This is a genomic window from Dyella tabacisoli (genome assembly GCF_003350925.1).
Lineage (GTDB): Bacteria > Pseudomonadota > Gammaproteobacteria > Xanthomonadales > Rhodanobacteraceae > Dyella_C > Dyella_C tabacisoli.
In genome coordinates this window covers 103,352-291,832 of sequence record NZ_KZ857178.1, presented here as the reverse complement: position 1 = coordinate 291,832, position 188,481 = coordinate 103,352, and the positions used below count along the sequence as shown (strand labels likewise).

Below are 188,481 nucleotides of genomic sequence, written 5' to 3'. Positions count from 1 at the left end.
CCATTCTACATCGCTTTCCAAGTCCGTCAACACCTGCGTGAAACTTTTTTTCTGCAGTTGTTGCCGGTGCGAAGCGCTGCAGCGGCGGGGAGGCGAATACTAAGGACGGCCTGCTTTTTTGGCAAGCAATTTCTCGAAAAATTTTCACATTTTCTTCTAAGCGATTGTTCTCAATCGCAGTATGCGAAATGCCGACGATGCCATAGCGGCAATCGTCGGCCTCGCATGGCTCACTGACCGGTCAGCAGCACACGCGCAAAGTTGCGCTTGCCTACCTGCAGCACCGCTTCGAAGCCCGGCACGAAGATGCGTTGCGCGTCCTCGATCACTTCTGCATCTATACGTACGGCACGCTCTTTAAGCTTGCGACTCGCTTCGGAGTTGCTCGCCGTCAGCCCCGCCGCCGTAAGCAGTGCCGGCAGACGCAGACCCTCAGCCGGTACGGCGATCTCAGTCAACGGCAACAGACTGGTATCCCCCTCTCCACGTACTACAGCGTGCCAGCCGGCGATGGCCAGCTCCGCGGCAGCTACGTTATGGAAGCGCGTGGCCAATTCGCGCGCCAGGCGCAGCTTGGCATCGCGTGGATTGAGTACGCCGCTTTCTATATCGCGCTTCATCTGTGCCAGCTCGTCCAACGAGACCTCGAAGCTGAGCAATTCGAACCAGCGCCACATCAACTCGTCGCCGATCTTCATCGTCTTAGTAACGATGTCGATCGCGGGCTCATTGATGCCTATGTAGTTACCAAGGGACTTGGACATCTTGTTGACGCCATCCAGGCCCTCCAGCAACGGCATGGTCAAGACGATTTGCGGCGGCTGGCCGTGGTGCTCTTGTAAGGCCCGGCCCATCAACAAATTGAATTTCTGATCGGTGCCGCCGAGCTCGACGTCGCATTTGAGCGCGACGGAGTCATAGCCCTGCACCAGCGGATAGAGAAATTCATGGATCGCGATCGGCTGCTGCGCGGCATAGCGCTTGGCGAAATCGTCGCGCTCAAGCATGCGCGCCACGGTGTGCTGAGCGGCAAGCTTGATCATATCGGCTGCGGTCATCTGACCGAACCATTCGGAATTGAACCGCAGCTCGGTGCGTTCCTTGTCCAGCACTTTATAGACCTGTTCGGCATAGGTCTCGGCGTTCGCCAGCACATCCTCGCGGGTCAGCGGCTTGCGCGTGATGTTCTTGCCAGTGGGATCGCCGATCATGCCGGTGAAGTCGCCAATCAAGAAGATCACCTGGTGCCCCAGATCCTGGAACTGGCGCATCTTGTTGAGCAATACGGTATGGCCCAGGTGCAGGTCCGGCGCTGTTGGGTCGAACCCGGCCTTGATGCGCAATGGGCGCCCTTGCTTCAAGCGCTCGACCAACTCCTCATGCTTGATGATTTCGTCAGCACCGCGCGCGATGGTTGCCAGTGCTTGCTCAAGCTCATTCATGCAATTCTCTCAAAAATATATGTCTAGACAGGCATCGAAAGGATAACCGCCGCCCGCTGAAGTTAATTGTGCGTTAACCACAAACCTCACGCAAACCCTTGATGCGAAAGGCATTGACGCCGTTTACATAGGGCCGCTATGGTACGCGGCATTATAAGAATTGTATTGCGGGGCACGCTGGGCATGGGTGAGAAATATCGGATTGCGCGCGAAGCGCGTAAACAGGCTATTCGTCGCAAGGCGCAGCGCCGACACTCTCACTTCTATGAACGTTGCTCGCATTGGTCATTCGGCGGCCACGGCGAAGCCGGGCCGATTCATTGGCATCGCGAGCGCTGGGTGCTGGCCGGTACGGCCCTGCTCATCACGGCACTTTCCGGCTTCATTATTCCGGCCTGGGCCAGTGCGATGCGGCCGAACCCGACACCCGCCGCACATGCGATGTTGCCGCTGGCCCTGCCCAAGGCCACCACCGAGGCATTGCAAACACCGACCGCCGAAGACTGGCACATCGTGCAGGTGCGACCGGGCCAATCGCTGTCGGATATTTTCCAGAGCCAGGGACTAAGCCTGGCCGACTTGCAGCGTGTGATGGACGAATCGGGCAGCACGAAGGCACTGCATAGCATTCGGCCTGGGCAAGAGTTCGATTTTCTATTGGGTACGGACGGCAGCCTTAAGGGCATCCGTTTCGACAAAGACGAGTCCAGCCGCGCCATCGTGCGCTTCGACAGCGACAAACCCAGCGTGTCCGAACAGTCGCGCGAGGTCGAGCGCCGCGAACACATCGCGCATGGCGTCATCAATAGCTCGCTGTTCGCCGCAGGCTCCAAAGCCGGCATGAGCAGCGCAATGGTGCTGAAGCTGGCCGAGTTGTTCAAATACGACATCGACTTTGTGCAAGATCTACGCGAAGGCGACAGCTTCACCGTGGTTTATGACGATGTGTATCGCGACGGCGCTTATCTGCGCGAAGGCGAAATCGTCGCGGCCGAATTCGTGAACCAGGGCACGCGCTACACCGCTTATCGCTTCAAGAAAGACGACGGCCAGTACGGCTGGTTCAGCGAGGACGGCCGCTCGATCCAGAAATCGTTCCTGCGTATTCCGGTCGATTTCACGCGCATTTCCTCGACCTTCAGCGCGGCGCGCATGCATCCGGTACTCGGCCGCATGCGTGCGCATAAAGGCGTGGACTACGCCGCACCCACCGGCACGCCGATTCATGCCGCCGGCGACGGCGTGGTGAAGTTTCGCGGCTGGATGAACGGCTACGGCAACTTCGTCATCGTGCAGCACAACTCGACCATCAGCACCGCCTACGGCCACATGTCGAAGTTCGCCAACCTCAAGGTCGGCCAGCATGTGAGCCAGGGCTCGGTGATTGGCTTTGTCGGCATGACCGGCCTCGCCACCGGCCCGCATCTGCATTATGAGTTCCGCGTCAATAACCTGCAGCGCGACCCGCAGACGGTGACCTTGCCCAAGCCCGAACCGCTGCCCGCCGCACAACTGGCCAAATTCAAGGCACAGGTGGTGCAACCGCAATTGGCTCGCCTGAAAGCCTTGGATGCCAATGTGAAACTGGCACGCGTCGGCAACACCACGCGCAGCGACGACTGATTGCCCGAAGTGACCAAACAAGCTGTAGGCGGGCAACGCATGGACGACGCTTCGGCGCTTTATATCGGACTGATCTCCGGCACCAGCGCCGACGGCATCGATGCCGCCCTGGTGCGCTTTAACGACAATCAGCCGCAGCTACTGGCGGCCCTCACTCATCCGTGGCCCAGCGCGCTGCGCGAACGCATTCTCGCGGTGGCGCAGGATGAAGTACGGCTGGATCTCGATACCTATGGCCGATTGGACGTGGCGATTGGGCAAAGCTTTGCCGAAGCCGCGCAGAACCTGCTCGCACAAAGCCATACGCCGGTATCTGCCATCCGGGCAATTGGATCGCATGGTCAGACCCTGCGCCATCGGCCCACCGGCGAACACCCTTTTACCTTGCAAGTGGGCGACCCCACGGTGATTGCCGAGCGCTGCGGCGCGGATGTCATCGCGGATTTCCGTCGCGCCGACGTCGCCGCAGGTGGCCAGGGCGCTCCGTTGCTGCCTACGGTACACGCCATGCTGCTGGCGCAGCCGCACCGATGCCGAGTGGTCCTGAATCTTGGTGGCATCGCCAATATCACCGTCCTCGGCGCCCATGGCAGCGTGCTGGGCTTCGATACCGGACCGGCCAACGGCCTGCTCGATGCCTGGTGTCTACGCCATCGTGGCGAGCCGTTCGACCGGGACGGAAGGTTCGCGGCGAGCGGCCGGGTCGACGACACTCTGCTGAACAGCCTGCTGGCCGATCCTTACTTCATGCTGCCGCCGCCGAAAAGCACCGGGCGCGAACACTTCCATCTGGCCTGGCTAACCGCACATCCGCAAGTAGACACGCTGGCGGCGGCCGACGTGCAGGCTACGTTATTGGAACTATCCGCACGCAGCGTGGCTGAAGCGATCGCCCACCACGCACCCGATGCCATCGACGTACTGGCCTGCGGTGGTGGCGTACATAACGGTCCACTGATGCGCCGGCTCGCCGAACTACTCGCACCGCGCGCGGTGCTGAGTACGGCGGCACATGGTATCGATCCTGATTATCTGGAGGCCGTTGCGTTTGCCTGGCTTGCACGCCAGCGCCTGCTCGGCCTGCCAGGCAATTTACCTGCCGTCACCGGCGCACGCGGCTTACGGGTGCTTGGGGCGATTTACCCCGCTCCCACCGTGTGACCTTATTTACGCGGTGCCAGCGGATCGGGTGGCGCCACTGACAAAGCCTGGATAGCCTCCTGAAAGGCGGCCTTTTCCTCTGCGTCCCACTGCCCGCTCAAGATGGTGAGGTCACCGGAATCGCGCAGCGTCTCAGCGAAGATATTGCCTGCCGCCATGCCGAGCCCATGGCGCAGTGCATAAAGCACGACGTCATTGATCGACCACTGCCGTTCTTTAGCCAGCGCCTTGATGCGCTCGGCCATCAGATTGTCGATATGGCGTATGACGAGAACCGGCACCGTCATCACTCCGCGTTACGTAGGCCCCCCTGCGCGCGCATGGTGGCACAGAACGCTATGCGCGCAAGTTAACCAAGGCCGATTCGTGGCCTGGGTCTCAGAGCCTGAACGCCTGCTTGGTCAAGCAGCCGGCTTGGACAAGCTACCCCTCATCATGACCGGCAGCGCGCAAACGTTCGGCTTCGCGAAAACGCGGCCATAAATATAGAAACAACGCTGCCGCGGGCAGCACCGCCAGCGCCGTAATGACGAAATAGGTGCTGTAAGTGGTCGCTGCGACGATACCCCCGGCAAAGAAGCCAAGCACCTTGCCGGGCAGGTTAACCAACGAACTCAATAAGGCGTACTGCGTTGCCGTGTGCTGGCGATTGACCAGCGAGGACAAGAACGCCACGGTCGGCGGCCCAAGTATGCCCAGCGTAAGGTTCTCGCCGGAGATCACCAAGGTCAGCACGACGAGGTTGCCTGGGTGAGCAGCCACGAACAGATACAGCAGGTTGGTGCACCCACACAACACAATAGATGCGCATAGTGGGCGCCATGCGCCCCATCGCGCGACCGCCGCACCGCCGATAAAGACGCCGACAATACCGATCCAGACGCCGTAGATCTTGGTAATGGCGCCGATCTGGGTTTTCTCAAAACCCATATCGCGATAGAACGGGCTCATGATCCCGCCAATCGTCGCCTGCTCGGGAATCTTGAACAGCAGGATAAACAGCAAGGTCACGCCGGCGAGGTGCCAGCCATAGCGACGAAAGAAATCGGCAAATGGATCGATAACACCTTCGCGCATGGCATCGCGCCAGCGATCGGGCAGCACCCGGCGAACTTCGGGCTCGCGCGCCATCAAGGTTGCCGCGATGGGCAGGCCCATCAAAATGGCCATCAACACATAAACCCAGCTCCACGCTATGTGGTCGGCAAGAATCAATGCCAGGGCGCCGGCCATGATAAGACCGATGCGATAGCCCAACGAGTAGGTCGCAACCAAGGCGCCCTGCACCTCCACGGGGGCAATCTCAATCCGATATGCGTCGACCGCGATGTCCTGAGTCGCACCGAAAAACGCAACGATCAGCGTCGCCACGACGAATGGCGTCAACTGAGCCGGCGTCAGCGCCGCCATCGCGAGCAGGCCGACCACCACGCCAATCTGCGCAAACAGCAGCCAGCCGCGGCGCTGGCCGAACCGCACGAAACCAGGAATCCGCCAATGGTCGAGCAAAGGCGCCCACAGAAACTTGAAGGCATATGTCATGCCGGCGCTGGCGATCATCGTGATGTCTTTCAACACGATGCCTTTCTCTTTGAGCCAGTAGGCCAAGGTGCCGGCTACCAGCAGGAACGGCAGCCCCGACGAAAACCCGAACAAAAACATCGTCCACGCAGCGGGCTGCGCAAATGATTTCCAGACTGACGGCCTGGGCGGCTTTGCCGCCGCCGCAGACGCGGATGAAGTCATCGCCGTCGGATCAGTCGGCATAATCGACGATGTACGGCGCATGATCGGAGAAGCGCTGGTCGCGATAGACCGAGCACAACTTCAGGCGATCGCGTAGAGACGGCGTGACCACCTGGTAGTCGATACGCCAACCCACGTTGTTCGCCCGCGCCTGGCCCCGGTTCGACCACCAGGTGTATTCCACCGCGTCGGGCTTGATCGCGCGGAAGCTGTCGACCCAGCCATGCTGCTGGAACAGCAAATCCAGCCAGGCGCGTTCTTCGGGCAGGCAGCCGGAGTTTTTCTGGTTGGAGCTCCAGTTCTTGATGTCGTTCTTGGTGTGCACGATGTTCCAGTCACCGCAGATCACGTAGTCGCGACCGCTCTTGAGCCACGCCTCGAAGATCGGGGTGATCCATTCCATCACTTTGAACTTGTACTGCTGCCGCTCGTCGCCGGACGAGCCGGAAGGCAGATACAGCGACACCACGCTCAAATTGCCGAAACGCGCCTCGATATAGCGGCCCTCGTTGTCGAACGCATCCCAGCCCAGCTCGGTCAACACCTCATCGGGCTCGCGCTTGGCATAGATCGCCACGCCGCTGTAGCCCTTTTTGCTGCTGGCGTCGCGATAGAAGCAGTGATGGCCGTCGGGGCGAAACATCGGATCGCTGAGCTGGTCTTCCTGAGCCTTGGTTTCTTGTACACAGACCACGTCGGCGTTCTGCGTACGCAGCCATTCGAATACACCTTTGGTCGCGGCCGAACGGATGCCGTTGGCGTTAAGGCTGATGATGCGCATGCGGACTCCAGCAATCTAAGGGGTTGCGGCGGGTGGTGCATGATAACAACCATGCGTGAACTCCCAGCCATTGTTGTTGCTCCGGTCGATGCCTCACTGCGCGAGGCGGTCATGCGACTGCGCGTGCACCCGGCCCAGCAGGATTTCGTCGGCATCATCAGCAACCTGCTGGCGGAAGCGGATAACAGCCGCAGCAGTGAGCCGATGGCGGTACTGCATGGCGCAACGCCGATCGGCTTTTACTGCATCGAGACCCGTTCACGCAGCATCGTCGGCCGTGATTTCGGACCGACCGCGCTCGGCCTTCGCGCATTCTTTATCGATGCCGACTGGCAAGGCCGGGGATGGGGCGCACAAGCCATGACCGCCATCCTCGCCGATCTCGCTACACGCCATCCGGCTGCGCGCCGATTGGTACTTACGGTGAACTGCAGTAACCACGCCGCGTTGACGTTGTACCGGCGCTGCGGTTTCGAGGACAGCGGCGAGTTGTACCATGGCGGCCGAGCCGGGCCGCAACATTTGCTGCTGCGCGCCCTGCCCGGCTGACAACATCACTACTTAACCTTGCGAGACGATCCGTGCACGACTATCAGCGCGACTTCATTGAACTCACTCTCAAACGCGAAGTACTGCGTTTTGGCGAGTTCACCCTGAAATCCGGGCGGCAGAGCCCGTACTTTTTCAATATGGGGCGCATCGACTCCGGCGCCGCACTGGCGCAGCTAGGTCGCTCGTATGCCGCAGCCGCAGTGAATTCGGGGCTGGCTTTCGACATGTTGTTCGGCCCCGCCTACAAGGGCATCGCACTGGCAGCCGCGACGGCGATCGCGCTGGCCGATCATCACGACCGTGACCTGCCCTGGGCCTATAACCGCAAAGAGGCCAAGGATCACGGCGAAGGCGGCGTGCTGGTCGGCGCACCATTGAAAGGACGTGTATTGATTGTCGATGACGTGATGACAGCCGGCACCGCGGTGCGTGAGTCGCTCGCCTTGATCCGCGCCAACGGCGCAACCCCCGCCGGCGTGCTGATCGCACTGGATCGCCAGGAGCGCGGCCAAGGCGCACTATCGGCAGCGCAGGAAGTCACGGCCGAATTCGGTATTCCGGTGATCGCCATTACCGGCCTTGGCGACGTATTGGCCTATGCCGGCGAACGGTCGGAGCTGGCCGCCGAACATGCTCGCCTGATGGCCTATCGCGAGCGCTACGGCGTCGGTTCTTGAGGCTTTCCTGATCTATCGAGGCGATCGCCGTCACAAGGATGGCAAATGCGCGGATGTACGCCTCTAGGCAACATCCGTGCGCTGGCTATACTGCCGGCCATCAGGGGGATGTTTCATGCGAAAAATCATTTTTGTCGTCGCGGCCACCGCGCTGACAGTCAGCTTATCGGTCGATGCGCTGCAAGCTCAAAGCCAGGGCAACGGTGTTCGCTACCGCTGGCGCGATGGCAGCGGTCTGCCGCACTACAGCGACAGCCTCACCTCCGATGCCATGAAATATGGCTATGAGGTCGTCAACGACCGGGGCCTGGTGATCCGGCATGTGGAGCGGCAGCTCAACCCTCAAGAGCGCGCCGCCGCGCAAAAGCTTGCCGACGAACAGGCGGCGCAAAAGCTTGCCGCGCAAGAACAAGCCCGCAGTGAAATGCAGATGCTGACTGCCTATCCGGACGAGGATTCGTACAAGTCATCGCTCAAGCTGGAAATGAACAACATCGACCAGCAGATCAGCACCACCCGGATCAACCTGCACAGCCAGGAAAAAGCACTGGCCGACTTGCTCGCCCGCGCAGCGGACGCCGAACGAGCAAAACAAACGGTGCCGAAATTTCTCAGCGACAGCATCACCAAGCAGCGCAATGTCGTGGCGGGCCAGCGCAATACACTTGAACACCAACTCTCCATACATGACGCCGCCGATCAAAAGGCGAAGCAGCAATTGCAGCGGTATCGGGAGCTGAAGGCAGCGCAGGCGCAAGGCCAGACTCAGTCGTAATAACTGCCTACCCCTCGCCCCCAAAGGGACGAGGGGTATTGCCTCAGAACGGCAACTTCAAGGTGGCATCCACCGCCAGCAACTGCTCACGGTAGACCCGCTGGATGCGCTTGAGCGCTTCCTCGTTATCCGCATCGAAGCGCAGCACCAGAATCGGCGTGGTGTTGGATGCGCGCACCAAGCCCCAGCCGTCGGGCCAATCCGCGCGCACGCCGTCGATGGTCGTCAGGTTGGCGTCACCGAAGGTGGCCGTCTTACGAAATGCTTCGATGAAACGGTAATGCTCGCCTTCGGCCATTTCGACCTTCAGCTCGGGCGTGGAGACACCCTTCGGACAGGTAGCGAAGATCTCTTCCGGGGTACGGCCCTGCGGATCGCCCGCCAGAATCTCAAGCAAGCGCGCGCCGGCGTAGATGCCATCATCGAAACCGTACCAGCGCTCTTTGAAGAAGAAGTGCCCGCTCATTTCGCCGGCCAGTTCGGCACCGGTCTCGCGCATCTTGCTCTTAATCAACGAGTGACCCGTACGCCACATCAGCGGATGGCCGCCGGCTTCCAGTACCTGACCTTTCAGATGTCCGGTGCATTTCACGTCATAAATGATCGTTGCGCCCGGCTGGCGCGATAGGACGTCGCGCGCAAACAGCATCAGCGTTCGGTCGGGGAAGATGATCTCGCCTTCCTTTGTGACCACGCCCAGACGATCGCCGTCGCCGTCGAAGGCCACACCGAGGTCGGCGCCTGTCGTTTTCACGGCGAGGATCAAATCTTCCAGGTTATGCGGGTCCGACGGATCGGGATGATGATTGGGGAACGTGCCGTCCACCTCGCAATACAGCGGAATCACATCGCAACCGATGCCCTCGAGTACCTGCGGCGCCACCGCGCCCGGAATGCCGTTACCGCAGTCGACCACGATTTTCAGGCGGCGCTCGGTCTGCACATCCGAAGTGATGCGATCGATGTAATCGGGCGTCACATCGACGTGGCGCAGGCTGCCCTGGCCCCCGCTTTCCAGCGCCTTGTCGACAATACGCTGGTACAAATCCTTGATCGCGCCTTCGGATAAGGTCTCACCGCCCACCACGATCTTGAAACCGTTGTAATCCGGCGGATTGTGGCTACCGGTAACGGCCACGCAACTGCCGGTATTAAAGCGGTAAGCCGCGTAATAAATCACCGGGGTCGGCGCCGCGCCGATGTCGATGACGTCGATACCGGCAGCGCGCAGACCGTCGGCCAGCGCGCCGGCCAGCTCGGGGCCGGATAGGCGGCCATCGCGGCCGACGACGATTTCGCGCAGACCTTTCTCACGCATCACCGTGCCGATCGACTGGCCCAGCAAATGAGCGAAATCCCTGGTCAAGGATTTACCAACCACGCCACGCACGTCATAGGCCCGGAAGATGCTCGGATCCACCTGGACCGGCATCGGCGGCGGCACCGGCTTGGCCACGGCGGCAGCGGCCGGCTTGACGGGCTCGGCCTGGTTTTCAATCACATCGGACAAAGTCGGTTCCTCAGATTCATAAACAAATTCACCGCGCGGATGAACGCGCAACCACCACAAGTAAGCACTGCCACCCAAGCCCAGCAAAGCCAGCAAGGCGGCCAACAACACCGACCGCGGCAATACGATGTAGGCCGCGGGCAAGGCGGCCAGCACATTCAGCGCACTTCCCGCGACCGGCTTACCCGTAAGCTCTCGCTCAGCCGCCGCCGGGCCGTTCGCCAACAGGCGCATATCGTCATGATCGCCGCCCTGGCGAAGCTCTAGTCTGCCGTCGGCTGGCGGAATGGACATGAAACGCTGCTCGATCGGGCTAAACGGCAACTCGACCCAGGCCCAGGCCAATGGCCGGGATGACGAGCCTACCGGTAGCACCAGACTAAGCCGGCGCTCACCGGCACCCGAGGATACGGTCTGCATCAAAGTGCCGTCGTCCGCACTCTGCGCGGTCATCAACTGCGCGGCTTTGGCGTAACCGAAGTCGTGATAGTTGGCATGCAATACCTCGTCGAGGTTGCCGCTGAACAATTCCAGCCGCTGTATTTGCGGCAACTGCTGGCGCAGACTCGCCACCAGTAGATCGCGATCACCCCCAAGACTGGCCGGATCGACTGTAGCCAGAACCTGATCGATCTTGCCGCGCTGTCCGGCGACTTCGGTCGTTAACGCCTGTACGGCCTGATCCTGTGCGGCATGCACCCGCACGATGGCGCTGCCTTCGTCGGCGATCAACCAAGCCTGCCACAGACAAAACAGGCCCAACAGCAATAACAGCGTGCCGCCTGCCAGTGGCAATAGGCGCTGCCATTCGATCCGCTCGGTGGACAAACGTCTACCCGCGATAGTGATCGCCATACCCCCGCCCCTTACGGTTATCGGATCATTGACCTGCGCAGCGCGCGGACGGTCTGACCCCCTTCTGTTTGTATTGCTTCGGCCTGTACTGAATTGACCTGTACTAATTGACGCCCGTTGAACCGAAACCGCCTACGCCCCGCTGCGACGGCGTAAATTCCGGCACTACCTTCAATTGCGCCTGCGCTACCGGCACCAACAGCATCTGCGCGATGCGATCGCCTACGGCGATGGTGTACGGCTGCGTGCCACGGTTCCAGCAGGAAATCATCAAAGGCCCCTGGTAATCCGCGTCGATCACACCGACCAGGTTACCCATGACCAGCCCATGCTTATGCCCGAGTCCCGAGCGTGGCACGATCAACGCGCACCAGCCCGGATCCGCAATGTGAATCGCGATACCACTAGGCACTAGCGCGCTTTCGCCCGGTGCCAGGGTGAGCGGCACATCCAACGCGGCACGTAAATCCATGCCGGCGCTGCCCGTGGTTGCGGCTTGCGGTAGCGGGATGGCGTTGCCCAGGCGCGGGTCGAGAATCTTCAGCTCGACCTCGATCATGGGCGCGCCGCCCGATAGCGTTCGGCCACGTGGGCGATTAACTGCCGTGCCAACTCTGATTTGCCTGCACGCGGCAGCTCGATCGAGCCGCCCGGCCAATACAGGCTCAATGCGTTGTCGGCAGCCTCGAAACCAAGGCCGCCACCGACCAAGTTGGCGGCAATCATGTCCAATCCTTTGCGTTGCAATTTATCTTGTGCGTAAGCCGCTACATCATGCGTCTCGGCGGCGAAACCAACCAGGAAAGGCCGCACGGTTTGCGCAGACAGATCGACCAGAATGTCAGGATTCTGGGTCAACTTGAGTGTCAGGCCGTCACCGTCCTGCTTTTTCAGCTTTTGCTCGGCGACACTGGCCGGACGGTAATCGCCGACAGCGGCCGCACCGATATAAATCTGCGCCTGGCCCACGGCCTCAAGCACTGCCGCCTGCATTTGCGCGGCGCTGCGCACATCGACGCGATGCGCCACCCCGGCTGGCGTGGGCAGGCTCACCGGCCCGGCGATCAGGCTCACCTCGGCACCCGCTTGTGCGGCCGCTTCGGCGACGGCAAAACCCATCCGGCCGGAGCTGCGGTTGCCGATGAAACGCACCGGATCAATGTCTTCATAAGTCGGCCCGGCACTGACCACTACTTTCAGCCCACGCAGCACCTGCCTGGCGAACGAGGCAAGCAGCGCCTCGCGCAACTCCAGCGGTTCCAGCATCCGGCCCGAACCAATGTCTCCGCAGGCCTGATCGCCCGATGCCGGACCGAGCAGATGCACGCCGCGTTGGCGCAGCGTGGCGACATTCGCCTGCACCGCTGCATGCGCCCACATCTGCTGATTCATCGCCGGGGCCACATACAGCGGAGCGGCGCTGGCCAGACATAGGGTGGTCAGCAGATCATCGGCCAAGCCGTGCGCAAGGCGCGCAATGATGTCCGCACTGGCCGGAGCAATCAGAATTCGCTCGGCCCAGCGCGCCAGCTCGATGTGGCCCATCGCCGCTTCGGCCTGTTCGTCCCACAGGCTGACCCGCACAGCTTGGCCGGACAGCGCCTGAAACGTGGTGGCACTGACAAAATGGGTCGCCCTTTCCGTCATGACCACGCGCACTTCGGCGCCGAGGTCACGCAGACGACGAACTAATTCACACGACTTGTAGGCGGCAATGCCGCCGGACACACCGAGCAGAATGCGGCGCTGGGCAAGACCAGCAAGATCAGCTTGAGCAAGACTCATGTAAGACAGGCCTGACAAACGGGCAAGCGCTTAGCTTACCGGATTCGCCTCCAACCACCGCTGCCCAGAGGACGCACATACCAGCATGCTTTGACCCATGAGCATCCGTGAATGGCCCGAACAAGAACGCCCGCGCGAAAAGTTGTTAAGTCGCGGTACCGAGGCATTGTCTGATGCCGAGTTGATCGCTGTGCTGCTTGGCAGTGGCACGCGCGGTAAAGACGCAATCACGCTGGGCCGCGAATGGCTGGCTGCGGCCGGCAGTCTGCGCACCCTGCTCAGCGACCCGCAGCAAATGCAGCAGCTTCCCGGCATCGGCCCGACCAAGCGTGCCCGGCTGATCGCTGCACTTGAACTGGCTCGGCGTGCACTGGGCGAGCAACTGTCCGCCCGTCCTGGCCTGAATAACCCCCGCGACAGCGGCGACTATTTACGCGCCCGACTGCAGCACCTGCCATACGAAGTGTTCGCCTGCCTGTTTCTGGACAACCGCCATCGCGTACTGGCGTTCGAAGAACTTTTCCGCGGTACCGTGGATGGCGCCAACGTGCATCCACGCGAGGTAGTCCGCGCCTGCCTGCGGCATAACGCATGCGCGGTCATCCTGGCGCACAACCATCCCTCAGGCGTCGCCGAGCCAAGCGCGGCAGATCGCACCATCACACGCGAGCTAAGCGACGCCCTGCAATTGGTCGGCGTGCGTGTCCTCGATCACCTCATCATCGGTGCCGACGAGCCGGTCTCGATGGCCGCGCGCGGCCTGCTTTGAGGCTTCGCATCTCCCGCACGCCCTACGCACAAAAAAACGGCGCGGGGGAGCCGCGCCGTTTGGGCCGTTTTCTGGGGAGGTGAGAGGTACGGCATCTCAGCACTCCTGCCAGCGGGGAGGGTGCTGGGGAGTACGCAGCGCAGTGTCGCAGCGCGGCATGACAGAAGCGTGACGTCAACATAGTGCGGCCAACGCCAGCCTGCCCCCAAAACTTATGCACAAATCGGTCAGCGCGGCCCTTGCCGGCCCGATCTTGTTCATCGCCTCACAATGGTCTTATAACTATTTATTTTTAAACAATTATTTTTATGGCAAAGGCATTTCTAACCGACGACAGCGATTGTGAAAGACCCGCGCCACGAGGTTCCTCACAGACTTATCCACAGCCTTTCCCACCGCATCGCAGCACGTTAAGGATGCCCTGATCTATTCAACGCAGGCGTTCACCGTAGTTGTTTGCTCGCAGATCACAGGGGTGATGGGGAAGGCAGCCTGGCTGGCTGTCGAGCCAGCGCACCGAAGAGATGCGGGCAGACCAGCTACGGCCCCAGATAAACACCCGCCATAAGCCTGGACAACGGCGACGTACGTCGGTCTGCTAGCATTACCGGTTCCATTGCCGCTTGACCCTATCCGTGAAAGAACAGCTGCGCGAACTGCTGCTGCAGGCCATTCGCACCCTGCAAAACGACAACACCCTGCCCGCCGAACTCGAAGTGCCGAACTTCGTGATCGAACGCGCGCGTAGCCGCGAGCATGGTGATTTCGCCAGCAATGCAGCGATGCTGCTGGCCAAGCCCGCACGCGCCAAACCACGCGAGCTGGCGGAAAAGCTGGTCGCCGCCATACCCGCCAATACGCTGGTGGCCAAGGTAGAGATCGCCGGGCCGGGTTTCATCAACTTCTTTCTGGCAGCCGGCGCGTATCACGCCGAACTGCAGCGCATCATCGCCGAAGCAGATGCCTACGGCCGCAGCCGCACCGGTAACGGTAAAACAGCAGGTGTGGAGTTCGTTTCGGCGAACCCGACCGGTCCGCTGCATGTCGGCCATGGCCGCGCGGCGGCCATCGGCGACTGCCTGAGCCGCTTGCTGGATGCGACCGGCTGGAACGTAAAGCGCGAGTTCTACTACAACGATGCCGGCGTGCAGATCCAGAATCTGGCGATTTCGGTGCAGGCACGCGCCAAGGGACATAACCCAGGCGATGCCGGCTGGCCGGAAGACGGTTACCGCGGCGACTACATCGCCGATGTCGCCAAGGCCTATCTGGCGGGCGAATCAGTGGTGGCCGACGGTCACACCGTTACCGGCGCGAAAGACATCGACAACCTCGATGCGATCCGTCAGTTCGCCGTGGCGAGCCTGCGCCGCGAACAGGACCTTGATCTGCAGGCGTTCGGCGTCGGTTTTGACACCTATTTCCTGGAGTCATCGCTGTACAGCGACGGCAAAGTGGAAGAGACCGTGCGCGAATTGATCGCTCACGGCCATACCTACGAGGAAGGCGGCGCACTGTGGTTGCGCAGTACCGATTTCGGTGACGACAAAGACCGCGTCATGCGCAAGTCCGACGGCACCTATACCTACTTTTTGCCGGACGTGGCCTATCACCTGAGCAAGTGGCAGCGCGGCTACGAGCGCGCGATCACCGAGCTTGGCTCGGACCACCATGGCAGCCTGGCCCGCGTGAAAGCCGGCCTGCAGGCGCTCGATTGCGGCATCCCCAAGGGCTGGCCGGAGTACGTGCTGCACCAGATGGTGACCGTGTTGCGTGGCGGCGAAGAGGTGAAGATCTCCAAGCGTGCCGGCTCCTACCTCACCCTGCGCGATCTGATCGACGAGGTCGGCCGCGATGCCACGCGTTACTTCCTGATTGCCCGCAAAGCCGATTCCCAACTGGTCTTCGATATCGACCTGGCCCGCTCGCAGAGCCGGGACAATCCCGTCTACTACGTGCAATATGCGCATGCACGCATCTGCCGGGTATTCCGTCAGTTGGGGGAGAAAGGCTGGAGTTTCCGCATCGAAGACGGCCTGCGGCAACTGGCCCTGCTCGGCAATGAGGATGAGCAGGCGCTACTGACCGAGCTGTCGCGTTACCCGGAAATGGTCGAAATCGCGGCCGCCAGCCTGGAGCCGCACCTGATTGCGAACTGGCTGCGCGAACTGGCCAACGCATTGCACACCTTCTACGACAAACACAAAGTACTGATCGACGAGACCGAACTTCGCGATGCCCGCCTCGCCCTGCTGACGGCGACCCGGCAAGTGTTGAAGAATGGCCTCGGTTTGCTGGGCCTCGACGCCCCGGAGAGCATGTAATGGCAGCACGCAAGAGCAAGGGCCGCCAGGCCGTACGCAATAACAGCGGCGGTTTTCCGGCATGGGGCTGGGCCATCATCGGCGTGCTGATTGGCGCCGTGCTGATGTTCGTATGGCGCGGCCAGCTTCCGATGGGCGGCAAATCCGGCGACGCCCCCCAGCCGAACTCCCAAGCCACGGCGCAACGCGGTAGTGAACCAGGCGCTGTCGAGCAGCCGGCCGCCAGCGAGAGCACCACCGCACCGAAGAAACCGCAGTTCGATTTCTATTCGGTGCTCTCTGAGAAAGAAGTACGCATTCCTGATGCGGAGATCAGCGCGCAAGCCCGCGCCGAGGCACAGCAGAAACAGGTCGCCGCGCAGCAACAGGCCGCGCAGGCGCAACAACAGGCTGCCGCGCAGAAACCCGCGGTCACCAATACGCCCCCTGCGGTCACCGAAAACATCACCGCCGCACCGGCCGCCCCCGTGGCCGCCGCACCGGCTGGCGGCAGTGGCTACCTGCTGCAGGTGGGTGCCTTCCCCAGCGCAGCCGATGCCGAAAGTCTGAAGGCCAAGCTCGCCCTGCAAGGTTTTGTCGCCAACGTAGCCAGCGTCAACGTCAATGGACAGAGCTACAACCGCGTCCGCCTCGGCCCCTTCCGTTCGGCGACCGAGCTGGAAGCCACCAAGCAACGCTTGTCCTCAGCCGGAATCAGTGCGATCGCGCTGAAAGAAGGCAAATAAATAAGCACCACGGCATCAAGCGATGTCTGTAACGAAACAAGGGCGCCGATGGCGCCCTTGTTTGTTTCAATCAGCCGCCCTTGCCGAGCTTCGACTTGATCGGGCCGATGATGATTATGAGAATCGCGCCACCGCCGCCGGCTGCCGCGCCCGCACCTCCGCCAAGGACGGCCGACAGAATCTGTCCGCACTCCGTCGTGTACGGACATACACTCTTTCGCTCTTCCTTGTCCTGCGCGTAAACCGCTCCCGGCGGGGGCCACCGGGAGACTTTGAGCAGGCTCTTACATCAGCCGTGCCGCTTGAGCCGAATCAGCGCGGAGATATCGTCATCGCCATAGCCCTGGCTCATCAACTCGGCGTAGTCGGCCAGCGAGCGCTCGATCACGTTGCGGCCGGTTCCGGCCTGCTCGGCAATGCCCCGGACAATAGCGAGATCCTTGTGCAACAAGGCGAGTTTGAAACCAACGGAAAACTCGTTGCGCAACATGGTCGCGCCGCGCTTTTCCAAGAACCAGCTACCGGCGGCGCCCGCACCCAGCGTGGGCAGCAGATGCTCGGGTGCAAGCCCCAGTGCCTCGCCCAGAGCCAGCCCTTCGCATACGGCTTGTGCGATGCCGGCGACCAACACTTGATTGACCGCCTTGGTGGCCTGCCCGGCGCCGACACCACCCATATGCGTAACCCGCAAGGCATAGGCTTCCAACACCGGCCGCGCACGCTCCAGCACCTGCGCCTCGCCACCGACCATCACCGATAGCTTGCCGTTCTTCGCGCCCTCAACACCACCGGAAACCGGCGCATCGAGGAAATGCGCACCGACCGCATTGAGGCGGCTCGCCGCCTGTTTGGCGGTATCCGGCGCCACGGTGGAATGATCGATGACGATGGCGCCAGGCTTGAGGTGCGCCGCCAACGCATCCACCGTAGCGAGTACATCCGCGTCGGCGGTAACGCATAGAGCGATCACATCGCACGATGCAGCCAGCTCGGCCAGGGTGGCCGGCGCGATAACGCCGAGTTCATGCGCCAGTGCCTGCGCCTTGGCGTGCGTGCGATTGGCCACGGCATGCAGCAGCCCCTTCGATTGCAGATGTCCTGCCATGGGTGTGCCCATGGCGCCGAGGCCGATAAAAGCCGCTTTAAGGGTCATGCCAGAAGTCCTTGGGAGGGATTAATCATGTCGATGCACGTCATGCGTGACAAAGGGGTGTTCCGGGCTGGGCGCGTTGAGCCACTGCGGATGTGTCAGCGTGTGCTGCATGTCAGCCAGGCCGCTGCGCCAATGTTCGCGCATGCTATTGGCACTGAATTCGTAGTCTTTGTAATGCCCTTCGTAGGGCTTGTTGCGATAAATCAGATGCACCAGATTGGTCAGCGCACCGGAGGCGCGCGCCTCGGCGCGGCGATAGGCCAGTTCGCCATGGCGTTCGGCCGGCACCAGCGCCATCAAATCGTGCATCAGGCGCTGATTTTCCTGATTGAGGCGCATGTACTCAGTGACCATGCGGGTACGGCTGGAGAACTGAATATCTTTAGTACGCGCGGCGACCTCGGTCAGGTCGCGCGGCAGCTCGCCTACGGCGCTCCAAAGATCGACCTGGAAAATCAGTGCGTCATGGCAGGGACGCTCGGCCAATACTTTGTACAGCGGCGTATTCGAAACCATGCCGCCATCCCAGTAAAATTCGCCATCGATTTCCACCGCCGGAAAACCCGGCGGCAGTGCGCCGGAGGCCATGAAATGCTCGGCGCGCAACGGCCCCTGGGTGTTATCGAAATAGGCGAAGTTACCCGTGCGCACGTTCACCGCACCCACCGACACTCGCATGGCGCGCGCATCATTGATGCGATCGAAATCGACCAACCGCTCCAACGTGCTGCGCAGTGGTGCCGTGTCGTAGAAGCTCGCGTTGGCAGGGCCCGCCTTCATCTGGAAAAACGGCGGTGGAATACGGGGATAAAAAAAGCCCGCCTGGCCCTCGGTCATCGCCCGCCATGCGGCCAGGCCGCTAAACCCATTCTGTAGCTGCATAGGCCAGCTCAGATTGTCGAACATCGGCGAGGCAAACGGCGCGGGGAAAAACGGCGGCTGGCAGATCGTGTCCCAGAACTCGTGCAGTCGCTCGACCCGGTGCTGCGGCGCATTGCCGGCAATGATCGCGGCGTTCAATGCGCCAATCGAGATACCGGCGATCCAGTCCGGCTGTAACCCGGCCTCGTCCAGCGCCTGATACACGCCGGCCTGATAGGCGCCCAAGGCGCCGCCGCCCTGTAGCACCAGCGCGGTCAACTGATACTTATCGCGCACGGCTTGCAATGGATGTTGCTCGGCCGGCTTATGCGATTTGCTCTTGGGGATATCCATCAGTCATTGGCCAGGTAGTCATGCACGACAGTGCCCAGATCGAGGGTGAGATCGGTGATGAAATGCAAGGCCGATTCCACTTTGAGTACCGGTAGATCCGCCACCGGCGCCAGCGCATGCGGATGCAGCTCCAACGACGCCGGACCATTCCACGCACCTTTCAAGGTGACATTGGTGGTGTAGTAGCGGACCAGTTCGCAGATCCGCGGCGTGCCGTCCACATGCGGAATGATCTTCAGCAGAAAATTCGGCGCGGCCAGTGCCGCCAGCACGGCCGCCTGATCGGCCTGGCGATGCTTGAAACCCATGGTGGCCTTGGCCACCCGCACCTTGCCGTAGTCCAGAGTACCGACCAAGGTATCGATCTCGGTTTCCAGCAGCGGACTGGCCAGCTTCTTGGGGAAGCCCCACAGCTCGCGACCGCCGGCGATGGGGGGGTGATCGTTCAAGTACATCGAATGCACATAGCCGCCGTGCTGACCACGAAAGCTGACCGGAATCACCTGACCCGATTCGGTGTAGTCGCCGAAGCCGGTGGAATCAGGCATGCGGATGAATTCGTATTTGACCAACGGCTCGGTCACTTCCAGCGGCTCGGGTACCACCGCGCGCAACGCATCGAGATCGGTGCGATACGTGATAATCAGAAACTCGCGGTTAACGAATCGATACGGTCCGGGGGGGAAGGCCGGACTGGTCAACGGCATGGCAAATGCGTTCGCTTTGACATCGGCGATCTTCATACATACTCCTGGCGACTGGACCACTGGACCCGCAACTATCGATGCGGGCCTGATACCTTCCGAAAGGACACGCTCAGCCTCGCCCGGCCATACCGGGCGAGGCAACGCACGCGCTTACTGCATGTACCAGCCGTGGCTGACCACGAACGATTGACCCGTCAATGCAGCCGACGGGAAAGCGGCCAGAAACAACGCGGTTTCGGCGATGTCTTCCACCGTGGTGAATACGCCATCGACGGTGTCTTTAAGCATGACGGTCTTGATTACATCAGCCTCGCTGATGCCCAGCTCTTTGGCCTGCTCGGGAATCTGCTTCTCCACCAGTGGGGTTCGCACAAAACCTGGACAGATCACATGCGAACGCACGTTATGCGCAGCGCCTTCTTTAGCCAGCGTGCGGGCCAGGCCCAACAAGCCGTGCTTGGCCGTGACATAGGCTGATTTCAGCTTAGAGGCTTCGTGCGAATGCACCGAACCCATATAGATCACGACGCCGCCGTGATTGTCCTTGTACATGTACTTGAGCGCGGCCTTGGTGGTGAGGAAGCCGCCATCCAGATGGATCGCCAGCATCTTCTTCCAGTCGGCGAACGCAAACTGATCGATCGGGTTGATGATCTGCACGCCGGCATTGGAGATCAAAATATCCAACTGACCGAAGGTCGCCACCACTTTATCGGTGCCTGCGTTTACCGCCGCCTCGTCGGTGACATCCATCGCGATACCGATCGCCTTGCCCCCGGCCGCATTGATTTCCGCCGCCGCCGCATCGGCCGCCTGCTGGTTGATGTCGGCAATCGCCACCATGGCGCCGTTTTTCGCATACAACTCGGCAATCGCCTTGCCGATACCGCTGGCTGCACCGGTAATCAACGCTACTTTGCCTTGCAGATTTGCCATAACTATTCCTTCAGTGGGGGGAACGGTTGTTCTAGCTCACTTGGTGAGCTTCTACATCACTTAGCTGACGCCTTCAGACAGGTAGGTGTAGCCGGTCAATCCTGCATTCAATGTGACAAATAGCTGCTCGGCCGCTTCGCCTTGCATCCCGGCGGCGGCAATGCGCTCGCGATAACTAGCGCGCAATGCCTCCAGGTCGTAGCCCACATAGTCGAGCATCAGGTCGGTGGTATCGCCGCTACGCTTGTGCGCAAAAACATACGAGTCACCGTCCACGCGCACATTCACCGCATCGGTATCGCCGAACAGGTTATGGATATCGCCCAAGGTCTCCTGATAGGCGCCGACCATGAAAATGCCGAGCCGGTAGCTTTCGCCCTCTTTGAGCGGATGCAGCGGCAGGCTCACGTCGACGCCCTCGGCATCGACGTAATGATCGATACGGCCATCCGAATCGCAGGTGAGATCGACAATCACGCCACGGCGGGTCGGCTCTTCGTCCAGCCGCGCGATCGGCGCGATCGGAAAAATCTGCTCGATGGCCCAGATATCCGGCACCGACTCGAACACCGAGAAATTGGCGAAATATTTGTCCACCAACTTCTCGTCCAACTCGTCCAAGGCCTGTCGGTGCGCACGTTCGGCCGGCAACAGACGTTTGCGGACCGCATTGGCGATGGCGTAATACATGTCGTCGAGACGGGCGCGATCGGCGAGTGCCAACTGGCCCAGCGCATACAGCGTCTGGCCCTCGACCAGATGATGCTGCGCCTCGTGGAACAGCTCCAGCGCGGGGCGGCTGTCCAGTTCGGCATAGGTCTCGCGCAAATGACGCAGCACGGCTGGCTCGTCTTCGCGGGGCACGGGGATCGCACCGGCCGGCACTTCTTCCACCTCGGTCACATTGACCACCATGACCGCGTGATGCGCGGTCATGGCGCGACCGGCTTCGGTAACGATATGTGGCGCGGCCAATCCGTTCTCGGCCACCGCCTCGGCCAGCGATTGCACGATGGTCGCGGCATATTGTTCGATCGAATAATTGATCGAATTGTGGCTGCGCGAACGCGAGCCTTCGTAGTCCACACCCAGGCCACCGCCGACGTCGACGATCTCCAGCGGCACGCCCATGTGGCGCAGCTCGACAAAATAACGGGTCGCCTCGCGCATGCCGGCGGCGATGTCGCGCACATTGGAGATCTGCGAGCCCATGTGGAAATGCTGCAATTTCAGCGTGTGCTTGAGACCGGCCTCGTCCAGCCGACGGATCAAGCTCAGTACCTGGCTGGGCGACAGGCCGAACTTGCCCTTGTCGCCGCCGGTGTTCTGCCATTTGCCGGCACCGATCGAGGCCAGCCGCACGCGCACGCCAAGCAAAGGCTCGACACCTAGTGCCTTCGCCTCGGCCAACACGTGATCCAGCTCGGAGAGCTTCTCGATCACGATATAGACGCGCAGGCCGAGCTTGCGGCCGATCAGCGCCAGCCGAATGTATTCGCGGTCTTTATAGCCGTTGCAGATCACCATGCTGCCGGGGCGGGCCATCGCCAGCACCGCCATCAACTCAGGCTTGGAGCCCGCCTCCAGGCCAAAGCCCTCGACGCCGGCGGCGACCAGCTCGCCGGCCACGCCGCGTTGCTGGTTGACCTTGATCGGATAAACAGCCGTATAGCCACCCGCATAGCTCGACTCATCGATCGCCTTGGCGAAGGCGCGCTGCAATCGCGCCAGGCGGTCAGCCAGAATGTCGGGAAAACGCACCAGCAAGGGCAAGCGCAGGCCTTCGGCGCGTGCGCGCTCGACAATAGCCGGCAGCGACAACGCCGGGCCATGGGCGCCACGCGGACGCATCACGATATGGCCGGCGGTATCCACATCGACGTAGCCATCGCCCCAGTGCGGGATGGCATAGGTGTGACGGGATGCGGCAATGTTCCAGGGGGTAGTCATGAGAGGGGTCGCCATGAGACTGCAATCTCCTTAGAGCCTGTTCCATGTTTCCGAATGACCGGAAGACATACCAGACTCACACTAACGGATGATGTCGTCGCAGCGGCGCGCCTAGACGTACGAAGTCAGCCGGCCGGAAGCCTCGCACGCCGCGGGGCCGGACAGACTTGTCGGCCTTCGCTGCGGAGTCGCTGCGCCAGGCCAGACCGGCATTGTAATGGGCGCCTGTGACAATGTGCCGATCTGCCCGGATTGCCGTTAGCGCCCGTTAGCCGCCGTTGCAGCTACAATCCCCGCTCTTTGAACCCTACCCGCACGTCAGGATCGCCCTCCATGTCGCAGCAGCTCAGCTGGTTTACCGAAGCACACCAGGCTTCCGGCTCCTCCATCGGTTTTCGCGTGGAGAAACTGCTTCATGCAGAAAAAACCCCTTTCCAGACCATCGAGATCTACCAGACCACCGACTGGGGCAATCTGATGGTGATCGACGGCTGCGTGATGCTGACCAGCCGCGACAACTTCCTCTACCACGAGATGATGACCCACCCGGCGCTGTTCACTCATGCGCGCGCCAAGCGTGTGGTGGTTATCGGCGGCGGCGATTGCGGCACGCTGCGTGAAGTGCTCAAGCACGAGGAGGTCGAATCGGCCGTGCAGGTGGAAATCGACGAGCGCGTCACCCGCCTCGCCGAGCAGTACTTCCCCGAGCTGTGCGAGTCCAACCACGATCCGCGCGCCGAGTTGCTGTTCATCGACGGCATCAAGTACATGGCCGAAGCCGAGCCTGAGTCGCTGGACCTGGTCATCGTCGATTCGACCGACCCGGTCGGCCCGGCCGAAGGCTTGTTCAATGCCGCGTTCTATTCCAGTTGCCACAAGGCATTGCGCCATGGCGGCATCCTGGTGCAGCAAAGCGAATCGCCGCTGGCCCATTTGGAACTCATCAAGTCGATGCGCTCAGCCATGCGCACCGCCGGCTTCACCGCAGTAAAAACCCTGCCCTTTCCGCAGCCGTGCTACCCCACCGGCTGGTGGAGCTGCACCATGGCCCGCAAGGGTGGCGATCTGGCTGGCTTCCGCGAGCGCGGCGCCATCAGCAAAAACTTCCCCACCCGTTACTACAACGCCGACATTCACCGCGGCGCGCTGGCCCAGCCGGAATTTTTGCGCGAAGCGTTCGGCGAATAACCCAACCGCCCAAATCCGTGAAGTAGACCGTGGGAGCGCCAAGCGCTCCTACGGCTAAAACATGGTGGAGCGCGGCTTAGGCAGCAGTACCAACAGCAAGGTGGCGAACGGGCCAATCACCAGCGACAGCAGAAACCACAGCAGGCCGCTGCGGTTCTTGCCCTGCGCCAGCCCGGCATTGATAAGCGCCAGCGTGCCCCAGCCGACAAACCAAGGTGCTCGCCCTTCGGCGAACATAGATAACTCATTCATAACGGGTCTTCCGTTGTTTATGACGCAGGCTACCATCCTGCGAACAGACCGCGCCCGGAAACACGCAACCTGCCTTCATCCTCGCTTCATTGGACGGGTGTTCGTACTGCGCAGCGGAAATCGCGAATCAGGCGCGCTTAATACTCGGCCAGTATGCTGGCGGCTTTGTTTTCCATGGAGAACGTGATGCGTGGACTGCGCTTTCTGGCCTTGACCCTGGCCTGTGTGTTGCCGGTGACGCCCGCCTTGGCGGGCTCGGCTACGGCCAAGAAGCCTGATGTGGCGCGCAATCAAGCGTTGATCGCCTTTCAGCGCGACCTGATCAGCGTGTTGGCGCCGCGGGCCGATGCCTTGCCCTTGCTTGGCGCGGCCTTGCTTGCCCGGCCATTGCCGAATCAGCCCAAGTACAACGACTTTCACACCTTGATCGAACGTGCCTCCCAGGCCGATGACACCGGCCCGGAGGTTAGCTGGGTCAGGTTGAGCGACTGCGATGCCCAGGCCGATACCTGCCCCAGTGAAGCTGCGCAGGCCAAGCTGGTCGAGCAGGCGCCCGACAATGCCGCCGTATGGCTGCTCAAGCTCGGCCAGGACGTGCGTAACGAAAAGAAAAAGGACGCTCGCGAAGATCTTGCTAAAGCCGCCTCCGCCAAGCTTTATGACGACTACACCGGCGCCAGCCTGAAGGCTTTGGCCAACGCGGTGGTTGCGCTGCCGCCGCCCGCCGACATCGTCGACCCCGCCTCAAGCGCCGGCGCCAGTGGCGTACAGGCGCTAATCGTCTACAGCGTGGCCGGCACCCTGCCGCAAGCAGGCTTGCAGGCCACGGCCAAGCTGTGCGAAAGCGATAGCGACGACCCCACCCTGAAAGACGACTGCCTCAAACTCGGCAAAACCCTGGAATGGGGGGCGAGCCCACTGGCGCGTTCGCTTGGCCTGCATCTGCGCGAAGTCTTGTCCAGTGACGCCGAACAGCAAGAAGATGCCAAGCGCGCCCGCCGCAGCCTGATTTGGCAGGTGCAGAACTTCGCCCAACTGTCAGGCCGCGCATCCTCGGATAAAGCCATCGCCCAGCATCTGCTGGCACTGGCCCGCAGCGGCGGCACCGAGATGAGCATGCTGCTGGCTGCCCTGCGCGATTACAGCATTTCAGTGGATCCGCCGACGGATTGGCAGCCGCAGGGGAAATAAGGGGAACGGGGAACGGGGAACGGGGAACGGGGAACGGCAAGAGCGTCGCATCCCTGCCTACCCCGTCAATCGCCTTCTACGCCGACGGTTCTAGCCTCGTGTTTTCCGTTCTCCGCCCCCTGTTCCCCATTCCCCGCTCCACATGTACGCTTGCCCGCAACCTGTCCAGATGTGGAGCGGCGCATGCTTACGGTGCTGGTTGCGAGCAGTAAGGGTGGTTGCGGCAAGAGCACGCTGGTCACCCAGCTAGCTTCGCAGTGGGCCCAGGAGGGCAAGCACACCGCTATCGTCGATGCGGATCGCCAGGGTTCCAGTTATCGCTGGGCGGCGCAGCGCCCGGACAATGTCCCTGGCGTGCTGGCGCTGGAAGGCGGCCGTAAATCGCTGGAAAAACTGCCCTCCGACACCCAGCGTGTGCTGATCGATACCCCCGCCGGCTCGCACGAGCGCGAGCTGGAGCCGTATCTGGAGCAAGCCCAGGTACTGCTGGTGCCGGTGCTGCCCTCACCATTCGATCTAGACGCCACGCTCAACTTTCTCGCCCACCTTAAAGAGATTGCCCGGATCAAGCGCGGCAAATTGCCGGTAGCGCTGGTCGCTAATCGTCTGAAGCCGTGGACTCGCGCCAGCCAAGACGCCGTCGAACAAGTCCGTGAACATTCCCCTTTTCCGCTGGTCGCACAATTGCGCGACAGCCAGGCCTACGTACTGCTGAGCGCGCTGGGCAAAGGTATCTTCGACTACAGTTCCGAACACGTCCGTGGTCACCAAGAAGACTGGAAGCCCTTACTACGCTGGATCAAACGCCAACATTGACTCACCACCGCCGCGGGACGCGCGCGGCACCGCCTCAGCCAGGAGTACCCCATGCACGAATTGATCTTGTTGCGTCACGCCGAAGCCCAGCCGGCCAAGGCCGGGGGTGGCGATCTGGAGCGGCACCTGAGTGAGCATGGCGAGCAGGAGGCCCGTGCTGCCGGCGTCTGGTTAGCCAAGCACGGCAAACGGCCCGATCGTGTGTTGTGCTCGCACGCCGAACGCACCAAGACCACCGCGACGCTGGCACTGGCTGCGCTAAGCCAGTCCCCCGAGCCGCTGCTGGCCCAGGAAATCTATGACGCCACTCCAGGCGAACTGCTCGCGCTGCTGGACCAGCACAACGATGCCGACACGGTATTGCTGGTTGGGCACAACCCCGGCTTTGAACGGCTGGTTGCTCTCCTGGTCGAAGGCCGCTCCGACGAATTTCGCGGTATGCCACCGGGCGGATTGGCCGTACTGCACCTGGACCAAGGGCCGCTGGAGCCGGGCAAAGCCCGACTGGACGCCTTCTGGTCGCCGTAAGACGATGTCGCACGGCATGGCTGTGCTTACTGCCGGCCTTGCTGTTGCATCCCGCAAGGGCACATGCCATCGATTACCGCATCGCCACTGAGCGATCACATGCCGAGTTCGGTATCAGGCTGCTTTGGCTGCGCAAAATCACCGGTCGCTTCGAGCAGATCGACGGCGACATCACGCTAAGCCCCCACCATGACACCGCCACCGTCGATGCGCGTATCGAGGTGAACAGCATACGTATGGACTCGGAGCGCTTTCGTCGTTGGGTCCTGGCGCCGGAATTTTTCGACGCCGAGCAATACACAACCATCCATTTCATTTCCGCGCCGGTACCGATCGCCGCCTTGGAGCAAGGCGGCGCATTGGACGGCTGGCTGACGCTACGTGGCGTAACCCGCCCCACCCGTTTCGAGCTGCTGCCTGCACACTGCTCGTCCAGTAGCCCGCAAAACTGCCTGATTGAACTGCACGGCAGCATTCAACGCGGCGATTTTGGTATGACCGGCTATCGCACGGCGTTGTCCGACCGCGTGGAACTGGGCTTGGTGATTGCACTCGATGAGGCCCGCTAGCTTTGCCACCAACGCCCCGCCCATCATTCGCGCAACTGCATAGCGCAGCACCTATCATTCCACCCATGTGCTTGCACCGAATCACCTTACTCCTCCTGCTCACCTCCCTTTCTTTGCTAGCAGGCTGCAGCCTGTCGCAAAACCAGATCCGCTGGGCCGACACGGTGGTCACCGCCAGCGTGGACCATACCCTCACCTGCGAGCATGACGACCATTGCGCCGTGCCATCGCCCTTGCTCGACGCGGCGACCCAGGCGCTGGCCGAATCTACCGACACGCAGCCGGTCAACGTCGTCACCCTGCTCAGCGACAGCGAGAATGCATTGGTGGCCCGGCTTAACCTGATTCGCAGCGCGCGGCGGTCCATTGATGTGCAGACCTATATCTGGGATCAGGACGATGCCGGCCAGTTGATCCTCGACGAGCTGGTGCAGGCATCGCGCCGCGGCGTACAGGTACGCATCCTCGCCGATCAGCTATTCTCCTTCGGCGATGTGAACCTGCTCAATCGCCTCGCCCGCGTGCATAGCCAGTTCGAAGTGCGGCTGTACAACCCGACCTTCCACAAGGCGCAAACGCCGCCGCTGGAGTTCGCCGCCGGCATCGTCTGCTGCTTCATGAAGTTCAACCAGCGCATGCATAACAAATTGCTGCTGGTCGACGACAGCATCGGCATCACCGGCGGACGCAATTACCAGGACCGCTATTTCGACTGGGACGACGAATTCGACTACGTCGATCGCGACGTGATGGTCGGCGGCGCGGCGGCCAAAGCCATGGCGCATAGCTTTGAGCTGTTCTGGACACACAAACGCTCTACTCCATTGACTCATTTGCGCGACGTCAATCGAAGCCTCGTCAACGATGCTGCACCGCGAACATCGCCCGAGATGATCTGGCCAGCGCCGCACTACGCACACCCAGCCCGAGTCGCACGCGTGCAAGACGAAGCCGGCGATGCCGATTGGCTGGCCGACAACCTGCTCCCCGACAGCCTGCGCACCACCAGCCTGGTCGAGTATTTCAGCGACTTGCCGGCCAAGACGCAGCAACCGCAGAAACGCAACGCGCGCGAGTTCACTGCGAGAGTGATGCGCCTGGTCGGCGAGGCGCAAAACGAAGTGCTCCTGCAAACGCCTTATCTGGTGATGAGCCGTCGCGCGCAAACCATCTTCAAGCGCTTGCACAAGCGTGAAACACCGCCGCGGATCATCGTCTCGACCAATTCGCTGGCTTCCACCGACGCCTTCGCGGTGTATGCGTTGTCGTACAAACATCGCAAACGCTATCTCAAAAACTATGGTTTTGAGATCTACGAACTCAAACCGCATGCACCCGGTCCGGCAGAGGACAACGCTTACGCCAGTGAAGATGGAGGGCCCGGCCTGAACACGCTGCCCAAGCCAGCCAATCACCGCAAACCCATCGCCAACAGCGAAACCCGCAGCCTGTTCGGCAGTCGGCGCGGTCGCGGTAGCCGTCCAGCACCGCTGATAAGCGCAGGCCGGCGTTTCGGGCTGCACGCCAAATCGATCGTGGTCGACGACAACTTCGCCATGGTCGGCTCGCACAACTTCGATCCACGTTCGGACCACTACAACACCGAGGCCGGGGTTATCGTCTACGACCGCGATTTCGCCGCGCAACTACGCGAAGACATCCTGCGCGATACCCAAGCCGAAAACGCCTGGGTGATTGCGCCGCGCCAGCCATCGATACCGCTGCTCAGCGGCATCAGCGAAGTGATCGGCGACATCTCCGAGAGCCTGCCGGTGTTCGACTTATGGCCTTATCGCTACGCCACCAGCTATGACTTCAAAGCCGGTTGCACACCCATGCGCCCTAACGACCCCGCCTTCTTCAGTTGCTATACCCCGGTCGGCGATTTCCCCGACGTCGCGCTATCGCCAAAATTGATCTATACGCGGCTGATTACCGCCTTTGGAGCCGGGGTTAAGGGAATTCTTTAAAGCGACGAACGCGCGACCGCTTCATCCGCATCGAAGCGCATCGACAACTCGCCGCTGAGGCCATTGGGATGATCGGCGGGAACCGCGAAGCGCCAGCCGCGCACTGTGCTTAACCCATGCGCGTCCAGCACGGCATCGCCGCTGGATTCGCTGATCGCCGCCGTCGTGACCTGGCCTTGGCCGTTGATGGTCAGGTGCAACAACACCCGGCCATTGAGATGGCCGCGCAGTTCGGCGTAGGACGAGGCAGCGGCCGGCATGGCAATCGGTACGAGTGCGGGCGCCTCCTCGGCATGTGCATCGCGCGTGACCGTGGCCCGAGATCTTGCGACGGCGCTGCTCGACGGTCGCGGCGCCATATGCGGCGCGGGCCTGCTATGCGCACGCGCTTGTGTTACTGGCCTCGTCGACACCGGCTTGAGCGACTTTGCCGGCCCTGCCCAGCCCGCCGTTTGTCCGCTAAGCCAATCGGTGCCGGCAACGCCAATAAACAGCGCAAGCAGACTCAACCTGGCGGTGATGCGTAGACGAGGCACAGGTAAGGCCCGCCAGACCCTAAGGCCTTTCAAGAATCGCGGTAACGCCCATACCGCCGGCGGTGCAGATCGAGATCAAGCCACGGCCGGAGCCTTTCTGTTCAAGCATCCTGGCCAGCGTGGCGACAATGCGTGCGCCGGTAGCGGCGAACGGATGGCCTGCGGCAAGGCTGGAACCGTTGACGTTGAGCTTGGCCGGATCGATCGAGCCAAATGGCGCATCGAGGCCGAGCCGGTTTTTACAGTAGTCGGCCGACTCCCATGCCCGCAGCGTACACAGCACCTGCGCCGCGAAAGCCTCGTGGATTTCGTAGTAGTCGAAATCCTGCAAAGTGAGTCCGTGACGGGCAAGCATGCGCGGTACCGCAACGGTCGGCGCCATCAGCAAACCCTCGCCGTGTACGAAGTCCACGGCGGCAACTTCGGCATCGCGCAGATAGGCTTGAATCGTCAGGCCGCGCTTGGCGGCCCAATCTTCGCTGGCGAGCAATACCGCCGCCGCGCCATCGGACAAGCCGGTGGAATTACCCGCCGTCAGCGTGCCGCGGCCCGAGGTCTTGTCGAATGCGGGCTTCAGCGCGGACAGTTTTTCCAGCGTGGAATCGGGGCGTAGAAAACCATCGCGCTTCAAGCCACGAAACGGAATGACCAGATCGTTGAAGAAACCGGCCTCGTAGGCGGCGGCGAGTTTATGGTGGCTATCGAGCGCAAGCTGATCCTGCGCCTCGCGGCGAATCTGCCACTCTTTGGCCATCTGCTCGCAGTGGTCGCCCATCGATTTGCCGGTGCGCGGCTCGGCCACGCCGGGAAACGCCGGCTTGAGTTCTTTGAATGAGAAACCCTGGGTGGCGGCGCGCAGCTTGTCTTGCCAGCTCTTGCCGCGATTGATCGCCAGCAACCGCTTGCGCAGGCGCTCGCTCAGCACGATCGGCACGTCGCTGGTGGTGTCCGAACCGCCCGCGATGCCGGCCTCGATCTGCCCGGCGGCGATCTTGTTGGCAATGATGATGGCGTTATCCAGCGAGGTGCCGCAGGCACGCGCCGTGGTAATGCCCGGCGTGGTCGGTGCCAGGCCGGAGGACAACAGCGCTTCGCGCGCCAGATTCCAGTCCGAGGCGTGCTTGATGACCGCGCCCATGGCCACTTCGCCAAGCTCAACACCGTGCAAGCCATACCGTTCGACCAGTGCGCCCAGCACTTTCACCGACATGCCGAAATTGCCGACATCCGCATATGCCGTGTTGTTACGGCAAAACGGAATACGTACACCGCCGATCACACCGACGCGCTTTTGCGTGTTTTCCATGCCCTTGGCAATCCGACCGAACCTGAGCGGCAAGGCTAACCCGCTATGCCGCGCGGCGAAAGCCCATTAGCCCCTATTTGTGATCCCAGAACGGCTCGCGCAGATCTAAAAATAGGCACTTGGACGCGAATGTTAGAATCGCCGCTCTTTAATGCTCTGGATTTAACCCACTTGGAAGCGCAATCGCTGCTCGCCCTGCCCGCCGTACTGGCACTGGAAGTGTCGCCCGGCGAAACGCCGCCGCGACTTAGCCTGAGCCGCGACGAGGCCGCCGAGCTGGCCGGCTTGATCGCCATCGACCTGCATGCGCTGTTGCCGCAAGTGAATCAGGCACGCCTGGCGCTCGTGGGTGCCTTGTTCGATACGGTGGAGCTGCTGCGCCCCGGATTTCCGGTGTGGGCCACCCTGGACGAGCTGGCACGCCGCGTGCCGCGCGGCCATCTGGATAACGTAGTCGCCTTTGGCAGCCATGAAGGCCATATGCCGGCCCAGCCGCTGGAGCCCGACCCCACCTATGCCGACGGCCCGATGCGGCTACTCCCGCTGAGCCTGTTGGCACCGGCCGACCTGGCCGAAGCCCTGGGCGAGCGGCTGGAAGTGGAACTGGTCGGCCGCGGCGAAGCTGGCGCCCGTACTGCCGACTGGTTGATGCGCACGCTCGGTGTGAAGCTTGAACACGTGCGCTATCTGAGCCGCAACGACCTGCTCGCGCTGACCTGCGTGCAATACGAGCACGTCAATTTGGCCCCGTTGTGGAGCCTGCTTGAAGCCGCCTTGCTGACGCCTTACCGCGAAGAGATCACCCTGAGTTCACGTGGCTTTGAGCTGCGCTACGCCGAAGGCAAGGTATTCATACCCTCGCCCGCGCAATGGCTGCAGGATCAAACCGGCGACCCGGCCCAGCGTTCGCATGCGTTCGCCGGCATCGTGTTTGAACTGCGCCAGTACGCCGCTCTCCTCGAAGCCCATGGCCTGCCCCTGCGCCTGCAGGCGCCCGCCAGCGTGGAAACCTCACCCGGTGGCCTGCTGGAAATCCTGGCAGCGGTCGACCCCGGCTTCGATCCGCCCACCTTATTCGCGCATGAGGCCCCCGGACTTGGCGTGGTCGCCATCACCGTCGCCCAACGCGGCCATGGCGGCCAGCCCCGTGCACTGGCCCACGGCTATCCATTGCAACCACAGGCGCTGGGCTCGCTGGTGGCGACACTGGCCGATCATTTCGGCATCCCGCCCGATCTGCATGCGCTCGGCCGCATCATGCTGGATGAGCAAGGCCGTCTCAGTGCGCCGGTAACGGCGCTGCATTGACCCTCGCATCGGACGATCGCCGCGCCTATAGCGGCGAAGCCTCGTACATCAAGTAATGACACCGCTCCATGCCAAGCCCGGTATAGGTCGCCTGCGCTCGTTGATTTTCGGTCTCCACATACAAGCGCAGACCGACCGCACCGGCGGCGCGGGCTCGCTCGGCAACATCGGCGTATAGCGCACGAAACACCCCACGGCGGCGCGCTTCAGGCGCGATGTAGACACTCTGGATCCACCAAAAGTCGCCGCAACGCCAATCGCTCCATTCGTAAGTCACCAGCAAGCTGCCCACGGCAAGACCATCGCATTCGGCGACCAGATAGAAGCCACGCCGCGGCTCGTCGAGCACCGCGGCAACGCCCCGCTCAAGCACGGCAGGATCGAGCCGTTTGGCCTCCGTCTCCCACGCCATCGCGGTGTTCCAGGCAACGAGATGGGCGATATCGGCAGGCGTGGCGGAACGGATCTTGGGTGTGGTCATCAGTTATCGCCTGAGTTGTGGCCTGTCTATTTATGCACCGCTCGGCTTGCGCGTCCGCGAGGCGCCGAGTTTGCGGGTAAGCGTGTTGCGGCCAACGCCAAGCGCAGCGGCCGCATGTTGGCGATGGCCTTGATGCGCGGCCAGGGCGGCTTCGAGCAGGGTACGATCAAGCGCTTCGCGCGCACGGCCGTGAATATCTTCCTCGCCGGCGGCCAGCGCCTGCTCGGCCCAGTCACGCAGGGCATCGGCCCAATCATGCCCGGTATGGGCAGCCGATCCATCGGCAAGGTCGGCCGGCAGAATCTCCACGCCGGGCGCGATCACGGTCAGTCTTCGACACAGGTTTTCCAGCTCACGCACATTGCCTGGGTAATCGCGTTGTTCGATCAATTTCAGTGCCGCGCGTGAAAAGCGCTTGGCCGGCAGATTCAGCTCGCGCGCCGCCGAGGCCATGAAATGCTGCGCCAGCAAGGGGATATCACTGCGCCGCGTGCGCAACGCCGGCAAAGCGATGCGCACCACATCGAGCCGGTGCTTCAGATCGGCGCGAAACTGTCCGGCGGCAACGCGCTGATCCAGATCTTGATGGGTCGCGGCGACGATACGCACATTGCCACGGATCAACTCGCGCCCGCCGACCCGATAAAACTCGCCGCCGGCCAGCACGCGTAGCAAGCGCGTCTGCAAGGCCAAGGGCATATCGCCGATTTCATCGAGAAACAGGGTGCCGCCCTCGGCTTGCTCAAAACGGCCGGGATGACGACGCGTGGCTCCGGTGAACGCACCCGCCTCGTGGCCAAACAGCTCGCTCTCCAGCAACTCACTGGGAATCGCCGCCGTATTGAGCGCGACAAAGGGGCGGCTACGGCGTGCGCTTTCCTCATGCAGCGCACGCGCCACCAGCTCTTTGCCGGTGCCGGTCTCGCCGGTAATCAACACATTGAGATCGCTGGCAGCGACGCGGCCGATCAAACGGAACACCTCGCGCATCGCCGCGCTCTCACCCAAAAGCGCATGCGCCGGCGCGGCCGGCGCCAATACGACGCTAACCGCAGGCTCATCGATCAATGCGCGCTCCACCGCAGCCACCGCCTGATCGAGATCGAACGGCTTGGCCAGATAGTCCACCGCCCCGGCACGATAGGCCGCCGCTGTAGTGGCGACGTCGGTATACGCGCTCATCACGATCACCGGACCCACACCTTGTTCCTTCAAAGCGAGCAGCAAGGACAAGCCGTCCTCGCCCGGCATGCGCACATCGGTCAGCAGCAATGCCGGCCGCATCGTTTGCAGCGCCTCGCGCACGGCATCGGCATCGCCGAATTCACGTACCGCATGGCCGGCATCGCGCAGCGCTTCAGCCAATACAAAGCGCACGCCGCGGTCATCGTCGGCGATCCAGATCTCGGCGCGCTGTTTAGTCATGGCTCGGGCCTATCGGCAGATACAAGGAAAACACCGTCTCGCCCGATCGGCTGGCGTAACGCAGTTCGCCGCCATGTTCGCGGGCAATCTCACGCGCCAGCGCCAGACCGAGCCCCGTGCCATCGGCACGCCCGGAGACCAGCGGTTCAAACAAGGTGTCACGCATGGATGCCGGCACGCCGGGGCCATCGTCGATCACGTCCACACGCAGCGCCGTGCGCGCGATCCGCTCACTCAGCCGCACGCCATGCTCGATACGCGTGCGAAAGGTGAGCGTTCGCGCACCGGCCTCTACCGCGTTGCGCGCCAGATTCAGCAGCAATTGCTGCAAACGGTCGGCATCGCCCCATACATCCGGCAGGCTGGGGTCGTAGTCATGACGCAACTGCACAGGCGTCGGCTCGGCCAACAGCAAATCGCTCAGGCGTTCCAGCCGTTCGTGAATATTCACCGACGCCAACCGTGGCGCGCCATCGTGATGCAGCAGCCGGTTCGCCAAGCTAGCCAAGCGGTCAGCTTCGGCAATCACCAACCCGGCCAGCGATTTCAGATCCTCGTCGCCCACCCGGCGCTGCAGCAGTTGCGCCGCGCCGCGCAAGCCGGCCAGTGGATTCTTCACCTCATGGGCAAAGCCACGCAACGTGGCCGACAACGGCGATGCCGCCGGCACAGGCGCCGCCAGCGGGTGTACCTCAAGCAGCAGGCTGGGGCCGTCCAGCGGCTGCAGACTGATGTCCACCATGGTTTCGCCACCGCGCGCGGAAACCAGGTTGATCCCACGCAACTGCAAGGCACGCTGTTCGGCCAGCACCCGTTCGGCCTGCGCCAGCCAAGCCGGCTCATGCAGAAGCAAACCCAACGGCTGTCCCACGGCACTTCGCGGCCCGATTTCCAGCAGCTCGGCCAGCGCGGGATTGATCCACTGCACGCGCAAATCGGCATCGACCAAGACCAGCCCGGTCGTCAACTGCTCCGCCCATACCCGCCATGCCAATGCGTTCATTGCACCATCATGGACAATGCGCTCGTTTGGTGCAATGACGGCAGGCCATTATGTCGTCGCGAATGATTTGTCGACGATCCCTAACCTTGCCGCAGTTTGCTTATCTCCGGCGCGAATACCTAACCCTGTCGCTAGCCGACAACTTCGGTACTCGACGGCTCATTGAGCTCACGCAGAAATCCATTCGCTGAAACCCTTTCATCGGCATTCGCGGTGCGCACCCATCTCGATCAGATGATGTTTCACACCCGATGGCGCTAAACGCACTCTCAGTAACATTCGTTTTGCACGATAACATCGTGACCGTTGTCGTGAAGATCGATGGTTAGGGCTAGGAGGGCGTCGAGGTATCGATGGCCCGGTCGTCAGTAGTTGGGGTGGCTGCAAAGGGCCTATGGGGTCGGAGTGTGGGGCCAGCGAAGGCTAGACTGAAACCTCGTGGCGCCCATCGCTTCTGGCTCCATAGTCGTTCAGGGTGTTGGCCTGTAACGCCTGACGCGGAAATGAAGTCGGGCAATGTCAAAAGACAAACGGAGTGTTCATTGAAATCCTTGAGCTGGGTGTTCTTTTTTTCTGTCGTATCAGTGTTTGCATGCACCCGCGCGCATGCGATTGAGTCAGGCGACCTGTCGCTGAAGCCGGCCAAGCAGTGCAAACCCTCACCCAAAGCGCCGCCTTACAAACAGATGCATCAGGAGTATCGAGCCGCTAATACGCCGTCCAATAGTCCATTCACACAGGCCATAGACATCAATGGTGACGGCTGGTGTGACTGGATAAGCACAGCGGCCATGCCTCCCCATCGCGGAGACGTGGATGAGCCGAACATGCAGGGATTCATTTTTCTCGGGACGGAGTCCGGGTGGCGAAAATTTGGGACATACAGAAATTCAAGTCGAACCCGAGCGCTCTGTCGTTTTCTCGACCACTACTCATCAGTACAGACAGCGCCGCATCTTTCATCGCACCCCTTGCGGTGTATTCAAAGAAAAGCCCCTCGCCGTACATCGCGAGCATCTTCTTGAACGAGGATGTACTGGATCCGTATCTGGACAGCGTGTCCGTCTATCAATGGGATGATGGTTTCGACTCGCTGCGACGGGTTAGCGAGGAAGATCGATCGACGGTTATCGCATTTCTTCAAGAAGCCATGTGCAAGCCAGGCAAGGACTATGGTCATGCCGTGTCGGTTGCCGGAGCGGTCTGCGGCAAACAGCCAGAATTCGTCAAGTAAGGCTAGAGTTAAGCGGCGACGTAGGCGTTTACCTTGAACGAGTTATTAGCAGCTCTCTGCAGCACAGCAAAACTGACCTGATGCTTCAAGGGCCGACGCTACATCCGCAACAACTTGGTCATTGTTGTATGTGGGAATGATAAAAAGGCCACCCCAGTCATTGAACAATTCGAAGGTACCACCGGCATAGACGCACTCCCAGAGAAAATCATCCGGTGCCGGCCAGCTTCCAGTACATGAGAACTCAGCTAGCTGACCTTCCAGTAGCTTGAGAACAGACGGGAAGCCTCCAGCTCTGTGGTCGCCACGGAACTCGATAAGCTTGAGATGCGAGGCTCCATAGCCAGGACGTATTCGGAATTCTTCCATGGACAACCCAACGTTGGAGTTAAGTGGCGGCGTAGCCGTTCGTCTTGAACGAGTTGTTAGGCGCTGCCCGAACCGCTCTGGGAGTGAGGCCCATCTGCTTCAAGCTTACTATCGCAGTGTAGGAACATCAGAGGTAGGGACGCTCAGGCCATAGGCCCTACACCTACAGCAACCGCGGCTCGCAAAAAAGCCGGATTCCACTCGGAATCCGGCTTCGATACACGATCAATAGATTAACTGAACGCCTAGCCCCAAAGGCGGGCGTTCGAAATCGATGGCCGGAATAGTCCCTTACTTTTTCGGCGCGCTGATGGACTTCCTTCCCAGGCTGACAATGGCCTTCAGAAAGAACCAAACGATAGTAACCGCAAGCACCGAATTAAGTAGAAGAATCAAGAATGACCCGCTAGATATTCTTGCGTCATCCCGCTCCCAAATCCATGAGACAAGGTTTATCGGAAAACTTAGGACTGTTGCGCTAACCCGCGTGGCAGTAGACACACAGTTAGTGCGTGTATCACAAGAGATATAGGCACCGAAGACTGTGGCGACAAGCATCACATGCACTATTGTCCCAAGGACAATAAATGGAATGGCTTTGATCTTATTCATCGCGATGATGAGTCTCCTGCGGTTGGATACTTGTAATTTTCTACATCGAATGGTGGGCCGTAGTTATTGTCCGCATCATGTCGCTGTTATTATTCCAATCGGTAGTCATTTTGTTCGGATAGGTAGGCGTTAGAAAACCACCTTGGACATGCATTCCCCCCGACCTAAGAACTCATTTGGCGTAGTCGCCGCAATTATTCGTTAAAAGATCATAGCGGTCATGTAGATGACCACTCGCATACGAATTCATCGCTGCGTCTTGTGCAGGCGTGGTCCTAAAGCAAGTTTGATCCAGATCCGTGCTGAATCATCTTTGGCCAGACCATGAGCGCGAGCCCGACCGCAATCAATGCGTACGCGGCTCTCAATACGTACAAACGGAATGCTGATACCTCGGACATTTCGCACCTCAACATCGATGTGATGGAGTGATGTCAACTCAGTAGAGGCACCCTTGCCCCCTATGGCAACACGCCTGGAGGGTCACTCAAGATATCAATGATGCCGCGGCGAGCCGCGATGACAACGGCTTGTGTGCGATCGCGTGCACCCAACTTGGAAAGAATGTTACTTACATGCGACTTCGCGGTCTCTTCACTGATATGTATGCTATGGGCGATCTCTTTGTTCGAGAGACCCTGCGCCACAAGTCTCAGCACTTCGATCTCTCTACACGTCAGTGCGTCATCCATCATGTGTGCGGCGATGATTCCGGCGACCTCGCTGGGGAAGTAACGCTTTCCCTGGTGCAGTTGGCGGATGGTGTTCAGCAGATCGGTCCGCAGCATGTTCTTTAGCAGGTACGCGGACGCCCCCCATTTCATCGCCCTGATGACTTGCGCATCGCCGCTGTAGTTCGTCAGAACAATGATGCGGGCCTGGGGAAACTCGCTCGCGATGGTGCGTATAGCCTCCTCGCCACTTGTTCCTGGCATCTGCAGATCCATTAGCGTGATGTCGGGGCGATACTCGCGAAACTTTTCAATCGCCTCGGACCCGCTTGAGGCCTCTGCCACAACGGACATATCGTCCTGGGCAGCGATGACCGCCGCGACGCCTTCGCGCAGCAAAGGATGATCGTCGACAATCAGTATGCGCATATTCGTCATCCCCTTGCCCACTGCAGCATGCGCTCCAGCATCCGTTGATAGGCGCTGACCTGGGTTAGATAGGCCGTGCTTGCCGGTACCAGGACCTCTATCTCGCACCCCTCGCCTTCCCGCGACCAGATGCGGAACTTCGCGGAGATTTTGTCGGCCCGCTCCCGCATGCCACCGATACCCCAATGATTGGGACGACCTTGCCGAAGCACATCTTCCGAGATGCCCACGCCATTGTCGCGCAACCGAACCCGCAGCACCCTGCTCAAATAGGCGATCTCTATCTCCAGAAGCGTTCCGTTCGAATGCTGGAAGGCATTGAACATCGCTTCCTTGGCGATCGACAGCACCTCCCAGTAGACCTTAGTGGTCAGCTCGCGGGGTCGGCCTTCAATCAGCGCCTTGAAGTGCATGGCTTGACCGGCCGTCAGCTCCGCGCCGGTCTTTTCCAGCACTTCGTGAAGATCTCCACCCGTCTTGGTTCGCAGATCAAGAACACGCCCTCGCGCTTCGCCAACGACCTTGTCCGCACGACCAAGCGCACCCTCCAGGGCCATACGTGTCTGCGGGTCGTCATGGATTCGATCGGCCACGGATTGAAAATGCATGACCAGTCCTTGCACGCTTTGCAGAAGCGTGTCGTGCAGGTCGCGTGCGATTCGATCGCGCTCTTCATCGCGCGCATTGATGCTCATCCGAATCCGCGCACGCTCCTGCCGCAGACGGTACCTATCGATAGCTACCAACAATGCCGCCATGGACAAAATACAAAGCACTTTGAAGATGATTGTTTGATACCAGGCGGCGCGAATGGCGAACGCGAAAGTGCTGTCCCCGCTGCTGGAGACTCCGTCCTCGTTAATCGCCTGAACATGAAATCGGTAGCTGCCAGGACCGAGATTCGTATATCGGGCACTGCGAAGCCCACCTGCGTCCTGCCATTCGTTATCGACACCATCGAGTCGATAGCGGAAATGAACTCGCTTCGGGTTGGCTAACGATGCCGCCGTGTACTCGATATTCACTCTCCGAGTGAGCGGTCTCAGCCGGATATCGCCAGATGCCGGGTAACGTGTTTCGCCATCCGAAATCCCTTCAATGACGACAGTCGGCGCGATCGTGTTCCGAATAATCTTTTGGGGATATATCCACGAAACAGAGGTTGACGTGCTGAACCAAAGGCGACCGTCATCACTCTTCGCAAGGGTCGGCAGCGGCCGTACACGGTCGGCCATGCCGATGCGGCCATCGTCCGGGCCAAAAAAACGAAAAGATACTTCGTAGGATGGGTCGCTCTGCGCGCGAACAAGTTCCGCAGCTTCAATGCGGTAAGCGCCATCCAGCCCATTCAGCCAAAGGTCGCCGTTGTCCATTTCGACCACGCCGCTTATCACTCGGAAGATATCGCCGCCCCTCCCTTTTACCTGGACAAATCGATCCCCACGGAGAAGAAATAGACCGCGCTCGCCTCCCACCCATACATGCGATCGGGTGACTTCAATCGCCAATAAGCTGCCCGTCGCAAGACCTTCTTTGAGACCGTAATTCGTTGTCTTTCCTTGAGCCATGACGGCCAACGTCTCGTTGGGATAGGCCAGCCAAAGGCGGCCGACATCATCGCTGACCAAACGCGTGGGGCCGCCGAGCCCATATTCGGCGGTGTCGATCTTGGTCCAGGAGCCGTCCTTGAATTGATACAGCCCGTTCAGCGCCACACTGATCCAAAGCACACCACGATCGTCCATAGCGATGGCCTGGCTTAGTGCGCCCGCGCTCTTCAATGCCGGCGGCCATGCGATCTTGCTTAACGTACCGCTGTCGTATTTGAAGATTCCATATAAGCCGGCCATCCAAACCGCGCCCTGCTTATCGCGTACGGCAGCACTGATAGCGTTGGGTATCTGTGGATACAGTTTGGCGGAGAGCCCGGTCACCAAGAACGGTGACTGCCAGACACTGGGAATCCAAATCTGCTTGCTCGTCTCAGGCACGACGAAAGGGATTTGTACATTCCCTGGCAACGACAAGGGTCTTAGATTCGTAGCGCGAAACTGATCTAGCCCTTGCCTGGTCAGAACCCAGATATTCCCTTCACGATCCTCGAAGATGTCCTCAACGCCATTGCTTGATAACCCTTCGGCGTTGGAGAAAGTCTCTACGACGCGCTGCGGATGGCCATCGTCATCCACTATCCAACGATCCCGCTCGATCCCTTTGGGCTGTCCGATCCAAAGTGCGCCTGACGAATCGACTAGCGCGGGGCCATCCTGCTCCTGGTTGTAGAGTCTTGCGGGCGTTCCCGTTCTACGCCACTGCGCATCGATGTGCTTGTCCCCGTCCGTAACGCCAAATTTCGCCGCACCAGGTTCGAGATACCAGGCGTTCGCATCGTCCACGATCCACAGAACCCCATCGATCATCTGCATCGAATGAGGGCGACCGCCATCGTAGCCGAGGTCTGCACCGACCTTTACCCATCGGTTATCGAGTAGACGCACGACTCCTTTCGTACTGGCTGCCCATAGAAGACCATCCGGCCCTCGAAGGACGGTGAACAATGTCCCCTGCGGCACCTCCACCCCGCCCCGATAGTTGACGATGTCGTTGCCGCGAATCCGGCTGAGCCCGCCGCCGAAGTATCCAACCCAGACATCGTCGTTATGGTCGACGTAGATCGAGTTGATGCTCAATTTAGGCAGGCGATTGGCGTATGCATCGTCGAAACGGACGCCATCGAAACGCAGCAAGCCTATCGAACTCCCCAGCCACAGAAAGCCATCGGAAGACTGCGCGATGGCGGTTATGCCGCCATGGGTGGCGTCACTGCCGGTGACATTGATATGACGTAACTCGGTCAGCGGACGATCCAGGGCGCTATCCGCGCTTCGCGGCATACGGTCGATCTGTTGTGCGCGTAGTCCGAAAGCGCACAAAAATACCGCGATCACGCCTGCAAACCGCATCAAAACAGCCGGTACTGAAGCCCCTCTTGGATGCGCCATTGAGCCCGCCCCCTGCGGTTTGAAGAGATACGCCTAATCAACCATCTCATGGTTGCCCGCATATCCCCCAACCGGGGGATTTGAAGTTCCCGCGATTGCGGATCGCGCTAGTGGCCGCGTCGTCCATAGCATGACGATATGCAACGTCTCTACTCCATGTTTCCCCAGGGCCTTCCGGGTTTTGGTCTGGTGCTATTGCGCATGGCAATTATCCTTCAACTGCTGATGGATATTGGCCCCCAGCCGTCCGTAGGGTTGGTGGTGATGACCGCGACGCTCACCTTGGCCATGACCTTGGGGGCTCTTACTTCGGCGGCGAGCCTGTTGCTGCTTTGCAACCTGGCGCTTATGGCGATCGATCGCGGTTCGCTTTCAATCGCCACCGTGTGCGAGGGACTTCATGCCATCGCCTTGATCTTTCTGGGGCCGGGCGCGTACTCGCTGGATGCCCGTCTATTTGGTCGTCGCACTATCGAACTTCCCCGGCCATAACGCGAATGGCGCAGTGAGTACGGCAATAGCTCCCGGCGACGTCATGGCGATGCCCGAGAAACCTGTAGAGCCGTAGATGTTCCTCAAGGAATACCAGGGCACCTCTCATGGGCCATGTGTGGATAGCGCAACAGCGCCGTTGTTCACGCATTCATTGTCGCGCTGCAGGAGCTTCCTTTATGAACCTCAGTAAATACATCGCGGCTGTCATCGTTGGTGGCGCCTTACTAACGAATGTCGGGTCGGCTTACGCTGCCGACGCCAAGCCATCGGTCGTGCTGGTCCACGGCGGTTTTGTCGACGGCTCGGGTTGGGAGGGGGTGTACGGCATCCTGAAACACGACGGCTATGACGTGACGATCGTCCAGAATCCGACGTCCTCACTCTCTGATGATGTCGCCTTCACGAAGCGCGTGCTTGAGAAACAGAGCGGCCCAGTCGTTCTTGTCGGCCATTCGTATGGCGGCGCGGTCATTACAGAGTCCGGCAACGCGCCGAACGTGAAGGCGCTGGTCTACATCACAGCCTTTGCACCAGACGCCGGCGAATCGGTCAAGACGCTGACCAGCAACCCGGTGCCGGGTGCGCCGGTGCCGCCGATCCTTCCACCTCAGGATGGTTATCTGATGCTGGATACGGCCAAGTTCCCGGCGTCGTTTGCCGGCGACCTGCCGTCCTCGAAAGCGAAATTCATGGCGGAATCGCAGGTGCCGTGGGGCATGAACGCCTACACCGGCACCATTACCCAGCCGGCGTGGAAGAGCAAACCGAGCTGGTATCTGGTGGTTACCGAAGATCACATGATCCCGGTGGCCGCGCAGCGCGTCATGGCCAAGCGAGCGAATGCCAAGGTGACGGAAACCAAAGGTAGCCACGCCATCTACGTGTCGAACCCGAAGGTAGTCGCTACGCTGATTGAAGAAGCGGCGAAGAAGGTCGCCACCCCATCCAGCTAAACGCCAGTATGAGAACGAAGGCCCCGCTTCGTGGGGCCTTCTGTTTGAGCCAGGTCAGCGGTGCTGCCGCATCAAGTTGCTTTGATAGCAAACAGGCTCTTAGCGCTGCTTGATTAGGCTGTGCACCATCAGCGGGCCGCCGAACTGTTGCAATAAGCCACCTTCTTCAAGGCGACCCAAGGTGATGGGACTAAAGCCGAGCGAGGTAGCAAGCGATGCGACCTGTTCGTTGGCCTCGGCGTGATCGCCTGAAACGAAGATCGTGCGTTGGCCTTCGCTGCGGCGCGGCTCATCTCCGAGTACCGCCGCCGGCAACGTATTGAACGCCTTGACCACCTTGGCACCCTTGAACTGCGCCGCTACAACCTGACTGGAGGGACGCCCGCCAAGGTCCAGCGGCGTGAAGGCGGGAAACTCGATCGCGTTAGTGGCATCGACCACGATCTTGCCGGACCAGTCACCGCGCAACTTGGCGACCTCCCCCACCGCCCCGAACGGGACGGCGAGGATGATGACGTCCGCATCCAGTGCGTCGGTGGTTTTTGCTGCGCTTACGGCAGGAGCGAAGGCTTGCAGTGCATCTTCCAGCGAGGCCGGTCCACGGCGATTGGTAATGACGGTCTTGATCTTGTTGCGGGCGAACTGTTTGGCGAGGGCGCCGCCGATGGCGCCCGATCCGATGATGGCGTAGCTCATGAGATGTCTCCTGATGGATTATCGATGGGATGGCTGCGTGGGATCAGCGCGACTTGTGGTCGAGGCTGATCGGGCCTGCGCCATTGACGGTCAGCAGCAGGAAGGCACCGGCAATCGACACGTTCTTCATAAACATGATCATCTGTATCTGATCGGCGAAATTGTTGTGAAACAGGATGCCGGTCAGCAGGGTGAAGCCCGCCATCAGGAAGGACACAACGCGGGTTTTCCAGCCGAGAATGATGGCGAGCGAACCCAGTACTTCAGTGGCGATGACCAGCGGAAGTATGCCGCCGGGTACGCCGACAGAAGCCATGTAGCCTGCGGTCGCTGTATAGGCGGTGATCTTGCCCACACCGGAAAGCAGGAACAAACCAACGATCAGTACACGGCCGAGCAGTTCAGTCGTGCTCTTGAGGGTGAAACTCGACGCAGCGGGTGCGTTGTGGATCGACGAGGTGTAGGTAGCGGTTTCGATCTTGGTGCTCATGATGGTTTCTCTCTTTGGGATGATTGAGTCAACGGGATGGATAAACAGGACTTACTTCAAGCGGCCGACTGCACGTAGCTGCTGGCCGATGCGGACGATTTCCGCCTCGCCTGCGGCGAGCGCGCCAGCGTTGGTGTGGACGGAGTACTTGCCCATCACCAGGGGATAGGGATGCTTCACGGCGGCGCCGAGTACGAAGGACACGTCGTCATGGGCTACTACGTCGATGGCATGGTCGGATTCTTCAAAGATCACGAGGTCGCCGGCGGTAAAGCTCCCCGGCACGGTCGTCGTACCCTGGTGCAATGCCATCCAGGCTACGGTCTCGTTTGGATTCGGCACAAAACGCCATGACTCGCCCGCCTTCAACCGCACATGCAGATAGGTGATGCCGGCGGGAGAACGGATCGGACTGTTCGCGCCCTGGTAGTGCCCGAGCAGTACCCGCGCCGGACCAACGGCAGGGACCTCTTCCGGTGCGATGTTCTGGCTTTCCGGCGCGCCGTTTTCCTGATCCGGTGGCAGCGTCACCCAGAGCTGGAAAAACTCCACCGGCGTGCTGCCGACGACATGGCCGTCGTGCCAGACCCCACCTGCCGCCCTCATCCACTCCAAGCCGCCCGTCGCCACTTCACCCTGCTTGCCGGTGGTGTCTTCATAGGCCACGTGACCCTTCAGCACCGCCGTCAAGGTGGCGATGCCCGAGTGCGGGTGGATACCGAACAAGGGGGCGTCCGATGACGGCAGGACACCGGCATCCAGAAAGACAAAGGGCTTGATCCACTGGCCGAGATCGGAAGGGCTGACCAGGCGGGTGATCGGGCCGTGGTGATAGCCGGTGGTAACCGTGCGGATTTTGCGCGGATTGACCACTGCTGCGGCGGTCGGTTCGGGCTGTGATAGGAAGGAAGCAACTGCGTTCATGGGGGCGTCCTCGTTGGTGATGGAGAAAGGCTAGGCCTTGCCCATGCATCCGAATAGCCTATATATTTCGATGCAATCTATCGTTTTGGACGATATATGCTCGACGCCGTCACGCTAGACCAGCTCCGCACCTTCATTGCCGCAGCAGAAGAAGGAAGTTTCTCCGCCGCGGGCCGAAAACTGCGACGCGCACAATCGGTAGTGAGCCAGACACTGCTCAATCTCGAAGCGCAATTAGGCGTCACGCTGTTCGATCGCAGCGAGCGCTATCCCAAGCTGACCGAAGCAGGAGTGGCGCTGCTGACCGAAGCACGTGGCGTGGCCGATCAGATGGATGGCTTCAAGGCCCGCGCGCGCTCGATGAAAGAAGGCCTGGAGCCTGAGCTTTCCGTGGCGGTCGACGTGATGTATCCCATGGACGGGCTTACCCGCGCCGCCGGATATTGCCGCGAGTTCTTCCCCAACACGCCCTTGCGCGTCTACGTGGAGGCGCTGGGCGGTGTGATCCGCCCGGTGATCGATGGCGTGTGCCGTATCGGCATCGTGGGCTCGCTGCCAGTGATACCCGATGAACTCGCATCGGAGCCGCTAATCGATCTTCCCTTCGTCACTGTGGTGGCACCCTCGCACCCGCTGGCAAAGCACAAAGGCGCCATCGGCAAGAAACTCATCGAGAAGCAGGTGCAGCTAGTGCTGACCGATCGCACGCCGCTATCCGATGGCAGAACCTTCGGCGTGCTCTCGCCCCTCACCTGGCGCCTCGCCGACCTTGGTGCGAAGCACGCATTTTTGAACGCAGGATTAGGCTGGGGGCATATGCCCTTACACATGGTCAAAAAGGATCTCGACGCGGGCACCCTGATGAAGATCAATGTCGAGGGGATCGCGCGCGATGTGTTTCTGCCCATGCACGTGGTCTATCGCAAGGACGCGCTTCCCGGACCGACCGGCCGCGCCTTTATTTCGCAATTGCGTTTCTGACGACGTGGCGGTCTGTTGACGGCATCGCCGCTACAAAACCGCTGCACATCGCAGTGGCCCGCTCGACCGAATAGTTAGGTCGCACTTCGGCAGTAAGGCGTCGATGAGCTCTTGTAGCAGCGATTTCGTATCATCCCTCCCGTCGACGGAGAGAATGGCAGCGACAGTGCCCGATGCCGACTGCGGGTTCATGCCACCATGGAACAGCAACCGAACCGCGATCGCAGACGGTGTCGTTGTAACGGCTCATAAAACGAACGGAGTGTTAGCAATGAGCGCTGAAAGATTCAGCTATCGGCAGGGAAGGATTTTGCGATTTATGACGGCGATGCTGGTCTTCGTTGCAGTGAGCTTTTTATTCGTAGTGCGTCCCGCGCATGCACAGGCCTACCCCTGTTCTGGTCCTGGGCCGGGAGAAATCATGGTAGGTCAGAGCCCGGCGGATAATGGCATTGCCGCGACGCCGCTGTGCCAGCGAGTCGATCAGGGTAATGCGCCTCCCGCAACCTACCAGGCCGCCCCGATCCAGCTGCCCAATGTCTACATGGCGGTCGTCATCCATCCAGATATTTCGTAGATATGGGCGGCAGCGGGATACGGCAGCGATGCAGCTGCCCAGAACACGGCGCTCGATGCCTGTACGCAGACCATGGGAGAGGGCTGCGAAGTTGGCGCCGCATGGAGCAATCTTTCCGAGATCGTCGTGATCGAAGATGCCGCTGGCAATCTCTTTGTGAAAGGCGGGCCCGGCCTTGGCAATGCGGAGAAAGCAGCGAGGGAAGAGTGCGAGCTTTATACCGCAGGCTGTCATACGACGGCGAACGTCATCAATTCATTGATCGGTACACGCACCAATTTTCCCGTTGGGCCGCTGCACAGAAGACTCTTTGCATCCATCGCTCGGCCGAAAGGTACGCCCGACCCCAAATGGGACGATATGGCTTGGCTGGCGAGCGGACAAAGCGGCTTCAAAGCGGCCGAACAGGCCGCGCTGTCCCAGTGCGGACGCGATACCGACGTGGAGTGCGAGGTGCGCGTAACGGTTGGCAATAGTCAGATCGCCCGCACTACCGATGACCAGGGCCATATCAGCTGGCTTAATATCGCCGCCCCGGAAGCTCTCGACCGGCAGCTGCGAGCCCATTGCGCAAAAGGGCGCGAGTGTCGCCTACTGGACACGTTCGATGCGCGCACGCCCCGCACGTTGGCTATCGAAATCAGCAAATCAGATGCGCCCGCTCGTGGCTTCTTCTCACTGGCCCGGCCGATCGACGACGCCACCGAAAAAACATGGGGCAAGCGAGCTCTTGTTACAGGTAGCACCAGTCGCGAAGCAGCCCAAACAGCGGCCGTAGGGCTCTGCGAAACCGAAAGCAAATCGCGCTGTGAGGCAGTGCCCAAAGATGGGGATCGCGGCGTGGATCAGTTCTTCGTTCTAATCCGAGACGCCGCGGGCGAAGCAAAACTCTTTATGAGGATGTCGGCCGCCGAAGCACAGCTTGCCAAAGACCAGTTCTGCGCTAAGGAAGGCCAGCAATGTCCGAAAGGGTTGACCGTAGACCTCGCCAAGCCAACTACTACGATCCTGAAAATCTGAGGATTGAAATGGGCTGAATTGCAAGGCGCCAGCGGGCGTCTTGCGGGGATCGGGGCCTGCGCGATCGCGTGACGCACGCCCTACTCCAGCGCCTGGGACTAATGTGGGAGGCGACCATCACTAAGGTCTAGTGCCTGGATATCTCACAAAGCCCATATCTTTAGATCAACATAGCGCTCAGACAACTGCAAATCGATTTTGCTTGTCTTAACCGAGGCATCAAGACGACTCACCATAAAGCACATCGCAGCCGCATCAACCAACACCATATCAAGGCGCCTGATAATAACTGTGATCCTAGGCATAGCTATTGCCATGCAGAGCCTCTAATCAGTTACCGCGAGAAAGTAATTCCTTATGCTTTTACTTAAATACAAATACAGAGAAATACCCACAATTAATGCAGCATTGAATGACATCGCAGGGATGAACATCGACGAATGTATTCCTATGCGTTTAATCCCGATAAAGACGGCCATGTTTATCGCCACCCACCCAGCAATATGTGCTGGACGACCGTAACGAGAGCGACAGAGCATAAGGATGGCAGATCCGGCCATAAGGAGCGCAGCAGGCAGGCAAAGAAACCCAGCACCACTTTCCCACCAATCGGATGTGCTTACATTTTGCCCAAAGATACTCAACCCACCCGAAAATACCGAAGCCACAACCCATGCAAGCATGCCAAAGCCCATCGCCGTGAGCATTTTAAGCAAGCCTGGCATCGCATTGAAATTATTGGCCATATCTCACCCGGAAAATCTAATTGTCTAATGAGTTATTACTTCAATTCCCATCGAGACACCGATATCAAAGCCAACCTTGTTAAAAGTTACCGTTTTGGCGGGCATTGGACCCTCGTGATATTCGTCATCAGACGTGGTATCGACACCGGCCGCTGCTTGAATAGGGTTCCATGTAAGAACACCACCCGTAGCTGCAATCTGACCGAATGTACCTACAGTCGTCCCGTTGCACGATCCCGAGTCCGCGCCTGGGCGCTGGCCTAGGGGATCAAAGCTGACACCTCCTGATAATCCGACACCTAGTCGTCCACCGCCAAACCACTGGCCCGTCTTTTCGTCTTGCCCCAAAATAATTGCGCCCCCGAATACGTCGTATAACTCAATAGTCAATGACCATAGTCCTAGCGGATCTATGTAATTCAGCGGATTTCCGCGCACATAGGCATAGAAGCTGGGCTGCCCCCCATAAAACCTCGCTGGGTCTTCGCTAATAAACCCGCCCATCAGAGGGCTGTAGTATCGCGCCCGATAATAGTAGAGGCCCGTCGTGTCCGCTTCACGTCCGGTGTATTGGTAGGGATTGGTGAAGCCAGTGGTCGTGTCACTCAGCGTGACATTCCCATACGGATCGTAGCTGTACTGCTCGCGGGTCGCTCCTGTGGAATCGGTCAACGCGATCGTGCTGCCTAACGCATCCGTCAGGAAATAAGTCCGCCCCGTCACGTCGCTTCGGGCATAGCGCTCATCAATGCCCAGACCAGAGAGGATCGAGTTCGCCGTGCCACCCTGTGTCTCTTGCACGATATTGTCGCCGTCGTACAAATACTGCGTGGGTGTACCACCTTGAACAGCCTTGCTGATGCGCCTGCCCAGCGGGTCATAGCTATAGCTCAATTGAACAGCACCGCCTCGGCTGATCTGGGTCAACTGGCTGCGCGCATTCCACGTATAGGTGTTGGTGCCATCACCGATCAGATTGCCGTTAGCATCGTAGCTCAGCGCCTGACCATTGAAGCTTACCCTCCGACTGTTGAGGTCGAAACTGGCTGGCTGGGTGGTCGGCGTCGGCAGCACGTCTGTGGCGAAGCTCCCCGTCTTGCCTATACGTCGGCCAGCGCCATCGTAGCTGTAAGCCAGGTTACCGAGATTGGTGCCATTGCCTTGTGCATAGCTAAGGCTGGTGAGTTCGCTCGCGTTGTCGTAGCCATAGTTGACGGCAACACCATTGGGCAACGTCAGCATCGTGCGGCGGTTATCGGCGTCATAGGCTAGCTGCACCGTTTCGCTACCCTGGCTAATAGCCGTGAGGCGATTGGCGTTGTCGTAACCGTAGTTCACCAAGGCCTGTGCCGCGGGCGTCATACTGATACGCCGACCAGCAGCATCGTAGGTATAGCTGACAGTGCCTTGCCCACCCACTTCGGCGGTCACCCGATCGAAGCTGTCATAGCTCCAGCTTGTGGTGCCGGATACAGAATCGGTCAGACCGGTGAGGCGATTGCCCGCATCGTAACTTGGCTGCGTGCCAGAGCCGTCCGCGTACGCTATCAGGCTGCGCCGGTTCAGCGCGTCGTAGCTGAAGTCAGTGACCTTCCCTTTCCGGTCGGTGTGGGTGAGTACGTGACCCATGCCATCGTACGTCCATGACTCGCTTTGGTTTAGCGCATCGGTGCGCGAGTTGCGTCGATTGCGGCTGTCATAGGTTGACGTAATTACACCATGGTTTGGCAACGTGACGCTCAGCGGGTTGCCGTTGCCGTCATAGCTCATCGTGGTGGTCTGGTTGAGCGCATCGGTCACCGCGGTCACGCGGTCATTAGTGTCGTACTGGGTGAGGGTAACGTTACCTAGTGGATCACGTGCGGCGGTTCGGCGGCCAAGGATGTCTACGGCATAGCTCACCGTGCGATTTAGAGCATCGGTGACACTTAACAGGTTGTAGCCCTGATAGGCGAACGTCGCTTTGTTACCTAAAGCGTCCTGAACGGATGTGGTTTGCCCCGCAGGATTGCACTGAATGGTTGTGCTATGTCCCAGCGCATCGGCGACCTGCGTAAGACAGCCATTGGTGTAACTGAAATTAGTCGTGTGCCCTAGCGGATCGGTAACCGTGGCGAGTTGACTGTAGACCGGGGTATAGGTGAACCGCGTGGTTACGGCATTCGATGAGCCGAACAATTGGGTTCGGCTGAGGACGTTGCCTAAGTTGTCGTAGGTGTAGGCTGTCGTACGCCCCAACGCATCGGTTTGACTGTCCACCAGTCCAGACGCCTCGCGTACGAACGTAGTGGTCTGCGCCAACGAAGTACCGTAGGCAGCGGTATCACTCGACGGATATCCACTGATCGGATCAAAGGCCACCCGTTCCTGATTACCGTTGGGATCAGTCACCGTGGTAGCCGTAACTTTGCTGTTGCTGTCTGTGGTATAGGCAAATTGGTAGGCGGTGTTGTCGGCGTAAGTCTGTTTCGCCATACGACCGTAAGTGTCGTACTGGTTAGTGACCCATACGTTCCCTCGCCGGTCCTGCATGGTAAGCATGCGATGGGTACCGTCGTCGTAGTTATAGCGCTGGGTACCGTCGTCGTAGGTATATTGCTCCGTGGCCTGATCCGGGTAAGTAACTTTTGCGAGGCTACCAGCGCTGTTGTAGGCGTAGAAAACCGTGCGACCACTGCTATCCGCCGCGCTAGTAATACGATTGCTGCTGTCGTAATTGAAGGTAATGGTGTGCCCATTGGGCGAGACCATTTGCTCCATCAATCCACCGTTGTAGTTGAACTGGACCTGGTTACCGTAGCGGTCCTGTATCCACGACAAGGAGTTGGGGATATGGCGGGTAAAGGCGTACTGGGTGCCGTCCTTCAGCGTCAGGATCCAGTGCGCGCCTAGCGGAGTGTTATCCACCAGGAACTGCAGGTTCGAGCCATAGAATGCCGAGTCGGTACCGGTGTGCTCCCATACCGAACCCGCAAGCGGCCAACTAACCGTGCCACTGATCAGGTTGTAAGTGATGCCCTCGCCACATGGCAGCACCAGCGTGGTCGTGGTGGTGACGCCGTTGGTGCTGTACAGGTGCATACCGAAATTTGCATTACCGCCAATGCCAAAGACATGTGAATTTAAATCGGCGGAGGTGTACGTGCGCGTCAGTGTCAGCGGCATCAAATCCCGAATGGACAGATCGCTCCACTCGTGGAACAGAATGCCGGTTTGTAAGTCGATGGGCTCGCCTTTGGTGCAATTATTGGGTTTTTGGGCCGTGGGAGGATTGGCATTGTTCTGTGAGGCGCCTGCACCCAATGCCCAAGCCAAGGTAACGCCCGGGTCAGGGATCAGGTGCTTCGCATCGTCAGCAACATGGCCAGCACCGTACATTTGCCAGCCCTCCTTCACGCTGTATACCCAAAAATCGGCCGGCGCATGGGGCTTGGCTTGACCGTAATTGGGATACACCACACGAATGCCTTTAGCTGCATCGGACGTGAGCCCCTGCACCACCGCATCACCGGGTTGAATAGTGAAGTACATCGGAAAGTTGGCGGGCAGTGGAAAAGGGGCGTGATCCACGGGCGTGGGGACAAGGGCGATGTGCGAAAGAACGTGACCCTCGCGGTCCTTGAACACCGCGCCGGCGGGAACATGCAGCTCCAGCCCAGGCATGTCCGGATGAGTTAGGACCACCTCGCGTGTGGTTGGTGCTGGAAGTGTGATCTCGTCGCGTGGGAGCACCCGCGGCAAGTACATCACAAAGGGCATGTGATTGATGGTTTTGGCCTTTACTTCGGCCCCAACCAGAAATCGGCCATACCTAACTTCGCCATGGCTAGCCGGGCCACCATCGACGAACAACTCCCCACGACCAACAGGAACGCCAGAGAGCACAAACACACCACGTGAATCGGTGCGTCCTTTGATATCGCCTACACTCACTTCGACATTGGCCACCGGTGTTTCGTCAATCTGACGCACCTGACCTATAAGTACGGCCGCCCCCTTAGGTAATGTGGCTTCCAACGCGCGCGTATCGGGCAGACTTTGATGGAGGGGGTACAGACGCCAGTGTTCGCCGGTGGCATCCGGCGCATTGTTTTGTCCGGGATACCAAGCGCCATCGCGAACAAAACTATGCTGGCGACAGAGTTGGTCACCGCTGCAACTCGTGTGTCCGCCGCCGGCCATCAGATAGAGCGGCGGCTCAGAAAAAGTCGCTTCTGCTATATCTGGCGAAGGACGCCCACCTTGCCCGGCCACCACTACGCCGGTGACATCGGTACCCACTGTCGTGAAACCCACGGTGGTATAGGGCACCGTTGAACCGCTGGCCGTGTGCAGGTCTTTGACAAACAGTGTGTACTGCGAGCCGGGATACAAATCATCTGGCAATTGCACAAATGCGAGACGGCCACCCTCAGCACCGACAACGTGCACCGCCACGGTACCTTCAGGCCCCAGCAGCGTCACTGTGTGCTCGTTCAGTTGCCGCAGATCTACCGGCGTCGCAAAACGCAGCACCAATGGACCATGAATCGAGGCGGCGAGGTCATTTCTAGTAGGCACCGTTCCGGTGATTGCTGTCGAAGAGGGCATCGTGGACGTAGCTACTTCTTTCATGCGCAGCGAAGCCGCCTGGAACTGCCACGCCTTGTGCACCGCACGGCCCTTATCATCGACTCCGCCCTCGATACGCATGGACCCATCGGGCTGCAACACGGCTATCGCGCTCATGCGTGCTGAAACGGACCCGTCATCAGGCAACGACGTCGCTTGATGAGAGGCTTGCTGCCAGAGTACTGCGCTGGTCTCAGGCGTACCGTGCACCGACCAACCGCCGGTCATCAGCAGATTGCCATCGGTCAGTACCGACAACGTGTGACCCGCACGCGCGGGCAGACCCAACGCCCCAGTAGAAACAAAATGCTGTGTAACGGGGTTAAACCATTCTCCCGTCTCAAGCACATGGCCGTTCGCATCGATGCCACCCCACAGAAGCACCACGCCATTGGGCATCACGGTGACCGATGCAAAACGGCGCGGCTCGGGAAGTGCCACCTGCTTGCGCATGCCACCATCGAGTATCGATGCCGTAGCTCGCACACCATCGACTTCCAACGTGCGGCCATCGGACAGCAACGTGCGGCTAACATCGGCGAAGGCGGGCAAGACGTAAGTATGTCCTGCGCTGGTAACGCGCGTGCGTGATGCGGCAGGTGGCAGCGCTAATGCAGCCGCACTAAGGGCTACCAGGCCGACCAAGCCCATTCCACCCACTCGACCCAGACCTAGCTGTTCTGCACTCATTGCTGATTCCTTTCGAACCTGGTCACGTAAATCCACATTGATTGAGGTCACCGCGCGTCATACTGCTACGGCATGAGTTCCAGCGAGGCGGAGCCAACGATGCCGGAGGTGTAGACGACAATTGTGTAGGTTCCGCTGACCGGCAAATTTTGCAGCAGCTGCGTACTCGAACTTTGGGTACTGAATACAAAGTAAGAATTAGTTGTCGTGATGGTGCCGACGTCAGGGCGATACACGTTGACGTACACACCCAGTCCGGATGGATTGGTGGTGCTCACGTTCGACAATTTGAGGGTGACGTTATCGCCCGCGTTCGCGTTGAACGTCAACCGCTCCACCTGGCCCAAGCTCAGGTTGACATCTACTGGTATGCCCGTACTCAACGTCGGTCCCTGCAGGTCCGATTCAAGTATGGCGTTAAAGCCAACGGCGGTGCTCAAATCGGGTGGCGATACCACGACCGAGTACTTTCCCGAGGCAAGGTTCCACAGTGCAAATCGACAAGTCCAACCTTGCTCGCAGCTGTTCGAACTACTGACATTGGTGCCATTCGCATCGTAGACATTCACCAGCGGGGACATTGATGACCCCACGACGGACATCTTGCTTAACGTCAGCTCCAGGTTGTCACCTTGATTCGCGGTAAACGTCAAATTGACACTTTTACCGGCACTTCCTCCCGTATATGCCTGATTTGTACCGTTCACGGCGATGGGTTGCATGACGATGGGGGTGAAGGTCAATCGAGCCGCACCTGGAATACCGGATGTGTTGACGACCGCCGTGTACCTTCCGCTCACCGGCAGATTTACTAAATTGATGCTGCCAAGGCCCATTACATTGGCAGTTGTATAGTAGTTCGCGATCGTGATCGGGCTGGCATCTGGACGATAGATGCTCACATGCACCGGCAGCCCACTTGGATTTGACGTACTCGCATCGGACACGATCAAAGAGACGTTATCTCCCGAATTCGCGTTAAACGTCAGCCGCTCAACTTGGCCCATGCTCAGATTGACCGTCGCTGGCGTGTCCGCGCTCAATGTCGGCCCTTGTAGATCCGGCTCAAGCATCGCGTTAAAACTAATGGCACTGCTCGAACTGGGCGGTGACACCGTAACCGTGTACTTTCCTGCCGCGAGATTCCACAACGGAAGTCGGCAGGTCCAACCTTGGTAGCAATTGTTTGAACTGCTACTGATGTTGGTACCGTTTGCATCGTAGACATTCATTATGGCGCTTGAGTTTGACCCGGAGATCGACATGCTGCTCAACGTCAACTCGAGGTTGTCGCCCTGATTCGCTGTAAACGTCAAGTTAGCAATTTGACCAGTAGCGTAGCCGCTGTAACTGCCGAGCTGCCCATTGGACGGCAGTACAACGGGCATCGCCGGCTCCAAGTCAACCTGCTCCGCACTGGTCGCTCCGCCATCGGAAGCAATGATCAATTGATACGTGCCCGTATTCGGCAAAGCGGAAAGATTAATTGTGCTATTGCTCGACAACGAACCGTTGGTGTAACTCTGTTGCCCCGGACTGTAGATAGCGTAGTTGACCGCCCGACCCACAGGGGTCGTCGAGCTGATGCTCATCAAAAGAGTGAAAGCCTGCCCTGAGGTCGCCTGGAATAGCAGTCGCTTGCTTTCACCCGGAATCGTCGTCGCAATCGTAGCCGGCGTACCCACCGTGAGCGTGCCCGCGCCCTCTATCCCAACCGCCAGCTGCGCACCGGCACTGTCCGGGCTGAATGTAGCCAAGTAAGTACCGCCGACGGAAAGCTGTGGTAGATGAATTGATGGCGTATTACTCGATACTGTTCCTCGCAGGATCAGCTGGTTGCCAGGAGCATAGATGGCATAGTTGATGTTGCTGGCCGAGGTGTTAATAGCGCTCAGCTGCAGACTCGTCCAGTCACCCGCATTGCCTTTGAACAATAACGCGCCAGTCTGGCCGCCGGCGCTGATGTTGAGGCTGGCATTGCCCCCGTTGGCGACATACGCCGTACTGGTGACGTTAGCAGCGTTCAGACCCGCGGGTAGCACAATAATTGGGCTGACGCTTTCTGCCTGACCATAAGGCGTTTCCACAGTCACGAAGCCACTCGTGTCGCTCGCCGTGACGGTGTACAGGATCTGGCTGTCGTTGATCGAAGAAACCGCCGAGACGTTGCGATTACCAAACGACATCACCGTTCGACCATCTATCGGATCGAGGTGGGTCCCCGTGACAGCGAGGCTTCCGCCAACAGCAATCACGCTTGGTGATACTGCACTGATCATCGGTGGCAGCCCCGTATCATCGACGATGAAGGGTGTTGCACTGGTGATCGTGACGTTACCCACCGTGACGCTGATCGGGCCTGTCGTCGCCCCGGAAGGTACGGCTACGGCGAGCTGCGTACTGGAGGCGGAAAGCACCGTCGCCGGCGTGCCATTGAAAGTAACCGTATTGCTGGAGGTTGAGGCGCTGAACCCCTGTCCTTTAATAAGGACCTGTGCCCCAGTCACACCATGAGTGGGAGTAAACGCGAAAATCACGAGCTGCCCGGAGGACACGGAGCTGACCTGCACCAGGTTTCCGATGGTGTCGTAACTGTATTGGGCACTGGCACCGTTGCTCTGAGTGACGGCCACGACGCGTCCGTTAGCGTCGTATACATAGCTGCTCGACTGGGCAAGTGCGACCTCGGCCCATAGCACTCCTGCGCAGACGAGCCCACGGGCCAAGGTATGGAAGAATCCGCACCGTCGACCCAAAACCTTTCGCCTGATGTCGGCAAAAACGGTACGTTTGTCGTTGTCCAGCGATTCCATACGCACTTCCCTTAAGCCGCTCCGTCGGAACGACTGGCTTGATATCGACGCGTGATGCCCTGGAGTGTGGCTTCCCCGACCTCGCACTATTGGGTGCGTGAACTTACCCTGTCAATACCATCGTGATGCGGGGCGATCATTTTGTGGGCTAAGCAGCAGTAGTCTAGTTCGCCTTGAATACGGTTTAATGAAACTGCTCTACTGCCGTACATCAAGATGCCGCCCTCTCGGGTGGGCAGCATGGTCGTAACGCTTGTCGCGTTTTATTTCAAGGGAACACATGACTCGGCTAGGATTTCTATTTTGTGTGGGCGCGTTGTGCCTGGGACTGGTCGCTTGCGATCAACAGACACCCATGGGCACATCCCATACTTCGGCACCACCGAATCCTGCGGGCCCGACTAGACCCGCAGCCACGGCTGACGAAATCACTTGGGGCAACTACCTCGCCGCGCAGGGCAAGCTCTACGGCAAGGATGTCGGCATGCATCCTTACATCTACGTGATACCGGCAGAGGACAACGTCGGAGCAGATACACGACGACAGAACGAAACTGACTCGGTAGTCCATAGCATCGGCCCAATACTGATGCCTGGGGGTATGCTGATCCTCGGTGGCCCGAATGCAAAGCAGACCACTACATTCATCGTCGGCTTATCCAAACAACTGAAGGCAGATGCGTTGAAAGGTATTGTGGTTTTGGTTGTGAGCGAGACATCAGAGCAAACCACGGTAAGCACCACACTCAAGCCAAGCGGAGCCACCATGCGCTTCGTAGCGATGTAAGACTTCTTTTGTGAAAGAAGGGCGGACACGATGGTCCTCGCACAAGCGCGTACAACAGCTGATGGGCTTTACAGCCCTATCGGCGCTACTGCTGTTCGCCGTTGCGCTGAAAGGCGACGCGGCCAACCGACATGCGGCCGCCTCACCGCAGATAGCGCTGCGTATCGCATTAGGTAAGCAGCTCTTCAATGACCCGCGACTAAGTGCCGACGGCAAAATTAGCTGTGCGTCCTGCCATATTCCGGCTAAAGCCTATACGGATGGTCGCCGCGTCGCTATAGGCGTCTATGGGCGTACTGGTACGCGCAATACCCCGAGCTTGGCGGCTATCGAAATATCCAAGAATGTTTCGTTCTTCTGGGAAGGGCGACGCACCACTCTGGAACAGGCAGTTATCGATCCGCTCACCAATCCAATGGAAATGGGATTACAGGACAAGACGGAACTGATTCAGAAGGTCGAACAAAATTCCGGGCGCCTTATTGTCTTCGCTCAGGCTTTCCCCGAAGCCAAGGTCATCGGGGCCGAACAAGTTTCCGCTGCGTTAACCGACTACGTTCGCTCTTTGAACTCACCAGAGAGCGCCTACGATCGTTATACCCTGCAAGGCGACCGCAGGCCGTTGAATCCACAGGCCCAGTTCGGACTTGCTCTTTTTAGAGGCAAAGGACGCTGTGCTGACTGCCACCTGCTGGCGGGCTCTCCAGTCCTGTTGACGGATCATGCCTATCACCGCACAGGTGGAGGACTAAATGCGATCAGCCAATACCTTCCCTCGCTGACGGAGGCTGTCATCCAACGCTCTCTTCAAGGCGAAGCTATTGGTAACCGGGTAGCCACACACGAGGACGAGGCTCAACTCGGGCGTTTCAACGTGACTCGGGATCCAGCTGACATCGGCCTGTTCCGTACGCCGTCGCTTCGCGGCGTGGCCTTGACCGCACCCTATATGCACGATGGCAGCATACCGACGCTTGAAGACGCAATTGATCAGGAGGTCTATTACCGCGGCTTGCAGGCAGGGTATCCCCTAAATATGAGTGTTGAGGAAAGGACGGCGCTCAAGGCGTTCTTAGAAACCCTATAGTCATTGAGGGCTACTAACTATTAGTGGTTATCTAATCGTGTCGCTGCAGATCTTAAGTTACGTATTCCTGTCGCATCCCGCTGTCCTTTTCTTCTTTTAGGACGAAGAGATCTACGCAATCAGCTATTTAGGCTGAGCGATGGAGTTGATGATTTCCGACGACCTTGGCTGATCGACTGCGCGGCGGCAATATGGCTTAATCAAACCGATAGTGCCGCCGCATCTCCGTCGACCGGCTAACCATATGACTGTATCAACGCAAACGCGTTAATCACACATACTGGTTTTGAAGCTGGCTTCTACTGTTCAACATGGATAGTAATGGAGCCAGAATTTCCCTGCGCTCCTTTCGCCTGTTTTTCCGCGTAAGGCGTCGCAGTAATAGTGTGCGAACCTATCGCCGGCACCCAATGATTTGTGCCCTTACCTTCCATGAAATAACCGGAATAATTCTCTACATGAAAATTGTTCTGACCATCCAGACCAAATGCAACACTGCCTACATTGGCAGGCTTGGTGATGGCTTCAATATTCAAATTTCTGGTTGGCAGCTTGGACAGATAAATAGTTTGGTTGCTTGCCAACACGCCAATCAGCTTTTTTGAATCGGCATCGTATAACGAGAAACCAGTGATCGATGGATTCGATGCGAGAGTTGACGACGCCCCGACCACAAACGTGGTTACCGAAAAAGGAGGCAGATCGTATGAGAATGAACCGTTGACGATGGCCACGGTACCGATATTGACCGGATTATCGGATGAGCCGCTCGACTGATCCCGCCTCCACACATTGGCAGAGCCGGTAACGAAGCCATTCAAGGCGAACGTCGCGGTCTGCTGCAGGTTTGGGTCTTTATTAATTACCACGATATTTTTCGGCTCGTCCGAAGCGTACGCCTCCACACTGGAAACGTCTGTTGTTGCCTGCACCAGCTTTGAACCGAACCTCGGAAACAGGCCCTCTCCCGTATACATACCCAACGCGTGATACATCGACGTCGGATCATCCAGCTTGCCATTGGGCACTTCAGCGCCGGTCTTTAAAAGGAGGTTGCCCTTATCCGCATACAGCATGCCTATCCCGCCGGCTCGCAGGATATGCCCCATCGTCGATGCGCCCCACACCGTTTCAAACGGGGTGTATTGCAGCAAGTGTCCGGCGTAATCAAGATCCCACTCACCTACTTCAATCGAAATATTCGAGGCCCTTAATGGGACGGTTGCTTGAATGCGTTTATTGAGATCTAAAATATCGGTTTCATATTTCTGCGCCTTCGCAAACAGCACGTCATAAGAGAGCTGATTTGTGCTGCCTTGCGCATAACCATGAAAGTCGAGAAAGTCCACGCGGCTTCCCGACATCGTCAAGAAGGTCTGCAGGAATCCGCTGTCGTACCATGCGATGGTTGGACCGCCAATAAGAATGGTCGGGTCCACTGCCTTCATGGCGTCGTATGTGATGTTGAAATTCGCGCTATACGTCGCCGCAGTCTGGCCGTGAATATTGGGCTCATTGATTCCACCAAGCCATCGGTGAACCGCGTTCGGTGTGTCCACATTGAAATGTTTTACCAGGCTTGGCAGATCGCTGGGGTTGCTGGGGTCTTCAACGACAGGCTCCGCCCCGAGCTGTTTTATGTGGTTAACCCATTCATCACCGCTCCACCTGGAGTCGCATCCGGTAGCGCCGCAAACAATGCGGCTATTGGGATCACCGGGGGTACTATATTTGAGATTAATTCTCATATATGGAACACCCAGTGTTTGCAGCCGGCTTTGTTGCAACACATCATTTACCAACACATTAGGCGCACCATAAGCACTCTCATCGACACCACCGATGGCCAGTGGGTCGAGTGTTCTCGCCACAGTCGTGTAGTCGACCGAAACATTCACGGCCGCAGTTGAATTGATCGCAAACAAGGCCATGGGAATGGCCAGGGCGATAGGACGCAAAAACGTTCTAACGACGGCACTTCGCTTTGCTTTTGACATATTCAGCGCATGCGTATTTTTCATATGACAGCCTTGTAAAGAGTGGTCTAAACGAGGGAGGGAAGTGCGATCAGCGATGACCGCGGAGAAACACCGTGGTGAGTGGGGCGCGCTTACACGGCGACGCGTTACAACATCGGAGCGCACGCTACTTTTCCCAGGCCGCGAAGACTTGGGTGCGTACGTCCGGTTTCTGTTGCTCGCTGGGGTTGCACCGATAGTGCGTGAAAGGCCGGCTCCACTGCTGCCCGCCCGCTAAATGCGTAGCGCGGCAACACTAGAGGGCGAACTACGTGCAGTGCTTGGCTTCGATGCTGCTGCGTGCAGATCATCTGACAATCTCGCCGTCAACACTCCATTGGACAAGCGCGACGTCGCCACGAACCAGCACGCTGCGCACCTTATGGCGAGTATGCGGACAGGCCCTAAGCAGTTCTATGAACTGGCGAGCAATTCTGGTGTGGTGCTTTGATCGGACGATTCAGCGGCGCGTCCAACCGTTGATAGTGCGCAGGAATTCCAAGGCGTCCGAGACGCCTTGGAAAACGATATGCGCTAGCCGAGCATTACTTGCCCAGCCATCAAGACACGACGACGATGGTTACATCGTCTGAGGTATTCCCACCGAGTGTTCCCGTGCCGATGGAGGCGAGTTGTCGTCCAGGCAGGTAGTAGACATCCTTGACCGCGCCGAGGCCGTCGAGCTGACTTAGCCGTCCGTTGATTTGATTTTGCAGTTCGGGCATGCCGGCCGCTACCTGCGGATCGAGACTGGAATGGATTCGACCATTTTTGGCGCCTCCATCCACCCAGCACTCCCAGTCGGCGACCCAACAGCGCAGGTGATGATTGCCATCCACATACAGCACCAAGTGGTAGTCCATCGAGGCGGAATAGTCGGGCCACCAATCAAGATGGACATGCAAAGGCTGATGAATCCGTAGATAAGTGCGCCCCGCATCCAGCCACTGATCGTTGGTTGGAAACATGCGCCAGGTCAGCAGCGGCTCACCCTCTCGCGACACCGCCGTGCCGGCAAGTTTCCCGTCCAGGAATGAATCCCACTCGCCTCGGAACAAATCCGAATAAGACAGCCGCGTTTCCGTGGTATTGCGCCGATTCGACGCTATCACCAGAGCGCTGGCCGCGGGCCCGGTATGCCAATAGCTGGCGTTGCCGCTGTCACGGCTCTTGCTCAACTGGAAAAAGCTGCCGCTGAAATCATCGTTCTGGAACAACACCAGATTGAGATCGGCATCGCTGCAAATAAGTGATCCCGATGTGACGAAGTTATAAAGCCCCGCAGTTAGCAGATCAATCGGGCCATCGGGGCGATAGCGATCTGACGCCCCAAGACCCAGCATCCGGCTCGAACCGGTCTGATTGGGGCCGTTGAAGAGTGTTGCCAGGGCATAGAGGCTCATGGCTTCGCTCCTTTCATCAATAGATCGGCAATGACATCTTTCGATAGAGCATCGCGTACCTGCCGTGCATGCTCGGGGTCGCGCGACAGCTCATTGAGCAGCGTTTCGATCTCGACCAGCGTTTCCTCGGTGGTATGTCTCTGGGCGCGTTTCACCGCCGTATGGACCACCTCTTCGATGGTGGCCTTTTCCGTAGCCATTTTTTGCACCCAGGGGGGACACCAAGGGGCTGCGTCGAACTTGGTGCGCCTGACCTTGGCCACGGTGTCATGAGCAGGGGCCGATGCGGCACCTCCTGCCGTACCGTCAGGTCTATTGAGGCTGGCGCTTGTATGTGCCGTTGCAAGTTGGACCGCGTGATTGGGACCAACGCCGAAACCGCCACGATGAGTCGTCATGAGATTCTCCTTCACAAGGGAATGGTCAAATCAATCGAGGGAGCGTGGCTTAATGCACGCTCTATTGCGGCCTTTGCGCTGATATCGACTGCACGACATAGTCCATTCGTTAGTGGACATCCTCGCGCTCTTGGATTTCGGGCATATCTATTCGATCAAGTTCGACTTGATCGAATTCTCGACAGAGATCCCTGATGCGTACTCTCCCGCTCGAAACTCCCAGGCACGCTCCCAGCATCCTGCTCGCTGCGAACGGTGCTGTCTGTCAGCGTCAGGCATGATTCGATGTAAGAAATACCTTACAAGCCAGGCATGATCGACCACTGTGCCGGGTCGGCACCCGTGGCCTTTCGGTCAGATATTTTTATAAAAATATTTGGCCATACCTGACTCGTCGTAAAGCAATTCCACTGACAGTGTGCTGGACAAGTTTCGTCTTGCGATCGCGTCTTTAATGATTTCAAGCGATGTTTCGGCCTGCTTTTTATATCTACTTACCGATATCGATTCCGCGTGCCGGCGGTAGTAATACAGTGGCAATGGCAGATGGATGAAGTCGGTAACTTCTGAAAGTCTCAGGCAAAAATCATAGTCCTGCGCCACTTCTATGCGCATGTTCGGCTCGATTTTTCCGTACAACTCTCGTCTGAATAATTTGAAGTGAAACGACATGAAATCTTTCAGAATGTTGTCTCTGGAATAAGGTATTTTCGACCTTTGCCCAATCGCAATCACTCTTGACGTGCTATCCATTTCATAGTGATCGGTATAGACCAATCCGTATGCCGGATGATTGTCCAGCACGTAATTCGTGTACTCCAGCGCATGCTGAAACAGCATATCGTCGGCATCGACAATGCCGATATATTCACCACTGGCAAGCAACGCCAGCTCATGCAGCCGCCGCACCTGTCCGGCGTTGTCGGCGTTATCGATGAATTTTATTCTCGGGTCCGAGTAGGCGCGAATAATTTCCGCGGTTCGGTCGGTTGAGCCATCGTTGGATATGATGAATTCCATGTCCGAAAATGATTGATTCAAAACGCTATCGATCATTTCCTTGATGTATTTTTCGACGTTGTAAGCGGAGCTTATGATGGTAATTTTTGGCATGATTTCTGACGCGTTGGCTTTCTACTGACTGACATCCAGGGATGCCCTGATCTATGGAACTATGGCAGAGCGCGGCCATCCTGGCCGCACCCTGCCCCCTGCCAGTTTGCTCAGAACACCCAGGTCAAACTCATCCGCGCGGCCTGATCGGTGGCATCGCGGGCGAACTGCCCGCTGTAGCTGACATCGAGGGCGACGTTGGGCGCCAACGGGAAGCTGAGGCCGCCAGTCACGGCCATCGCGTTGTGCGCTACCGGCACGCCAGCAATATCGAACTCACCGCCGCCGCCGGCGAAGCGCATCGTGCTATGCGAGGCCGTATCGCCCCAGGCATGCTGCCAACCCATGCTGGCGTGTCCACGCAGACCGCCGGTCGGATCAAGCACAAAGTTGCCGCGCAGGCCCAAGGTGCCGTAGGTCCGTGCGGTGCTCTGCGCACTCACGTCCAACGCCGCTGCGGTGCCGATTTCGCGGATCGCGTCGGTGTGCAGACGCTCATAGGCCAGGTTGACGAATGGCGCCAACGTCGCGTGGCCCCAGGCCATCGGGTAGCTGGCGTCCGCATAGGCCTGCGTGGTGTTGGCGTGATAGCGGCTGTCTGCTTGCCCGGCAAAATTGCCAAACGCCAAGCCCCGGTTCGTGCTGACCGTCTGCCGGCCGTAGGCCGCTCCGCCCTGCAGTTGTAACGCACCCACCTCGCTACTGCCGTACACACCCAGATACTTGTTCTGTGCATGCGATGAGGAGCCGAGCGTATTGATGCGGGCCGTACTCTGTCCCGTCCCGATCACTGCCCCCACCCGTGACGACGCCCCGATCGGCAGATCGGCACCAATCAGCAAGCCGCTGCCGTTGGCTTTCAATGGAGCGGCGTTGCCGTCGCCATCATGGCTCCCCCAATGTCCCCACGCTGCGCTCCACGCGGTGACGCCGCTGTCGGTGCTGGCACTCAGCCCGTTGGCGCCGTTGCTCAGGCCCAACAGGTGATTGTTGATCGCTTCGCGAACATAACGGTCGTCATCGATGATGGCGGTACGCGTACTGTCGTGGATCTCGCCAGCGAGCTGGTCGTAAGCCCCTCGAGCGGTCGGCGCGTCGAGCTTCACCAAGGCGTTATACACCGGCGTGCCCCAGCCCAGACTTTCGGCGGCCGCTGCCGCTGCCTTCTGGTTTGGAGTCTGCGCCACGGTAGCGAACAGAATATCGTTTCGCTGCAGTGACAGGCTCACCGCGTTGGCGCTATAGCTCAGCACCGGAGTAAGAAAAGCCAGATTGGAACTCACCGATGCGAACGTCCCGCTCACGCCGCCAGCGGCGGTGAGAATGGTGTAGTCGGTTCGCGGAGTCCACAGACCCGGTTGCGCCAACACCACGGCGCTGCCGCCTAGAATCGACGCCTTGCCACTCACCGCCAGCAAATCGACCTGGCCGCTCGGGGTAGCGTCGATAGTCAGGCTGCCATCCGCCTTTTGGGTGAAATCGCCGTGGATGCTCAGTGTGCCGATCGAGCCGCCCGCCCAGATCATGCCGTCGTTGACCACATCGCCATTGATGCGGCCATGGCCGCGCAACGTGCCACCGGCCGCGACCTGCACATGGCCGCCCAAAACCGCCGTCGGCGTATTGCTGTCACCCACCTCCAGCGTGCCGGACTGCACCAGGGTCGTGCCGGTGAACGGGCTACTGTCGCCATTGAGGACAAGCATGCCCGCCCCTGCCTTGGTCAGCGTGCCGGTGCCCGCGATGCTGCCCGCGAAGAGACCATTGCTAGCCTGGTTGAATACCAGCGTGGCGTTGTCGGTGATGTTGCCTTGCAGGCTGGTGGTGTCGCCCTGAAGCGTACCGGCGCTGACGGTGGTGCCACCGGAGTAAGTGTTGGCGCCGCTAAGAATCAAGGTGCCATCGTCGATCTTGCCCAGCGAGCCCGTGCCCGAAATCACGCCGGCATAAGTAGCGGTAGTCGCGCTGTGGGTGTTGTGACTGCCCTGGTCGAAGATCACCCCGGCGCTAGTACCGCCGGCCGGAGCAAAGACGATGTTGCCCACAAGACTGGTGGCATCGCCTTGCACGGTGCCCTGGGTAATAGTCCAGCTTTCGCTAGCCACACCGGCACCGGTCAGCACCCAGGTGCTGCTGCCGTTCTTTTGGAACTGGTTGAAGTTGCCGAAGGCTGCGCCAGCGGCCAACAAACCTACGTCAAAGCTGCTGTTGACGGTGCCGCCCAGCGCCAGCGTATCGGCCGCCTGGCCGGCATTGCGGGTCGCAGTGACGGCGCCGTTGAAGACATAGCCTTGGCGCAATTCCAGCGTATTTCCGCCGCCGGTGAAATCAATGGCATGAGCCTGGGTCTTGCCGTCACCCGACAGGCCACCGCTGATCGTGCCGGCATTGGTTACGGTGGTGCCGCCCGTGCTGGTGATGCCTACCCCACCGAGGCCATTGATGGCGCCGACGGCACCTGCCGCGCCGGCGATACCGGGACTCCCCACAGGAGCAGGCATAGGTATGCCACCCAGACCAGGCGGCAGGGCGATCGGAACAGGCATGCCGCCTTGGCCACCGGCGCCACCGATGCCGGCGATACCGCCCTGGCCACCGCTGATCGTGCCGTTGTTGTTGATGGTGTTGCCGCTGCCGGCGGCAATACCTATACCGCCGTCGCTACCGTTACCGCCGTTGCCACCATTGCCGCCAGCGCCACCGATACCGGTCGGGCCGCCACTGCCACCCAAGCCACCAGCGCCGCCGGTACCACCGTTACCGCCGTTGCCGCCAGTAACCACACCACTGTTGTTGATGGTATTGCCGCTGCCAGCGAGCGCGATGCCGCGACCACCGACGCCGCCATTGCCGCCATTACCGCCGCTGCCACCATTCTGGGAGGAACTACCCGCGGCGCCGCCTGACTTGCCGATATCGCCTTGACCGCCAGCACCGCCGATACCACCGGCGACCGTGCCGCTGATCGCGATGGTATTGCCGCCCATTGCATCGATGCCGCTACCGCCGACACCACCCGTAGCACCCACGCCACCCGCTACCCAGCCAACTCTGGCGATGGGGGGGAAGCCGGCAGGAAAAGTAAAACCACCGCCACCGCCGATACCGCCGGCGCCGCCGCTGATCGCTCCACCACCCATGATGACGACGTTGTCGTGGTTGCCGATCGCGGCACCGCTACCGCCTCGTCCACCGGTGCCGGCCATCGTGACAGCAGTGCCTGCACCGAAAAACGGTATCGTGCCGCCGTTGCCGCCAGTGCCACCGGTGCCGCCGGTCATGGAACCCGCCGCCGCCACAGACAAAATGGCCTGATCGTCCAAAGCGATCGCCATGCCTCCCATGCCGCCGTTACCGGACGTGCCGATGACCGTTCCGGCGACCGCCCCGCTTATAGCGAAGGCACCGTTACCACCGTTACCGCCACTTACAGCGGCCTGGTTGTCGATGGTATTGCCACCGCTCACGGTCATGCCGTTGCCGCCATCGCCACCCGCACCAGCACTACCGCCCGGAAAGCTGACACCGCCCGGCACAGGGACCCCACCGAAGAAGGGGACAGGGTTGCTGCCACCGGCACCGCCGGTAATGGTTGCCGTATTGGTCAGTGTGTTGCCGCTGCCGCCAATCGCCAGACCGGCGCCACCGGCACCGCCGTTGCCGCCGTTGGCGCTTTGCGAGCCTGTGCTAGAAACCGCGTTGCCGCCCAAGCCGCCCACGCCGCCCACGCCACCGGTGATGCTGCCGGCCGTGCTGAGCGCACCATGGCTGAAGTTGATTGCCAGGCCGATGCCACCGTTGCCACCCTGGCCTGCATTGCCCGCCTGACCAGCGGAGCTGCTGCCATAACCACTGCCATAACCATTTCCGCCCCAGCCCCCCAAACCGCCGGCGCCGCCGACCAACGTACCGCTATTGACCACGCTGCCGAGGGTGTCGAGGGTGACGGCATTGCCGCCATTGCCGCCTTGCCCACCGTTACCGCCGCGGATACCGGCTTGAATGGGGGTGGCACCGTTGTTGCCATTACCGCCGTCGCCGCCTTGAATCAGGCCATCGTTTTGCAGCACAACTGCCTGCGTTGTGCCGGTAACCAGCACGCCTGCACCACCGTTGCCACCCGCCGAGCTGGTATTCGGCGCTGAAGAACCATACCCGCCACTGCCCCCATGGCCACCATGGACGTGCCCGGTGGTGCTGTTGATGAAGCCACTGGCCGCCGCCGTCAGAGTGATGGCATTGCCACCTACACCACCGGCATCGGCCGGGGAGGTGGGGGTTGCATGGGTCCCAGTGCTGCCGGTGCTACCCCAGAGCCCGGCCGTATTGACGCCATCGCCCAGTTGCAGCGCGCCCTGATTGATAAGCCAGTTGCCGCCGCCGTTGTTGGTCAACGTCCATTGACTCGTACCGGTCTTCTCCAACTGGGTGAAGCCCTGGTACTGCTGGCCGATCTGGGTCAGGTCGAAGCTGTTGCCGCCAGCGGCATTGATATTGCCGCCCAGAGCCAGCGTGTCGCCGCCATTGACCGTGCCGATCACTTTGCCATGGATGAGCGAACCCGCTTCGAGCACCAGCATGTTGCCGCCACCGCTGAACGCGATGGCGTTGGCCTGCACCGGTGTTGCATCCCCCGACATGCCGCCGCTGATCGTGCCCGCATTGTTGACAGTGACGCCGCCGCTAGTGGCGATCGCCACACCGCCGGTCAGACCTGGCGCGGTGCCGGCGCCACCGGCAATCGTGCCACTGTTATTGATGACGTTGCCGGTAGCAGTGCCCGTCACCGCAATGCCGATGCCGCCACTCCCGGTGACCGAACCATAGCCGCCGCCAAAGCTGCCGCTGCTACCGCCAGTGATATTGCCGCTGTTGTTAACGGTGTTGAGGCCGCCACTGATGACGATGCCATTGCCACCGCTCGCGATCAGGCTGCTGCTATTGTTTTTAGCGCCCATGGCAGCGCCACCGATGATTTGGCCGGCCCCGGTATTGTTGATGACGTTATTGGCACCGCTGACAGCCAGGCCATTACCGCCGATTCCGCTTGTGCCACTGTTGGAAATCGTGGCGGAGCCACCGGTGATTTGGCCACTGTTGGAAAGCGTGTTTTTGCTGCCGCTGAACACCAGCCCGTCGCCGCCTTGCGCACCAGCACCGGCGTCAGTACCGATGCCGCCGACGATGGTGCCGCCACCGGTGTTGGTGATGGCGTTGCCACTGCCACTGACCAAGATGCCCGCGCCACCGGTGCTGCTGCCGTAACCGCCGCCGACAACGGCGCCGCTATTGGCGACCGCGTTGTTGTTGCCGCTGATAAGAATGCCGATACCGTTCAGAACGGCCACGCTGCCGTAGCCGCCACCTTGCCCGCCAAAGATATTGGCGTTATCGATAGCGATCGTATTGCTATCGCCGCTGACCCGTAGACCGTTGCCGCCGTTGGCGTTGTTGCTGGTGCCGCCGTTTATATCTGCATGACTGATGGTCAAGTTGTTGCTGCTGTTGTTGATGCCTATCCCATCACCGGCAGCACCGTCGTTGCCGGGGTTGACCCCGAAGCCGCCCGAGCCTCCGCTTCCGCCAGCAAATACGCCTGAGAGCGTTGCCGTGCTGCCAGCGGTTCCGATCAGGCGCGCGCCATCGCCGCCAGCACCGCCACCACCACCACCGCCGCCGCTGACGCCTTTGCCACCATTGCCACCTGCACCAGCGACATGAGTACCCCCAGGCGCTAGCCCATTGGCTGCGCCCACATAACCATCCGCGCCGCCACCGCCACCACCGCCGCCACCGTTGGGGTCAGTGGCATCTGCACCTCCTGCGCCTTGCGGTGAACTGCCTGGCTGACCTGCAATGCCGTGACCTGCGGCGCCGCCAGCGGCCGCCGAGGCACCGCTGCCATTGCCGCCGGCAGCGCCCGCACCACCGCCACCGCCGCCACTACCGTTAGAACCGTTACCGCCCGCCACACCGTATCCAGCACCACCTGCGCCACCCGGCGTGCCACTGACGGCAGCGCCATTGCCACCAGCGCTATCTGTGGTCGCACCAGCATGTGCCGGCAACGCACCCAGCATCAACGCGATCGCGCAGCTCAGCGCCAATGGTTGAAAGCGGTTGCGACCGGTCGTCGTGCTTGCGGCGCCGCTGGCACCACTACCGTGGTTGGATGCCAACTCCGAAGCTACTTGCATCACGCACAGCGTGCGATTCCAGACGAGCCGGTAGGTGTGATTCATGGTTTTCCCCTGTGGTGGATGTCGCTGATTTGAAGCGTTCTTTGCTGCTTTTTGATCCAGGCTCTCGACCCTTGCCCAGGCGCATTGCGCCAACGGAGAGCGGGTCATGGCGCGACCGAATTTCACGGGCACGCGCCTGCGCTCGTTTCACACCGATGTGTGTTGAACAAGCCAGTCGCGGGATCGCGCAAAAGGGCCGTCCATGGCCCGGTGTTTTTCTAGAAATGCTTTACAAAGCCAAATGTCAGCGCGTCAGCGCGCGGGTGGTTTGCAAACAACCATGCGCAGATTGAGTTTCGGATCGCACTAGAGAACATCGTTCTCGAAGCGCCGGAAGACATCCGGCGAAAGCATTCCGTTTCGTTCGCGCACACCTTTGCGCACGCCGATTCTTTTGCGCACCGCATGCTGCCCGAACGAATGTGATGAAGTGACCGGCATGCCAGCTATGCAGCTAGATGTGATTTGCCCCACACTTACCCGCACGCTGAAGCTGGCTTTGAGAAATCACTTGCGCCAATTCATCAGCCTCCCCCCGCTAACAAAATGCATGACCTCTATCTGTGACTTAAATCACAAGATATGAATGCTAGGCGGGGGGCGCATAGAACAACATATCTATGCGTCTCATTCTGGGGACGTAGGTGCTGGAGTCGTAAGCGCTGAAGTCGTAGGCGCCGGAGTCGTGTTACCGGGACAGACGCGCGCTCAGCTAAGCTCTCTCAGGCTGTTGGCCCAGCGCCGTGCCATCAGATCAACCGACGGGATTAGCCCGCTGCGGATACTGGCCGCACGGTAAGCACCGGGTGAGACACCAAAAGCCTGTTTGAAGAGGCGGCTGGCATGGCTCTCGCCAGAGAAGCCAGACAGTGGCGCCAGCTCGGCCAGCGATTGGCCGTCGAACGCCCTATCGTCCAGCCGCTCGCGTAACTGTTGCAGCCGGCGTAGTTGGATAAACCGCGCCACGCCACCTTGGGACTCGAACAAGCGATACAAGCTCGCTCGCGAGATACCGGTTGCTTTAACGATGTCCTGTACCGAAAAGTCGGCAGCAGCCAGATGCGCCTCGATCAGGCGCTGGGCCGCTTCGCGCCGCACGTATTCCAATCGGTAAAAATCAGAGCGCGCGCCGGTACCGACGGGGTTGATGGCTACCGACAACAGATCGACCAGCGTGCGCGTGACGGCGGCCTGGGCGTTCGGCGACAAATGAGACGCCTGCTCAACCAGGGCGCGCAATAGTGCGCTTAGCAGCGCCCCTTCCCGCGCGCCGATCCGGCGACCGTGGAGGCCATCCAGATTACCGGCGGCGGCGCGCACGGCATCTCGCGCCAAGCTGACCGTAATAAGTTGCACGGAGCGAGCACAGCTTTCCATCGGCTCGCGGGTATCGAGCAACAAGATCTCTCCCGCAGCAATCGGCACCGCCGCGCCATCGGACCCGCCGACCAATTCACCGCTGACCACGTGATGCAGCACAAAATGATCGAATCCGTCCTGCGTTACCCGCTCCCGGCGGTGGTGTCGCGCGCCGCCGTACTCTCTGTCGAACAACAGCGTCCGATCCAGTCGCCAACTACGAACGCGGGCGAAAAATGGATCCGCCGTGCGCTCCACGTCCGCCCCGTGGGCATACAGAGCGCAGTACCGGGCGAAGGCATCGCCCGGATCGTGTTCTGCGCTGTCGAACGCGAATATCTCGCTCACCCGACAACCTCTACGACGGCGCGGCGCCAGCCGGTGCGCGTCAACAACGCCGACGCGATGCCAAAGACCGCCGCCGCCGCGCACACCATATACAAGGCGGTGGACAAGCCACGACTGTTTACACCCATGCCGTCACTGACCACCCCGGCGATGAACGGCCCCAGCGCCACGCCCAGCAAAGTGATAAAGACCAAAAACAACCGCAGCCCGGCGTCGCGCAACGGCGTCAGCAGCATCAGCGGCAGCCCCGTCAGCGCGGCTACGGCAGCGGTGCCGCCGACCAGGGAGGTGAGTGCCAGCAGGCCACATGCCGCCGCCGCCGACGTGGCCCGCGGAACCGCCCAGAGCAAGGGCACGGTAAGCAGCAGCGCGCCCGCCACGATGGTCATCGGCGTCACCCTTTTCCCGCGCTTGTCGATCAGGGTGCCGGCAATCAAGTGACCGAGTGGCGCTGCGACCAACAGCGCCGCGCCAAAGGCGAATGCCGCAGCGGCGGGCACCAACCCCTGCTCACGATGTAGCACCGACGGCGCCCAGGCACCGACAGTCTGTACCACCAGCACGCTGGCCCCGGCGCCGCAAAAGTAGGCGCACATCAGACCGGGTTGCTGCCCAAAGGAGGCCAGCATCTGCTTGAAAACCGCGGCGGGCCGCGGCAACACCGGCGCTTGCTCAACGCGGCGCAACAGCATGACAACGAGAACAAGATTCGGCGCCGCCATAATCAGAAACAGCAGACGCCAATGCGCAGGGCCCGAAGCGGGCACCCAGCGGCTAAGCAAGGCCAGCACCGCACCGCCCATCAGCAGGGCCAGGCTGCGTCCCATCGCCGAAGCCGCCGTGAATACGGCCATCGAACGGGCGCGCCACGGCAGCGGCGAGCCCTCTACGATCAAGCCCAACGCCAGCGGCACGAAGGCCGATTGCCCCAGCCCGACCAACGCTCGGGCAACGACCAGCACATCGAAGGATGGCGCCAGTGCGAAGGCCACCATGCCCAGCATCCATGTAGCAACGCAACCTGCCAGCAAGCGAAAGCGATGTCCCGAACTTGCCAACGGCCAGCTCACAAGCATGCCAACGACATAAAGCAGGGCAAACGCCGGCCCGTCGAGCAAACCTAATTGCGCGTCCGAAAGACCCAGGCTGGCCTTCAGCAACGGCGCCGCTACGGCGGGCAGATTGCGGTCAGCGAAAGCCATGCAATGGCCCAGAGCAAGCACGCTGACGAGCGAGACGGGCACACCTTCCGAGGTCGAACGAGAATCGGACAGCGGCCTTCCCCTCGGATCAAAGATGGTCGAATCTAAAGATGGTGGCCGGATCGAGTGTGACGATGGCCCGCCAAGTTAATTCGCCTGGACTGACGGAACGAGCAATGTTTGTGCCAGTGAGTATTTGGACGTGATTGATGTCACGCCTTATCCAGCCAGCCGGCATGCCGACCAACATCGGCGCGTGGTTGCCACGCAAGGTCACCTTGTGACCCGACTGACTTGAGGGGCAAGCCGCAAAGGGTCAGCGCGCGGGCTTTTCGTCCGGCTTGGCATGCTTCGCCAGCGCTGCGTGCGCCAGTTCGAGTGCTTTGTCGTACGCCTGGTCTGGCGGCGTCGGCACATCGGGTTTCACGCCCACGCCCTGCCAGTCGGTACCGGTGAGCGGATTGATCGAACGCATCTCCGGCAACTTGATTAGAAAGTGATCGGTCAGGCGCCGGCGCTCATACGGGTGAGCACCCCCGCCACTGGTCTCGCCCACCACGGTAACGCGCTTCATCGCCTGCAGGTCGTACGCGAAAGCTTCCGCGGCGGAAAAGGTCTTGTGCGAGATCAGTACAAAGACCGGTTTCGTACCGCCGAATCGACGACCGGGCACCCAACCCGGCGTGGTGGCGCGGGTGAGTCGATTGCTCGGGCGATCATAGGTCGCACTCATCTCTACCGACTTGTCCAGCAGATACGCCGCCAGCAGCAGCCCCATGTCGCTTTCGCCGCCGCCGTTGTTGCGCAGGTCGATAATCAAGACCTTGGACTGTGCCAGCAAAGTCATCGCGGACTGCATCATATCGGCGGCCGTGCGGGTAGGCGCGAACACCCGCAGATCCAGATAGCCGATGTTGTCGTCAATGCGCCGCACACTTTCGAAACCGTAATTGACCGCAGGGCCGGCCCAGCTATCGTCGTCTTCTTCGTATTGATCGGCCGCCTGCGCATCGGGCGGCGGCACCAGGTCGGCGCTGTAATTGATACGAAAGTGTCCGTCACCGGAAAGCTTGCGCAGCTCCATGGTCAACGCCTGCGCGAAAGCCGCTGGCTCGCTATCGCGCTTGAACGCCTCGGCCTTGGCCTCCCTGCGGATCTCGGCGGCGAGTTTGCGTCCCGCCGCCGGGTCAACGTAGCGGGCCTGGATAATCTCGGCAGCTTGTTCGATGACTTCGCGCTGGCTGCCCGCGGTCATGGCCGCGGCGCCGAGATCGGCGGCAACGGCACAGCCCGAGCCGAGCGCCAATGAAATTGCCAGGACGATGTGTTTCATAGCGGCATGTTTCATAGCGGCGCTTACGGCTTGCCGACCTTTACCGGCGCCGTATCGCCCGGCGTCGCCGGCAATCCAAGTGGCGAAGTAAACGTATAGACATCCGAACCGATGGCGTACCCAACGAAGTGGCCATCGCTGTCGGGCATGATGCGAATCTTGTTCACTACGCGACCAAACTCAATCGGCTGCCAATGCGCACCGCCGTCGCGGGTTTCAAAACCGCCTTGGCTGGTACCGACCCAACCCAGCTCGGCATTGGCGAAGCCGATACCAAACTCCCGCACCTTGGCATCATTGACCAGCGGAAGCTCCTTCCAGGTCTTGCCGCCATCGGTGGTTTTCGCTATCCAGCGCTGCGTTTCGTTTTTGTCTTCGCTGTCGTTCTGGATCGTGGCGTAACCGATTTGCCGGGTCGGGAAACTGCCTTTCCAGTTCAGTTCGCTGGGGCGTTTGGATTCGTAGACTTTCTGCCAGGTTTTGCCGCCATCGTGTGTCGCCACGATCAGCGCGTGGGAGCGCTCGACATTTGCGTCGCTGCCGGCAAACACGATGCCATTCATTTCGTCGAAGAACCTCACATCGACAATCATCGCCACCCACGGATTCATGTCGATATTGATCCAGCTATTGCCGCCATCGAGTGAGCGCAGCAGATAGGCCGGGCCGCCTACGCGTCCAGCGGCGTGGATCATTGTGCGGGTAGCGATCTTGCCGGCATCGATGTAATGCACTTTTTGCACATCAATGGCGCAGATGCCTTTTATCGCCGGTCCCGGCAGATTCTTTACGGCGTGCCAGCTATCACCGCCATCGTTGGTTTCATACAACGGCGTGGGATCGGTGACGCCGGGGAAATAGTCCGTACCGATATTGCCGGCGAACCCGTGCTGGGGATCGATCATGCCGAGGGCGCGAAAATACGTGCCGGGCTGTTGCAACACATGTTGCCAGCTACGACCGCTGTCGCGACTGCGCCAGATATTGCCTTTGCCGTTGACGTAGAAGCCGGTGTCGCGATCGACGAACTGAATGTCGTCCTGCTTGCCTTTATAGGGCTCGGTGGGGAGTTTCTGCCAATGCGCGTCAACGGCCGGCGTCAGCGCCGCCTTGTCATCGTTCGCTTGTGGCAGCGTTGCGCATGCGGTAATTACCGCTGCAGCCAGCGCCAACAAAGCAAGGCGCAGCACTTCTTTTGTCCCGTGCACCATTGAAATTCACCGCCACGATCATGATCGATTAGTCGACGGCAAAAATAGTATAAGCACTGTTAGATGTGATCTACCCAACTAAAGGCACGGGAGATCTTGAGCAGGCTCTTACGCCGCGCTGCCCTTTCCGCGCCTTTTCAATGTCTCATTGGCAGACTGCAGCCGAGCTGAAAAAGGGCGTCGTTCGAGTGCTTCGATCGCTTCGTGCAAAACCTGGGACAGCGGCACGGATAGATCGCGCTCAAGCTCTGTCGCGGCGATATATGTCGCCGCCCAGCACCGTTCGAGTAGAGCGACCTTGCGCCCCGCGCCTGCGGTGAGGGAGATGATGCGTTCGCGCCCATCACCGCTCCGTCCGCCCTTCACCCATTTATGCAGGGTCATTTGCGCAACCGTCTGGCTGGCTGCGGAGTGAGTCATGCCGGCGTGGTCTGCAATGGCGCGGATCGACGAGGGGCCTAAAGCGATCAGCGCGCGGATCACCGGCGTAAAGCGCGGACCGTAATCCAGACCTGCCTGCCGGTAGCTGTCTTCTACCGCGCCATCCAATAGCTCGGTCAGGTGGCGCAGCAAGGTGCCTAAAGACGAAGTGGAATCCTTCATCCCGGAAATATATGAGTGCTGTTATACAGCGTCAAGCCGGCGGTTCTGAGCGACGCTCATACCCACCGGCGCCTGACCCAGCCGATCAGCTCATACACACCGCCTCGACGTTATTGCCGTCCGGGTCGAGCAGAAACGCAGCGTAGTAACTGGGGCTGTAGTCGGCACGTAAGCCGGGGCTGCCGTGATCGCGGCCACCCGCGGCGAGACCGGCAGCGTGGAAACGATCGACCGCGGCCCGGTCGTTAGCCCGAAGCGCTATATGCAGCCCAGGGCCGGCGGCATCTTTCACCGGGTACAGCCACAGCACAGGCTCGCCCGCAGGGCCGAAGCCCGCGCCGCTGTTGTCGCTTGTACAAAGGCCATAGCCGCAAGCTTCGGTAATGGCCGTATAGAAACGCACGCTGGCATCGAGATGGCGAACTTTCAAACCGATGTGATCGAACACGATGATCTCCTTGGAACGAGGGGGAGATCAGTCTGTTCGACCCAGAGCTAGATACACTTGGAGAATCTTGCGCTCACCGTGAGGAAGCTGCGCGCGGTTTCGCTGCTCGCTTCGATGTATCTGCTGCCGTGCCGCAGATCAACTGCACACCGGCGATAGCGGTGGCGCGCAATGACTTACGCGTATCGCCCGTGCGCGAACGCAATGCCAATGTGTGCAATACGGCCGAGGCGATCTTTGCCAGCACCACCGGGTCGGCATCGGCTGCCAACTCGCCGCGCGTCCGTGCCAAGCGCAGGCGCACCTCGATGGCGTAATCAAATGCCCGCAGCGCCTCACCCAATTTCGTGCGCACCTCGGCATTCACCACTGCCTCAGTGGCTGCTGTACCGATCAGAAAGCAACCCCGCGCATCGGCATCGGCGGGCAAGTACAGTGAAAGTGCCCTGTCGTATAACCGCATGAGTGCTTTTGGCAACGACACATCGTCGGCCAGCGCACCATCGATTGCCTCGATCGATTCGGCGATATAGCGATCCAGCGTTTGCAGATACAGCCCGTGCTTGTCGCCAAAGGCACTGTACAGACTCGGCCGGTTCATACCGGTCGCTTCGCTCAGATCGTCCAGCGACGTGCCGGCATAACCTGCACGCCAGAACGTACCCATGGCATCAGTCAGCGCCTGATCGGGATCGTAGGCGCGCGGCCGGCCGCGCGGCTTCTTGGTTTCTTTTTGTACCATATTGTATAAAAAGATTGACGTCGTTGATTTATGTTCAATATAGTACAAAAACATTAGCCATGAAGGAGTCGACGACATGAAGCTGTATTTCGCCCCGCTGGCCTGCTCGTTGGCCACCCGAATCTGTGCCTACGAAGCCGGCGCGTCGATTGACTACACCCAGGTCGACACCAAGCAGAAGCTATTACATGACGGCGGCGATTTTTTCGCGATCAATCCGATCGGTCAGGTGCCGGTACTGCGCACGAACGAGGGCTGGCTGCTGACCGAGAACACGGCGATCCTGCCGTATTTCGCCGACAGCTTCCCCGACGCACAACTGGCGCCAGCGGCAGGCCCGCAGCGCGCCCTTCTGCAGCAATGGCTGGGTTTCATCAGCACCGAGCTGCACAAAGCAGCGTTTGTTCCGCTGCTCGATCCGCATGCGCCCGAGGGTGCCAAAAGCTATGCGCGCGAAAAGATCCCGCTGCGCCTGGGCCTGCTGCAAAACCATTTTGCGGCGCACGACTACCTGCTCGACCGCTTCAGCGTCGCCGATGCCTACCTGATCGCCGTACTGAATTGGGCGCCGTATAGCGGTGTGGATCTGGCGCAATGGCCGGCCGTTCACGCGTACTACCAGCGGATGTTGCAGCGAGCCAGCGTGGCGCAAGCGGTGGCCGAAGAGGTGGCCATGTATCGCGATGAGCAGTCACGACGCGCGAAAGCCTGAACCCAGCGCAAGTTTCTCCAAGTAGCTGCCGTCTGGTCAGCGCAGCATGGCCTCTACTTTTGGAGACACCGCCATGCTCAACGCCTTTCCCATGCTAAGTGCCCTGCACGCTGACGGCCCGGCGGCTGATCGAGCCGCAGCGATGTGGCTGTACGGCCGCTTCGTTGGCTCGTGGAGCGGCCGCCTGATTTATTTCGATGCGCAGAATATTCGGCACGAGACCAGTGCCGAGGTGCATTTCGGTTGGGCGCTGGAAGGACGCGCGGTACAGGACATCTGGATCGCGCCGTCACGCAGCGAACGTCAACCCGGCGAGCCGCAAATCATGTACGGCGCGACGTTGCGCGTCTATGACCCCGGCAGCGATACGTGGCAAATCATCTGGACCGACCCGGTGTGGCAAGTCTATGACCGCATGACCGGTCGCGCCGACGGCGACAACATCGTGCAGGAGTACCGCATGCCCGATGGCGCGCGCTGCCAGTGGATGTTTACCGAGATTACCGAGAACTCGTTCCACTGGATCCGCCGCGAATCCACGGACGATGGCCTGCATTGGGAGTTACGCGGCGAATTTCTGCTGCACCGACAAGTGTCCGATTCAATCAAGGCGGCCTGAGCGCGGCCCGCGTGCCGCCTGGCGGAATCGTCGCGGCGACATGCCGGCGGCACGATGAAAGCTGCGTACGAAGTTGGACAGATCGGCAAAGCCCACGTCATAGGCGATCTCGGTGATCGGCCGCGATTCGTCGAGCAATTGCCGCGCTGCCCGGCGCAGGCGCGAACGGATCAGATACTGATGCGGCGTGACGCCGAGCGTCTTGGTGAACAGCCGCAGGAAATGGAACGCGCTCAGACCCGCCTCACTGGCGGTCTGTTCTAGGTCGATCGACTGCGCCGCATGCGCATCCAGCCACATGGCGGCCTCCACCGCTCGACGTCGATCGTAGGGGCGCATCGTTAACGGCTTGCGCGCCTGCCCGCCCACCAGCTCGACAAAGCGAGCCGCGAAAATCATGCCCGCCTCATCCACACCGATATCGCTGACGCCATCGGCGGCGGCCTGGGCCAGCTCGCCCTGCACCATCAGTTCGGCCAGCGGCGGCAAGGCGCCCACTTGCCAGATGCTGCGGCGATCGCCCATGGTTTCGACCAGCGACGGCGCCAGGTGAAAGGACAAGCATTCGTCACCGCCGCCGTGATGCTCATGCGTACAGGTGAATTCGTCGCCAGGATGGCCGACCAGCACCGAACCGGCGACCAGCTCGAACGAACGGCCACGGCTCTGGCAGCCAAAACTGCCGCGACGCACATAAGACACGGAATGGCTGCCGTGCTGTTCGGCGAACGGCATATCCTTGGGTCCGGCGCTGCAGCGGTAATCGACTACCGCCATGCAATCGCGGCGCAATAGCGTAGTGGCGGTCATGACGCGCCAAGTCTAGGCGCGCCGCCGCAACACGACAACGGGCGCCGCAGCGCCCGTTGCTTTCTTTCATTGAACCCTGACGATTACAGCGCGTAATACATCTGGAATTCCAGCGGATGCGTGCTGGCGCGGTAGCGGGTCACTTCCTGCATCTTCACGCCGATATAGGCGTCGATGAAGTCGTCGGTGAACACACCGCCGGCCTTGAGGAAGTCGCGGTCCTTGTCCAACGCGTCCAACGCAGCGTCGAGGCTGGAGCAGACCTGCGGGATGTTTTTCTCTTCTTCCGGCGGCAGGTCGTACAAATCTTTGTCAGCCGGCGCACCTGGGTCGATCTTGTTAATGATGCCGTCCAGACCGGCCATCATCAGCGCGGTAAAGGTGAGGTAGCCCGACTGCATCGGATCGGGGAAGCGCACCTCGATGCGGCGACCCTTGGGGCTGGCCACGTACGGAATGCGGCAACTGGCCGAGCGATTGCGTGCCGAGTAGGCCAGCATCACCGGCGCTTCGTAACCCGGCACCAGACGCTTGTAGCTGTTGGTGGTGGAGTTGGCGAAGGCATTGATCGCCTTGGCGTGCTTGAAGATACCGCCGATGTACCACAGCGCGGTCTGCGACAGGCCGCCGTACAGATCGCCAGCGAACAGGTTGTTGCCGTCCTTGCTCAACGACTGGTGCACATGCATGCCGCTGCCGTTGTCGCCGACGATCGGCTTGGGCATGAAGGTGGCGGTCTTGCCGTTCTGGTGGGCGACATTCTTGATGACGTATTTCATCGTCATCAGCTCATCGGCCTTCTGCACCAGGGTGTTGAAGCGCACGCCGATTTCGCACTGGCCGGCATTGGCCACTTCGTGGTGATGCACTTCGACCTTCTGGCCGAGCGACTCCAGCACCTTGCACATATCAGCGCGCAGGTCGCCGAGCGAATCGACCGGGCTCACCGGAAAGTAACCGCCCTTCACGCCTGGACGATGACCCGTATTGTTGTTGTCGTACTTGTAGCGCGACGACCATGCCGCTTCTTCGGAGCCGATCTCGTAGAACACCCGGCCCATGTCGTTCTGCCAGCGCACCGAATCGAAAATAAAGAACTCCGGCTCCGGGCCGAAGAACGCGGTATCGGCGATACCGGTGGATTTCAGAAACGCTTCGCCGCGCTTGGCGATCGAGCGAGGATCGCGGCCGTAAGCCTGCATCGTGCTCGGCTCCAGCACGTCGCAATGCAGGATTAGCTGGGGGTGCGCGCTAAACGGATCGAGATGCGCGGTCGCCGGGTCGGGCAGCAGAATCATGTCCGACTCGTTGATGCCCTTCCAACCGGCAATGGAGGAACCATCGAACATCTTGCCGTCTTCAAAAGTCGACTCGTCGATGGCGTGCGACGGGAAGGTGACGTGATGGTGCTTGCCGAGCATGTCGGCGAAGCGCAGGTCGACAAACTCGACCTCGTGTTCCTGGATCAGGTCGAGCACTTTCTGAGCGGACATGGATAAACCTCGATGGGGATGGAAGAGCTTAAGTCCCTTTGTCTTAGCAATGCTTGTGCCAGGCGTCGAAAACGTGACAGAGCAAGCTTAGAGCGGGGATGTGACAGTGAAAACCCAGGCTGAAACGCACCGCCATGGTGCTATTTCGGCGTAGACAAGCACCATAAAGAAGCATTTATCGGCTGACTGCCGTAAATCATAAGGCTGTTGGTGTGTTGCCGGTGCGGCCGGGTTTACAGCCCTGCAAGTCCCGAAAAAGGGACTCCCTTCGGTCGCAGGGGGAGGCTGGGAGGGGGTGCTGCCTTGCCAAGACGCCTAAGACAGCCATGAGCAAGCTCAGCTAAATTCCCGCTCGCCTCCCCTACGGCTTATCCCCGTAAGCTATGCCGCCATTACCCGGCGACAGGCCGGCGACTTACCGACACCTCAGCGGAGCCAACGCCCTCGTGAACGATCTCTTCAACGTCATCTTGCTCGGCATCATCGAGGGCATCACCGAGTTTTTGCCAATCTCCAGTACCGGTCATTTGCTGATCGCCGAGAAATTCGGGCTGGGCGAGCGCTCGGAACTGTTCAACGTGGGGATTCAGGCTGGCGCGATCCTCGCTGTCACCTTTATCTACTGGTCGCGCATCTGGCAGTTGTTTACGCAGTGGCGCGATCCGGCTAACCGCGACTACCTGCTCAAACTCTTCGTGGCCTTTGCGATTACCGCCGCGCTCGGTTTTCTGGTGACTCACTTCGGCTTCAAGCTGCCTGAGGCGGTGACTCCGATCGCCTGGGCGCTGGTGATCGGCGGCGTATGGATGCTCGGTGCCGAGCGCCTGGCGGCGCGGCAGGTCGATCGCAGCGAAGTGACCTGGCGGGTCGCGATACTGGTCGGTATCGCGCAAATTATCGCCGGCGTGTTTCCCGGCACCTCGCGCTCGGCGGCGACCATTTTCACCGCCATGCTCGCCGGTACCAGCAACCGCGCAGCGGCTACCGAGTTCGCCTTTCTGGTAGGTATCCCGACCATGTACGCGGCGACCGGCTACGAATTGCTGAAAGTCATCAAGAGCGGTGGCGTGGCGCACGAAGACTGGACCGCTCTGGCCGTCGGCTTTGTAGTCTCGGCCATCGTCGCCTTTGTCGCGGTGAAATGGCTGCTCGGCTATATCCGCAGCCATCGCTTCACCCCGTTTGCGATTTATCGCATCGTGCTGGGCATCGCCTTGTTGCTGCTGATGCCGGCGGGTGCATGAGAGGATAGTTGCCGCCCTTGCCGCGGCACATCCTGTCCATGAATCAGCCCAGGCTCTATCGGCTGCTCGATCTGCAGATCGACCTTGCGCGCCAGCAAGTAAGCCGTGATGGCACCACGCTAGATGTGCAAGGGCTGAGTTTTCAGTTGCTGGCCTGCCTGCTCAGCCATGGTCATGCCGTGGTGGATTTCGACCGCCTGATCGCCGAGGTCTGGGCCCCGGCGATAGTCAACGAAGAAACCGTCACCCAGCGCGTCAAGCTGCTGCGTCAGGCGCTTGGCGATGATGGCCGCCGGCCGCGCTATATCCGTTCGGTGCGCGGCCGCGGTTATCAACTATGCGAGCCGCCGCAGGTGGCGGATGCGTCGCTGCCGGATACCGCGCAGCCATCGCGCTACCGCTATCTGCCGGCAGCCCTGGCGATGCTGCTGGTGTTGCTCGGTACGACCTCATGGTGGCTGCTGCACCAGCCCACCGCGCCGGCAACCGTAAAACCATCGGCCAGCCAGGAGTTGCTGCAACGCGCCGACTACTACGCCGGCATCGGCCAACGCGAAAACAACGAGCGGGCCATCGAGCTATATCAGCAGGTACTCGCGGCGACACCGCAGAACCTCGCCGCACAGATCGGCCTAAGCCATGCCTATAGCGCCCGCGTTTGCCTGTACAACTTCCCTTACGAGTGGACGGTGGCTGCGCAGAAGCTCGCCGAGTCGGTGCTTCAGGCCGCGCCGAACCACGCGCCTGCCTGGTCCGCCCTGGCTTATGCGCATGATTGCCGGGGTGAATTGCAGCTAGCGGTCGATGCCTACCAGCGCGCTTTTACGCTCGACCCCAAGGACGACAGCAGTCGTGCTTCGGCCGCCTATCTGTATCAAGAACAAGGACGATTGAGCGAAGCGCTGCATACCAATCTCGATATGCGCGGCGACCCGGCCAAGATTCGCTTTCGCGAAGTGCAGATTGCCCGCGAGCTGGATCTGCTCGGCTTTAGCGAAGCCGCCGAGCAGCGCTTTCGACGCAGCTTTCAGCTCAACCCCGACAATGTGTTTTCCAATATCGCCTGGCCGCAGCATTTGTTTCTGCAAGGTCGATACGCCGAGGCACAGGCGGCGCTGGATCAAGCACTGACACGCAACACGCCGCACGTCGGCTTGTACTTGCTGGCCGGCGAGCTGGCGCTGCTGCGCGGCGATCGCCACGCGGCCAGCCTGGCTTTCGACAAAGCCGTACAACTGCGCCCACAGATGGGGCTGGCACAAACACTGGCCGGCCTTTACGGCCCTACCCCCGCGACATCGGCGTGGCTGGATCAACGCATCGCCAGCATGCAAACCGAGCTGGCCAAGGGCGTCGGTTATCCGATGGATCGTCTTGAACTGGCGACCCTGCAACTCGCTCGCGGCAACCGGTCGGCAGCGCTGGCGACGATCACTACCGCCGTACAGGCCGGCTATAGCGATCGCGCCTATCTGCAAACCTCGCCGCTGCTGCAACCGCTGGCCGGCGAACCCGCTTACGCGGCAGCGATCGATGCGATCAGCCGCCGCGTCAGCGAACAGCGCCGGCACGTGCTGGCGGCCGACTGGCGACCGCCCGAGCTGCACTAGCCAGCGCCCACCTCAAGGCATCGCCTTGAGAATGTAATCGCGAAAAATCCCCTGCGATTGCGGATGCGCATAACTGTGGTTGTAAGCGGTGCTGGTAATCACCGCGACCAGCTTTTGGCTCGGTACGACAAAAACGTAGTTGCCGCCGTTGCCGCCCATCGCCCAGGTCGGCTGCTCGACCCCCTTGAGCGGAAAGCGAAAGCGCCACCACAGGTAGCCGTAGTCGGCATCTTCGCGGGCTTGCGCGCGCGGCGTCAGCATGGCCTGTATCCACGATGGCGAAATCACCTGCTGCCCTTGCCAGCGGCCACCGTCGAGCGCCAACTGACCGAGCTTGGCCAGGTCACGGCTGCGGTAACGGGTACCGCCGCCACCCATGCCGATACCCAGTGGCGAGCGGTTCCATTTGACTTGCGTGATACCTAGCGGATGCTCCAGCGCCTCGGCGGCGAAATCGGCCAGTGGCTTGTGCGTTGCCCGCTCCACCACCGCCCCCGCAACAAAGGCGCCTGCGGTGCAATAAGAGAAGGCGCGCCCATAGGGGCTGTCCTTGGGCTTGCTCATCCATGGCGCATAGCCCTTGATCGGCAAGTCCAGCGCAAATTGCAGCCAGTCTTCAGTGACATACATACGCTCCTCGTTGCCGCCGGAGAACTGGTTTTCGTCGTCGCACTCCCACTGCGAACTCATCGTCAGCAGATCCTCCAGCGTGATCGCCTGCTTGCGCGGGTCGGGGTGTTGCCAGGGCTGCTTGTCCGAGAAATAACCGTAGATCGGCGTCTGCACCTTTGGGATCAAACCGCGATCGATCGCCGCCCCCACCAGCAAGGCCGTGACACTTTTGCTGGCCGAACGGATGTCGTTGAGCTGGTCCGGGTTGCCGCCGTTGAAATAAGCCTCATAGACCAACTTGTCGCCCTGCACCACCACGATGCTGGTGATGCCCTTGAAGCTTTTGTCGGCGAGCTTGCCCTCCAACTCGGTAAAGCGAGACAGATCCCAATGCATTGCACGGGCGTCGGCCACCGCCCAGCCGTCGTCGTGATGTATCGGCGGTTGATAATCCGTCGCCGCCAGCGGCAACACCGCGCCAGCCAGCAGGCCAGTCAGAAATAAACGCGTACGTATCGATGCCACCGGTGTTCTCCGCTTGAGTGAGGTGGAGAACAGATGCGCAGGCTTGCGAATGAAGGGCCTGAAAAGCGAATGAAGAATTCTGAAGGTGCTTCGGGCTGCGGCCGGACCCCTCCCCAACCCTCCCCTGCACGCAGGGGAGGGGGCTGACTGAGGTGAGGTTGGGAGGGGGTGCAACCTAGCCGCAAACTTGACGCCCACCCACACCGCGCGTAGTTTCGTTCGGGTCGCCGCACATCGGCGACCGGGTGTAGCAACCCGAACAGCACAGGCGCAAATGAAGCGCCTGCTAGGCGCTTTTTGTTTGCGCGACACCCCGGCTTATGGCGGGCGTGTCGGGCAGGCTTAGGCCTGGCCGGGTTCTGTGTTCTCGGTTTGCTACCCCGGCACGTCCGCCACCCTGTATTCGACAGGGCGGCGGCTCCATCTAAAAAGGAGCTTCAAGATGGCCGCAACCGATACCACACTATCCACTGAGCGCACTCGCTTCAGCGACAGCTACCAGATCGACCCCGACGCTACGCCCGAGAGCCTGCAAGACGATGTGAACGAAATGCTGGATCACGCTCGCGCCATTTCTCTGGCGTTGTGCCACTCGCTTACGCCACATGCCGAGGTGGATTTCAACCACCTCTCCAGCGTGTTCGCCGCCATCGCCAATATGATCGATATGGCGCAAAGCGCCTCGGACCATGCGCACATGCAGTTGCAGCGTGAGCGGGTCAAACCCAAATCCAAACCGCTTTAAAAACCGTAGGTTGGGGTGAGCGCAAGCGAACCCCAACGTTGCGCGACATTGGGGTTCGCGGCGAACTTCAATGTGCGCCTGTTGGGTGTCACGGCGAGCTTCAACGTGCGCCTGTTGGGTATCAGGGCGAGCCTCAATGGTGCGCAACGTTGGGCATCACTTCGTTCAGCCCAACCTACCGAGCTTTCGGCCTTGCCGCAGGCACCATCTCTACGCACTAAGCCGTGGCCGCGGGATCGCCTCGGCTTGCAGGGCGTGCTTTAAACAGCCCGGCTCACTGGTGCGCTCGAACAGCTCGCGCACCCATTCGATAAAGGCTTGTACGCGCGCGGACAGATGTTTCTTCTGCGGGTAGACGATCCACACGGGTTTGCCGGTAGAGATGGTGTCGGTCATCACCAGCTCCAGCTTGTTCAGCTCCAGCATGCAGGCGGCGAGCAGGTGCGGCGCCTGGATGATGCCGAGCCCGGCGACGGCGGCCTGGATCACCGACTCGCCGTCGTTGATAAGCATGTGCGCGTCGATATCCACCTCGACTTGTCCGCTGGGCGTATCGAATTGCCATTGGCGCGGGCGGCCGTTGGGGTAGACGTAGTTGATGCAGCGGTGTTGTTTGAGCTCTTCGATGGTGCGCGGTGCGCCGTAGCGTTGCAGGTATTGCGGCGCGGCCAGGACGACATTGCGGAAGTAGCCGATCTTGCGCGCGATCATGCTGGAATCCTCCAGCTCGCCCATGCGGATCGCGCAATCCACCCCTTCGCCGTTGAGGTCGGAGGGGAAATCGCTCATCGCCAACTCAAGGCGGATATCCGGGTAGCGCGCCTCGAAATCGGAGAGGTTGGGGATCAGCGCGGCACGCCCCACCGACACCGAGACACCTACCCGCAACTTACCTGAGGGCTTGCGGTTGGCGTAGCCCAGGGCCTCCGTCGCCTCGGTCAGATCGGCGAGGATCTCCTTGCAACGTGCATGGAAAGCCGCCCCATCGTCGGTCAACCGCATGGAACGGGTCGAACGGAACAATAACCGTGCACCGAGCTGCTCTTCCAATCGCGAGACCGCCCGGCTGACGCCCGAAGGGGTCATGCCTAATTGGGCCGCCGCGGCGGCAAAGCTCTTGGCTTCGACGACGCGGACAAAGGCCGCGATCGCGGAAAAATCGGCTGTGGAATCATTCATAGCGGCAATTCTGAACCCATTCGTGATTTTCAGTCACTATTGCATTGCACAAGAAACGGATTTTCTAAACCGCGAAGTACACCTAATCTCTCGCGCCTCTGCCGGTGCTGTACGGACCGGTCCAATAATTCATGGGAGCGCATGATGAAAAAGCAATGGATCTTCGCCACTCTCGCCGTCGTTGCGGTCGCTGGCAGTTGGGCGGTGCTTGGTGGCCGCGGTAATTCCCATGCGCAGGCCGCTCCGGCCGGTGGCCCGCCAGCGGTCACTGTAGCCCAGGTGTTGTTACGCCAAGTGGACGACGCCGATGAGTTCACCGGCCGCCTGCAGGCCATCGACACTATTGAATTGCGTCCGCGCGTCAGCGGCTATGTGGACTCGATCCACTTTCAGGAAGGCTCTGCGGTGCACAAGGGACAATTGTTGTTCCGCATCGACCCACGCCCCTACCAGGCCGAAGTGGACCGGCTGACCGCCAATCTGGGCCAGGCCAATGCCGAACAGACGCTGGCCCAGGCCAATGCCGAACGCGGCCAGAAGCTGCTCGATCAGCATGCGATTGCCCGCGAAGAGGCCGATCGGCTGAACACCGCGGCGCAAAGCACCAAGTCGCAGGTCGCCGCCACCACCGCCGCACTAGCGGCGGCCCGGCTCAACCGTGACTTTACCGAGGTGCGTGCGCCCATCGACGGCCGGGTCAGCAATGCCATGGTTACGCCGGGCAACCTGGTTACCAGCAGTGATGTGCTGACTCGGGTGGTCAGCGTGCATCCCATCTACGCCTACTTTGACGTGGACGAGCACAGCTACCTCAAGCTCGACCAGATTCATCGCGAGCGTGGCGCCGCCCCGCAGGTATCGATGGCGCTGGCCAACGAAAGCGGCTTTCCGCATACCGGCCGCATCGATTTTGTCGATAACCAGCTACGCGTCGGCTCCGGCACGATCCGCCTGCGCGCGGTGTTCGACAACGCCGATGCCCGCTTCACCCCCGGCCTGTTCGTGAAACTGCAGTTGCGCAGCGACAGCAAACGTCAACGCGCCTTGATCGACGACCGCGCGGTCGCCACCGATCTGGGCAACAAGTTTGTCTACGTGGTGGGTAAAGACAGCAAGGTGGAATATCGCCGCGTCACGACCGGCCCCTTGCTGGATGGCCTGCGGGTGATCGATGACGGCCTGGGCGCCAACGATGTCGTGGTGGTCAACGGCTTGCAGCATGTACGCCCCGGTGCGGAAGTGACCCCGACCAAGGTCGCCATGGACAGCCGTAGCCTCGATGCCACCAAGCAACTCGCCCAAGCCGGCAGCGCACCCAAGGTGGCTGCACAGAAATAACCAACGATGACTCCCTTTCCTGCTCGTGCGGGAAAGGGTTGGAGGGATTAAGCCCACTCCCCTCCGAACCTCCTCCTGCGACCGAAGGGAGTCCCTTTTCGGGGCCGCCAGGGGGAGGGGCCAAAACCATCAGGACTGATTCGATGAAGATCGCTCAATTTTTCGTGGACCGGCCGATTCTGGCCGCCGTCCTCTCCATACTGATCGTGATTGCCGGCGGCATTTCGCTGTTCAAGCTGCCGATCAGCGAGTACCCGGAAGTGGTGCCGCCCACCGTGGTGGTGCGCGCCAGTTATCCGGGCGCCAACCCGAAAGTCATCGCCGAAACCGTTGCCACGCCGCTGGAAGAGCAGATCAACGGCGTCGAGGGCATGCTGTACACCTCGTCGCAGGCGACCAGCGACGGCGCCATGACGCTGACCGTAACCTTCGCGCTCGGCACTGACCTGGACAATGCCCAGGTGCAGGTGCAGAACCGCGTGTCGCAGGCGCTGAGCAAGCTGCCGCAAGAAGTGCAGCGACTGGGCATCACCACGCAGAAGAGCTCGCCTGACCTGACCATGGTGGTGCACATCACCTCACCGGATCAGCGCTACGACATGCTGTATCTGTCCAACTATGCGCGTCTGCATATCAAGGATCAGTTGGCCCGCCTCAATGGCGTGGGCGATGTGCAGATCTTCGGTGCCGGCGAGTACAGCATGCGCGTATGGCTGGACCCGCAGCGCCTGGCGATGCGCCAGCTCACCACCGGCGATGTGATCCACTCCATTCAAGAGCAGAACGTCGCCGTGGCGGCAGGTGCGTTGAATGCGCCGCCCGGTCCGGGCAGCGCGGCATTTCAGCTCAATATCAATACCCAGGGCCGTCTCATCAATGAGGAGGATTTCCTCAATATCATCGTGCGCACCGAGTCGACCGGCGCGGTAACTCATCTGCGCGATGTGGCCCGCGTCGAACTGGGCTCCAACAATTACGCCCTGCGCAGTCTGTTGAACAACCAGCCGGCGGTGGCGTTGCCGATCTTTGCGCGGCCTGGCTCCAACGCGATCCAGATCTCCGACGAAGTGCGCGCCCTGATGGCGGATCTGAAGAAAGACTTCCCGCAGGGCGTCGACTTCAGCATCGTGTATGACCCGACCGTATTCGTGCGCGGCTCGATCGATGCGGTGGTGCACACCTTGTTCGAGGCCATCGCCCTGGTGGTGCTGGTGGTGCTGCTGTTCTTGCAGACCTGGCGTGCATCGATCATCCCGCTGGTGGCGGTGCCGGTGTCGTTGATCGGTACGTTTGCGGTGATGCATCTGGCCGGCTTCTCGCTTAACGCCTTGTCGTTGTTTGGCCTGGTGCTGGCGATCGGCATCGTGGTGGATGACGCGATCGTGGTGGTGGAGAACGTCGAGCGGCATATCGAACATGGACTGGCGCCGAAAGAAGCCACCCGTAAAGCGATGAACGAAGTGACCGGGCCGATCGTCGCCACGGCGCTGGTGCTGTGCGCGGTGTTCGTGCCGGCGGCTTTCATCAGCGGCCTTACCGGTCAGTTCTATCGCCAGTTCGCGTTGACCATCGCCATTTCCACGGTGATCTCGGCGTTCAACTCGCTGACCCTGAGCCCTGCCCTTTCCGCCTTGCTGCTGAAGGGCCGCGACGCACCGAAGGACAAGCTCAGCATCTGGATCGAGCGCTTGTTCGGTTGGGTGTTCCGTCCGTTCAACCGGATGTTCGTCAGCAGTGCGAATAGCTATGTCAATGGCGTGAAACGCATCCTGCGCTCAAGCGGCATCGCGCTGGTTATCTATGGCGGCCTGGTCTTGCTGGGTGTGTTTGGCTTTGCCCACGTGCCGACCGGCTTCGTACCGCCGCAGGACAAGCAGTATCTGGTGTCGTTTGCGCAATTGCCGGACGCCGCCTCGCTGGATCGTTCCGAAGATGTGATCCGCCGCATGAGCGACATTGCGCTGAAGGAGCCGGGCGTGGAAAGCGCGGTGGCTTTCCCCGGCTTGTCGATCAACGGTTTTACCAACAGCACCAACGCCGGCATCGTGTTCGTCACCTTGAAGCCGTTTGAACAACGCCGCGATCCGTCGCTGTCGGCTGGCGCCATCACCGGCGCGCTGCAACAGAAATACGCAGCGATCCAGGATGCCTATATCGCGATCTTCCCGCCGCCGCCGGTCAACGGCCTGGGCACGATCGGCGGCTTCCGCCTGCAAGTGGAGGACCGTAGCGACCAAGGCTTCGAAGAGCTGTACAAGCAGACCCAGAACCTGATTGGGGCCAGCCGCAAAGTGCCCGCGTTGGCAGGCTTGTTCTCCAGCTACCAGATCAGCGTGCCGCAGATCGACGCCGATGTGAATCGCGAGAAAGCGAAAGCCGAAGGTGTGGATCTGGCCGATGTCTACCAGACCATGCAGGCTTACCTGGGCTCGCTCTACGTCAATGACTTCAACCGTTTCGGCCGCACTTATCAGGTGAACGTGTCGGCTGAGCAGGGCTTTCGTCACGAGCCTGAAGACATTCTTCAGTTAAAAACGCGCAATGCGAGCGGCGACCCGGTGCCACTGGGCTCCTTTGTCACCGTACGCCACAGCGTCGGCCCTGAACGCGTGATGCACTACAACGGCTACCCCACGGCGGAAATCAACGGCGGCCCTGCCCCCGGCTATAGCAGCGGCCAGGCACAGGCTGCGATTGAAAAGCTGGCGGCCGAAAACCTGCCCAACGGCATGACCTTTGAGTGGACCGAGCTGACTTATCAGCAAATTCTCGCCGGCAATACCGCGATGTTGGTGTTCCCGTTATGCGTGCTGCTGGTGTTTCTGGTGCTGGCCTCGCTGTACGAGAGCCTGGCGTTGCCGCTGGCGGTGATTCTGATCGTACCGATGGTGTTGCTGTCCGCGATTTCCGGCGTGTGGCTGTCCGGCGGCGACAACAACATCTTTACCCAGATCGGCTTGATCGTGCTGGTGGGCCTGGCCTGCAAGAACGCGATTCTGATCGTCGAGTTTGCCCGCGAGGCGCAAATCATCGATGGCATGGACCGCACCCAGGCGGTGCTGGAAGCGGCGCGTCTGCGACTGCGGCCGATCTTGATGACCTCGTTCGCTTTCATCATGGGCGTGGTGCCGCTGGTGACGTCGCACGGCGCGGGTGCCGAGATGCGTCACGCCATGGGCGTGGCGGTATTCGCCGGCATGCTGGGCGTGACCTTCTTCGGCCTGATCTTTACCCCGCTGTTCTATGTATTGATTCGCGGCTGGACCGAGAAATTCTCGGCGAGCCGCAAGGCGCACAAAGCCGCGCATGCGCAGTTGCCAGCGCTAGAGGAGCATTGAGATGGGTATCGTCAAAACACTTAAATCAAAAGCTGCACTCGCTCCCACCTGGACGCTGCGCCTGAGCGCCATCGCCACGGGCTTGCTGCTGGCCGGCTGTATCAGTGTCGGCCCGGATTATCACCGGCCGGTCGAAAAGCCATTGACGCTGCAAGGCGTGGATACGGCTCAGGCAGGCACGGCGAATTTTCAGGCGAAAAACTTTCAGGCCAGTTGGTGGCAGCAGTTCAACGACCCGACGCTGGATGCCTTGATCCAGCGTGCGGCGAAGAACAGCCCCGACCTGAAGATCGCCCTGGCCCGACTGGATGAAGCGCGCGCCCTGCTTGGCACGGCACGCGCGGATCAGATACCCACGATCAATGCGGACGCCAGCTTCACCCGCAGCCGTGGTCAGGTACCTGGCGTGACCGAGAAGCGCGTCACCGGCAAAACCTACCAAGCCGGTTTCGATGCGAGCTGGGAGCTGGACTTGTTCGGCGGCGTGCGCCGTTCAGTGGAAGCCGCTGGCGCCGAAGCCGCGGCCAGCGAAGCTTCGCTGCAGGATGCACAGGTCACGTTGTTCGCCGAAGTGGCGCGTTACTACTTTGATCTGCGTGGCACGCAGTTGCGCATCGACGTCGCCAAGCGCGATATCGACAACCAGCGCGAATCGCTGCGCCTGATCCGTGCCCGCTCGGATATCGGCACCGGCTCGGAGCAAGATGTCGCCAGTGCCAATGCTCGACTTAGCGCGGTTGAAGCACAGCTACCGGTGCTTGATACCCAGGCGCACGCCGATGAATTTCGTCTGGCCGTGCTGTTGGGCGAGCGGCCCGGCGAGCTGGATATCGATCTGACGGCGAAGGGCTTTAAGCCGATCGATGTATCGCTGCCGATCGGCGACGCCGCCGATGTGCTGACGCGCCGCCCGGATATTCGCATTGCCGAGCGGGAATTGGCCGCTGCGAATGCGCGTATCGGTGTGGCCAAGGCGGATTATTTTCCGCATATCACTCTGGGCGGCTTTATCGGTTTTCTCGCCGGCCGCAGCAACGATTTCGGCGGGGCTTCGACGCGCGCCTTCTCGCTCGCGCCAAGCATTCGCTGGTCGGGGCTGAACGTACAACGCGTACGCTCCAACGTGAAAGCCAACGAGGCGCGTGCCGATGCGGCGCTGGCGAATTACCAGCGCACCGTGCTGCAGGCGGTGGAAGATGTCGACAACGCGCTGGTCGGCTTCAACCTGCAACGCGACCGCGTGCAAAAGCTGCTCGACCAGGCCACGCAGAGCCGACGCGCGGCTGATCTGGCCCGTGTGCGCTACAACGAAGGCGCGGCTGACTTTCTGCAATTGCTGGACGCCGAACGCACGCAGTTGAGTGCCGAGGATGCACTGGCCGAAGCGGAGGCGGCGATCAATCTGCGTGCCGTCACGGTGTACAAGGCCATCGGCGGCGGCTGGCAAGCCTGCGCCGACGAACGCTGCAGTCAGCTCACCGCCGTGCCATGAGCGCGCTGCCGTTTCCGCGAGCGCTGCGTCAGTCCTCTCGCGGGCATGCGCTCGCGGTGGAGCCGCCGTTGTCGCAACGGGTCGCCCTGGTCAGCGGCGCCAATCGCGGCCTTGGCCTGGAGGTGGCGCGCCAACTGGCCGCCAGCGGCATGAGTGTGTTGCTGGGCTCACGCACGCTGGCTGCCGGTGAGAAAGCGGCGCGGCAGATTCGGCGCGATGGCGGCGACGCGGTTGCCGTGAAGCTCGACGTCACGGTGCAGGCCGAGATCGATGCGCTGATTAAACGCATCGATACGGACTACGGTCGTTTAGACGTATTGATAAACAATGCCGGCGCCTATTTCGATACGGGCGACCATCCGTCTTCGGTCGATATCAATGCGGTACGTGGCGCACTCGATACGAATCTGCTCGGTGCCTGGCGGCTATGCGAAGCCACGCTGCCGTTGATGCGACGGCACGGCTACGGCCGCATCGTCAATGTTTCCAGCGGCTGCGCCGCCCTTGCCAGTGACGGCGAGGGCTGTCCCGCCTATCGCGTGTCCAAGGTCGCGCTCAATAGCTATACCCGCATGCTGGCCGCCGAACTACGCGGCAGCGGCATCCTGGTCAATGCGGTGTGCCCCGGCTGGGTGGCCACCGATATGGGCGGCCTCGGCGGTCGCCCCGTCACCGAAGGCGCGGCCGGCATCGTATGGGCTGCCTGCCTGCCCGGACAAACGTCGATCACCGGCGGATTCTTTCGCGATCAAATGCGTATCGCCTGGTAAAACCTCATGGAGATTTTGATGCAAACAGTGACTGCTCTTAGCGATCGTACCGAGATCATCGATGCACTCTACCGCTTCGGCGCGGGTCAGGATCTGCGTGACCGTGCGCTGTTCGAGTCAGCATTCGCAGCGAATGCGACACTCGATTTCACCGGGCCGGCGCAGCGCCTCGGCGTCACCATTCCGGTTTTCGAGGGACGACAGGCCATCGCCGACACGATATTTGCGGCCATCGGCGGCCTGGACACCACCCATACCGTGACCAATCCGCGCCTGACTGCTTATGACGGCGAACGCGCGACGCTGTTCGCCCTGGTCGAAGCGCAGCATCTACCGCGCAACGATCACAGCCGTCACCTGCTGCTCAAGAACATCTATGTAGTTGAACTATCCAAGCACGGCGACCAGTGGCTGGTCGAACATATGAAGATCGACGTCGTCTGGTTGACCGGCGATCCCAGCGTGCTGTTTCCGGCGTAAGGCGGCGATGTCTCGGCTAGGGCGTATCGTCGGTGCCGCCGGCCGCGAATTCAGCAATCAACCGGGTCGCTTGGGCCACTACTTCAGCCGCCGTGCCGCTGAGTAGTGCGCCAAGCCCCGGTACACGCAGCGGATGCATATTGAGCTGGCCCAATACAAAGCCGGCGCCCGCGGCGACCCCTACCGTGCTTAAGGGATGACGTTTGCCGCGTGCCAGTAGTGCCGCCGCCGGTTCGACCAACGCACCGCGCGCCTGCGTAGCATTCTTGTGCGCAGCGCGTACCGCATGGATTTGCCTGGACATGCTCACGTTTCGTCCTCTCGCTTCGCCTCGGCCTTGAGCTTGGATTTGCGCTGAATATCGCGCATCGTCGCGCCCCACTCGCTACGCGTCACCGGCAGGCTAAGCCAATGCATGCAGCGGCGAAACAGCATCACGGCGGCCAGCAAAAACACTAATTGCAGCAGCGCCAATACGACCAAGGCGCCAACCCAGGTACCAAACCACTGCGCCAACACGACGCCGATGAGGCCAAGTAAGGTCAGGCCCAAGCCCACGCCCGCCACCGTGGCGGCCAGCGCCGCCAGCAGCATCCAGGAAATGGCGCTATGCGCCAGCCCCAACTCGGCGCTCAACAGTTTTAGTTGCGCGCCGAACAATTGCTTGAAGCCATGGCCTAGACGGCCAAACTCATCGAGCATGCTTGATGACGGCGATGCCGGCGAAGCAGCGGACGGCTGTGCTGTTTCGGCCGGATCGTTATCGGCGGTATCGTTTGAAGACCCCGGTGACTGCATTCCCTGCCCTCAGCGCGGCGCGATCAGCGGCGCAGAATGCGACCGAGCAACCAGCCCGCGCCCAAGGCGATGGCTACTGACTGCACCGGTTTTTCACGTACGTATTCGCGTGCCTTACTCAGCCACTCGTCGGCGTGATCCATGGCCTCGTCATAGGCTTCGCGGCTGCGCTCTCTGACATCGGCGGCTTTTTCGCTGGCGAGCGTTGCGGCGTGAACGGCTTTGTCGGTAGCGCGATGCAGCCCTTCCTCGACATGGTCAGCGGCACGCGCAACGGCTTCTTTGGTGCCGTGCACCGCACTGGAGGTTGCGTGTTTGATCCGCTCGGCGCCTTCCTCGATGCGTCCGCTCGTGCTGGCTTCGGTTGCCTGCTCTAAGTGCGCTTCATTTGGCTTGTTCATCGTGACTCTCCGTAACAGGGGATCCCTTTAGCGGGGTTTCACTGTACAGCAGTCGTCACTCTATAGAGCATGAACAAAGCGCTCATTGCGTTCGTCGGACGAACGCAATCACGGCAAAGATCAAGAAAACCACACATAAAATCTTCGCCATGCCGGCTGCCGCACCGGCAATACCCGCAAAACCAAATACCGCGGCAACAATGGCGATCATCAGAAAGATCAACGCGTAGTGAAGCATGGCGGCATCCTTTTCAGAACGGGTGAGATCCCGCTTGGGCTCGCCCGACCGCCATTCATTCACATGTCACGCCACGCGAGCGTGAAGATCGCGATGTTTACAGCCGTGTGTTTTTACGCTTGCACGGCGGGATTGAGACTATAAGTGCCTACGATATCGGCTTCGGCCAGGACATGGCCGAGCATGGCCGCCCGCAATTCGTTCAGGGTGAAACCATCGGCCAGCTCCAGGCGCTCCACATCCAGCGCGTGAATACGAAAGTGATAGTGATGCAGCAAAGCATCATTCCATGGCGGACAGGGGCCGTCATAGCCGAGGTATTCGCCGCCCATGGCGGCATCGCCACGAAACCAGGCGGTGTAGTCGTTCATGCCTTGCACACTACCGGGCGGGCCGTAAGGCACACGCTTGCCACGCGCAACAATACCTTCGCTACAGGCGCCGGCAGCCAGCTCGCCGCATTCGACCGGGATATTGGCCATCAGCCAATGCACAAACTCCACCCGCGGCAAATCGGCCGGCACGGTGCGGCCTTCTATGTTTACGTCGTCTGCTTTGCTGGGCACGTCGACGTCTATACAAGTCAGCACGAACGAGCGCGTCTGCCGTGGTGCGTCTTTCCATGCCAGGTGCGGGCTCTGGTTATCCGATAAGGCAACCGGCGCGCCCGGTTTGCCGAACGCAAATTCCGCGGGAATCGGCTGACCATTCTGGAAGTTGTCGCTACGCAGTTGCATGTCGTTTCCTCAAATCAAAGCATGGCCATGCATCGTCACAACGATGCCAACCGTTATGACGACCTTACGGTTTGGACAGTGCGCCAGCCGGCGCGGAATTTGAACGTGCATAGGTAACGCGGTACACCGCACCGGCCAGATCATCGCTGACCAGCAGGCTACCGTCTGCTAACGGCTGCACATCGGCGGGACGACCCCATGCTTGTTCGTTCTGCTGGAAACCTTCCAACAGGGGCTCATACGAGGCCACCTTGTCACCGTTCAGGCGTACGGTCATGACGCGATATCCCGATTTTTTGCTGCGGTTCCACGAGCCATGTTCGGCAATGATGAGCGCACCCTTATAGCTGGCCGGAAACTGGCTGCCTTCATAGAAACGCAGACCCAGCGATGCGACATGCGCGCCAAGCTTGAGCACCGGCGGCGTGTAGTCCTTGCAGTTCTTGCCTTTGCCGAATTCGGGATCGAGCGTGTCGCCCTGATGGCAATAAGGAAAACCGAAATGCTCGCCGGCCTTGCTGAGTTTGTTCAACTCATCGCTGGGCATTTCGTCGCCCATCAGGTCGCGACCATTATCGGTAAACCACAACTGATGGCTGCCGGGGCGCCAGGTGAAACCAACGGTATTGCGGATGCCGTAAGCGACGTCTTCGCGGCCGCTGCCATCGGCATTCATGCGTACGAGCTTGGCGTAGTCCTTGCCTTTGTCGCAGATATTGCAGGGCGCGCCGATGGGTACGTAAAGCTTGTCATCCGGGCCGAAGGCGATGAATTTCCAGCCGTGGTGGGTCTCGGTGGGAAACTTGTCGTTGACGACTTCGGGTTTCGGCGGCGTGTCGAGATGATTCTCGATGTCGCGCAAGACCAGAATTTTACTGACCGCCGATATATAAAGATCGCCATTCTTGAAGGCCACACCGACCGGCAACTGCAGACCACTGGCGATGACTCGCACTTTGTCGGCGTGGCCGCTGCCGGTGCTGTCGGTCAATGCATAGACTTTGCCGGCATCGTTCGATCCGACAAACACCGTGCCCTTCGCACCTAGCGCGATCTCGCGCGCATTCGGCACTTGATCGGAGTAGACCTCGATATGAAAACCCTTGGGCAGGGACAGCTTGTCCAGTTGCACTGCAGCCATCGCAGGTGCGGCCGCCAGGCAAAGTATCCAGCAGAGCATCGTACGCATCGTCATCGCTCGCGCAGTGGGGAAGAGCGCGATCATACCTCCGCCGCCAAATCTCCGGTCCGTCTTGCCGGACCGGAGTCGATGCTTACTGACCCATACCCAGCGCCTGTCGCAACCCAGGCACAAGCGCCTCGCCGTGCGGCACGGTTGCGCTCGATGCCTTCAGTGCGCCACCGATCGGCTCCATCCGCCCGCCCAGGCACTTGCCGAGGAATTGTTCCGCGACGGCGTTGAAGGCGACGCTGTTTTCCGGCCGCGCGAAGCCGTGGCCCTCGTCGGGAAACAACACATAGGTCACCGGGATGTTTCTGGCTTGCATCGCTTTGACGATCTGATCGGACTCGGCCTGATTGACGCGCGGATCGTTGGCGCCCTGTCCGATCAACAGCGGCTTCTTGATCGCGTCGGCCTTGAACAATGGCGAGCGATCATGCAGAAGCTGGCGGCCGGCTGCTGTCGTCGGGTCGCCCATGCGCTTGTAGAACTGCACCTTGCCTGCTTCCCAATAGGGCGGAATGGTCTTGAGCAGGGTCGCCAGATTCGACGGGCCGACGATATCCACACCGCAGGCGAAGGCGTCCGGGGTGAAGCTCACACCCACCAGCGTGGCGTAACCGCCGTAAGAGCCGCCCATGATCGCGACCTTGTCGGGCTCGGTAACCTGGTTCTTGACCGCCCACTGCACCGCATCGAGCAGATCGTCGTGCATCTTGGCGCCCCACTGCAGGTCACCCGCCGAAATGTACTTTTTGCCGAAACCGGTCGAGCCGCGATAGTTCACCGAGAGCACGGCGTAGCCGCGATTGGCCAGCCATTGGTGATAACCGTTATAGCCGTATGAATCGCGCGCCCACGGGCCGCCATGCACGAACAGCACCATCGGCAATGGGTGATCGGGCTGGCCCGGATGCTTGTAGTCGCTGCCCGGTGGCAAGGTCAAGTAGGACACCTCGGTGAGACCATCGCGGGTGCGGATCTCTTGCGGGTACATGGGCGCCAGCGTGGCCTTCGCCAATTCGGGCCGACTGACGAACAGTCGGGTCAGCTTTTTCGCCGCGCGGTCGTACAGATACGTGGTGCCCGGTGCGGTGACAGGGTCCACGATGACGGTCCAACGATCATCTGCGTCGGTACGTGAAGTGATCCAGATATTGCCTTTCAACTGGGACTTGAGAAAGCTCAGGTCACCGGCGATAGCCGGATCAATCGCGCTCCACTCGGTCTTGAGGTAATCGACCGAATAGGCCTGCGCCTTGCCGGTCTTGGGATCGAGCAATACCTCGCCTACGTCCGCCCGGGGGTTTTCAGCCAACACGGCGGTGGTGCCGCTGGCCACGTCTTGTGCCACTAATGCTGCTGTATCGCGACCGCGTGAGTCGAGCCAATACAAGGTTTTGCCGTCGTAGGTGAAACCTGCCGGCGTGGTCGTTTGCGAATCATCCAGACCGACACTGGCGAATGGCTCGGCTTCGACTTTGTCGTCTTTGAAGCGGAAGAAATCCGTGCCGCCGTCGGTGCGCGACTTCTGCGCCAGGCGAAGCGTGAGGGTGTCGTCCGCCACGAAATTCGCGTAGTCGCCCGTATTCTCGAACACCTTGCTCAACTGGCCGCTGTTGAGATTCACGCTGTACACATCGTGCCAGCGCGGATCGCGATTGTTCACTCCGATCAGGATGCGATCCTTGATGCTCTGGCTGGTGCCGAGCACCAGCACGCGGGTCTTCTCGAAAGGCGTCAGCGTCTGCTGCTTGCCGCTCTTCACCTCGGCCTTGTACAGCAGGAAATTTTCGTCGCCGCCCTTATCGTTGACATAGAGTATCGACGACGAGTCGGGCGACCAGAAATACTCCCGGATCGGCCGTTTGTTCTCTACGGTAAGCGGATGCCCTTGCGTGGGCTGGTTGATCGGGGCCACCCAGACATTCAATACACCATCTCGCGGCGCGATCCAGGCCAGCCACTTGCCGTCTGGGCTGAGCTTACCGCCCACCTGACTGGGATTGCCGAACAGTACGGTGCGTTCGATCAACGGCGGCGGCGTCGTTGGCGCCGTATCGGCCATGGCCGATGTCGATACAGAGGCCGCCACGATGGCGGCTGCAAGCAGCAACTTATGCATGCAACTCTCCTTGGCACAATCAAGTCATGGGAGCCAGCTCACGCCATCGTAGCTTGCTGCTTGCCGGTTGCCGGTATCGCGTGCCAGTAGTCACTTAAAGCATGCTTGTTGCCCGGCGATCAGGTACCCACGACCGCATTGAAACGCGCGGCAATGTAGTCATCGGTGAAACTGGTCATATCCATGCCGCGGATAAAGCCGCAGTGGCCGCCGTACTGGGCAATATCCAGTTCGACGTTCGGCGGCAACTCAAGCCGCTCGAAGGCGCCGACCGGAATCACCGGGTCATCGCGCGCGGTAAGAATCGTGGCGGGAATCTGCAATGCCTTGAGCGCGCTATCGGCGACCGAATAGCCGTCCAAATAGGCCTGCAATGAATCGAAATCGGTATGCCGGACCACCAATGCCTCGGTAAGGCCGCGCAGGTCCTGATCCAACTCGGCCAGCTCGAAATACTGCTGCTGCGGAAACGCCGCTTGCTTGGCTTTCAGCGAACGCCGCCATTTGTGCATGAAGTAGGCGCGATAAAACCATGGCGCTTCTTCTTCCAGCGAGAACAAACCCTCGCCCGGATCGATGATGGGGCACACCGCCAGCGCATAGCGCAACGGAATGTTCAGTTCAGTGGCGCGCAATGCGGCACGCAGTGCAAAGTTGCCGCCCAGCGAGAACCCTGCCAGAACCATTGGCCGTGCGGGCCAACGCTTCGCGATGTCGGCCAGTGCATTGACGATTTCGTCGATACGGCAGGAATGAAACAGCGCTTCGTTGAGATGATGGCTATCGCCATGGTCGCGAAAATTCAGCCGAAACACATCCCAGCCGTCAGCGAGCAATCGGCTGCCGGTTTGCAACACATAAGTGGAATCGACACTGCCTTCCCAACCATGGAAAAGCACGGCCAGGCCGCGCGCCTGCGGTTGCGTTTTTTGCGCGGTATATGCGCCGGTGAGGCGCACTCCCTCACCGCCATCCACCATCACCTGCTCGGCACCTTGCTGCACCGTGCGGGCTGCGCGCGGCAGTAGTTGCCGACGGACGCCGCTAGAGGAGAGCATGGTTTGGATGTGGCCGCTGCGCAGCGGCCACGGCGGACGGAAATCCTTTCCGCGCGGTAACGTCATACGTCGTCCCTCTCCAGGGCAGCGGCAATCCGCTCCCGCGAGAATTCGGCCATGCGCCGACGCGCATCGGGGGTCGCCGGCACCGGCTCAAGGAAATGCACCTCGGCATCCAGCGGCGCTCCACCGAGCAAGCGTAGAAAATTCTGCATGAAGTTTTCGCCGTCGCGGAAGCCCGCATCGATTACGCGCTGCCCACGCCGGGTGAAGCGCAATGCGACCGGCTGCACCGCCACGTCGGCATCCAGCGCGGCTTGAAAAATGCGCGCGTGAAACACTCTCATCACGCCGTTGTGGCCGGTGCCGCCTTCGGGGAATACCGCCACCGAACGGCCTGCGTGCAGGCGCTCGACCATCACCTGCATCACGGCGGCCAGCGAATGGTTATTGCCGCGACGGTGAAAAATAGTGCCGCCACTCGCCGCCAGCCAGCCGACCAACGGCCAGTGCGCGATTTCCGCCTTGGCGACAAAGCACGCGGCGCGCTGGCTATGCAGCAACTCGATGTCGGTCCAGGAGGTGTGATTGGCGACAAACATCACCGGATCGGCCAGCGGCTTGCCGACCCGCACCGAGCGCAAGCCAAAGATGCGCAGCAGTACGGTCGACCACCAGCGGATCGTGCGATGGGGTAACGGCTCGCGGCCGTTCTTCATCACCGCTTGCTTGTTCCAACTCAGAATCAGCGCGCACAGCAGCACGCCGAACAGCACGTGTAACAGCAGCAGTGGCACGCGCCAGAAATAGCGCAGGGGACGCAGCAGATCGCGGGACGGTAAGGGGACAGTATCGGTACTCATCGGTCCGGTTAGTTTAGCGTTATAGGAACCCCGAAAAACCTATGCCATGCAACCCATTCGTTGCGATCGTTTCCGTCGCGACAAACACTGGCCGAGCTGAGCGCTCAACGTTCCAGTTGGGTAAGCGGTAACGCTGCCGAGCGCTTCACCGTACGCAAGACAAAACTGGAATTGACGTCGGCAACGCCGGCGGCATTGAGCAGGCGATCGAGCACAAAGCGTGAAAAATGCTCCAGATCGGTGACATAGATATGCATCAGATAATCCATGTCCCCGGTGAGCGCATAACAGGCTACGACTTCATCCCAACCGTTGACTTGTTCGGCGAAGCGTTCAACGGCGGCGCTTTCGTGCTTGCTAAGTCGTACCCGCACAAAGGCCTGCAGCCCCAAGCCCACGGCTTGCGGATCGACTTGTGCGCTGTAGCCGGTAAGGATGCCCTCGGCCTCCAGCCGCTGTAATCGGCGCAGACAGGCCGACGACGACAGGCTGACCCGCTCGGCCAATTCGGCATTGGTAATGCGGCCCTCGCCCTGCAACACAGCGAGGATGCGCAGATCAGTACGGTCTAAGTCGGCCATGGCAAGAATATGCCGCCCAAATGATGAATTGCACATGATTATTGCGCAATCGGGGTAAATATGCGCAACGAAACAATCACCGTGCGTGGCATCGGACGTATGCTGTTGTCCGCACCACCGATATCTCGTTAGCCGGAGTCGCCATGGACACCCCTCGCCGAGTCGAACACCAACAAACCGATCGCGGCTACGTGCCGGTTTACGCCACCGGCGTGGTCGAGCAACCGTGGGCCAACTACAGCCGCACCGATCACGAAGTGTGGGACACCTTATTCAAGCGCCAGCGCGAGCTGCTTCCTGGCCGCGCCTGCGCCGAGTTCATGGCTGGTGTGGAGCGCTTCGGATTGGGCGACGGCGGCATTCCGAAGTTCACCGAGCTAAACAAGGTGCTAGGTGCGACCACCGGCTGGGAGCTGGTTGCCGTGGAAGGCTTGCTGCCCGATGAGGTGTTTTTCGATCACCTCGCCCATCGCCGCTTTCCGGTGAGCTGGTGGATCCGCAAACCCGATCAGCTCGATTATTTGAGTGAGCCGGATCTGTTTCACGATCTGTTTGGACACGTGCCGCTGCTGCTTAATCCGGTCTTTGCCGACTACATGCAGGCTTATGGCCGTGGCGGCATGAAGGCGTTCGCGATCGGTCCCGACGCGCTGATGAATCTCACCCGGTTGTACTGGTACACGGTGGAGTTTGGTCTTATCCATACCGCCGAGGGTATGCGCATCTACGGCGCCGGCATCGTCAGCTCCAAGGGCGAGTCGATCTACTCCCTGGACTCGCCATCGCCGAACCGCATCGGCTTTGGCTTGGAACGCGTGATGAGCACGCGCTACCGCATCGATACTTATCAACAGACCTATTTCGTGATCGATAGCTTCGAGCAACTGTTCGAAGCCACTCGACCCGATTTCACCCCGATTTACGCCAAGCTGAGTGAGCAACCGGCTCATGCCGCCGGCGCTGTACTCGACAGTGACCGCGTATTCACGCGTGGCGATCGCATCGGCTGGGCCACCGGCGCCGACACTTAATGCGGTTGTCATTGGGTAGGTTGGGGTGAGCGAAGCGAACCCCAACAACGTCCCATTGTCGCGCCATGCCGTGTTGGGTATCACTTCGTTCAACCCAACCTACGTGCTTCGCTTAGAGGCTGCTCACGATCTCCGGGTGGCCCGTAGCGTGACCGTCTTCACCCCCTCGTGACAAATCCATTACATAGAATGACCACGCCTTCTCGGGGGGGTGGCGCGATATGACATGTGCTTTGTTCCGAATGACTGTGGCAAACGCCGCTTTCGGGGCAGGCAGGTGCGCGCGCTTGATCAAGATCAATCGCCCGTGAAAACGCAGCGTAAGCATCAGATCCATTCTCTTGACTAGAAGGATCCATCCATGAAATTCGCTCTGACACCGCTCGCGGCGGCCACCATGCTCGTGCTGGTCGCCGTCACACCCATCGCTCACGCCGCCGATGATGTTTGGGTGCTGCGTTTTGGCGCGCACGTGGTGGCGCCAAAATCCGACAACGGCCAGTTAGCCGGCATGCGCAGCAGCATCGACAACGACACCAAGCCAACGGCCAGCATCGAATATCTGTTTACGCCTAATCTGGGTGCGGAGGTGCTTGTCGCGCTGCCGTTTCAGCACGACATAAGCTTGAACGGCACGCGTCTGGCGTCCACCAAGCAGTTACCGCCGGTGATCGGGGTGAACTATCACTTCATGCCTGAAAACACGGTGTCGCCGTTCCTCGGCGTCGGTATCAACTTTACCCATTTCTACGACAGCAAGGGACAGGGCGCACTGAGTGGCTCGCATATCACCATCGACAACAGTTGGGGTGGCGCGCTGCACGCCGGCCTGGATGTGAAGATCAATGAGAACTGGATGTTCACTGCCGATGTGCGCTGGATCAATATCGAAAGCGATGTACACCTCAACGGCGTCAAGATCGGCAAGGCCAAGGTCGATCCGCTCGCCTATGGTCTGAGTTTGGCTTATCGCTTTTAAGTGATCGCTGCTTAGAAACTGTTCGCGCGGCTGGCCAGCTCAGCCGCGCTTCCATTCGTCGACAGTCAGCACTTGCGCGATGCGCTGGCCATCCCAGCGGTACAGCAGGTGCTGGTCCTGCGTGCACGGCCCTACGCGATCGGGATAGAACACCGCCACGCATTCACCGCCCTGATGACGCACGCTGTCGTAAACCACACCATCGGAACCGGCCGCGCGTAGCTGACGAGCAAGCGCGACGCTGGCTGCATAGCTGTGCGGATCGTGCGCGCTCAACCAGCCACCACGCAGATCGTGCAACTTGCCCTGGATGGTGGTCCGGTAGCAGCGCACCTCGCTATCGCACGGCGGCTCGGCGGTGGCAGCGAGAAAGCGCTCGCGATGGTAGACCGTTTCTTCCACCGCGGTGGCAACGCTGTGCGCGGCATAGAACACCCCCCAACTGCCATCGGAAAAACGACTGCCGTCGGGATTCAAATGAGTAAATGCCGCCATCACCGGGGTGCTTCCGGGTCCGCTGATCCGTCGTGCGGGCGGCACCAGGCGCAACGCGCCGAGCTCTTCGCGCAGGCGTGGATTGGTCAATGCTTCGATAGCGAATAATGCTTCCAGATCGCCGGGATCGGCAATGCGATCGAACACGCCGACGGGTGGAAAGCGGCTGGGTACGATGCGATACGCCTGACTCCAGCGGATGCGTTTAAGCGGAGGTGTGTCGGCCATGACAGCGCAGTCTTCAATGGTTGATTTGAGTATGCGCTGCAGGTGTCTCGTCATCTGCGACGCGCGACGCATTCACTCATGCGTGCGCAGAGTGGCTTAAAGAATAACCTGCGATCAACCCCAGCCGCGCTGTGCGTCGAGGTATTGCCGCACGACATAGAGATCGGCGACGTTGCCTGACAGCATTCGTTGCAACGCGGACTGACCGCCGAACAACGGCGCCTGATTCGGTCGATGCACCCAGGTGTCGGCTTGTTGTGTATCGGGAAACAGAATCTGTAGATCTTTGTAGATGCCCAGCAGATAACTGATGCGTTCAATGACATCGCGACTCAGGCCACCGCTTTGCTGACGCTTCCATTTGTAGAACGTCGACTCCGGTGGTTCGCCCAGCAACTTTCGCTGGTCGGCAATGCGCAACTCCCAGCGTTCGGCCAGATTGAAAAAGGCCCGCAACGCCGGACCGCTGAGGTCCGCGGCGGGTACGGTTTCATGCAGGAGATGAGCCACCATGAGAAACTCTCCGCGTGTAGTTGTTTTGTATAATACTTCACACATGCACCTATACGCCAGCATCACAATTCGCTGACTGCTCGCGCATTCAATGCTGTTGGTCGGTGTCGCCAGGCACCGACCAACTTAAGGCAATACATTGAATTCAATGTGTATTTTCAGCCATCGGCCGACGAATCACCGGATACAAGCTAGGGCGCCTTGGCCTTTGCGCAATCACAACCAAAATCCGGTTCAGGTCCGCCGTCGGCAATAAAGCGATCAATGCGCTGTTCCAGCACCGGCAGCGGTACCGAACCCAGCGCGAGTACCGTGTCGTGGAAGTGGCGGATATCGAACTTCGGGCCTAGTGCCTGTTCGGCCTTATGCCGCAGTTCCAGCATTTTCAAATAGCCCAGCTCATAGCTGAGCGCCTGGCCCGGCCAACTGATGTAACGGTCTACTTCATTGGCGATCTCGCGATCGGACAACGCGGTGTTCTGTGTCATGTAGTCGATCGCCTGGCTGCGGCTCCAGCCCAGATGATGGATGCCGGTATCCACCACCAAGCGGCAGGCGCGCCACATTTGATAAGTGAGATAACCGAAGCGCTCGTACGGCGTCTTATAGATGCCCATCTCGTTGCCGAGATATTCGGAGTACAAACCCCAACCTTCGCCGTAAGCAGAGATATAACCATCGCGGCGGAACGCCGGTTGATCGTGCTGCTCGGCCGCCAACGCCAATTGCAAGGAATGCCCAGGCATCGACTCGTGCAGAGTCAGCGCGGGCATGTTGTAAAGCGGACGCGATGGGAGGTCGTAAGTGTTGACCAGATAACTGCTCGCGCCGCCACGGCCGGAGGTGTAGTACGGCGCGATGTCCGCCGGCACCGGCACGATGGCGAAGCGCTGCCGCGGCAATCGGCCAAACAGCTTGCCAAGCTGTGCATCGGTTTGTTTGGCAACCCATGCGCTACGCATCAATAGCTCGTCCGGCGTCTTGGCGTAGAACTGCGGATCGGTGCGCAGGAAGTGCAGAAACTCGGCGAAGCTGCCTTTGAAACCGCTCGCCTGCATGGTCTTGACCATCTCGGCGTGAATTTTCTCGACCTGCTCCAAGCCGATCTGGTGAATGGCGTCCGGGCTTTGATCGAGCGTGGTGTACTCGATGATTTGCTGGCGATACCACGCCTTGCCGTCGGGCATCGCTTCGGCGGCCAGACTGGTGCGCGCCTGCGGTAGGTATTCCTTGCGGAAAAAATCGAGCAGATGGGCGTAGGCGGGAATCACCTTATCGGCGATAACGCGACGTGCCTCGGCCTGCAGTTGCTCGGCTTGCGCGGCGGGCATGCTCGCCGGCAGGTGCAGAAACGGCTGATAAAAGCCGCTTTGGGTGGGGTCCTTCAACTCGGCCACCGCGACAATCGACACATCGCGGCCGTTCAATACCGCACGTGGCACGGTGAAGCCGCGCGCTAGGCCATCGCGCATATTGTCGATCTGCTGCCCGAAATAGACCGGCACCTCACTGAGGCGATCGAGGTAGCGGCGGTAGTCCTGCGGCGTGCGCAGATCTTCACTGCCCAGCTCGTAGCCAAGATCGCTCCAAAACGCCGAGTCGCTGTTGAACGGCATCTGCCACTGCTTGAACTGCTGCACGGCGAGCAGGTTCTGAATTTGCGCGCGATACACCGCGTAGTTGATCTGCTCCTCGGCCGAGAGTTGTTTTACGTCGATGCCGTCGAGCTGGTTGAGCACTTGCTGCCAACGATCCAGTCGCTGCTGCTGACTGGCCGCATCGACGCGATCCAAGCGCCCGTTATTAGGCTGCGCCTCGCCGGAGGTCTGGATGCCGGCCTGGCCGGTGCGCCAACTCCACTCCTGCTGGTACAACTGGCGAAAGCGCGCGTCGGTGTTTTGCGTATCGCCGGCGAAGGCCATGCGTGCCGGCGTCGTCAGCATCAGCGCGGCCAATGCCAAGCCCAGGGTCGTACGTGTTGCCTGCTTCACTACATGGATTCCTCAGTCGGTTGCGGTGCTGACGGTTGCGGCGCTGTGGCCGTCAATCGAACAGCATCTTCCACGCTCCAGTCATCGAGTGCCTGTGGTGGAAGTTGGGGTAATGCCGCGCGCAGCAGCAGCTCGCGCACCATGTCTTTCACGCGCGCTACCCGCAGCACGATACCGCGTGCGCTAAGCCAGTCGGCGAAATCGGCCAATGCCTCAAGCGCGGTGCCGTCGAGGTCGGGCGACTCTTCCAGACTGACAATCACTGCATGGAGCTGCGCCTGCTCGCTGACACTTCGGCGCGCAAGCGCGAGCACCGGCTCGGCATTGGCGAAGAACAGCGGTTCCTCCGGTCGCAGAATCAGCACACCGGGCAGCCCGGTCGCGGCGGGGTGCTGGGCGATGTCGACAAAGTCGTGACTGTCCGCAAGCCGGCCAAGCACACTGAGCCGTGGCGTAGCGAGCTGACGCAGCAACATCATCAGGCTGAACGCGATCGCCACCAGCAAGCCATTGAGAATGCCCAGGGTGAGTACCGCCAGCACCGCGGCCAGGGCCACCAGTCGATCACGCTTCCATTTCAGATAGGGGGTGAACACCGACAACCGCCAAGACTTGCTCACCGCATGGATCACGATCGCGGCAAGTACCGGTTCGGGAATCCGCTCGATCCACGGCAGCAACAACCACACCATCAACAAGACCGTGCCCGCGGCGACCAGCCCGGAGAGCCGTGAGCGGGCGCCGGCCGCATCGTTCGCCGAGGTGGCCGAGTAGCCGGCGCCCACCGGCATGCCGTGAAATAACCCCGACACGATATTCGCTACGCCGAGTGCGGCGAGATCGCGATTCGCACTGACGCTGTCGCCGTGCTTCAGGGCAAAGCTGCGAATCGCGCTGTACGACTCGGCATACAGAATCAACAGCAACGCTGCCGCCAACTCCACGCTGGGTATCCATTGTCCCTGCGTCGGCCAACTCGGCCATGCCCAGGTCGGCGTCAACTGGATCACGCCGGTCAAGGCCACGCCATGCTGGGCAAGCCAAGCCGAGGCGGCGACCCCAAGCACGATCACCAGCAAGCTGCCCGGCACCCGGCGTATTCGCTCGCACAAAAACAGCAACAGCAGCGCCACGATACCGGCCACTGCGGTGGCTGGCTTTACCTGCGCCAGCTCTTGCAACAACAGCAACAGCAAGCGCGGTGCGAAATCACCACGCGCTGCCTCCACCCCGAACAAATGCGGCAACTGCTTAAGTGCGATCACGCAAGCCAGGCCGAAGGTGTAACCGCGCAGTACCGGGCGGGCGATCAGATGCGACAAGCCGCCTAGCCTGGCCGCGCTGGCGATCAGGAAACAGCCGCCGGTCAGCAGCACCAGGGTTGCCGCGATCAACGCCCGCGAAACCCCGTCGGGCCCGGCCAATGCCAATGTGCCGGCCGCCAACACCGCCGCTGAGGACGAGGTCGCCGACACGATGGCATAGCGGCTGCGCCCGATCAGGGCGTAGCAAACCAGGCCGGCGAATAGCGCGATGACGCCCGCTTGCGGCGGCAATCCGGCGATGCCCGAATACGCCACCGCTTCGGGCAACAGCAGGCCGGCTATCGAAAGCCCGGCCAGCAGATCGATGCCGATCGGGCTCTTTGCCGCTGGTGCGATGACGGCCGCCGGCCCGCTCATCCGATCGTGCCGCTCCAGCCGGGCAAATAGGCCGCCGCGTGGCTATGAGCCAGCGGCAGCGCTTGTTGCAGTACTTTCTCAGTCACCTTGCCACCGGTGATCTTGAGCTGGCTACGGAAGAAATCCGCCCATAAGAACTCGGCGTAAGGGGTGGCGTCCTTGGCACAGCCGCCAGCCACGCGTACCCGTGCGGCAAGCGTGCGATAGGGGTCGTCCGTCAAACTGGCCAGACTGGCCGGGAACGCGTCATACGCGGTGCGCTGGCCACGCGCGTCGTAAGGATGCGCCCATCGATTGAACTCCATGCTGCGCCAGAACACCGCCGGCTCCAGCCAGGAGAAATCACGCTGTACCAGCACCGGCACGCTGCTTACGCCCTCCTCCAGCAGCGCCAGGCCGAGATGGTGGTGATCGACGATATAAACCTTGCCCTTGGGGCCGAGAATGCCGGGAAACCAGTGTGCGGCGAGTAGTTCTTTGCGCTTCTTTTTGCCCAGTCCACGCCATTCCTCACGCTTGGCTGCCACTTCGGCCTTGCCTACGGTGAGCTGGGTGGGACGCAGTTTGTCGGGTGCGACCGACAACAGTGGATGACGCACGCTCGGTGTGGACATCGACAACTCCATCGGTTTGGGTGGTGCCGAGCGTAACTCGCGCCGGGGGAAACTTCGACCAGGCCGTGCGCCACACCCTCAAACCGCCGAAGAAGCTACTCCATACTGGCGTATTCGCTGCCTACCGATTGCAGATAGGCGTTCAGATCACGCCCTTCGACTTCGACGAAGCGCTCGTTGGTCGCGGTGCACTCGGCGATCCGGTCGGGCCGGAAATTACGAAAGCCTTCGCGCAACCGGCACCATGCGCCCAGTGTCCACTTGCCGCCCCAGAACGCCAGACACAGCGGTTCGATCTCACGCATGCTGCTGCGGCCGGCCTCATCGCAGTATTCCAACTGCAGCACCTGACCGTCGGCGATGGCCGCATGCAAGCGGTCGATCAGGACGGCGAAATGGCTTTTGTTCTTGCCCCGCCAGACCGGCGCGTAAATCCGCGTACGCGCGGCACGCTCACGCAACTCAGGCGGCAACACCGCTTCGATTTTCAACAATGCCGCCTGAGCGCCTTGGGCCAGCCGCTCGCCGGCGAACGCACGCACAAAACGCGTGCCCACCACCAGCGATTCAAGCTCGTCGGCGGTAAACATCAGCGGGGGGATATCCGAGCCCTTGCGCAGCACGTAGCCCACGCCCGCTTCGCCTTCGATCGGCACGCCGGATAACTGCAAGTCGGCCACGTCGCGGTATACGGTGCGCAGGGAGACGCCCAGGGTCTCGGCGAGCTGCCGCGCCTGCAACGCAGTACGGCGCCCACGCAGGGCGTGGATGATGAGGAAGAGACGATCGGCACGACGCATCCGCCAATCATGACCGAGATGGCGTCGCATAGCCTGCGACAGAGGTCATGTTCACCCCCCGCAGCGGCGCTGCCGGGGGTGCGCGGGCATGGCGCCTGTGCGTTCACAAATGACGTGTCTCGGCCGGCACGGACATCCAGTTGTCGTTGCGGCCATCGAAATAACGAACGGGTGCATCGACCAGCGCCTGTGTCGGCGCATCGTCCAGGCAGGCGACATTGACGGAATAGAAAGCTCCGCCTACTTCATCCAGATGACCGCTCCCATAGGAATGGATGCCGCAGTGCCGACAAAACAGGTGATGCATGCTGAGGGTGCCGAACTGGTAGTCGGTCAGGTCGTCCTGGCCGGCAAGCAGGCGAAAGGCTTCCGGCTTGACGATCACACCCCATTGCCGGGTCTTGCCGCAGTAAGAACAATTGCACTTGCCGGTGCCCAGGCTCAGGTCGATATCGGCTTCGTAACGGATCGCGCCGCAGTGGCAACTGCCGTGATAGGTCTTGATCGGGGCAGACTTGATTGGCTCGGGCTTGCTCATGCGGTAACTCCAGAAAGCGGTTTGCCAGGCATCGCGGCGGCGCGGCAGGGGTCGGTCGGCGCCGTTTGCGGGATCGGTTTCGGCTTGGCTGGCAGACGGTATTGACCGTCCATCAGCAAGCCGTTCAGGTATAGCGGGCGGTACGCAGCCAAAGCACGCTGCAAGGGGGTGTTCATGAGCTACTCCTCAGGCGGCGACGGCCGTTCCGCCACCGAACCACGGCGGCGCGACGGCATGTTTGAATAACCGATACCAATGCTCGCGATCCGTCGCGTTGTAGAGATCAAGAGTACGGATCACCTCGTGGGCAAACTCCACGCTGCCCAGCTCACTGGCGCTGATGACGCCGCCGTCGCTCACTGCCAATACGGTGGGGTCGTATTGCTCGGCGCCGGCATAACCGGGCACATGCACGCCGATCTGACCCGGCCAATTGCCGGTATGACGGCAGTGATCGAGCAACCCGGCACGAGCCAAGGGCAGCACGCCGCTGTCGATACCGGCCACTGGCGCGCCAGCCGCATGCACGCGTTGTGCGGCCGCCACTGCTTCGTCGCCGTGGCCGCGCTCCCATAGGTGACCGCCGGGCAGAATAAGTAGCGCGACGCGATCCAGGTCGAGTTGATCCAGGCTCAGCTCCGGCAGCACTCGCAGGCCGCCCATGGATACTGCCGGCTGCAGCGAAAAGCCTACGGTCTGCACCCGCCATTCGTCCGGTCGGCGAATTTCGCACAAAGCCAGGGCCGCGCCCCAGTCGATAAAGCCGTCGAAAGCCAGGAAATACACGATGTCCCGCATCTTCGCTCTCCTATTCATGACCGCTCCCCTCATTGCTTTGCCCACAACCCGACGCGATTGCCTTCGCTGTCGCCGAATTGGGCAAAGCAGCCGCGCCCTTCCGGCAGCACGGTACGCGGCACGATCACCGAGCCGCCGGCCGCTTCGATCCGGGTCAGCGCCGTCGCCACATCGTCCACGCTCAGATAAACCGTGCTGCCCTGCATCGAGGGCTCGCAATGCTCCATCTTCAACAGCGAACCGGTGACGTGAGTGGCTTCGTCATAGGGAAATATCGCCAGCTCCATGCCACCCATGGGCTCGTGCCTGAGCTTGGTCTGCAGTGCGGTCTGGTAAAAATGCATGGCGCGGTCCATCTCGCGGACCGGGATCTCAAACCAGTTGGTAATGATCGGATTCAGCATGCTTCAGCTCCTTGGATGTGCCCAGCGCACCAAGAAAGCTTGATCTCCCCCTACTGCCAACGTGTTGTCAGCAGTGAATAGGGGCGCGCTGTGACTGGCGTCGCGCGGGCCGAGCCGGGACAATGCGCGTTCCCTACTTATCGGGCCTGCCATGAAGTCCATTTCGCTGATTCAGTTCCTGATCGAGGAACGCCGTGACGGCCACGTCAATGCCGAGCTTTCTCTACTGATCGAAGTCGTGGCCCGCGCCTGCAAGCGTATTGCCGTAGCCACCAACAAAGGCGCCCTCGGCGGCGTGCTGGGCATGGCCGGCTCCGCCGACGCCCTGAGCATGAATATTCAGGGTGAGGCACAGAAAAAACTGGACGTGATCTCCAATGAGATCCTGCTCGAAGCGAATGCCTGGGGCGGTCATCTCGCCGCCTGCGCGTCTGAAGAAATGGAAGACCCGCAGCCGATTCCCGATATGTACCCCAAGGGCAATCACCTGTTGTTGTTCGATCCGCTGGACGGCAGCTCCAACATCGACGTGAACATCTCGGTCGGCACGATCTTCTCGGTGCTGCGCTGCCCCGATGGGGTGGTCGAGCCGAAGGCCGCGGATTTTCTGCAGCCCGGCACCACCCAACTGGCGGCCGGCTATGTGGTGTACGGCCCGGCCACCGTGCTGGTGCTGACCTTTGGCCACGGCACGCATGAGTTCACCCTGGATCGCGAAGTCGGCAGCTTTATCCTGAGCCGCCGCGGCATCAAGATTCCAGAAGAAGCCACCGAGTTCGCCATCAACATGTCCAACCAGCGCCACTGGGAAGCGCCGATGCAGCGCTATATCGGCGAACTGCTGGCGGGCAAAGAAGGCCCGCGCGGCAAGGATTTCAACATGCGCTGGGTCGCCTCGATGGTGGCCGACGTGCATCGCATCGTGACCCGCGGCGGGGTGTTCTATTACCCGCTGGACGCCAAGATCAAAGCCCAGGGCGGCAAGCTGCGCATCATGTACGAAGCCAACCCGATGGCCTTCATCATCGAACAGGCCGGCGGCGCGGCCACCACCGGTCGCCAGCGCATCATGGACTTGCAGCCGACCGCCCTGCACCAGCGCGTGCCGGTGTTTCTTGGCTCGAAGAAAGAAGTCGAAGTGGCAACCCACTACCACGTGGAAGCCGACGGCGCGCAGGGCTGATGTTTTTCTCCAACCTCTGCCGACTCCCCTAGGGGAGTCGGCAGTCGATCCAGCGCCCAGCATCGACCAGTTCGCGGTACACAGCGGCTATGACATACCGCGCAGCAAGGCCAACGCCAGCCTGTCGTGGGTGCTGCACCTGGGACCATTGCCGAACTACGCCAGCATCGGCTTTATCGGCGCCAGCTATCTCTACAACGGATCGCTGCAGTACAAGCTCAATGTCTCGTGGTCCGATGCCCAAGACCGTAGTTATTTCGTGCAGCGCACCTATAAATTCGGCGGTGCTGCGTTATGAGAGCCTGAGCCCATGAACGACGATTTCATCGAGATCTACCCTAACGCCCTCGATGCGGCGGACTGTGCCGCCCTGATCGACCGCTTCGAGCGCAGCGGTCAGGCTGTGCCGGGGCGTGTCGGCAGCGGCGTTTATCCCGAACTCAAAGACAGTGGCGACATCACCATCAGCAGCCGGCCGGAATGGCGCGACGCCGAGACCGCGCTGAACCTGGCGATGCTGGCCGGCCTTAGCGCCTACGTGCGGCGTTACCCGTACACACTGATCGCACCATTAATGCTGCAAGTACCCGACCCTGCCAACGGCGCACTGCGGCGGCTCAACAACGATGACGTGGCAGCGATGGACGACGCGGCGCTCGGCGCATTGGTGCGGCAAGTGTTCGTGCCCGGCTCGATCAATCTGCAGCGCTACCGTGCCGGCCAGGGCGGCTACCCGTATTGGCACTGCGAGCTTTATCCCAGAGATACCCATGCGCAAACGCTGCACCGCCATCTGCTGTGGACGATTTACCTCAATGACAGCTTCGCCGAAGGCGAAACCGAGTTTCTACATCAAAAGCGCAAGATTGCACCGCGCACCGGCAGCCTGTTGATCGCACCCACCGCGTTCACCCACACCCATCGCGGCAACCGCCCGCAAGGCGGCGATAAATACATCGCCACCAGTTGGCTATTGTTTCAACGCGCCGAGCATTTGTACGGCGCGGCTTGAATGGCAGACAACGCGCGCCCGGTTGCCTCCGTCCTGCCAGCAAGAGACAACTACAATGCCGGCCACGCTTTTCTCCCCACCGATCTCAACCTGCGAGCCATGCATGACCGCCATCCGCCCTTTTCGACGCGTACTGCCCTTGCTCGCCGTCGCGTTGTTGAGTGCCTGCGGCTTCAACTCCAAGCCGACCGTACCGCCGCCGGTACCACAGGCGCCGGTCAAGCTGCGTATCGGCCTGGCCTTGGGCGGTGGCGCAGCCAAGGGTTTTGCGCATATCGGAGTCATCAAGATGCTGGAGGCCAACGGCATTCACCCTGATGTGGTCTCCGGCACCAGTGCCGGCAGCGTGGTCGGGGCGCTGTATGCGAGCGGCATGGATCCATTTCAGTTGCAGGAGCAAGCCTTCGCCTTGGACGAGTCGAAGATCCGCGACGTGCGCTTGTTCAGCGGTGGCCTGGTGCAAGGGCAGAAGCTGCAGGATTTCGTCAATCAACTGGTCGGCAATCGCCCGCTGGATAAGTTGAAGATTCCCTTGGCGGTGGTCTCCACGCAACTGGAAACCGGCCAGCGCACCGTGTTCGTACGCGGCAATACCGGCCAAGCCGTGCGGGCATCGAGCAGTATTCCGGGTGTGTTCGAGCCGGTGGAAATCAGCGGCAAACACTACATCGATGGCGGTGTGGTCAGCCCGGTGCCGGTAGATGCCGCGCGTGAATTGGGTGCTGACGTGGTTATCGCCGTGGATATCTCCAGCAAGGCCAGCGGCAGCAATCCCGGCAGCATGCTCGGCATCGTCAATCAGTCGATCAGCATCATGGGCCAGAAGCTCGGTGAGCAAGAGCTGACCCGCGCCGACATCGTGATCCGACCGAAGGTCGGCCAGATCGGTGCGGTCGATTTCGAACAGAAAAATCAGGCGATTCTGGAAGGCGAGCGGGCGACCTTGGCCGCGATGCCGTTGATTCGCGCGAAGTTGGCCGCGAAAACGGCGGCGGCGAACGCGCCGAAGTAGTCCCCGCCTTGCTTGCTTTCCCCCGCTCGATTCTTCTGCGGGGGAAAGCAGCGCGTCATACGTGCAAGTGACGAACCATATGCTCGTAGCGATGCCCCGCCACCATCCGCTCGCCATCCACCGCAAAACCCAAGCGCTGGTACAGATGCTTTACGCGCGGCTTATCCAAATCCACCAGTAAACCGGCGCGAGTATGGCCGTGTTCCAGCGCGTACTCGCAGGCCGCCTCGATCAAGCGCGCCGCATGGCCGCCACCGCGATGCGCGGGCGCTACGGTCAGCGCATCCAGATAGAACTCATCGAGTGCGCTTTCCATGTCGTGTCGAGGCTCTGCCGTCGGGTCGCGTTCGCGTAGTAAAGCGAGCACCGGTTTGGCCAGCGCGGCTTCGTCACGCCCTGGATAAGCAAGTAGAGCCCCGGCAATATCGCCGTCGATCTCCATCACCAGCACGTACTCGTGGCTGTAGCGGTTGCCGCCGGCCTCAAACATCTGCACGAATAACGGCACCGCCGCCTGCCAGGTATCGACGCCAGCCAATTGCAATGCGACATGATCCATCGCCTCGACCAGCAACGGCACCACGCGCCCGGCATCGGCACTGTGGGCACTGCGCAGATGGATAGGGGCATGGCTCATCAAGCGAGGCTCTTGGCTTGCAAGGCCAGACAGTCTTGCACTTGGATCGCGGCAAACCAAGCTGTAGCTTGCAGGTCTGACTTGCCCCACGGAGACGTTTTGCCATGCCCAAGCTCGCCCCGACGATTGCCCGTGCACTACCTCCGCTGCTGGCAACCCTGCTCTCCTTTCCCGCCTCGGCCGCTACCGGCGCCACCGCGCACATCGATCCACGCATCGAAAGCCTGCTCGCCGAGCTGGCCAAACAACACACGTTCGAGTCGGTGGCGCTGTCGCCCGACGGCCGACAACTGGCCTGGGTCGTACGCCGTCAGGATCGGCCAGCCATCGAGGTGGCGCTGATCGACGGTAGCAAGGTTCGTCACGTGGGCCTGTCGGATAAGCCGCTTAGTTGCAATGAAAGCGATGTGGCCTGGGCGCCGGATTCGCGTCATCTGGCCTTTGTTTCCGATTGCGGCAACCGCGCGGCAGGCACCGAAGCCAAGCAAAAGCATCTCTACGTTGCCGACACCGGCAGCGACGCCGCACCGAAACGGCTGGCGACGCTGAGCGGGTATGCACATGCACTGAGCTGGTCCCAGGACGGTAAGACCCTGGGCTTTTTGTATGTCGTGGGCGCTACCCGTCGCGCCAGCGCCTTGGCCGCAGCCAGACCCTCGCTCGGCGAAATTGGTGTGGACGGGTTGGAGATCCAGCGTGTGGCCGCGGTTTCGGCCGAAGGCGGCGAGATACGCCAGCTCACGCCAGCCCACACCCATGTCTATGAGTTCGCCTGGTCGCCGGACGCCAAGCGCATCAGCTATGTCGGCGCACCACCACCGGGCGACAACAACTGGTGGGTCGCCAAGCTTTATGTACAAAGCGCACAAGCTGACGCCGCGCCGGACACGGTGGTTGACCCAAGCACCGTCAAAGGTCCCTTGCATGGTTTGCAAATGGCCTTGCCGCGCTGGTCGCCGGACGGCAGCCAAATCGCCTTTATCGGCGGCTTGATGAGCGATGAAGGCTTTACCGGTGGCGACATCTATAGCGTCCCCGCCAGCGGCGGCGCGGCACCGACCGATCTCACCCCCGATACGCACGTCACGCCTTCGTGGCTGACCTGGACTGGCTCGCAACAACTACTGGTCGCGCAGTTCAGCAATGGTCAGAGTCAAGTGGCCGAATACAGCATCGACGCCGGCGCGGCTAAGCCAGGCCGCACGCTGTTCACCCTGCCCGCCACCATCGGCGACGGCAGCGCGGAAATGGCTTTATCGCTATCGCGCGACCAAAAGCGGATTGCCTACATACAAAGCTCTTATGCGATGGCACCGGAAGTTCATGCCGGTGCGCTGACCACGCAGGCACCACCGGCGGTGACCGCGCTCAACGCCGGCCTCAAGCAAGCCTGGGGCAAGACCGAATCGGTCGAGTGGGATCGCGACGGGTTACATATGCAGGGCTGGCTGCTGTATCCGCCTGACTACGACGCCAGCAAGTCTTACCCGATGATCGTCGATGTACATGGCGGCCCATCGGGCGTTGTGACTCCGCGCTGGCCCAATGCCGGTTTCGGCGGCGTGCCGTTTTCCGCCCTCGGCTATTTCGTGTTCATGCCTAATCCGCGCGGCAGCTATGGTCAGGGCGAAGCCTTTGTACAGGCCAATCGTAAAGACTTCGGCTATGGCGACCTGCGCGACGTTCTCGCCGGCGTCGATGCGATCGAGAAAAAACTCCCCGTGGACGACAAGCGCCTGGGCCTCACCGGCTGGAGCTACGGCGGTTTCATGACCATGTTCGGCGTAACTCAAACCCAGCGCTTTCGTGCCGCAGTGGCAGGCGCCGGTATCGCCAACTGGCAGAGTTACTACGGCCAGAACCTGATCGACCAGTGGATGACTCCGTTCTTCGGCGCCTCGGTATACGACGACCCGCAGGTCTATGCCAAAAGCTCGGCGATCAACTTCATCAAGCAAGTGAAAACACCCACGCTCGTCGTAGTCGGCGAACGCGATGCCGAATGCCCGGCACCGCAATCATTCGAGTTTTGGCATGCGTTGCGCGCGCAGAACGTACCGACTTCGCTAGTGGTGTACCCGAACGAAGGACACCGTTTTGCCAATCCGGCCAATCAGCGCGATGTGTTGCAGCGGGCGTTGCTATGGTTCCAAAAATATCTCTAGCTATCGCCGCTAGACTCATATTGCCTAAAGTATCTATTCATTGAGTAGGCTTTTAGCAATGTAAGCCATTGAATTTATTTTTACTTGACTTGAATTATCTATTCATTTATCTATTCATTCATGAATAGCCGCTTGCCTGATCTCGACCGTCTGCTCGCTGCCCTGCGCATCCGCCGGGTAGCAACGGCAGGTGAGTTGGGTGAAGTACTTGGTTCCAGTCAGCCCACTGTCTCACGGCTTCTCGCGGGGGCCGGCGATCAGATCGTCAAAATCGGTCGCGCACGCCGCACGCGTTATGCGGCCGTACGCGATGTACGCGGGCTGGGGCATCGCTGGCCGCTTTATCGCATCGATAGCAGCGGGCGGCCACAGAGTTTTGGCCATCTGGTCGCGCTGCATGGCGATGGATGCTGGCTCGACATCGAGCAACCGGCCGACTGGTTACGCGGCGAATTCAGCGACGGCTTGTTTCCCGGCCTGCCATGGTTCCTGGACGATATGCGCCCGCAAGGTTTCCTCGGCCGCATGTTTGCCCAGCATTACGCACGCGAGCTGGGACTTGGCGATGACATCCTGCGCTGGGACGGAAACGCCGTCCTCGCCGCGCTCTTGCTGCGCGGCGAGGACGCCCCCGGCAACTTCGTGCTTGGCGAGCCGTCGCTGGATCGCGCACTGCGCGCCGAAGCGGTGCCCATACCTTCCATGGCCCGCGCGCTACGCTACGCCGCCCTGGCCGACGCGACACTCGCCGGCGACCAAATCGGCTCCTCCGCTGCTGGCGAACAACCGAAGTTCACCGCTTGCGTCGAAGCCGCCGACGGCAGCCTGCGACACGTCATCGTGAAGTTCTCCGAACGGGTCGATGCAAATCCGGTGGGCAGGCGCTGGGCCGATCTGTTGATCGGCGAACACCTGGCTGGCCAATTACTCGCTGAGCATGGCCAACCCAGCGCAACCAGCGAGCTGGTCTGGTCCGATGGCCGGCTCTGCCTCGAATCGACCCGTTTCGACCGCATCGGCGCTCATGGCCGACGCGGCGTGGTCTCCTTGGCGGCATGGAGCGATGCGCATGACGGGGTGCGCGACAACTGGCCCGCGGCTACCGGGCGTATGCAACGCGATGGTTGGCTGACCGTCGATGCAGTGATGCAGATACAACGGCTCTGGTGGTTTGGCCAGATGATCGGCAACACCGATATGCATTTTGGCAATTTCGCGTTTTTTCTCGACGATGCCTTGCCGCTAACCCCCTGCCCCAGCTACGACATGCTGCCCATGCTGTATCGCCCCGCCAGCAACGGCAGTTTGCCGCCCCGCAACTACCAGCCACCACCGCCACTGCCGGCGGCGCTGTCGCACTGGCAGCAAGCCGCCACATGGGCCGCGATGTTTTGGCAACGCGTCATCGGGCACCCGGACGTAAGTGAGGACTTCCGCCGCATCGCTGGCGACAACCACACGCAATTGATTCATTTACGCCAACGATTTACCTAACCTGTCAGTCGCTGCCCGGCCGGCTTGCGTCCGTAGCGCGGGCTTTCGCATCAAAACAATTCACCTTGCGGCGACAGCCTGCGAGGCGGCACAAAGCGCGACGTATCCAACTTCAACTCGCGCGCACGGCCATAACCATGCTTGCGGCACGCCACCTCGAAACGACGGCGCAGCAGCTCGGCAAATACGCCTTGCCCGCGCATGCGTGTGCTGAAGTCACTGTCGTAATCGCGACCGCCATTCATCTGCTGCACCAGGCTCATGACATGGCTGGCGCGTTGCGGTGCGTGTAGCGCCAGCCACTCGCGAAACAGCGCCTTGAGTTCGTGGGGCAGACGAAGCGTGGTGTAGCCGGCACAGCGCGCGCCGGCTTCGGCGGCTTGCTCCAGCACCGCTTCCATATCTCTATCGTTCAACGCCGGAATGATCGGCGCTACCAGTACGCCCACAGGTACGCCAGCCTCGGCCAAAGCGCGAATGGTCTTGATCCGCGTATGCGGCGCGCTGGCCCGTGGCTCCAGTTTCGCGGCGAGCTGGTTATCCAAAGAGTTCACCGAGAGAAAAACCTGTACCAGACGCTCCCGCGCCATCGGCGCGAGAATGTCCAAGTCGCGTTCGATCAGCGCATTCTTGGTCACGATGGTGCAGGGATGGCGGCATTCCGCCAACAGCTCCAGCACCGCGCGGGTCAACCGCCACCGCTTCTCCACCGGCTGATAGGGGTCGGTGTTGCTGCCGATATTGATTGGACTGACGGCATAGCCGGGCTTGGATAAATCCATGCGCAATACTTCGGCGAGATTGCTCTTGGCGCGCAGCTTGGTTTCGAAATCCAGCCCAGGCGAAAGATTGAGATAGCTATGCGAGGGCCGCGCATAGCAGTAAATACAACCGTGCTCGCAACCGCGGTACGGGTTTACTGCCTGGGTGAAATAGATATCCGGCGAATCATTGCGGCTGATTGCGCTACGCGCCCGTTCTTCGGTGACTTCGGTGCGCGGACGCGGAGCGTCCTCATCGAGCATGGCGTGCTGCCATCCGTCATCCTCGGCCTGATGACGGATGGATTCGAAGCGCCCTTCCGGGTTGGAAGCGGCACCGCGACCTTTGAGGGGATGAGGAAGATCGATCATTCGTAAAGTGTGCGCTCGCGATGTCTCAAGCAACGCGACACCGCGCCAGACTAAAAGCTCGCCTCGGTCAGCTCCCTCCCCTACTTGTAGGGGAGGGTTGGGGAGGGGGGCGAGCTTGCGAAGGAGCCAACCTGTTACCGAGGCGCGAGCTGCTCTTCCAGCGTCTGCGCCATCGCCGCCACCGGATAATGCTGCTGCAACTGGCGCTGCAGCTCGGTGAACACCGGCGTGGAGATAGTCCAGCCAAGCGGTACCGGATAATCGCCATGGCACAAGCGGAAATGCCACAGCATGTCGTCTGGCTGCAACGCTTGCAGCAGTTGCACGCGGGCGTATTCACCACGCGCGCTGCGGGTATCGAGCAACGCCTTCAGCGGTGCCGTCAACTCACCGCTGGAAGCACGCTGCGTTCCATTCAACACAGCCGGACAAGCGGTCGAATAAAGCGGTACGACCTGGGCCGGATCATGCTGCGTGACGAAATCGGCGATGTCAGGATCATTGCTGATATGCAGCACGATAAAGCGTAGCGTCTGCCCGCGCTGCATGGCGATCGCGCGCAATTGCTGCATGACCTCCAACAACGTGGTGGTGCCTGAGTTCTCGAAATAGCCGCCATCGACCAGTTGCAGGTGTGACGGCGACGGTGATGGTGTGGCCGCGGTATTGAGCGTGCCGGCCGGGCTGAGGTAGGTGAAACGTGCGCTGTTCAATACCACCTCGCTCAACGGCACCCGTGGATCGAGCCAGGCTGAACCGTCGAACGCCGCCGTCCAGATCGGCTGTGTCGGAGCTGGCGTTATCGACATGGCAATCGGGCGGAATGGATGCTGGATAAAACGGCGTCCCTCGGCCACGGTGGTGCTGTTGAGAAATAGCGCCGGCATGCGCGTATCGAGCTGTCCATCGCTGCCGCGATAAAGCGCAGCAAAAGGTTGTGCAAACGCATCCACCCCATGCTTCTCTGCCGCCTTTTCCCACGCGCGGGTGAGGGCGCGGGAGCGGTCGTCAAACCACGCGCCAGGCAACCAGCGCTGGGTAAAATCGACGAAGAACATATTGGCCAAGGTCGGCGCCAGAAAGTCGTGCTTGAGCAGGCTTTGCGCTCGCGCCTCCAACGGGGCGTTTCCCGGTGGGTTCGACTGATGCAGCAAGGCCACGTAGCTGGCCAAACCAAGACTGCCGCCGGAGACACCACTGCCAGCGAACATGTAACGCCCCAGTAAAGGCTCGTCGGCTTTGTTCGGCTGTCGCTCGCTTATCGCGTCGGTAAGCCTGCCCAGCACCATCGCCGTCCAGGCAGCGCCACGAATACCGCCACCTTCGGAAGAGACCAACACCACCGGACACGTTGCACGCCCTGCGCAACGATCGTCCAACCACGCTTTGGCGTAGTCATCGAAGCTGGGTCGTGTCTCTGCCCCCACCGTCGCCGGCAACTGATGCGTGCTCATCTCGGGATACTGCCGCACGCGATGGTTGTCGTTTAATCGCAGCGTGTGCAGCAACAGGCTCAACAGCAACAGGCTGCTCAGCACCGGCAGGCCACGCCGATCCGCCAGCATGCACACAAAACCACCGCTGAGGCATAGAAAACTCGCGGCAATCAGCAAGATCGCCAGCGGTCCGATGCCATCCAACAACTCGGGCCACCAAACGATCAAGACGGTGGCGGCAATGTTCAGCACGATAGTCGACGCGTACAGCCGCAGAGGAAATCGACCCAAGTCGAGCACACTCGCCACGCGCAATTCCTCACTCGGCTGAACGCACATCGGAGCGGCTTTCGCACGCCGAAACATGGCATTCAGCACGCGTCGCCGTAGAAAGCAAAACGCGACCAGCAAGACGGATTCAAGCAGCAAACCCATCGCGCGCCAACTGCGCTGCCGACAATCCACCGTGATCTCGCACGGGCCATGCTCTACCCCATGCAACGCCATCAAATAGCCGAGCAGCACCAGCAATGGCACGGCGGCGCCCAGCAATCGCGGCAACCAGTTGCGCAAGCCGGCGTTTTGCGGATCTTGCAGGGCCGGCCAGCGCGGATAGCTCAACCGATAGGCATTGCGCGCCGCATACCAGATCGACAACCCGGCCAACGCGCTACTCGCCAATAGGCCCAAGTAACGGTCCGCATCGGGGTCGCTCCACACCGTAAATAGAAATAGCTCGGACACCTGGTCCGCACCCACCGCGGCAAAGACAGCTATTGCCAGGATCAGCAAAGTGACGCGCACCGGTTTAGCGTGATCGATCAAGCTCGAAATCGCTTGCTCCAACCAGGATCCCGCGCGCGACAAACGGCCGAGTTCGGTGGTCTCGGCAACCCGGTGATGAGTCCGCATATGGCTCCCCTATCGCCACCCCCTGGCGCTGGAACCGAATGCTACGCCTGCCGGATGTTAGAACGCCGTGATACCGAAAAAAAAAGCCGGCCACTTCATGGAAACCAAAAGCGCAGCGGGCTTTCCGCTGCGCTTTCTTATTCGTGCATCCACCCATCGACCGCGCAATCAACCGCGAATATCGACGTCTTTGGTCTCGCGAAGAAAGAATAAGCCGATGAAAAACCCAGCTACCGCGACAATGATCGGATACCACAGGCCATAGTAGATATCGCCCTTCCACGCGACCAGCATGAAACCGATGGTAGGCACGAAGCCGCCGAACCAGCCGTTGCCGATGTGATACGGCAGACTCATCGAGGTATAGCGGATACGGGTGGGGAACATCTCCACCAGCCAGGCGGCAATGGGGCCATAAACCATGGTGACGTAGAGCACCAATATCGTCAGCAGCAAGATCAGCATCGGATAGTTGGAACGTGCCGGATCGGCCTTTTCCGGGTAGCCCGCTGCCGTCAACGCCGCGCCGGTCTTCGCCCCGAATGCTTTGCCTTGAGCGGCAAAGGCAGGGCTATCCAACGTCGCGCCTTCGAACGAATCGATGATGGCGGCGCCGATTTTCACCTGTGCCACGCTGCCCACTGCCGCTGCCTGATTGGCATAGGGGATGCCTTTCTTGGCGAGGAAGCTCTTGGCTACATCGCATGAGCTGGTGAATTTGGTCTTGCCGACCGGATCGAACTGAAAGTTGCACGCGGCAGGGTCGGCGATAACGGTGACTGGCGCACTGAGGGCGGCCTGCTCGATCGCCGGATTGCCGAAGTGGGTAAGCCCTTTGAAGATCGGAAAATAAGTCATTGCGGCCAGCAGGCAACCTGCAAGCACAATCGTCTTACGGCCGATCTTGTCCGACAACCAGCCAAAGAGCACAAAGCACGGTGTGCCTAGGGCGAGTGCGCAAGCGGTAAGGAGAATCGCCGTGGTGCTGTCGATCTTCAGACTCTGGGTAAGAAAATACATTGCATAGAACTGGCCGGTATACCAGACCACCGCCTGACCTGCGGTGGCGCCGAGCAAAGCCAGAATCACCAGCTTGAGATTCTTCCACTGGCCGAACGCTTCGGTTAGCGGCGCCTTGGACGTCTTTCCTTCTGCCTTCATCTGCTGAAATACCGGCGACTCCTGCAACTGCATGCGGATATACACCGACACGACGACCAGCAGCGAGGAGATCAGAAACGGAATGCGCCAGCCCCAGCTATCGAAACGCGCATCGCCCAAGCCAAGACGGGTACCGAGAATAACCAGAAGCGACAAGAACAAGCCAAACGTCGCGGTGATCTGGATAAAGCTGGTGTAGAGACCACGCTTGCCCTGCGGTGCGTGCTCTGCCACATAGGTCGCCGCGCCGCCATACTCGCCGCCCAACGCCAGGCCTTGCAGCATGCGCAGCGCGATCAGGATCACCGGCGCAATCATGCCGATGCTGTCGTAGCCGGGTAGTACGCCAACCAGAAAGGTCGATACACCCATGATGATGATGGTGATAAGAAAGGTGTATTTACGCCCGATCAAATCCCCGATGCGGCCGAACACGATCGCGCCGAACGGCCGTACCGCGAAGCCGGCGGCAAACGCCAGCAACGCGAAAATGAACTGACTGGTTTCGTTGAGGCCGCTGAAAAAATGCTTGCCGATCAAGATCGCCAGCGAGCCGTACAGATAAAAGTCGTACCACTCGAACACGGTGCCGAGGCTGGATGCCAACACCACGCGTTTGTGGCTGACGTCGAGGGTTTTGCCGGTGTCGCTGGCGGTTGTTGCCATGTGAATTTCTCTCAACCGTGTGGGAATCACCCCCTCCCTGCATGCCAAGGGAGGGGTTAACGTCAAAACGCGTATTTGGCCATGAACTGCAGGCGCTGCAACTTGCCGTAGTCACCGCTCTCCAGCGCACGGCGGGCCCAGGTGTATTCGGCGCCGATATCGAGCTTGGGCATCGGCGAATAGATCAGGTTGAAATGCACGCTTTCGGTGTACTTGTTCGCGGCCAGACCAGTCAGTGTGACATCGTTGTCGAGGCCATTACGGGCGAACATTACGTTGCTGCGCAGCTTCTCGTTGAAGGCGTGCCGCCAGGACACATAGGCTGCCCACAGCTTGCGCGATTCGATGCTGCCGTTGGCATTGAGCGCGCCGTCGGCGGTGATATTGGCCAGGCCGATATAACGGCCGATGCCCTTGCCGTAAGTTGCCGCGTAACGGATGTCGTCGTGGCTGCTGACATTCCACTTGCCCATCACGCTGCCGCCGATACCGGTCGCCGAACTCTTGGCGGTGACGGGCTTATCGTTGCTGCCATCCATACGCAACTGGCGCACTAGACCGGCAATGCCGATAAAGCCCCAGTCGCCTTTCCAGGTGTAGCGCGCGGTCAGGTCAGGCACGGTGTTGTGATCGGGCGAGATCTGCGTGCTACCGCCGTGATAAGGGGTCAATGTGGTGTGGGGGTTTTCCAGCGCCACGCTGAAATCGCCGGTCGTGTAGCGCAACTGCGCCTGACGCACGAACACGGTGCCATCGGTGGGTCCGATAAAGTCCACCGCCTCGGGTAGCGCATTGGGGTCCATGAAATTGGTCCAGGTCTGGCCGGCCAGCCAGTTGTTCCAATACACATAGGCATGACGCAAGGTCAGGCCATAAGTGTTGGTGGCATTTTCATTGCCCAGCGAGTTGCCGAAGAAATCCCACTCGAAGAAGCCGCCGACTTTGTCGCCGTTGTCGGTAAGGCTGTCCACACCGATGTTGAAGCGTGAAAATTTGGCGTGCATGTCGCTGTAGTTAGCCGACTTGCCGCCAATCGGGGTGCTGCCGGGCAAGTACAGATCGCGCGCGGCCGCCTGATCGCCTAGATAACCGTTGGTGTGCGTGCTCAAGGCCTCGGCGCGAATCCAGCCGCCCACCTTGACCTTGGTTTGCCCATAGGCGTTGCCTGGCGTAGTCAGCACCACTTCGTGATCGCCCGGTTTGGCGGCGGTAATGGTTTGTGCAGGTACGCCGGCGGGCGTGGCTTTCTGTGGCTGGGCCGCGCCTGACTGGGCCGCACTTGATTGGGCCGCACCTGATTGAGTCGCGCTTGATTGAATCAGGCCTTTCAGCTCGGCCAGTTGCTGCTCTAACTGCGCTACCCGCTGCTCCAGCTTCTGTTCGCGGCTGTTGTCCTGGGCCTGGGCGGCCAACGGCAAGGTCAGTGCACAAGCAACGCTGATGGCCATTATCTTGCTGCGACATGGCCGATGATGTGACGTCATGGCTCGTCCTCCCCTCATCAATGACCGACCGAGCATGGCGATGCTGCGCCGCACGCGACTATTAGCCATTGGTCTTAGCGATCCATTCGGGCCATCCGTTTAGCCATGCTCGACTAAGGTCGAATACATCGCGCCAATATCCGTAACGCCAGCGCGAAGCTACACTCGCATGTCTGCCGCTTTCGATATGAGCGCAGCACCCATTTCACCCCTACCCCGCCCACGATGCGGATCTGCAGGAGGCTTTCATGTCTAAGCTTTACCCGGTCAATCCCGAGTTCGCCGCCCATGCACGGATCCGCAAGGACGATTACGCGCGTCTCTACGCCGAGTCGATAGGCAATCCCGAGGGTTTCTGGGGACGTATCGGCCAGCGCCTGAACTGGCTCAAAGCACCCACTAAGATCAAGAACGTTTCTTACGACCCGAAAGATCTGCACATCCGCTGGTACGAAGATGGCGAACTTAACGTGTCCGCCAATTGCCTCGATCGCCATCTGGCCGAGCGCGGCGACAAGACGGCGATTATTTTCGAAGGCGACGACCCGAACGATTCGCGCCGCATCAGCTATCGCGAACTGCACGCGGAGGTATGCAAGTTCGCCAACACGCTGAAGAATCTCGGCGTGCAGAAGGGCGACCGCATAGCCATCTATCTGCCGATGATTCCCGAAGCCGCAGTGGCGATGCTGGCCTGCGCACGCATCGGCGCGATCCACTCGGTAGTGTTTGGCGGCTTCTCGCCGGATTCGCTGGCCGGACGCATTGCCGACTCCGCTGCCAAACTGGTCGTGACTGCCGACGAAGGCGTGCGCGGCGGCAAGCGCATTCCGCTGAAAGCCAATGTGGATGCAGCGCTCGAGCGCCCCGGCACTCACAGCGTGGAAACGGTCATCGTGGTGCGCCGTACGGGAAGTGCCGTACCGATGCAGTCGCCGCGCGACCGCTATTACCACACGCTGATGGAAGGCCAGTCGGCCGATTGCCCGCCGACCCCGGTCGAGGCCGAACACCCGCTATTCATCCTGTACACCTCCGGCTCCACCGGCATGCCCAAGGGTGTGCTGCATACCTCCGGCGGTTATCTGGTCTTCGCCAGCTATACGCATGAACTGGTGTTCGACCTGCGCGAGAGCGACGTTTACTGGTGCACCGCCGATGTCGGCTGGGTCACCGGCCATAGCTATGTGGTCTACGGCCCGCTGGCCAACGGCGCCACCACGCTGATGTTCGATGGCGTACCGAACTATCCCGACTACAGCCGCTTCTGGCAGGTGGTCGATAAGCATCAGGTGAGCTTGTTCTATACCGCGCCCACGGCGATCCGTGCGCTGATGCGCGAAGGCGAGGCGCCGGTGAAAAAATGCTCGCGCAGCTCGCTGCGCCTGCTCGGTTCGGTCGGTGAACCGATCAACCCCGAAGCCTGGGAGTGGTACCACCGCGTGGTCGGCGACGAGCGTTGCCCTATCGTGGATACCTGGTGGCAAACCGAAACCGGCGGCATTCTCATCACCCCGCTGGCCGGCGCCATCGATGCCAAACCCGGTTCGGCCACGCTGCCGTTCTTCGGTGTCAAACCCGCCATCGTCGATGCCGCTGGCGCGGTGCTGGAAGGCGCCGCCGAGGGCAACCTGGTCATCACCGATTCCTGGCCGGGCCAGATGCGCACGGTATATGGCGATCACCAGCGCTTTATCGAAACCTATTTCAGCGCCTATCCGGGTAACTACTTCACCGGCGACGGCGTGCGCCGCGACGAAGACGGCTATTACTGGATCACCGGCCGCGTCGACGACGTCATCAACGTCAGCGGCCACCGTATCGGTACTGCCGAAGTGGAGAGCGCGCTGGTATCGCATCCCAAGGTTGCCGAGGCAGCAGTGGTCGGTTGTCCGCACGACATCAAGGGCCAGGGTATCTACGCCTATGTCACCTTGATCGCCGGCGAAACCGGCAGCGACGAATTGCGTAAAGAGCTGGTGGCCTGGGTGCGCAAAGAAATCGGCCCGATTGCCACACCTGATTATCTGCAATGGGCACCAGGCTTGCCGAAGACGCGCTCGGGCAAAATCATGCGGCGCATTCTGCGCAAGATCGGCGAGAACCTGCCGGATCAACTCGGCGATATTTCTACTTTGGCCGATCCGAGCGTGGTGAAAAGCCTGGTCGAAGAACGGTTGATTAAATGACCTTGGCCCATGTCTGATTTAACCCATGTCTGATGTGTTGATCGCCGACGATCACCCGCTGTTTCGCGATGCTTTGCAACGCGCGGTGATGGCGGCGCTGCCACAGGCACGAGTGCATAGCGCCGATAGCGTTCATGGCCTACTGGCCTTGATCGAGCAGTATCCCGAGGCTGACCTGCTGCTGCTCGATCTGCATATGCCCGGTGCGCGCGGCTACTCCGCATTGGCGCATATTCGCGGCCGCTATCCGGGCTTGCCGACGATTGTCGTCTCTGGCCACGAAGAGGTGCAGGTCGCGCGCCGCGCGCTCGCACATGGCGCGTCGGCGTACATTCCAAAATCCACGCCTGGCGAGGACATCATCACCGCGATCCACCATGTACTCGATGGCGACGTCTGGCTACCGCATCAGTTGCTTGGCGGCGGCGGCGGGCTCAAGCCCGACGAGGCCGATGTCGCCGCTCGCGTAGCCGCACTTACCCCGCAGCAATTTCGCGTGATGACCATGATCGCCGAAGGACTGCTCAACAAACAGATCGCCTACGACCTGGGCGTATCAGAGGCTACGGTCAAGGCGCATATGACGGCGATCATGCGCAAACTCGGCGTCAACAATCGCACCCAGGTCGCGCTCGCCGCAAGTCATCTGGCGGTGGATCAGGAAGGGTTGCCGCCGATACCCGACGACGAGTAACCCGCACTACCTTCGCACGGATGCGAGCAAGGCGCGTAACGCTGCCGGCCGTATGGGTTTGTGCATCAACGGATAGCCGAGCGAACGTGCCTGCTGCTTCAACTCACTGCTGCCGTCGGCGGTAATCATCGCTACCGACGGCAAGCTGCGAACCGCACCGCGCAGATAAGCCACTGCCTGCAGGCCATTCATTTCGTCGTTGAGGTGGTAGTCGGCCAGAATCAAATCGATCGGGCTACGTTGCAATTCGCTCAGCGCTTGCTGCACGTCGAGCGCGATACGGCAGTCCACCCCCCAGCGCTGCAGCAAAGCACGCATGCCATCGAGAATGGCGGCATCGTTGTCCAGGCAAAGCACGGTCAGCGGCAACTGCTCAAGTTGCGCCGGCATCGACCTCACTCGACGACGAGCCACCAGCGCTTCAGTGCGCGGCACATGTATCGCGAAGCAGCTACCGTGGCCGATTTTCGACGCCAAGGTCAGCCGGTGGCCCAGAATGTTCGCGATGCGATCGCAGATCGATAGCCCGAGGCCTAGCCCTTTCTCGCCCCACGGCGAGGGACGATCCAGGCGCTGAAATTCATCGAAGATGCGCGCGCGCTGTTCTGCTGGAATACCGGGCCCGGTATCCCACACCCCAATGCGTACTTCGCCGCCCACCCGGCGCGCACCCAGCAGTACACCGCCACTTTCGGTGTAACGCAGCGCGTTGGCGGTGAAATTTTGCAGAATGCGTCGTAGCAACTGTGGGTCGCTGCTTACGGCCAATTGGGTGGGTATCGCGCGCAGGCGCAAGCCTCGTTGTTTGGCGATTACCGCGAATTGCGCCTGCAACGAATCGAACACATCGGCCAGCGCAAATGGCCCTACATCGGGACGATAACTGCCGGCATCCAGACGCGATGTGTCCAATAGCGCATCGAGCAGATCCTCGGCTGCACGGAACGAGGCATCGATGCGCTCGGCTAGCTGGCCCGCTTCGGCATCGAGTCCGGGATGATGGCGCAAGGCCGAGGTAAACAATCGGGCCGCATTCAAAGGCTGCAATAAATCGTGACTGGCAGCGGCAAGGAATCGAGTCTTGGAAATATTCGCCGACTCGGCCTCACGGCGTGCATGCGCCGTGGCAACCAGCGCGTCGCTAAGCTCGGCCGTGCGTTGTTCAACGCGCTGTTCCAAGGTTTCGTTGGCTTCGATCAAGGCCTGCTCGGCATGCTTGTAGGCCGTTACGTCGGTATAAGTGGTGACATAGCCGCCACCTGGCAACGCGCGACCGCGCATCTCGATCACCGTGCCGTCGGGGCGGATACGCTGAAACAAATGCGCTGAGCCGGCGCGCATGTAGTCGATGCGTTTGTTCACATGGGCCTCGACCTCGCCTGGCCCGCATTCGCCGTGCTCTGCGTTCCAGTAGATCAAGTCGGCTACCGGCAAGCCTACATAGACCATGCCATCGGGATAGTCGAACAACTCCAGATAGCGGCGATTCCATGCGACCAGGCGCATCTGCGCATCGACCACGCTGATGCCTTGCGAGACATTTTCCAAGGTGGTGGAAAGCAGCTCGCGGTTAAAACGCAGCTCTTGCGAAGCTTCATCCATCAATGCCACGGCTTCGGCGATGTCCAGGCCGGAACCCGATAGCGCTCCCATCAAAATGCGCCGCGCACTTGCCGCGCCGACGGCTGCCGCAAGCAAGCGCTCGGTGTATTGAATCATCGCGCGATCGGCAGCCTCGCTCGCTTGCAGTGGGCGGCCCCGCCGCTCGCCATATTCGGAAAACGCGCGGGCGGTGCTGCGCAAGCCGACGATGCGCTCGGCTATCGTGCGCAAATCACCCACCACGACACGGCCGCGCCAATCGCCGGCACCGCTGCTTTCGATGGTGTAGGGGTCGATGAACATCGCCGCATGCAGCCGCTCTTCCAGACTCGGCCGAAAACGCAGCGAGATGAAAACCAGACAACCCACGTTGACCAGCAGCGACCAGAACGTGCCGTGCATCACCGGATCCCAGCCATGCAGGTGCAGCAAGGCTTGCGGTCGCAGCCAATCCATACCAAGCGGCCCCTGCACCAGCCAACTTGCCTGGTGATCCAGCGCAGGCAGCAGCAAGGTGTAGGTCCACACGGCAAACCCGCCAAGCAAACCTGTCATCACGCCGCGCCGGCTGGCTCCGCGCCAATACAGTGCCGAGATCATCGCCGGGGCAAACTGCGCCACTGCAGCGAAGGCGAGCAAGCCTGTCTCGGCGAGGTTGACGGTATCGGCCACGATGCGGTGATAAAGATAGGCCATGCCGGCCAGCGCGATGATCGCGATACGTCGTACCAGCAAGACCCACTGCGATAGATCTTCGCGCTGCTCAAGTCGAAGGCGGCGAATTCGCAACAGCGCCGGCATGATCAGGTCGTTACTAATCATGGTGGACAATGCCACGGAGGCCACTATGACCATGCCGGTGGCCGCGGAGAACCCGCCGAGAAACGCCAGCAGCGCCATGCCGCGATCGCCATAAGCCAGCGGCAGGTTCAGCACCCAGGCATCCGCGTTGCCGTCGCTGACCAGCGGCAGATGCATGCCGGCTGCGACAATCGGCAACACCGCGATGCTGACCACACCCATGTACAGCGGCAGTAGCCAGCGTGCGCGGTGCAGATCGTCCGGGTTTTCGCATTCGACCACGCCGATGTGAAACTGCCGTGGCAGGCAGAACATCGCGCAGAACGCCAACAGGGTCTGTGCCATGAAACCTGGGGTGACGCCATCGGCCAGCATTCGCTGCGGCAAGTGCATGGTTTCTTGCAAGCCTGGCCCGCGCCAAAGTGCATAGCCTGCCAAAGCGACAAAGACGAGCAGTTTGATTAGCGATTCCAGCGCGATGGCCAGCATCATGCCGTGATGGTGCTCCGTCGCGTCGATACTGCGTGTGCCGAACAAAATCGCGAAGGTCGCCAACAAGATCGCGCACCACAGCGCGCTATCGCCAAATGGCATCGGGCCCGATGCAGCAAGATCGCCAAGCACACCGTAAGACATCGACACTGCCTTGAACTGCAAGGCCAGGTACGGCACCACCGCGATGACCGCAATCAAGGCGACCAAGGCGCCAAGTCCATGCGACTTGCCGAAGCGCGCGCCGATGAAATCCGCGATCGAGGTTATGTTGCGCTGCCGTGCTACCAGCACCAGGCGACGCAATAAGCCGAAGCCGAACACAAACAGCAGTATTGGCCCGAGGTAAATCGGTAAGTAGGCCAAACCCTCCCGCGCCGCCGTACCCACTGCGCCATAAAACGTCCATGACGAGCAGTACACCGCTAACGCCAGACTGTAGATCAATGGCCGCAGCTTCGGTTGGCGTGGATACAGCGGCCGCCGATCGCCCATATAGGCCACCGCGAACAGCAGGCCCACGTAAAGCAATGAGATAAGCAGCAATACCCAGCCCGCAATCACCAGCGATACCTCTTTCGTATGTAATCGCTTGCATCCCCCGCCGACTCTCCTGCGAGCAAGCGCGGCAGCTATTTATCCGCTTGTGCGAATCGCCATAGCCCCGGCACCATGCGCGTATGAAAACGACAGATGGCCACGTCGCATCGAAAGTAGCAGAGCATCTGCGCGATGACGAGATACATGTGTGGCGGCTTGCCTACAGCCATCAGCAGGGGCGCGCGCCGCTACGTGCCTTGCTGGGCGCCTATCTCGATCATGCCGCCGAGTCGCTGCAACTGATCGACAGCGAGTACGGCCGCCCCGAACTTGCCGCTCCGCATGCCGGCAGGCTGGGCTTCAATTGGTCGCATAGCGGCGACCAGGCTTTGATTGCGGTTGCGCGTGATCTGGTGCCGGGTATCGATCTGGAGCAACTGCGCGATCGTCCGCGTGCACTGGAAATTGCCCGGCGCTATTTCAGCCCTGAGGAGAGCGCGGCCCTCGAATCCCTCGACCTTGAAGCACGCAGCGCGGCATTCCTGGAGCTCTGGACGGCTAAAGAAGCGGTGCTGAAAGCGCTTGGCCGCGGCCTGGCCTTTGGCTTGCATCGCCTGAACATCGTGATGCAGCCGGATCGCCTGCACTTGCAGTGGCTCGATCATGACGACGCCGCGCAATGGCAACTGCAGCGATTGCATCTCGATGCCGAGCATGTGGGCGCGCTGGCCTGGCGCGGACCGCCCCGGCAAATCCGCCACTGGACACTTGCTGCCGCCGATTGAACGGCGCACTGTTGCCAGCCCGCCGTATTTACCTGTTCTCCACGGCCCGATCCCTTTAGCCATTTACCCAGCCATGACTCTGCTTAGTGTCAATCTCAACAAGATCGCCGTGCTGCGCAATTCGCGTGGCGACGACGAGCCATCGATCACGCAAGCCGCCCAAACCTGCATCGATGCCGGTTGTGGCGGCATTACCGTGCATCCGCGCCCCGACCAGCGCCACGTCCGCCCGGACGATGTCCGTGCGCTCGCCGCCATGCTGCGTGGGCGGGTGGAATACAACATCGAAGGCAATCCCTTCGCACCGCCGCGCGGCAGTTATCCGGGCTTGTTGGCGCTTGCTCGCGAGGTACGGCCCACTCAGGTCACCTTGGTGCCCGATAGCGATGGCCAGATCACCTCCGACCATGGCTTTGACCTAACGCGCGACATTGAACGATTGCGTCCGCTGGTCGAAGAGCTGCTTGCCATAGGCAGCCGCGTCAGTCTGTTCGTCGACGCCGGCACGCGGGATTTCTCGGCTGCCGTAGCTATCGGCGTGCAGCGTATCGAGATCTACACTGGCCCCTATGCGCATGCCTTCGCTGCCGGTAATGCACACGAGCAACTCGCGCTTTGCACGGATACGGCCAAACGTGCGCAGCAAGCGGGGCTGGCCGTCAATGCCGGCCACGACTTGAATCAGGCCAACCTCGGTACATTCAAAGCAGCGATACCCGGTTTAGCCGAAGTCTCGATTGGCCATGCACTTATCGGCGAAGCGCTTTACGAAGGGCTGACGACGACCGTGCGCAACTATGTACAGATATTACGTTAGGCGATTCAGACGTCTACATAAAAATAAAAAACCGCAAAAACAAAAACCCCCGCACCAGGCGGGGGTTTTTGTGGGTAACGCTACATGAATCGGTTATCGAACGGATAACGCGAAATCACTGGCCTTCGGTGAAGCCGATCTTGGTCAGACCGTAGCTTTTCGCGTCGGACAACACGCGGGCAACATGCTCGTAAGCCACACCATCGTCTGCGTTGATCTGCACTTCCGGCTGTTTGGTCAGATCGCTCTGACCGCCGATGACCGCAAGCTGTGCTTTCAAACCCGACTCATCGACCGGCGTGTCGTTCCAGTACAACGCGCCAGCTTGATCGATCTTCAAACGAACCGGATCAGGTGGATTTTCCGGCGTAACCACATCCGGATTCGGCTGCGGCAGATCGATCTTTACTTTGTGGGTCAAAATCGGTGCCGTAATCATGAAGATGATTAGCAGCACCAACATCACGTCGACCAGCGGCGTGACGTTGATGTCAGCCATTGGCCCTTTACCACTACCAGAACTGAATGCCATGACTGTTACTCCTTGCCGGTCGTGATGAAACCGACATGGACCATGCCTTGCTCCTTGGCTGCGCCAAGGATCTTACGCACGATCTTGTACTCCGTAGCCTTGTCCGCGCGAAGCTGAAGTTCGGGCTGCGGCGACTTCGCCGCCGCAACCGCAAACTGCGCCTTCAACTCGGCATCCGTGACTTCGTTGTCATTGAGATACATCGTGCCATCGGACTTGACGGCCAGATCCATCGGTTCCACGAACTCCGAATCCGCAACCTTCGGATTCGCAGTCGGCAGTTCGACCGTGATCCGATGGGACATCAGCGGCGCGGTGATCATGAAGATGATCAGTAGCACCAGCATCACGTCGACCAGCGGCGTGACGTTGATCTCCGACATCGGACCGCCGGAACTGTCTCCGGTGCTCATCGCCATGGGTCAATCCCTCACTTCTGGCCTTCGACGCGCGCACCGGTAGCGAAGAAGTCGTGCAGGTCATGCGCGAATTCGTCGAACTGAGCGTAAGTCAGGCGGTTCGAGCGATTGAAGAAGTTGTAGGCAAGCACGGCCGGGATCGCGGTGAACAGACCGAACGCGGTCATGATCAACGCTTCGCCCACGGGGCCAGCTACCGCTTCCATCGATGCGTTACCGGTTGCCGAGATCTTGATAAGCGCGTGGTAGATGCCCCACACGGTACCAAGCAGACCGATGAACGGTGCCGACGAACCGACCGTAGCAAGCAGGGTCAGACCGCCTTCAAGACGCAAGCTCTCGCGAGCCACGGCCTGACGCAGGGCACGATCGATGAATTCCGAGCGGCTCAGCGATTCGGCCAAACGGCCTGCGCCGGTGGAGGCCTGCTGGTGATGCGCCACGGCGGAAGCCGCGTCGAGAGCGATCTTGGAGAATGGTTCGCCCTTTGGCTGGGCTTCCAGGTCGCGGATAGCGTCCTGGGTGGAACCATTGTTCCAGAAACCGCTGATGACTTTGTCAGCGCGGCCGCGAACCATCGAGTTGCGGATGGCGTTGGCAATGATGAAGTACCAGGAGGCGAAGGACATCACCACCAGCACGACAAAGACGATCCAACCGAGGAAGTCAAAGTTGTGGATAAGGTGGTCGAAGCCCATCGACTTCATGGCTTCGGCGTTGGAGGTACCGCCCGCGGCCGGGGTCGGTGAAGGAGTCTGTTGGAACATAACGCTACCCTTGGAAGTCAAGCGTGAACTGTGACTGTAACTGGAATTACAGCTGATTTAGATTGAAGTTGATCGGAACGCGAGCGTAGCCTTCAACCTTTTGCCCGTTTCTGATGGTCGGATTGAAACGCCACTTTCGTGCTGTTTCGATCGCGGCCTGATCCAGCTCACGGTAACCGCTGGACGTCTCAACCTTGATGTCCTTTGGCGCACCATCGACACCGACCAGGATCATCAGCGTAACCGTGCCCTCGTGACGCTGGCGAATAGCCTGCGGCGGATACTTGGGCTGAATCCGGTTGTTATAGCTGAGATCCGAGCTGGCGGTGATGTCAGCCGGCGGTGCCGGTGGTGCTGGCGGTGCCGGTGGTGGTGCCGGAATCGGATTGCTACTCGCTTCTGTCACTGCCGGCGGCGGAGCCGGCGGTGGTGGTGTCGGCGGTGGCCTGAGCTGTTGGATGATCTTCGGCGGTGGCTGCTTCGGCGGCTCCGGCGGCGGCGGCGGTGGTGGCGGCGGCGGCGGCGGTGGCTCGATGAAGTTCACCTGGACGATGCGCTCTTTGTCCTTTTGCTGCTGCTTGGGCGGTGCCATAGGCGCCACCAACAGCAAGAACGCAAACGCATGGACTGCAATGGCAACTGCCAGCGCCCAGGTACGCCCCCAATTGAACGGCCTTTGGCCGCTTGATTCGTTACTTGAGGCCATCTGTCACTATCTGGAGCTAATCAATCGGAATGACGTGGTCACAGCATTCAGCGGCAAAGGATCCGAAGAGGATGACATTTGCCACTGGACACGAACACGGAATGGATTCAACGGTACAACAGCACATGGCGTTTGTATAGCACCTGTGAAGCATCGAGATGGACGTCTATCTGCCTCACAGGGTTATCTTCGGCCGTGTCTTATTTGCCGGCTCCTGCCTGCTTCAGCCATGCCTTGGCTTTGTCGGCTGAATCAGGCTGCTGCGCAGCTTTTTGCATTGCAGCGATCGCACCCGACTTGTTCTTTAAACCGCGCTCGGCCTCGGCCAGCAGCATGTAGGCCGTGCCTTTGCGCTGCACGCCTTTATCAATGCCCTGCTGGATCAAGGTCTTCGCTTCACTGAACTTGCTTTCGCTGATTAGTAGCTGGCCGGCGCGTATAGCCGCCTCGCCATCCTTAGCCAGCGGCATGGCCTTGCGATAGGCATCGATCGCCTTGGTGGGGCTCTCAGCGACATAGGCGGCGTCGCCGAGCAACTTGTAGTTGTCGTAACTGGCCGGCACGGCGCCCTTGGCGAATCCGTCTTCCAGCGTTGCCACGGCCTTGACCGCATTCGGCTTCGGATCGGAGGTTTCCTGACCCGTGACCAAGTACAACTTGGCCAGATTTACGTAATCTTTTTCGGTTTTGAATCCACCGGCGGCTTTGGATTTCTCCATTAGCTGAATCGCTTCGGGATACTTCTGCGACTGCATCAACACGGCGACGGCGTTGTTCAGTGCATTCGAATCGTTCGGGTTTGCGGCAAGCTGTTCCTGAGCGAGCTGAGCGGCCTGCTCACCCTGACCCGACTCGGCGTAGCTCGCCATCAGGATCTGGTTCCAACTGTCATTCGGCTTGGTGCTCAGCGATTGCGCTTTCTTGATCGCCGCGATCGCCGCAGGATATTTCTCAAGGCGATAGTTGGCGTTGCCTTCCAGCGCATAGGAATCGGCGGTTTCTTTCTTGCCCTCGGCGCGCCACTTCGCAATGGTGTCCAACGCCGGCTGGTATTGCTCGCTGGCCAGATAGAACTGGGCCAGCATGTACTCAAGCTGGAAGTAGGTGTCGTTGGGCAGCACGCCGTTGTCGAGGGAGCGCTTGAGCAGGTCGATGGCGCCTTTGACGTCGCCATCGTTGTAGTGAAGGTTGGCCATGCCCTGCAGTGCCAATGCTTGCGCGTACTTGCTCTTGCTGCTGTCGATGATCGGCTGCAGAACCTGCTCGGCCTTGGCTTTGTCTTGTGCGTTGACTGCATCAAGGCCTTCGTTGATGGCCTTCTGGTCTTTCTCGTTGTTCAGATCCAGCTTCGGCTCGGCCCGCGTTGTATTGGGATACAACACTTCCTTTTTCTCTTTGGAAGCGTTGCTGTCGCGTGCGATCACCGGGCTGCTCATCAGAACTAGCGCAAGTGCCGCGCCGGTCAGCAACTTGATGAGGGGAACGTGCTTCATGGCAGTCTCTCGTGTAAGAGTTCACGCACAAACTGTGCGGGGGATCACTGAGCGTAACCTGACCGGGCAGCAGATAACAAGTCGCACCGCCGCAAGAAACACTACACAGAATCAATGGCTTGCGAGATACGCAGTCGTATCCAATGGAATTTTCTTCTGCCATTGGTCATATTCGGCCCCGTCATCGCACGGGTATGCGCCTAAACCTGCCCCGCCGTACGCATCTAGAGCGTGTCGGCCAACCCCTACAAGAACTTTAATCTGCCACCCTGCGCATGGCTTCATTTGATAATGCACTATTGTGTTAGCGCATTAATACATAAGTATTACTATTGCCAGGTTTGGCGGGTATCGAACAGCTCTGCCGCTGTCCGATACCCGCCGCTGAGTCAGACGTCCAGATTGGCGACCTTCAGCGCGTTGGCTTCAATGAAATCACGACGCGGCTCCACCGCCTCGCCCATCAGCATGGAGAACATCTGGTCGGCGGCGAAAGCGTCCTCGACGCCCACTTGCAGCATGCGGCGAGTTTCGGGATTAACAGTGGTTTCCCACAACTGCTCCGGGTTCATTTCGCCGAGGCCCTTGAAGCGCTGAATGCTGCGGCCCTTCTTCGCCTCGTCCAACAACCAGTTTCGGACTTCGGCAAAGCTGAGTACGCCACGCGATGCATTGCCTCGGCGCACGACTGCCTCGGGTTGGATCATGCCGGCGAGCTGCTGGCTGGCATGCAAGATCGGGCGGAACTCCGCACCGGAGAAAAATGGCTGCGTCAGCACCCAGGTATGGCTCAGCCCGTGCTGATCGCGCACCACTTCGATGGCCGCAGGTTGTTCGTCCAAGGCTGGGCGCAAGGCCAGTCGGTAGCGGGGTTTGCCCAGCCCGCTCGCAGCAAGTCGCTTGGTGGCAACATCGAGCCAGGCCTGCATGGCGCTTGCATCGCTCCACAAGGCGGGTTCGATCGCGGTGTGCTCCAACAATGCGGTGAGTACATTGGTGTCAAAGCGGTGGCCAAGACGAGCGATTTGATCCAGGGCGGCCTGGTAATCGCGCAACAGTTTTTCCAGGGCTTCGCCGGTAATTCCCGGTGCGTCTGGGCTGTATTGCAGCTCGGCGTTATCGACGGCGCTGGAGATCAAATAAGCATTCAGTGCGGCATCGTCTTTCAGATACAGCTCTTGCTTGCCCTGCTTCACTTTGTACAAAGGCGGCAGGCCGATGTAGACGTGACCGCGCTGGATCAGCTCAGGCATTTGCCGGTAGAAGAAGGTCAATAGCAAGGTGCGGATATGCGAGCCGTCGACGTCCGCGTCGGTCATGATGACGATGCGGTGATAGCGGAGTTTGTCCGGGTTGTATTCCTCTTTGCCGATGCCGGTACCCAACGCCGTGATAAGCGTGCCGACCTCGGCCGAAGCCAGCATCTTGTCGAAACGGGCTTTTTCCACGTTGAGGATCTTGCCCTTCAACGGAAGCACAGCCTGAGTTTTGCGGTTGCGCCCCTGCTTGGCTGAGCCGCCTGCGGAATCGCCCTCGACCAGAAACAGTTCGCACAGTGCCGGGTCTTTCTCCTGGCAGTCGGCCAACTTGCCCGGCAGACCGGCGATGTCGAGCGCGCCCTTGCGGCGAGTCATTTCGCGCGCTTTGCGCGCAGCTTCACGCGCGCGGGCGGCATCGACGACCTTGGAAGCAATCGCCTTGGCTTCGCTCGGATGCTCAAGCAAGAATTCGCCCAGCTTCTCGTTGACCGCTTGTTCGACCGCGGTCTTTACCTCACTGGAAACCAGCTTGTCCTTGGTTTGCGACGAGAACTTCGGGTCGGGTACTTTGACCGAAAGCACCGCAATGAGGCCTTCGCGCATGTCGTCGCCCGACAGCGCTACCTTGGCGTTCTTGGCCAGCCCTTCTTTTTCGATATAGCTCTGCAAGGAACGGGTTAGCGCCGCGCGGAAACCGGTGAGATGGGTACCGCCATCACGCTGTGGGATGTTGTTGGTGAAGCAGAACATCGTCTCCTGGTAGGAGTCGGTCCACTGCATGGCCAATTCGACGCTGATACCGTCTTGCTGGGCGCTGAGGCTGATGACGTTCGGATGCAACGAGGTCTTCAACTGGGCCAGATGCTGCACAAAAGAGCGGATACCGCCCTCGTAGGCAAACGTGTCATGCCGTGGCTCGCCGGTACGCTCGTCCTTCAACTCAATGGTGACGCCTGAGTTGAGGAAGGCCAGCTCGCGCAGGCGCTTGGCCAGAATCTCGTAATGAAATTCGATATGGGTAAAGGTCTGCGGGCTTGGCAGGAACCGCACCGTGGTGCCGCGCTTGCTGGTCGGACCGACCACTTTCAGCGGGTATTGCGGCTCACCGTGCGCGTATTCCTGGCTGTGCTCCTGGCCTCCGCTGTAAATCGTCAGCCACAAACGCTCACTAAGCGCGTTTACCACCGAGACGCCAACGCCATGCAATCCGCCCGATACCTTGTAGGAATCGGCGTCGAATTTGCCGCCGGCATGCAGCACGGTCATCACAACTTCCGCTGCGGACCTGCCCTCCTCTGGATGGATATCCACCGGGATACCGCGGCCGTTATCGCTGACGCTGATCGAACCATCGTCGAGCATGGTGACGATCACATGATCGCAATAGCCTGCCAACGCTTCGTCGATGGCGTTATCGACGACTTCGAACACCATGTGATGTAGACCGGTGCCGTCATCGGTGTCACCGATATACATGCCAGGGCGCTTGCGCACCGCTTCCAGGCCCTTGAGTACCTTGATGTTGCTCGAATCGTATGATGCGTTGTTCATGCCCTGCCCATTTCTTGACGCCAGCGACCCCGCCCGGCATGGCGTCGTAGAGGCCGGGCAAGGGGACAATCGGTGATTATAGCAGGGGTGCCAGCCTGCCCTGTTCCACGTGGAACACACGCGCTTCTGGACCTTGCAGGGCCTGTGGAAGCTCGGTGCCGGTGAGCAGTACCTGAGCGTTTGCCACGCGTAACTGATCCACCACGGCTTGCTGATGCGCCAGATCTAACTCTGAGGCCAAGTCGTCGAGACACATGACGGGCCATTCCCCGCGATGTTCAGCATAGAGAACCGCTTGAGCCAGCAAACAGGCCAACGCGGTAAGTTTTTCCTGCCCGCGCGAAAGATGCTCGCGCAAAGGCGCCAGCTCGAAAACGATCGACCAATCCGCTCGATGAACACCGCTGGTCGTGTGACCTCGGGCCAGGTCCCGACCTCGTTGCATTCGAAGCTGTTCGGCTAGCGAAAGATCGTCAGGCCACCCCCGTCGGTATCGAAGCTCAACCGAACCAAGCTCTGGAAGCAGGCCAGCCATGCTTTCCGCCAGCTTGGGCCGCAGTTGCTCAAGGTATAGCTGCCGTTGCTGATCGATCTCATGGCCCGATTGAGCTAGCTCGGCCTCCCAAGGCAAAAATAGAGCGTCCGATACCGATTCCCCACTACGCAACAAGCTATTCCGTTGCTTAAGTGCTCGTTGGTAACGCCGCCAAGCACCAAGAAAGGCATGTTCCACGTGAAACACACCCCAATCGAGATAGCGGCGGCGTTCTTCGGCTGCCCCCGCGATCAGGGCATGCGAACCAGGTTCAAAACACACCACGGCGCATTCACGGACAAGACGGCCTATGGGTACTCGTTCGCCGTCAACGCGTGCATCCCAACGGCTCCCCTCTTTCCCAAGCCCCAGTCGACATAGCCGAGTGTCGGTGTGCCGCAATTCGGCAAAAACAGCCAAGGAGGATGCATTTCGCTGCAGCAGGGCCTCTTTGGCGCCGTTTCGGAAAGATCGGGCATGCGAGAGCAAGAAAACCGCTTCGAGAATGCTGGTTTTGCCGGCGCCGTTAGCACCGATGAAGACATTTATTCCGGCAGCAAGCGAAAGGCTCACTTCGCCCAGGCAACGCAGTCCCTGAATGCGCAAGGTTTCAAGCCTCATCCGACGAGGCCCATAAGCAAGAACGCCGGAGTGTCTGACGACAACTCCGGCGCTGCATGAAAAGCCCACCGCTTGGCGGCAATCACGCGATCTCCGCTTTAGAGCCGCAAAGGCATGATGACGTGGCGAGCTTGGTCGTTATCGTCTTCTTGCACCAGACAGCTTGACTGCGCATCACGCAGGCTTAAACGGGCCTTTTCGCTACGCAATGCAGACAAAGCATCCAGCAGGTAACCCACATTGAAGCCAACAGCCAAGTCTGAAACGACGGTATCGGCCTCCAGCTCTTCGACGGCCTCTTCTTGCTCGGGATTGTGCGCAACGATGCGTAACTTCCCTGGCGAAAGCTCCAGCTTTACACCGCGGTACTTCTCATTGGACAGAATCGCAGCGCGTTGCAAGGCACCGCGCAGAACTTCCCGATCGAGTGTTGCCGTTTTATCGGCACCCAGCGGAATCACTGCTTCGTAATCCGGGAAACGCCCGTCGATCAACTTGGAGGTAAAGGTCACGTCGCCACGCCGAACACGCAGGTGATTACGGCCAAATTGCAACTCGACGATACCGTCACCGGTTTCAAATAGGCCAACCAGCTCGTTAACGCCTTTACGCGGAATGATGATCTGGCGACGTGCTTTTACCGAACTCTCGAGCTGTGTTTCTTTCAAGGCCAAACGGTGGCCATCGGTAGCGACACAACGCAGGGTATGTTCCTGCAGATCGAGCAACATGCCGTTCAAGTAATAGCGCACGTCTTGATTGGCCATCGCGAACGATGTCCGTTCCATCAAATCACGCAAAACCTCTTCTGGGAGAGCGACCTGCTCCACCAGCTCGATTTCGTCGATGGTCGGAAACTCCGTCGCCGGCAGCGTCGCCAAAGTGAAGCGACTGCGCCCGGCATTCAAAGCGACACGATCGCCATTGAGTTTCAGCTCGATGCGCGCGCCGTCCGGAAGTGCACGCACGATGTCGAACAATTTACGCGCCGGTATGGTGATTTCGCCGTCGACCAATTTCTCGGCATCAGTCGTTGCCACCATTTCGACTTCGAGATCGGTACCGGTCAGCGAGAGTTTGCCGTCGGCGACGCGGACTAGCAGGTTGGCGAGCACGGGCAAAGTTTGGCGACGTTCGACAACGCCAACCACCTGTTGCAAAGGCTTGAGTAGAGCTTCTCTTTGGATGCTGAATTGCATATTTGCGCTTCCCCTAAACTGCTGTTCTGTTTTTTAAAAGAAGTTTAGTAGTAGTGGTTGTTGTCCGTGGATAACTTTTTTTCGCTGAAAACTACTTTTAGATCAAATATTTACGTGAAAAAGGCGTTGTGTTCAAAGTTGCCTTATGCGTGTGTGTGACTTGTGGATAACTCAGAGTGGCCGATTCATCCACCTATTATCCACAGCTAGCCCACCCACTTATCAAGCGCTTATACAGTCAGCATCGTCACACAATCTTTCAATCAGCCCGTGAGGATGCGAATGAGCTGTTCCCAGTCTTGACGCATGCGCGTGTCGGTTTCGCAGAGTTTGCGAATCGTGCGACATGCGTGCAGAACGGTGGTGTGGTCACGGCCACCGAAAGCGTCGCCAATCTCGGGCAAGCTGTGTTCGGTCAATTCTTTGGATAGCGACATGGCCATCTGGCGCGGACGCGCCAAAGAGCGCACTCGCCGTTTGGAGAGCAGATCCTGCAGACGCACCTGGTAGTAATCGGCGACGGTCTTCTGGATATTCGGTACGGTGACCGCCTGCGCGTGCGTCGCCAACAGATCGCGTAGGGTTTCTTCGGCGAACTCCGTGGTGATGGGCTTGCCGTAGAAGTTGGCGCGGGCGGCCAGCGTGTTGAGCGCACCTTCCAGGTCGCGCACATTGGAGCGGATGCGCTTGGCCAGCAGCATGGCCACGCTCTCGCTGACATTGACGCCCTTGTCGTGGGCTTTGGATAGCAGAATCGCCGCGCGCGTTTCGAAATCAGGCGGCTCGATCGCGACGCTCAGACCCCAACCCAAACGAGACTTCAGCCGAGGCTCCAGCTTGTCGACTTCTTTCGGGTAGCGGTCGCAGGTGAGGATGATTTGTTGCTTGGACTCAAATAACGCATTGAAAGTATGGAAAAACTCTTCCTGCGTCGTGTCCTTGCCGGCAAAAAACTGGATGTCGTCAATCAGCAGCGCATCGACTGAGCGAAAGCGGCGCTTGAATTCGTCCATGCTCTTGGCGCGCAACGCCTCGATCATCGAGCCGACGAACTGCTCCGAGCGCAGGTACATCACCTTGCAGCCGGGGTTGTGTTCGCGCATGAGGTTACCGGCGGCGTGCATCAAATGGGTCTTGCCCAGGCCAGTGCCGCCGTAGAGCAACAACGGGTTATAGGCGCGGCCGGGGTTCGTCGCCACTTGCATCGCGGCAGCTTTGCCGAGTTGATTGGACTTGCCTTCGACGAAGGTTTCGAAGGTGTAGTGCGGGTCCAGATTGTGGTTGAAGGTGGGCGCCGGCGGTGCCGGTTCGGCCACTTGGGCCGGCCGTGCGACTGGCGCCGGCGGTTTGGCCACTTGGCGCGGCGCGCTGGAACCCACTTCGAGCCGTACCGTCAGGACATGTCCGGTCAATTGCTCCAGCATGGCCTCGATACGCGGCAGATAGCGCTCCCGGACCGTGTCCAGAGTGTATGGATTGGGTGCGAATAGCTGTAAGCCGTGCATGTCGTCGCGGGCCTGCAACGGCATCAGCCAGGTATGCAGATCCTCGGCGCTCAATTCGCCCTCAAGACGCTCCAGACAGCGCCGCCATAAGTCACTCATGAATTCGTCAACCACACTACAAAAAGGCGCTGATGCGCAGGGTGACCGGGTAGTCTAGCGCAGGCAGATCCCCGATCGGCATGGGATATCCACATATTTATCCACAGGTTGTTTCAGGGCGGAAATACAGCGGATTTGACAGATCCGCCGATTGCCTCGCATAATCTCCAACCTTTTTATCCACATACCTACAGGAGGAAGCCATGTCGAAGCGGACCTTCCAGCCCAGCAAGCTCAAACGCGCCCGCACCCACGGCTTTCGTGCCCGCATGGCTACCGCCGATGGTCGCAAGATCCTGAATGCGCGTCGCGCCAAGGGTCGCAAGCGCCTGATCCCGTAAGCGGTACGCTTGTGATGCGTACCGCCGGCCTGCCGCGCGAGGCGCGGCTCCGCCGAGCCGGTGATTTTGCTGCTCTACGTCATGCCAGCGGTCGCTTCGGCGGCCGCTGTTTTTCTGTGCGCTATCGTAACAACGAGCTTGGCCATGCCCGGCTTGGTCTGGCCATCTCCAAGCGGGTGTCCAAACTTGCGGTAGAGCGCAACCGAATCAAGCGACTGGTACGCGAGTCGTTTCGTCGCATCCAGCACGAACTACCTGCGGTTGATCTTATGGTGTTGGCGCGCGAGCAGGTTGTTGCCATGTCAGGCAACCAGTTGCTCACCGAGCTGGACGCACTATGGGCCAAGCTCAAGCCGTTGAAGCCAACAGACGCGACCGGCACAATCGCTCGCTGACCTATTTCTAACCGTCTCGCCGCGGCCCGGTGTCGCAGCGTCTTACACCGGATCTGCTTTGCGATGAATCAAACGCGTACGTTTCTTATCTTCGCCCTGCTGGCCGTGGCCTACATGCTATTCATGGCCTGGGAGAAGGATTACGCCCCGCATCCGGCGCCCAGCCCTGTGGTCGCCGCCAGTAGCGCGGGTGTGCCGAGTGCCGATGGCAGCATTCCAGGTGCTACCGCAGGCGCCCCGGCTGCCACCCCGCCCAGTGGCGGCAATGCGACCGAAGCCGCTCCCGCACAACAGATCACGATCAGCACCGACGTGTTGCGCCTTACCGTGGATACCCGCGGTGGCAGCGTGGTGCGTTCCGAGCTGCTGACCTACCCTTCCGAGCCACGCACGAAGAAGCAGCCGGACCCGGCGCCGGTACGTCTGCTCGACGATGAGCGCGTGCATTACTTCGTCGCGCAGAGCGGCCTGACCACCGTGCAGGGCGCAGATACGCCGAATGCACCGACGCATCTGTCGGTCTTTCAGAGTGCGAAAACCAGTTACGCCTTGGTCGATGGTCAGAACGAGCTGAAGGTAGACCTCACCTGGCAAGACGCGAGCGGCCTCAAGGTCATCAAGACCTATACACTCAAGCGCGGCAGTTTCGTTATCGATCTGGCCCAGCGTATCGACAACGGCGCTAGCGCTAGCTGGACCGGCAATGCCTACGAGCAGATGCAGCGGGTGGCACCACCAGGCACCAAGAGCTGGTGGCAGAACTTTAGCGACCCGGCCTCGCATAGTTTCTTTGGCGCCGCGTGGTACAGCCCGCAGGACAAATTCGAATCGCTGCCGTTTACCGATTTCCAGAAGAAACCGCTGAATCGCGCGATCACCGGCGGCTGGGCCGCGATGCTGCAGCACTATTTCTTCGTCGCCTGGATTCCGTCGGCCCAAGATGCGAGCACTTACGCCACCAGTGAAATCAATCCAGAGACCGCGCAGCCGATTTACCTGATTCGCACGCTCGGTCCTTCGATGACGGTGGCGGCCGGCCAGAGTGCGACCAGCACTTCGCGGTTGTATATCGGCCCGAAACTGCAAGGCACGCTGGATCTGGTCGCACCCGGTCTGGAGCTGTCGACCAACTACGGCTGGTTGACGGTGGTGGCGCAGCCGCTGCATTGGCTACTGTCCAAATTGCATGCGATCAGCGGCAATTGGGGTGTGGCAATCATCCTGTTGGTGCTGTTGCTGAAAGCCGCGCTGTGGAAGCTCACCGCGACTCAGTTCCGTTCCGGCGCCAAAATGCGCAAGCTGCAGCCTCGCGTCACCGCGCTCAAAGAGCGTTACGGCGACGACAAGATGAAGATGCAGCAGGCGATGATGGAGCTGTACAAGAAGGAAAAGGTCAACCCGATGGCAGGTTGCCTGCCGATTCTGGTGACCATGCCGGTGTTCTTTGGTCTGTATCGCGTCTTGATGGAAAGCGTCGAGCTGCGGCATGCGCCGTTCTTCGGCTGGTTGCATGATCTGTCTGCACCCGATCCGTTCTTCGTCTTGCCGGTGCTGTACGTGCTGGTGATGTTGGCCACCCAGTGGCTGACCCCGCCCGCCCCCGGCATGGACCCGGCCCAAGCGAAGATGATGAAGGTGATGCCGCTCATGTTCGGTGTGATGTTCTTCTTCTTCCCCGCCGGCCTGGTGCTGTACTGGGTGGTCAACGGCGCGACCAGCCTTGCCCAGCAGTGGTACATCACCCGCGCTGTCGATCGGGCTGACCTGAAAGCCAAAACCGCTTGATCGAAAAGGCCGCTAACGCGGCCTTTTCTTTGTAGCAGACTGACCGCGACGCTATGGATTGCTGTTAGCCAATTTGCCTCGGCAATAATCTTCCCCGTTCCCCGTTCCCCGGAAACCATGACCGCAAACACCGACACGATCACCGCGATCGCCAGCGCGCCAGGCGCTGCCGGAGTCGGCGTAGTGCGTGTGTCCGGCCCTGCGGTACCGGCCATTGCGCAAAATCTGCTCGGCCGAGAACCACAACCGCGCCATGCGCATTTCGCCGCGTTTCGCGATGTCGCAGGTGAGCTGATTGACCGCGGCCTGTTGTTGTACTTCCCCGCACCGGCCTCCTACACCGGCGAGCATGTACTGGAGCTGCAAGGACACGGTAGTGCTGTGCTGCTGGATGCATTGCTGCGCCGTGTTTGTGAACTCGGCGCGCGCTTGGCCCGACCCGGTGAATTTACCGAGCGTGCGTTTCTCAACGGCAAGCTCGATCTCGCTCAGGCCGAAGCAGTCGCCGATCTGATCGCGGCGCGCTCGCACGCTGGCGCACGCGCCGCGTTGCGCTCGATGGAAGGCGTTTTTTCGCGCAAGGTCGAAACCCTGCTGCAGGCATTGATCGCCTTGCGCGTACATATCGAGGCGGCGATTGATTTCCCCGAAGAGGAAATCGACTTTCTCGCCGATCCAGCGATAGCACGGCAACTCGAAGCTTTGCGAACGCAACTGGCCGAACTGTTGCGCGAAGCGCAACGAGGCCTTCGCCTCAATGATGGCTTGCGTGTAGCGATCATTGGCCGTCCAAATGCGGGCAAGTCCAGCTTGCTCAATGCGCTGGCCGGCAACGAACGCGCCATCGTTACCGACATCGCCGGAACCACCCGTGATGTATTGCGTGAACAACTGAGTCTGGATGGGATTGCGTTGGAGCTGGCCGATACGGCCGGGCTGCGCGATACCAACGATCCGATCGAGCGCGAAGGTGTGCGCCGCGCGCACGGTGAACTCGCTCGCGCCGACATTGCCTTGCTGGTCACCGATGCGCAAAACGCAGTCGGCGATCTCGCCCTGCTCGCCGATCTGCCGGGCGCTGTTGAGCGCCTGGTCCTGGTCAACAAGATCGATCTCGACCACACCGTCGAACATCACGAACAACGGGATGGCGCGACCTGGTTATGGGCTTCGGCGAAAACCGGTGCCGGTCTCGATGTTCTGCGTGAGCATCTCAAGCGCCTGGCCGGTGCCGGCAGCGGCGAAGGCGCCTTCAGCGCCCGGCGTCGCCATGTATTGGCCTTGCAACAAGTAGCCGTCCATCTCGATCATACGGCGCACGTACTCGATACCTCCCGTGCCGGTGAACTCGCCGCTGAAGAACTACGTCAGGCCCAGCACACGTTGGGCGAAATCACCGGCAGCTACAGCAGTGATGACCTGCTGGGGGCGATCTTCAGCTCGTTCTGTATCGGCAAGTAACCGTTCTTCGGCGTTACATCGCAACAGTCAGCACCCAGCGGCTTTAAGGCTTATCAAGCTCAAGCGGGCTTTAAATCCGCTCAGATCGATGTCATTGCAATGGTGAAACTGAGTGAGCTTGGGTCGGTGGCGGGCACGGTTTCGGCCAAGCAATTATGGGCGATGCCAAGAAAAGCTCGATCGTGCCATCGAGCATCAGTCTCGAATACGTGAGCTTTGTCATCTGGCGTTTCCGTTACGCAAATTTTCAGAACATTCTTATTTACTTTGACTGGACGACTTACCAGTCTGAAGCCGCCTCCAGCATTGCAACTTGAATGTACGGAGGTACAAGTCGACGCATTGCATCGATATGGACGCCGTTCTCAACATAGAAGGAGAAGGATCATGGGTGGTGGTTGTGCTTGCTATGAGTGGTAAATAAAAAGCGGCGCCTACGTGGCGCCGTTTCCGCAAGATCAGGGAGCGTTTATGAAATCAGCCGGATTGGTGTGGATACCAATGGCTATCGCCGGAGTATTTTTTTCTCCGACGTCGAAAGCACAAGAGACAGGTCAAACGAAAAATATGGAGGCCGTTACTGTTCTTGGAATAAGTAATCCACAAGAGCTCGATTTGAGGGCAATCAAAAAAAGTACCAGGCGTTTTACTGATATGCCTACTGGCCAAAGGGAAAAGGTCAGCCTTTCTTACTACCTGCATTTCAAGAAACCGTTCAATCCAGTCGATCTTGAGTTAGTTCTCATTGATGGGGACAGCGTGCAAGCGCTAAAAGTAAGAAAGAACAATCAAGTAGTGCTTCCCCATGGAATAAGTAACTTGTCCAAAGAGGCAAGAATAATTTCCAATGTCGAGAAGAAATCATTTTCTATCATATATAAGATAGATATCCAGCCAGATGCTAACGGACCTACCACCATCGGCTATCTGCGCGATGCAATAAAACAGGCGCGCGCCGCATGGAAGAAAGAGTACGGGATGGGTGCCGTTATGGTGCCGAAATTTGATTGCGCAACCTTTAAGTTTGCAACTCAGCAAGTCGTCTCCATAAACAGCACACCGGGAAGTGTGGATTCTCCTCTTTGGAGCTCAAGGCCCGGCATGGACATAGATGTTCATGTAGCGGATGCCAATTATTCGGATGACGCCGTCGTGAGCTGGGATAACGATCAGCTCATGCGAATCGCCACCTGCAAATGGAAGGCGAAAAATGAGTGAGCTCAATTTACCGTGCGAATGGTGGCTCCACAGAGGCTCAAATGCTCGTATCGAGTAAATCCGGTGATGCGCGCCTGAGCTTACCGCCAGCGCGATCGCTTACAGGCGACGAGCCGTAGCAGCTATATAGATTGGGCTGGCGATAGAGCCATGGCGTCTCGACGGAGCGGCGAATGGACCTGCCTGTCGTAAGAGGTCCTTCAAGTGAGTCGTTAACGTTGGCGGTCGCATAGAGCCAATGCAAACATTGCTCATTCTATGTAGTCAGTCTCTGAGTCTGGTTCGCCAGTAGCGTTTCAACCTCCCGCAGCGTCGGCATGCCGACTTGCGCGCCGAGCTTGGAAACCGATAACGCGGCGGCAGCGCAAGCCTTGCGCACGGCTATGGGCATGCCCTCGTGCAAGAAAACCGCAAGCGCCGCGTTGAAGGTATCGCCGGCGCCGGTGCTATCGACCACTTCGACTTTGAAGCTGGGCTGATGCATGGGTTCGGCGTTATCGCCGTACCACGCGCCTTCGGCACCACGTGTGAGTACTACCGGGCATGGGGCGCGACGCATCAAATTGCGGAAATCCTCATTTGAACCGTGCTGGTTGTCGACACCAAGCAGGATGGCTAACTCGTGCTGGTTGGGTGTGACACAACGTGCGAGCTTCAGCCATTCCATGGGAAGAGGTTGGGCCGGCGCGGGGTTCAGAATCACCGGTACGCCGAGGCGATGGCCAAGCCGCAGCGTTGCCTCGACCGTTACCAGCGGAATCTCCATCTGCACCAGCACGACATCGGCGCGAGCGATCATGGCCTCGGCCCGCTCTATCTGCTCCGGCGACACATACCTATTGGCGGCAGGCACCACGATGATCTGATTCTCGCCCTCGGCGACGGTAATGGAAGCGGTGCCGCTGGCGCAGTTATCAATGCGCTGCACATGCTCCAACGCGATACCTTCGCGTGCCAAGCCATCATGTAGCTGTTGGCCGAAAGCATCGTCGCCGAGTGCGCCGATCAGCGCTACTTCAGCACCGAGACGCGCGGCGGCGACGGCCTGATTGGCTCCCTTGCCGCCATGGGCGGTGAGGAAGTGCTCGCCGAGAAGGGTCTCTCCGGCACCAGCGAAGCGTGGCGCTAAGGTCACCAAATCCATGTTGATGCTGCCTACCACCACGATACGTGTCATACCTCTACTCCGTTTGTTGCGCCACGAGCGGCCAAAAAGCATAGCCGTAGATCTCGGGTGGCAGCACCCTCCCCGCTGCGCCGCACTTGAAAGCCCGGCTTGGGGCCCCGAGTTCGAAGCGATCCGCCATCGAAGGAGTATCCACCCATGATCGAGCTGCATTACTGGCCCACGCCTAACGGTCACAAGATCACGATGTTCCTGGAAGAGTCCGGCCTGCCTTACACCATCAAACCGGTAAATATCGGCAAGGGCGAGCAGTTCGAGCCGACCTTTCTGGCCATTTCGCCGAACAACCGTATGCCGGCCATCGTCGATACCGCGCCGGCCGATGGCGGCGCGCCGCTCAGCGTGTTCGAATCGGGTGCGATCTTGCAATATCTGGCCGACAAGAGCGGGCGCTTTCTGCCGACCGAGCCGCGTGATCGATATCGGGTGCTCGAATGGCTGTACTGGCAGGTTGGTGGCCTTGGTCCGATGCTGGGACAGAATCATCACTTCAACCGCTACGCGCCGGAAAAGATTCCCTACGCGATCGATCGTTACGTCAACGAAACCCGTCGTCTCTACGGCGTGTTGAACAAGCGCCTGCAAGGCCGGGCCTTTATCGTGGGCAAGGATTACTCGATTGCCGATATGGCCGCCTATCCGTGGATCGTGCCGTACGAAGCACAGGGCATGTCGCTGGATGATTTTCCGCATGTCAAAGCGTGGTTCGAGGCGATCCGTGCGCGTCCGGCGACCCAGCGCGCCTATGCCCTGGGCGAGACCATCAAAGGCTATGTGGATATCAGCAAGGACGAAGAGGCGCGCAAGGTGTTGTTTGGGCAAGGCGTCAGAAGTTAGCTTAAAAGCTCAGCCCCCCAACCTAGCGGTAAACCAGGGTTGAAAGGCGCGTGGCACGCATCGCCACGCGTCTTCACGGTTCCTGCATGCTGGCATTCGTCAACTCGGCACGCTTTAATGCCCGCTTACTTGCACGGAGCGTAAGCCGATGCGCGCTTTTCTCTTTGCTGTCCTCATGACAGCGGCTCTGCCCACCATGGCCGAAAAACTCACCATCGAACGCATTTTTGAGGGCGGTAGCCTCGCCGGTCCGACGCCGCGCGGGCTGCAGATCTCGCCCGATGGCACGCGCGTTACTTTTCTGCGGGCGAAGCCCGACGATCAATTTCAGCTAGACCTGTGGGAATACCATCTCAAGGACAACAGCACTCGTCTGCTGGTCGATTCGAAAAAGCTGGAGCCACGCGGCGAAGTGCTTTCGGACGCTGAAAAAGCGCGCCGTGAGCGCGCGCGCACGGCGGGGTTCCGGGGCATCTTGAGTTATCAATGGTCGCCCGACGGCAAGCAGTTGCTGTTTCCTATCGGCGGCAAGCTTTATCTGTACGACCTGGCGGCCGAGAAGCCCGCGCCGCGTCAGCTCGACACCGGCGGCGACGTGCTTGATCCGAAGATCTCGCCGAAGGGGCATTACGTTTCTTATCTGCGCGAGCAAAACCTCTGGGTGATAGATCTGGGCACCGGCGCGGTACGCCAGCTCACTCACGATGGCGGTAACACCGTACACAACGGCGAGGCAGAGTTTGTCGCGCAAGAGGAAATGGATCGTAGCGAGGGTTACTGGTGGGCACCGGACGATAGTGCGATCGCGTTCGAGCGCTACGACGAGGCCAAGGTGCCGGTCACCAAGCGAACCGAGGTCTACGCCGACCGCACCGAGGTGATCGATCAGCGCTATCCGGCCGCTGGCGACCCGAACGTAGCCGTGAAGCTGGGGCTGGTCGCACCTGGCGGTGGCCAGCCACGTTGGATCGAACTTGGCAAAGGGACCGATATCTATTTGAATCGGGTGAAGTGGTTGCCCGATGCCAGGCACCTCAGCTACCAATGGATGCCACGCGGCCAACAGCAGTTGGAACTGAGGCTGGTGGACGCCAAGACGCTGGCGCAACGTACCTTGGTCACCGAGACCAGCCACACCTGGATCAACCTCAACGACGACTTGAGCTTTCTCAAGGACGGCAAGAGTTTCTTGTGGGGTAGCGAGCGTAGTGGCTATCACCATCTGTACCTATACGGCCTGGATGGCAAGCTCAAGCACGCCGTAAGCGCGGGCGATTGGCAGATCGACGGCCTGCTGGCGTTGGACGAACACAACGGCACGGTCTATATCAGCTCCAATCACGATTTCGTGCCGGATCGGCAGATCTATGCGCTGAAGCTCGATGGCAGCACCGCGAATGCGCCCGTACGCATCAGCCAGGGCGATGGCACTCACAACGCCTCGTTCTCGGCTAACGCGAGCTTTTATCTCGACACCTATGCCAATGCGCAAACGCCGCCGCAGGTCAGCGTGCACAAGCCGGACGGCAGCTTCGTCGGCTGGATCGAGCAGAACAAACTCGACGACAAGCATCCGTTCTGGCCGTATCTGGACAGCTTGGTCAAACCGGAATTCGGCACGTTGCAAGCCGCCGATGGACAGACCTTGCACTACCGCGTGTACAAGCCGCTTGGCTTTGATCCGAACAAGAAGTACCCGGTATTCAACACGTATTACGGCGGCCCGCACGCGCAGTTGGTCACTAATGGCTGGGGCGATTACTTCAATCAATACATGGCGGCGCAGGGCTTTGTGGTGTTTACCCTGGACAATCGCGGCATGGCGCGGCGCGGTCGCCGGTTCGAGGACGCGATCTATCAACAGCTAGGCGCCGTCGAAGTCGAGGACCAGCTCGCCGGTATTCATTGGCTGAAGTCACAGCCATGGGTGGACGCCAAGCGCATTGGCGTATTCGGCTGGAGCTATGGTGGCTATATGACCACCATGATGTTGTCCAAAGCCTCCGACGAGTTGGTGGGCGGCGTGGCCGTGGCACCGGTGACCGACTGGCGGCTCTACGACACCTTTTATACCGAGCGCTATCTGGGCCGTCCGCAAGACAACGAGGCGGGCTATACCCGCAGCTCACCGCTGGCCTGGCTCGATGGCCTCACGGCGAAGTTGTATCTGGTGCATGGCATGGCCGATGACAATGTGCTGTTTCTCAACTCGACCAAATTGATGGCGGAGCTGCAGAAGCGCGGCACCCAATTTCAGTTCATGGCCTATCCCGGCGCCAAACACGGTTTGAACTTGCCCGGTCAGCGCGGCCATGTGTATCACTTGATTGCCGATTTCTTTGAGCGGCAGGTGAAGGGCGCCCCGGCTGGCGGCGGACACTGAGCTGCATGTGGTTGCCCCTCCAGGGAGGGGCGACCACTCAGTCGCCGATGCGCGGCCCGCGGATCGGGTCCGCTCTAAGCAGGCTGTCGACTTCGACGTAGACCACCCCGGGTTGTGCCTTGAGCTTGGTCATCGCCGATGCGACGGCGGCGCCGGGCGGTAATTCCACCACGGCGGCATGACCGCCACTGACTGGCCGCAACATGCGGGCACCCACGCTGCGATTGGCCGCCTTGGCGGCGTCGGAATCGGGTGCGTCTTTGTAGGTGACGATCAGTCGCGCACCTTGTTGGATCTGGCTGGCGCCAGGTGCTTGAGCTGGCATGGGCGGGGCTCCGTCATAAGCGCAAGCGGAAAAGATCGGTAACGTCAGCAGCAGCGGTATCGCCAAGCGGGCGACACGAAAACCTTGGGTGCCGTACATGATGAGTGTGTCCTCGCGGGCGCGGGCGCGCCGTAGGCATAACTTACTCGGTCGCGCGGCCCACACCTGAATCGCCTTGTTCCAGCGGCGGCGCTACGCCGGCTACGGCAAGCAGCGATTGCGCATAGCCATCTTCGATACTTATGGTGGAAACCTCGTCCCAAGAGAAGAATGAGGCTTCGCGCAGCCATTCGGCATCCGGGCTGATTTCCTGCATGTTGAAGCCTTCTTCCTCGACATTGATGAGGCGGCCGATATAGCAGACCTCGGCCTCCTCTTCGCTATCCACATGCACGCCGATCACCGGCGCCTGCAGGCCGGCGGCTTGCACCACTTCGCGGATATCGTCCAGCGGAAAGCCCAGCGGCGGACGCGGCAACAGTTGCTTGAGCGTGAGCGCTTTCTCGAAAAATACATGGTGCTTGTCCGGCGCCTCCAGTTCGGAAACGTCGCGGTGGCGCATCACGTACATGCCGTCATAGGTAATGCCGTCACCGACCACCCACAGCAGGAAAAACTCGCGGCCGACGCCGCCGACATAACCACAGAAGCTGCCGTGTTCGAGTTCGCCGCGCCATAGCCGGATTAGCTGCTGCTTTTGCTGCGCTTCGCGCAACTGCGCGCGCTGACCGGTGGTTTTTAGTTCAATGATCTTGCCCATATGCCCCTAATTTTAACTGCTGGGGCCTTTCCCCATGTTTACAGGATGTAACGGCTGAGATCCTCGTCCTGAACCAGGCCGCCCAGGTTTTTATCGACATAATCGGCGTCGATCAGGTACTTTTCGCCGGATTTGTCTGCAGCTTCGAAGGAGATTTTCTCCAAAAGCCGCTCCATGACGGTGTGCAGGCGACGGGCGCCGATGTTCTCAGTGCGCTCATTTACCTGAAATGCCACCTCGGCCAGCCGGTCGACACCGCTATCGGAAAACTCGATGGTGACCCCCTCGGTGTTGAGCAGAGCCACGTATTGCTTGGTCAATGCGCTATGCGGCTCGCGCAAAATCCGTTTGAAGTCGCCCACGCTCAGTGCGGACAATTCCACCCGAATCGGCAGGCGACCTTGCAGCTCGGGAATCAGGTCGGATGGCTTGGCCAGCGAAAACGCGCCAGAGGCGATGAACAACATGTGGTCGGTCTTGATCGGGCCGTACTTGGTCGACACCGTAGAGCCTTCGACCAGGGGCAGCAGATCGCGCTGCACACCTTCGCGGCTGACGCCGGCGCCACCCCATTCGGAGCGCTGGGCGATCTTGTCGATTTCATCGATGAAGACAATGCCGTTCTGCTCGGCGACGAACACCGCCTGCGCGCGCACTTCCTCGTCGTTGAGCAGCTTGCCGGCCTCTTCGTCGATCAACAGCGGGCGCGCCAATTTGATCGCCAGCGTGCGCTTCTGCGACTTTGAACTGCCGAGGTTCTGAAACATCTGCCTTAACTGTTGGCCCATTTCCTCCATGCCGGGCGGCGACATGATGTCCACGCCTACGTTCATGGCGAAGTCCAGTTCGATCTCGCGCTCGTCCAGGGCGCCTTCGCGTAGCTGTTTGCGCAGCTTCTGGCGAGTGTCGTTGTCGATAGCGGGCGCCGGGTCGTGGCTCCAGTCGGTCGGGGTCTGCCGGCGCGGCAACAAGGCATCGAGGATGCGGTCTTCGGCGCGATCCTCGGCTTGCGAACGCACGCGCTTGATCGCCTGGTCGCGGGTTAGCTTATAAGCCACATCGGCCAGGTCGCGGATGATCGACTCGACGTCTTTGCCGACGTAGCCGACCTCGGTGAACTTGGTCGCTTCCACTTTTACGAACGGCGCGTTGGCCAGGGTGGCCAGACGGCGCGCGATTTCCGTTTTGCCGACGCCGGTAGGGCCGATCATCAGGATGTTCTTGGGCGTCACTTCTTCGCGCATGCCTGGTTCCAACTGCATGCGGCGCCAGCGATTACGCAGCGCGATCGCTACGGCGCGTTTGGCATCGTGCTGACCGATGATGTAGTGGTCGAGTTCGTTGACGATTTCGCGGGGAGTGAGTTCGGACATAAGAATTCGCTGCGCTCAGGGGATCGGGGAACAGGGGGCGGGGCATGCAGTAGCGCGTTGCGCTACCTATTCCCGCGCTCGCTCAAAGCTCTTCAATCGTGGTGTTGTGGTTGGTGTAGATGCAGATGTCGCCGGCGATTTTCAGTGCCTTCTCGACGATTTGACGTGCATCCATATCGGTACTTTCCATCAAGGCCAGTGCTGCAGCCTGTGCAAAGGGGCCACCGGAGCCGATTGCGATGAGACCGTTTTCGGGCTCCAGCACGTCGCCGTTGCCGGAAATCAGCAGCGAGGCATCTTTGTCGGCCACCGCCAGCATGGCTTCGAGGCGGCCGAGGCGGCGGTCGGTGCGCCACTCTTTGGCCATCTCCACCGCTGCGCGAGTGAGATTGCCGCTGTGCTTGATGAGTTTTTCCTCAAACAGCTCAAACAACGTGAATGCATCGGCGGTGGCGCCGGCAAAACCGGCCAGCACATCGCCCTTGCCAAGGCGGCGGATCTTGCGTGCATTGGCCTTCATCACCGTGTTGCCAAGGGTGACCTGGCCGTCGCCGCCGATCACGATGCGGCCGTTGCGGCGCACGGAGATGATGGTGGTGGCGTGAAAGGATTCCATGAGGGGCTCCGCAAAGTCTTGAACGAGAGAGGTGGGGCCGGTGAAAGCGGCCTTCAATATGCAGCGTTCAAATAGGCCGCGGCAGCAACACGCTCCCGCTTGGGGTGCTTCTGCTTAGCGTTTACGCGCCCGTGGATGGGCGGCGTCGTAAACCTTGGCCAAGTGCTGAAAATCCAAATGGGTGTAGATCTGGGTGGTTGCAATATCGGCATGGCCGAGCAACTCCTGCACGGCGCGCAGGTCGCCGGAGGATTCGAGTATGTGGCTGGCGAAGGTGTGGCGTAGCAGATGGGGGTGCACGCGCTTGGCAAAACCCTGCTTCAGCGCCAGGGTTTTCAGGCGCGCTTGTACGGTGCGCGGGCTGATCGGGGCGCCGCCACGGCCGCGGAATACGGGAGATTCGGCGGCCCTGCCCTCGGCCTCGCCTAACGCCCGCAAGGCGGTTATGGCTTGGCGGCCGACCGGCACGATGCGGGTTTTGTTGCCTTTGCCGAGCACGCGCACTTCGCCGCCATCCAGATCCAGGTCGAGCCAACGCAGGCCGATCAGTTCAGACAAACGCAGGCCGGAGGAATAAAACAGCTCCAGCATGGCGCGATCGCGCACGGTGAGCGCACCGCTATCGGCCTCGACCAGCACGGTGGCTTCGTCCACGTCGAGCACCTGCGGTAGTTTGCGGTGCACTTTCGGGCCACGTACGCCCGCTACGGGGTCATGGTTCAACAAGCCTTCGCGGCTGAGTTGGCGAAACAGGCTGCGGCAGGACGAAAGCAGGCGCTGCAGGCTTTTTGGCGATAGGCCGGCGCGATGCTCCGCAGCGACGAAGCTGCGCATGCGGTTTGAATCGAGTACATCGAAAGCGCCAAGCTGCTGTGTTTCCATGTAGCGCAACAGCTTGGTCAAGTCGCGGCGATAACCGTCGATGGTGTGCGGTGAGGCCTTGCGTTCACCCGCCAGGCGGGTCAGCCATGCCTCGACCTGGCTGTGCGGGTCCACGTCTAGGTGCTGCCCTGTGCGCGGGCCAGCGCCGCAGTAACCGTGGCGGCGATCATTTTCAGAAACAAGGTGCCCATGCCGGGCTGGAAATGGTCTGGATCGCGGCTGCCGATCGCCAGCAGGCCCAGTTCGCCCAGGGGCACCACGGCAGCGGAGCGGATGTCGTGCGCGTGCTCGCCAAATAAGCGGTGCAGGCGTTCTGCCGATAGCCGGCCGGCTATCGGCTCATGATGCGCCAGAAAATCGGCGAACTCGGGCAGCGCGGCGCGGCCGGCGGGCTCCTGCACCAGCCAATCGGTCGGCGGCAGCAGCAAAGTCTGGCCGAACAGCAGCAAGCGCACGTGGTCGGTGTGGAAATCCTCGCCGAGCTTGGTGATGACTTCGCGCGCCGCGGCAGCCGGCGTATTGGCACGCAGGGCTGCCACGTTGAGATCGTGTACGCGCTGCATCAGTTGTTCGTTTTCGGCTGCGATGGTCGTCAGTTCGCTCAGCCGGCGCTCTAATTCGGCGTTTTTCTCGCGCAGGTTTTGTAATTGATAAGTCGCCAGCGAAGCGACCGGACCCTGTACGCGCGGCATGATGAGTAGCGCAGCCAGCTCGGGGTAATCGCCCAGAAACTCTGGATGGCGCCGCAGATAGGCGGCGACGTCGTGAGGTTGCAGTGTGATGTCGAGTGCGGTGTTGGTCATGCGCTGATTACCTCGGCAGTGGCGGTACGCCGCCTGGTCGGAGTGTGCGATGCCAGCGGCTGCGCATCAATGATTGAGCCATTCGCCTTCATACACGAAGGCGGCCGGGCCGGTCATCCACAAGGGGTGGCCCGGACCGGTCCAGTCGATTTGCAAAGTACCGCCTGGCAGGTCCACTTGCACGCTCTGGCCCACTTCGCCGCGCTGGCGCAATACCGCCATCGCCGCGCAAGCGCCGGTGCCGCAGGCCAGGGTCCAGCCGCTACCGCGCTCATGCACCTTCAGTCGCAGATGATCGTGCGTCAGTTTCTGCACGAAACCGGCATTGACGCCATGGGCGAAGCGCGGATGGCTGGTCAACGCCGGGCCCCAGGCAGGTACCGATGGGTCGGCCACATCGGCCAGATGGACCACGGCATGGGGGTTGCCCATCGAGACCACGCCGATTTCGACCCTGTCGGAGCCGAGGCCCAGCCTATGATCGCTGCCGTCAAAGCCGGACGCAGCCGGGGCAAAGTCCGGTTCGCCCATATCTACCGCAACGCGGTCGGCCGCCAGCAGCTTTACAGCCACCGGTCCCGAGGGGCTTTCCAGCCGTACGGTGTCGCCGATGGCCAGTGCGCCGGCGCGGTGCAGCCATGCCGCTACGCAGCGCACCCCATTACCGCACTGCCCCGTTGCTGAGCCATCGGCATTCCAAATGCCGTAATAAAAGGCGCAAGACGGGTCACGCGCCGGTTCAACGCTCAATAGTTGATCGAAACCGACGCCGGTACGGCGATCCGCGATCGCGCGAATCTGCGCTTCACTCAGGGCGAAGCGCTGTTGCCGACAGTCCAGCACGACAAAGTCATTGCCGATGCCGTGCATTTTGGAGAAACGTAGGCTCATAAACCCGACCGTGGTCAGTGCCGTTCGGCGCTGGCTGCCGGCGCGGTGCTGCTAGCCGCCGCTGGTGCGGTCGGCTGGGCGACTACTGGGGTGGGTTTGGGCGGCGGCAATACCAACGGCCCCTTGTTGCCGCAGCCGGCCAAAGTGAGCAAAACAAGACAGAGTGAAAACAGCAGAAGCGATCGACGCATGAGAGAGGTTTCCTACGAAGGCTACCGCAGTATAGACCGGGGTCAGGAGCGGGGAACGGGGAATGGGAAACAGGGAACGTGAAGTATGAGTGGCGGTTAAGACGCCGCGTTCTTTTTGATCTTTGTTTGTTTTGCGCTTGCTTTTTTGCTTCTGCTTTTTAGGCTTTTCCCCGTTCCCCGTTCCCCGTTCCCCGTTCCCCGTTCCCCGTTCCCCGTTCCCCGTTCCCCGTTCCCCGTTCCCCGTTCCCCGTGAAGACCTTGACAGGCTCGTGGCGAGACGTCTCGCTATCATGTGTGGCTACGCCTCACATCAATGATGGGGCCGCATCGATGAAGAGAGTGTTGAATGATGGACTGGACCGCCCTGCTGCGTTTGCCGACAACGATGCTGTGGCTGCTCACCGCGGGCATGCTATTGCTCACGGTGGTGCAACTGGTGGCATTGCGTGAACGCATGCAGACACAGCCGCGCTGGGTCAGCGTCGCCGGGTTCGCTTTGCTCTTGGTCACCATCGTGCTGACGGTGTTATTGGCCGTTGCCGGCGCGAGCTTGCGCGGCTACCACGTGCTCAACGAACAGACGCCAGTGGCCGAGATCAACGCCCGGATCCTGTCGCCGCAGCGCTGGGCGCTTACCCTGCATGGGTCTGACGGCAGCACGCGGCAGCTTCAGCTATCGGGCGACGCCTTGCGCATGGAGGCCGTGCTGCTGCGCTGGCAGCCAGGCGTGTTCGCCAGCCTGCCGCCGCTGTACCGACTGGAGCGAGTGGTTGGCCGTTACGACGATCTTGCGCAAGCGGCTGCCGCCCCGGTCAGCCTCACCGACGCGGATGCCCTCGATGTGCAGGGTCTGCAGCGGGAGTATCCGCAATGGCTGCCTACCGTGGATGCCGTCAATGACAACGGGGTCTTTCTCCCGCTGGTCGATCAGGGCCACTACAGCCTCCATGTGATGCGCGACGGCACCCTGGTGGCCAAGCCGGATGAGGCCACCGAGCGGCGGTTGGCGCAACCGCTGGGCGAATGACGGCGTTTCCCACCCCTGCAACCGCGCTCCGGTCGACTCAAGCCAACGCCTTCTCATACCGCCAGGCATGCGACCCGTCCTGGTAGTAATGCTCGTGGTGGCCGATGCGGTGGTAACCCAATCGCTCGTATAGGCGGACCGCGTTGTGGTTTTCGGTGCGGACTTCCAGCCGCAGCGTGCGGCAGCGGTGTTGGCGAGCCGCCGCTTCGGCGGCCTCGATCAGCGCCGAGCCCACGCCCTTGCCGCGTGCTTCGGGCTTGCTGGCGATGGAGTACAGCCGCGCCACACTGCTGCCTTTGCGAAACAGCACCACGGCCGTACCGAGAAAGCGGCGGCGGTTGGCGCTGGCCACTAGCACCCGTGCGGTGTCGCTGTCGAGATGGCGGCGATATTGCGTGCGGCTCATCCGGTCGCTGTCAAAAGTGGCCTCTTCCAGCGCGACCAGATCGTCGAGATCGGAAAGTTCGGCACGGCGCACACGCACGGCGGCGGTCGCGGGCGTTGGACTCATCAAGGGATTCCAGGGCGGCGTGCAGTACGCCGGTGAGCTAAGAAAAGAGAGGGTGGTGTGAGCTTGTACGCGCGGCACTCTAGCCCTGGTGTCCCCTCACGGCAATCGCCGATGGTCACGCCAGGCGTGGGTATTCACTCCCGCTTCAGTGCTATCCCTTGTATGGCGCAGGCCATGTGCCAAACTGCGCGCCTTGTGAGGCCAAGCGCTGCGCCGCCAAATGGCGGACGACGGCAGGAATATCAGCGGTAGCAACATCACCTGAGGTGTCATGACCCGTCTGGTCATCGTTGTCGAGAAAGCCTCCGATTGGGGCTCTTACTACCCGTCCGTGGACGTGGTCAGTGCCATGGACTACCTGCGCGAGCCGGTCGTCAATGACGATGAGCGCACTCATGTCATCAACCTGTGCCGCAGCTACAAGTATCTGGGCACCGGATATTACGTGTCCTTGCTGGCGGAGGCCCGTGGGCATCGGGTCATGCCCTCGGTACGCACGGTGAACGATTTGCGCCGCCGCTCGCTGTACGGCCTGGATATCGAGGACCTCAACCAGAAGTTGACCAACTTTCTGCCGGCCGGCGGTCGCGATACCACCGACTTCGGCGTCCTGGTGTATTTCGGCGAAACCGCCCAGCCTGCCTTGCAGGATCTGGCCCGGCAGGTGTTCGAAACCTTCCCCTGCCCGTTGATGCGGATCGAGTTCGAACGCGACCGGGTATGGCAGGTCAGCTCGATCAAGCCGGTGGGCTTGCATACGCTCGATGACGCGCAAGAAGACGCCTTTGCCGTCGAGTTGGACCGTTTCTCCAAAAAGCTCTGGCGCAAGCCGCGCGCGCGCAAGCGCTACCGTTACGACATCGCCATGCTGGTCGATCCGGCCGAGGCGATGCCGCCGTCGAACAAGAAGGCGCTCAAATCGTTCGTTGCCGCCGGCAAGGAGCTGGGCATCGAAGTCGATACGATCGGCAAGAACGATTACCAGCGACTGGCCGAATACGACGGCTTGTTCATCCGTGAAACCACGGCCAGCGATAACCACACCTACCGCTTCGCGCATCGCGCGGAGAAGGAGAATATGGTGGTCATCGATGATCCGAGTTCGATCCTGCGCTGCACCAACAAGATCTTCCTCAACGACCTGATGGTGTCGCGCAAGCTGGCGGTGCCGAACACCGAGATCCTCTACCGCGATAACGCCAAGGGTCTGAAAGACGTCGTCGCCAAGCTCGGTTTTCCGCTTGTGCTGAAGATTCCCGACGGCTCGTTCTCCCGTGGCGTGGTCAAGGTAGAGAGCGAGCAAGAGTTGGAAAAGGCCGCCGGCGAGCTGTTCCAGCACAGCGCCTTATTGCTGGTGCAGGAGTTCGTCTACACCGAATTCGACTGGCGCATCGGCGTGTTGAATCACGAGCCGCTGTACGCCTGTAAGTACTATATGTCGCGCGGGCATTGGCAGATCTACAACCATGGCGCCAAGGGCGCGGCGAAGTCGGGTGACTCCGAAACGGTTCTTGTGCGCAACGCGCCTGCCGAGGTGGTGAAGCTGGCGCTGAAAGCCACCGCGCCGATTGGCGATGGCCTGTATGGCGTGGATCTGAAGCAAGTCGGCGATCGGGCGGTGGTGATCGAAGTGAATGACAATCCATCGATCGACGCCGGCGTGGAAGACGAGTGTCTGGGTGACGATCTGTACCTGCGCATCATGCAAGAGTTTCTGCGGCGGATGGAGCACAAGCGATCGGGTAACACGCGCTGAGCGGATAAGGCGGGGTCGTTCCGGCAGCGCATCCATGCACTGCCGAAACACTAAGCGCAATCCTTCGCGCTGCTCTGCCACTACCGTGCCCAGCCATCCCAAGCCGGCGTACCGAGCCCCAGTGCGGCCTTTCCAGCCGCACCTCCACTGCCAAGCGGATGAGGTTGAAATCAGTGCCAGACCACACGCCGTACCGGGCGCCGGCGCCGCAGTGCAAGCAAAAGTTGCAGTGGCGCGCCGGGTTCAAGCGCCAGCAATAAGGCCAGCGGTGCGCCAAGCAACCAGAACGCCGGGGTCCAGCCGAATAGCTCGGTATACGCCGGCACGATCGTGGTGAGCAGCAAGGCGGCACCGATCATCAGCCAAAGCAGGGCGATGCCGAGCAGGCGCTGGTGGCGAAACGAGTCAATGACTTGCGGGCGCATGGCGGGTCCAGTCCGTTCGAGTGAGGCCAGCTTGCCGGTGACTGATCTCAAAGCCTGCGACTGTGCTTAGAATGGTGGTCTGTCGGGGTTGGGCGCTGTCCCACCTGGAATCTATGCCATTGAAGGAACGCCCATGAATGCAGGTCAGTTCGCGGTGTTTGGCCATCCGATCAGCCATTCGCTGTCGCCGAGAATCCACCAGGCTTTCGCCCATCAGTTCGGTTTGGAGCTGGGCTATCGCACGATCGACGCCAGCCCGGCGGCCTTCGCCACCGAGGTGCGGCGTTTTTTTGCCGAAGAAGGACGCGGCGCCAATGTCACCCTGCCGCATAAAACAGCGGCGTTTGCCTTGGCCGACGAGCGCAGCGAAGCAGCCACGCGTGCCGGTACGGCCAATGTACTGACCCGGCTATCGGATGGACGGCTGTCTGCACACAACACCGATGGCGCCGGCATGGTGCGCGACCTCACCGATCGCCATCAGGTCGATCTGCGCGGCCATACGGCGCTGCTGCTGGGTGCTGGCGGTGCCGCGCACGGCGTCGCCTGGTCCATCCTCGATGCCGGCGTCGCCACGCTGACTATCGTCAACCGCTCGCCCGAGGCGGCCGACGCGCTGGCCGACGCCATTGGCGATCCGCTGCGTGCGCATACCCGCTATTGGGAAGACCTGGCTGACATCGGCAGCTTCGATTTAATCGTCAATGCCACCTCCGCGGGTGTGCTGGGCAAATCGCTGGAGCTGCCCTTCGCGCTCGCCGGCAACCGGGCGACCTGCTACGACCTTTCCTATGGCGTGGCCGCTACCGGCTTTCTCGCCTGGGCGCGGGTGGCATCGGCCCGCTATGCCTTCGACGGTCTGGGCATGCTGGTGGAAACGGCGGCCGATTCGTTCGAGCTATGGCACGGCAAGCGGCCGGATACCGAGCCGGTCTATGCCGAGTTGCGCAAGATTTACGGCTAAGGAGCGACGCCCGCCAAATCGGGCGTCGCTCTGTCAGTCCAGATTACGGATAGTCACCCTCTGACCAACAGATTTCCCAGGTATTGGGATCGCCGGAACCGCTACAACCGTAGTAAACGCGGACCTTCGATTGATCGAGGTAACCGTAGATATTGGTAAGGAAGCCAGGCTCGACTTCGACGGGCTTGATATGCGCGCTGTCCAAAACACGCGTCCATGTACCGGTGAAAGCGTCGTCCCCTTCAGCCCGATATAGACACACGCCTTTCGCCGTTCCCCACTCGGGATACGCTGGGCCGTAAGGGCTATCGGTATAGGCTTCGCATACGCTCGCCATGTAGTAATAGTAGTGGCCATCCTGCGATCGTGGGGCAAAAGCCACCGCAGGCTTCGCATGTGAAATGCCCGGCACGCCGTTCAAGGTAAGGCCCGCCTGACTGATTGCCCGGCGCGGTCCAAAGGAAACGCCGTCCACTGATTCGCGATAGAAGTACAGCGGTACCCCTGTTTGATCGGTGTAGGTGTAAACCGTGCGTATTCCGGCTCCAGCATCAGCACTCCAAGCTACGGACTGTCCGGTACCGTAGGCGCCGGGATCACCGTCATGGATGACGGGTACGCCATACTTTGACCAGTGAATCCCATCCGTCGAAAACGCGACGCCAATGCGATTGTCTATGCCATTGCTGCCCGGCCGCTCCGTTGTGTAATACAGAGCGTAACCAAAGCTTTGCCCCTGCAGGTTCCAGCTACCGCGGACGACAGTTGGATCACATGTATGGACACCTTCCCAGTCCAAGAGAGGCTGTGAGGCAATGAAACGATTCGATTGCAGGACGATCTGCGGTGCGCTCCAACTGCCACCTGGTATGCGCTCCCTGTACTTGACTACATCGTGCCCGTCATTGCTGCCACACCACCAAACCTTTTCTTTGCCATCGAGGTCTTGCATCGCGCTAGGCGAGTAGTCCCATCCGGGCTGATCGAACAAGAGTTCGCCGCTCGAAAAACTATTAGCTTCAGCACCAGATGCGGCGACGCTTATTGCGACGCCAAGTATCACGGTCAACCATCCCTTCATTTCTCAGCTCCAGTTATTACACATTAAAGTTTTAGGAAATCGAGTGTCGATGTACCAGGTCGATGTTTCGAGAGCAGATGGGGTGTATCGCTCAATCAAGTTGTGGACGCGTAGACGGCTGGATCGAATGCGCATTTTCTTGCGTCAACAAAAAAGCCGCCCCATCAACCTGCGAGGGGCCGCACAAACATGCTGGTAAAACTACACCTGCCTCGTGCTAACTTCCTAGATTCAGGGGATACCACGGGGAGACGCTAAATGTCGCACATGGGGTTGGTACGCCACAGCCGGATACTTGCCGGACTGTCATGCACGTTAAGTTTGCTGGCCGGCACGGCGATTGCCGCCGATACAAGCGGCGGCTTCACCGTCGGCTCGACGAATGTCGCTGTAGCCGACCCAAGCGTGCCCAGACCACCAGGCAAGCCCTGTGTGGTTGAGTTGTTCAACGATGTGACTTTCACCGATTTCAACAGCCGTCCATATGCTTATGCACCACCGGATGGGTGCCAGGGTCACTGGGCGAAGGTGGTCTTGGAAGCCGATTTTTCAGTGACCGCCGGGCGTCAGTTCGATCGCACGGCAACGCTGTGGCTGGGTGGCGTGAATCTTTATTTCGGCACCACGCAAGAGCCGTCCTCCAAGGTCGCGCCATCGTGGCATGTCGAGCGTGATCTCAGCGATTACGGCTCGTTATTGCGTTCGGCCCAACAAGGCCAGGCCATTATCGGCAACATCGTCAACGGGACCTATACCGGGGTCATCCATGGCAGTGCCCGGCTGCTGTTTTATCCGGGCAGGTCGCCGGTACGGGCGCCGGATGGGGTCTACCCCTTGGGTGCCGATCCGATCGGCAACACGACCGCGCTCAACGGCCCCGCCGACAAGCTGGCGAAAACCCTGAGCCTGCCGCGCAATATCGAACGGGCTTATCTGGATGTATTCGCACAAAGCCAGGGTGGCGATGAGTTTTGGTACACCTGTGTGCCGGATGCTTACGCCCAAGCCACGCAGGAATGCGGCGGCGGCAACTTCCGCGAGACCGAAGTCAGTATCGATGGCCAGCCGGCGGGTGTGGCACCGGTCTATCCGTGGATTTATACCGGTGGCATGGATCCTTATTTGTGGCGGCCGACGCCCGGCGTCCAGACGCTCAACTTCACGCCGTACCGGGTTGACTTGACCCCCTTCGCCGGACAGTTGAGCGACGGCGCGCCGCATGAAGTGGCGGTGAGCGTGGCCGGTGCACATGGCTATTTCTCGGCCACCGCCACCTTGCTGGTTTATCGCGACGCCTGGGCGCAACAGGTCAGCGGCCAGGTGACCAGCAATACCTTAGTGGGCCAGCAGCCGGAGCCGACCATCGGCAGCACGCTGGTTACCGGCAGCAATGACGCTGTCAGTGGCGATATCACCACCGGGCTAAAGCGGCAGTTCGTCATTGAGGGTTATGCGGATACCTCGCATGGCCGAGTCCGCTCCAAGGTGGCGCAGACGGTGGGTTTTGCCGATACGCAGACCTTCACGATCAATAGCGCCGGCTACCGTCAGATAAGCGATCAGGTGACCTCGGTCGATAGCGTCAGCCAGAGTCGCATCGGTCCCTTCGTCACCACGGAGTATCGCGAAAAGTTCAGCTACCCACTGCATGTGGACTTCAACCAGGTGATTGCTACCGATGGCAGCAACAGCTCCACCACCACGGTGCATCAAGGGTATGAAAAGCACGACACCCATCGCTTGTTCGGCATCGATTTGTACAGCGCCAAGGTGAGTAACAGCGTGGACAGTGCCGATACGCTTAACTTCAACGCCAGCGGCGCATTGACCAGTCACAACGGGCAGCACAGCACACAGGCGTTCGCCTTCCGTGATTCGTTGGGAAGCTGCTACCGCACCGATCTGAGTACGCTCAGTGGTGCTTTGGCGACTTATAGCGAAGGCCAGGGCTGCCCAGGCCAGAGCAATCGTGTGTTCTGGTTCAGCCGTCCAGATGGCTCGCCGGCTAGTGGCAATCCGTGGTCAACCTGGTGAGTTGCTGGTTCGTTTGACTTCGCTTGAGGCCGCGCTGCATGGCATGGCAGCGCGGCTATACAAAGCCGCGTCATTGCCGCAAAAATAAGGGGGAATACTTTATGCGTTTCCGTTTGCTTGCTCTATCCGTACTCGCTTTCGCCGTCGTTCTGGGTGGTTGCCACCACGCGACGCACACCGCACCCCAGCCTATGACTGGCTACGTGACCGATATGAAGAGCTTTGATGCCTTCATCGCCACGCATCCGATGGCAGATCAGTTTCGTGCCACCTATCCGGGGGTGTTGTTGGTATTGCCGGGTGAAAGGTCGACGCGCGAATTTCGCAATAACAACAGTCGTTATTTCGCCGAGCTGGACACCAATGGCCACATCACCGGTGGTAAGTTCATGTAAACCGCTTGAGAGGCAATGCCATGCGTAAATCGGCCATGCGTAAGTCACTGTTTGCATGTATGTCACTTGTTTTCGTCATGGCTATCGCGCTCGGGGGTTGTCACGCGATGGCCCAAGCCGCCACAAAACCGGTGGCAGGCTTTGTCACCGACGTGAAGGGCTTCGATGCCTTCATTGCCACGCACCCGACGCCCGAGCAATTTCATGCGACTTACCCGGATGTGCAATTGGTGCTGCCGGGAACCATGACGACCATGGAGTTTCGCGAAAATAACAGTCGCTACTACGCTGAGCTGGATAAGAGCGGCCGCATCACGGGTGGCCGTTTCGGCTAAGCGCGGTTGCCCAGGTCTAGCCAACGGGCCATTGACGGATTAACCCGCTCGCCGACTTAATTGCGTCGAGCGGGTCACATTTCTGACACGCGACAAAGCTACTGTGGCGCATCCGCTAGGAGTGTTCTTCTCATAGAAGCTCTGGTGTGCAGCCTCCCATTCATAGCAGCCGATGTCATGACGCGTTCCCTGTTGGCCTTGTCTAAGCGACGGGCGTTTTTGTGTGTTTCTTTGCTGGCGCTGATCGTTGTCGGCGGCGGCGCTTGGTATGCCTTGTCGGTTAAGGCGACGGCACCGGTCGCCCAGGCCGATGCTAAAAGCGCTCCGGCCGGTGACAGCAGCGGCACGGAGATTTTGCTTGGGCTGGCGCAGACCGCCATCAGTGAAAAGCATCTGGTGGCCCCGATGGGCAGTAATGCCTATGAGTTTTATCTCAGCGTGCTGCAGCTTGAGCCAAACAATCAGACCGCACTCGATCATTTGCGCAACTTGTTCGACGATGCCTCCACCGAAGTCGAGCGCGCCATCAACGAAAACGACTTGAACGAAGCGCAGCGCGAACTCGCCTTATTGCGTGAATTCGATAACTCCAATTACACCCTGGCCCTGCTCGGCGGCAAGCTCGATGCAGCGCGGCAATTGATGGTGCGGCAGGATGAAGAGCGCGCGGCGCTGATTCAGGCCGAGCGGTCCTCGTCGACCAACGGCGCGCAGTAAGCGTCTTTAGTTGGCGTATTCAGCGCAACAACGGTCCGGCTTTGCGCAAAAGTAGTTCGATCAACTCGGGTTGCATAAAGTCATAGCGATCTGGAATATCCAGACATACCACTTGCTTATGCTTGAGGCGTGCGCGGTAGCGTGATTGCAAGCGACGCCGATGCACGGCCTCCATGACGACAACGAGGTCGGCCCAATCGAGCTGTTCTGCCGATAGCGGCGTAGCCGCGTCATCGGCTAACCCCGCTGAGTCGACCTCCAGATTCGGCCAGGCGCCGAATACCTGTTCGGCAGTGGGGCTGCGCAGTCGATTGCGACTGCACAGAAACAGCACGCGGCGTATAGCCATCAATCCTCTAGGCTCTTAAATACTCATCTTTTAAAAGCACGTAGTTATCGGCCGAGTAGTGCAGTTGCTCGATCTGCTGATCGCTAAGCAAGCGCACGAACTTCGCCGGATTACCCAACCACAGTTCGCGTTCGCCGACGACTTTGCCGGGGGGAATCAAACTGCCGGCACCGACGAAGCCGTATTTTTTCACGATGGCGCCATCGAGCACGGTGGCGTGCATGCCGATCAGGCAGTAGTCCTCGATGGTGCAGGCATGCAGCACGGCGGCATGGCCGACGGTAACGCCCTCACCGACCACGGTGGGGAAACCGCCGGGCGTATATACGCCATCGTGAGTGACATGGACGATGCTGCCGTCCTGGATGTTGCTGCGCGCGCCGATGCGGATGTAATGCACGTCACCGCGCAATACCGCACCGGGCCAGATCGAAACGTCGTCGCCCAGTTCCACGGCACCGATTACGCTGGCGGCTGGATCGACGTAAACACGTTCGCCGAGAGTGGGCATGACGCCCTTGAAGCTGCGTAGATGATTCATGTGTGGATGATAACGCCTCAGAGATCTCGAACAGGCTCTTGGATCGCCCCCGTGCGGGCCTGTCGCTCCAATATTTCCAGCGTATGTGCATAGCCGGCCTCAATCGCCCGCTGCCAGTCTTTCCAGGCCAGCATGCCGACATGTTCCAGCGGCGGCGTCAGCAATAAATCCGCACGATCGCGACGATGTTCGCTAGGGCCTTCACTGTTCACCATGGCGGCGCGCACCAGGGTGGAAACCAGACCGGGGCGCCGGATGTCCTGATGTCGCTGCAATAGCAGGCGCCACCATGGTGGCGTGGAATATTCCTCGGCGGTGGTGAGCAAGGCGATATCGGCGCGAATATCCACCGCAGTGATATGAGCGATGCCGCTGTTGGACATCACATCGGTGGGCAGGTTATTGACTAGGGCACCGTCGACATAGACACGCCCTTGATGCAGCACCGGCGGCAGCACGCCGGGAATCGCACATGAGGCGCGCAGCCATAGCCACAGCGGGCCGTGTCGTCGCACCGTCATGCCGCCGCCGGACAAGCAGGTAGAGATACAAAAGTACGGTAACGGGAGATCCTCGATATCCAGTGCGCCAAAAGCGCCGCGCAGCATGCGGGTGGCATGACGGCCACGCGTCAGCGCGATCAGCGGCAAGGTCCAGTCGGATAAGGGGCGATCCTCCACGAAGGCGCGGCGGAAAACCTCGGTCATCGCACCCAGCTCCCACTCGCTGGCCACGCCAGCGCCAATGATGGCGCCAATACTGGTGCCGCCCACCGCATCGAATACATGGCCGGCCTCGCGCAAGGCGCGCAGCGCACCCAGATGGGCCAGGCCCCGCGCGCCGCCGCCCGCCAGCACCAGGCCGCGGGCGTGACCGCTGACCAGCCGGGCCAGGCGGGCGATATCTGCCTGGTAGCCAATGTGATGGTGTTGCAGGTGATCGGGCGGTAGCTCGCTGAATTGGGCGCGCCAGCGTCGAGCCGCGCCAAGACTGGGCTGATGGCCGGCATGCAGCAAGATCAAGTGCATCGGCCGGTGCCGTGCCAGCACCGCCAGGCCGGGGATGGTTTCTGGCCACGGCCGTGCGGCTTGTGCGGCCTGCGTCGGCAGCAGCAGCACGTCGGCCTGGCGCAGACAGCGCTGGCGCCACAATGGATCGCTGCCGGTATCGAGATAGATCACAAAACGCAACTGCGACTCGCGCTCGGCGAACCAGTCGCTGCTGCGGCCCGCCCCTTGCTCGGCATCGATCACCGCGCAGCTACCGTAGGTTTCCAGCGCCTGCCCAAGCTGCATCGCCAGTGCGCGTGCCGGTACGTTGGCATCCAGCGGAAGCAGCGCGAACGTGCGTGGTTTGTCCGGTTCTATTTCATCGCGGTCGCGCCGCAACAGCCGCTCTATCGCCACCCGCGCTACGCCGAGCATGGCTTGGGGGTGGCGCCCAACCAGCGCCTCGAACGCCGCGCGATCCAGCCGCAGCAACTCCGAATCGCGCAAGGCGCGCACGGTGCGATTACGCCGTTCGCTACCGATCAGACTGATTTCACCCACGCTGTCACCGACAGCAATTTGCTGGATGCGTTGGGTTGGGCTATCAAACACGCCCAGGCTCCCGCTCTTAAGCAAATACAGCGCATCGGCCGGCTCGCCTGTCTTGAACAGCGGCCGCCCGCCGGGCAGGCAGAACCACACCAGTTCGCGCTCAAGCGCGGTTAGTGCGGTGGCGTCCAGATGCGAGAAAACGGCGCTGTGCTTGAGGAGTTCGGTGACATCTGGTGGCAACATGGCGCGATGTTACGGGCGCGGATGTGACAAAACAGGGCACGGAGATGGGCTACTCAGAGATCGCAAACAGGCGCTTCATCACTTATCCACCTTCCCCATGCTTGATTTCCCCCCGGTCCATCGCCACGCTGGCAGACCCAAGGAGATGCCATGACCCAAGATAATCCGCTGCTGGCCGACGATACCCTGCCCGCGTTTTCGCAGATTCGCCCCGAACATATCGAGCCGGCGATCGACAGTATCCTCGCCGACTACCGCAGCGGCATCGATGCGTTGACCGCAGCGGGTGCGCCGCGTGATTTCACCAGCGTGATGCTGACTCAGGAGCGGCTTGAACAACGCTTGTCGCGAGCATGGGCCCCCGTCGGTCATCTGCATTCTGTGGCTGATAGCGAAGCGTTGCGCAAGGTCTACGGTCCGACCGAAGAAAAGCTTACCGAACACGCCATCGAGCTAGGCCAGAACCGCGAGCTATACGCCGCCGTGCAGGCATTGGCCGACGCGCCTGATTTCGCCACGCTACCGCGCCCTGAGCGCGCCCTGGTCGAGCATGCGCTACGCGATTTCTATTTGTCCGGTGTCGCGCTGGAAGAGCCCGCGCGTTCACGCTATCGCGCCATCGGCGTGGAGCTTTCCAAACTTTCCACCGAGTTCTCCAACGCCGTGCTGGACGCCACCGACGCCTGGCACGAACACATCACTGACGAGCGTGATCTGGCCGGTGTGCCAGAGTCCGGCACCGCCGTGTTGCGCCAGTATGCGAAAGAGCAAGAGTTGGACGGTTACCTGGTCACGCTAAAACAGCCCAGCGTGCAAGCCGTGCTTACCTACGCGGACAACCGCAACCTGCGCGAGCGCGTGTACTGGGCCTACCAGACCCGCGCCTCCGATCAGGGCCCGCACGCCGGCAAGTTCGACAACACGGTACGCATTGAGCAAATCATCGCGCTACGCCACGAAGCGGCGCAGTTGCTCGGTTTCGCCAACGCCGCCGAGGAATCGCTGGTGACCAAGATGGCTAACTCGTCGCAAGAGGTCTTGCAGTTTCTGCGTGATCTCGCCGCTCGCGCCAAGCCGGTGGCACAGCAAGATCTGGCTACCCTGCGAGCATTCGCCAGCCAGGAGCTGAAACTCGATAACCTCGAATCTTGGGACGTCGCCTATGTCTCCGAGAAGCTGCGCCAGCAACGCTACGCGCTGGACGAGGAACAGCTCAAACCCTATTTTCCGCTGCCGGCCGTGATCGACGGTTTGTTTGAGCTCACCCAGAAGCTCTACGGCATTACCCTCGCCCTGCGCGATGGCGTCGATGTATGGCATCCCGACGTGCACTATTACGATGTGCGCGATGCCGATGGCCGTGTATTCGCGGGTGCCTATGTCGACCTGTATGCGCGCAGCGGCAAGCGTGGCGGCGCTTGGATGGATGTCTGCCGCGCACGTTTCAAGGACATCGACACCCATACTCATGGGGGCGAGGCACATGAGAGCCTGCAGTTGCCGGTGGCTTTTCTTACCTGCAACTTCGCGCCGCCTACCGAAGGCAAGCCGGCCCTGCTCACCCATGACGATGTGCTTACCTTGTTTCACGAGTTCGGCCATGGCCTGCATCATCTGCTGACCGAAATCGCCCTGCCCTCGATTGGCGGCATCGATGGTGTGGAGTGGGATGCCGTCGAGCTGCCCAGCCAATTCATGGAGAATTTCGGCTGGAATCGCGAAGCGCTCGACATGTTCGCCCGCCACTACCAGACCGGCGAGCGACTGCCCGACGAGCTCTTTCAGCGCATGCTCGCCGCGCGGCATTTCCAGGCCAGCCTGTTTTTGGTGCGCCAGTTGGAATTCGGGTTATTCGACTTCCTGCTGCATCTGGAATACGACCCGGCGGAGGGCGCGCGCACCTTGCGCGTACTCGAACAAGCACGCAAAGAGGTCGCGGTATTGCATCCGCCGGCCTGGCAGCGTTTTCCGCATGGCTTCAGTCACATCTTCGCCGGCGGCTATGGCGCCGGTTATTACAGCTACTTGTGGGCCGAGCTGCTAAGCGCCGATGCGTTTGGCGAGTTCGAAGAGCTGAGCGCCCAGGGCCGCAGTGCGATCGACCGCGCCACCGGCGAACGTTTCCGCCGCGAGATTCTGGCTGTGGGCGCCAGTCGCCCCGCATTGGAAAGCTTCATAGCCTTCCGTGGTCGTAAACCAGAACCTGAAGCGTTGTTGCGTAGTCACGGTTTGGCGTAAGCCTTCCAGGCATAAAAAAGCCCGCCGAAGCGGGCTTTTTGTTCTACTAAATCCGGTCAGCCTTAGGCGACCTGGACTTCTTCAGCTTGCAGACCCTTCTGGCCCTTGGCAACAACGAAGGTGACGCGCTGGCCTTCCTGCAGGGATTTGAAGCCCGAGCCCTGGATCGCGCGGAAATGCACGAACAGGTCATCACCGCTTTCCGGGGTGATAAAGCCAAAGCCCTTGGCATCATTGAACCACTTGACGGTACCGCTACTACGATTCGACATAAAACTTACCTTTGACACATGAATGATTTGTGGCCTGGAGGGAAATGCTGCGTTTGGCCACAAAATAGAAGCAGCGTATTTGAGTTATCTCAAATCCCCAACTGGGTAGCATACTCCCTAAATTGGCCAGATGTGGCATCACCTGGTTCAGGTTGGCCAGGCAGGCTGGCAAACAAGCTGCCGAAAAGGTCAAGGAATGAGCGCGGGCGGCCTCTCGCATCCCCTACAATGGGCGGATGAAAATCGCCTCCTGGAACGTAAATTCGCTGAAAGTGCGCCTGCCGCAGTTGATTCAGTGGGCGGCCGAAGCCCAGCCGGACATCATCGCGCTGCAGGAAACCAAGCTCGAAGATGCCAAGTTTCCGGTCGACGAGCTCGCCGCAGCGGGTTATCGCGCGGTGTATTCGGGGCAGAAGACCTACAACGGCGTGGCGATTCTGACGCGGGACGCGACGCAACCCGAGTTCAAGGACGTCGTCACCGACATCCCTGGCCTGGACGATCCCCAGCGGCGGATTCTCGCGGCAACCATCGGTGACGTGCGCGTCGTCGATCTATATGTGGTCAACGGCAAGGCGGTGGGCGACGAGAAATATGCCTACAAGCTGGACTGGCTGACCAAAGTGCATGCGTTTCTGGCGCAGGAGATAGCGCGTCATCCGAACCTGGTGGTGCTGGGCGATTTCAACATCGCCCCGGATGATCGCGATGTCTACGATCCGGTCGCCTGGGGTGAAGAAGTGCTGTGCTCGCCCGCTGAGCGGGCAGCGCTGAAATCGATCACCGAGCTGGGCCTGCACGACAGCTTCCGCCTGTTCGAACAAGGCGGTGAACACTACAGTTGGTGGGACTACCGTCAGGCTGCGTTCCGGCGCAACATGGGCGTTCGCATCGACTTGATCTTGATCGGCGATGCGTTGAAATCCGCAGCGAAAACAGCCGCCATCGACCGCACGCCGCGACGCTGGGAACGCCCTTCCGACCATACGCCGGTAACACTGGATCTGGAAATCTAGGATCATCTCGTCCACGGACGACTTGCTTGCACAGGCTGCTGATGAATACCTCCAAGACCGACTGGCCCAGCTCGCTGGACGATAACGAACTCGACGAACTGGATCGCTACCTGCGCGGCCACGCCGGCGATGGCGACCTGCTGCTCGATGGCGTGCATGGCATGCTCTCGGGGCTGGCCGTGGGGCCGTTGCACGTGCTGCCTGAAGAATGGCTGCCTGAAGTACTGCACGAGCCGTTTGCCGACGAGGAAGAAGGCAATCGCGTGCTGGCCTTGCTGGCTAAACTCAACGATTCGATCAGCGCCGAACTGGATGTGGATGCCTACGAGCCGATTCTCGGCGAAGTGGACACCGATACCGGCCCGATACTGAGTGCAGCCGGTTGGTGCGAAGGCTTTAGCCGCGCTATCGACCTGCGCGCCGGTCTATGGGAGAAGCGCCTGGCCGATGACCCGCAACTGATGGAGCTGCTGGGTCCGGTGATGGCTTTGGCTGTGGACGAAGGCGTGCTTAGTGCCGAAGCGGATTTCGCCAAGCTCAGTGACGACGAATACGACGAGTGCCTGGCCCAGGTGCCGATGGTGCTTGGCGCAGTCAATCATTACTGGCACGAGCATCCGGCCACCGAGGCCGAGCTGGAGGCTGAGGTCAAGCCCAGCGATGAGAAGGAAGAAGACAGCAGCGGCCCGCCGCGCCAGCGCAGTGGGCACTGGGTACATTGATTGAATGCCCGCGTCCCGTGAAACCGGGATGCCGTCAGAGACGCGGACTACGGGGAGATATGGTTCTCCCTGTTTGCCGGGGGAAGGATACTCAGCGTTATCGCTCGATGTTCAACGTCGCCGGGACGGTACGGATAACGATCTCGCGCGCGCGCCATGCCACCGGCTGCCCATTCAGCCAGGCCTGACCAGGCGGTTTATCCGCATACGGCCACGGCAACACCAGCCCGCCGGGCGGCGGCGTCAGCCCTTTTTTGACGCGCAGTTCGAGTTTTCCACCCACTTCGCGCAGCGTGTAGCCAAGCTCGCCGTACGGTGTGCGCAGTCGTTCAATGCCAACTCCTTCGCCCTGTAGCCAAGTCGAGGGAATGCCGGCAGCGAGTACCAAGGCATGGTCACCCGCACGCTCGTAGGCAAACAGGTCATAGGCCGAGCGCAAATAGTCCGATGCAATCCACGCATGTGGCATATCGCCGACAAAGCGCGGTTTGCGCAGATCGCGGCCGACTACTTCAGCCCACTGGTTCCATGCCGCGGGTCGGCGGCCGGCGAAGAAGAACGTCAACAGCGGCTCCACCCGATCGCGCCACCCCAGACGCACGAAGCTGGCGATCGTACGCAGTTCGTAGGGGGTGTAATCGTCCCACTCTGTTTTGCCATCGCGGCGTTGCAGAAATCCCTGCCAATAGCGTTCGAAGGTGCGCTCCAGCAAGCCCGGCGGAAGCCAGGTTTGGCCATCATTGGGCGACAACGCGATGGTGGTCGAGGTAGCGTCGAAATCGCCCAACTCGGCGGCGCCGGGTAGGAAATCGATGCCGTGTTGGGTCATCGCAGCGTTGATGGAGCGTTGCAAATCGGTGCGGAACGTATCGCGTGCCGAGGCTATGCGAGCGGCATCATCGGGTTTATCGAGGGCCGTGGCGAGCAGCACCGCATCGTCATAACCCTGTAGCGCCCAAAAGTCGTCCCAATACGAATGCATGGGCTTGGCCGAATAGCCTTCATGGCTGATCGAGGCCGGCATCAGGCCGTACAGCGCGCGTCTTTCGGCAGTTTGGTTAGCCGGTGAGCGCTCACTCTCGCGCAGCTTGTCCATATAGGTAACGGCACGTGCGACGGTCGGCCACAGTTTTTCCAGCTCGGCACGGTCGTGCGTATAGCGCCATAGTTCGGCGATCGCGAAAATCATTTCACCGTGGCTGTCGTTCTCCGGCACCGGATCGGAGCCGCGCGCATCGACACAACAAGGCACCTTGCCGTTGCTGAATTGATGCGGGGCGTACCAGCGGACAAACTCGGCGGCAACCTCGGCATGGCCGCTGCGCACCAGACCTTCGGTCATCATCGCGCCATCGCGCACCCAACTACGCGCGTAAGAACGGGTACCCGGTTGCAAGGCTGGACCGTCACGCGACAGCAGCATCTGCGCTAGCGCGCTGCGCGCGGTATCGGCGATGGCTTGTTGCGCACGGGGTAGATGCAACGTCACGCGATTGAGTTTGTCGCGCCATAGGTTTGCCGTACTGACCAACTGTTGTTGCAACCAAACCGCTGCATCGCCGGACACAGTATCGTCAAACGCAGCCATGCTCTCTTCATGCCAGGGCACGACCAGGCCCACAGTGCGACTGCCGTGCGCCGGTAGCTCAAGCCGATAAAGCATCGCGCCCTGGCCAAAACCCTGCGCATCGTGCAGACGTGAAGCACCCCGCTGTGTGTTTTCAGTCGGGCGTTGTCCTGCCAAACGTTGCGCCAAGGCAGCGGCATCGTAGCCACGCGTATCGAAACCATCGGCGACAAAGGCATCCGTGTGTTGCAGCGGCAGCACGCGGGTATGGCCGTTTACGGTAAGGCTATGGCCATCCCAGTAGAGGTCGTGGATGCTGCTGATACCGCCGGGCGTGTTGAGAAACTGCGTAGGTGGATTGACTTGAAACGGCCGCGTCATCAGCGCAAGCGTGAGTTGACGTGGCCGATCGCTGTCGTTGTGCAGGACATAACGCAGCAGCAGTTGCGAGCGCTGTGGCGTGCCGGTGGCAAAGGCGGTCGTCTCCAGGCTGAGTGTATCGGCCTGCCAATGCACGGTAGGTATCGGCAAATAGCCATCTTCGAGCCGCTGGGTGGTTTTTACCGATGCCCAATGAATGATTTCGTGGTCGCTGAACAACAGGGGTTCGATCGACCAACCGCCTTTGTCTACCTCTACTGCGCCGTCTTCTGACAGCAGCGCCGAGTGCTTGGCGCCACCATCCACGCCGACCAAGGTCCAATAGCTCTGTTCCCCGGAGAACCCACGCGGATACAGGCCACGCGGCGCCTGTGCCGCTTGCTCCAGTAGTAAGGCGTTGGGCGTTTTCGGTGGCGCGGCTGTCGCAGGCTCTGTTGGCAGCGGGGCCAGCTTGAGATTGTCCACACACAACTCGCCCTTGCCGCCTTGTCCGGCGTAGACCGTGAATTCGAGCCCATGGGTGTGCCGCAATGTGCGGTCCTTACCCGGGCCCCAGGCGAACTCGATATCGCGGCGACGCACCTCGATATGCTGCCAAGTCGCTGTCGGCTCGAAGTGTTCGCGGCGAAACCACCACACGTTGTCGCCGCTGGCGTCGATCAACTTTAGCTGCAGATCGTTCGGCGCCATCGTGCCGCGGACGTCGAATGACAGCGCGAAGTTATCTGGAAAGGTGATGGGCAGTGTGCGGCGCAACGTCGCCGCACCGGATACGCCTTGGAAGTCGAATGCCAGGCACAGCGCCTTACCGTCGACGCTTCGCAGCGACGTGCTGACGTCGTCGGTGCCTTCGGCGTGCCAGAGGGTGGGCTGGCTGAAATCATCTAAGGTTTGTGCCTGCGCCGCCATGCCAAAGGCAAGCCATAGGCCAAGCACCATCCCTACGCTCTTGCCTGTTTGCCAGCGGACCGGCTCCCTGTAGTTCTTCATGCACATCAGCCCTTCACGCTGCCCAGCAGCAGTCCTTGCAGGTAGTAGCGTTGCAAGGCTAAAAACAACAACAGCACTGGCAGCACGGTGACGACCGAGCCGGCCATCATCAATTCCGAATCCTGTACGTGCTCGCGCGACAGCGAGGCCAGCGCGATCGGCAAGGTGTAATGCTCTTGTCCGGTCAATACGATCAACGGCCACATAAAATCGTTCCAGGCCGCAAGAAAGGTGAAGATCGCCAGCGTCACCATGATCGGTTTGAGCAACGGCAACACGATCTGCACAAAGATGCGCAGCTCGCCGGCGCCATCGATGCGTGCAGCCTCCAGCAACTCATCCGGCACTGTGCGTGCGTATTGGCGTACTAGAAAGATGCCGAAGATAGTCGCCATCGCCGGCACGATCACTCCAGCGTAGCTATTGACCAAGCCAAGATATTTCAACAGCAGAAATAGCGGCAGCATGGCTACTTGAGCCGGTATCACCAAGGCGCCGATCAGCACCTGAAACAATCGTTCGCGCCCGGCGAAACGCAGCTTGGCGAAGGCGTAGCCGGCCATCAAATTGCAGGCGAGCGCGAGCGCGGTAATCGCAACGGACACCAGCAAGCTGTTGAGCAAATAGCGGCCCATGCCGGCGCGCGCGAACAGCTCGTGATAGTTCGCCCAGGTCGCATGCTTGGGTAATAACGGTGGCGGCAACGAGCTGGCTTCGCCGGGCGTCATGAACGAGACCGACAACATCCACAACAACGGCAACAACGCGACAACGGCTACACCGAGCAGCAGTCCATTGACCATGGCCTTTGCCAGCCGCGGATTCATGCCTCACCCCCGCGTCGCGAGAATCGAAGCAGCGTAGCCGTTACCGCGAACATGATGACGAATAGCAAGAAGGCCACGGCCGAGGCGGAGCCGAGGTTCCACCATTTGAAGCCCTCCTCGTACATCAGATAAAGCACGCTCACCGTACTCTGCAGCGGCCCGCCTTCGGTCATCACATAGGGCTCCGCAAATAGTTGGAAATAACCGGCGACCGTAAGCATGCCGACCATCGTCAGCGTGGGCTTGAGCATCGGCAAGGTGATGTGCCAGAACTGTCGCGGCACGGAGGCGCCGTCAATGCGCGCCGCTTCGTACAGATCGCCGGGAATGGCCTGCAAGCCGGCGAGGAAAATAATCATGTTGTAGCCAAAGTTCTTCCACACCGCGAACAAGATGATGGTCGGCATCGCCCAATGCGGATCGCCCAGCCAGTCCACCGGATGGATACCCACACTGTCGAGGGCGTAATTGATAAGGCCGTATTTGGTGTTGAATAAGTAGCGCCAGATCACCGCCACGGCGACTACTGTGGTAACCACCGGAGCGAACAATGCCGTGCGGAAGAACGGTTTCATGCGTGCCAATGGCGAGTTGAGCAATAACGCGGCACCCAGCGAGGCGGTCAACGAAAGCGGCACTCCTACCGCGACGAAATAGAACGTATTGCCCAACGCCGACCAGAACAGCCGCCGATGTAGTAGCTCCCAATAATTGCTCAGCGCGACAAAGCGCAGATTGCGAATATCAGCCAGCGCATAGAGATCGTAATCGGTGAGGCTAAGCACCAGCGCCGCGATAACCGGTAGCAGAAAGAACAAGCCAAGTACCAGCAGGGCCGGAGCGAGAAACAGCCAGGCGGCGCGTGGCGAATTCATAGCAGCGTTTCCATGTCCCGCCCTCTGCTTGTCCCAAAAAGGGGACTTTCTTCGGAAGCAGGGGGAGGTTGGCAGGGGGTGAATACAGCGAAACCCATAACCATCATCGTGACCTCCCCTGTCGATCCAGCATCCAGCGTCGTTTCTCAAGAATCCCGTCAGCGCGGCGGTCGATCTCCACCGCTGCCTGATCCACGGTGAGTTGCCCTGCAACCGCTTGTGCAGCGACCAATTGCATTTCGGTAACGATGCGCTCCCATTCGGGAATCGGCGGTGTCGGTTTCACGCGTTCGAGCTGGTCGCGAAAAGCGCGGGCCTTGGGGTCGTCGTGCAAAGCACCGCCTTCCCATGACGAACGACGCGGCGGCATATCACCGAGCAGATCATAGAAGCGTTGCTGTACGGCGGGCCGCGACAGGAATTCGACAAGCTGCCAGGCGGCCTCTTTGTGTGGCGAGCGGCGAAAAATCACCAGGCTGGAGCCGCCGGCATTCGACGCGCCCGGACCCTCTGGGCCAGGCAGCGGCGCAGTCGACCAATCGTCCTGCTGCGCTGCCGGTAGCCGCTGGCGGAACTCGCCGATATTCCATGGGCCCGACAGATAGAACGCATACACGCCACGACCGAATTCCGTCCAAGGATTACCTGCTTCGACATTGCTAATCATCGGTGCCTGATGCAGCTTGAAGGTCTCGACGTAGAACGTCAGCGCGCGCTTGAAACCGGCACTGCGGAAATTGCCGTAGCGGTTGTTGTCGCGTAACAACGGCTCGTCTTGCTGTAGCGCCAGTGCAAGCAACTGCTCGAATTCATTGGTGGGCAGCAAGATGCCGTAGCCTCGGCGCTGTGCTGGGCTCAAGGCGGCAAGCATGTGGCGCCATTGGGTCCAGTCGCGCGGCGGGGTGTCGAAGCCGGCCTGACGGAGCAAATCTTTGCGGTAGAACAACAATCGCGTATCGACGTACCAAGGCACGCCATAGAGCGTGCCATCGATGAGATTGGTCGCCCAGATGCTGGGAAAGTAATCGGCCTGCTGCACCGTGTGCGAACGTTCGACGCGCACTTGCAGCGGCTCCAGTGCGTCGAGCGCCGCCAGCTCGGGAATCCAGGTATTGCCGAGCTGGGTCAGGTCAGGCGTCGAACCGCCAGCGACGGCGGTGAGCAGTTTCTGATGTGCGGCGGTGAGTGGCAATTGCTGCAGCTTTACATGCACCCCAGGGTGTTCGCGCTCAAAATCGGGAATCAACTTGGCGACCGCTTCACCTTCGCGACCGACCGTCCAGAAGGTCAGCTCATGCGAGTCATTGGCTTGTCGCGAGCAACTGGCAAGTAAGGCAGCCATAAGCATGAGAACGGCCATCGAGCACAGGCGCCGCCTCCCCCTGCATACCGGGAAAGCAGCCCCAGGCGATGCGTGCTCGCGTTCGCTCACGGTAGTTTTGCGCCCTGATCCAACCAGCCGCCGGTAAAGCCGGCGCGCTCCAGCCCTTTACGAATGTACGGATTCTTTTTCATTACGCGCCATACAAAGTCGCTACGCCAATTCTCGGTCATCAGCAGGATCGGCCCCTGGTCGATGCCCAAATGCACCGTATCGACCCAGCCCAGCTCGGGTACCAGCCTGCCGGTGCGTAGTTCGGTCTGCAGATGGAAGCTGGGGTTGAACGCATCGACGAAACCGTATTGGTTATAGATGTACTTACCGTACCGGCGCTTCATTTCGGTCAATGCCGGAATCACGATTTCGGGCGCAAACGCGATAGAGCCAGCGGCGGCGGTCGGCACGATGGTGCCGTCGTCGGCGATGTAGTCGATACCGGCGCCGCGTGCGGTATAACCGTGGAACCTGCGTTCTTTGCCGTCGATTTTTACTACGGCTTCACCCGGACCATTGCTGGCGGTAAGCCCCCATACGTTTTCGCCATAACCGGCCCAGCCGGCGGGATTGGCGATGGCATAAGCGCGTTGTGCATACGTCGCACGGCGGCTGTTCTCGAAATAATCGAGATTGTGTTCACGACTCCATGCGTCGCGGATGCCGCGAAAATCCACCCAGACGTGGCTGTATTGATGGCCGAACAGTGGGGCGAAGCCGAGATGGGTCTGGCCGTAGAACTCGCCCCAATTGCGCTGATAGTTGGCGCTCCATGCCTTCCAGGCGTCGTCCTGGATCGGATGGGTGGGCGAGCCCAGCGCGAGGATATAAACCAGCATGCCCTCGTCGTAGCCCTTCCAGTCGTGCTCGATGAAATGGCCGCCCGGCGTCCAGCCCATGCTTATCAGTGGCGCACGCGGTTGCGCCCAGGTCCATTCCACCCGGCGGTAGATATCGTCGGCAAGCTGACGAATGTGCTTTTCCGGTGCCGTGTCACGGTCGTAGTAGGACTGCGCGAATAACACGCCGCCAAGCAGCAGCGTGGTATCGACCGTGGACAACTCGACCCAGCGGGCCTCGCGCTTGCCGGTTTGCATGTTGAGAAAGTGATAGAAAAAGCCGTGAAAGCCGGTGGCGTCGTCTTCACTATCGTTCTGCGCTGCATCGTGAAAAAAGCGCAGCGTAGTCAGTGTGCGCTCGATCGCCTGCTCACGCGTGATATAGCCGCGTTCCGCACCTACGCCATAAGCGGTCAGCCCGAAACCCACGGCGGCAATGCTGGCGAATGACTGCGTCGGGTAGTGATCCGGCACCAAGCCATTCTGCGGATTGCCGCTGGCCCAAAACCAGTCGAAGGTATGCCGCTCCAACGCGTCGATCATCGGCGGCACGTGCGCGGCACATGCTGAGGTGAGACACGCCGGCTGCATGGTTGGCTGCGCGGCCTGGGCGCTCAGCGGGATGACCCAGGCGACCAAGGCGGCGAGCGCGTAAGAGAGCACGGTTCGTTGCTTTATTTGCATGTGTTGCCTCTAAGGGACGCATGGCATGCCTGGAGCATTTCATATCCACGCTCACGGAAAGTGCATGACGGCGGCAAAGTATCCCGGCACCCATCGGAGTGCCGGGATACGAGCGGGGATCAGAAGCTGTAGCGCGCGCCGATTTGGAAGCGGCGGGTGAGGTTGGGATCGGCACCGGTCGGTTTGCCGAAGCTGGTGCTGTAGAAGTTGCCCTCGTAGGCGTTATAGACGTCGCGGTTGAATACGTTCATCACGTCGAAGCGCAGTTCCAGCGCCTGGTTGTCGCCCCAGCGAAATTCTTTGGCGATCGATAGATCCAGGTTCAGATAGGTGCGGCCATAAACGCCGTTGTACGAGTAACTGCAGTTGTAGTCGCAGGTAGCTGTGCTCTTGAACACTTCGAACGGCGTGCCCGAGCCGTAGGTAAGGATGCCGGTAAGGCGGGTATCCCATGGGCCACTGACAATGCCATTGACCACCAGATGATGCTTCTCACCCACATGGCCGCCCGGATAACCCGAAGGATCGACATAGTCCAGCGAGTAGTTGTCATGACCCTGCTGGCGTGCGTTCTGATAGGTATAGGCCACGCCCACGCCCCAGCCGGAAGCCTTGGTATAGGGTTTATCCACGCTGATGAGCACGCTGCTGGACTGGGTTTTTTTGTAGCCGTTTTTCAACACGGCGCCGTAAGGGCTGCCCGGCGCTTGCGCCAGCACGAAGCCGGGTACGACCAGACGGTTGGCCCACAGCCAGGTGAATTGGCGATAGCCAAGCACTCGCGACAACGTCAGCGAGCCAGTCCAGTCACCCAGTACTTGCCGCACGCCGAAACTGAATTGGTCGGTATAGGGCGGTTTGGTCTTGTTGTTGATCGTATCGATTTCAGTGCTGAGACCGGGCGTGCCGGAGGCAAGCAATCCGTCGAGGCCGGCCTTGGTCAGGTAAGCAGGATTCCAGGCAATGGTGTTGGCTTTGGACGGCGTGCCGTCCGCGTTAGGCGGGCTGAACTGGAACGTGTAGTTCGGTACGGCAGAGTGCAGTGCCTCCTGACTGATCCAGTCGAATGGCGTGTGATCGTAATAACGGCCTGCACCGCCAAACAGCGTGGTGCTTTGATCGCCGTCTTTGCTCACATCCAGTGAGAAGCCGAGGCGCGGTTGAATGGCGCCCTTGAATGCATTGCGCTCATTGCCCGTGCTGATGTTGTTCTGCAGGCCGAAGTACTGCAGCGTTGCGTATTGCGCCTGGGGGGTGACGTAATCTTTATTCAGCGCATTGGTCTCGTAATCCCAACGCAGGCCAAGGTTCAACTGCAACCGCTGGGTGACATCCCAATCGTCCTGTATATAGGCGCCAAGCTGGTTGGTATGCAAGTTGGCGCTGGCGCTCACGGGTGAGTAAATCGCCTTGTACGGGATCAGAAAACCGCCAGGATAGTTCGCGCCCTCTTGATAGACATAGGATGGCACCGCGTTGTTGTTCTGCTCCAGCGTGATGCCGTAGGCGGCGTATTTCACGCCGACCTTGAGTGTGTGATCGCCATGCCAGGACAGGCCCGCAAAAGTCAGGTCGTCACGCAGCGTGGTCTGGTTCTGGCCTTTGTTCTGCAGATTGCTGGCACCGCCGAGAGTCGCCACGTTGTTTTCGTAGACTTGGTGCACCGTGCTCGAATCCGCCGCGCTTGGGTTCCACTTCGCGTGCCCGGCATCGAGCAACAGATCATTTGTCCAGATATCGCCGCGCGTCTGCCATTTCAGCAGCAAGTCATCGACACGGTTCTGGCGATTGCTGCGGCTGCTGTAAGTCGTCTTGTCGCCAAAGCCGATCACTTCGTTGTCGCGTCGTGTGGTCAGGCTCAAATCGACATTGTTGTTCTGGTTGGGTTGCCAGCTCAATTTGCCGAAGAACGTTTTTTCGCGAAACGGCGCCGCGAACGTACCGTTGTATTGAGTGAAGCGTGGATCGACGATTTTTACCGTGTTGTTGCTGACGTCCTTGCGCTCTTCGTAGTTCACGAAAAACTGCAACTGGTCTTTAAGAATCGGGCCGCCCAACGAGAAACCGCGCTGTTGGCGCTCGTAGTCGGGCTTTTTGAACTTGTCCCGCTTGTCGAACGAGTCCTGCGAAATCATCGACTTGTTCTGAAAGTAGTCGTAGACCGAGCCATGAAACTCGTTGGTGCCCGACTTGGTCACGGCGGTGATGATCGCGGTGCCGGCCTGTTCGTACTCCGCCTTGTAGTTCTGCGTGAGTACGCGAAACTCCTGCACGGCTTCTTGTGAGAACGGGTTGCCACGGCTCGAATTCTGACCAGCGATACCGCCACTGAGCGCGTTATTTTTCAGACTGGCACCGTCGATGAAAACGTTTACATTATCGGCTGATTGACCACCGGCCGAGAAGCCCTTGGCGTTGGGGTCGCGCGATATCGTCACACCAGGCACCAGCTTGGCGAAATCGAGAAAGTTGCGCTCGTTCTGCGGCAGCGTATTGATCTGCGCCTGGGTGATGTTGGTCGCGACTTCAGAGGTGCGTGTCTCGATCAACGAGGCCGCGCTTACCGTCACGCTCTGCAGATTGGTAGCGTTCGCGGGGGCTGCTGCTGCGGTGGCATCGAGATTGAGGGTCAAGGCTTGACCCACTTGCACCGAGACATCGCGGCTGGCGCTGACGCCATTGCCTTTAGCTTCGATGCGATAGCTGCCCGGCGGCAGGCTGACCAAGGTGTAATTGCCGCTGGCATTGACCACGGCCTGACTGATAAAGCCGGTACGGGTATTGGTGGCGATCACTTGCGTGGCCGTCTGGCCTTGCGCGGTATCGACGTGGCCACGCACCGTAGCGGCACTGTTCTGTGCGATCGCGATGCCTGGTGCCAGCATGGCCGTAGCGATCAAGCCTGTGAGGGCCAGAGAAATTTGCCTGGATAATGTGAGTCTGTTTGCCATGACCTAACACCTTCCCCTCAACGGATCGATGAGCGCAATCGCGTGCGCCGTGGTTATCGGCTTCCGTGATGTTGGTATGAGGGAAACCCCGTTCCACTCTTGCCACAGAAGCCACAATTATTGAAACGCCCCTACGTGTCTCAGTCGGGTGTTGGTTCGAACCTCATTTCTTTGCCCTGCCACTGACTATCGCTGGATGCACGTACCACCAGCTCGGCCTTCACACGTTGATGTACGCACGGTGGCATGTCGGTGTGCTCGATCTGCACGATCAATTGCTCCAGCGCGGCCTTGCCCAGTTCGGCAATGCGCACGCGCACCGTGGTCAGCGCCGGCGTCACATAGCGCGCCATCGGTACATCGTCGAAGCCGGCTACCGCGATATCCTCGGGAATGCGCAGACCCGCTTCGCGGATCGCAGCGATGCAACCGATCGCCATCATGTCGTTGGCGGCAAATACCGCATCCGGGCGCGGCCGCATCGCCAGCAACTGCTGAGCGGCGCGATAGCCGGAAATTTCGTTGAAATCGCCCGGCAGCACCACCGCTGCGTTACCCGGTGCCTGCGCCGCCAATGTCTCGCGATAAGCCTGCTCGCGTTCGGCCGCGTCGCGGTTCTTTGGTGGGCCTTGGATAAAGGCGATGTGGCGATAACCGCGATCGATCAAATGCCGCACCATCACACAAGCGCCGCCGTAGTTGTCCACCGATAGCGCTGCGTGGGCATCGCTATCGAGCACCGTGTTCATCAAGACCGTAGGCAGGCCTTGCGGCAGATTCTGTCGTAGAAAATCCGCATCGGCATGCGGCGACATCACCAGCAGACCATCGACACGTCCTTGCATCGCGCGCAAAGCGGTGGCGGCTTCATTGGCGTCGTCGTGCGAACTCGACACCAATAGATGCAGTCCGCGAGCACGAGCGGCCAGATCGATGCCGCGAATCAGCTCCGAGAAAAATTCGCCAAACAGATCGGGCAACAGGGCGCCGATGGTGTGGGTACGACGGGTAATCAGACTGCGCGCGGCATTGTCGGGGACATAACGCAGTCGATTGGCTACCTCGCGTATCCGCCCCAATGTTTCGGCGGTGACGCCGCTCTGTCCGTTGAGCGCACGCGACACCGAAGCCACCGATACCTTGGCTTCACGCGCCACATCTTTGATGGTCACGCCCATGTCTACCCGTCCGTAGCGCTGCTGGAGTTTGATTCGAGGCTGAACGTAATCGTTTTCATCAAGTCTTGTAAAGCTTTTTAAAATCAAAGACTTTGCTGCGATGCAATAAAATGCAGGGTCACGAAGAGCCTGGCCTAGCCAAGCGTCCTTGGCCGACGGCAAGCATTTGATGGACGCGAGCTTGCATAAGTCTCTTAGTTATTAAGTCGTAAGCTGAATGGTAAGAAAACGTCAGGTCACCGTTAAATTGACATTAATCTAAGCAAGACTAAGGCGCTGTAATCTGCACCTCCGATACGAATAACAAATGACGCATAACTTGCTGATTTAGCTGCCATGACTACCCTGCTCTCCCTTCTTGTTATCAGCCTACTCGCCTTGATGGTGGGCGCCGTGAAACGGGTGCCAA

Annotated in this window: 163 protein-coding genes and 1 pseudogene (1 of these 164 running past the window's edge); 64 read left to right on the top strand and 100 right to left on the bottom strand. The window is 60.3% G+C overall.

Annotation, left to right across the window (positions count from 1 at the left end; genetic code table 11):
• Nucleotides 1–230 precede the first annotated feature (230 nt).
• Nucleotides 231–1,442, bottom strand: a complete 1,212-nt coding sequence (tyrS, locus tag DVJ77_RS15120; protein ID WP_114846330.1) for a tyrosine--tRNA ligase — start codon at nt 1,440–1,442, stop codon at nt 231–233.
• A 183-nt stretch (nt 1,443–1,625) separates the two neighbouring features.
• On the opposite strand from tyrS, the gene DVJ77_RS15115 reads away from it, so the two are divergent.
• Together DVJ77_RS15115 and DVJ77_RS15110 are read left to right on the top strand one after the other, a co-directional pair.
• Nucleotides 1,626–3,065: an OapA family protein gene (locus DVJ77_RS15115; protein WP_114846329.1), complete on the top strand. Its 1,440-nt coding sequence runs from the start codon at nt 1,626–1,628 to the stop codon at nt 3,063–3,065.
• A 39-nt stretch (nt 3,066–3,104) separates the two neighbouring features.
• Nucleotides 3,105–4,226 (top strand): anhydro-N-acetylmuramic acid kinase, encoded by a 1,122-nt coding sequence (locus DVJ77_RS15110; protein ID WP_114846328.1) that lies wholly within the window; start codon nt 3,105–3,107, stop codon nt 4,224–4,226.
• Between the two features lie 2 nt (nt 4,227–4,228).
• On the opposite strand, the gene DVJ77_RS15105 is transcribed toward DVJ77_RS15110, so the two are convergent.
• The 3 genes from DVJ77_RS15105 to DVJ77_RS15095 all read right to left on the bottom strand — a co-directional run bounded on the left by DVJ77_RS15105 (nt 4,229) and on the right by DVJ77_RS15095 (nt 6,753).
• Nucleotides 4,229–4,513 (bottom strand): hypothetical protein, encoded by a 285-nt coding sequence (locus DVJ77_RS15105; protein WP_114846327.1) that lies wholly within the window; start codon nt 4,511–4,513, stop codon nt 4,229–4,231.
• A 136-nt stretch (nt 4,514–4,649) separates the two neighbouring features.
• Nucleotides 4,650–5,972: an AmpG family muropeptide MFS transporter gene (locus DVJ77_RS15100; RefSeq protein WP_225428024.1), complete on the bottom strand. Its 1,323-nt coding sequence runs from the start codon at nt 5,970–5,972 to the stop codon at nt 4,650–4,652.
• Nucleotides 5,973–5,982: 10 nt separating this feature from the next.
• Nucleotides 5,983–6,753 (bottom strand): exodeoxyribonuclease III, encoded by a 771-nt coding sequence (locus tag DVJ77_RS15095; protein ID WP_114846325.1) that lies wholly within the window; start codon nt 6,751–6,753, stop codon nt 5,983–5,985.
• A gap of 51 nt (nt 6,754–6,804) precedes the next feature.
• On the opposite strand from DVJ77_RS15095, the gene DVJ77_RS15090 reads away from it, so the two are divergent.
• The 3 genes from DVJ77_RS15090 to DVJ77_RS15080 all read left to right on the top strand — a co-directional run bounded on the left by DVJ77_RS15090 (nt 6,805) and on the right by DVJ77_RS15080 (nt 8,757).
• Nucleotides 6,805–7,302: a GNAT family N-acetyltransferase gene (locus DVJ77_RS15090; RefSeq protein ID WP_114846324.1), complete on the top strand. Its 498-nt coding sequence runs from the start codon at nt 6,805–6,807 to the stop codon at nt 7,300–7,302.
• A gap of 32 nt (nt 7,303–7,334) precedes the next feature.
• Nucleotides 7,335–7,982 (top strand): orotate phosphoribosyltransferase, encoded by a 648-nt coding sequence (gene pyrE, locus DVJ77_RS15085; RefSeq protein WP_114846323.1) that lies wholly within the window; start codon nt 7,335–7,337, stop codon nt 7,980–7,982.
• A gap of 115 nt (nt 7,983–8,097) precedes the next feature.
• Nucleotides 8,098–8,757 carry a DUF4124 domain-containing protein gene (locus tag DVJ77_RS15080; RefSeq protein ID WP_114846322.1) on the top strand — a complete coding sequence of 220 codons (660 nt, stop codon included), beginning with the start codon at nt 8,098–8,100 and terminating at the stop codon, nt 8,755–8,757.
• A 43-nt stretch (nt 8,758–8,800) separates the two neighbouring features.
• Here DVJ77_RS15080 and DVJ77_RS15075 read toward each other — a convergent pair whose 3' ends face one another.
• From DVJ77_RS15075 to coaBC, 3 genes are all read right to left on the bottom strand, one after another.
• A complete protein-coding gene (locus tag DVJ77_RS15075) occupies nt 8,801–11,122 on the bottom strand; it encodes a phosphomannomutase/phosphoglucomutase (protein WP_114846321.1) in 2,322 nt (773 codons plus the stop codon).
• A gap of 103 nt (nt 11,123–11,225) precedes the next feature.
• Nucleotides 11,226–11,681, bottom strand: coding sequence for a dUTP diphosphatase (gene dut / locus DVJ77_RS15070; protein WP_114846320.1), 456 nt, complete (start codon nt 11,679–11,681; stop codon nt 11,226–11,228).
• The gene (coaBC, locus tag DVJ77_RS15065) at nt 11,678–12,907 is read right to left on the bottom strand and encodes a bifunctional phosphopantothenoylcysteine decarboxylase/phosphopantothenate--cysteine ligase CoaBC (RefSeq protein WP_114846319.1); all 1,230 of its coding nucleotides are present in this window, start codon (nt 12,905–12,907) and stop codon (nt 11,678–11,680) included. Before coaBC ends, dut begins: the two co-directional genes overlap by 4 nt.
• Nucleotides 12,908–13,004: 97 nt before the next feature.
• On the opposite strand from coaBC, the gene radC reads away from it, so the two are divergent.
• The 3 genes from radC to DVJ77_RS15050 all read left to right on the top strand — a co-directional run bounded on the left by radC (nt 13,005) and on the right by DVJ77_RS15050 (nt 16,725).
• Nucleotides 13,005–13,676, top strand: a complete 672-nt coding sequence (gene radC / locus DVJ77_RS15060; RefSeq protein ID WP_114846318.1) for a RadC family protein — start codon at nt 13,005–13,007, stop codon at nt 13,674–13,676.
• 635 nt (nt 13,677–14,311) lie between these two features.
• Nucleotides 14,312–16,000 (top strand): arginine--tRNA ligase, encoded by a 1,689-nt coding sequence (argS, locus tag DVJ77_RS15055; protein ID WP_114846317.1) that lies wholly within the window; start codon nt 14,312–14,314, stop codon nt 15,998–16,000.
• Nucleotides 16,000–16,725 (top strand): SPOR domain-containing protein, encoded by a 726-nt coding sequence (locus DVJ77_RS15050; protein WP_114846316.1) that lies wholly within the window; start codon nt 16,000–16,002, stop codon nt 16,723–16,725. The genes argS and DVJ77_RS15050 overlap by 1 nt, the downstream gene beginning before the upstream one ends.
• Nucleotides 16,726–17,014: 289 nt before the next feature.
• Here the strand turns inward: DVJ77_RS15050 and DVJ77_RS15045 are convergent, their stop codons facing one another.
• The 5 genes from DVJ77_RS15045 to speA form a co-directional block, all read right to left on the bottom strand.
• Nucleotides 17,015–17,878: an NAD(P)-dependent oxidoreductase gene (locus DVJ77_RS15045; protein WP_114846315.1), complete on the bottom strand. Its 864-nt coding sequence runs from the start codon at nt 17,876–17,878 to the stop codon at nt 17,015–17,017.
• Nucleotides 17,879–17,899: 21 nt separating this feature from the next.
• On the bottom strand, nt 17,900–19,093 hold the full coding sequence (locus tag DVJ77_RS15040; protein ID WP_114846314.1) for a patatin-like phospholipase family protein: 1,194 nt from the start codon (nt 19,091–19,093) through the stop codon (nt 17,900–17,902).
• Complete coding sequence (locus DVJ77_RS15035; RefSeq protein WP_114846313.1) at nt 19,093–19,836, bottom strand: acetoacetate decarboxylase; 744 nt, start codon at nt 19,834–19,836, stop codon at nt 19,093–19,095. Before DVJ77_RS15035 ends, DVJ77_RS15040 begins: the two co-directional genes overlap by 1 nt.
• 114 nt (nt 19,837–19,950) lie before the next feature.
• A complete protein-coding gene (locus DVJ77_RS15030; RefSeq protein WP_114846312.1) occupies nt 19,951–20,736 on the bottom strand; it encodes a 3-hydroxybutyrate dehydrogenase in 786 nt (261 codons plus the stop codon).
• Between the two features lie 60 nt (nt 20,737–20,796).
• Nucleotides 20,797–22,686 carry a biosynthetic arginine decarboxylase gene (gene speA / locus DVJ77_RS15025; RefSeq protein WP_114846311.1) on the bottom strand — a complete coding sequence of 630 codons (1,890 nt, stop codon included), beginning with the start codon at nt 22,684–22,686 and terminating at the stop codon, nt 20,797–20,799.
• A 333-nt stretch (nt 22,687–23,019) separates the two neighbouring features.
• Here speA and speE point away from each other — a divergent pair, with 333 nt between their 5' ends.
• Entirely contained in the window at nt 23,020–23,874 is an 855-nt protein-coding gene (speE, locus tag DVJ77_RS15020; RefSeq protein ID WP_114846310.1) for a polyamine aminopropyltransferase, read from the top strand.
• 54 nt (nt 23,875–23,928) lie between these two features.
• Here the strand turns inward: speE and DVJ77_RS15015 are convergent, their stop codons facing one another.
• Nucleotides 23,929–24,126, bottom strand: a complete 198-nt coding sequence (locus tag DVJ77_RS15015) for an antitermination protein NusB (RefSeq protein WP_114846309.1) — start codon at nt 24,124–24,126, stop codon at nt 23,929–23,931.
• A 186-nt stretch (nt 24,127–24,312) separates the two neighbouring features.
• Here DVJ77_RS15015 and DVJ77_RS15010 point away from each other — a divergent pair, with 186 nt between their 5' ends.
• The 5 genes from DVJ77_RS15010 (at nt 24,313) to DVJ77_RS14990 (ending at nt 29,200) form a co-directional block, all read left to right on the top strand.
• The gene (locus tag DVJ77_RS15010; RefSeq protein WP_191983702.1) at nt 24,313–25,317 is read left to right on the top strand and encodes a hypothetical protein; all 1,005 of its coding nucleotides are present in this window, start codon (nt 24,313–24,315) and stop codon (nt 25,315–25,317) included.
• 183 nt (nt 25,318–25,500) lie between these two features.
• Nucleotides 25,501–26,133: a ParA family protein gene (locus DVJ77_RS15005; protein ID WP_114846308.1), complete on the top strand. Its 633-nt coding sequence runs from the start codon at nt 25,501–25,503 to the stop codon at nt 26,131–26,133.
• 51 nt (nt 26,134–26,184) lie between these two features.
• A complete protein-coding gene (locus tag DVJ77_RS15000) occupies nt 26,185–26,661 on the top strand; it encodes a SixA phosphatase family protein (protein ID WP_114846307.1) in 477 nt (158 codons plus the stop codon).
• Nucleotides 26,662–26,705: 44 nt separating this feature from the next.
• Entirely contained in the window at nt 26,706–27,230 is a 525-nt protein-coding gene (locus DVJ77_RS14995) for a YceI family protein (protein ID WP_225428023.1), read from the top strand.
• Nucleotides 27,231–27,295: 65 nt separating this feature from the next.
• The gene (locus DVJ77_RS14990; protein ID WP_114846305.1) at nt 27,296–29,200 is read left to right on the top strand and encodes a phospholipase D-like domain-containing protein; all 1,905 of its coding nucleotides are present in this window, start codon (nt 27,296–27,298) and stop codon (nt 29,198–29,200) included.
• Here the strand turns inward: DVJ77_RS14990 and DVJ77_RS14985 are convergent.
• Both DVJ77_RS14985 and DVJ77_RS14980 read right to left on the bottom strand, forming a co-directional pair.
• Complete coding sequence (locus DVJ77_RS14985) at nt 29,197–29,736, bottom strand: energy transducer TonB (RefSeq protein WP_114846304.1); 540 nt, start codon at nt 29,734–29,736, stop codon at nt 29,197–29,199. The genes DVJ77_RS14990 and DVJ77_RS14985 overlap by 4 nt on opposite strands.
• A 19-nt stretch (nt 29,737–29,755) precedes the next feature.
• Nucleotides 29,756–31,042, bottom strand: a complete 1,287-nt coding sequence (locus DVJ77_RS14980; protein WP_114846303.1) for an acetyl-CoA C-acetyltransferase — start codon at nt 31,040–31,042, stop codon at nt 29,756–29,758.
• A gap of 171 nt (nt 31,043–31,213) precedes the next feature.
• Between DVJ77_RS14980 and DVJ77_RS14975 the strand changes: the two genes are divergently transcribed.
• Nucleotides 31,214–32,350, top strand: coding sequence for a hypothetical protein (locus DVJ77_RS14975; RefSeq protein WP_114846359.1), 1,137 nt, complete (start codon nt 31,214–31,216; stop codon nt 32,348–32,350).
• Nucleotides 32,351–32,375: 25 nt separating this feature from the next.
• On the opposite strand, the gene DVJ77_RS14970 is transcribed toward DVJ77_RS14975, so the two are convergent.
• From DVJ77_RS14970 to DVJ77_RS14960, 3 genes are read right to left on the bottom strand one after another with little or no spacing between them, the layout of a single operon-like run.
• A complete protein-coding gene (locus DVJ77_RS14970; RefSeq protein WP_114846302.1) occupies nt 32,376–32,831 on the bottom strand; it encodes a GNAT family N-acetyltransferase in 456 nt (151 codons plus the stop codon).
• 30 nt (nt 32,832–32,861) lie between these two features.
• Nucleotides 32,862–34,256, bottom strand: coding sequence for a nitrogen regulation protein NR(I) (ntrC, locus tag DVJ77_RS14965; RefSeq protein WP_114846301.1), 1,395 nt, complete (start codon nt 34,254–34,256; stop codon nt 32,862–32,864).
• Nucleotides 34,249–35,259 (bottom strand): two-component system sensor histidine kinase NtrB, encoded by a 1,011-nt coding sequence (locus tag DVJ77_RS14960; RefSeq protein WP_114846300.1) that lies wholly within the window; start codon nt 35,257–35,259, stop codon nt 34,249–34,251. The genes ntrC and DVJ77_RS14960 overlap by 8 nt, the downstream gene beginning before the upstream one ends.
• A gap of 862 nt (nt 35,260–36,121) precedes the next feature.
• Here DVJ77_RS14960 and DVJ77_RS21145 point away from each other — a divergent pair.
• On the top strand, nt 36,122–36,493 hold the full coding sequence (locus DVJ77_RS21145) for a hypothetical protein (protein ID WP_162791505.1): 372 nt from the start codon (nt 36,122–36,124) through the stop codon (nt 36,491–36,493).
• Nucleotides 36,494–37,935: 1,442 nt separating this feature from the next.
• Here DVJ77_RS21145 and DVJ77_RS14940 read toward each other — a convergent pair.
• Both DVJ77_RS14940 and DVJ77_RS14935 read right to left on the bottom strand, forming a co-directional pair.
• On the bottom strand, nt 37,936–38,574 hold the full coding sequence (locus DVJ77_RS14940; protein ID WP_225428022.1) for a response regulator: 639 nt from the start codon (nt 38,572–38,574) through the stop codon (nt 37,936–37,938).
• Between the two features lie 5 nt (nt 38,575–38,579).
• Nucleotides 38,580–41,576 (bottom strand): sensor histidine kinase, encoded by a 2,997-nt coding sequence (locus DVJ77_RS14935; RefSeq protein WP_114846295.1) that lies wholly within the window; start codon nt 41,574–41,576, stop codon nt 38,580–38,582.
• Between the two features lie 201 nt (nt 41,577–41,777).
• Here DVJ77_RS14935 and DVJ77_RS14930 point away from each other — a divergent pair, with 201 nt between their 5' ends.
• A complete protein-coding gene (locus DVJ77_RS14930; protein ID WP_162791503.1) occupies nt 41,778–42,068 on the top strand; it encodes a hypothetical protein in 291 nt (96 codons plus the stop codon).
• Between the two features lie 179 nt (nt 42,069–42,247).
• Nucleotides 42,248–43,024, top strand: a complete 777-nt coding sequence (locus DVJ77_RS14925; protein WP_114846293.1) for an alpha/beta hydrolase — start codon at nt 42,248–42,250, stop codon at nt 43,022–43,024.
• Between the two features lie 99 nt (nt 43,025–43,123).
• Here the strand turns inward: DVJ77_RS14925 and DVJ77_RS14920 are convergent, their stop codons facing one another.
• The 3 genes from DVJ77_RS14920 to DVJ77_RS14910 are packed head-to-tail and all read right to left on the bottom strand — an operon-like array spanning nt 43,124 to nt 45,134.
• Nucleotides 43,124–43,720 carry an NADPH-dependent F420 reductase gene (locus tag DVJ77_RS14920; protein ID WP_114846292.1) on the bottom strand — a complete coding sequence of 199 codons (597 nt, stop codon included), beginning with the start codon at nt 43,718–43,720 and terminating at the stop codon, nt 43,124–43,126.
• Nucleotides 43,721–43,763: 43 nt separating this feature from the next.
• Nucleotides 43,764–44,210, bottom strand: a complete 447-nt coding sequence (locus tag DVJ77_RS14915) for a DoxX family protein (RefSeq protein ID WP_114846291.1) — start codon at nt 44,208–44,210, stop codon at nt 43,764–43,766.
• A 51-nt stretch (nt 44,211–44,261) separates the two neighbouring features.
• Nucleotides 44,262–45,134: a pirin family protein gene (locus DVJ77_RS14910; protein WP_114846290.1), complete on the bottom strand. Its 873-nt coding sequence runs from the start codon at nt 45,132–45,134 to the stop codon at nt 44,262–44,264.
• 96 nt (nt 45,135–45,230) lie between these two features.
• Between DVJ77_RS14910 and DVJ77_RS14905 the strand changes: the two genes are divergently transcribed.
• From DVJ77_RS14905 to DVJ77_RS14895, 3 genes are all read left to right on the top strand, one after another.
• The gene (locus DVJ77_RS14905) at nt 45,231–46,115 is read left to right on the top strand and encodes a LysR family transcriptional regulator (protein WP_114846289.1); all 885 of its coding nucleotides are present in this window, start codon (nt 45,231–45,233) and stop codon (nt 46,113–46,115) included.
• A gap of 271 nt (nt 46,116–46,386) precedes the next feature.
• Nucleotides 46,387–46,692 (top strand): hypothetical protein, encoded by a 306-nt coding sequence (locus tag DVJ77_RS14900; protein WP_114846288.1) that lies wholly within the window; start codon nt 46,387–46,389, stop codon nt 46,690–46,692.
• Nucleotides 46,693–47,712: a DUF4189 domain-containing protein gene (locus DVJ77_RS14895; protein ID WP_114846287.1), complete on the top strand. Its 1,020-nt coding sequence runs from the start codon at nt 46,693–46,695 to the stop codon at nt 47,710–47,712.
• Between the two features lie 326 nt (nt 47,713–48,038).
• Here DVJ77_RS14895 and DVJ77_RS14890 read toward each other — a convergent pair whose 3' ends face one another.
• The 3 genes from DVJ77_RS14890 to DVJ77_RS14880 form a co-directional block, all read right to left on the bottom strand.
• Nucleotides 48,039–48,458 carry a hypothetical protein gene (locus DVJ77_RS14890; RefSeq protein ID WP_114846286.1) on the bottom strand — a complete coding sequence of 140 codons (420 nt, stop codon included), beginning with the start codon at nt 48,456–48,458 and terminating at the stop codon, nt 48,039–48,041.
• 24 nt (nt 48,459–48,482) lie between these two features.
• Entirely contained in the window at nt 48,483–53,759 is a 5,277-nt protein-coding gene (locus tag DVJ77_RS14885) for an RHS repeat-associated core domain-containing protein (protein WP_225428021.1), read from the bottom strand.
• Between the two features lie 65 nt (nt 53,760–53,824).
• Nucleotides 53,825–56,572: an IPT/TIG domain-containing protein gene (locus DVJ77_RS14880; protein WP_114846284.1), complete on the bottom strand. Its 2,748-nt coding sequence runs from the start codon at nt 56,570–56,572 to the stop codon at nt 53,825–53,827.
• Nucleotides 56,573–56,927: 355 nt separating this feature from the next.
• Here DVJ77_RS14880 and DVJ77_RS21470 point away from each other — a divergent pair, with 355 nt between their 5' ends.
• Together DVJ77_RS21470 and DVJ77_RS14870 are read left to right on the top strand one after the other, a co-directional pair.
• Complete coding sequence (locus DVJ77_RS21470; RefSeq protein ID WP_225428020.1) at nt 56,928–57,359, top strand: hypothetical protein; 432 nt, start codon at nt 56,928–56,930, stop codon at nt 57,357–57,359.
• 61 nt (nt 57,360–57,420) lie between these two features.
• The gene (locus DVJ77_RS14870; protein WP_114846283.1) at nt 57,421–58,446 is read left to right on the top strand and encodes a cytochrome-c peroxidase; all 1,026 of its coding nucleotides are present in this window, start codon (nt 57,421–57,423) and stop codon (nt 58,444–58,446) included.
• Nucleotides 58,447–58,745: 299 nt separating this feature from the next.
• Here DVJ77_RS14870 and DVJ77_RS14865 read toward each other — a convergent pair whose 3' ends face one another.
• The 12 genes from DVJ77_RS14865 to DVJ77_RS14805 all read right to left on the bottom strand — a co-directional run bounded on the left by DVJ77_RS14865 (nt 58,746) and on the right by DVJ77_RS14805 (nt 76,866).
• Nucleotides 58,746–60,467, bottom strand: coding sequence for a hypothetical protein (locus DVJ77_RS14865; RefSeq protein WP_114846282.1), 1,722 nt, complete (start codon nt 60,465–60,467; stop codon nt 58,746–58,748).
• Between the two features lie 557 nt (nt 60,468–61,024).
• On the bottom strand, nt 61,025–61,867 hold the full coding sequence (locus DVJ77_RS14860; protein ID WP_114846281.1) for a hypothetical protein: 843 nt from the start codon (nt 61,865–61,867) through the stop codon (nt 61,025–61,027).
• Nucleotides 61,864–62,265 (bottom strand): hypothetical protein, encoded by a 402-nt coding sequence (locus DVJ77_RS14855; RefSeq protein ID WP_114846280.1) that lies wholly within the window; start codon nt 62,263–62,265, stop codon nt 61,864–61,866. The genes DVJ77_RS14860 and DVJ77_RS14855 overlap by 4 nt, the downstream gene beginning before the upstream one ends.
• Before the next feature lie 354 nt (nt 62,266–62,619).
• A complete protein-coding gene (locus DVJ77_RS14850; RefSeq protein WP_114846279.1) occupies nt 62,620–63,378 on the bottom strand; it encodes a glycosyltransferase in 759 nt (252 codons plus the stop codon).
• Nucleotides 63,379–63,488: 110 nt separating this feature from the next.
• A complete protein-coding gene (locus DVJ77_RS21140) occupies nt 63,489–69,620 on the bottom strand; it encodes an ESPR-type extended signal peptide-containing protein (RefSeq protein WP_162791501.1) in 6,132 nt (2,043 codons plus the stop codon).
• A gap of 708 nt (nt 69,621–70,328) precedes the next feature.
• A complete protein-coding gene (locus tag DVJ77_RS14835) occupies nt 70,329–71,327 on the bottom strand; it encodes an AraC-like ligand-binding domain-containing protein (RefSeq protein WP_162791500.1) in 999 nt (332 codons plus the stop codon).
• A complete protein-coding gene (locus DVJ77_RS14830; protein ID WP_225428027.1) occupies nt 71,324–72,550 on the bottom strand; it encodes an MFS transporter in 1,227 nt (408 codons plus the stop codon). The genes DVJ77_RS14835 and DVJ77_RS14830 overlap by 4 nt, the downstream gene beginning before the upstream one ends.
• A 295-nt stretch (nt 72,551–72,845) precedes the next feature.
• On the bottom strand, nt 72,846–73,862 hold the full coding sequence (locus tag DVJ77_RS14825) for a S41 family peptidase (protein ID WP_162791499.1): 1,017 nt from the start codon (nt 73,860–73,862) through the stop codon (nt 72,846–72,848).
• Nucleotides 73,863–73,885: 23 nt separating this feature from the next.
• Nucleotides 73,886–75,073: a WD40/YVTN/BNR-like repeat-containing protein gene (locus tag DVJ77_RS14820; protein WP_114846275.1), complete on the bottom strand. Its 1,188-nt coding sequence runs from the start codon at nt 75,071–75,073 to the stop codon at nt 73,886–73,888.
• Nucleotides 75,074–75,181: 108 nt separating this feature from the next.
• On the bottom strand, nt 75,182–75,676 hold the full coding sequence (locus tag DVJ77_RS14815; protein ID WP_114846274.1) for a MarR family winged helix-turn-helix transcriptional regulator: 495 nt from the start codon (nt 75,674–75,676) through the stop codon (nt 75,182–75,184).
• An 85-nt stretch (nt 75,677–75,761) separates the two neighbouring features.
• The gene (locus DVJ77_RS14810; protein WP_114846273.1) at nt 75,762–76,124 is read right to left on the bottom strand and encodes a VOC family protein; all 363 of its coding nucleotides are present in this window, start codon (nt 76,122–76,124) and stop codon (nt 75,762–75,764) included.
• 73 nt (nt 76,125–76,197) lie between these two features.
• Nucleotides 76,198–76,866, bottom strand: coding sequence for a TetR/AcrR family transcriptional regulator (locus DVJ77_RS14805; protein ID WP_114846272.1), 669 nt, complete (start codon nt 76,864–76,866; stop codon nt 76,198–76,200).
• Between the two features lie 76 nt (nt 76,867–76,942).
• Between DVJ77_RS14805 and DVJ77_RS14800 the strand changes: the two genes are divergently transcribed.
• Both DVJ77_RS14800 and DVJ77_RS14795 read left to right on the top strand, forming a co-directional pair.
• Nucleotides 76,943–77,578 carry a glutathione binding-like protein gene (locus tag DVJ77_RS14800; protein ID WP_114846271.1) on the top strand — a complete coding sequence of 212 codons (636 nt, stop codon included), beginning with the start codon at nt 76,943–76,945 and terminating at the stop codon, nt 77,576–77,578.
• A 73-nt stretch (nt 77,579–77,651) separates the two neighbouring features.
• Nucleotides 77,652–78,197 (top strand): hypothetical protein, encoded by a 546-nt coding sequence (locus DVJ77_RS14795; RefSeq protein WP_114846270.1) that lies wholly within the window; start codon nt 77,652–77,654, stop codon nt 78,195–78,197.
• Here DVJ77_RS14795 and DVJ77_RS14790 read toward each other — a convergent pair.
• Nucleotides 78,180–79,007, bottom strand: coding sequence for an AraC family transcriptional regulator (locus tag DVJ77_RS14790; protein WP_114846269.1), 828 nt, complete (start codon nt 79,005–79,007; stop codon nt 78,180–78,182). The genes DVJ77_RS14795 and DVJ77_RS14790 overlap by 18 nt on opposite strands.
• 83 nt (nt 79,008–79,090) lie before the next feature.
• Nucleotides 79,091–80,500 (bottom strand): type I glutamate--ammonia ligase, encoded by a 1,410-nt coding sequence (gene glnA / locus DVJ77_RS14785; RefSeq protein WP_114846268.1) that lies wholly within the window; start codon nt 80,498–80,500, stop codon nt 79,091–79,093.
• Nucleotides 80,501–80,946: 446 nt separating this feature from the next.
• On the opposite strand from glnA, the gene DVJ77_RS14780 reads away from it, so the two are divergent.
• On the top strand, nt 80,947–81,744 hold the full coding sequence (locus tag DVJ77_RS14780; RefSeq protein WP_114846267.1) for an undecaprenyl-diphosphate phosphatase: 798 nt from the start codon (nt 80,947–80,949) through the stop codon (nt 81,742–81,744).
• A gap of 38 nt (nt 81,745–81,782) precedes the next feature.
• Nucleotides 81,783–83,354: a winged helix-turn-helix transcriptional regulator gene (locus tag DVJ77_RS14775; protein WP_114846266.1), complete on the top strand. Its 1,572-nt coding sequence runs from the start codon at nt 81,783–81,785 to the stop codon at nt 83,352–83,354.
• A 12-nt stretch (nt 83,355–83,366) separates the two neighbouring features.
• Here DVJ77_RS14775 and DVJ77_RS14770 read toward each other — a convergent pair whose 3' ends face one another.
• Complete coding sequence (locus tag DVJ77_RS14770) at nt 83,367–84,491, bottom strand: serine hydrolase domain-containing protein (RefSeq protein ID WP_225428019.1); 1,125 nt, start codon at nt 84,489–84,491, stop codon at nt 83,367–83,369.
• A 442-nt stretch (nt 84,492–84,933) separates the two neighbouring features.
• On the opposite strand from DVJ77_RS14770, the gene DVJ77_RS14765 reads away from it, so the two are divergent.
• A complete protein-coding gene (locus DVJ77_RS14765) occupies nt 84,934–85,236 on the top strand; it encodes a hypothetical protein (RefSeq protein ID WP_114846265.1) in 303 nt (100 codons plus the stop codon).
• 210 nt (nt 85,237–85,446) lie between these two features.
• On the opposite strand, the gene DVJ77_RS14760 is transcribed toward DVJ77_RS14765, so the two are convergent.
• Nucleotides 85,447–86,415: a LysR family transcriptional regulator gene (locus DVJ77_RS14760; RefSeq protein ID WP_114846264.1), complete on the bottom strand. Its 969-nt coding sequence runs from the start codon at nt 86,413–86,415 to the stop codon at nt 85,447–85,449.
• Between the two features lie 144 nt (nt 86,416–86,559).
• On the opposite strand from DVJ77_RS14760, the gene DVJ77_RS14755 reads away from it, so the two are divergent.
• The 5 genes from DVJ77_RS14755 (at nt 86,560) to DVJ77_RS14735 (ending at nt 93,833) form a co-directional block, all read left to right on the top strand.
• On the top strand, nt 86,560–87,753 hold the full coding sequence (locus DVJ77_RS14755) for an efflux RND transporter periplasmic adaptor subunit (RefSeq protein ID WP_114846263.1): 1,194 nt from the start codon (nt 86,560–86,562) through the stop codon (nt 87,751–87,753).
• A 143-nt stretch (nt 87,754–87,896) separates the two neighbouring features.
• Complete coding sequence (locus DVJ77_RS14750; RefSeq protein WP_114846262.1) at nt 87,897–91,091, top strand: efflux RND transporter permease subunit; 3,195 nt, start codon at nt 87,897–87,899, stop codon at nt 91,089–91,091.
• Between the two features lies 1 nt (nt 91,092).
• Nucleotides 91,093–92,583, top strand: a complete 1,491-nt coding sequence (locus DVJ77_RS14745) for an efflux transporter outer membrane subunit (RefSeq protein ID WP_114846261.1) — start codon at nt 91,093–91,095, stop codon at nt 92,581–92,583.
• The gene (locus DVJ77_RS14740; protein WP_114846260.1) at nt 92,580–93,353 is read left to right on the top strand and encodes an SDR family NAD(P)-dependent oxidoreductase; all 774 of its coding nucleotides are present in this window, start codon (nt 92,580–92,582) and stop codon (nt 93,351–93,353) included. Before DVJ77_RS14745 ends, DVJ77_RS14740 begins: the two co-directional genes overlap by 4 nt.
• An 18-nt stretch (nt 93,354–93,371) precedes the next feature.
• Complete coding sequence (locus DVJ77_RS14735; RefSeq protein WP_225428018.1) at nt 93,372–93,833, top strand: nuclear transport factor 2 family protein; 462 nt, start codon at nt 93,372–93,374, stop codon at nt 93,831–93,833.
• 16 nt (nt 93,834–93,849) lie between these two features.
• Here DVJ77_RS14735 and DVJ77_RS14730 read toward each other — a convergent pair whose 3' ends face one another.
• The 10 genes from DVJ77_RS14730 to DVJ77_RS14685 all read right to left on the bottom strand — a co-directional run bounded on the left by DVJ77_RS14730 (nt 93,850) and on the right by DVJ77_RS14685 (nt 101,817).
• Entirely contained in the window at nt 93,850–94,137 is a 288-nt protein-coding gene (locus DVJ77_RS14730; protein ID WP_225428017.1) for a hypothetical protein, read from the bottom strand.
• 2 nt (nt 94,138–94,139) lie between these two features.
• Complete coding sequence (locus tag DVJ77_RS14725) at nt 94,140–94,631, bottom strand: ABC transporter ATP-binding protein (protein ID WP_318530928.1); 492 nt, start codon at nt 94,629–94,631, stop codon at nt 94,140–94,142.
• Between the two features lie 23 nt (nt 94,632–94,654).
• Entirely contained in the window at nt 94,655–95,032 is a 378-nt protein-coding gene (locus tag DVJ77_RS14720) for an ElaB/YgaM/YqjD family protein (protein ID WP_114846257.1), read from the bottom strand.
• A gap of 82 nt (nt 95,033–95,114) precedes the next feature.
• Nucleotides 95,115–95,270 carry a DUF1328 family protein gene (locus DVJ77_RS14715; protein ID WP_114846355.1) on the bottom strand — a complete coding sequence of 52 codons (156 nt, stop codon included), beginning with the start codon at nt 95,268–95,270 and terminating at the stop codon, nt 95,115–95,117.
• 113 nt (nt 95,271–95,383) lie between these two features.
• Entirely contained in the window at nt 95,384–96,007 is a 624-nt protein-coding gene (locus DVJ77_RS14710) for a YbhB/YbcL family Raf kinase inhibitor-like protein (RefSeq protein WP_114846256.1), read from the bottom strand.
• Nucleotides 96,008–96,071: 64 nt separating this feature from the next.
• A complete protein-coding gene (locus DVJ77_RS14705) occupies nt 96,072–97,196 on the bottom strand; it encodes a PQQ-dependent sugar dehydrogenase (protein ID WP_114846354.1) in 1,125 nt (374 codons plus the stop codon).
• 85 nt (nt 97,197–97,281) lie between these two features.
• Nucleotides 97,282–99,315, bottom strand: coding sequence for a S9 family peptidase (locus tag DVJ77_RS14700; RefSeq protein WP_114846255.1), 2,034 nt, complete (start codon nt 99,313–99,315; stop codon nt 97,282–97,284).
• 119 nt (nt 99,316–99,434) lie between these two features.
• Nucleotides 99,435–100,439 carry a YheT family hydrolase gene (locus DVJ77_RS14695; RefSeq protein WP_114846254.1) on the bottom strand — a complete coding sequence of 335 codons (1,005 nt, stop codon included), beginning with the start codon at nt 100,437–100,439 and terminating at the stop codon, nt 99,435–99,437.
• Nucleotides 100,436–101,236: a lysophospholipid acyltransferase family protein gene (locus DVJ77_RS14690; protein ID WP_114846253.1), complete on the bottom strand. Its 801-nt coding sequence runs from the start codon at nt 101,234–101,236 to the stop codon at nt 100,436–100,438. The genes DVJ77_RS14695 and DVJ77_RS14690 overlap by 4 nt, the downstream gene beginning before the upstream one ends.
• A 104-nt stretch (nt 101,237–101,340) precedes the next feature.
• The gene (locus tag DVJ77_RS14685) at nt 101,341–101,817 is read right to left on the bottom strand and encodes an Lrp/AsnC family transcriptional regulator (RefSeq protein WP_114846252.1); all 477 of its coding nucleotides are present in this window, start codon (nt 101,815–101,817) and stop codon (nt 101,341–101,343) included.
• 143 nt (nt 101,818–101,960) lie between these two features.
• Here DVJ77_RS14685 and phhA point away from each other — a divergent pair, with 143 nt between their 5' ends.
• The gene (gene phhA, locus DVJ77_RS14680; protein WP_114846251.1) at nt 101,961–102,848 is read left to right on the top strand and encodes a phenylalanine 4-monooxygenase; all 888 of its coding nucleotides are present in this window, start codon (nt 101,961–101,963) and stop codon (nt 102,846–102,848) included.
• Between the two features lie 361 nt (nt 102,849–103,209).
• A complete protein-coding gene (locus DVJ77_RS14670; RefSeq protein WP_114846249.1) occupies nt 103,210–103,827 on the top strand; it encodes an OmpW/AlkL family protein in 618 nt (205 codons plus the stop codon).
• 39 nt (nt 103,828–103,866) lie between these two features.
• On the opposite strand, the gene DVJ77_RS14665 is transcribed toward DVJ77_RS14670, so the two are convergent.
• The 10 genes from DVJ77_RS14665 to DVJ77_RS14620 form a co-directional block, all read right to left on the bottom strand.
• Nucleotides 103,867–104,550, bottom strand: a complete 684-nt coding sequence (locus DVJ77_RS14665; RefSeq protein ID WP_114846248.1) for an RES family NAD+ phosphorylase — start codon at nt 104,548–104,550, stop codon at nt 103,867–103,869.
• A gap of 114 nt (nt 104,551–104,664) precedes the next feature.
• Complete coding sequence (locus tag DVJ77_RS14660) at nt 104,665–105,063, bottom strand: MbcA/ParS/Xre antitoxin family protein (protein ID WP_114846247.1); 399 nt, start codon at nt 105,061–105,063, stop codon at nt 104,665–104,667.
• A gap of 191 nt (nt 105,064–105,254) precedes the next feature.
• Nucleotides 105,255–107,006 carry a DUF885 domain-containing protein gene (locus DVJ77_RS14655; protein WP_114846353.1) on the bottom strand — a complete coding sequence of 584 codons (1,752 nt, stop codon included), beginning with the start codon at nt 107,004–107,006 and terminating at the stop codon, nt 105,255–105,257.
• A 47-nt stretch (nt 107,007–107,053) separates the two neighbouring features.
• Nucleotides 107,054–108,736 (bottom strand): SulP family inorganic anion transporter, encoded by a 1,683-nt coding sequence (locus tag DVJ77_RS14650; RefSeq protein WP_114846246.1) that lies wholly within the window; start codon nt 108,734–108,736, stop codon nt 107,054–107,056.
• Nucleotides 108,733–109,350, bottom strand: coding sequence for a ParB-like protein (locus DVJ77_RS14645; RefSeq protein WP_114846245.1), 618 nt, complete (start codon nt 109,348–109,350; stop codon nt 108,733–108,735). Before DVJ77_RS14645 ends, DVJ77_RS14650 begins: the two co-directional genes overlap by 4 nt.
• Before the next feature lie 95 nt (nt 109,351–109,445).
• Nucleotides 109,446–110,150, bottom strand: coding sequence for a helix-turn-helix transcriptional regulator (locus DVJ77_RS14640; RefSeq protein ID WP_114846244.1), 705 nt, complete (start codon nt 110,148–110,150; stop codon nt 109,446–109,448).
• 103 nt (nt 110,151–110,253) lie between these two features.
• Nucleotides 110,254–110,688 (bottom strand): GFA family protein, encoded by a 435-nt coding sequence (locus tag DVJ77_RS14635; protein ID WP_114846243.1) that lies wholly within the window; start codon nt 110,686–110,688, stop codon nt 110,254–110,256.
• Complete coding sequence (locus tag DVJ77_RS14630; protein WP_114846242.1) at nt 110,685–110,864, bottom strand: hypothetical protein; 180 nt, start codon at nt 110,862–110,864, stop codon at nt 110,685–110,687. Before DVJ77_RS14630 ends, DVJ77_RS14635 begins: the two co-directional genes overlap by 4 nt.
• 10 nt (nt 110,865–110,874) lie before the next feature.
• Complete coding sequence (locus DVJ77_RS14625; protein WP_114846241.1) at nt 110,875–111,486, bottom strand: DJ-1/PfpI family protein; 612 nt, start codon at nt 111,484–111,486, stop codon at nt 110,875–110,877.
• 29 nt (nt 111,487–111,515) lie between these two features.
• On the bottom strand, nt 111,516–111,890 hold the full coding sequence (locus tag DVJ77_RS14620; protein WP_225428016.1) for a VOC family protein: 375 nt from the start codon (nt 111,888–111,890) through the stop codon (nt 111,516–111,518).
• A gap of 151 nt (nt 111,891–112,041) precedes the next feature.
• Here DVJ77_RS14620 and DVJ77_RS14615 point away from each other — a divergent pair, with 151 nt between their 5' ends.
• The 4 genes from DVJ77_RS14615 (at nt 112,042) to DVJ77_RS14605 (ending at nt 115,097) form a co-directional block, all read left to right on the top strand.
• A complete protein-coding gene (locus DVJ77_RS14615; RefSeq protein ID WP_114846240.1) occupies nt 112,042–113,073 on the top strand; it encodes a class 1 fructose-bisphosphatase in 1,032 nt (343 codons plus the stop codon).
• Nucleotides 113,006–113,371, top strand: coding sequence for a hypothetical protein (locus tag DVJ77_RS21135; protein WP_162791495.1), 366 nt, complete (start codon nt 113,006–113,008; stop codon nt 113,369–113,371). The genes DVJ77_RS14615 and DVJ77_RS21135 overlap by 68 nt, the downstream gene beginning before the upstream one ends.
• Nucleotides 113,372–113,383: 12 nt before the next feature.
• Nucleotides 113,384–114,085 (top strand): 2OG-Fe(II) oxygenase, encoded by a 702-nt coding sequence (locus tag DVJ77_RS14610; protein WP_114846239.1) that lies wholly within the window; start codon nt 113,384–113,386, stop codon nt 114,083–114,085.
• Nucleotides 114,086–114,188: 103 nt separating this feature from the next.
• Nucleotides 114,189–115,097 (top strand): patatin-like phospholipase family protein, encoded by a 909-nt coding sequence (locus DVJ77_RS14605; protein ID WP_114846238.1) that lies wholly within the window; start codon nt 114,189–114,191, stop codon nt 115,095–115,097.
• Nucleotides 115,098–115,152: 55 nt separating this feature from the next.
• On the opposite strand, the gene DVJ77_RS14600 is transcribed toward DVJ77_RS14605, so the two are convergent.
• A complete protein-coding gene (locus DVJ77_RS14600; protein ID WP_114846237.1) occupies nt 115,153–115,734 on the bottom strand; it encodes a GNAT family N-acetyltransferase in 582 nt (193 codons plus the stop codon).
• 104 nt (nt 115,735–115,838) lie between these two features.
• Between DVJ77_RS14600 and DVJ77_RS14595 the strand changes: the two genes are divergently transcribed.
• Nucleotides 115,839–117,899, top strand: coding sequence for a S9 family peptidase (locus DVJ77_RS14595; protein ID WP_114846236.1), 2,061 nt, complete (start codon nt 115,839–115,841; stop codon nt 117,897–117,899).
• 132 nt (nt 117,900–118,031) lie between these two features.
• A complete protein-coding gene (gene yjjJ / locus DVJ77_RS14590) occupies nt 118,032–119,393 on the top strand; it encodes a type II toxin-antitoxin system HipA family toxin YjjJ (RefSeq protein WP_225428015.1) in 1,362 nt (453 codons plus the stop codon).
• 50 nt (nt 119,394–119,443) lie between these two features.
• Here the strand turns inward: yjjJ and DVJ77_RS14585 are convergent, their stop codons facing one another.
• From DVJ77_RS14585 to DVJ77_RS14570, 4 genes are all read right to left on the bottom strand, one after another.
• Entirely contained in the window at nt 119,444–120,526 is a 1,083-nt protein-coding gene (locus tag DVJ77_RS14585; RefSeq protein WP_114846235.1) for a PA0069 family radical SAM protein, read from the bottom strand.
• Nucleotides 120,527–120,660: 134 nt separating this feature from the next.
• The gene (locus tag DVJ77_RS14580; RefSeq protein WP_114846234.1) at nt 120,661–122,874 is read right to left on the bottom strand and encodes a hypothetical protein; all 2,214 of its coding nucleotides are present in this window, start codon (nt 122,872–122,874) and stop codon (nt 120,661–120,663) included.
• Nucleotides 122,875–123,042: 168 nt separating this feature from the next.
• A complete protein-coding gene (locus DVJ77_RS14575) occupies nt 123,043–124,701 on the bottom strand; it encodes an MFS transporter (RefSeq protein ID WP_114846233.1) in 1,659 nt (552 codons plus the stop codon).
• 62 nt (nt 124,702–124,763) lie between these two features.
• Nucleotides 124,764–126,149 (bottom strand): DcaP family trimeric outer membrane transporter, encoded by a 1,386-nt coding sequence (locus DVJ77_RS14570; protein WP_225428014.1) that lies wholly within the window; start codon nt 126,147–126,149, stop codon nt 124,764–124,766.
• A 284-nt stretch (nt 126,150–126,433) separates the two neighbouring features.
• On the opposite strand from DVJ77_RS14570, the gene acs reads away from it, so the two are divergent.
• Nucleotides 126,434–128,374 carry an acetate--CoA ligase gene (gene acs / locus DVJ77_RS14565; RefSeq protein WP_114846231.1) on the top strand — a complete coding sequence of 647 codons (1,941 nt, stop codon included), beginning with the start codon at nt 126,434–126,436 and terminating at the stop codon, nt 128,372–128,374.
• 25 nt (nt 128,375–128,399) lie between these two features.
• Nucleotides 128,400–129,068 carry a response regulator transcription factor gene (locus DVJ77_RS14560; protein ID WP_114846230.1) on the top strand — a complete coding sequence of 223 codons (669 nt, stop codon included), beginning with the start codon at nt 128,400–128,402 and terminating at the stop codon, nt 129,066–129,068.
• 6 nt (nt 129,069–129,074) lie between these two features.
• Here the strand turns inward: DVJ77_RS14560 and DVJ77_RS14555 are convergent, their stop codons facing one another.
• The gene (locus tag DVJ77_RS14555) at nt 129,075–132,527 is read right to left on the bottom strand and encodes a hybrid sensor histidine kinase/response regulator (protein WP_191983701.1); all 3,453 of its coding nucleotides are present in this window, start codon (nt 132,525–132,527) and stop codon (nt 129,075–129,077) included.
• Between the two features lie 116 nt (nt 132,528–132,643).
• Here DVJ77_RS14555 and DVJ77_RS14550 point away from each other — a divergent pair, with 116 nt between their 5' ends.
• Both DVJ77_RS14550 and DVJ77_RS14545 read left to right on the top strand, forming a co-directional pair.
• Nucleotides 132,644–133,288 (top strand): 4'-phosphopantetheinyl transferase family protein, encoded by a 645-nt coding sequence (locus tag DVJ77_RS14550; RefSeq protein WP_114846229.1) that lies wholly within the window; start codon nt 132,644–132,646, stop codon nt 133,286–133,288.
• 73 nt (nt 133,289–133,361) lie between these two features.
• On the top strand, nt 133,362–134,105 hold the full coding sequence (locus DVJ77_RS14545) for a pyridoxine 5'-phosphate synthase (RefSeq protein WP_114846228.1): 744 nt from the start codon (nt 133,362–133,364) through the stop codon (nt 134,103–134,105).
• A 115-nt stretch (nt 134,106–134,220) separates the two neighbouring features.
• On the opposite strand, the gene DVJ77_RS14540 is transcribed toward DVJ77_RS14545, so the two are convergent.
• The 9 genes from DVJ77_RS14540 to dnaA all read right to left on the bottom strand — a co-directional run bounded on the left by DVJ77_RS14540 (nt 134,221) and on the right by dnaA (nt 144,791).
• Complete coding sequence (locus DVJ77_RS14540; RefSeq protein ID WP_114846227.1) at nt 134,221–134,637, bottom strand: ExbD/TolR family protein; 417 nt, start codon at nt 134,635–134,637, stop codon at nt 134,221–134,223.
• 5 nt (nt 134,638–134,642) lie between these two features.
• Nucleotides 134,643–135,056 (bottom strand): ExbD/TolR family protein, encoded by a 414-nt coding sequence (locus DVJ77_RS14535; protein WP_114846226.1) that lies wholly within the window; start codon nt 135,054–135,056, stop codon nt 134,643–134,645.
• Between the two features lie 11 nt (nt 135,057–135,067).
• Nucleotides 135,068–135,823, bottom strand: a complete 756-nt coding sequence (locus tag DVJ77_RS14530) for a MotA/TolQ/ExbB proton channel family protein (RefSeq protein WP_114846225.1) — start codon at nt 135,821–135,823, stop codon at nt 135,068–135,070.
• A gap of 46 nt (nt 135,824–135,869) precedes the next feature.
• Entirely contained in the window at nt 135,870–136,415 is a 546-nt protein-coding gene (locus DVJ77_RS14525; RefSeq protein WP_417323625.1) for an energy transducer TonB, read from the bottom strand.
• A gap of 314 nt (nt 136,416–136,729) precedes the next feature.
• Nucleotides 136,730–138,022: a tetratricopeptide repeat protein gene (locus tag DVJ77_RS14520; RefSeq protein ID WP_191983700.1), complete on the bottom strand. Its 1,293-nt coding sequence runs from the start codon at nt 138,020–138,022 to the stop codon at nt 136,730–136,732.
• A 389-nt stretch (nt 138,023–138,411) separates the two neighbouring features.
• Nucleotides 138,412–140,832, bottom strand: coding sequence for a DNA topoisomerase (ATP-hydrolyzing) subunit B (gene gyrB / locus DVJ77_RS14515; protein ID WP_114846223.1), 2,421 nt, complete (start codon nt 140,830–140,832; stop codon nt 138,412–138,414).
• Nucleotides 140,833–140,908: 76 nt separating this feature from the next.
• Nucleotides 140,909–141,988: a DNA replication/repair protein RecF gene (gene recF, locus DVJ77_RS14510; RefSeq protein WP_114846222.1), complete on the bottom strand. Its 1,080-nt coding sequence runs from the start codon at nt 141,986–141,988 to the stop codon at nt 140,909–140,911.
• A 98-nt stretch (nt 141,989–142,086) separates the two neighbouring features.
• On the bottom strand, nt 142,087–143,187 hold the full coding sequence (gene dnaN, locus DVJ77_RS14505) for a DNA polymerase III subunit beta (RefSeq protein WP_114846221.1): 1,101 nt from the start codon (nt 143,185–143,187) through the stop codon (nt 142,087–142,089).
• Nucleotides 143,188–143,450: 263 nt separating this feature from the next.
• Nucleotides 143,451–144,791 carry a chromosomal replication initiator protein DnaA gene (gene dnaA / locus DVJ77_RS14500; RefSeq protein ID WP_114846220.1) on the bottom strand — a complete coding sequence of 447 codons (1,341 nt, stop codon included), beginning with the start codon at nt 144,789–144,791 and terminating at the stop codon, nt 143,451–143,453.
• A 203-nt stretch (nt 144,792–144,994) separates the two neighbouring features.
• Between dnaA and rpmH the strand changes: the two genes are divergently transcribed.
• The 6 genes and pseudogenes from rpmH to DVJ77_RS14470 all read left to right on the top strand — a co-directional run bounded on the left by rpmH (nt 144,995) and on the right by DVJ77_RS14470 (nt 149,991).
• Nucleotides 144,995–145,132, top strand: a complete 138-nt coding sequence (gene rpmH, locus DVJ77_RS14495; RefSeq protein ID WP_019464789.1) for a 50S ribosomal protein L34 — start codon at nt 144,995–144,997, stop codon at nt 145,130–145,132.
• Between the two features lie 14 nt (nt 145,133–145,146).
• On the top strand, nt 145,147–145,527 hold the full coding sequence (gene rnpA / locus DVJ77_RS14490) for a ribonuclease P protein component (protein WP_114846219.1): 381 nt from the start codon (nt 145,147–145,149) through the stop codon (nt 145,525–145,527).
• 63 nt (nt 145,528–145,590) lie between these two features.
• Complete coding sequence (yidC, locus tag DVJ77_RS14485) at nt 145,591–147,312, top strand: membrane protein insertase YidC (RefSeq protein WP_114846218.1); 1,722 nt, start codon at nt 145,591–145,593, stop codon at nt 147,310–147,312.
• 117 nt (nt 147,313–147,429) lie between these two features.
• The gene (mnmE, locus tag DVJ77_RS14480) at nt 147,430–148,773 is read left to right on the top strand and encodes a tRNA uridine-5-carboxymethylaminomethyl(34) synthesis GTPase MnmE (protein WP_114846217.1); all 1,344 of its coding nucleotides are present in this window, start codon (nt 147,430–147,432) and stop codon (nt 148,771–148,773) included.
• Between the two features lie 15 nt (nt 148,774–148,788).
• Nucleotides 148,789–148,986: pseudogene (locus tag DVJ77_RS21700) on the top strand (hypothetical protein); the annotation flags it as partial.
• A gap of 258 nt (nt 148,987–149,244) precedes the next feature.
• On the top strand, nt 149,245–149,991 hold the full coding sequence (locus DVJ77_RS14470; protein WP_162791498.1) for a hypothetical protein: 747 nt from the start codon (nt 149,245–149,247) through the stop codon (nt 149,989–149,991).
• A gap of 256 nt (nt 149,992–150,247) precedes the next feature.
• On the opposite strand, the gene rbsK is transcribed toward DVJ77_RS14470, so the two are convergent.
• Entirely contained in the window at nt 150,248–151,168 is a 921-nt protein-coding gene (rbsK, locus tag DVJ77_RS14465; protein ID WP_114846214.1) for a ribokinase, read from the bottom strand.
• A 147-nt stretch (nt 151,169–151,315) separates the two neighbouring features.
• On the opposite strand from rbsK, the gene DVJ77_RS14460 reads away from it, so the two are divergent.
• Entirely contained in the window at nt 151,316–152,014 is a 699-nt protein-coding gene (locus DVJ77_RS14460) for a glutathione binding-like protein (RefSeq protein WP_114846213.1), read from the top strand.
• A 148-nt stretch (nt 152,015–152,162) separates the two neighbouring features.
• A complete protein-coding gene (locus DVJ77_RS14455; RefSeq protein ID WP_114846212.1) occupies nt 152,163–154,397 on the top strand; it encodes a S9 family peptidase in 2,235 nt (744 codons plus the stop codon).
• Nucleotides 154,398–154,434: 37 nt separating this feature from the next.
• On the opposite strand, the gene DVJ77_RS14450 is transcribed toward DVJ77_RS14455, so the two are convergent.
• The 8 genes from DVJ77_RS14450 to lptM form a co-directional block, all read right to left on the bottom strand.
• Entirely contained in the window at nt 154,435–154,821 is a 387-nt protein-coding gene (locus DVJ77_RS14450) for a S8 family serine peptidase (protein WP_114846211.1), read from the bottom strand.
• A gap of 43 nt (nt 154,822–154,864) precedes the next feature.
• Nucleotides 154,865–155,482, bottom strand: coding sequence for a hypothetical protein (locus DVJ77_RS14445; protein ID WP_114846210.1), 618 nt, complete (start codon nt 155,480–155,482; stop codon nt 154,865–154,867).
• 38 nt (nt 155,483–155,520) lie between these two features.
• Nucleotides 155,521–156,855 carry an ATP-dependent protease ATPase subunit HslU gene (gene hslU / locus DVJ77_RS14440; RefSeq protein WP_114846209.1) on the bottom strand — a complete coding sequence of 445 codons (1,335 nt, stop codon included), beginning with the start codon at nt 156,853–156,855 and terminating at the stop codon, nt 155,521–155,523.
• Nucleotides 156,856–156,937: 82 nt separating this feature from the next.
• Nucleotides 156,938–157,471 (bottom strand): ATP-dependent protease subunit HslV, encoded by a 534-nt coding sequence (gene hslV, locus DVJ77_RS14435; protein ID WP_114846208.1) that lies wholly within the window; start codon nt 157,469–157,471, stop codon nt 156,938–156,940.
• 114 nt (nt 157,472–157,585) lie between these two features.
• A complete protein-coding gene (gene xerC / locus DVJ77_RS14430) occupies nt 157,586–158,467 on the bottom strand; it encodes a tyrosine recombinase XerC (protein ID WP_114846207.1) in 882 nt (293 codons plus the stop codon).
• A gap of 2 nt (nt 158,468–158,469) precedes the next feature.
• Entirely contained in the window at nt 158,470–159,156 is a 687-nt protein-coding gene (locus DVJ77_RS14425) for a DUF484 family protein (RefSeq protein WP_114846206.1), read from the bottom strand.
• Between the two features lie 66 nt (nt 159,157–159,222).
• Entirely contained in the window at nt 159,223–160,047 is an 825-nt protein-coding gene (gene dapF / locus DVJ77_RS14420) for a diaminopimelate epimerase (protein ID WP_114846205.1), read from the bottom strand.
• A gap of 14 nt (nt 160,048–160,061) precedes the next feature.
• Nucleotides 160,062–160,238: an LPS translocon maturation chaperone LptM gene (gene lptM, locus DVJ77_RS14415; protein WP_114846204.1), complete on the bottom strand. Its 177-nt coding sequence runs from the start codon at nt 160,236–160,238 to the stop codon at nt 160,062–160,064.
• A 346-nt stretch (nt 160,239–160,584) separates the two neighbouring features.
• Between lptM and DVJ77_RS14410 the strand changes: the two genes are divergently transcribed.
• Nucleotides 160,585–161,265, top strand: coding sequence for a hypothetical protein (locus tag DVJ77_RS14410; protein ID WP_318530925.1), 681 nt, complete (start codon nt 160,585–160,587; stop codon nt 161,263–161,265).
• Between the two features lie 37 nt (nt 161,266–161,302).
• On the opposite strand, the gene DVJ77_RS14405 is transcribed toward DVJ77_RS14410, so the two are convergent.
• Nucleotides 161,303–161,776 carry a GNAT family N-acetyltransferase gene (locus tag DVJ77_RS14405; RefSeq protein WP_114846203.1) on the bottom strand — a complete coding sequence of 158 codons (474 nt, stop codon included), beginning with the start codon at nt 161,774–161,776 and terminating at the stop codon, nt 161,303–161,305.
• A gap of 271 nt (nt 161,777–162,047) precedes the next feature.
• On the opposite strand from DVJ77_RS14405, the gene DVJ77_RS14400 reads away from it, so the two are divergent.
• The gene (locus DVJ77_RS14400) at nt 162,048–163,532 is read left to right on the top strand and encodes a RimK family protein (RefSeq protein ID WP_114846202.1); all 1,485 of its coding nucleotides are present in this window, start codon (nt 162,048–162,050) and stop codon (nt 163,530–163,532) included.
• A 170-nt stretch (nt 163,533–163,702) separates the two neighbouring features.
• Here DVJ77_RS14400 and DVJ77_RS14395 read toward each other — a convergent pair whose 3' ends face one another.
• A complete protein-coding gene (locus DVJ77_RS14395; protein ID WP_114846201.1) occupies nt 163,703–163,957 on the bottom strand; it encodes a hypothetical protein in 255 nt (84 codons plus the stop codon).
• 133 nt (nt 163,958–164,090) lie between these two features.
• Here DVJ77_RS14395 and aroE point away from each other — a divergent pair, with 133 nt between their 5' ends.
• Nucleotides 164,091–164,921: a shikimate dehydrogenase gene (gene aroE / locus DVJ77_RS14390; protein ID WP_114846200.1), complete on the top strand. Its 831-nt coding sequence runs from the start codon at nt 164,091–164,093 to the stop codon at nt 164,919–164,921.
• Nucleotides 164,922–164,964: 43 nt separating this feature from the next.
• Here the strand turns inward: aroE and DVJ77_RS21465 are convergent, their stop codons facing one another.
• Entirely contained in the window at nt 164,965–166,002 is a 1,038-nt protein-coding gene (locus tag DVJ77_RS21465; RefSeq protein WP_225428013.1) for a hypothetical protein, read from the bottom strand.
• A gap of 258 nt (nt 166,003–166,260) precedes the next feature.
• Between DVJ77_RS21465 and DVJ77_RS14380 the strand changes: the two genes are divergently transcribed.
• From DVJ77_RS14380 to DVJ77_RS14365, 4 genes are all read left to right on the top strand, one after another.
• Nucleotides 166,261–168,036, top strand: a complete 1,776-nt coding sequence (locus DVJ77_RS14380; RefSeq protein ID WP_225428012.1) for a peptide-N4-asparagine amidase — start codon at nt 166,261–166,263, stop codon at nt 168,034–168,036.
• A gap of 101 nt (nt 168,037–168,137) precedes the next feature.
• Complete coding sequence (locus tag DVJ77_RS14375) at nt 168,138–168,431, top strand: hypothetical protein (RefSeq protein ID WP_114846345.1); 294 nt, start codon at nt 168,138–168,140, stop codon at nt 168,429–168,431.
• Nucleotides 168,432–168,538: 107 nt separating this feature from the next.
• Complete coding sequence (locus DVJ77_RS14370; protein ID WP_225428011.1) at nt 168,539–168,766, top strand: hypothetical protein; 228 nt, start codon at nt 168,539–168,541, stop codon at nt 168,764–168,766.
• Nucleotides 168,767–168,943: 177 nt separating this feature from the next.
• A complete protein-coding gene (locus DVJ77_RS14365) occupies nt 168,944–169,483 on the top strand; it encodes a hypothetical protein (protein WP_114846199.1) in 540 nt (179 codons plus the stop codon).
• A 19-nt stretch (nt 169,484–169,502) separates the two neighbouring features.
• Here DVJ77_RS14365 and DVJ77_RS14360 read toward each other — a convergent pair whose 3' ends face one another.
• The 3 genes from DVJ77_RS14360 to DVJ77_RS14350 are packed head-to-tail and all read right to left on the bottom strand — an operon-like array spanning nt 169,503 to nt 172,157.
• Entirely contained in the window at nt 169,503–169,832 is a 330-nt protein-coding gene (locus DVJ77_RS14360; protein WP_225428010.1) for a low molecular weight protein tyrosine phosphatase family protein, read from the bottom strand.
• Nucleotides 169,833–169,839: 7 nt separating this feature from the next.
• Complete coding sequence (locus tag DVJ77_RS14355; protein WP_114846198.1) at nt 169,840–170,373, bottom strand: gamma carbonic anhydrase family protein; 534 nt, start codon at nt 170,371–170,373, stop codon at nt 169,840–169,842.
• A 17-nt stretch (nt 170,374–170,390) separates the two neighbouring features.
• The gene (locus DVJ77_RS14350) at nt 170,391–172,157 is read right to left on the bottom strand and encodes a patatin-like phospholipase family protein (protein WP_114846197.1); all 1,767 of its coding nucleotides are present in this window, start codon (nt 172,155–172,157) and stop codon (nt 170,391–170,393) included.
• A 150-nt stretch (nt 172,158–172,307) separates the two neighbouring features.
• Between DVJ77_RS14350 and DVJ77_RS14345 the strand changes: the two genes are divergently transcribed.
• Nucleotides 172,308–174,395 carry a M3 family metallopeptidase gene (locus tag DVJ77_RS14345; RefSeq protein WP_114846196.1) on the top strand — a complete coding sequence of 696 codons (2,088 nt, stop codon included), beginning with the start codon at nt 172,308–172,310 and terminating at the stop codon, nt 174,393–174,395.
• 62 nt (nt 174,396–174,457) lie between these two features.
• On the opposite strand, the gene DVJ77_RS14340 is transcribed toward DVJ77_RS14345, so the two are convergent.
• Entirely contained in the window at nt 174,458–174,667 is a 210-nt protein-coding gene (locus tag DVJ77_RS14340) for a cold-shock protein (RefSeq protein ID WP_114846195.1), read from the bottom strand.
• A 236-nt stretch (nt 174,668–174,903) separates the two neighbouring features.
• Between DVJ77_RS14340 and xth the strand changes: the two genes are divergently transcribed.
• Both xth and DVJ77_RS14330 read left to right on the top strand, forming a co-directional pair.
• Nucleotides 174,904–175,683, top strand: a complete 780-nt coding sequence (xth, locus tag DVJ77_RS14335) for an exodeoxyribonuclease III (RefSeq protein ID WP_114846194.1) — start codon at nt 174,904–174,906, stop codon at nt 175,681–175,683.
• A gap of 41 nt (nt 175,684–175,724) precedes the next feature.
• Nucleotides 175,725–176,405, top strand: coding sequence for a YecA/YgfB family protein (locus tag DVJ77_RS14330; protein ID WP_114846193.1), 681 nt, complete (start codon nt 175,725–175,727; stop codon nt 176,403–176,405).
• Between the two features lie 97 nt (nt 176,406–176,502).
• Here DVJ77_RS14330 and DVJ77_RS14325 read toward each other — a convergent pair whose 3' ends face one another.
• From DVJ77_RS14325 to DVJ77_RS14295, 7 genes are all read right to left on the bottom strand, one after another.
• Nucleotides 176,503–179,343 carry a carbohydrate binding domain-containing protein gene (locus DVJ77_RS14325; protein WP_225428009.1) on the bottom strand — a complete coding sequence of 947 codons (2,841 nt, stop codon included), beginning with the start codon at nt 179,341–179,343 and terminating at the stop codon, nt 176,503–176,505.
• A 5-nt stretch (nt 179,344–179,348) separates the two neighbouring features.
• Nucleotides 179,349–180,170 carry a carbohydrate ABC transporter permease gene (locus DVJ77_RS14320; RefSeq protein WP_114846191.1) on the bottom strand — a complete coding sequence of 274 codons (822 nt, stop codon included), beginning with the start codon at nt 180,168–180,170 and terminating at the stop codon, nt 179,349–179,351.
• Entirely contained in the window at nt 180,167–181,045 is an 879-nt protein-coding gene (locus tag DVJ77_RS14315) for a carbohydrate ABC transporter permease (RefSeq protein ID WP_114846190.1), read from the bottom strand. The genes DVJ77_RS14320 and DVJ77_RS14315 overlap by 4 nt, the downstream gene beginning before the upstream one ends.
• Nucleotides 181,046–181,148: 103 nt before the next feature.
• Nucleotides 181,149–182,393 (bottom strand): sugar ABC transporter substrate-binding protein, encoded by a 1,245-nt coding sequence (locus tag DVJ77_RS14310; protein ID WP_225428008.1) that lies wholly within the window; start codon nt 182,391–182,393, stop codon nt 181,149–181,151.
• A gap of 80 nt (nt 182,394–182,473) precedes the next feature.
• A complete protein-coding gene (locus DVJ77_RS14305; RefSeq protein ID WP_114846188.1) occupies nt 182,474–183,943 on the bottom strand; it encodes a glucoamylase family protein in 1,470 nt (489 codons plus the stop codon).
• Nucleotides 183,944–184,062: 119 nt separating this feature from the next.
• Nucleotides 184,063–186,894: a TonB-dependent receptor gene (locus DVJ77_RS14300; protein ID WP_114846187.1), complete on the bottom strand. Its 2,832-nt coding sequence runs from the start codon at nt 186,892–186,894 to the stop codon at nt 184,063–184,065.
• A gap of 140 nt (nt 186,895–187,034) precedes the next feature.
• The gene (locus DVJ77_RS14295; protein WP_114846186.1) at nt 187,035–188,072 is read right to left on the bottom strand and encodes a LacI family DNA-binding transcriptional regulator; all 1,038 of its coding nucleotides are present in this window, start codon (nt 188,070–188,072) and stop codon (nt 187,035–187,037) included.
• Nucleotides 188,073–188,408: 336 nt separating this feature from the next.
• Here DVJ77_RS14295 and DVJ77_RS14290 point away from each other — a divergent pair, with 336 nt between their 5' ends.
• Nucleotides 188,409–188,481, top strand: partial view of an SPFH domain-containing protein gene (locus DVJ77_RS14290; RefSeq protein WP_114846185.1) — the 5' end (the start) only. It continues 401 nt past the right edge of the window; 73 of the gene's 474 nt are visible here — the first part of the coding sequence; it begins with the start codon at nt 188,409–188,411; the stop codon falls past the right edge of the window.

Bases quoted from the DNA above. Each gene is read 5' to 3' on its own strand.
- DVJ77_RS14740 (WP_114846260.1), top strand. From the start codon at position 92,580: ATGAGCGCGCTGCCGTTTCCGCGAGCGCTGCGTCAGTCCTCTCGCGGG.
- DVJ77_RS14805 (WP_114846272.1), bottom strand. From the start codon at position 76,866: ATGGTACAAAAAGAAACCAAGAAGCCGCGCGGCCGGCCGCGCGCCTAC.
- DVJ77_RS14320 (WP_114846191.1), bottom strand. From the start codon at position 180,170: ATGAATCCGCGGCTGGCAAAGGCCATGGTCAATGGACTGCTGCTCGGT.
- DVJ77_RS14585 (WP_114846235.1), bottom strand. From the start codon at position 120,526: ATGATCGATCTTCCTCATCCCCTCAAAGGTCGCGGTGCCGCTTCCAAC.
- DVJ77_RS14560 (WP_114846230.1), top strand. From the start codon at position 128,400: ATGTCTGATGTGTTGATCGCCGACGATCACCCGCTGTTTCGCGATGCT.
- DVJ77_RS14725 (WP_318530928.1), bottom strand. From the start codon at position 94,631: ATGCAGTCACCGGGGTCTTCAAACGATACCGCCGATAACGATCCGGCC.
- dut (WP_114846320.1), bottom strand. From the start codon at position 11,681: ATGATCGAGGTCGAGCTGAAGATTCTCGACCCGCGCCTGGGCAACGCC.
- speE (WP_114846310.1), top strand. From the start codon at position 23,020: ATGTCGCAGCAGCTCAGCTGGTTTACCGAAGCACACCAGGCTTCCGGC.
- DVJ77_RS14775 (WP_114846266.1), top strand. From the start codon at position 81,783: ATGAATCAGCCCAGGCTCTATCGGCTGCTCGATCTGCAGATCGACCTT.
- DVJ77_RS14715 (WP_114846355.1), bottom strand. From the start codon at position 95,270: ATGCTTCACTACGCGTTGATCTTTCTGATGATCGCCATTGTTGCCGCG.
- DVJ77_RS14745 (WP_114846261.1), top strand. From the start codon at position 91,093: ATGGGTATCGTCAAAACACTTAAATCAAAAGCTGCACTCGCTCCCACC.
- DVJ77_RS14460 (WP_114846213.1), top strand. From the start codon at position 151,316: ATGATCGAGCTGCATTACTGGCCCACGCCTAACGGTCACAAGATCACG.
- DVJ77_RS14400 (WP_114846202.1), top strand. From the start codon at position 162,048: ATGACCCGTCTGGTCATCGTTGTCGAGAAAGCCTCCGATTGGGGCTCT.
- DVJ77_RS15075 (WP_114846321.1), bottom strand. From the start codon at position 11,122: ATGGCGATCACTATCGCGGGTAGACGTTTGTCCACCGAGCGGATCGAA.
- DVJ77_RS14520 (WP_191983700.1), bottom strand. From the start codon at position 138,022: ATGAAGCACGTTCCCCTCATCAAGTTGCTGACCGGCGCGGCACTTGCG.
- DVJ77_RS14700 (WP_114846255.1), bottom strand. From the start codon at position 99,315: ATGCATAAGTTGCTGCTTGCAGCCGCCATCGTGGCGGCCTCTGTATCG.
- DVJ77_RS14395 (WP_114846201.1), bottom strand. From the start codon at position 163,957: ATGCGCCCGCAAGTCATTGACTCGTTTCGCCACCAGCGCCTGCTCGGC.
- DVJ77_RS15105 (WP_114846327.1), bottom strand. From the start codon at position 4,513: ATGACGGTGCCGGTTCTCGTCATACGCCATATCGACAATCTGATGGCC.
- DVJ77_RS14410 (WP_318530925.1), top strand. From the start codon at position 160,585: ATGATGGACTGGACCGCCCTGCTGCGTTTGCCGACAACGATGCTGTGG.
- DVJ77_RS14710 (WP_114846256.1), bottom strand. From the start codon at position 96,007: ATGCAACTGCGTAGCGACAACTTCCAGAATGGTCAGCCGATTCCCGCG.
- DVJ77_RS14735 (WP_225428018.1), top strand. From the start codon at position 93,372: ATGCAAACAGTGACTGCTCTTAGCGATCGTACCGAGATCATCGATGCA.
- recF (WP_114846222.1), bottom strand. From the start codon at position 141,988: ATGAGGCTTGAAACCTTGCGCATTCAGGGACTGCGTTGCCTGGGCGAA.
- DVJ77_RS14750 (WP_114846262.1), top strand. From the start codon at position 87,897: ATGAAGATCGCTCAATTTTTCGTGGACCGGCCGATTCTGGCCGCCGTC.
- lptM (WP_114846204.1), bottom strand. From the start codon at position 160,238: ATGCGTCGATCGCTTCTGCTGTTTTCACTCTGTCTTGTTTTGCTCACT.
- phhA (WP_114846251.1), top strand. From the start codon at position 101,961: ATGGACACCCCTCGCCGAGTCGAACACCAACAAACCGATCGCGGCTAC.
- DVJ77_RS14605 (WP_114846238.1), top strand. From the start codon at position 114,189: ATGACCGCCATCCGCCCTTTTCGACGCGTACTGCCCTTGCTCGCCGTC.
- DVJ77_RS15090 (WP_114846324.1), top strand. From the start codon at position 6,805: ATGCGTGAACTCCCAGCCATTGTTGTTGCTCCGGTCGATGCCTCACTG.
- DVJ77_RS15115 (WP_114846329.1), top strand. From the start codon at position 1,626: ATGGGTGAGAAATATCGGATTGCGCGCGAAGCGCGTAAACAGGCTATT.
- ntrC (WP_114846301.1), bottom strand. From the start codon at position 34,256: ATGACTAAACAGCGCGCCGAGATCTGGATCGCCGACGATGACCGCGGC.
- DVJ77_RS14705 (WP_114846354.1), bottom strand. From the start codon at position 97,196: ATGCGTACGATGCTCTGCTGGATACTTTGCCTGGCGGCCGCACCTGCG.
- DVJ77_RS14905 (WP_114846289.1), top strand. From the start codon at position 45,231: ATGCTCGACGCCGTCACGCTAGACCAGCTCCGCACCTTCATTGCCGCA.
- DVJ77_RS14935 (WP_114846295.1), bottom strand. From the start codon at position 41,576: ATGGCGCATCCAAGAGGGGCTTCAGTACCGGCTGTTTTGATGCGGTTT.
- DVJ77_RS14345 (WP_114846196.1), top strand. From the start codon at position 172,308: ATGACCCAAGATAATCCGCTGCTGGCCGACGATACCCTGCCCGCGTTT.
- DVJ77_RS14890 (WP_114846286.1), bottom strand. From the start codon at position 48,458: ATGGCCAATAATTTCAATGCGATGCCAGGCTTGCTTAAAATGCTCACG.
- DVJ77_RS14425 (WP_114846206.1), bottom strand. From the start codon at position 159,156: ATGACCAACACCGCACTCGACATCACACTGCAACCTCACGACGTCGCC.
- DVJ77_RS14910 (WP_114846290.1), bottom strand. From the start codon at position 45,134: ATGAACGCAGTTGCTTCCTTCCTATCACAGCCCGAACCGACCGCCGCA.
- DVJ77_RS14695 (WP_114846254.1), bottom strand. From the start codon at position 100,439: ATGACGTTACCGCGCGGAAAGGATTTCCGTCCGCCGTGGCCGCTGCGC.
- DVJ77_RS15050 (WP_114846316.1), top strand. From the start codon at position 16,000: ATGGCAGCACGCAAGAGCAAGGGCCGCCAGGCCGTACGCAATAACAGC.
- DVJ77_RS14525 (WP_417323625.1), bottom strand. From the start codon at position 136,415: ATGGCACCGCCCAAGCAGCAGCAAAAGGACAAAGAGCGCATCGTCCAG.
- DVJ77_RS14535 (WP_114846226.1), bottom strand. From the start codon at position 135,056: ATGGCGATGAGCACCGGAGACAGTTCCGGCGGTCCGATGTCGGAGATC.
- DVJ77_RS14305 (WP_114846188.1), bottom strand. From the start codon at position 183,943: ATGCAAATAAAGCAACGAACCGTGCTCTCTTACGCGCTCGCCGCCTTG.
- DVJ77_RS14925 (WP_114846293.1), top strand. From the start codon at position 42,248: ATGAACCTCAGTAAATACATCGCGGCTGTCATCGTTGGTGGCGCCTTA.
- DVJ77_RS14815 (WP_114846274.1), bottom strand. From the start codon at position 75,676: ATGAAGGATTCCACTTCGTCTTTAGGCACCTTGCTGCGCCACCTGACC.
- DVJ77_RS14900 (WP_114846288.1), top strand. From the start codon at position 46,387: ATGAGCGCTGAAAGATTCAGCTATCGGCAGGGAAGGATTTTGCGATTT.
- DVJ77_RS14665 (WP_114846248.1), bottom strand. From the start codon at position 104,550: ATGGCCGACACACCTCCGCTTAAACGCATCCGCTGGAGTCAGGCGTAT.
- tyrS (WP_114846330.1), bottom strand. From the start codon at position 1,442: ATGAATGAGCTTGAGCAAGCACTGGCAACCATCGCGCGCGGTGCTGAC.
- DVJ77_RS14960 (WP_114846300.1), bottom strand. From the start codon at position 35,259: ATGAACGCATTGGCATGGCGGGTATGGGCGGAGCAGTTGACGACCGGG.
- DVJ77_RS14930 (WP_162791503.1), top strand. From the start codon at position 41,778: ATGGCAATTATCCTTCAACTGCTGATGGATATTGGCCCCCAGCCGTCC.
- DVJ77_RS14880 (WP_114846284.1), bottom strand. From the start codon at position 56,572: ATGGAATCGCTGGACAACGACAAACGTACCGTTTTTGCCGACATCAGG.
- DVJ77_RS14295 (WP_114846186.1), bottom strand. From the start codon at position 188,072: ATGGGCGTGACCATCAAAGATGTGGCGCGTGAAGCCAAGGTATCGGTG.
- DVJ77_RS14800 (WP_114846271.1), top strand. From the start codon at position 76,943: ATGAAGCTGTATTTCGCCCCGCTGGCCTGCTCGTTGGCCACCCGAATC.
- radC (WP_114846318.1), top strand. From the start codon at position 13,005: ATGAGCATCCGTGAATGGCCCGAACAAGAACGCCCGCGCGAAAAGTTG.
- DVJ77_RS14630 (WP_114846242.1), bottom strand. From the start codon at position 110,864: ATGAACACCCCCTTGCAGCGTGCTTTGGCTGCGTACCGCCCGCTATAC.
- DVJ77_RS14795 (WP_114846270.1), top strand. From the start codon at position 77,652: ATGCTCAACGCCTTTCCCATGCTAAGTGCCCTGCACGCTGACGGCCCG.
- DVJ77_RS14360 (WP_225428010.1), bottom strand. From the start codon at position 169,832: ATGGCTATACGCCGCGTGCTGTTTCTGTGCAGTCGCAATCGACTGCGC.
- DVJ77_RS14850 (WP_114846279.1), bottom strand. From the start codon at position 63,378: ATGCCAAAAATTACCATCATAAGCTCCGCTTACAACGTCGAAAAATAC.
- DVJ77_RS14330 (WP_114846193.1), top strand. From the start codon at position 175,725: ATGAATACCTCCAAGACCGACTGGCCCAGCTCGCTGGACGATAACGAA.
- DVJ77_RS14600 (WP_114846237.1), bottom strand. From the start codon at position 115,734: ATGAGCCATGCCCCTATCCATCTGCGCAGTGCCCACAGTGCCGATGCC.
- DVJ77_RS15010 (WP_191983702.1), top strand. From the start codon at position 24,313: ATGCGTGGACTGCGCTTTCTGGCCTTGACCCTGGCCTGTGTGTTGCCG.
- DVJ77_RS14920 (WP_114846292.1), bottom strand. From the start codon at position 43,720: ATGAGCTACGCCATCATCGGATCGGGCGCCATCGGCGGCGCCCTCGCC.
- DVJ77_RS14855 (WP_114846280.1), bottom strand. From the start codon at position 62,265: ATGACGACTCATCGTGGCGGTTTCGGCGTTGGTCCCAATCACGCGGTC.
- DVJ77_RS14670 (WP_114846249.1), top strand. From the start codon at position 103,210: ATGAAATTCGCTCTGACACCGCTCGCGGCGGCCACCATGCTCGTGCTG.
- DVJ77_RS14570 (WP_225428014.1), bottom strand. From the start codon at position 126,149: ATGGCCATCAGCGTTGCTTGTGCACTGACCTTGCCGTTGGCCGCCCAG.
- DVJ77_RS15045 (WP_114846315.1), bottom strand. From the start codon at position 17,878: ATGACCCTTAAAGCGGCTTTTATCGGCCTCGGCGCCATGGGCACACCC.
- DVJ77_RS15095 (WP_114846325.1), bottom strand. From the start codon at position 6,753: ATGCGCATCATCAGCCTTAACGCCAACGGCATCCGTTCGGCCGCGACC.
- rnpA (WP_114846219.1), top strand. From the start codon at position 145,147: ATGCGTACCGCCGGCCTGCCGCGCGAGGCGCGGCTCCGCCGAGCCGGT.
- DVJ77_RS14820 (WP_114846275.1), bottom strand. From the start codon at position 75,073: ATGGTGCACGGGACAAAAGAAGTGCTGCGCCTTGCTTTGTTGGCGCTG.
- yidC (WP_114846218.1), top strand. From the start codon at position 145,591: ATGAATCAAACGCGTACGTTTCTTATCTTCGCCCTGCTGGCCGTGGCC.
- DVJ77_RS14940 (WP_225428022.1), bottom strand. From the start codon at position 38,574: ATGCGCATACTGATTGTCGACGATCATCCTTTGCTGCGCGAAGGCGTC.
- DVJ77_RS14365 (WP_114846199.1), top strand. From the start codon at position 168,944: ATGACGCGTTCCCTGTTGGCCTTGTCTAAGCGACGGGCGTTTTTGTGT.
- DVJ77_RS21470 (WP_225428020.1), top strand. From the start codon at position 56,928: ATGGGCACATCCCATACTTCGGCACCACCGAATCCTGCGGGCCCGACT.
- DVJ77_RS14450 (WP_114846211.1), bottom strand. From the start codon at position 154,821: ATGTACGGCACCCAAGGTTTTCGTGTCGCCCGCTTGGCGATACCGCTG.
- DVJ77_RS14615 (WP_114846240.1), top strand. From the start codon at position 112,042: ATGAAGTCCATTTCGCTGATTCAGTTCCTGATCGAGGAACGCCGTGAC.
- DVJ77_RS14870 (WP_114846283.1), top strand. From the start codon at position 57,421: ATGGGCTTTACAGCCCTATCGGCGCTACTGCTGTTCGCCGTTGCGCTG.
- DVJ77_RS14325 (WP_225428009.1), bottom strand. From the start codon at position 179,343: ATGAAGAACTACAGGGAGCCGGTCCGCTGGCAAACAGGCAAGAGCGTA.
- DVJ77_RS14690 (WP_114846253.1), bottom strand. From the start codon at position 101,236: ATGAGTACCGATACTGTCCCCTTACCGTCCCGCGATCTGCTGCGTCCC.
- speA (WP_114846311.1), bottom strand. From the start codon at position 22,686: ATGACTACCCCCTGGAACATTGCCGCATCCCGTCACACCTATGCCATC.
- DVJ77_RS15035 (WP_114846313.1), bottom strand. From the start codon at position 19,836: ATGAAGATCGCCGATGTCAAAGCGAACGCATTTGCCATGCCGTTGACC.
- xth (WP_114846194.1), top strand. From the start codon at position 174,904: ATGAAAATCGCCTCCTGGAACGTAAATTCGCTGAAAGTGCGCCTGCCG.
- DVJ77_RS15110 (WP_114846328.1), top strand. From the start codon at position 3,105: ATGGACGACGCTTCGGCGCTTTATATCGGACTGATCTCCGGCACCAGC.
- hslU (WP_114846209.1), bottom strand. From the start codon at position 156,855: ATGTCCGAACTCACTCCCCGCGAAATCGTCAACGAACTCGACCACTAC.
- aroE (WP_114846200.1), top strand. From the start codon at position 164,091: ATGAATGCAGGTCAGTTCGCGGTGTTTGGCCATCCGATCAGCCATTCG.
- DVJ77_RS14375 (WP_114846345.1), top strand. From the start codon at position 168,138: ATGCGTTTCCGTTTGCTTGCTCTATCCGTACTCGCTTTCGCCGTCGTT.
- DVJ77_RS14545 (WP_114846228.1), top strand. From the start codon at position 133,362: ATGACTCTGCTTAGTGTCAATCTCAACAAGATCGCCGTGCTGCGCAAT.
- DVJ77_RS14860 (WP_114846281.1), bottom strand. From the start codon at position 61,867: ATGAGCCTCTATGCCCTGGCAACACTCTTCAACGGCCCCAATCAGACC.
- DVJ77_RS14300 (WP_114846187.1), bottom strand. From the start codon at position 186,894: ATGGCAAACAGACTCACATTATCCAGGCAAATTTCTCTGGCCCTCACA.
- rbsK (WP_114846214.1), bottom strand. From the start codon at position 151,168: ATGACACGTATCGTGGTGGTAGGCAGCATCAACATGGATTTGGTGACC.
- DVJ77_RS14650 (WP_114846246.1), bottom strand. From the start codon at position 108,736: ATGAGCGGGCCGGCGGCCGTCATCGCACCAGCGGCAAAGAGCCCGATC.
- DVJ77_RS14550 (WP_114846229.1), top strand. From the start codon at position 132,644: ATGAAAACGACAGATGGCCACGTCGCATCGAAAGTAGCAGAGCATCTG.
- DVJ77_RS14370 (WP_225428011.1), top strand. From the start codon at position 168,539: ATGGCCCAAGCCGCCACAAAACCGGTGGCAGGCTTTGTCACCGACGTG.
- DVJ77_RS14865 (WP_114846282.1), bottom strand. From the start codon at position 60,467: ATGAAAAATACGCATGCGCTGAATATGTCAAAAGCAAAGCGAAGTGCC.
- DVJ77_RS21140 (WP_162791501.1), bottom strand. From the start codon at position 69,620: ATGAATCACACCTACCGGCTCGTCTGGAATCGCACGCTGTGCGTGATG.
- DVJ77_RS14980 (WP_114846303.1), bottom strand. From the start codon at position 31,042: ATGGAAAACACGCAAAAGCGCGTCGGTGTGATCGGCGGTGTACGTATT.
- DVJ77_RS14620 (WP_225428016.1), bottom strand. From the start codon at position 111,890: ATGCTGAATCCGATCATTACCAACTGGTTTGAGATCCCGGTCCGCGAG.
- DVJ77_RS21465 (WP_225428013.1), bottom strand. From the start codon at position 166,002: ATGAAGGGATGGTTGACCGTGATACTTGGCGTCGCAATAAGCGTCGCC.
- dapF (WP_114846205.1), bottom strand. From the start codon at position 160,047: ATGAGCCTACGTTTCTCCAAAATGCACGGCATCGGCAATGACTTTGTC.
- DVJ77_RS14625 (WP_114846241.1), bottom strand. From the start codon at position 111,486: ATGCGGGACATCGTGTATTTCCTGGCTTTCGACGGCTTTATCGACTGG.
- glnA (WP_114846268.1), bottom strand. From the start codon at position 80,500: ATGTCCGCTCAGAAAGTGCTCGACCTGATCCAGGAACACGAGGTCGAG.
- dnaA (WP_114846220.1), bottom strand. From the start codon at position 144,791: ATGAGTGACTTATGGCGGCGCTGTCTGGAGCGTCTTGAGGGCGAATTG.
- DVJ77_RS14315 (WP_114846190.1), bottom strand. From the start codon at position 181,045: ATGAATTCGCCACGCGCCGCCTGGCTGTTTCTCGCTCCGGCCCTGCTG.
- DVJ77_RS15080 (WP_114846322.1), top strand. From the start codon at position 8,098: ATGCGAAAAATCATTTTTGTCGTCGCGGCCACCGCGCTGACAGTCAGC.
- DVJ77_RS14765 (WP_114846265.1), top strand. From the start codon at position 84,934: ATGGCCGCAACCGATACCACACTATCCACTGAGCGCACTCGCTTCAGC.
- DVJ77_RS14310 (WP_225428008.1), bottom strand. From the start codon at position 182,393: ATGCTTATGGCTGCCTTACTTGCCAGTTGCTCGCGACAAGCCAATGAC.
- DVJ77_RS15030 (WP_114846312.1), bottom strand. From the start codon at position 20,736: ATGGCAAATCTGCAAGGCAAAGTAGCGTTGATTACCGGTGCAGCCAGC.
- DVJ77_RS14825 (WP_162791499.1), bottom strand. From the start codon at position 73,862: ATGAAACACATCGTCCTGGCAATTTCATTGGCGCTCGGCTCGGGCTGT.
- DVJ77_RS14755 (WP_114846263.1), top strand. From the start codon at position 86,560: ATGAAAAAGCAATGGATCTTCGCCACTCTCGCCGTCGTTGCGGTCGCT.
- DVJ77_RS14685 (WP_114846252.1), bottom strand. From the start codon at position 101,817: ATGGCCGACTTAGACCGTACTGATCTGCGCATCCTCGCTGTGTTGCAG.
- DVJ77_RS14340 (WP_114846195.1), bottom strand. From the start codon at position 174,667: ATGTCGAATCGTAGTAGCGGTACCGTCAAGTGGTTCAATGATGCCAAG.
- DVJ77_RS15040 (WP_114846314.1), bottom strand. From the start codon at position 19,093: ATGGATATCCCCAAGAGCAAATCGCATAAGCCGGCCGAGCAACATCCA.
- DVJ77_RS14455 (WP_114846212.1), top strand. From the start codon at position 152,163: ATGCGCGCTTTTCTCTTTGCTGTCCTCATGACAGCGGCTCTGCCCACC.
- DVJ77_RS15000 (WP_114846307.1), top strand. From the start codon at position 26,185: ATGCACGAATTGATCTTGTTGCGTCACGCCGAAGCCCAGCCGGCCAAG.
- DVJ77_RS14655 (WP_114846353.1), bottom strand. From the start codon at position 107,006: ATGCTGACGACGCCGGCACGCATGGCCTTCGCCGGCGATACGCAAAAC.
- DVJ77_RS14660 (WP_114846247.1), bottom strand. From the start codon at position 105,063: ATGGTGGCTCATCTCCTGCATGAAACCGTACCCGCCGCGGACCTCAGC.
- DVJ77_RS14470 (WP_162791498.1), top strand. From the start codon at position 149,245: ATGAAATCAGCCGGATTGGTGTGGATACCAATGGCTATCGCCGGAGTA.
- DVJ77_RS15015 (WP_114846309.1), bottom strand. From the start codon at position 24,126: ATGAATGAGTTATCTATGTTCGCCGAAGGGCGAGCACCTTGGTTTGTC.
- DVJ77_RS14990 (WP_114846305.1), top strand. From the start codon at position 27,296: ATGTGCTTGCACCGAATCACCTTACTCCTCCTGCTCACCTCCCTTTCT.
- DVJ77_RS14530 (WP_114846225.1), bottom strand. From the start codon at position 135,823: ATGTTCCAACAGACTCCTTCACCGACCCCGGCCGCGGGCGGTACCTCC.
- DVJ77_RS14645 (WP_114846245.1), bottom strand. From the start codon at position 109,350: ATGTCCACACCGAGCGTGCGTCATCCACTGTTGTCGGTCGCACCCGAC.
- hslV (WP_114846208.1), bottom strand. From the start codon at position 157,471: ATGGAATCCTTTCACGCCACCACCATCATCTCCGTGCGCCGCAACGGC.
- mnmE (WP_114846217.1), top strand. From the start codon at position 147,430: ATGACCGCAAACACCGACACGATCACCGCGATCGCCAGCGCGCCAGGC.
- DVJ77_RS14720 (WP_114846257.1), bottom strand. From the start codon at position 95,032: ATGAACAAGCCAAATGAAGCGCACTTAGAGCAGGCAACCGAAGCCAGC.
- DVJ77_RS14635 (WP_114846243.1), bottom strand. From the start codon at position 110,688: ATGAGCAAGCCCGAGCCAATCAAGTCTGCCCCGATCAAGACCTATCAC.
- DVJ77_RS14445 (WP_114846210.1), bottom strand. From the start codon at position 155,482: ATGGGCAAGATCATTGAACTAAAAACCACCGGTCAGCGCGCGCAGTTG.
- rpmH (WP_019464789.1), top strand. From the start codon at position 144,995: ATGTCGAAGCGGACCTTCCAGCCCAGCAAGCTCAAACGCGCCCGCACC.
- DVJ77_RS14350 (WP_114846197.1), bottom strand. From the start codon at position 172,157: ATGTTGCCACCAGATGTCACCGAACTCCTCAAGCACAGCGCCGTTTTC.
- DVJ77_RS14405 (WP_114846203.1), bottom strand. From the start codon at position 161,776: ATGAGTCCAACGCCCGCGACCGCCGCCGTGCGTGTGCGCCGTGCCGAA.
- DVJ77_RS14730 (WP_225428017.1), bottom strand. From the start codon at position 94,137: ATGTCCAGGCAAATCCATGCGGTACGCGCTGCGCACAAGAATGCTACG.
- DVJ77_RS14355 (WP_114846198.1), bottom strand. From the start codon at position 170,373: ATGAATCATCTACGCAGCTTCAAGGGCGTCATGCCCACTCTCGGCGAA.
- DVJ77_RS14790 (WP_114846269.1), bottom strand. From the start codon at position 79,007: ATGACCGCCACTACGCTATTGCGCCGCGATTGCATGGCGGTAGTCGAT.
- coaBC (WP_114846319.1), bottom strand. From the start codon at position 12,907: ATGAGTCTTGCTCAAGCTGATCTTGCTGGTCTTGCCCAGCGCCGCATT.
- DVJ77_RS14640 (WP_114846244.1), bottom strand. From the start codon at position 110,150: ATGCGTCGTGCCGATCGTCTCTTCCTCATCATCCACGCCCTGCGTGGG.
- DVJ77_RS15100 (WP_225428024.1), bottom strand. From the start codon at position 5,972: ATGACTTCATCCGCGTCTGCGGCGGCGGCAAAGCCGCCCAGGCCGTCA.
- DVJ77_RS14970 (WP_114846302.1), bottom strand. From the start codon at position 32,831: ATGACCACACCCAAGATCCGTTCCGCCACGCCTGCCGATATCGCCCAT.
- DVJ77_RS14380 (WP_225428012.1), top strand. From the start codon at position 166,261: ATGTCGCACATGGGGTTGGTACGCCACAGCCGGATACTTGCCGGACTG.
- DVJ77_RS14760 (WP_114846264.1), bottom strand. From the start codon at position 86,415: ATGAATGATTCCACAGCCGATTTTTCCGCGATCGCGGCCTTTGTCCGC.
- DVJ77_RS14915 (WP_114846291.1), bottom strand. From the start codon at position 44,210: ATGAGCACCAAGATCGAAACCGCTACCTACACCTCGTCGATCCACAAC.
- DVJ77_RS14540 (WP_114846227.1), bottom strand. From the start codon at position 134,637: ATGGCATTCAGTTCTGGTAGTGGTAAAGGGCCAATGGCTGACATCAAC.
- DVJ77_RS15005 (WP_114846308.1), top strand. From the start codon at position 25,501: ATGCTTACGGTGCTGGTTGCGAGCAGTAAGGGTGGTTGCGGCAAGAGC.
- acs (WP_114846231.1), top strand. From the start codon at position 126,434: ATGTCTAAGCTTTACCCGGTCAATCCCGAGTTCGCCGCCCATGCACGG.
- dnaN (WP_114846221.1), bottom strand. From the start codon at position 143,187: ATGCAATTCAGCATCCAAAGAGAAGCTCTACTCAAGCCTTTGCAACAG.
- gyrB (WP_114846223.1), bottom strand. From the start codon at position 140,832: ATGAACAACGCATCATACGATTCGAGCAACATCAAGGTACTCAAGGGC.
- DVJ77_RS14595 (WP_114846236.1), top strand. From the start codon at position 115,839: ATGCCCAAGCTCGCCCCGACGATTGCCCGTGCACTACCTCCGCTGCTG.
- DVJ77_RS14885 (WP_225428021.1), bottom strand. From the start codon at position 53,759: ATGAGTGCAGAACAGCTAGGTCTGGGTCGAGTGGGTGGAATGGGCTTG.
- DVJ77_RS14575 (WP_114846233.1), bottom strand. From the start codon at position 124,701: ATGGCAACAACCGCCAGCGACACCGGCAAAACCCTCGACGTCAGCCAC.
- DVJ77_RS14610 (WP_114846239.1), top strand. From the start codon at position 113,384: ATGAACGACGATTTCATCGAGATCTACCCTAACGCCCTCGATGCGGCG.
- DVJ77_RS14580 (WP_114846234.1), bottom strand. From the start codon at position 122,874: ATGCGGACTCATCACCGGGTTGCCGAGACCACCGAACTCGGCCGTTTG.